165 protein-coding genes, 16 tRNA genes, 2 rRNA genes and 4 pseudogenes are annotated in these 199,555 nt (G+C 35.3%); 54 read left to right on the top strand and 133 right to left on the bottom strand.

Annotated features, from left to right (window positions below):
• Positions 1–790: 790 nt before the first annotated feature.
• The gene (locus ACSG5Z_RS27375; RefSeq protein ID WP_435712624.1) at positions 791–3,835 is read left to right on the top strand and encodes an efflux RND transporter permease subunit; all 3,045 of its coding nucleotides are present in this window, start codon (positions 791–793) and stop codon (positions 3,833–3,835) included.
• A 41-nt stretch (positions 3,836–3,876) separates the two neighbouring features.
• Here the strand turns inward: ACSG5Z_RS27375 and ACSG5Z_RS27370 are convergent, their stop codons facing one another.
• The 4 genes from ACSG5Z_RS27370 to ACSG5Z_RS27355 form a co-directional block, all read right to left on the bottom strand.
• On the bottom strand, positions 3,877–4,386 hold the full coding sequence (locus ACSG5Z_RS27370) for a P-loop nucleotide/nucleoside kinase family protein (protein ID WP_435712623.1): 510 nt from the start codon (positions 4,384–4,386) through the stop codon (positions 3,877–3,879).
• Positions 4,387–4,535: 149 nt separating this feature from the next.
• Complete coding sequence (gene pstA, locus ACSG5Z_RS27365) at positions 4,536–5,456, bottom strand: phosphate ABC transporter permease PstA (RefSeq protein WP_048562942.1); 921 nt, start codon at positions 5,454–5,456, stop codon at positions 4,536–4,538.
• 2 nt (positions 5,457–5,458) lie between these two features.
• Positions 5,459–6,349, bottom strand: a complete 891-nt coding sequence (gene pstC, locus ACSG5Z_RS27360) for a phosphate ABC transporter permease subunit PstC (RefSeq protein WP_000676675.1) — start codon at positions 6,347–6,349, stop codon at positions 5,459–5,461.
• 71 nt (positions 6,350–6,420) lie between these two features.
• Positions 6,421–7,323 carry a phosphate ABC transporter substrate-binding protein PstS family protein gene (locus ACSG5Z_RS27355; RefSeq protein WP_000245097.1) on the bottom strand — a complete coding sequence of 301 codons (903 nt, stop codon included), beginning with the start codon at positions 7,321–7,323 and terminating at the stop codon, positions 6,421–6,423.
• A 509-nt stretch (positions 7,324–7,832) separates the two neighbouring features.
• On the opposite strand from ACSG5Z_RS27355, the gene ACSG5Z_RS27350 reads away from it, so the two are divergent.
• From ACSG5Z_RS27350 to ACSG5Z_RS27340, 3 genes are read left to right on the top strand one after another with little or no spacing between them, the layout of a single operon-like run.
• The gene (locus ACSG5Z_RS27350) at positions 7,833–8,090 is read left to right on the top strand and encodes a FeoA family protein (RefSeq protein ID WP_000252989.1); all 258 of its coding nucleotides are present in this window, start codon (positions 7,833–7,835) and stop codon (positions 8,088–8,090) included.
• Complete coding sequence (locus tag ACSG5Z_RS27345; RefSeq protein WP_046953769.1) at positions 8,087–8,809, top strand: FeoB small GTPase domain-containing protein; 723 nt, start codon at positions 8,087–8,089, stop codon at positions 8,807–8,809. The genes ACSG5Z_RS27350 and ACSG5Z_RS27345 overlap by 4 nt, the downstream gene beginning before the upstream one ends.
• Positions 8,787–10,187 (top strand): nucleoside recognition domain-containing protein, encoded by a 1,401-nt coding sequence (locus tag ACSG5Z_RS27340; protein ID WP_088061939.1) that lies wholly within the window; start codon positions 8,787–8,789, stop codon positions 10,185–10,187. The genes ACSG5Z_RS27345 and ACSG5Z_RS27340 overlap by 23 nt, the downstream gene beginning before the upstream one ends.
• Positions 10,188–10,247: 60 nt before the next feature.
• Here the strand turns inward: ACSG5Z_RS27340 and ACSG5Z_RS27335 are convergent, their stop codons facing one another.
• From ACSG5Z_RS27335 to ACSG5Z_RS27300, 8 genes are all read right to left on the bottom strand, one after another.
• Positions 10,248–10,385, bottom strand: coding sequence for a hypothetical protein (locus tag ACSG5Z_RS27335; RefSeq protein ID WP_000493989.1), 138 nt, complete (start codon positions 10,383–10,385; stop codon positions 10,248–10,250).
• An 11-nt stretch (positions 10,386–10,396) separates the two neighbouring features.
• Positions 10,397–11,563, bottom strand: a complete 1,167-nt coding sequence (gerLC, locus tag ACSG5Z_RS27330; RefSeq protein ID WP_137034949.1) for a spore germination protein GerLC — start codon at positions 11,561–11,563, stop codon at positions 10,397–10,399.
• Entirely contained in the window at positions 11,547–12,671 is a 1,125-nt protein-coding gene (gerLB, locus tag ACSG5Z_RS27325; RefSeq protein WP_087983274.1) for a spore germination protein GerLB, read from the bottom strand. Before gerLB ends, gerLC begins: the two co-directional genes overlap by 17 nt.
• On the bottom strand, positions 12,672–14,150 hold the full coding sequence (gene gerLA / locus ACSG5Z_RS27320) for a spore germination protein GerLA (protein ID WP_098190730.1): 1,479 nt from the start codon (positions 14,148–14,150) through the stop codon (positions 12,672–12,674). It lies immediately after the preceding gene.
• 101 nt (positions 14,151–14,251) lie between these two features.
• The gene (locus tag ACSG5Z_RS27315) at positions 14,252–15,724 is read right to left on the bottom strand and encodes a sodium:solute symporter family protein (protein ID WP_088061933.1); all 1,473 of its coding nucleotides are present in this window, start codon (positions 15,722–15,724) and stop codon (positions 14,252–14,254) included.
• Positions 15,721–15,918, bottom strand: coding sequence for a DUF3311 domain-containing protein (locus ACSG5Z_RS27310; RefSeq protein ID WP_087983279.1), 198 nt, complete (start codon positions 15,916–15,918; stop codon positions 15,721–15,723). The genes ACSG5Z_RS27315 and ACSG5Z_RS27310 overlap by 4 nt, the downstream gene beginning before the upstream one ends.
• Position 15,919: 1 nt before the next feature.
• A complete protein-coding gene (locus ACSG5Z_RS27305) occupies positions 15,920–17,095 on the bottom strand; it encodes an amidohydrolase (RefSeq protein ID WP_435712622.1) in 1,176 nt (391 codons plus the stop codon).
• Positions 17,096–17,227: 132 nt separating this feature from the next.
• Positions 17,228–17,938: a C39 family peptidase gene (locus tag ACSG5Z_RS27300; protein ID WP_435712621.1), complete on the bottom strand. Its 711-nt coding sequence runs from the start codon at positions 17,936–17,938 to the stop codon at positions 17,228–17,230.
• 336 nt (positions 17,939–18,274) lie between these two features.
• Between ACSG5Z_RS27300 and ACSG5Z_RS27295 the strand changes: the two are divergent.
• From ACSG5Z_RS27295 to ACSG5Z_RS27260, 8 genes and pseudogenes are all read left to right on the top strand, one after another.
• A pseudogene (locus tag ACSG5Z_RS27295) lies at positions 18,275–18,988 on the top strand (amino acid permease); the annotation flags it as partial.
• A 282-nt stretch (positions 18,989–19,270) separates the two neighbouring features.
• Positions 19,271–20,146 carry a cytochrome aa3 quinol oxidase subunit II gene (gene qoxA, locus ACSG5Z_RS27290; RefSeq protein ID WP_046957295.1) on the top strand — a complete coding sequence of 292 codons (876 nt, stop codon included), beginning with the start codon at positions 19,271–19,273 and terminating at the stop codon, positions 20,144–20,146.
• A 33-nt stretch (positions 20,147–20,179) separates the two neighbouring features.
• A complete protein-coding gene (gene qoxB, locus ACSG5Z_RS27285; protein ID WP_000762383.1) occupies positions 20,180–22,114 on the top strand; it encodes a cytochrome aa3 quinol oxidase subunit I in 1,935 nt (644 codons plus the stop codon).
• Positions 22,115–22,127: 13 nt separating this feature from the next.
• A complete protein-coding gene (qoxC, locus tag ACSG5Z_RS27280) occupies positions 22,128–22,730 on the top strand; it encodes a cytochrome aa3 quinol oxidase subunit III (RefSeq protein WP_000729313.1) in 603 nt (200 codons plus the stop codon).
• Complete coding sequence (gene qoxD / locus ACSG5Z_RS27275) at positions 22,731–23,042, top strand: cytochrome aa3 quinol oxidase subunit IV (protein ID WP_000531382.1); 312 nt, start codon at positions 22,731–22,733, stop codon at positions 23,040–23,042.
• A gap of 267 nt (positions 23,043–23,309) precedes the next feature.
• A complete protein-coding gene (locus ACSG5Z_RS27270) occupies positions 23,310–25,139 on the top strand; it encodes a monovalent cation:proton antiporter family protein (RefSeq protein WP_137011089.1) in 1,830 nt (609 codons plus the stop codon).
• 52 nt (positions 25,140–25,191) lie between these two features.
• Positions 25,192–25,449, top strand: coding sequence for a DUF4022 family protein (locus tag ACSG5Z_RS27265; protein ID WP_000926994.1), 258 nt, complete (start codon positions 25,192–25,194; stop codon positions 25,447–25,449).
• A gap of 14 nt (positions 25,450–25,463) precedes the next feature.
• Positions 25,464–25,901 (top strand): GNAT family N-acetyltransferase, encoded by a 438-nt coding sequence (locus ACSG5Z_RS27260; protein ID WP_435712620.1) that lies wholly within the window; start codon positions 25,464–25,466, stop codon positions 25,899–25,901.
• 39 nt (positions 25,902–25,940) lie between these two features.
• Here the strand turns inward: ACSG5Z_RS27260 and ACSG5Z_RS27255 are convergent, their stop codons facing one another.
• The 3 genes from ACSG5Z_RS27255 to ACSG5Z_RS27245 all read right to left on the bottom strand — a co-directional run bounded on the left by ACSG5Z_RS27255 (position 25,941) and on the right by ACSG5Z_RS27245 (position 27,996).
• Positions 25,941–26,369, bottom strand: a complete 429-nt coding sequence (locus tag ACSG5Z_RS27255; RefSeq protein ID WP_088061923.1) for a hypothetical protein — start codon at positions 26,367–26,369, stop codon at positions 25,941–25,943.
• Entirely contained in the window at positions 26,366–26,566 is a 201-nt protein-coding gene (locus ACSG5Z_RS27250; protein ID WP_000301181.1) for a helix-turn-helix transcriptional regulator, read from the bottom strand. Before ACSG5Z_RS27250 ends, ACSG5Z_RS27255 begins: the two co-directional genes overlap by 4 nt.
• Before the next feature lie 137 nt (positions 26,567–26,703).
• A complete protein-coding gene (locus ACSG5Z_RS27245) occupies positions 26,704–27,996 on the bottom strand; it encodes an NCS2 family permease (RefSeq protein WP_087983292.1) in 1,293 nt (430 codons plus the stop codon).
• Between the two features lie 280 nt (positions 27,997–28,276).
• On the opposite strand from ACSG5Z_RS27245, the gene ACSG5Z_RS27240 reads away from it, so the two are divergent.
• Together ACSG5Z_RS27240 and ACSG5Z_RS27235 are read left to right on the top strand one after the other, a co-directional pair.
• Positions 28,277–29,668, top strand: a complete 1,392-nt coding sequence (locus tag ACSG5Z_RS27240) for an amino acid permease (RefSeq protein WP_435712619.1) — start codon at positions 28,277–28,279, stop codon at positions 29,666–29,668.
• Between the two features lie 181 nt (positions 29,669–29,849).
• Positions 29,850–31,397 (top strand): DNA-binding protein, encoded by a 1,548-nt coding sequence (locus ACSG5Z_RS27235; RefSeq protein ID WP_435712618.1) that lies wholly within the window; start codon positions 29,850–29,852, stop codon positions 31,395–31,397.
• A gap of 35 nt (positions 31,398–31,432) precedes the next feature.
• Here the strand turns inward: ACSG5Z_RS27235 and ACSG5Z_RS27230 are convergent, their stop codons facing one another.
• A complete protein-coding gene (locus ACSG5Z_RS27230) occupies positions 31,433–33,154 on the bottom strand; it encodes a DUF2339 domain-containing protein (RefSeq protein ID WP_435712617.1) in 1,722 nt (573 codons plus the stop codon).
• Between the two features lie 136 nt (positions 33,155–33,290).
• Entirely contained in the window at positions 33,291–34,592 is a 1,302-nt protein-coding gene (gene brnQ1, locus ACSG5Z_RS27225) for a branched-chain amino acid transport system II carrier protein BrnQ1 (RefSeq protein WP_435712616.1), read from the bottom strand.
• Positions 34,593–34,844: 252 nt separating this feature from the next.
• On the opposite strand from brnQ1, the gene ACSG5Z_RS27220 reads away from it, so the two are divergent.
• Entirely contained in the window at positions 34,845–36,230 is a 1,386-nt protein-coding gene (locus ACSG5Z_RS27220; protein WP_088061913.1) for a peptide MFS transporter, read from the top strand.
• Positions 36,231–36,259: 29 nt separating this feature from the next.
• Here ACSG5Z_RS27220 and ACSG5Z_RS27215 read toward each other — a convergent pair whose 3' ends face one another.
• The 5 genes from ACSG5Z_RS27215 to ACSG5Z_RS27195 all read right to left on the bottom strand — a co-directional run bounded on the left by ACSG5Z_RS27215 (position 36,260) and on the right by ACSG5Z_RS27195 (position 40,352).
• The gene (locus tag ACSG5Z_RS27215) at positions 36,260–37,381 is read right to left on the bottom strand and encodes a YHYH domain-containing protein (protein WP_262720118.1); all 1,122 of its coding nucleotides are present in this window, start codon (positions 37,379–37,381) and stop codon (positions 36,260–36,262) included.
• A 139-nt stretch (positions 37,382–37,520) separates the two neighbouring features.
• Positions 37,521–38,153, bottom strand: a complete 633-nt coding sequence (locus ACSG5Z_RS27210) for a class A sortase (protein ID WP_087983462.1) — start codon at positions 38,151–38,153, stop codon at positions 37,521–37,523.
• Between the two features lie 116 nt (positions 38,154–38,269).
• Positions 38,270–38,743: an RNA polymerase gene (locus tag ACSG5Z_RS27205; RefSeq protein ID WP_097907690.1), complete on the bottom strand. Its 474-nt coding sequence runs from the start codon at positions 38,741–38,743 to the stop codon at positions 38,270–38,272.
• Entirely contained in the window at positions 38,736–38,954 is a 219-nt protein-coding gene (locus ACSG5Z_RS27200; RefSeq protein WP_141542835.1) for a helix-turn-helix transcriptional regulator, read from the bottom strand. Before ACSG5Z_RS27200 ends, ACSG5Z_RS27205 begins: the two co-directional genes overlap by 8 nt.
• Before the next feature lie 111 nt (positions 38,955–39,065).
• The gene (locus ACSG5Z_RS27195) at positions 39,066–40,352 is read right to left on the bottom strand and encodes a 3D domain-containing protein (RefSeq protein ID WP_435712615.1); all 1,287 of its coding nucleotides are present in this window, start codon (positions 40,350–40,352) and stop codon (positions 39,066–39,068) included.
• Between the two features lie 220 nt (positions 40,353–40,572).
• On the opposite strand from ACSG5Z_RS27195, the gene ACSG5Z_RS27190 reads away from it, so the two are divergent.
• Both ACSG5Z_RS27190 and ACSG5Z_RS27185 read left to right on the top strand, forming a co-directional pair.
• Positions 40,573–41,517 carry a methyl-accepting chemotaxis protein gene (locus ACSG5Z_RS27190; RefSeq protein WP_087983311.1) on the top strand — a complete coding sequence of 315 codons (945 nt, stop codon included), beginning with the start codon at positions 40,573–40,575 and terminating at the stop codon, positions 41,515–41,517.
• A 132-nt stretch (positions 41,518–41,649) separates the two neighbouring features.
• Positions 41,650–42,462 carry an undecaprenyl-diphosphate phosphatase gene (locus ACSG5Z_RS27185; protein ID WP_044791332.1) on the top strand — a complete coding sequence of 271 codons (813 nt, stop codon included), beginning with the start codon at positions 41,650–41,652 and terminating at the stop codon, positions 42,460–42,462.
• A 112-nt stretch (positions 42,463–42,574) separates the two neighbouring features.
• On the opposite strand, the gene ACSG5Z_RS27180 is transcribed toward ACSG5Z_RS27185, so the two are convergent.
• A complete protein-coding gene (locus tag ACSG5Z_RS27180; protein WP_001268332.1) occupies positions 42,575–42,778 on the bottom strand; it encodes a hypothetical protein in 204 nt (67 codons plus the stop codon).
• A 172-nt stretch (positions 42,779–42,950) separates the two neighbouring features.
• Here ACSG5Z_RS27180 and ACSG5Z_RS27175 point away from each other — a divergent pair, with 172 nt between their 5' ends.
• Complete coding sequence (locus ACSG5Z_RS27175; RefSeq protein ID WP_087983313.1) at positions 42,951–44,102, top strand: VanZ family protein; 1,152 nt, start codon at positions 42,951–42,953, stop codon at positions 44,100–44,102.
• Between the two features lie 7 nt (positions 44,103–44,109).
• Here ACSG5Z_RS27175 and ACSG5Z_RS27170 read toward each other — a convergent pair whose 3' ends face one another.
• From ACSG5Z_RS27170 to bdhA, 6 genes are all read right to left on the bottom strand, one after another.
• Complete coding sequence (locus ACSG5Z_RS27170) at positions 44,110–45,423, bottom strand: D-arabinono-1,4-lactone oxidase (RefSeq protein ID WP_435712614.1); 1,314 nt, start codon at positions 45,421–45,423, stop codon at positions 44,110–44,112.
• On the bottom strand, positions 45,411–46,583 hold the full coding sequence (locus tag ACSG5Z_RS27165; protein WP_435712613.1) for an amino acid deaminase/aldolase: 1,173 nt from the start codon (positions 46,581–46,583) through the stop codon (positions 45,411–45,413). The genes ACSG5Z_RS27170 and ACSG5Z_RS27165 overlap by 13 nt, the downstream gene beginning before the upstream one ends.
• A gap of 108 nt (positions 46,584–46,691) precedes the next feature.
• A complete protein-coding gene (gene sph, locus ACSG5Z_RS27160; protein WP_435712612.1) occupies positions 46,692–47,693 on the bottom strand; it encodes a sphingomyelinase C in 1,002 nt (333 codons plus the stop codon).
• A 73-nt stretch (positions 47,694–47,766) separates the two neighbouring features.
• A complete protein-coding gene (gene cerA, locus ACSG5Z_RS27155; protein WP_000731008.1) occupies positions 47,767–48,618 on the bottom strand; it encodes a phospholipase CerA in 852 nt (283 codons plus the stop codon).
• 264 nt (positions 48,619–48,882) lie between these two features.
• The gene (locus ACSG5Z_RS27150; protein ID WP_000948236.1) at positions 48,883–49,227 is read right to left on the bottom strand and encodes a potassium channel family protein; all 345 of its coding nucleotides are present in this window, start codon (positions 49,225–49,227) and stop codon (positions 48,883–48,885) included.
• A 118-nt stretch (positions 49,228–49,345) separates the two neighbouring features.
• Positions 49,346–50,398 (bottom strand): (R,R)-butanediol dehydrogenase, encoded by a 1,053-nt coding sequence (bdhA, locus tag ACSG5Z_RS27145; protein WP_000645832.1) that lies wholly within the window; start codon positions 50,396–50,398, stop codon positions 49,346–49,348.
• A 226-nt stretch (positions 50,399–50,624) separates the two neighbouring features.
• On the opposite strand from bdhA, the gene ACSG5Z_RS27140 reads away from it, so the two are divergent.
• Positions 50,625–51,803: an MFS transporter gene (locus ACSG5Z_RS27140; protein ID WP_087983321.1), complete on the top strand. Its 1,179-nt coding sequence runs from the start codon at positions 50,625–50,627 to the stop codon at positions 51,801–51,803.
• A 281-nt stretch (positions 51,804–52,084) separates the two neighbouring features.
• On the opposite strand, the gene inhA2 is transcribed toward ACSG5Z_RS27140, so the two are convergent.
• The 10 genes from inhA2 to ACSG5Z_RS27090 form a co-directional block, all read right to left on the bottom strand.
• Positions 52,085–54,484: a M6 family metalloprotease immune inhibitor InhA2 gene (gene inhA2 / locus ACSG5Z_RS27135; protein ID WP_435712611.1), complete on the bottom strand. Its 2,400-nt coding sequence runs from the start codon at positions 54,482–54,484 to the stop codon at positions 52,085–52,087.
• A 315-nt stretch (positions 54,485–54,799) separates the two neighbouring features.
• Positions 54,800–55,447 (bottom strand): fructose-6-phosphate aldolase, encoded by a 648-nt coding sequence (fsa, locus tag ACSG5Z_RS27130; protein WP_000667662.1) that lies wholly within the window; start codon positions 55,445–55,447, stop codon positions 54,800–54,802.
• Between the two features lie 34 nt (positions 55,448–55,481).
• Positions 55,482–56,408, bottom strand: a complete 927-nt coding sequence (gene rbsB / locus ACSG5Z_RS27125; RefSeq protein WP_087983326.1) for a ribose ABC transporter substrate-binding protein RbsB — start codon at positions 56,406–56,408, stop codon at positions 55,482–55,484.
• Positions 56,409–56,422: 14 nt separating this feature from the next.
• A complete protein-coding gene (locus ACSG5Z_RS27120; RefSeq protein ID WP_001074641.1) occupies positions 56,423–57,358 on the bottom strand; it encodes an ABC transporter permease subunit in 936 nt (311 codons plus the stop codon).
• Between the two features lie 2 nt (positions 57,359–57,360).
• Positions 57,361–58,845: a ribose ABC transporter ATP-binding protein RbsA gene (gene rbsA / locus ACSG5Z_RS27115; RefSeq protein ID WP_435712610.1), complete on the bottom strand. Its 1,485-nt coding sequence runs from the start codon at positions 58,843–58,845 to the stop codon at positions 57,361–57,363.
• Between the two features lie 18 nt (positions 58,846–58,863).
• On the bottom strand, positions 58,864–59,259 hold the full coding sequence (gene rbsD, locus ACSG5Z_RS27110; protein ID WP_000716160.1) for a D-ribose pyranase: 396 nt from the start codon (positions 59,257–59,259) through the stop codon (positions 58,864–58,866).
• Positions 59,256–60,152: a ribokinase gene (gene rbsK, locus ACSG5Z_RS27105; protein ID WP_087983333.1), complete on the bottom strand. Its 897-nt coding sequence runs from the start codon at positions 60,150–60,152 to the stop codon at positions 59,256–59,258. Before rbsK ends, rbsD begins: the two co-directional genes overlap by 4 nt.
• 13 nt (positions 60,153–60,165) lie before the next feature.
• Positions 60,166–61,137: a ribose operon transcriptional repressor RbsR gene (rbsR, locus tag ACSG5Z_RS27100; RefSeq protein WP_087983335.1), complete on the bottom strand. Its 972-nt coding sequence runs from the start codon at positions 61,135–61,137 to the stop codon at positions 60,166–60,168.
• A gap of 138 nt (positions 61,138–61,275) precedes the next feature.
• The gene (locus tag ACSG5Z_RS27095; protein WP_088061886.1) at positions 61,276–62,889 is read right to left on the bottom strand and encodes an MDR family MFS transporter; all 1,614 of its coding nucleotides are present in this window, start codon (positions 62,887–62,889) and stop codon (positions 61,276–61,278) included.
• 19 nt (positions 62,890–62,908) lie between these two features.
• A complete protein-coding gene (locus tag ACSG5Z_RS27090; protein WP_001132358.1) occupies positions 62,909–63,367 on the bottom strand; it encodes a MarR family winged helix-turn-helix transcriptional regulator in 459 nt (152 codons plus the stop codon).
• Positions 63,368–63,639: 272 nt separating this feature from the next.
• Between ACSG5Z_RS27090 and glpT the strand changes: the two genes are divergently transcribed.
• From glpT to opp4A, 6 genes and pseudogenes are all read left to right on the top strand, one after another.
• Positions 63,640–64,989 (top strand): glycerol-3-phosphate transporter, encoded by a 1,350-nt coding sequence (glpT, locus tag ACSG5Z_RS27085; protein WP_088061884.1) that lies wholly within the window; start codon positions 63,640–63,642, stop codon positions 64,987–64,989.
• Between the two features lie 284 nt (positions 64,990–65,273).
• Positions 65,274–66,292, top strand: a pseudogene (locus tag ACSG5Z_RS27080) (ABC transporter ATP-binding protein).
• Positions 66,279–67,205, top strand: a complete 927-nt coding sequence (locus ACSG5Z_RS27075; protein ID WP_001196372.1) for an ABC transporter ATP-binding protein — start codon at positions 66,279–66,281, stop codon at positions 67,203–67,205. The pseudogene ACSG5Z_RS27080 and the gene ACSG5Z_RS27075 overlap by 14 nt, the downstream one beginning before the upstream one ends.
• Positions 67,206–67,219: 14 nt before the next feature.
• Positions 67,220–68,185: an oligopeptide ABC transporter permease gene (gene opp4B, locus ACSG5Z_RS27070; protein WP_088061882.1), complete on the top strand. Its 966-nt coding sequence runs from the start codon at positions 67,220–67,222 to the stop codon at positions 68,183–68,185.
• A 17-nt stretch (positions 68,186–68,202) separates the two neighbouring features.
• Positions 68,203–69,108, top strand: a complete 906-nt coding sequence (locus tag ACSG5Z_RS27065) for an ABC transporter permease (RefSeq protein ID WP_088061880.1) — start codon at positions 68,203–68,205, stop codon at positions 69,106–69,108.
• A 12-nt stretch (positions 69,109–69,120) separates the two neighbouring features.
• Positions 69,121–70,896 carry an oligopeptide ABC transporter substrate-binding protein gene (gene opp4A / locus ACSG5Z_RS27060; RefSeq protein WP_435712609.1) on the top strand — a complete coding sequence of 592 codons (1,776 nt, stop codon included), beginning with the start codon at positions 69,121–69,123 and terminating at the stop codon, positions 70,894–70,896.
• Positions 70,897–70,996: 100 nt separating this feature from the next.
• Here the strand turns inward: opp4A and ACSG5Z_RS27055 are convergent, their stop codons facing one another.
• The 4 genes from ACSG5Z_RS27055 to ACSG5Z_RS27040 form a co-directional block, all read right to left on the bottom strand.
• Complete coding sequence (locus ACSG5Z_RS27055; RefSeq protein WP_082181333.1) at positions 70,997–71,122, bottom strand: DUF4027 family protein; 126 nt, start codon at positions 71,120–71,122, stop codon at positions 70,997–70,999.
• A gap of 211 nt (positions 71,123–71,333) precedes the next feature.
• Positions 71,334–71,756 carry a universal stress protein gene (locus ACSG5Z_RS27050; RefSeq protein ID WP_000277996.1) on the bottom strand — a complete coding sequence of 141 codons (423 nt, stop codon included), beginning with the start codon at positions 71,754–71,756 and terminating at the stop codon, positions 71,334–71,336.
• Positions 71,757–71,821: 65 nt separating this feature from the next.
• Positions 71,822–73,273 (bottom strand): SulP family inorganic anion transporter, encoded by a 1,452-nt coding sequence (locus tag ACSG5Z_RS27045; protein ID WP_088121292.1) that lies wholly within the window; start codon positions 73,271–73,273, stop codon positions 71,822–71,824.
• Positions 73,274–73,430: 157 nt separating this feature from the next.
• Positions 73,431–74,678 carry a cell wall-binding repeat-containing protein gene (locus ACSG5Z_RS27040; protein WP_435712608.1) on the bottom strand — a complete coding sequence of 416 codons (1,248 nt, stop codon included), beginning with the start codon at positions 74,676–74,678 and terminating at the stop codon, positions 73,431–73,433.
• Between the two features lie 174 nt (positions 74,679–74,852).
• Here ACSG5Z_RS27040 and ACSG5Z_RS27035 point away from each other — a divergent pair, with 174 nt between their 5' ends.
• Together ACSG5Z_RS27035 and ACSG5Z_RS27030 are read left to right on the top strand one after the other, a co-directional pair.
• Positions 74,853–75,530 (top strand): response regulator transcription factor, encoded by a 678-nt coding sequence (locus tag ACSG5Z_RS27035; protein WP_088061870.1) that lies wholly within the window; start codon positions 74,853–74,855, stop codon positions 75,528–75,530.
• Positions 75,531–75,541: 11 nt separating this feature from the next.
• A complete protein-coding gene (locus tag ACSG5Z_RS27030) occupies positions 75,542–76,927 on the top strand; it encodes a sensor histidine kinase (RefSeq protein ID WP_435712607.1) in 1,386 nt (461 codons plus the stop codon).
• Between the two features lie 19 nt (positions 76,928–76,946).
• On the opposite strand, the gene ACSG5Z_RS27025 is transcribed toward ACSG5Z_RS27030, so the two are convergent.
• The gene (locus ACSG5Z_RS27025) at positions 76,947–77,468 is read right to left on the bottom strand and encodes a dihydrofolate reductase family protein (protein WP_137011204.1); all 522 of its coding nucleotides are present in this window, start codon (positions 77,466–77,468) and stop codon (positions 76,947–76,949) included.
• 65 nt (positions 77,469–77,533) lie between these two features.
• Here ACSG5Z_RS27025 and ACSG5Z_RS27020 point away from each other — a divergent pair, with 65 nt between their 5' ends.
• Complete coding sequence (locus ACSG5Z_RS27020; protein WP_435712606.1) at positions 77,534–78,517, top strand: helix-turn-helix transcriptional regulator; 984 nt, start codon at positions 77,534–77,536, stop codon at positions 78,515–78,517.
• A 106-nt stretch (positions 78,518–78,623) separates the two neighbouring features.
• Here ACSG5Z_RS27020 and ACSG5Z_RS27015 read toward each other — a convergent pair whose 3' ends face one another.
• From ACSG5Z_RS27015 to ACSG5Z_RS26990, 6 genes are all read right to left on the bottom strand, one after another.
• Complete coding sequence (locus ACSG5Z_RS27015; RefSeq protein ID WP_060486998.1) at positions 78,624–79,001, bottom strand: OsmC family protein; 378 nt, start codon at positions 78,999–79,001, stop codon at positions 78,624–78,626.
• Positions 78,985–80,403, bottom strand: a complete 1,419-nt coding sequence (locus tag ACSG5Z_RS27010) for an amino acid permease (RefSeq protein ID WP_088061854.1) — start codon at positions 80,401–80,403, stop codon at positions 78,985–78,987. The genes ACSG5Z_RS27015 and ACSG5Z_RS27010 overlap by 17 nt, the downstream gene beginning before the upstream one ends.
• A gap of 204 nt (positions 80,404–80,607) precedes the next feature.
• On the bottom strand, positions 80,608–81,252 hold the full coding sequence (locus tag ACSG5Z_RS27005) for an amino acid ABC transporter permease (protein ID WP_048541720.1): 645 nt from the start codon (positions 81,250–81,252) through the stop codon (positions 80,608–80,610).
• Positions 81,253–81,909, bottom strand: a complete 657-nt coding sequence (locus tag ACSG5Z_RS27000) for an amino acid ABC transporter permease (RefSeq protein WP_048541718.1) — start codon at positions 81,907–81,909, stop codon at positions 81,253–81,255.
• Between the two features lie 100 nt (positions 81,910–82,009).
• Complete coding sequence (glnH, locus tag ACSG5Z_RS26995; RefSeq protein ID WP_000916483.1) at positions 82,010–82,840, bottom strand: glutamine ABC transporter substrate-binding protein GlnH; 831 nt, start codon at positions 82,838–82,840, stop codon at positions 82,010–82,012.
• Positions 82,841–82,852: 12 nt separating this feature from the next.
• Positions 82,853–83,584, bottom strand: a complete 732-nt coding sequence (locus ACSG5Z_RS26990) for an amino acid ABC transporter ATP-binding protein (RefSeq protein WP_048541716.1) — start codon at positions 83,582–83,584, stop codon at positions 82,853–82,855.
• Between the two features lie 272 nt (positions 83,585–83,856).
• On the opposite strand from ACSG5Z_RS26990, the gene ACSG5Z_RS26985 reads away from it, so the two are divergent.
• On the top strand, positions 83,857–85,326 hold the full coding sequence (locus ACSG5Z_RS26985; RefSeq protein ID WP_262745279.1) for an RNA-guided endonuclease InsQ/TnpB family protein: 1,470 nt from the start codon (positions 83,857–83,859) through the stop codon (positions 85,324–85,326).
• Between the two features lie 53 nt (positions 85,327–85,379).
• Here ACSG5Z_RS26985 and ACSG5Z_RS26980 read toward each other — a convergent pair whose 3' ends face one another.
• The 3 genes from ACSG5Z_RS26980 to ACSG5Z_RS26970 all read right to left on the bottom strand — a co-directional run bounded on the left by ACSG5Z_RS26980 (position 85,380) and on the right by ACSG5Z_RS26970 (position 88,681).
• Entirely contained in the window at positions 85,380–86,840 is a 1,461-nt protein-coding gene (locus ACSG5Z_RS26980) for an alanine/glycine:cation symporter family protein (protein WP_000387178.1), read from the bottom strand.
• Between the two features lie 159 nt (positions 86,841–86,999).
• Positions 87,000–87,971, bottom strand: coding sequence for a phosphotransferase enzyme family protein (locus ACSG5Z_RS26975; protein WP_435712605.1), 972 nt, complete (start codon positions 87,969–87,971; stop codon positions 87,000–87,002).
• Between the two features lie 23 nt (positions 87,972–87,994).
• A complete protein-coding gene (locus tag ACSG5Z_RS26970; RefSeq protein WP_435712604.1) occupies positions 87,995–88,681 on the bottom strand; it encodes a CPBP family intramembrane glutamic endopeptidase in 687 nt (228 codons plus the stop codon).
• Positions 88,682–88,829: 148 nt separating this feature from the next.
• On the opposite strand from ACSG5Z_RS26970, the gene gerKA reads away from it, so the two are divergent.
• From gerKA to gerKC, 3 genes are read left to right on the top strand one after another with little or no spacing between them, the layout of a single operon-like run.
• The gene (gene gerKA / locus ACSG5Z_RS26965) at positions 88,830–90,332 is read left to right on the top strand and encodes a spore germination protein GerKA (protein WP_435712603.1); all 1,503 of its coding nucleotides are present in this window, start codon (positions 88,830–88,832) and stop codon (positions 90,330–90,332) included.
• Positions 90,313–91,419 (top strand): GerAB/ArcD/ProY family transporter, encoded by a 1,107-nt coding sequence (locus tag ACSG5Z_RS26960; protein WP_000185792.1) that lies wholly within the window; start codon positions 90,313–90,315, stop codon positions 91,417–91,419. The genes gerKA and ACSG5Z_RS26960 overlap by 20 nt, the downstream gene beginning before the upstream one ends.
• Complete coding sequence (gene gerKC, locus ACSG5Z_RS26955) at positions 91,400–92,524, top strand: spore germination protein GerKC (RefSeq protein WP_000474009.1); 1,125 nt, start codon at positions 91,400–91,402, stop codon at positions 92,522–92,524. The genes ACSG5Z_RS26960 and gerKC overlap by 20 nt, the downstream gene beginning before the upstream one ends.
• Before the next feature lie 31 nt (positions 92,525–92,555).
• On the opposite strand, the gene treC is transcribed toward gerKC, so the two are convergent.
• The 3 genes from treC to treR all read right to left on the bottom strand — a co-directional run bounded on the left by treC (position 92,556) and on the right by treR (position 96,509).
• Positions 92,556–94,217, bottom strand: coding sequence for an alpha,alpha-phosphotrehalase (treC, locus tag ACSG5Z_RS26950; RefSeq protein WP_435712602.1), 1,662 nt, complete (start codon positions 94,215–94,217; stop codon positions 92,556–92,558).
• 13 nt (positions 94,218–94,230) lie between these two features.
• Positions 94,231–95,658, bottom strand: coding sequence for a PTS system trehalose-specific EIIBC component (gene treP / locus ACSG5Z_RS26945; RefSeq protein ID WP_147787941.1), 1,428 nt, complete (start codon positions 95,656–95,658; stop codon positions 94,231–94,233).
• Between the two features lie 140 nt (positions 95,659–95,798).
• A complete protein-coding gene (gene treR, locus ACSG5Z_RS26940) occupies positions 95,799–96,509 on the bottom strand; it encodes a trehalose operon repressor (RefSeq protein ID WP_435712601.1) in 711 nt (236 codons plus the stop codon).
• Between the two features lie 448 nt (positions 96,510–96,957).
• Between treR and ACSG5Z_RS26935 the strand changes: the two genes are divergently transcribed.
• Positions 96,958–98,355, top strand: a complete 1,398-nt coding sequence (locus ACSG5Z_RS26935) for an amino acid permease (protein ID WP_000448430.1) — start codon at positions 96,958–96,960, stop codon at positions 98,353–98,355.
• A gap of 31 nt (positions 98,356–98,386) precedes the next feature.
• On the opposite strand, the gene ACSG5Z_RS26930 is transcribed toward ACSG5Z_RS26935, so the two are convergent.
• Positions 98,387–100,090: a putative bifunctional diguanylate cyclase/phosphodiesterase gene (locus ACSG5Z_RS26930; protein ID WP_087983374.1), complete on the bottom strand. Its 1,704-nt coding sequence runs from the start codon at positions 100,088–100,090 to the stop codon at positions 98,387–98,389.
• Positions 100,091–100,576: 486 nt separating this feature from the next.
• Positions 100,577–100,918 carry a cobalt transporter gene (locus ACSG5Z_RS26925; RefSeq protein ID WP_087983376.1) on the bottom strand — a complete coding sequence of 114 codons (342 nt, stop codon included), beginning with the start codon at positions 100,916–100,918 and terminating at the stop codon, positions 100,577–100,579.
• A gap of 389 nt (positions 100,919–101,307) precedes the next feature.
• Between ACSG5Z_RS26925 and ACSG5Z_RS26920 the strand changes: the two genes are divergently transcribed.
• From ACSG5Z_RS26920 to ACSG5Z_RS26910, 3 genes are all read left to right on the top strand, one after another.
• Positions 101,308–102,837 carry a cardiolipin synthase gene (locus tag ACSG5Z_RS26920; protein ID WP_087983378.1) on the top strand — a complete coding sequence of 510 codons (1,530 nt, stop codon included), beginning with the start codon at positions 101,308–101,310 and terminating at the stop codon, positions 102,835–102,837.
• 127 nt (positions 102,838–102,964) lie between these two features.
• On the top strand, positions 102,965–103,858 hold the full coding sequence (locus ACSG5Z_RS26915; RefSeq protein WP_000892965.1) for an ATP-binding protein: 894 nt from the start codon (positions 102,965–102,967) through the stop codon (positions 103,856–103,858).
• A gap of 3 nt (positions 103,859–103,861) precedes the next feature.
• Positions 103,862–105,745 (top strand): vWA domain-containing protein, encoded by a 1,884-nt coding sequence (locus ACSG5Z_RS26910; protein WP_262751136.1) that lies wholly within the window; start codon positions 103,862–103,864, stop codon positions 105,743–105,745.
• 38 nt (positions 105,746–105,783) lie between these two features.
• Here the strand turns inward: ACSG5Z_RS26910 and ACSG5Z_RS26905 are convergent, their stop codons facing one another.
• Genes ACSG5Z_RS26905 through ACSG5Z_RS26895 form a run of 3 tightly spaced genes read right to left on the bottom strand, consistent with a single transcriptional unit; the run spans position 105,784 to position 108,466 of the window.
• Positions 105,784–106,206, bottom strand: coding sequence for an NUDIX hydrolase (locus ACSG5Z_RS26905; protein WP_060487015.1), 423 nt, complete (start codon positions 106,204–106,206; stop codon positions 105,784–105,786).
• A 59-nt stretch (positions 106,207–106,265) separates the two neighbouring features.
• Positions 106,266–107,231, bottom strand: coding sequence for an L-threonine 3-dehydrogenase (locus ACSG5Z_RS26900; protein ID WP_000723139.1), 966 nt, complete (start codon positions 107,229–107,231; stop codon positions 106,266–106,268).
• Between the two features lie 44 nt (positions 107,232–107,275).
• Positions 107,276–108,466 (bottom strand): glycine C-acetyltransferase, encoded by a 1,191-nt coding sequence (locus tag ACSG5Z_RS26895; protein ID WP_000095914.1) that lies wholly within the window; start codon positions 108,464–108,466, stop codon positions 107,276–107,278.
• A gap of 213 nt (positions 108,467–108,679) precedes the next feature.
• Between ACSG5Z_RS26895 and ACSG5Z_RS26890 the strand changes: the two genes are divergently transcribed.
• Entirely contained in the window at positions 108,680–109,411 is a 732-nt protein-coding gene (locus tag ACSG5Z_RS26890; protein ID WP_087983388.1) for a class I SAM-dependent DNA methyltransferase, read from the top strand.
• A 31-nt stretch (positions 109,412–109,442) separates the two neighbouring features.
• Here the strand turns inward: ACSG5Z_RS26890 and fpuD are convergent, their stop codons facing one another.
• From fpuD to ACSG5Z_RS26875, 3 genes are read right to left on the bottom strand one after another with little or no spacing between them, the layout of a single operon-like run.
• A complete protein-coding gene (gene fpuD, locus ACSG5Z_RS26885; RefSeq protein ID WP_088061831.1) occupies positions 109,443–110,264 on the bottom strand; it encodes a petrobactin ABC transporter ATP-binding protein FpuD in 822 nt (273 codons plus the stop codon).
• A 12-nt stretch (positions 110,265–110,276) separates the two neighbouring features.
• Entirely contained in the window at positions 110,277–111,335 is a 1,059-nt protein-coding gene (locus ACSG5Z_RS26880; RefSeq protein WP_087983390.1) for a FecCD family ABC transporter permease, read from the bottom strand.
• Positions 111,332–112,336 (bottom strand): FecCD family ABC transporter permease, encoded by a 1,005-nt coding sequence (locus tag ACSG5Z_RS26875; RefSeq protein WP_087983392.1) that lies wholly within the window; start codon positions 112,334–112,336, stop codon positions 111,332–111,334. Before ACSG5Z_RS26875 ends, ACSG5Z_RS26880 begins: the two co-directional genes overlap by 4 nt.
• A 172-nt stretch (positions 112,337–112,508) precedes the next feature.
• Here ACSG5Z_RS26875 and ACSG5Z_RS26870 point away from each other — a divergent pair, with 172 nt between their 5' ends.
• Both ACSG5Z_RS26870 and ACSG5Z_RS26865 read left to right on the top strand, forming a co-directional pair.
• Positions 112,509–113,474 (top strand): ABC transporter substrate-binding protein, encoded by a 966-nt coding sequence (locus ACSG5Z_RS26870; RefSeq protein ID WP_435712600.1) that lies wholly within the window; start codon positions 112,509–112,511, stop codon positions 113,472–113,474.
• A gap of 380 nt (positions 113,475–113,854) precedes the next feature.
• The gene (locus ACSG5Z_RS26865) at positions 113,855–115,204 is read left to right on the top strand and encodes a peptide MFS transporter (protein ID WP_088061823.1); all 1,350 of its coding nucleotides are present in this window, start codon (positions 113,855–113,857) and stop codon (positions 115,202–115,204) included.
• A gap of 43 nt (positions 115,205–115,247) precedes the next feature.
• On the opposite strand, the gene ACSG5Z_RS26860 is transcribed toward ACSG5Z_RS26865, so the two are convergent.
• A complete protein-coding gene (locus ACSG5Z_RS26860; RefSeq protein ID WP_000382688.1) occupies positions 115,248–115,427 on the bottom strand; it encodes an acid-soluble spore protein H in 180 nt (59 codons plus the stop codon).
• Positions 115,428–115,618: 191 nt separating this feature from the next.
• A complete protein-coding gene (locus ACSG5Z_RS26855; RefSeq protein WP_000081429.1) occupies positions 115,619–115,906 on the bottom strand; it encodes an ArsR/SmtB family transcription factor in 288 nt (95 codons plus the stop codon).
• An 815-nt stretch (positions 115,907–116,721) separates the two neighbouring features.
• On the opposite strand from ACSG5Z_RS26855, the gene ACSG5Z_RS26850 reads away from it, so the two are divergent.
• Positions 116,722–118,341, top strand: coding sequence for an L-lactate permease (locus ACSG5Z_RS26850; protein WP_435712599.1), 1,620 nt, complete (start codon positions 116,722–116,724; stop codon positions 118,339–118,341).
• A gap of 38 nt (positions 118,342–118,379) precedes the next feature.
• On the opposite strand, the gene aspA is transcribed toward ACSG5Z_RS26850, so the two are convergent.
• The 3 genes from aspA to gloA2 form a co-directional block, all read right to left on the bottom strand.
• Positions 118,380–119,813, bottom strand: a complete 1,434-nt coding sequence (gene aspA, locus ACSG5Z_RS26845; RefSeq protein WP_088061819.1) for an aspartate ammonia-lyase — start codon at positions 119,811–119,813, stop codon at positions 118,380–118,382.
• Positions 119,814–120,088: 275 nt separating this feature from the next.
• Positions 120,089–121,387 carry a hemolysin family protein gene (locus tag ACSG5Z_RS26840; protein WP_098123484.1) on the bottom strand — a complete coding sequence of 433 codons (1,299 nt, stop codon included), beginning with the start codon at positions 121,385–121,387 and terminating at the stop codon, positions 120,089–120,091.
• 107 nt (positions 121,388–121,494) lie between these two features.
• Positions 121,495–121,881 (bottom strand): SMU1112c/YaeR family gloxylase I-like metalloprotein, encoded by a 387-nt coding sequence (gene gloA2 / locus ACSG5Z_RS26835; protein WP_435712598.1) that lies wholly within the window; start codon positions 121,879–121,881, stop codon positions 121,495–121,497.
• Between the two features lie 91 nt (positions 121,882–121,972).
• Here gloA2 and ACSG5Z_RS26830 point away from each other — a divergent pair, with 91 nt between their 5' ends.
• From ACSG5Z_RS26830 to ACSG5Z_RS26820, 3 genes are all read left to right on the top strand, one after another.
• Positions 121,973–123,151, top strand: coding sequence for a NupC/NupG family nucleoside CNT transporter (locus tag ACSG5Z_RS26830; RefSeq protein WP_088121265.1), 1,179 nt, complete (start codon positions 121,973–121,975; stop codon positions 123,149–123,151).
• A gap of 330 nt (positions 123,152–123,481) precedes the next feature.
• Positions 123,482–124,498, top strand: coding sequence for an LCP family protein (locus ACSG5Z_RS26825; protein WP_435712597.1), 1,017 nt, complete (start codon positions 123,482–123,484; stop codon positions 124,496–124,498).
• Between the two features lie 234 nt (positions 124,499–124,732).
• Complete coding sequence (locus ACSG5Z_RS26820; protein ID WP_088121263.1) at positions 124,733–125,995, top strand: VanW family protein; 1,263 nt, start codon at positions 124,733–124,735, stop codon at positions 125,993–125,995.
• 38 nt (positions 125,996–126,033) lie between these two features.
• On the opposite strand, the gene ACSG5Z_RS26815 is transcribed toward ACSG5Z_RS26820, so the two are convergent.
• Positions 126,034–126,306 carry a hypothetical protein gene (locus tag ACSG5Z_RS26815; protein ID WP_087983406.1) on the bottom strand — a complete coding sequence of 91 codons (273 nt, stop codon included), beginning with the start codon at positions 126,304–126,306 and terminating at the stop codon, positions 126,034–126,036.
• Between the two features lie 15 nt (positions 126,307–126,321).
• Entirely contained in the window at positions 126,322–126,840 is a 519-nt protein-coding gene (locus ACSG5Z_RS26810; protein ID WP_137011170.1) for an RNase A-like domain-containing lipoprotein, read from the bottom strand.
• Between the two features lie 396 nt (positions 126,841–127,236).
• Between ACSG5Z_RS26810 and ACSG5Z_RS26805 the strand changes: the two genes are divergently transcribed.
• Complete coding sequence (locus ACSG5Z_RS26805) at positions 127,237–127,785, top strand: TVP38/TMEM64 family protein (protein WP_137051965.1); 549 nt, start codon at positions 127,237–127,239, stop codon at positions 127,783–127,785.
• A gap of 63 nt (positions 127,786–127,848) precedes the next feature.
• Here the strand turns inward: ACSG5Z_RS26805 and ACSG5Z_RS26800 are convergent, their stop codons facing one another.
• The 3 genes from ACSG5Z_RS26800 to ACSG5Z_RS26790 form a co-directional block, all read right to left on the bottom strand.
• Entirely contained in the window at positions 127,849–129,549 is a 1,701-nt protein-coding gene (locus tag ACSG5Z_RS26800; protein ID WP_435712593.1) for a M4 family metallopeptidase, read from the bottom strand.
• Positions 129,550–129,717: 168 nt separating this feature from the next.
• Complete coding sequence (locus ACSG5Z_RS26795) at positions 129,718–129,843, bottom strand: NprX family peptide pheromone (protein WP_131933998.1); 126 nt, start codon at positions 129,841–129,843, stop codon at positions 129,718–129,720.
• 2 nt (positions 129,844–129,845) lie between these two features.
• Positions 129,846–131,117 carry a helix-turn-helix domain-containing protein gene (locus ACSG5Z_RS26790; RefSeq protein ID WP_088061805.1) on the bottom strand — a complete coding sequence of 424 codons (1,272 nt, stop codon included), beginning with the start codon at positions 131,115–131,117 and terminating at the stop codon, positions 129,846–129,848.
• 199 nt (positions 131,118–131,316) lie between these two features.
• Between ACSG5Z_RS26790 and ACSG5Z_RS26785 the strand changes: the two genes are divergently transcribed.
• Positions 131,317–132,780 (top strand): nicotinate phosphoribosyltransferase, encoded by a 1,464-nt coding sequence (locus tag ACSG5Z_RS26785; protein WP_048541651.1) that lies wholly within the window; start codon positions 131,317–131,319, stop codon positions 132,778–132,780.
• 202 nt (positions 132,781–132,982) lie between these two features.
• Here ACSG5Z_RS26785 and ACSG5Z_RS26780 read toward each other — a convergent pair whose 3' ends face one another.
• The 7 genes from ACSG5Z_RS26780 to fdhF form a co-directional block, all read right to left on the bottom strand.
• Positions 132,983–135,349: a heavy metal translocating P-type ATPase gene (locus ACSG5Z_RS26780; protein WP_435712591.1), complete on the bottom strand. Its 2,367-nt coding sequence runs from the start codon at positions 135,347–135,349 to the stop codon at positions 132,983–132,985.
• A 23-nt stretch (positions 135,350–135,372) separates the two neighbouring features.
• Complete coding sequence (locus tag ACSG5Z_RS26775; RefSeq protein WP_000918377.1) at positions 135,373–135,750, bottom strand: ArsR/SmtB family transcription factor; 378 nt, start codon at positions 135,748–135,750, stop codon at positions 135,373–135,375.
• Positions 135,751–136,005: 255 nt separating this feature from the next.
• Positions 136,006–137,421 carry an amino acid permease gene (locus ACSG5Z_RS26770; protein ID WP_048541647.1) on the bottom strand — a complete coding sequence of 472 codons (1,416 nt, stop codon included), beginning with the start codon at positions 137,419–137,421 and terminating at the stop codon, positions 136,006–136,008.
• A gap of 103 nt (positions 137,422–137,524) precedes the next feature.
• Positions 137,525–138,658: an alanine dehydrogenase gene (ald, locus tag ACSG5Z_RS26765; RefSeq protein WP_147787297.1), complete on the bottom strand. Its 1,134-nt coding sequence runs from the start codon at positions 138,656–138,658 to the stop codon at positions 137,525–137,527.
• 369 nt (positions 138,659–139,027) lie between these two features.
• Positions 139,028–140,899: a glycerophosphoryl diester phosphodiesterase membrane domain-containing protein gene (locus ACSG5Z_RS26760; RefSeq protein WP_088061797.1), complete on the bottom strand. Its 1,872-nt coding sequence runs from the start codon at positions 140,897–140,899 to the stop codon at positions 139,028–139,030.
• A gap of 155 nt (positions 140,900–141,054) precedes the next feature.
• A complete protein-coding gene (locus ACSG5Z_RS26755) occupies positions 141,055–141,537 on the bottom strand; it encodes a helical membrane plugin domain-containing protein (RefSeq protein ID WP_048541641.1) in 483 nt (160 codons plus the stop codon).
• Between the two features lie 12 nt (positions 141,538–141,549).
• On the bottom strand, positions 141,550–144,486 hold the full coding sequence (gene fdhF / locus ACSG5Z_RS26750; RefSeq protein WP_000840694.1) for a formate dehydrogenase subunit alpha: 2,937 nt from the start codon (positions 144,484–144,486) through the stop codon (positions 141,550–141,552).
• Positions 144,487–144,786: 300 nt separating this feature from the next.
• On the opposite strand from fdhF, the gene fdhD reads away from it, so the two are divergent.
• Both fdhD and ACSG5Z_RS26740 read left to right on the top strand, forming a co-directional pair.
• On the top strand, positions 144,787–145,593 hold the full coding sequence (fdhD, locus tag ACSG5Z_RS26745) for a formate dehydrogenase accessory sulfurtransferase FdhD (RefSeq protein ID WP_435712587.1): 807 nt from the start codon (positions 144,787–144,789) through the stop codon (positions 145,591–145,593).
• Between the two features lie 229 nt (positions 145,594–145,822).
• The gene (locus ACSG5Z_RS26740; RefSeq protein ID WP_000405878.1) at positions 145,823–146,329 is read left to right on the top strand and encodes a GNAT family N-acetyltransferase; all 507 of its coding nucleotides are present in this window, start codon (positions 145,823–145,825) and stop codon (positions 146,327–146,329) included.
• 510 nt (positions 146,330–146,839) lie between these two features.
• Here ACSG5Z_RS26740 and ACSG5Z_RS26735 read toward each other — a convergent pair.
• The gene (locus ACSG5Z_RS26735; protein ID WP_001068388.1) at positions 146,840–146,962 is read right to left on the bottom strand and encodes a hypothetical protein; all 123 of its coding nucleotides are present in this window, start codon (positions 146,960–146,962) and stop codon (positions 146,840–146,842) included.
• 329 nt (positions 146,963–147,291) lie between these two features.
• Between ACSG5Z_RS26735 and ACSG5Z_RS26730 the strand changes: the two genes are divergently transcribed.
• From ACSG5Z_RS26730 to ACSG5Z_RS26720, 3 genes are all read left to right on the top strand, one after another.
• The gene (locus tag ACSG5Z_RS26730) at positions 147,292–147,963 is read left to right on the top strand and encodes a response regulator transcription factor (protein WP_063261618.1); all 672 of its coding nucleotides are present in this window, start codon (positions 147,292–147,294) and stop codon (positions 147,961–147,963) included.
• A gap of 65 nt (positions 147,964–148,028) precedes the next feature.
• Positions 148,029–149,492: a HAMP domain-containing sensor histidine kinase gene (locus tag ACSG5Z_RS26725; protein WP_137012425.1), complete on the top strand. Its 1,464-nt coding sequence runs from the start codon at positions 148,029–148,031 to the stop codon at positions 149,490–149,492.
• Positions 149,493–149,747: 255 nt separating this feature from the next.
• The gene (locus tag ACSG5Z_RS26720; protein ID WP_000351216.1) at positions 149,748–150,260 is read left to right on the top strand and encodes a GNAT family N-acetyltransferase; all 513 of its coding nucleotides are present in this window, start codon (positions 149,748–149,750) and stop codon (positions 150,258–150,260) included.
• Positions 150,261–150,292: 32 nt separating this feature from the next.
• Here the strand turns inward: ACSG5Z_RS26720 and pdxR are convergent, their stop codons facing one another.
• Positions 150,293–151,693 (bottom strand): MocR-like pyridoxine biosynthesis transcription factor PdxR, encoded by a 1,401-nt coding sequence (pdxR, locus tag ACSG5Z_RS26715; protein ID WP_087983425.1) that lies wholly within the window; start codon positions 151,691–151,693, stop codon positions 150,293–150,295.
• A 120-nt stretch (positions 151,694–151,813) separates the two neighbouring features.
• Here pdxR and ACSG5Z_RS26710 point away from each other — a divergent pair, with 120 nt between their 5' ends.
• Both ACSG5Z_RS26710 and ACSG5Z_RS26705 read left to right on the top strand, forming a co-directional pair.
• Positions 151,814–152,740, top strand: a complete 927-nt coding sequence (locus ACSG5Z_RS26710) for a DMT family transporter (protein WP_087983427.1) — start codon at positions 151,814–151,816, stop codon at positions 152,738–152,740.
• A gap of 115 nt (positions 152,741–152,855) precedes the next feature.
• A complete protein-coding gene (locus ACSG5Z_RS26705; RefSeq protein WP_087983429.1) occupies positions 152,856–153,380 on the top strand; it encodes a DUF4871 domain-containing protein in 525 nt (174 codons plus the stop codon).
• A 297-nt stretch (positions 153,381–153,677) separates the two neighbouring features.
• Here the strand turns inward: ACSG5Z_RS26705 and ACSG5Z_RS26700 are convergent, their stop codons facing one another.
• The 14 genes and pseudogenes from ACSG5Z_RS26700 to ACSG5Z_RS26635 all read right to left on the bottom strand — a co-directional run bounded on the left by ACSG5Z_RS26700 (position 153,678) and on the right by ACSG5Z_RS26635 (position 168,234).
• Positions 153,678–154,877: an NAD(P)-dependent malic enzyme gene (locus ACSG5Z_RS26700; protein WP_088608950.1), complete on the bottom strand. Its 1,200-nt coding sequence runs from the start codon at positions 154,875–154,877 to the stop codon at positions 153,678–153,680.
• Positions 154,878–154,936: 59 nt separating this feature from the next.
• Positions 154,937–156,283, bottom strand: coding sequence for a 2-hydroxycarboxylate transporter family protein (locus tag ACSG5Z_RS26695; RefSeq protein WP_000512729.1), 1,347 nt, complete (start codon positions 156,281–156,283; stop codon positions 154,937–154,939).
• A gap of 122 nt (positions 156,284–156,405) precedes the next feature.
• Positions 156,406–157,113: a response regulator gene (locus ACSG5Z_RS26690; protein WP_098090699.1), complete on the bottom strand. Its 708-nt coding sequence runs from the start codon at positions 157,111–157,113 to the stop codon at positions 156,406–156,408.
• Positions 157,110–158,714 carry a sensor histidine kinase gene (locus ACSG5Z_RS26685; protein ID WP_262720044.1) on the bottom strand — a complete coding sequence of 535 codons (1,605 nt, stop codon included), beginning with the start codon at positions 158,712–158,714 and terminating at the stop codon, positions 157,110–157,112. Before ACSG5Z_RS26685 ends, ACSG5Z_RS26690 begins: the two co-directional genes overlap by 4 nt.
• A gap of 78 nt (positions 158,715–158,792) precedes the next feature.
• Positions 158,793–159,611 (bottom strand): methyl-accepting chemotaxis protein, encoded by an 819-nt coding sequence (locus ACSG5Z_RS26680; RefSeq protein ID WP_434087966.1) that lies wholly within the window; start codon positions 159,609–159,611, stop codon positions 158,793–158,795.
• A gap of 120 nt (positions 159,612–159,731) precedes the next feature.
• Positions 159,732–160,745: pseudogene (locus ACSG5Z_RS26675) on the bottom strand (HAMP domain-containing protein); the annotation flags it as partial.
• A gap of 282 nt (positions 160,746–161,027) precedes the next feature.
• Positions 161,028–161,777: a C39 family peptidase gene (locus ACSG5Z_RS26670; RefSeq protein ID WP_116442942.1), complete on the bottom strand. Its 750-nt coding sequence runs from the start codon at positions 161,775–161,777 to the stop codon at positions 161,028–161,030.
• Between the two features lie 13 nt (positions 161,778–161,790).
• Positions 161,791–162,612, bottom strand: a complete 822-nt coding sequence (locus ACSG5Z_RS26665; RefSeq protein ID WP_435712581.1) for a transporter — start codon at positions 162,610–162,612, stop codon at positions 161,791–161,793.
• 206 nt (positions 162,613–162,818) lie between these two features.
• Positions 162,819–164,069, bottom strand: a complete 1,251-nt coding sequence (locus ACSG5Z_RS26660) for a sensor histidine kinase (RefSeq protein WP_435712580.1) — start codon at positions 164,067–164,069, stop codon at positions 162,819–162,821.
• Complete coding sequence (locus ACSG5Z_RS26655; protein WP_001238626.1) at positions 164,066–164,737, bottom strand: response regulator transcription factor; 672 nt, start codon at positions 164,735–164,737, stop codon at positions 164,066–164,068. Before ACSG5Z_RS26655 ends, ACSG5Z_RS26660 begins: the two co-directional genes overlap by 4 nt.
• Positions 164,738–164,887: 150 nt before the next feature.
• Entirely contained in the window at positions 164,888–165,592 is a 705-nt protein-coding gene (locus ACSG5Z_RS26650; protein WP_088121244.1) for a metallophosphoesterase family protein, read from the bottom strand.
• A gap of 589 nt (positions 165,593–166,181) precedes the next feature.
• The gene (locus ACSG5Z_RS26645; RefSeq protein WP_435712578.1) at positions 166,182–167,054 is read right to left on the bottom strand and encodes an ankyrin repeat domain-containing protein; all 873 of its coding nucleotides are present in this window, start codon (positions 167,052–167,054) and stop codon (positions 166,182–166,184) included.
• Positions 167,055–167,344: 290 nt separating this feature from the next.
• Positions 167,345–167,848, bottom strand: a complete 504-nt coding sequence (locus ACSG5Z_RS26640; RefSeq protein ID WP_001259409.1) for a nitrous oxide reductase accessory protein NosL — start codon at positions 167,846–167,848, stop codon at positions 167,345–167,347.
• A gap of 131 nt (positions 167,849–167,979) precedes the next feature.
• Entirely contained in the window at positions 167,980–168,234 is a 255-nt protein-coding gene (locus ACSG5Z_RS26635) for a hypothetical protein (RefSeq protein WP_087983445.1), read from the bottom strand.
• Between the two features lie 253 nt (positions 168,235–168,487).
• Between ACSG5Z_RS26635 and ACSG5Z_RS26630 the strand changes: the two genes are divergently transcribed.
• A complete protein-coding gene (locus ACSG5Z_RS26630; RefSeq protein ID WP_087983447.1) occupies positions 168,488–169,792 on the top strand; it encodes a CitMHS family transporter in 1,305 nt (434 codons plus the stop codon).
• Positions 169,793–169,839: 47 nt separating this feature from the next.
• Here the strand turns inward: ACSG5Z_RS26630 and ACSG5Z_RS26625 are convergent, their stop codons facing one another.
• The 7 genes and pseudogenes from ACSG5Z_RS26625 to colA form a co-directional block, all read right to left on the bottom strand.
• Complete coding sequence (locus ACSG5Z_RS26625; protein ID WP_088061768.1) at positions 169,840–170,532, bottom strand: response regulator; 693 nt, start codon at positions 170,530–170,532, stop codon at positions 169,840–169,842.
• A complete protein-coding gene (locus tag ACSG5Z_RS26620; protein ID WP_087983451.1) occupies positions 170,532–172,142 on the bottom strand; it encodes an ATP-binding protein in 1,611 nt (536 codons plus the stop codon). Before ACSG5Z_RS26620 ends, ACSG5Z_RS26625 begins: the two co-directional genes overlap by 1 nt.
• 152 nt (positions 172,143–172,294) lie before the next feature.
• Positions 172,295–173,155: a methyl-accepting chemotaxis protein gene (locus ACSG5Z_RS26615; RefSeq protein ID WP_371399490.1), complete on the bottom strand. Its 861-nt coding sequence runs from the start codon at positions 173,153–173,155 to the stop codon at positions 172,295–172,297.
• An 81-nt stretch (positions 173,156–173,236) separates the two neighbouring features.
• Positions 173,237–174,271, bottom strand: a pseudogene (locus tag ACSG5Z_RS26610) (HAMP domain-containing protein); the annotation flags it as partial.
• Positions 174,272–174,505: 234 nt separating this feature from the next.
• Positions 174,506–176,080, bottom strand: coding sequence for a flotillin lipid rafts scaffold protein FloT (gene floT / locus ACSG5Z_RS26605; RefSeq protein WP_000154996.1), 1,575 nt, complete (start codon positions 176,078–176,080; stop codon positions 174,506–174,508).
• 12 nt (positions 176,081–176,092) lie between these two features.
• Entirely contained in the window at positions 176,093–176,641 is a 549-nt protein-coding gene (locus ACSG5Z_RS26600) for an NfeD family protein (RefSeq protein WP_001173145.1), read from the bottom strand.
• Between the two features lie 246 nt (positions 176,642–176,887).
• Positions 176,888–179,785, bottom strand: a complete 2,898-nt coding sequence (colA, locus tag ACSG5Z_RS26595; protein WP_435712574.1) for a collagenase ColA — start codon at positions 179,783–179,785, stop codon at positions 176,888–176,890.
• A 268-nt stretch (positions 179,786–180,053) separates the two neighbouring features.
• On the opposite strand from colA, the gene opuD reads away from it, so the two are divergent.
• Positions 180,054–181,604: a glycine betaine transporter OpuD gene (gene opuD / locus ACSG5Z_RS26590; protein ID WP_046956767.1), complete on the top strand. Its 1,551-nt coding sequence runs from the start codon at positions 180,054–180,056 to the stop codon at positions 181,602–181,604.
• A gap of 212 nt (positions 181,605–181,816) precedes the next feature.
• On the opposite strand, the gene ACSG5Z_RS26585 is transcribed toward opuD, so the two are convergent.
• The 29 genes from ACSG5Z_RS26585 to ACSG5Z_RS26445 all read right to left on the bottom strand — a co-directional run.
• Positions 181,817–184,714, bottom strand: a complete 2,898-nt coding sequence (locus tag ACSG5Z_RS26585) for an NEAT domain-containing protein (RefSeq protein ID WP_435712571.1) — start codon at positions 184,712–184,714, stop codon at positions 181,817–181,819.
• Between the two features lie 129 nt (positions 184,715–184,843).
• Positions 184,844–186,019, bottom strand: a complete 1,176-nt coding sequence (gene yhbH, locus ACSG5Z_RS26580) for a sporulation protein YhbH (protein WP_046957378.1) — start codon at positions 186,017–186,019, stop codon at positions 184,844–184,846.
• Between the two features lie 446 nt (positions 186,020–186,465).
• Complete coding sequence (locus tag ACSG5Z_RS26575) at positions 186,466–188,361, bottom strand: PrkA family serine protein kinase (protein ID WP_000353275.1); 1,896 nt, start codon at positions 188,359–188,361, stop codon at positions 186,466–186,468.
• A gap of 392 nt (positions 188,362–188,753) precedes the next feature.
• Positions 188,754–190,823, bottom strand: coding sequence for a sensor domain-containing protein (locus ACSG5Z_RS26570; RefSeq protein WP_435712569.1), 2,070 nt, complete (start codon positions 190,821–190,823; stop codon positions 188,754–188,756).
• A gap of 127 nt (positions 190,824–190,950) precedes the next feature.
• The gene (gene trmL, locus ACSG5Z_RS26565) at positions 190,951–191,439 is read right to left on the bottom strand and encodes a tRNA (uridine(34)/cytosine(34)/5-carboxymethylaminomethyluridine(34)-2'-O)-methyltransferase TrmL (protein ID WP_000538149.1); all 489 of its coding nucleotides are present in this window, start codon (positions 191,437–191,439) and stop codon (positions 190,951–190,953) included.
• Positions 191,440–191,497: 58 nt separating this feature from the next.
• Positions 191,498–192,385, bottom strand: coding sequence for an amidase domain-containing protein (locus ACSG5Z_RS26560; protein WP_000260555.1), 888 nt, complete (start codon positions 192,383–192,385; stop codon positions 191,498–191,500).
• 44 nt (positions 192,386–192,429) lie between these two features.
• Positions 192,430–193,572 carry a tRNA epoxyqueuosine(34) reductase QueG gene (gene queG / locus ACSG5Z_RS26555; RefSeq protein WP_106383429.1) on the bottom strand — a complete coding sequence of 381 codons (1,143 nt, stop codon included), beginning with the start codon at positions 193,570–193,572 and terminating at the stop codon, positions 192,430–192,432.
• Between the two features lie 199 nt (positions 193,573–193,771).
• A tRNA-Gly gene (locus ACSG5Z_RS26550) sits at positions 193,772–193,845 on the bottom strand.
• A 114-nt stretch (positions 193,846–193,959) separates the two neighbouring features.
• The gene (locus ACSG5Z_RS26545; protein WP_435712566.1) at positions 193,960–194,610 is read right to left on the bottom strand and encodes a DsbA family protein; all 651 of its coding nucleotides are present in this window, start codon (positions 194,608–194,610) and stop codon (positions 193,960–193,962) included.
• A gap of 188 nt (positions 194,611–194,798) precedes the next feature.
• Positions 194,799–195,575 (bottom strand): transglycosylase domain-containing protein, encoded by a 777-nt coding sequence (locus ACSG5Z_RS26540; protein WP_048541849.1) that lies wholly within the window; start codon positions 195,573–195,575, stop codon positions 194,799–194,801.
• Positions 195,576–196,002: 427 nt separating this feature from the next.
• Entirely contained in the window at positions 196,003–196,464 is a 462-nt protein-coding gene (locus ACSG5Z_RS26535; RefSeq protein WP_435712564.1) for an NUDIX hydrolase, read from the bottom strand.
• 148 nt (positions 196,465–196,612) lie between these two features.
• A complete protein-coding gene (locus ACSG5Z_RS26530) occupies positions 196,613–197,332 on the bottom strand; it encodes a YebC/PmpR family DNA-binding transcriptional regulator (RefSeq protein WP_048541853.1) in 720 nt (239 codons plus the stop codon).
• A gap of 515 nt (positions 197,333–197,847) precedes the next feature.
• Positions 197,848–197,929 (bottom strand) — tRNA-Leu (locus ACSG5Z_RS26525).
• A 9-nt stretch (positions 197,930–197,938) separates the two neighbouring features.
• A tRNA-Cys gene (locus ACSG5Z_RS26520) sits at positions 197,939–198,009 on the bottom strand.
• 14 nt (positions 198,010–198,023) lie between these two features.
• Positions 198,024–198,098: transfer RNA gene (locus ACSG5Z_RS26515), tRNA-Gly, on the bottom strand.
• A gap of 5 nt (positions 198,099–198,103) precedes the next feature.
• A tRNA-Gln gene (locus ACSG5Z_RS26510) sits at positions 198,104–198,178 on the bottom strand.
• A 63-nt stretch (positions 198,179–198,241) separates the two neighbouring features.
• A tRNA-His gene (locus ACSG5Z_RS26505) sits at positions 198,242–198,317 on the bottom strand.
• Positions 198,318–198,336: 19 nt separating this feature from the next.
• Positions 198,337–198,410, bottom strand: a tRNA-Trp gene (locus ACSG5Z_RS26500).
• A 7-nt stretch (positions 198,411–198,417) separates the two neighbouring features.
• A tRNA-Tyr gene (locus ACSG5Z_RS26495) sits at positions 198,418–198,501 on the bottom strand.
• Positions 198,502–198,511: 10 nt separating this feature from the next.
• Positions 198,512–198,587, bottom strand: a tRNA-Thr gene (locus tag ACSG5Z_RS26490).
• A gap of 18 nt (positions 198,588–198,605) precedes the next feature.
• Positions 198,606–198,681 (bottom strand) — tRNA-Phe (locus ACSG5Z_RS26485).
• Between the two features lie 9 nt (positions 198,682–198,690).
• A tRNA-Asp gene (locus ACSG5Z_RS26480) sits at positions 198,691–198,766 on the bottom strand.
• 3 nt (positions 198,767–198,769) lie between these two features.
• Positions 198,770–198,846, bottom strand: a tRNA-Met gene (locus tag ACSG5Z_RS26475).
• A gap of 24 nt (positions 198,847–198,870) precedes the next feature.
• Positions 198,871–198,946 (bottom strand) — tRNA-Val (locus ACSG5Z_RS26470).
• A 5-nt stretch (positions 198,947–198,951) separates the two neighbouring features.
• Positions 198,952–199,026, bottom strand: a tRNA-Glu gene (locus tag ACSG5Z_RS26465).
• A gap of 17 nt (positions 199,027–199,043) precedes the next feature.
• Positions 199,044–199,135: transfer RNA gene (locus tag ACSG5Z_RS26460), tRNA-Ser, on the bottom strand.
• Between the two features lie 2 nt (positions 199,136–199,137).
• Positions 199,138–199,212 (bottom strand) — tRNA-Asn (locus ACSG5Z_RS26455).
• An 8-nt stretch (positions 199,213–199,220) separates the two neighbouring features.
• Positions 199,221–199,336 (bottom strand): 5S ribosomal RNA (gene rrf, locus ACSG5Z_RS26450).
• A gap of 100 nt (positions 199,337–199,436) precedes the next feature.
• A 23S ribosomal RNA gene (locus ACSG5Z_RS26445) occupies positions 199,437–199,555 on the bottom strand; the annotation flags it as partial.

Below are 199,555 nucleotides of genomic sequence, written 5' to 3'. Positions count from 1 at the left end.
TATTAGGCACGCCGCCAGCGTTCATCCTGAGCCAGGATCAAACTCTCCAATAAAGTTAGTTTGTCTAGCATCTAAAAATAAAAATTGACGTTTCACGTTGTTTGTTTCGTTCAGTTTTCAAAGAACTTGTCTGCCGCTTCAGAAGCGACTTCACTATATTAACATCTTCATTTTTCGATGTCAACTACGTTTTAAAATTTCTTTTTTGTCGTTTTCTGCGTTTCCGCATCAGCGACGTTTATTAATATACCATCATGTTTTTTAAATAACAAGTGTTTTTTTAAAAAAACACAAAAAAAAATATCCATCCTACTTTCTTCTATATAGAGACACCTAATCCCATCTATGGAAAACAGCTATTTAAATTGTATACCAATAAACTCTAGTTAACCAAACTGTATTTCATAACCCCTTCCTAGATTTTCATTCTCTTCTATATTAAAGCCTGATCATTTACTTCTCTATAGACTAACAATATAAAAAACAAATCAATCCAAACTAAAAAAATAGATTCACCACTTCCTACATAAAGCAAACATGCCGATTTTTAGTTTTGTTCCTCCACACAAACTATTAATTGAACGAATCGGTTGTTTACAGACAGCTCGATTAGGTAATAGTCTTATCGCTCGGCGAATAGCGGAATAAATAACGAAATTCCAACAAAAACATTAACTTAAAATTATTGTTAGAATTTTTTTACATTTAATTAATGAAAAATATCCATTTTTTGTTATATAGTAAGAAAGGACGTACTCAACTATAAATAAACCAATGGAGGAATTACTTTATGGATAGGTTAACAAAGTTTTCATTAAAAAACCGCGCCGCTGTTATCATCATGGTTTTTCTCATTTCCATACTTGGCGTTTATTCTGGATCTAAATTACCTATGGAATTTTTACCAAGCATCGATAATCCAGCAGTCACTATCACAACTTTATCCCAAGGACTCGACGCTGAAGCGATGACGAAAGAAGTAACTGATCCCCTCGAAAAACAATTTCGCAATTTAGAACACATCGACAGCATCACCTCTTCTACGCACGAGGGGTTATCACGTATCGATATCGCGTATACATCCAAAGCAAACATGAAAGACGCAGCACGCGAGGTTGAAAAGGCCATTAACACAATTAAATTACCTAAAGGTGCAACTAAACCCATAGTTAGCCAATTAAATACTTCTATGATTCCACTCGCTCAAATTGCTATCCAGAAGCAAAACGGATTTTCAAAAGCAGATGAAAAACAAATCGAAAAAGAAATCGTACCACAACTCGAAAGCATTGATGGTGTTGCCAACGTTATGTTTTTCGGAAAATCAGCCTCTGAATTATCTATCATACTAGACCCAAACCAATTAAAAGATAAAAACGTAACAACAGAACAAATATTAAAAGTTTTACAAGGAAAAGAAACTTCTACTCCAGCTGGAGCAATTACCGTTAATAAAGAAGAATATAACCTTCGTGTCATTGGGGATATAAAAAATGTAGATGATATTAAAAACATAACCGTTGCACCTCAAGTAAAATTGCAAGATGTTGCTCAAATCGAACTTAAACAACACTACGATACAATCTCGCATATAAACGGAGAAGAAGGAACCGGATTAATCATCATGAAAGAGCCAAGTAAAAATGCAGTTGCAATCGGAAAGGAAATCGATAAGAAAATCAAAGATATAAGTAAACAATATAAAGATCAGTTTTCTATTAAACTTTTAGCCTCAACTCATGAGCAAGTTGAAAATGCTGTTACTAGTATGGGCAAAGAAGTAATTCTTGGAGCAATTGCTGCAACTCTAATTATCTTAATCTTTTTGCGTAACTTCCGAACGACACTCATCGCCGTTGTCAGTATTCCATTATCTATTTTATTAACACTCTTTTTACTACACCAATCTAACATCACACTTAACACCTTAACGCTCGGTGGTTTAGCAGTTGCAGTTGGACGTCTCGTTGATGATAGTATCGTTGTCATCGAGAATATTTTCCGTCGTTTACAAAAAGAATCTTTCTCTAAAGATATTATTCTCGATGCAACGAAAGAGGTCGCCGTCGCAATTACTTCTTCTACTTTAACAACAGTCGCTGTTTTCTTACCTATCGGCCTCGTATCAGGAGTAATCGGAAAATTAATGTTACCTATGGTATTAGCAGTTGTATATTCTATACTATCATCCTTAATCGTTGCACTAACAGTTGTTCCACTTATGGCTTTTTTACTACTCAAAAAAACAAAGCACAAAAAGCCAAGTTCTTCACCACGATATGTCGCTACATTAAAGTGGGCTCTTTCGCATAAATTCATTATTTTACTTACTGCTTTTTTATTATTCGCAGGATCGATTGCAGCCTATGTATTACTACCGAAAGCGAACATAAAATCTGAAGACGACACAATGTTATCTATTAATATGACTTTCCCAGCTGATTACGCTCCTGAAACACAAAAACAAAAAGCCTTCGATTTCGAAAAGAAATTACTTTCTAATTCGGATGTAACAGATGTTATTTTACGAATGGGATCTAGCGCAGAAGATGCACAATGGGGGCAAACGACAAAAAATAATCTTGCCAGTATATTTGTAGTCTTCAAGAAAGGCTCTGATATTGATCAATATATTAAAAAGTTAAAGAAAGAACATAAAGCTTTTGAGCCTGCTGAACTAGATTATATAAAAACGAGTTATTCAAGCTCTGGTGGTGGCAACAATTTGCAATTTAACGTAACAGCAACTAACGAAACGAATTTAAAAGAGGCTGCTACTATCGTCGAAACAAAACTAAAAGATATGGCTGCTCTCTCTAAAGTAAAAACAAATTTAGAAGACTCTAAGAAAGAATGGCAAATCCATGTTGATCAAACAAAGGCCGAACAACTAGGCTTAACACCAGAATTAGCAGCACAACAAGTAGCATTCCTTATGAAGAAATCACCTATTGGTGAAGTTTCAATCAATAATGAAAAAACAACTATTATAATAGAACACAAAAAAGAAAACATCACTAAACAAGAAGACATTTTAAACACAAACATACTATCACCTATCAATGGACCAATTCCTTTAAAAGACATTGCAACTATTTCAGAAAAGAAACTTCAAACAGAAGTCTTCCATAAAGACGGAAAAGAAACGATTCAAATTACTGCCGAGGCCTCAAATGAAGATTTAAGTAAAGTAAGCGCAGAAGTAAACGAAACGATAGCTAACTTAGACTTACCTAGCGGCGCAAAAGTAACTATTGCAGGTGCAACTGAATCTATGCAAGAGAACTTCACAGATTTATTCAAAATTATGGGGATTGCAATCGGGATTGTATATTTAATTATGGTTATCACCTTCGGACAGGCGCGCGCTCCTTTTGCAATTTTGTTCTCCTTACCATTAGCTGCTGTTGGCGGTATTTTAGGATTAATCATTTCAGGAACACCCGTTGATGTAAATTCCTTGATCGGCGCATTAATGTTAATCGGGATTGTCGTTACAAACGCTATTGTATTAATAGAAAGAGTGCAACAAAATCGGGAACACGGAATGGAAACAAGAGATGCCTTACTAGAAGCGGGATCCACTAGATTACGTCCAATCATTATGACAGCTATAACAACAATCGTCGCTATGCTCCCTCTCCTATTTGGTCAATCGCAAGCAGGAAGCATGGTATCAAAAAGTCTTGCCGTCGTTGTCATCGGTGGTTTAGCAGTCTCAACCGTTCTTACATTAGTAGTCGTTCCAGTTATGTATGAACTATTAGATAAAATCGGGAGAAAAAGACGCTCTCGTAGAAAAATAAGCACTTCCACAGAAACACCTGATATTTAAAAGAAAAGCGTTATCTTCATGAATGAAGATAACGCTTTTCTCTACCTACTCATATAATCCATCATTTTTTGAGCATATCGCTCTAGAGGTTTATCAGAATCTACAATAAGATATTCAGTATTCGAAGGTCTCTTACTACCATCTAACCACTTTTTAAAAGCTACTTCCGAATCCACTTTTCCAATCTGACTGGCCATACGTTTACGTGTTTGCAGCCTATGATTAATCTCTTCCATATCATTAAGGTAACATTCGATATATTTATATTTTACACCATGTTTATTAGACAATTTTATTCCTTTTTCAACCATCCCTTCATATAGACACGGACTATCCAATATAACACTATGCCCTTGTTCTAAATAAGAATCAATCAATGCCCATTCAATATCGTATGATACTCCTCCAACAATTGTCGATTCAACCCCTTTCATTTCTAATGATTGTAACAATGCCGATTTCAAAACGTCATGATCTACAATTACAGCACCTGTTAACTTCGCTATATACTTAGAAACTGTCGATTTTCCCGATCCAGGAAAACCTGACATTTATAGAAAAAACAAATTAACTTCTCCTCTCATCTGTACCTATTCATCTATATAATCAATTACAAATTCAACAATCATTACATCCATTCCTTCTATATTAAAATACAAAAAGAACTCTCTACTTATAAGTAGAGAGTTCTTTTTGTATTTTATGCTGCTTTTACCTTCTTCGTCGTTTTACTTTTTCTTTTCGTTCCTGTAAAACGCTTATGCAATATAGATGCTACCAAGCGCGAAATAACATTGAATAGTAATACCATAATAATTAATACAGCTGCAGATTTTGTCGCAATCAACTTTGCATCCGGAATAACTCCTTCAGAATTTAACTTCCAAATGTGAACCGCTAACGTTTCAGCTGGTCTAAATGGATTTAGAGGATGGGCAGGACTTGAGAAGTCCGCTGCTGAATTTAAAATCGGGGATGTTAAACCCGCTGTGTAAATTAACGCTGCCGCTTCACCAAATATACGACCTGCCGCTAAAATAATACCTGTAATAATTTGCGGTAATGACGACGGAATAATGATACGAGCAATTGTTTGCCATTTCGTTGCACCTAATCCAAGACTTGCCTCTTTTACATTATGAGGCACTTCTGAAATCGCATTTTCACAAACACGTGTTAAACCTGGTAAGTTTAAAATAGTTAAAGCAAGAGCACCGCCCATTACTGTGTATCCCCAACCTGTCATGGTAACGAACACTAACAAACCGAATAAACCAACAACAATCGAAGGTAACGACGCCATTGTCTCAATACATAAACGAACAAAATTTAAAAAGCGCCCTTGTTTTGCGTACTCTGCTAAATATATTCCAGCCCCTAACCCAAGAGGAATAGATATAACAAGCGTTATAACAAGCATGTAGAAGGAATTGAATAACTGTGGACCAATCCCACCACCAGCTCTTGTATTACTTGGTTCTCCAAACAAGAAATCAGGATCCCAAAATCCCCATCCCTTTTGCAGAATTTCAAACACTAAGAATACTAGCAGAGCTACAACTAAAGCTGCAACTGCATAAAAGATACCTGTCCAAATTTTATTTACCGTTCTTGCATTCATTATTATCGCTCACCTCTTTGCCCAATCGCTCGAATTACTAAAATAAACAGGAATGAAATAACAAGTAAAATCATCGCTAAAGTCCATAGCGCATTATTCCAAGCAGTTCCGTTTAATGTATTTGTCATGTCCATTGTCAAAATACCAGTTAACGTCGCTGTCGGGCTATATATTCCTTCTGGTAATTTAATTGTGTTCCCGATTACCATTTGAACCGCTAATGCTTCACCAAAAGCACGCGCTAAACCTAAAACAACACCTGTTAAAATCCCTTTTTTCGCAGCAGGAACAATCACTCGGCTAACCGCTTGCCATTTCGTCGATCCTAGACCATAAGAAGCTTCTAAATAATCAAATGGAACAGAGCGTATTGCATCAGAAGCGATACTAGCAATAGTAGGTAAAATCATAATACTTAATACAACAATACCCGCAATTAGACTAAATCCCACTCCCCCGAACGAATCACGTAATAGTGGCACTAAAATCGTAACCCCTAATAATCCGTATACAACCGAAGGAATACCAACTAATAATTCTAAAACGGGCTTCAATACTTTATTTCCAAACTTTGGCGAAATTAAATTCATGAATATAGCAAGAGCTATAGCAATTGGCGCACTAATAATAACCGCACCTAACGAAACCACCGTTGAACCTACAATAAAAATCAAAGCCCCGAAGGTTCCTTCGTCAGCATTTGGATTCCATTTTGTCGATGTTAACATCTCAGTAAATGAGATACCACTTTGTGTAAAAGATTGAATACCTTTACCGCAAATAAAAGCAATAATAGCTAATGTAATTAAAACAATAAAAATACCACAAAACGTAACAAGCGATCTTCCTATATATTCACTTTTTACGTAATTAATTTGTTTTTTCCCCTTCATCACAGGTCAGACCCCACTTCATAGATTGAAATGAACAGGACTGGCCTTGCAGCCAGCCCCATAAAAATTTATTACTTATTTAATTTAGACATTGGGATGTAACCCATATCTTCTACTTGCTTTTCAAAGTCTTTGCCTTTTACATAATCAATGTAAGCTTTCGTTGCTTCTTTCGCTTCACCTTTTGTTACCATGTACTCGTAAGACCAGAATGGATATTTACCAGACGAAATGTTTTCAACTTTTGGTTCAGAACCATCAATTTTCACTGTTTGTAGCGCACCTTTTTTATCGCCAACCATGTAAGACATTGCTAAATAACTTACTGAACCTGGAGTAGAATTGATCGCTTGCTCTACTGCACCGTTAGAATCTTGTGTTGTACCAGTTCCATCGTTAATTTTCGCTTCTTTCATAACTGTCTTTTCAAATGTAGCACGTGTACCAGATGAAGCTGGACGGTTAATTACGTTGATTTTTTCATCTTTCCCGCCTACCTCTTTCCAGTTTGTTACTTTCCCAGTGAAGATATCTTGTACTTGTTGCACTGTTAAGTTATCAACTTTTACATCTTTATTTACGACAAGCGCGAATGCAATACCCGCAACCTTGTTATCTACTAATTCTTTCGCTTTTTCAGCATCTTTTATTTTATCCCCTGATGGAACATCTGAATTACCAATTTGTACTGCACCCGATGCTACTTGGTTAATCCCAGTTCCACTACCGCCGCCTTGCACTTGAATAGAAACTTTTGAATTTTTCTCCATGAATTTCTTTCCAGCTTCCTCCGCAAGAGGTAGAAGAGCTGTAGAACCAGCTGCTGCAATCGTACCTGATAATTCTTGTTTTGTATTATCGCTTCCTTTAGCAGTTTCTTTACTAGCTGTATCATCTGCTTTCCCACATCCAACTAACGCTCCTGCTACCACTAAAGCCGCTAAAGAAAATTTAATACCTTTTTTCATAACCATGTCTTGTACCCCCATTTGGATTCTCACTTTTCGAATTCATTTTCTTTCGAACACAAATTCATTGTAGGACAACAATATTATGTGAGTGTTAAGCAATTTTTAATTTTAAGTAAATGACGATAATAGCCCTTAAAAGCTAGGAATCCCAACATTTATAGTTAAAGAACCCAACAAAATCCACACGAATTAAGCTGTAATGTAAATTTATTCTTAACAATGTAAATTCAATGTAAATGTTTTTCGCTCTTTTCCCCTTTTAATTAAAAATACATTTACAAATACATTGTATCTTTTAACTTTTACACTCTTACTTTATTTACATTCAACAGAATTTCAGTAATATTTTTTAGTACAACTAAATAAATTGGAACAATTCTAAAAATAAATGAATATTTTTAAAGTACCAATTGACAGCATCATCCAATGTAGTCTACTATATTATTAACAAAAAGTTTACCTAAGGAAACTTTTTAAACTTAAACAAACAATATAGAGATGAGGTAACTTTTATGGTATCGGCTAATACAAAACCACTTTCCGAGTTTAAGACAGGAGAGTTTGTACAAATTGAGAAGATACAATTAGAAGGAACTATGAAACGACGTTTATTAGACTTAGGATTTATCCCTGGGGCAACAATTAAAGTATTACAGCGCAGTCCGCTTGGAGATCCGGTCGCTTATCAAGTAAGCAATACAACTATCGCACTACGTAAGGAAGAAAGTTCCCTTATTTTCGGGGTATTAATAGGAGATGATTTCAGATGAGCAAACATCGTATTGCTTTAGCTGGCAACCCGAACACCGGGAAAAGTACATTATTTAACACTTTAACAGGCTTAAAACAACACACTGGAAACTGGACGGGAAAAACTGTTTTAAAAGCTGAAGGGGAATATGAACATAACGGAAGTAAATATACATTAATAGATTTACCTGGAACTTACTCACTATATTCAAATTCTGCGGATGAAGAAGTAGCAAGAGATTATATTATATTTGAAAAACCAGAAGTAACTGTAGTTGTTATAGATGCAACTGCAATGGAAAGAAATTTAAATTTAGCCCTCCAAGTGATGGAAATGACAAGCAATGTAGTCATTTGTATTAATTTAATTGATGAAGCGGAGAAAAAAGGCATCGTTATTGATGAAAAGAAATTAGCAAAATCGCTCGGTGTACCTGTAGTTAAGATTTCTGCTCGTAACCGAGTAGGTATTGGGCATTTGCTAAGTGTTATCGCTAAAGTAGCAAATAAAAAATTAATTCCAACACCAATTAAAATTTCTTACAGTGAAAAAATCGAAAATATGATTCAGGAATTAGAACCACAAATTTATAAAGTGTTCGGTGATACGTATCCAGCACGTTGGATTGCGTTACGTATATTAGATGGAGATAAAAATTTCTTAACTACACTTCAAAAACACCATAATGAACCACTTGTAAGGGAGGTCGTAATGAATGGAATCTCACTCAGCCAGTAAAGCTCTTCCATTAGACTATATTATTCAACATGCACAAGCACTCTCAAAAGAAGATATACGAGATGATATTGTCGGAGATATTTATCGAACATCTGCAAGCATATGTAAAGAGTCTGTTCAATATACAAATACTGATAAATTGTATCGTTCTGAAAAACTAGATAAAATTTTCACATCTCCAATCTGGGGATTTCCAATTATGCTCGGTATTTTATCTATTATTTTTTATCTTACAATTGCAGGTGCTAACGTACCATCTGATATGATTGCTGAGTTTTTCGGATGGGCCGAAGGATATTTAACATCTTGGTTCCAGGCAGCACATGCACCCGAATGGCTACATGGCATTTTAATACTTGGTTTATTCCGTGGTATCGGTGCTGTTATTAGCGTTATGTTGCCACCTATGGCAATCTTTTTCCCTATGTTCGCACTATTAGAAAACTACGGATATTTACCACGTGTCGCTTTTAATATGGATCGCTTATTTAAACGTTCCGGTGCACATGGCAAACAGTCTTTAACAATGGCAATGGGATTTGGTTGTAATGCAGCCGCTATTATGTCAACGCGTATTATTGAATCACCACGTGAACGTATGCTTGCAATCTTAACAAACAACTTCGTTCCTTGTAACGGTCGCTGGCCTATGTTAATTTTAATGGCTTCATTATTTATGGCTGCTGGTTATACAGGTAGTATGCAAACATTAGTTACTGCTGGCGTTGTAGTTGGAATGGTTGTAATTGGTGTTATTATGACATTAACTGTTTCTTGGGTACTATCAAAAACAGCTTTAAAAGGTGTGCCAACTCACTACACTCTTGAGTTACCACCGTACCGTAAGCCAAAAGTTTGGAATACAATTGTACGTGCAACACTCGATAAATCAATTTATGTTTTAAAACGAGCTATCGTTGTAGCTGCCCCTGCGGCTGCATTAACTTGGTTACTAGCTAATATTTTCATCGGTGACACAAGCTTACTTATGTATTTTGTAAACTTCCTAGATCCATTCGCTAAAATGTTAGGACTTGATGGATTCATTTTAGCTGCGTTCATTCTTGGACTACCAGCGAATGAAATTGTTATCCCGATTTTATTAATGTCTTACTTATCAACCGGAGCTTTAACTGAAATAGATGATTTTAACCAAATTAAAAATCTATTCTTAGAAAATGGCTGGACTTGGTTAACAGCGTTAAACACAATGTTGTTCTCACTTCTTCATTTCCCATGTGGAACAACACTGGTTAACATATATAAAGAAACAAAAAGTGCAAAATGGACATTCTTATCGTTTGCAATACCTACCGTTATCGCCATTGTTGTGACATTCCTCTCTACACAATTGGTACATTGGTTAGGGCTTTTATAAGCAAAGCATACATAGAAGGTATCCCCCTTCACATTTGCTTTGCGCGAAAGAAACCTGAAATCATTCAGGTTTCTTTTTTTGTGCATCAGTATTCCAAGGCTGTGCTCCATACGTTGTGAGTTTCTTATGAATAAAGTATATGGCTCCCGGAAGAACTGCCATTAATATCGTGCAACTAATCCCTAATCCAGTAAACAACTCATATCACCTTATTTCACTTTCTTCGGTAAAGCTGAACCTGAATGTTCAATTGTCGGATCAACATGAACATTAATTTCAGCATTACTAAAATAATTCTGACCTTGATCCCAATTCTTACTAACTTTTTTCCACTCTTTATAATTATGCCTCTTATATACCTCTCCTAATTCCAATACATCTACCTTATATTTTTTTTGAACAAGTTGTATAGACTTTTCAATACGCTTCGTCATTTCCTTTGAAATCTCTTTCTTTAAAAGCTTTTCACTCATCACTTGTTTCGGTTCATTAAAATGCAACTCAGCTAATATGCCTTCTGTGGACAAATGAATATCAAACTTCGGTTTTGTAGCATTTTCAGTAGACACCTGGATCTTTCGGCGCAATTTATGAATTTCATATGTAATAAGCTGATTCTTTTTACGAACAGTAAAGAAACCTCCAATTTTTTTACCTATTATATAGTTCATTCCTAATGTTTGTTCTCCACTCAAAATTCCAACGCACTTATTATCCTTTCCACGAACCAATGCCGCCCCTTCCATTTGTACCCCTTGTTTTGTTAGCCCTAAAAGAGGTAATGCAAAACTTCGATTTGCAATCATTTTCCCCTGCACTTCACCAATTCTCGCCGCCTCAATCATTTGAGCGTTTTTCGGAGGATGTTCAGCTAACATATCAATATACTGCGCCGGTAAATTTTCAGGTTTTGCACTCTGTTTTAAAATAGATTCTGCATTTTTCTTTGAAACAAACAAACGAATATTTCTTCTCATTTCATGATCACGAATATATACATCTAACGTATTTTGCAAAACATACGGATTCGCCAGTAATTCTTCCGAAAAAATAATCACTTGTATATGTGGAAAAAATAATGTTCGACTAATTTTTTTAGCAATAATTCGGATTTGCTCAAAGACACTATCTGCTTTTGCACTCACATTAATATAATTTTCACTACCTCCATCGCCCTGTCCACCTTGTTGTGCTAACTTACTGGGAAGTACCATCTGATACGTCCCTTTCATAATCGGATTTGATTTCTTTTTCTTCACAATATCGTAAGCTGCGCCTACTACAAATCCTCTTTCTTCTATTTCTTCTAGTTCAGAGCACCCACTTATAGATCCAGCTAAAACCATAACCATTATAATTTTAAGAAGGTGTTTCATTTCTACCATTCCTTCTTTTTATTTTATATACAATCAAAACTAACAAAGGAGCTAATACGACAAACCCCATATCTATCCACGCTAAATACGTTCCGTAACTTGATAACGTATTTAAATTACCAGGGAGCATATTCACCATAAAAATAATAGGGGCACTTACGAAAATAAAAATATGTTTCTTCACTTTCGGAAACATAGCACAAAACAACAAAGATGCGACGTCATAATACATTGCTGTCGTGTTATAAATAGTAATAATCCAAGTAGTAAAAAAAATTGCATCAAACCTTTCTAAAAAACCCCCACCAATTTCAATTTCTTTCCCTAATTCAATTGTTGGATATGTCAACCCACGCGTTGTCATATACGTAAAAACACTAATACAAGTTACATAAATTAAAATGTATGACAACACGTTTACCATCACCGCTTTTGCAACTGCCATTGGAGCTTTTTTCGCTGTCTTATCGTTTAACAACACCGCATAAAATAAAGCTACCTCAAATCCAATAAACGTAAAAATAGAATTTTTAACGCCAACTGCATATTGACTTATATTCGTTTGAAAAGCTGGTAGTAAATTATTTATTTCCATTAAATTTATATTCAATAAAGAAAGAAGCACTATCGCAATTAAAACAATAGGTAAGAATAGAACATTTAACCTTAATAAGGCAGCTCTTGATCCTGCTATTCCATAAATAACGACTAATAAGAAGAAGAAAGACAGTAGTTGTATTGGTGTATCACTAAATAAATACGTTTGTGAAATAATTGAAATCATTCGCGATTCATATGCTGTCAAAGCAGCAAACGTTACTACTAAAATGCTACTAATGGTGTATGCAACAGGCTTTGTCAAATGCGCACTCGTATATTGAACAAAGTTTTGTTTCGGGAATAAAATAGCTACCCTCGTTACAAACCAACCTAAAACTGCACATATCAATCCACCCAAAAGCAAAATAATCCAACCGTCCGAAAATAAAGTTTGGTTAGCGATATCTCTTGGCATAGACAATGCTCCTATACCAATAATTGTTGAAGATACCGCAAACCCAATTTCCCGAGATCCAATCTCTTCATCGCCATACTCAAATGGTTTCAATTACTCTCGCTCCTTTGGACGTAATGTAGCGTCTTTCGTTTGTAAATATTCCGGTCTCTCTTTCAACATCGATTTTGGCATACGAATAAGTTCTTCTTTCCAATCTTTATAAAATGCAGGAGCAATAGGCGTTGTATACGGCACCCCGACACTCTTCAAATTCGTAATATGAACCGCAAGTGCAATAAGAGCTAAAATAATTCCATACAAACCAAAAGCAGTCGCCGCTAAAACAAAGACAAAAAGCAAAATACGAAACGTAATTGTAATGCTATATACAGGGAGAGAAAAGGTAGCAATAGCTGTAACCGCAATAATAATAACTAAAAACGGATTTACAATTCCGGCGTTCACCGCCGCTTCTCCGATTACAAGACCACCTACAATCCCAATTGTTTGCCCCATCGGTTTCGGCAACCTAATTCCCGCTTCTCGTATTAACTCCATCGTTAATGCCATCATTAACGTTTCTATATAGGCGGGAAACGGAACACCTTCCCTGGCTCCAGCGATTGAATAAGCCAGTTTAGAAGGGATAAGTCCTTGGTGATATGATACGAGAGCTACATACATCGCTGGCATTAAAACTGCAACTATGCCAGAACCCATCCGCAAAATTCTTAATAAAGTCCCAATTACCCAACGCTCATAGTGATCTTCCACAGATTGAAAAATATCAACGAATACTAACGGAGCTATAAGGGCAAACGGTGATCCATCCACCAAAATAGCAGCCTTTCCTTTCGCTAATGAGGCCACAATATTATCAGGCCTTTCCGTATTCAAAAACTGCGGGAACGGTGACAAATTATTATCTTGAATTAATTGCTCAATCGTACCCGTCTCAAAAACGACATCTGTCTCTATTGATTGAAGACGCCGATCTAACTCTTTTACAATGTAAGGGTTAATAATGTCTTCTATATATACTAACGTCACTTCTTTTTGGGATCTCTTCCCCATAATATAAGATTGAAACCTCAGCTTCGGGTCACGTAAAGTACGGCGAATTAACATTTTATTCACGTTAATATCTTCATTTAACCCAATCCTCGGTCCACGTATTAAATCTTCTGTTACCGGCGGTTCTAAACTTCTTTTTTCCCACGCTCTACTATTAATCACGATAGCGGTTGGAATATTATCAATTAATATAACTGTATCTCCCGCTAAAATCGCATTTATAATATCCGGAAACGTTGTCTTCTTACCAACTTCCGCAATAGAAATAAAGCGATCCAATAACGTTTGAACAACAGCTTCTTCTTTTTGTACTTCTTCATATTGAAGTGTACGAACTACATATTTATAAACATTATCCTTATCTGTTAACCCACATAAAAAAATAACCGCACAGCGTGTAAAACTACCAGCAAGGGCAACTTCCCTAATTGTTAAATCATTAGGCGAACCTAACTCATCCCTAATTTCTTTCATAACTTCAAATAAGTTACCTTTTAACTCTAACAATTCCCCCACCTAACTTCCTTTTCAACAAGTTTTTAGTTAGATTCCGCTAATAGAAGAAAATATATACAAAAAAGAGCTATCTCTTTTCAAAGATAGCTCTAGCACACGGATTACTTTTCTACTATTATATTGTCTGTCTTTATAGACACATTTCTCGTGAACCCGCTAACGATAAACATCACAATCATATTCATTAACAATGCGACTATACCTACATTTAAATCTTTTATATATTGAGGGAAAGCTGGAAACATCGTAGCTATAGTTGAACCAGATAAAGTAATATATGCGACCACTAACAACCCAATCCCCATCCCTGCAATTGCCCCTTGCTTCGTAATAACTTGACGTGGAAACAAACTACATACAAGTGCAGGGAAAAGTTGTGTCACTATACTATATCCCATTAAAAGAAGTGCCCCTATTGTTTCTCCACCTTTAAAAGTGAACAAAACAGCTACAAGCGTTACTACAGGCACAAATAATTTTGCCACTTTAGCAACTTGTCTATCTGAAGCAGATGGGACCATTGTTCGGTAAATGTTTTTTGCTAATAAAGTAGAAGCCGCCATAACAAGCATGGAACCCGGAACTAATGCTGTTAATACTCCTGCACTACCAATAATCCCAATAAACCATGGATCAAATGTTTGAAGAGCGAGACGGAATAACGAAAGGTCTACATCCCCTCCCTTTAACCCTGGAACTTGCAGTATAGCAGCAAAACCTGCAAAGAATACGAAAAGCAATACTAAAGAATAAAGGGGCATGATCGCCGCGTTTTTCCTAAATACTTTTTCATTTTTTGCAGAGAAAGCAGAAGCAAATGTATGGGGCCACATATAGAAACCGAGAGCTGTTAATACAATAGTAGAAACAAACCAAGAAATGCTCATCCCTTCATCAGGTAAAGATAAAAATCCTGGTTTCGCTGCTTCTACCGCTTCAAACATCGGCTGAAATCCCCCGTAATAATGGTACGGTAAATATATACCTAAAAACATAACGATAAACAGTATCATAATATCCTTCAAAGCTGCTGTCCAAGCAGAGCCGTGTATACCTGAAACCATTACATATATCGTTATAACAATTGCACCAATCCACACTGCAATAACCGGTGATACCCTTCCGTAAGATGCTTCCGAAACGATAATTCCTAATCCTTTTAACTGTAAAACAAGGTATGGAATAATCGAAATAACCCCAATGACAGAAACGATAATGCCAAGTGTCTGACTCTTATATTTCTTCACAAAAAAATCTGGCTGCGAAACAAGATTATGCTCTTTCGCATACTTCCAAACTGGCGGCAATAAAAAGTAAGATAAAATATAAGCTAGTGCACCATAACCTAAAATATAGAAAGTAGGTGCTCCTTTACTATACGCCCATCCACTTCCGCCTAAAAATGTAAACGTCGTATAAATTTCACCTGCCATAAGAAGAAAAACAAAAATAGTGCCAAATCCTCTTCCACCAACTGACCATTGCTCTAAATTCATATCTTTTCCATGTTGTGCCCGAATTCCTAAAAATAGTGCAAGAAACAAAAATAATATAATGATAAGTAATGCGATCATTTTACATCCCCCTTATTAGCAGGATCAAATACGTACACAAGTCCCATACAAAGAGACGTAATGAGCACCGATAATAATACCCAAAACAATAAAAATGGCATCCCTAATACGTAAGGAGTAACTGAATTAGCAAATACAGGTCCAATAACTAAACAAAAAACTGGAATAAGCGCTAATACGTGTATTTTCTTCATCTCATTCTCCTTTACTTATAAAGTTCATAATGGATGATACAAAGACTTCCACGCCAATCGGTAATGCATCTTCATCAATCGTAAAACGAGGATGATGGTGAGGATATATAATTCCTTTCTCGTTATTTCCCGCTCCGATAAAAAAGAATGTACCTGGCGCCTTTTGTAAAAACGCTGAAAAATCTTCTCCAGCCATCGTCGGCTGTAAACGAGTAACTTGCTCTCTTCCATAAAGCTGTAATGCTGTTTGCTCAATAATCTCTGTAACTTCATAATCATTTACTACTGGTCGGTATCCATATTCATAAGAAAATGTATATTTCGCCCCGTAAGATTCCGTCACATGCTTCACAATTCGTTCAATCCTTTTCTCTGTTTCTTCTCGCAACTCATGTCTTAAACTCCGCACTGTCCCTTCAATCTCCGCTTGTTCTGGGATCACATTATGGGTTGTCCCAGCATGAAATTGCGTAACAGATACTACAAGGGGATCTAATGGATTCGTGAGGCGAGATACAATGTGCTGAATTTGCGAAACAACTTGTGTACCGATTGCAATGCTATCAACCGTTTCATGAGGGATTCCAGCATGTCCACCTTTTCCTTCTATCGTAATTTTAAAAACATCTGGGGCTGCCATTGCAGGACCATAAATTACACCTATTTTACCAACCTCTAACGATGCCCAAAGGTGAGCACCAATAATATAATCCACACATTCCATTACACCCGCTGCAACCATTTCCTCTGCACCGCCAGGAAAGTTTTCTTCTGCATGTTGGAAGAGAAAACGAATCTCTCCTTTAATCTTCTCTCTTTCTTCTACTAACTTATGTACGACCCCAAGTAATATCGCTATATGTCCATCATGGCCACATGCATGCATCACACCTGGATATGTAGAAATAAAATCAAACTCATTTTCTTCATGAATAGGAAGCGCGTCCATGTCAGCACGAACCGCGATGGTTTTACCAGGTTGCTTACCAATTAACCTTGCCATTACACTATATTTAGTAGGTCTTGACACTTCTAAATGTGGGATTTTTTGAAGTATATCGAATACAAACTGTGATGTTTTTTCTTCTTGAAAAGATAACTCTGGATACTTATGAAAATGCCTTCTCCACTCAATTAATTGATTTTTCGATAAAACCAGTTCCTTTGCAACATCCATTTCTCTTCGCCCCTTCTTCACCAAGTTAAATGTTATTATAACGTGAATCGTTAACTTTTAAAAGAATCTTCTGAATTTTCCGTTATAATAACTTAAAAATAAAAAGCCATCAAAAAGATGACTTTTTCAGTATTATAAAATAGTAATCGCTTGTTTCCCCATTTGCTCCCAAGCTTTCTCAAACTCTGCTCGCGGAACAGCAAAACGCGGATTATTTTTAAGTGGATCATTTACATATACAAAGTTTTGATCATACCCAACTATTAATACACTATGTTCATAATATGTAATTTTCACTTCGCCAGAGCTTGTATTCCATGTTTCAAAACTACTCTCGGCTAGTGGCTTAAACGTTGTATTAATAATGACCCATACTGGCGAACCGGAACTAACTACTTTATACATATCTTGCACGTCTCTACCTGTTAAATTAACTACTTTTTCAGGAGCATATTTTTCTGCTAAATTAAAAATGGGTTGATTATATACACCATATCCTGGCTCTGTCTTCGTATAAATATTTCCAACGAACCCCTCATAAGGATTTCCACGTAAACCATTTTGTTCAAATGGAACACGATGAATTTCGCTAGCAAGTTGCATCTTATCTACTTGTATACCTTTGTATTGTAGCAACATAGCCAAACTTGTAACTTCACATCCACGAGGTAATTCTGGTAACTGCTTTATAAACGGAACATTTTCAATCATAGTCGCTTCTTTCATTTCAGATAAAAACTCTAAACGGAACACTTGCGCCTTTTGTATAATTTTATCTTTCCCTATAAAAAACGCGGCAGCACATATAATTCCAAAAATAAAAAGATATTTTAACTTTTTCATTTTAAACAAAACTCCATTAATTATTATTTTACAGACATACCTCTTATCATTGTACCTTTCTTCTTACTAGTTTGCTAGAAAGATTCTATGAATTATTGTTCACACTTCCATCGTTATAAAATTCTAATTATTTTTAATAAAAAGAAAAAACAATATACTTTTCTGAATATTTTTGCTAAAAACAAAATAATTAACATAGTGAAGATATCACCTTGTTAATAAAAACATTCTTAGAGTATTTAGTCATAGTTCGCATTTTACATACTCCATTCATTTCATAATAAATAAGCCGAGTATGTGTCACATCCCCCACTAATGATTAAAAAATCGGAATGAAAATCAATTCCAAAAGCGATTAAAAATACCATTTGGCGAACTCTCTTCTTCTTCGTCCTAGCAATATCAGTTGTTGTAGGTTTACTCCCATGGCAAGAGGCTAATCTAGTCGAAAGTCCATTTGTACTTGTATTTGATGTAGCTGGTGTTCCATATGCAGCTGACATTATGAACTTTGTTATTATTATAGCAGTATTATCCGTAGCCAACTCTGGTCTATACGCAAATTCTCGTATGCTTTGGGCGATGGCAAAACAAGGAATGGCAAGTCCAGCTTTTACGAAGTTAACTAAAAAAGGAGTGCCACTAAACGCATTAATTTTCAGTCTAATTTTTGCAAGTTTGTCTCTATTAACAAGTATATTTGCGGCAGATACTGTCTTTTTAGTTTTAACATCTATTGCAGCTATGGCCGCTGTCGTAGTTTGGATGTCAATCGCAGCTTCACAGTTTTTCTTCCGTAGAAATTTCTTAAAAAACGGCGGGGACATTAATGATTTAAAATATCGCACACCGCTTTATCCAATCGTTCCAATCGTAGCATTCTCACTCAATTTCATTACATTTGTTAGTTTAGCTTTCATTCCAGATCAGAGAATTGCTCTTTATTGTGGTATTCCATTTATGATTTTTTGTTACATTTTATACCAATTAAAATATAAAAAAGTTGTCACATTTGAACAACAAATAAATCTAAAAAAAGAAGTAAACTAAATATACAAAATATTCAGCTATCTTTCTTATCATAAGATAGCTTTTTTCTATTTCTTGGATATCTTGGTATAACTTTATTTATCTTAAAATTTCCACAATCACGTTTTTCACTGGAAAATAGTTTACAATGTTATCAAGTTACAAATGATATTCACCTTAAAAAGTGTGCATTTGTGTCTATTTTTTAACAATATCACAAAAACTATTGCCATCTATAAATTAATAGGTTTATATTGTTTTATTGGCATAGTTTCAATCCAAGGAGAAAGGAGATTTTCAATCGTGCAACTAAAGAAAACGTTTTGGAAGCTGGCTTCGCTTCTTCCGTTATCATTACTTCTGTTCCTCGGCGGCTGTGATAAGAAACTCGCAGTATTAAATCCGCAAGGACCTGTTGCAAAAGCACAGTATGATTTAATTGTTTGGTCATTCTTGCTTATGTCATTAATTATCGCAATTGTATTCATCTTGTTTACAGTCATCTTGATTCGTTATCGTGAAAAACCAGAGAATATGGACTACGAGCCACCTGAACAACACGGTAACACATTATTAGAAATTATTTGGACGCTTGTTCCTGTTATTATCGTTATCGCATTATCGATTCCAACAGTAAAAGCAACGTATGCTTCGGAAGAGGTTCCGGCAGAGTCCAAACATATTAAACCAGTTGAGATTTATGTTACATCTGCAAACTGGAAATGGTTATTCAGTTACCCAGAGGAAAAAATTGAAACCGTTAACTATTTAAACATCCCAGCTGGTGTACCAATTCAATTCAAACTGACTTCTGTCGGTCCAATGAATGCTTTCTGGGTACCAGAACTTGGTGGTATGAAGTACACTATGGATGGCATGATTATGGATCTTTATTTACAAGCTGATAAGCCTGGTTCTTACCTAGGCCGTAGTGCGAACTTCTCTGGTGAAGGATTCACACATATGGAGTTCGAAGTTGAAGCAAAAACTAAAGAGAAATATGACAAGTGGGTTAAAGAAGTACAACAAACTGCTCCTAAACTAACAGAAGATAAGTACAACGAAATTGTTAAACCTGGTGTAGTTGGTCGTATGACATTCTCTAGTCACCACTTAAGTTATGTAGATCCAAAATCACTTGAATATTGTGATTACAACTACTACAAAAACAAAAAATAATAGCTATTATTCCAACAGATTGGAGTGAACACAGTGAAGCTTGATGAATTCTTTGTCACAGGTGACCCGATTATTTACGGTGCAGACGCTTCTATCGTTCTTGTGACATTAGCAATCATTTTCGTACTAACAAAGTATAAAAAATGGAAATGGCTTTGGGACGAATGGTTAACAACTGTTGACCATAAAAAGATTGGGGCCATGTATATTATCTCTGCGGTTATCATGTTATTCCGTGGTGGTATGGACGGTTTAATGATCCGTGCACAGTTAACATTCCCAGAAACAACTTATTTAAATGCTGAACACTATAACGGAATCTTCACAACACACGGTACAGTTATGATTCTTTTCATGGCGATGCCATTCGTTATGGGATTAATGAACCTTGTAGTACCATTACAAATTGGTGCTCGTGACGTTGCATATCCGTTCTTAAATGCTTTAAGTTTCTGGTTATTCTTCGTCGGAGCAATGTTATTCAACATCGCTTTCGTAATCGGTGGTTCTCCAGACGCTGGGTGGACTTCTTACTTCCCAATGGCAGGTACAGAGTTTACTTCTGGTGTAGGAAATAACTACTACGCAATTGCATTACAGATTTCAGGTCTCGGTACGCTAATGACCGGTATTAACTTCCTTGTTACTATCTTAAAAATGCGTACACCTGGTATGACTTTAATGAGAATGCCAATGTTTACTTGGTCAATCTTAATTACAACAGTTATCATTATTTTCGCTTTCCCAGTATTAACAGTTGCTCTTGCATTAATGACATTTGACCGTCTATTCGATGCTCACTTCTTTACGATGGCGAGCGGCGGTATGCCAATGTTATGGGCCAACCTATTCTGGGTATGGGGTCACCCTGAAGTATATATCGTTATTTTACCGGCATTCGGTATTTTCTCTGAAATCATTAGTACATTCTCACGTAAACGTCTATTCGGTTACAGTGCGATGGTATACTCAATGGTTGCAATTTCTTTACTAAGTTTCGTCGTATGGCTTCATCACTTCTTCACGATGGGTGCAGGTCCAGCGGTTAACTCATTCTTCTCGATTTCGACAATGGCGATTTCGATTCCAACCGGGGTTAAGATCTTTAACTGGTTGTTTACACTGTATAAAGGACGTATTCGTTTTACAGTTCCAATGCTTTGGTCATTGGCATTTATTCCAAACTTCGTAGTCGGTGGGGTTACAGGGGTTATGCTTGGTATGGCAGCAGCTGATTATCAGTACCATAACAGCTACTTCCTAATTGCTCACTTCCACTACGTATTAATCGCAGGTACAGTATTCGCTATGCTTGCTGGATTCACATTCTGGTATCCAAAAATGACTGGTCATATGTTAAACGAACGCCTAGGTAAATGGACATTCTGGATCTTTATGAGCGGATTCAATATCTGTTTCTTCCCAATGTACTTCTTAGGTTTAGACGGTATGACTCGTCGTATGTACACTTACTCTGAAAGTCTTGGATGGGGATGGCTAAACCAAATCGCATCTGTTGGTGCGGTAATGATGGGTATTGGTTTCCTAATTCTTTGTTACAATGTAATTTGGAGTGCTCGTCACGGTGAACGTGACACAACTGGAGATCCATGGGATGGCCGTACACTTGAATGGGCAACTCAATCTCCTGTACAACATTACAACTTCGCGAAACTTCCTGAAATCAAAGAAGCTGATGCTTTCTGGTACATGAAAAAACGCGGAGAAACAGTTACACCAGCAGCAGAAGATATCAAACCAATTCACATGCCAAGTAACTCTGGTGTGCCTATTATTGCGTCTTTATTCTTCGGTCTTGCAGGTTTCGCATTAGTATTTAGCTGGTTCTGGCTTGCAGCAATCGGCGGCGTTGGTATTTTAGCTTGCTTAATCTATCGTTCATTCGATTATGATGATGGCTACTACGTAAGCGTTGATGAAATTAAAGAAACAGAACATATAGCATGAGAGGTGAAATGATATGGCGGCTTTAGATAAAAGCTTACCTTTGGAATATCAATCCGAGCAAAGCAGATTGAATATCCTAGGATTTTGGATTTTTCTTGGGGCTGAAATTATGCTGTTCGCAACACTTTTCGCCTCTTATCTAGTACTTGCTGGTCGTACGGCAGATGGCCCAACCCCAGCGCAACTGTTTGAACTTAAAACGCTTTTAATTCAAACATTACTACTTTTAACAAGTAGTTTCACATGTGGTATCGTAATTCACGAAATGCGTAAGCACAACCAAAAAGCAATGCTTGGATGGTTCATCCTTACATTACTTTTAGGTGCAGGTTTCCTATTCTTTGAAATCGAAGAGTTCATTATGTACATCGGTGAAGGCGCAACAATTCAAACAAGTGCTTTCCTATCTGCATTCTTCGTTCTTCTTGGAACGCACGGAGCCCACGTAACAGGCGGTATCATTTGGGCAATTTGTGTTATTATCCAAATTTTAAAACGAGGTTTAACACCAGTTACAGCTCGTAAAGTATTTATTATCAGCTTATACTGGCATTTCCTTGATCTTGTTTGGGTCTTTATTTACACACTAGTTTACTTGAACGGGATGGTGGCGTAAATGGGTCAAAATAACAATCAAGCAAACGGGCATGCGCATAGCGGATTCCCTTGGTCACACGTTTTCGGATTTATTTTATCGCTTGCACTAACGTTTCTAGCGTTATACGTGGCACTTTATACAAACTTGCCACTTTCAACAATCTTAACAACTATTATCGTAATGGCTGTTGCGCAAGCGTTGTTACAATTAATTATGTTCATGCATTTAAAAGAAGGAGAAGGAAGAGTTCAAATTCTTACAATGATATACAGTTTCTTCGTTGCAACTGCAACAGTTGGTTTAACTGTATGGATCTTCTTCTCAATGTAATGTACATGAAAAAGACTGCTGAGATTCCTCAGCGGTCTTTTTTTATCCCGCATTAACGAGCAGTAAGACCCCACTGATTAAAGTTTCACTTATCCCCTCCCCTATTACATCCACATTACGAAATTAACAACAGAATCATGAAAAATATACTTATTATGACAAATCTTAAGAAAACTCTTTCTTTATGAAATCGAATCCATATGCGTTGCTTTTCTACCTATTATATGGCTAAATAGGTACTATATTTATTTGAAGGGAGAGAACGCAATGGAACATCATACTTCTGTTCTATCACTTATGGTTGTCGTTGCAATCGCGTTTTTCGTTCCCCTTTTGTTACAACGCTTTAAATTAAAAGCACTTCCTGTCGTTGTTGCAGAAATCATCGCAGGAATCTTTGTAGGTAAAAGTGGGTTTAATATTATTGAGCCAGATATGTGGCTTCAAGTCTTATCGACACTAGGATTTATCTTCTTAATGTTCTTAAGCGGTTTAGAAATTGATTTTTCTATCTTTAAACAAAAAGGGAAAAAGAATACGACAAACGAACCAAACACATTCCAAGCAGCAAGCATTATCTTCTTATTTATTTTCATCTTATCTTATGCCCTATCATTACTGTTCGTATGGCTAGGATTCGTGGATAATGCAATGTTTATGACTTTAATTATTTCAACTATTTCTTTAGGTGTTGTTGTACCAACATTAAAAGAAAATAACTTAGGAAAAACGGCAATCGGACAAATCATTTTATTAGTCGCTGTTATTGCAGATTTAGTTACAATGATTTTACTCGCTGTATTCGTCGGATTAAATTCCGAAAGCGGCCAAAGCATGTGGCTCCTTCTTCTTCTATTCGGCGCTGGTATTGTTATTTACTTCGTTGCAAAACGCTTTAAAAACATTCCATACTTAGATAGCTTAAAAGCTGGTAGTGTACAAATTGATACACGAGCTGTTTTTGCACTCATCTTAATATTAGTTGGGTTATCTGAATCTGTTGGAGCTGAAAATATTTTAGGTGCCTTCTTAGCAGGGGTACTCGTATCGTTATTATCACCAAATGAAGATATGATTGAAAAACTGGATTCCATCGGCTACGGTTTCTTCATCCCTATTTTCTTCGTAATGGTTGGTGTGAATCTAGAAGTTTGGTCTATTTTTAAAGAACCTTCTAGCATGCTAATGATCCCAATTTTAATTGTAGGACTCTTTATCTCAAAACTGTTACCATCACTCGTCTTACGAAAATGGTATCCACGTAATATCGTACTAGGAAGTGCCATCTTATTAACATCGACACTTTCTTTAGTTATTGCAGCTGCACAAATTGGTGAAAAACTAGGAATCATCAGTCCGAGTTTATCTGCTTCCCTTATTTTAAGCGCAGTTATTACTTGTATTTTTGCACCTATATTATTTAAAAAGATGTTCCCAAAAGTAGAAACACCAAAACCAAAAGTTTCTATTATTGGTGCGAGCAGAATTACCCTTCCGTTATCACTTGATTTAAAACGAGAAGATTATGACGTAACACTTTATATGATGCGTCAAAATAAAATAAATGATGAGGAAGCGAAATCACATGACTTCCCTATCGTAAAATTAGATGACATCACAATCGCTTCATTAACTGAACAAACAGCATTTAACGCAGACCGCGTTGTTGTTGCAACAAGTGATGATGAACAAAACTTATTATTGGCGGAACACGCAAAAGATCTAGGTGTTGAACATGTTATTGCAAGTGTAGAAGATCCACTTCTACAAGAAAAAGCAACGCAAGAACATATCGCCGTATTCTCAACAATTAACTCTACACGTATTCTGTTACGTGCACTAATTGATAAACCGAGTCTCGTTCGCTTAATTACAACAGCAAATGAAACAGTTCGTGAAGTTGAACTACGTAGCAATACATATAACGGTGTTGCACTACGTCGCCTTCCGTTTTTAGGGGATGTACTCGTCATTCAAATTTACCGCGGTAATAAAGCATTAATCCCGCATGGTGATACGAGACTACAACATGGTGATACATTGCTTGTCACAGGTTCAAAAGAACATATTGATACGTTGAAAAACATATTAGAATAAAAAATGCCCCTTACATAATTGAGGGGCATTTTTTTCCATTCCATATGGTAAAATGTTACTATCACATATTATGAGGATGGATCACATTATGTCTATTGTAACTTTAGCTCTTTTATTATTGGCGGAAATACTCGTTGCCATTATTCTCATCGGTGTTAGCATTGAAATTTGTAGTTACGGATGGAAAAAATCGAATGGAATAAAATACTCTTGCCTCTTACTTTCACTCCTTCTCGGAACTGCTAGCATACTCGGACTTTTCGCCGCACCTGCCTATTTCTTTATACAACTAACAGAAAACGCCTTATAAGAAAGGATGTTAATATGATTACCGTGAAAAATATTGAGGGATCTGAAACTTACGTATTACGTCAAAAAATTTTACGCCCGAATCAAACATTAGCAGATTGTAAATACTCTTCCGACTATGAAACAGACACCTTTCACTTAGGCGCATTTATAAACGATGAACTAATTAGTATCGCTTCCTTCTCAAAAGAGATATCCCCTGACTTACTAGCAGGTGTTCATTATCGTCTACGAGGAATGGCCACATTACCTGAATTTCGAAACCAACGTGCTGGAAGTTCCTTAATTCAGAAGGCGGAGCAAGTCTTGCAAGAACGTAAAGCAAATATATTATGGTGTAATGGCCGAATTACTGTAGCTGACTATTACAAGCGCTTAGGCTTTCAGGAACATGGTGAAATCTTTGAAATTGAACCGATTGGCCTTCATAAAGTACTGTATAAAAGAATATAAGAAAAGCTTTCCGCAATATGGGAAAGCTTTTCTTATATTTCAATCTTCACTTTTTATTTTTCTCATATATATGTATATAAACAAACTAGGAACTAAAAAACAAGCAAACATAATAAGTCCTGTCATACTAATTTCCTTTATAGCAATATCTGGTGTTACAATAATACAAATAGCTAAAATTCCAATAACAATTCCTACTGGAATAAATAATAATTTCATAAAATAGCTGCGTGATACTCCACCTGTATGCTCATATGCCTCTACAGAATGTTTTAAATTTAAGAAGTTAATGACTACGATCCCGCCCATAAATACCATTAATAAATCCGAAACACTTTCATATTCTGCACCTTGCAAAACGTAGCGATAAAAAACGATACCTAGTATGACGATATTTTGTAAGATGAAAACGAGTCTAATATGTTTTAGCCCCTCAATCATTAAACGTTCATCTTTCACAATCCTCACTCCTCTTCCTCCCAAAATAAATCATTCAATGTTTTGTCTACCGCATAACAAATTTTCAAACATAAATCTAAAGACGGGTTGTATTTCCCCTTCTCAATTAAACTAATCGTTTGCCTTGTAACGCCTACTTTTTCTGCTAATTGTTGCTGTGTTAAATCTAACTGAACACGCGCGACTTTTATTTTACTTACAGCCATTCATGTTCCTCCTCTGCCTTTATTGTAACATATATATTCCATTAGGTAATTTATATTTTACTAAAATCGTTTAATTTTTACTTTATTATACACAAAAAAAGAGCCTCCCATAAGAAGCTCCCTCTTCTATATCTATATTATAAGAATAAATGACATCCAAATAAAATTGTAAATAAGTATAGTAACGGATGTACTTCCATCCCTTTCCCTTTCACAATTTTTAAGACTGGATACACTAAAAATCCAATTGCAATTCCATTCGCAATGCTAGACGTTAACGGAATACCAATAAAAATTAAAAATGCTGGTAATGCATCTTCAAATTCATTCCAATTAATATCACGAAGACTTTGCGCCATTAGACTACCTACAATAATTAATGAAGGAGCTGTAATAGCGGCTACACTTGATAAAGAAGCAATCACAGGGCTGAAGAATGCCGTTATAATCGTTAGACCGACAACTACAATACCCGTTAATCCTGTTTTACCACCTGCAGCAATACCAGCTGATGATTCAATCGTCGCTGCTGTTGGGCTTGTTCCAAAGATAGAACCTGTAGTCCCACCAATTGCATCTGCAATAAACGCTTTACCAAAACGTTTCTCTGTATTATCTGTAATTAAACCCGCTTGTTTAATTAAACCAAGTAATGCACCTGTTGTATCAAATAACAGTACAAGTAAAAATGAAAATACAACACCATATAATCCGTATTCAATTACATCTGAAAAGGCATTGATTGGGTTTGAAACGATAATTCCCTCTGGTAAATGAGGCATCGCAACAATTTTATCCGTAAACTTCAGTTGCCCTGTAAAGAAGGCGATAACTCCTGTCACAATCATACTAATAAATAATGCACCGCTCACACGTAATGCCATTAATACCGCCGCTAATATTAAACCAATTAAAGTTAAAATAACGGCTGGAGAATGAAAATCACCAATCGTAACTAAATTAGATGGATGATCAACGATAATTCCAGAAAGGCGTAATCCAATAAAAGCAATAAATAGTCCAATTCCACCTGCAATTGCATGTTTTAAACTATCAGGAATTGCGACAATTAGCTTTTGCCTAAATGAAGTGAAAGATAATAAAAGAAAAATGATACCTGTTACAAATACTGCTGAAAACGCAATGACATATGTAATCCCCTCTGCCTGTTGAACAACAGAATAAGCAAAATACGCATTCATTCCCATAGCTGGAGCAATAACAATTGGATAGTTAGCTAAAAACGCCATACATAGCGTTCCTACAACCGTCGCAATAATAGTTGCTGTAAAAGCTTGATCAAATGGTACACCTGCATCAGATAATATTTTCGGATTGATGACAAGAATATACGCAAATGTAAAAAAAGTTGTGATGCCAGCTAAAAGCTCTTGCTTCACAGAAGTGTTATATTTTTGTAATTGAAACATGGTTATGTACCCTTCCTACATCTGAATTATTATCACATATTCTTTTCTTACTAGTATGTGAGAAAATATAATACTTAATCTTAACAATCAATAAAAAGAAGAGTCAATATATTCGCTAATAGTTCGAATTTTAAGTTTAAGTCTGACAAGTTTAGATGTAGTACAGTTCATCATGATTATTTTTGTAGCATAACAGATAGAAATGTTTTATAATTTGAAATAGTTAAATATTTAGCAAACGCATTCAAATATCGTTCACTCTACAAGGGGGATTCTTCTTATGCAGCACACAAACAAATCTGAAACTTTAAACCGCGGTTTAAAAGAACGACATATTACTTTAATGTCGCTCGGCTCCGCTATTGGCGTTGGACTATTTTTAGGATCCGCTTCTGCTATTAAGCTAGCTGGCCCTTCTATTCTACTAGGTTATATGATCGCCGGACTCGTTATTTTTTTCATTATGCGAGCACTCGGAGAAATGGCAATTGAACAACCTGTTGCCGGTTCTTTTAGTAAATATGCCTCTGATTATCTTGGACCACTAGCTGGCTATATTACTGGCTGGAACTACTGGTTTTTATGGGTTGTTACTTGCATGGCTGAAATTACAGCAGCTGGCATTTACATGCAATACTGGTTCCCAGATATCCCGCGCTGGACTTGGGCTTTACTCGCTCTATTATTAATGAGTGCTTTCAACTTCTTATCCGTAAAGGTATTTGGAGAACTTGAATTTTGGTTTGCTCTCATCAAAATTGTCACAATTATCTGTATGATAATTGTTGGAGCTGGTATTATTTTATTCGGATTTGGAAACGGTGGTATCGCTACTGGTATTTCAAACCTTTGGTCACATGGTGGCTGGTTCCCAAATGGTTTTTCTGGGTTACTACTCTCCATGCAAATGGTGTTATTCGCTTATTTAGGCGTTGAATTAATCGGTGTTACAGCGGGTGAAGCTCAAAATCCGAAAAAAACACTCGCAAAAGCAATCGATAACGTATTTTGGAGAATATTACTGTTCTACGTTGGGGCTCTATTCGTTATGATGGCAATTTATCCATGGAATGAACTTGGTGAAAAAGGAAGTCCATTCGTATTAACATTCCAGCAAATCGGTATCGCAAAAGCAGCAGGGATTATTAACTTTGTCGTATTAACAGCAGCTCTTTCTTCTTGTAATGGTGGTTTATTTAGTACAGGCCGTATGCTATTTACATTAGCTCAGCAAAAGAAAGCACCTGAAAGATTTGGTCGTTTAAATAAAAACGGTATTCCGAGTCAAGGAATTGTAGCAACAGCTATCGTTTTACTCGTTGGTGTTATATTAAACTATCTTGTGCCCGCAAAAGTGTTTACATGGCTGACTAGTATTTCAACTTTCGGGGCAATTTGGACTTGGGGCATCATTTTAATCGCTCAAATTAAATTCCGTAAAGGTTTGCAAACTGATAAAAAGGACAAGCTAACATATAAAATGCCTTTACATCCATTAAGTTCATATTTCTCACTCGCTTTCCTAGCACTCGTATTAGGTATAATGGCGTATTCAGAAGATACAAGAATTGCATTGATTGTTGGTCCTATTTGGCTTATTGGTTTAGCTATCGTGTATTACATGAAAGGGTTCCATAAAATTGATGAAACACCTAACTCAAAAATTAGTTAAACAAAACATCCCTTCCTTATTACTTGGAAGGGATGTTTTTAAATCTATATAAATATTTCTCAACAAAATTCACGTTATTTTTACAATTTTTTAATATTTTTTATGTTTTCCGTCTTTATTTTTACAGAAAAATAAATTACATTATTAAAGCACATATATTTATTATTAGGGGGATTCTTCTATGAAGAATAAAAAATGGATTACATTTTCTTTAGCAACAGCAATTACACTAAGTATAGGGACTTCGTTCATACCGTCTACTTATGCAGAAAGCTCTGTAGACCCAGCTCCTGAAATTGCTGCAAAAGTTGTAAATCAAAACAATGGGAAAAAAGTATTATTCGATAATACACACGGTCAAACTGCCGGAACCGCTGACTGGGTTATTGATGGTGGCTTTTCTGATTTCGGAAATGGTATTGCTCAAAATGGCTATCATGTAAAAGAACTACGTAAATCAACACCAATTACATACGAAGATTTAAAAGACTACAATGTGTTTATCGTTCCAGAAGCAAATATTCCTTACAAAAAATCTGAACAAGATGCTATGTTACAATACGTGAAAAATGGCGGTAGTATTTTCTTTATCGCTGACCATTATAATGCAGATCGTAATAAAAATCGCTGGGACTCTTCTGAAGTATTTAATGGATATAGACGCGGTGCATGGGATAACCCTGCAAAAGGAATGTCAAGTGATGAAGTAAATTCACAAGCTATGCAAGGAGTAGAAAGCTCTGATTGGCTATCTGACAACTTCGGTATTCGCTTCCGCTACAATGCAATCGGTGATGTTGCAGCTAAAAATATTGTGTCACCTGAACAATCATTCGGAATTACAAAAGGTGTTTCATCTGTAGCAATGCATGCAGGTTCTACTCTAGCAATTACAAACCCAAAACTAGCAAAAGGGCTTGTTTATCTTCCAGAAAACCCGTCAAAATGGAATAATGCTGTTGATAGCGGTGTTTATAACGGCGGTGGCGTTGCAGAGGGGCCTTATGCCGCTATCGCAAAAGTAGGGCTTGGAAAAGCTGCCTTTATCGGTGATTCTTCTCCAGTTGAAGATGCATCGCCAAAATACGTTCGTGAAGATTCTGGCCAAACAAAGAAAACTTACGATGGATATAAAGAAGAAAACGATGCTATCTTACTAGAAAATATCGTAAATTGGCTATCGAATAAAGAAACATTTACAAGTTTAGATCAAGTAAATGGTTTACAACTTGATTTACCTACCACTTTACAAACATTTGAACAACCAAGCTTATCAACTGAGCCACAACCTGAACCTTGGAGTGCGCCAAATGCAGGTTATCAATGGTTTAATACAAATACTTTTAAACCAGGTTCATACGGTTATAACGGTGCTGTAACAGCAAACGACTACGTAGTTACACACCCTAGCACTCTACCAAACAATGAAGTGTTCCAAATAAAAATCCAAGTAAATAACTTATTACCAAACACAACATACACTAATTACTCTTTAGGTATATTCACTACTGGCGGTACACAAGTAGCAAAAGTTCAAAATACAAATGGTTCTTGGCCATCTACTTTTGGATATAGTAGTGCATTCTCTTTCACAACAAACAGCTTAGGTTCTGCTGAGAAGATTGTAAATGTACAAATCAATCCAAATACTGCTGGACAAGCAACTCTTCGTCTACGCCAAAATACGACAGCGAAATACAATGAAGCTGTAATAATTGATAAGAAATAATGAAAAAGGCAATCCGCATGCGGATTGCCTTTTTCTCACTGCTCTTCTTTCGAGAAAAACATTCTTGAAATAACGATACCTATACTTCCTACAATTAAGAATAACACAGCCCTGATCATCATCGATACTTCTGGTAAGTCCAGAAGGAATAGCTTCCCTATCGTTACGACTAACACGACTAAGCCGGCATACAATATTTCATTCATATTTTTATTCCGTCCAAGCCAAACGGCAAATAATGCATATACCATCCATAATAACGATACAGATACGCTTATTATACTTCCATCTGTAGACAGCACTTCACCGACTCTAGTAATTGCAATAAATACGATAACCATAAACCAATAGAGCGTTATAGAATAAACATATTTTCCGAAGCTCCTTAATACATCTTTCGCTTGTTTCATGCAGTAATAAAATGTACCTATTAAAATAATATGGGCAACAAACCCAGCTGAAATGAAATGATCAAACGGACTAAAAATAGTTTGTATCATTCCAATCGCGTAAATCGTCGCACTAACATACAATTTCACCTGTTGTTTTACTTTAATAGCCGTCACCATACCGAGGAAACCTTGCAATAATAATACAATCGCTGCATTTACTAAACTATACTCATATAAAATCGCTAAACTAAATGCACCCATTGCGAAACCAAATAAAAGATTTGTAAATGTAGAATGTCTATTCTTCCTATATTCAAACACAAACATAGTAGCGTGCACGAGTGCACTAATCATTAATCCCCATGTTGTAAATTCAGGTATTTTTGAAATGGCTAATATAAAGAGAACTGCATTCGCACTAAATATCGCCAAGCGTGGCTCTAATATAAAACTTCTCTCCGTAAACATATGCCAAAATAATAGTAAGTGAATCAAACCATAAACAACCGTTAACTGTATTTGCAAATCCTCTACTAACATTGACATAATAGCAAAGAAAACAAAAAGGACAATAGCAGCAACAGCATAAGAAATCATATATAAATACTGATAACGATTTTTCAACGCATACCATAATAAGCTAAGTGTTAGTATCGTCTCATATCCAAAGAAAATATAAGGATTAGGAGTCGTACTATTTAATAAGAATGGCACGAAGAACGCTCCTACGGCTACGAATATAGTAAGATATTCCGATTGATACCTCTTCGCTACATAAATACCTAAAATGACCCATGCAATATTACATACAAACGCAACACTTGCTGGAATAAATCCATATAAATAATGCGCCGCAAATGTCGTTAAAACTATACCCGTAATACTTCCTCCTGCTAATACTAAACCCAACGCTTGCCGCTCTCGTTTAATTTGAATATCACCTATATAATAAAAACCGATTGATAGGACAATACCAAACACAATTCGTATTACAGGTGTTAATAATCCAGCATCTACCCCTGCTTTAAATAACCAGATTACTCCAAGTAACATAATGCCGACAAATATACGTGGCAACCAAGTTTGGCAAAACTTAATAATATTAAATGGTTCTGGTTTAAATGCAGATATATCTACTTGTTTTACCTCACGTTCTTGCACGGGCTCCTTTATTGTAACTACTTCTTCTTTTTGCTTTTCCTCCATTACCGTTTCAATATATTCTTTCTTTTCTTTACTAACATGTTGCTGAGCATTTTCTACTTCTATTTCTCTTTGTTTTGCTTTCAATTCAAAAAGCGCTTCTTGAATTGTTTCAATTGCCGTTTCGAGCGCTTCTATTTTCTTATTTAAATCCTCCTTCATACGCTCCCCCCTCACCATTCATTCAAAATCTATATATTACCAATTATCTTTATCATACTCTTAGTCTATTCATTTTCAATACTATTTTTCCTAAAAAAAGAAAGGTGTCTTCCGAAATAGGAAAACACCTTTTTACTCATTTATTCTTATTTAGAACAACACTAACGATGACACCAATACAAACACCTATAATAGCTGGAATAATCCATCCAACACCTTCTGTATAAAACGGAATGTATTTCAATATTGACGTCCACTGATTCATCATTACATTTTTATTGAAAATATCGATTGCACTAAATACCGCTACAATCCCAACAGTTACTGCATATACGTATGCATACTTTCCAATATATTTATGGAATAACCCTAGAATAATGAGTGTTAATGCAACTGGATAAATAAATCCAAGAATCGGTACTGATACTTTTAAAATTTGTGTTAATCCTAAATTAGCTAAAATCATACTAGCAAAACTTAATATAAATGCCCAAACTTTATACGCTACTTTCGGAAATGCACTTGCGAAAAATTGACTACAAGATGTAACAAGCCCGATTGAAACGCATAAACACGCGATCGTAAAAATAAGACCTAATAAAACGACTCCGCCTTGTCCAAATAATGTAGTCATAACTTGCGCTAACACGTTCGCCCCATTATCAAATATACCTAACGAACCGCTAATTGAACCAACATATCCAAGTATGACATAAATAATAGATAATAATAGTCCTGCACCAATTCCAGCAATACTCATATATTTCGCTAAACCTTTATCATCTTCAACACCTTTTGCACGAAGAGCATTTGCAATAACAATCCCAAAAATTAAAGCGGCTAGCGCATCCATTGTTAAATATCCATCTAAAAAGCCTTGGAACATAGGAGCTTGTCCATAGTTTCCAGCAGCCTCTTTCACACTGCCTACTGATGTAAACATACTCTTTATAAAAATAAGGGCAATCATCCCTAATAATAACGGTGTTAAAACTTTTCCGAACAACCCCATTAATTTAGACGGTGATAAACTTAACCAGTACACAATACTAAAGAAAATAACCGTGTAACATAATAAAACTACACTTCCCGATTCTGTGAAGAACTGACCTGGTCCCATTTCAAAAGCTAAACTTCCTGCACGTGGTATACCAAGACCTGGTCCAATAAATAAATACACGATACATGGGAAAATAATGGCGAATGAAGAATGAACCCTCCCCGCTAACGTTTGAAAGCTTCCCGCTTTCGCAATAGCGATAACACCCAATATAGGAAGACCTGTTGCTGATATAATAAATCCTATTAATGAAATCCACACATGTTCTCCTGCTTCATACCCAAGGAAAGGTGGGAATATAAGATTCCCCGCTCCAAAGAACATCGAGAATAACATAAGGCTAATCAGTAAAATTTCTTTTTTCTGTAACAATTTCATTTGTTTCTCCTTCTTTAATTTCATCTTTCATGAAATCAATTTCACATATAAAAAAGTGCAATAATTCGCTTCCTAACAAAGAAAACATAGTCCATAGTCTAACATAAAAGAAACACCCATTCTATAGCTATCCCTCTTTTCCAATTTCTTCTGAAAAATCAACCTTTATTGACTTATAATAGTTAATAAAGTAAAATATTAAATGTACAAAATTATTAACTTTGTTTTTGTTTGTGTCAGGAGGAAAATAACATGGAATCAGCGATACAACTAGAAAGAGAACAACAAAGAAAAAAGAAACATCCTCCAGGTTTATACTTACTCTTCTTTACAGAAATGTGGGAAAGATTTAGTTACTATGGATTACGAGGATTATTAACATTATATTTAACGACAGCTTTAGTAAGCGGTGGTCTTGGGTTTAGTCCTGCGTGGGCACTATCCATTTACGGATTTTACACTGGAGCCTGTTATTTCACACCAATGATTGGTGGATACTTAACAGACCGGTTCCTAGGTAGACGAAAAGCGATCACAATTGGTGGTATAACAATGGCAATTGGTAACCTTACACTATTTGCCATGCAAAACCAAGCCGGCCTATACCTCGGATTAGCGCTTATTATTATCGGTAACGGATTCTTCAAACCGAACATCTCCACACTGGTTGGGGAATTATACGAAGAGAACGATCCAAAACGTGATAGTGCATTTACCATTTTCTATATGGGTATTAACGTCGGATCATTTTTAGCTCCACTCGTTTGTGGATTTTTATCAGAAAATTTATTCAAAACAACAGTTGATGGCGTTGTACATTACGGATTCCGTTACGGTTTCTTAGCCGCTTCAATTGGAATGATCATTGGACAAATTTTATTTACAACATTATCAAATCGCTTCCTTGGTGATATCGGTAAAAAACCAACTCGTGATTTGCAAACAACAGATGGACAACCATCAGTAGGAGATACACCGTTAACAAAAAAAGAAAAACAACGTACCGCAGTTATCGTCATTTTAACATGCTTCGTTGTCTTCTTCTGGGCTGGCTTTGAACAAGCTGGTAGCTCATTAACATTATATACAAACAAATTTGTAGACCGCTCTGTGTTCGGATGGGAAGTTCCAACATCTTGGTTCCAATCGGTCAATCCATTATTTATTATTTTACTTGCTCCAGTCATTTCAGCATTATGGGCAAAACTTGCAACTCGCAAGCGCGGGGATTTAAAAATCCCAACTAAAATGGGACTTGGTATGATCTTGCTTGGTATCGGTTATATCATTCTCGTTATCGCTACATTAAAAACTGGTAGTGATGAACATAACATTACAGAAAAAGCAAACTTACTATTTATCGTCTTTACGTATCTTTTCCATACGTTAGGTGAGCTATTCTTATCACCTGTTGGACTATCAATGGTTAGTGCACTTGCCCCAGTAAAACTTGCTTCTTTATTAATGGGAGTATGGTTAGCAAGCTCAGGAATTGCTAACATTTTAGGCGGACAACTTGCAAGCTTCACAACTTCACTTGGATATGCTGAAGTATTTACAGTAATCGGAGCTGTAGCAATTGTATTAGGTTGTGTTTTATTACTAATTTCTAAGAGATTAGTAAAATGGATGGATTAAAAAAAGATGAGGGATTCCCCTCATCTTTTTTATGCATTCTTACCTTTTTCTATCGCTTGTTCGTACAGCTCTTTATGTTCTTTATATTCACTTGGCACAAAATTCTTATAGAAGAATGCAAGCCAACTGTCTCCTTTTTTATATCCTTCTTCTCTAATTTCTGCTGCTTTTTTATTTGATTTAAATCCTTCAATAAACCATTTCTTTAACGATTCATTTTTTTCATACTTAGCAGGAACTTTCAAATCATAGTTTTCAAATGCATACTTATAGCCAGCCTTTTCTACTGCTTTTTTTGTAGACTTATAGCCCTTTTCATAAGCTGTTTCATACGCCTTCACGTACACATCTTTCTCTCTATTTCCAGGGTTCTTTCCGGCTAGTTCCTTACCTGCCTTTTCCCCTAGTTCAGCTTGCTCTTTTTCAATTTTTTCTGTTCTTTCTTTATTCCCTACTTGGAAACCTTCTGCAAAGTTCGGCTTAAACTCCGGAGCAATTTGACTATCTTCCATCGTCTCTTGTGCTAAACCTTGCTCTTTTCCTTTTTCAAAATGCGTTTTCTTCTGCTCTTCTAAAGACCAAGATGCAGCATATGCAGTTTTGAATGCTTCTTTATATGTATCTGATTTTCCAGCTAAATGTGATTCCGCATCATTTTTCCCTGCTTTAAAATCAGTCTCTCCACTTTTTTGTCCCTCAAGCTGCCCTTTTTCCATATCAGCTTGACGCTGTGCTTCCTCTCGCTTACGTACCTCTTCTGCTTTTCTTTGCTCTTCAGCTACACGTTGTCTCTCTTCCTCAGCTTTTCTTTGTTCCTCCGCTACACGTTGTCTCTCTTCTTCAGCTTTACGCTGCGCCTCTGCGGTACGTTGTTTTTCAGCCTCAGCATTGCGCTGCGCTTCTACTTGTTTTTCAGCTTCTACAGCACCATTATTATTTGGGCTAGGAGCTGGACTCGTTGCACCACTACTAGAAGCTGGCTTATTGTGATAATGATATTCCCCGTACTGTAATCCCCATTTTTCACAATTTGTCCGACACGTATGTCCCCCATTAGCATCTGTACGCCCTGGATGCGCATAGGCTGAAATTGGAGCTACCAATAACGCTATACTTGTTGTTAAAAGAAGTTTCTTCACCTGTTGTTTCACTCTTGTTCCTCCCAAAATCTTGAATTCTAACTTTATTATACATAAATAGAAAAATACTTAAATACTAACTAAAATATTCTATTATTTCTCAACATTAGTAAAAAAGAAGGTCAACTCTTTAAAGAGTTGACCTTCTTTTTTACTTCTTCGCCTTCGTTCCTACTAAATCACCAGCAACAACGTAACGTTTAGAATTATCTTTCACAGATACACATGTAATAAGCGTTATCTCATCTTTCCCATGATCCTCTACAACTTCCCACTTATCAGGAGTTACTTCGGATACACCAGTAACCGCATATTCATATTCATTTTCATTATCATACAAATAAATTTTGTCGCCTTTTTTTAAAGAGGCTACATCACTAAATAAAACACCTTTTTTAGACATGTTATGTCCTGCTAATGCATAGTTCCCTTTTCCCATTACTTGATTTTCTTTTACTGTTGCTGTACCTGATAATAGGTTTTTCTCAGTAGAAGATTTTAAAACAGGAAGTTCTAATGAAACACTCGGGATCGAAATACGACCAATTACTTGTTTCTTATCTAATGATGCACTCGCTACTTCTGCCAAGTCTGGTTGATCAATTTTCGAAGCATCTACAAATTCCGTCTCATGTTTTTCATAATCCATTTTTTGAACAGCCTGTACATTTTTAGTCTGTTTCTTTTCAGCCTGATATCCATCATAAAATGGCTTTCCGATTAACACACCACCTACAACAAATAGAAGGATTGCTACTATACTATAAATTCTTTGCTTATTCATATACAATTCCTTTCCCTTACAAAATCTTACTCTATATAAAATGATAAGATAATATTGCTATATGTACAAGTGTAAGCTAGAAATAAACCTTCTCGCACGTGCAAGAAGGTTTATTTTTAAGCTAATTTATTTCTGTATAGTGATACGTGGAATACTGTCATTTGAATTAAATAAATCAAATACACAACATATAAAGGGTATGCCGAAATATATAAATTTGCTACAGGTGTAAATATTAATAATCCTAGTGCACAAGGTAATACAAACCATAATGATACAAATGTTGTGCGGCATGCTTTACCTGTAATATCCTGCTCCCGTTCATCCTCTTGGGGAAATAATAAAGGATATAATCGCAATGATGATTTGTTATATTTCTTTTTATGCAATCTTTTAAAATACGCTAATATAATAGCTACAATAAATATTAATACAACAGGTGTCAAACTCATTGTTATTTTAGATGGTAAACTCTCATTTTTAATAACATCAGCAAACTGTATATAAAAATCATAAAACTCTACGAATGCCCAGCATGCCAATACACTGTAAAATAAATTTATAATATACGAAGCAACAATCCTATTCATCCTCTTCCCCCTCCTTATTTAAAACAAACACATCTTCCATCTTTAACTCGAATACATCACAAATCGTAAGTGCTAATAACAATGAAGGAACATAATCACCTTTTTCAATTGCAGCAATTGTTTGTCTCGTCACTCCAACCTTTTCTGCTAATACACTTTGCGAAAAATTAAATCGAGCTCTTAATTCCTTCACTCTATTTAAAATGGACAAATTTACCACCTCTCAATTTCATTGTATGCTTTCCTTAACAAAATGTAAACTCAACTTAACATTATTTTTACAAAAAATCCAACTTTACGTTTTGTAAAGTTGGATTACGTTTTAGTTTAAAATTGTAACTTTAACATTTTTTCTGCCCCAATTACTAGACGAAGCTTTATCCGGCATTAAAACATCGATTTTGTGACCTTTAATCGCGCCACCAGTATCTGCTGCAATTGCAATTCCATAGCCTTCAACATTTACAGTAGATCCTAATGGAATAACAGATGGATCCACCGCAATTAATTTCATTCCTGGGTTTGCAGTTAAGTTATAAGGCTTACCACCCGGTCCCCATGCAGAATATACTTGTTGACCTGCTGCATAACCATTTTCAGCTGGGTCTGCTGTATACGCTGTTGCATGTACATAAAGTTCTTTTCCACCAGCAGTTGGCTTAGAAGGTTGTGCAGGTTCTACCTTCGAATTATTATTAGCAACAGGTTCGGCTGGTTTACTAGCTGGTTTACTAGCTTGTTCTTGCTTTTTCTTTTCAGCAACTTCCGCCTGTGCCTTAGCTAAAGCTTCTTGCTCAGCCTTTGCAGCTGCTTCTGCTTTCGCACGCTCTTCTGCTGCAATTCTTGCTGCTTCTTGCTCACGAGCAATTGTTTCTTGCACTGCCTTCATATTTGACTCAATTTTAGCTTTCTCTTCTGCTGCTAAATTAAGTTGGCTTGCAACCTGATTATATTTATCTTGAACTGTTTGTAAGTTAGCTTGACGCTTTTTCAAGTTATCTTGCAACTCAGCTTGTGCTTTTGCTAATTTTTGTTTGTCTACTACTAAAGATGCTTCTTTTTCATCAATTGTTTTCTTATCTTCTTCTATTTGACGAAGATCTTGTTCTTGTAGACGTAAAATTTCTTTATCAGCTTCTAGAATAGTAGAAACTGCGTTCATACGTTGTAAGAAATCTGCAAAGTTTTTTGACTCTACTACAACTTCTACTACTAAACTCGTATTTGAACTGTTTTGAACAGAAACCATACGTTTTCTCATAATATCCTTACGAGCAAGGACTTTATCCTCTAAAACGACAATTTCATTCTTTTTTTGCTCAATCTGCTTATGTGTTTCATCGATTTTACGTTGAATAGCAGCTTGATCCTCTTTATTTTTTGCAATTGTATTATTTAAATTATGTAGTTCGTTTTCGATACCTTTAATTTCTTTATTAACAGCTTGCTTCTCTTGCTCTTTCTTTTGCATTTCTGCATCGTTTTGCTGCAATTGCTGTTGCATGTTGTTAAGTTTCTCGTCGTTTGACTCTGCTTTAACAGCGACTGTACTAGAAAGACCTATAATTCCTGCTAATACTAGACTACTGATTCGCTTAAAATAGTTCATAATCCGACTCCCTTCTTATACAGTTATACATGATTTATTTTACAGTTTGTTTACAATACCATTAAATACAGTTTATTTTTCATGACGAAAAAAAGGGAATTATGCATAAAATGTAATAGATTCTTAAATATTTAACAATTCCTATATTTAAAAATTATAAAAGATGCTAAAATCCAAATATAGAGAAAATATAACTTCTAAAGGCGGTTGAAATAAATATATGTTTACTCAAAAGAAATCACTCCAACATAAAATTGATCAATTAGAAAGTCGTATACAAGAGCTAGAAGCAGAATTAAAACAAAAGGATATCGAACAACAAGAGACTATTTCTTCTATCCACGATCGTGTACAAAGCGTTGTTCAAGAACATAAACTTGTAAATAGCCAGCACCATACACTTCAAAATTTAGTTCAACAATTAAACTTATGTTTCGAAAATGTTTCAACGCGCACGACACATTCCAATGAATTGAATAACGAAATGTTACAAAAAGAACAAAGCTTAATTCAATCTATTGAAGAAATTATTGACTGTTCTAATGAAGGTAAAGAATCTGTTCACCGTTTACTTATTGTAATTAACAAATTAGGTGAACAATCTCAGCGTACGTCTAACAGTATGAATCATTTAAGTGAACGTTCAAAAGAAATCGAGCAAATTGTAGAAGTCATTCAAAACATTGCAGCACAAACAAATTTACTTGCTTTAAATGCGAGTATTGAAGCTGCTCGTGCTGGAGAGCACGGTAAAGGATTCGCTGTCGTTGCTAATGAAGTAAGAAAACTAGCAGAAAGTACAGCGGAAAGTACAAAAAACATAGGCAACTTAACGAAAAAAATTCAAGAAGAAATTGAAAAAGCATACGATAACACAAAAGATAATTTACATTTAGTCGATGAAGGTGTAGAAATGAGTGCCGATACAAACGCTAGAATCGAAAATATTTTAATTATGATTCAAACGTTACAAAACGGTGCTACCAATGTTATTAAAGCTATCGAAAACCAAAAATCTTGTAATGATGATATATTACGTGAATTCGCTAATACACAACAAATGTTCCAAAAGTTAAATACTACTATTATGAATCACATTCATGATGCTGAGAAAGTCGATGTTCAATTAACGAAAAGTCTTGAAGAAACAGTAGTTTCTCATTAATAATAAAAATCCCTTATACTTTTATAAGGGATTTTTATTATATTTCGAATATTTATTTCTTCTCAATATTCATCCGTATCTTTGTTATAATGGACAAGTTGTTTCTTTCGACTAATAAACAAGGAGGTTATTATGGAACAATTTCACTACATTTTAAAATATTTAATTCTCGGTCTGTTCCAAGGGCTAACAGAACCAATTCCGATTTCTTCAAGTGGTCACCTCGTTTTAGCACAACATTTGCTAGGACTAAAAATAGAAGGGTTCAGCTTCGAACTACTTGTTAATTCAGCTTCATTATTAGCTGTATTACTTATTTATAGAAATGATTTAATTCGTCTAACGAAGAATGGTCTATCTTATATCTTTACAAGAGCAGAGGACGCAAAATCAGATTTCTTCTTTATAATTTACCTTGTTATTGCGACCATTCCAGCAGGTGTTATCGGTGTTTTATTTAAAGATTACATCGACCAGTACTTAAAAGGTGTGAAAATGGTTGGGATTTCCCTTCTTATTACTGCTGTCGGCCTTTGGATTATTAGAAACTTACGTGGACGTAAAAATGATGGCGATCTTTCTATGAAAGATGCAATTATTGTCGGATTAGCACAAGCTTGCGCATTAATTCCTGGAATAAGCCGATCAGGTGCAACAATCGTCGCAGCGATGTTACTTGGTATGAAGCAAGAAACAGCTCTTCGTTTCTCATTCTTACTATATATCCCTGTTAGCTTAGGTGGTTTATTACTAAGTATTACAGACATTGCAAAAGATCCAAATCTAGACACATTATTCGTGCCATATATCGTTGCGTTTATCGCAACATTTATCATGACGTACATTTCATTAAAATGGTTTATGAACATTATGGCAAAAGGAAATTTAAAATATTTCTCTTTCTATTGTATTATCGTAGGTGTACTTACTCTTATTTTCTTATAAAGTGAAACTTACAAAGCGAAAAGCGAGTCATTCTATTAAACTAGGATGACTCGCTTTTTTATATCTTTATAATGATAAAGCCCCTCTTTCTGTACAGTAAGAGGGGTCCCTTTTATGCGTATACTTTCTTTTCTTGACAATACAAACGAATAACATGTTTATTTTGTTGAAATACATCATGCGTTAGGCGGATAATAATAAAATTTCGTTTTGTTTGATCATCATGAACAAAAATCTGTTCTCCCTCCTGAAAACGCCATGCACTTTCAAAAGTTGTAATATGATCCCCACTTACAGAAAAAAGCTCATATCGCATATCTTGTACCCTCTCTCAACTTATAATAATCACTATATCCTTATATTAAATTTATTATAACTTAATCCCGTTTAAATTTGAAATTTTTTCTATTTCGAAATATTTTAATTTTGTTTTCAGGTTCTTTTAACGTTATAATGATAAACGAATTTTCATTGAAAGGAGCTTCATTTTGACTGCATATTTATTTCCAATAAAAACAGCATTTATTTTATTTCCTATTTTAGCAATGTTTCTATTAATCCCTTTTTTAATATTTAATTATCGTAAATACGGTTATTTAAATAAATGGCGTTCATTTATTTTATATTCATTATTACTTTACTTATTAAATGCCTATTTTCTTGTGATTTTGCCATTACCACAAACGTATGATACTTGTAGCCTACAACCGGCTAATACGCAACATTTGCAACTCTCGCCATTTTATTTCATACAAGAGATTAGTAATCATACCTCGGCGATTTTAACGAAGCCAGCTACGTACTTCTATTTATTAAAGGAATCTGCGTTTTTACAAGTCGCTTTTAACGTTTTACTAACCGTTCCGTTCGGTATGTACTTACGTTATTATTTCCGACGTAGCTTCTTACAAACAGTGTGTATTTCTTTTTGTCTTTCACTATTCTTTGAATTAACACAAGTAACTGGATTATATGGTATTTATAATTGTGCATACCGCTTATTTGATATTGACGATCTGTTTTTAAACACGCTAGGCGGCGTAATTGGTTTTATCATTGCACCAATCTTTACGTACTTCCTTCCGAAAACAAGCGAATTAGATATTCATATTGATTTAGAAACGAAACCAGTCGGATTCATTCGTCGTCTCATCGCTATGCAAATTGATTGGATTTTCTTATCTATCGTTGTACCTTTCATTAAAAATAAAGGAAATTCACTATTTATCGCTAACATCCAATCTTATACAAATGTATACGAACTCCTTTTCATTACATGTTCAATCTTAATTTACTTTATTATCATTCCATACTTTACGAATGGAAGAACAATAGGAAAAGCGTTGCTTCGGATTTACATTAAAGGACAAGCTGAGCGTATTACACTAAAAGAATTATTCATTCGTTACGGGATATTCTATTTCATTTTAGGCGGAATCAATTATATTCTTTCGAGTAGCTCTATCTTAAATCATACAGAGCCTTTAGTATTACTAGTTATACTATTATTCCAATTTGTAATTAACGGTCTATTTATTATTCATGTTTTATTACATGTATTTAGTCGTGATAAGTTACTATTTTACGAGCGCATTAGTCAAACAAGAAATGCGATTATACTAAAAAAAGCTGACAAGTAATACTTTGTCAGCTTTTTTTCATAATCGTAAATAATTTTTCTGTGTAAGGGTTTGAAAACATTTCTGCTTCATCTAGTAACTTTCTCGCCTTTAGAAACGAATGCATTTCTGGATATATATTTTGTAATTTTTCGTACGTTAACGTATGCATTTTCCCCCAATGCGGGCGCCCTTCATACTTTAGAAAAATTTTCTCCACCTCACCAAAATAAGCAGCATACTTCATACCTTTATACATATGAACGGCAATATACGCTGAATCCCTTCCGTACGCTGGACTGAGCCATATATCATCCCTTTTCACATAACGGCATTCAATTGGGAAGTGCACTTTATACTTTTTCTTTTCAATAAGGTTTGAAATATCTTCTACAACAGCCCGCATATACTTTGAAGGAACACTATACTCCATTTCATAAAATGGAACCGCACGCGATGTAGCAAATACTTCATAACTCGGACCAATTATTTTTGTATTCGGTACAGCTTTAGCCGATAATCGACTTACACCTTTACTTATAGAAGGAAACCATTTACATCCTTTAGATAACAAAGAGAACATCTTATTTTCAAGCAACTCTACCTTTAGTTTATGCCATTTCAAGTCACTTTTTTTACCCGTTGTTTCATTTGTAAATTTCACTTGTACTTCATCTGAATAAGGAAAAACAAAAAATTCAAAATGGCGATTCTTCTTATATTCTTCTAGCTTGTTCATTACAGTAGATAATGACTGTTTTTCACTTTTATAAACGAGTGAATAGGCTGGAATAACCTTCAATTTTATTTTTACAATGATACCTAACATTCCTAGCGACAACTGAAAGGCTCTCCAATATTCCACATTTTCAGTTTCCGAACAAACTATACTCTCGCCTGTAGATAAAACTGCGGTAATCTCTATAACTTGTGTTGATAAACTTCCAAAGGTAATACCCGTTCCATGAGTCCCTGTACTAATCGCTCCTGCAATCGATTGCGAATCAATATCCCCTAAATTTTCTTGTGCATAACCTTTTTCTTCAAGTAACTTCCCTAAATCATGTAGCTTTGTTCCTGCCCATACTTCGGCAACCATCTTCTCTGCATCCATATCCAAAATACCTTTCAATTCATCTAAAGAAACTAAAATTTCTTCTGTTTGCACAAGAGGTGTAAACGAGTGTCCTGAACCGACAACACGAATTCTCTTCCCTTTTTTTCGAGCAAGCCCTACAACTTCTACTACATCTTGTATACTTTCTGGATACATCGTATAATGCGGCGTTCCTTCTACATTCCCTGTCCAATTTCTCCATTTTTGTCCCTTTATAGAAAGCATTGGCCATCCCCCCGATATGTTGAATACTCCCCAACAATCTCTCCTTCTTTCACACGATATAAAAAAGGAAAACGCTCACATAACTCTCCAGCTTTACTATGGCGAAACAAGATAGAATCTCCTATCTCTACTCGTTCCTTACCGTTATAAAAAATCGGTGTTTGCACTTCGCCAGCGCCTTCTAAAGCTAATAGTTTGGCACCATTTGGTCTCCAAATCTCAGGTTCTTTATCTTTCCCGATTGCACCTGAGGCAATATATCCACCACCTAAACAAGTGTAAATAAACGGGGCTGGTTTACGCACAACTGGTAAAGCAAATCCGACAGCTGGATGAAATTGCACCTCTTTATAATAATCGAACAGCTTCGGGGCATAAAAAGCAGAACCTATTGTAATCTCTGAAATTGAATTATCTTGCTCAGTTGTTTTTATACTTCCTGTGCCTCCCCCATTTACAAACCTTAGTTCAATACCTAGATTTTGTATTTCTTTTACGATATGTCCTCTTCTTTCTTTAACTTCTAACACTGACTTCTTCTTTAAATACGAAATTACTTTACTTTTCACTCTTTGATTCGGTATGTGATCTCCTACCCCAGCAATTTGAGCTTCATATCCCATTACACCATCTAGTATTAAAAATGATGATTCTTTTACCCTTTTTACTATTTTCAAAGCACCTTGCACATCTTTTACCGGTGATCTGTTTACCCCAAAATGAAATTGAAAAAAACGACTACTCATATCAATATCCAAACAAACACGAAAACACCCTTTAGACTCCTCAGCAATTTTTTCTAAATAAACAATATGGTCTTCACAATCCACCATACAAGTTATAATGAGGCCTTGCTTTGTTAGCAAACTTATTTCATGTAAAGCCCTTTTATCATAAGCAGGATATCCGAGCAATAAATCATTGAATCCTTGTTCAATTAAAAACAAAGCCTCTCTAGGTGAAAAACACATAATACCTTGAAATCGATCATTTGTAGCTAAAATCTTTTGCATAACCGGAACAGAACGTAGCGATTTACTCGCTATACGAATCTTCTTGTTTCCACTTAATTCCATAACCGATTGAATATTTTTATCTAAAGCTACTTCATCCAAAAATGCACACGGTAATGGAACTTCTTTAAAAATTCCTCGATCCACATTTTTCTCTCCTCTTTCCAATATGTCTTATACATATTGGAAAGAAAGTTGAAATTTCCTCTACAAAATAAAAAAGTTTCTTCCTATTAAGAAGAAACTTTTTTAGGACTATTTCATAGAAATAGTTGCCTCTACTGGATAATGATCAGAGTAATCATTATATGTATATTTTTTAAACCATGATGTAACAGTCCACTGTGGAGATTTCGGTTGTAATACTTTATTCTCTATAAATGACGGATTCGCATGGTCCTTACTTGCAATAATATAATCTAAATACTCGGCAGGGCTATCAGGGAAATTATATTTTGCTATACTGTTTGTCGTCGCATCCCAAGTTGCTGTATGTCCCGTATAAGATGGAATAGAAGCGTGCAATGTTTTGAACATGGATGCGTACTCTGAGTCACTATTGTTCTCTGCATTTATTTTATTCACGTTCATATCACCACCAAATAGGACGTACTCGTCATTTGGTATATTCTTATTTTTAATAAAGTCTTGAATTTCTTTTAACTGATTTGTACGTACAGATGCAGGTGAAGTTTTTCCGCACATACTATCTTCAGCCTGCAAATGCGTCCCGATTACATGAACGAAACGATCATTCTTCTTAATTTTTGTGTATACAAATCCTTTATTTGATAAATTATCTGGCCCGCATCCTTTTGCAAATACATATTGAATCTTTTCAACGATTGGCCATTTACTCACGATTGCAACGCCCCCATCTTCAGGAGTTGAAGATGAATAGCTACCTAACGTTTTATCCCATTCATTTCCGTTACTACGACCTAATACCGCTGTTTGATTTGGATATTCTTTCTTCAAATTCCCTAACAAACGATCTGATGCGCTATTATCAAACACTTCATTTAATATAACAACGTCTTGATTCTTTATATAATCTGCCGCCCCAATTAAATCAGCACGCTCACTTTGTCCCCAGTTCGGATATAAATTTGTTGATAGCATATACACGTTATGCGTCATCACTTTCAAAGTATTATTTTGATTTGTAGACGTTTCTGCTTGAGCTGAAGATCCTCCGTATAAAACTCCTAAACCAATCCCAAAGCTAAGTACACCTTTTAGTAATTTTCCTTTCACGCTTCATACCTCCATGTATTAGTTATAAAAAGGCCAAATACTCTATTGTGAGATTTGACCTTTTTTTTAATACTTAACGATCTCCGTACGTATCAAACCAAAGCTGAATGTATCCGGCAGTAACACGTTGTGCATCCATTAATCGCTTACCTGTCATTGGTGTAACTTCAGCGCGCCATTTATCTGCATATTCTTGTGATACAGCTGCTTTTACGAACCAATCTTTCGTATTATCATTTACAATGCCAGCGTAATCTTGTTTCGCTGCTACTGCCGCTCCGTGAATCCACTCTTCTGGATTTGTACCTTTCCAGTTCCAATATCCATTTCCATCCGTTACTTTATAATTATCTTTTATCGTATCTACAAAGTTTTCATATTTAGAATGGAATCCTTGTGGGTACGAAAGATTTGTAAAGTTTGCCGCATGCATCGGTTGGTTTACATCTCCTAAATAATGAAGAGATAATCCTAAATAGAAGAATGCTTGTTTCATATCTTTATTTTTATATGATTCACCAGCTAATTTAAAATATTTAGCGCCAGTTTCTTTTGCCTGCTTTGCAAATGGAATATATGTTTTTCCATTGTCTGGATCATAGAAATGTGAAGCAAATGTGCTATTATCATAATAAGGATTTTCATAGTCAGCAGCATAAATACCATTTTCTAATTCCGTACGCCATTCATTTAATTGTGCAACTCGATCTTGTTTTACAAGTGTTGTATTGCGAGACATAATATCAATAGCGCGGTTTACAATCCATAAATGAGAGTTTACGCCTTCTTTATGTTTATCTTCAGCAGACCAGCGATGAACTATTTTTATTTTACTTCCCCCATCGTTTTCATGAGCAAATGCAACACTTTGTAACGGCGCTACTAATGTAATAGCTGCTGCTAAAGCAAGTACTTTCTTTTTCATCTGAAATCCTCCATTTTATAATTGAATTATTGTAAACTTTTTGTTAGGATCCTATGATATCGTCCGGTTAACCTATGACTAGAATATCCCACCTTTCATGAAATTTCTATCAATAAATTAAAATATGCAAATGTTCATATCATTATAACTTTATACATAGTGAATATAATGAATGAATGCACTTATATTGTAGTAAAGTATTGTTAAGCTACTACGAATGATTGTCTAAACTAATGTAAAAAAAGAGTAAAGCATCCACATGCTTTACTCTTTTTTTCTATTCGATAATATACTTGGTAGTTGTACATTAACTGCCAACTTATGAATAAATCCAAACACTAATCCAATCCCAATAAATATGTATAAGATTGTAAATATCTTTCCGAAATCAGTTTGCGGACTAAAATTCCCATCACCGACAGTCGTCAACGTGACCACACTAAAATATAAAGCGTCAAGAGGACGTAATCCTTCAACTGTACTATAAAAAATCGTACCAGATGTTAATGTTAAAAATGTTAATACGAATAACACTTGAAATTCTTTATCTTTCCACGCTCGTAAACAAGCTTTTAGCATTCGTTTCAATGTCAACATAAATGAAAGCATTAGACTTCCCCTTCCAAACAAAATACCTGTAGTTAAAGGAAAGTCTATCACCTTTCTGTATAGAAAAAAAGTAGCCCTCTTCTATTTCTAGAAAAGAGCTACTTTTTACTATTCTCTATTATTTAGGTGAAACAAGAATTTTCACTTGTGTTTTATCTTTTACAAGTGCTTCAAATCCTTCTTCAACAACTTGATCCACTGTGATTTTTTTCGTAATTAATTTCTCTGCTTGAATTTGGCCAGAGCTAATTAATTTAATAACAGCTGGGAAGATATGACGGTATCCAAGAATACCGATAACTTCTTTTTCTTTTAGTACAAGGTTGTTTGGCGTAATTGTCGCATCTTTTTCCCACACACTAACAATTACAGTTTGTCCTTCAAAGCTTGTACTTTCAATCGCTTGACGAAGTACTACTTCGACACCTGTTACTTCAAAGCTCACATTTACACCTAAACCATTTGTTAAGTTACGAATTTCTGCTAGTACATCTTGAGTAGCTGGATTTAATACATAATCCGCACCTGCTAATTTTGCTAACTCTTGACGTTCTTTAGAAAGTTCTACTGCAATAACAGGAGTTGCTCCTGCTGCTTTAGCTGCTTGAATGACAAGAAGTCCAATTGGACCACAACCAAATACTGCTACAGCTTCCCCTTCTTTTAATTTACTTTGACGTACTGCATGAACTGCTACCGCTGCTGGTTCTACAAGTGCACCTTGTTCATACGTCATTTCATCAGGAATATGGTGGACCATATCTTCTGGTACTACTGTATATTCAGAGAAACCGCCGCCGTCTCCGCCAAGACCGTGGAAAACAAGTTGTTCACAAACATTGTAATGTCCATGTTTACAAGCTTCACATTTACCACAAGAATAAATTGGTTCTACAACGACGCGATCTCCCACTTTATGAGAAGTAACGCCTTCACCGATTTCAACTACCTCACCACTAAACTCATGACCTAAAATAACCGGTGCTTTTACGTGTGTTAATGGGTGCTCTTCTGTTGGAATAAAAATAGGTCCTGCTAAATATTCATGCAAGTCTGTTCCGCAGATACCACACCATTTCACTTTAATCTTAACTGCTCCTGGTCTTACAGTTGGTTCTGGTACTTCTTCTACTCGTACATCGCGTTGATTATGCCAAAGTAATGCTTTCATTTTATACATCCCTCTCTACGTATATACTTAACCTGGTGAAGTTTACAAATCTATTATAATACTTCTATCCATATATTTCAAAAAAACAATCTCATTCCCACTAAATTTTAACAAATAACGTTCAATATTTTGTCACTTTGTACTTTTTTCCACATCTGTTAATGCTAATTTCATTGCGGTTGAAATTAGCATTATGCCATAATAGCATAGGAGAGGTGAATATCGCTTGAAATATTTTATTTACTTTATTGTTATCGTAGCGTTTCTAGATACATTTTCACAATTACCTATTATGAGTACGTTCGCTCAAAGTCTTGGAGGATCTCCTCTTATTATTGGGCTAGTTGTCGGTATGTACTCATTCGCTAATATGATCGGTAATATTATTGCTGGCGCTGCTGTCGATAAATTTGGTGCAAAAAAAATACTTTATATAAGCATGGGACTTACGAGTTTCATAGTCTTGTTATACACCGTTGTTCAAAGTGGTGAACAACTATTAGTTGTGCGCTTTATGCACGGCTTTAGTGACGGATTTTTAATTCCTGCTGCCTTTACGTTTTTATCAAAACAAACAAATTCAGCAAGACAAGGTAAGGCAATGGCCCTATCTGGTGCTGCTGTTGGAACAGCGGCAATTGTAGGACCGGCTTTCAGTGGAATTATGAAAGCAACTGCTGGTATAGAGTGGGTGTTCATTACCATTTCTATTTTAATGGTCCTTGGTACAATCGTATCTCTATTCTTCTTACCAAATAACGTATCAAGAAAAGATACTTCAAGAACACAAATGATGAACAAAAAGGATATGATTGAACTATTGAAATCAGAACCGTTATTGCAAGCATATATTGGTGCCTTCACGCTAATGTTTTCACAAGGAATTGTCACTTATATGCTACCAGTGAAAGTTGAGGCATTAGCACTTAAAGCATCTACAACAGGCATGATGTTAAGTGTATTCGGCATTACCGCTATCCTCTTCTTCTTGCTGCCAACAAACCGTATTTACGATCGATTTAATCGTTCAAAACTCATGCTAATTGGGATTGCAGTAATGGCATTCGCGTTATCTTTACTTGGATTATTCGCAACAAAAGGTATGCTCTTTATCGTTATGATGATTTATGGCATTGGATTCGCTATCCTTTTCCCATCGATAAATGCATTACTTGTTGAAAATACGACAGATGATAAGCGCGGAAAAGCATTCGGATTGTTTTATGCTTTCTTCTCATTAGGAGTTGTTGCTGGATCCTTTACAGTTGGTGCCATCGGGGCATCCCCTAGCGTCAGCTTCGTTATCGGAACTGCATTCTTATTAACATTCGCTGGAATGATTTATGTAAGAAGCAAAATAAAAAGTAAAGCAAACAGCAAAGTAAAAAAGACAATGATGGGTTAATTCCATCATTGTCTTTTTTTGCCTAATATATTACTTTTGTGTCTAACCAAATAACAATGTAAATAAATTGAACTGTAAAGGCAACACTGCAGTTCTTCTTTTACAAAAAAAGTGTATAAATACCAACGATACTTCGACAATTTCCTCGGAAATATTTCCTTTCCCCACATAATTTGATACACTACATATGAACAGACACTTGTATTACATAAGCTAAAATAATAACTTACTGTACAAATTGAAAAGCACACTCTTCATATGAAGAATGTGCTTTTATGTTATTAACGTTTAATCCAAACAGCGCCTGCCGATTTATCCTCTGCCTGTCCAACAACTTGGAATTTAAGTCCAAGGTTTGGAACTTTTCTTCCTGCATCTGCAATTTGTTTGTTACTATATACTTTTGAATCATCAAATGTTGTAACACCTTGTAATCCAGAATAGTTAAACTGTCCACGTGTTAATGAATTTGCACTCCATGCTGGTGTTTGATCAAATGAAAATGCAGCATCTGCAATTTGCATACCTGTATTACCGTAAGTTGGTCTTCCGTTTAAATTCCCAACAAATGCCTCTGGATGCGAATCCACAACACCAAGGAATCCTTCACCTGGATGCACCCCAACCCAGTTATCTTTGAAGCTATCATCTGCATACCAAACGACAAGACCTGTATTATACACTGGACCTTTTCCTGCTTTTAATCCATTATCTGATCCCGCATAGTTTCTCCACTCTAAGTAGTAATAATGAGCTTTCTTTTCTGTCCCATCAGAAACAACAAAACCATTTAAATTCATTTTAGCCTGTCCTTCTGTATCATCAGAAAATACAACTTGTCCATCAACAGTTACATTTACATTATCCATCGCGAAACCTTTATATGTTACAGCCGGATCTGTAATATAATCGAATTGCAGTTTCACTTTTTTTCCTTTAAATTGACTTAAATCATATGATTTATCCATCCATTTTCCATCTGTTGTATCTTTATCTTCTTGGACTACTTTTTCTCCAAGTCTATCAATTAACGTTTTCGTTCCATCTTCTGTTACTGCATGCACTTCGACAAAATCGCACTCTGCTTCTAACTCATAATTTGCTTTATAATCGAATTTTGCATTTGTTCCTTTTGTTAAATCAAAGAATGGTGTCTCTAGTGTTGTATGCATATCATCTCCTCTTGTACTATAATATGCATGCTTTCCAAACTCCGGTTTAATCGTTTCAACACTTTTACCTGGTAAGTTAACACGTACAACGCCTGGACGATTGGATTTTGTAACACTTTGATCAATATATGTAGGAACTCCTACTCCACGCTTAATTTTATCGTAATCTACTTCTAAAATTTTTGCCCAGTTGCCACCCATATTCTTTTGTAAGAAGTCTTTATTTTGTGGTGAGAAACTAGTTGGCTCTGTTCCTGCAATTTTCCCTGTCCAACTACCTCCACTCATTAATGACCACGCTTCGACAGGTGAACCAGTTCCAGTATACTTCGTGTCATATTCATCTGGTAAGCCAAGATCATGTCCAAATTCATGCGCAAATACACCTACTGCTCCATCTTCTGGTTCAATTGTATAATCATGTGCCGCTACTTTTCCACCAAAGTAATCTACCTTTGATTTTGTACCTTCAACCGCTACTGGATCTATTGCTAATTTTGAACGATGTGACCAAATTGCATCATCACCTAATTTACCGCCACCAGCTTCTTGACCAACGCCAGCATGGATTACCATTAAATGATCAATTACACCATCAGGTTCATTTTGAATTCCATCACCATTTGTATCATATCTATCGAATTGATCAAATTGAGATAAATCTAACCCTTTCTCAGCAGCTGCATGTAAAGCTTCTTTCACTAAATCACGTGCGCCTTTTGGTCCTTTATTATCGTGACCACTACTACCATCAGCACCGTAGTCAGACGCTTTTCCTGGAACAGTTAGCCATTCCGTTACATATCCATCTGTCGTATAACTTCCACCAGACTGCTCTTCATAATATTGTTTAAACGTTTTTACTTTCGAACCATCAAATAACGTGTACGGTTCATTACCAAATAACATTTTTTGATAATGCTCTCTACTAAAGTCATTCGAATACATATACCCTGGTGTTTGATCAATATTATTATGTTTATAATCACTAAATTCAACGAGTAATACTAATACTTTATCAGTTCGAACAGACCCTTTATATGGCGCTTGCTTTGCTTTAGAAGTTGGGACTTGTCCATTCAATTGTTTTTTATTTGGTTCTGGTTTTTGCTCAGGACTAACATTTTTTTCAGGTTTCTTTACTTTCTCCTTTTCCTCCATTTTCTTCTCTTTTACTTTTTTCACGAAATCAGATGCCTCTTTAGCAGTATCCGCTGGAAGAATTTCTTTATTTGCCTGATCGCCTTGTTTCTTTTCAATATACTTTTCTACAGCTTTTTTCGTCTCTTCTTTAGAAGATGCTGGATTAATTGTTCCTCTTTCTTTCAACGCTTCCGCTAAACGATCTTCTTGAATTAAATTGTAATCAATTGGTGTTGTAGATACATCGTCTTTCTCTTTTACTGTCGTTTCTGCGTATGCTAGCGGAGTACTCATTACAGATGTGCATCCGATAATTGCCGCAATTGCTAAGGATGATAACACTTTAAATGGCGCTTTTCTTCTCATTCTATTTCTCTCCTTTTATAAAACTTAAAATTCAGATAAATAAGTGCATTTAAATCGAAATCCCCACTTTCTGCCCTCCCTATATAAAAAGGCATAATTCTATAAACGTTAAGCTTTCTGTTATAGAATCATGCCCCTCCAGTTTTCTGGTCAGAACCTCTACCTTTTTATGTCGAAATATGAAAAATAAAAAGTGATTTGTATATATTAAATAGCTTATATAACAAATTTAAAAGACAATATGCAAAATTGCATGAAAATTCTTTTAAATAAAAAAGAACCCTAGTCAATTAAACTAGGATTCTCGATTTTCTATTATTTCTCTTGTGTTTTTTCCCAATCAGCTAAGAATTTCTCAATTCCTTGATCTGTTAATGGATGTTTCACTAATGAAGCAATTACGTTTGCTGGGATTGTTGCAATATGTGAACCGTTTAATGCTGCTTCTGTTACGTGAACACTGTGACGTACAGATGCTGCAATGATTTCTGTTTCAATGCCGTGAATTGCAAAGATTTCTGCGATTTGGCGGATTAGGTCCATACCGTTATGACCGATATCATCTAAGCGACCTAAGAATGGTGAAACGTATGTTGCACCAGCACGAGCTGCAAGTAATGCTTGAACTGCTGAGAATACTAATGTAACGTTTGTACGAATTCCTAAATCAGAGAATGCTTTTACTGCTTTTAAACCTTCCGTTGTCATTGGTACTTTTACAACAACGTTTGGAGCAATTTTCGCTAACTCTTTTCCTTCTTCAATCATTTTATCAGCTTCTAAGCTAATTACTTCTGCGCTTACAGGTCCTTCTACAACGTTACAAATTTCACGAATACGCTCGTGGAAATCTACGCCTTCTTTTGCTACAAGTGATGGATTTGTCGTTACTCCAGCTAATACGCCTAATGCATTTGCCTCTTTAATTTCGTTAATGTTTGCTGTATCAATAAAAAATTTCATTTGTTATTCTTCCTTCCTGATTTTCATTTTATATTTATTTGTTTTTCTTAATAAGCTCTAATTCAATCGGAATAGATTTGTCCACTTTTTTACCTTGTGTTATCTCTTTTGCTGTTTGCATCGCCTTCTCCCCGATTAATTCCGGTTTTTGAGCAACTGTTGCAGCCATACGCCCATCGTTAACCGCTTTTACAGCATCTTCTGTTGCATCAAAACCAACAACGACTACATCTGTTTTTCCAGCAGACTTCAATGCTTCAAGTGCCCCTAATGCCATTTCATCGTTATGCGCAAACACGGCTTTAATATCACCATTTGCTTGCAAAATGTTTTCCATAACAGATAATCCTTTTGCTCTATCAAAATCAGCTGCTTGTTTTGCAACTACTTTTAAAGACTTATCCGCTACGTTGTGGAATCCTTTCCCGCGCTCGCGAGCAGCAGAAGAGCCAGGGATTCCTTCTAATTCAGCAACGTTTGCTCCCCCGCCAACTAATTCACGAATGTAATCACTAGCCATTTGACCACCTTCAATATTATTAGAGGCAATGTGAGAAACAACTTTACCTGAATTTGCAACGCGGTCTACAGTAATAACAGGGACATTCGCTGCATTTGCCGCACTTACTGCTGAAGCAACAGCATCTGAATCGGTTGGATTAATAACAACTACATCGACACCTTTTTGAATTAAATCTTCAACATCATTTGTTTGCTTTGCTGCATCATTTTGTGCATCAACAGCAATCAATTCAATGCCGCTTGCTTTCGCTTGCTTTTCTGCTCCTTTTTTCAAAGTCACAAAAAATGGATTGTTTAAAGTTGAAACAGAGAATCCAACTTTAATAGTTTTATTTCGACCTTTATCGCTAGAATCCTTTGCCCATTCTGGTGGTTCCATTGAACAACCAGCAGTAATGACCATAATACATGCAACGAGTATAAGTAACCATTTCTTCATGAACTATCCCTCCATTACGCTTCTTTTCGACGATCAATTAATACAGCTAGTAAGATTACAAGTCCTTTTACAACTTGTTGGAAGAAAGAAGATACACCTAATAAATTTAAACCGTTATTTAGTACACCGATAATAAGTACACCGATGAATGTACCAACAATCCATCCTCTTCCCCCAGAAAGACTTGTTCCACCTAATACAACTGCTGCAATTGCATCTAATTCGTAAGAAGTACCTGCAGTTGGCTGTGCAGAATCTAGTCGTGATGTTAAGACAATACCTGCAAGCGCTGCCAAAATTCCGGAAAGACCGTAAATCATTACTTTAATTCTCGTAACATTAATACCTGATAATGCTGCTGCTTCTTCATTTCCACCAATTGCAAATGTACGGCGACCAAATGTCGTTTTCTTCAAAATGAAGTACAGTACTGCGAAAGCGATCATCATTGTAACAGCTGGTACCGGAATACCAAGAAAATAACCGCGGCCAAACATTTGGAACATTAAATGATCACCCAGACCAGTGATCGGACGTCCGTCCATATAAACAAGCGTCAACCCACGAAAAATAGTCATTGTTGCTAAAGTTGCAATAAATGGAGCTACTTTTCCCTTCGCTATGATGATACCGTTTACAATTCCCATTACAAGACCAGCTAATAATCCAACTGCCATCGCAAGGAACGGGTCCATGCCACTTGCCATCATTCCAGCAACAAGTGCACTTGATAATGCTAAAATAGAACCTACCGATAAGTCAATACCCCCTGTTAAAATTACAAAGGTCATTCCGAATGCAATAAGCGCATTAATCGATACTTGACGCAGTATATTAAATAAATTTGGAATCTCAATAAATGCCGGATTTAAAGCTGTAATTACGACGATAATTAATACTAAACCGATTAAAGAACCGAGTTGTTGTAATACATTCCCCTTCTTAGCCATCCTTACTCTCCCCCTGTAGCTAGTGCCATAATAGACTCTTGTGATGCCTCATCTTTCTCTAAAATGCCGCCGACTTTTCCTTCATGAATAACAAGAACACGATCACTCATTCCTAAAACTTCTGGAAGCTCAGATGATACCATAATAACGGCATCGCCTTGCTCAGTAAGCTTATTCATAATAGAGTAAATTTCTTTTTTCGCTCCAACATCTACACCTCGTGTTGGCTCATCTAAAATGAGTAACTGCGGGTGGATACCTAGCCATTTTGCAATAACAACCTTTTGCTGATTTCCACCAGAAAGAGATTTCACCGCTTGCTCTCCACTAGCTGCTTTCACATTAAGAAGTTTCATCATATCCGCTGTAAACTGTTGTTCTAGTTCGTTACTTAAGACACTTCCCTTTGAAAGACTTTCTAAATTCGGTAAAGCTAAATTTTCTCGAATTGAGAAATCTAAAACTAACCCTTCAGATTTTCTATCCTCTGTAATAAAAGCTATTCTTTGTCTAATTGCATCTATCGGACTATCAATCTTTACTTCTTGTCCATTTATAAAAATTTGGCCAGAATCTAAAGGTTCGTATCCAAATATCGCTTTCATAATATCTGTACGGCCAGCTCCCATCAAGCCAGCAACACCAAGGATTTCACCTTTTCTTACTTGAAACGAAACATTTTCAAACTTCCCTCTTTTCGTTCCGTTACGCATCTCAAAAATGACATCGCCAATTTGACTATTTCGCTCTGGGTAACGTTCACCAATGCTGCGCCCCACCATCATACTCACTACTTCATCAAATGATGTTTCCGGAATGAGTCTCTTTCCTACGTATTCCCCATCACGTAAAATCGTAATGGCATCACATATTGAAAAAATTTCTTCCATTCGGTGTGAGATATAAACGAACGAAACGCCTTCTTTACGTAATTTATTAATGACAGTAAACAACGTTTCAATTTCACGATCTGTTAATGCAGCTGTAGGTTCATCCATAATAATAACGCTCGCGTTTGTCATTAACGCTTTCGCAATTTCGATAATTTGCTGTTGTCCAACCGATAACTCTCCTGCCAACATAGCGCCTTTTACATGTAACCCTAACTCCGCTAGTTGCTGCTGCGCAATCGCGTTCATTTGACGCGTACGCAAAATACCTGTCTTCCCATACATTAACTCTTTACCGAGAAACATATTTTCAGCTACTGTTAAATTCGATAATATGTTCAATTCTTGATGTATAAATGCAATACCGTACTCTTCTGCTTCTTTCGCATTTTTAAAAGTTCGTTCTTGTCCATCAATCGTGATTGTTCCACCATCTTTTTTGTATACACCTGTTAAAATTTTCATGAGCGTTGATTTGCCCGCTCCATTTTCCCCCATCAATGCATGGACTTCCCCTGTTTCAATCATAAACTGTGCATTCTTCAAAACAGGATTGCCATTGAACGCCTTTGAAATATTTTTCATTTCAATACGCATTCCCATCACTTCCTTTTATTAAAAAATCACGCCTGCATGTAAAATTACATTGGCATAAGGAGTAGCCTCTCCTGTACGAATAATTGCTTTCGCTTTCTTCGTGTGCTCTTTAAATTGTTCATGCGATACATATTCAAATGCTGGCTCTATTAATTTCAGCTCGATTTCTTTATTTACTTCCGCATTATTATTAATGACTTCTTCTGCTAACGTTACTTTTTCAATTGCCATATCATCAGCTACCACTTGCAATACGTCTAAAAAGCTAGGTTTTCCAATCTCAACAGCTAAATCAATTCGTTTTACTCCGTCAGGAATTGGTAACCCGCAGTCTGCAATTACAATCGTATCTGTATGTCCAAGTGAAGCAAGGACTGATGCAATCTCACTGTTTAATACACCGTGCTTTTTCAACCGACAATCACCTGCACTTCACGTACTCTATCTCTCGTTGGCATACCGCCCTGTGCTCCAAGTTTCGTTACAGAAAGGCCACCAGCAATATTCGCAAAACGAATTGCTTTTTGAAGTGTTTCTCCTTCAGAAAGCGCAACTGCTAATGCACCATTGAATGTATCACCAGCTCCAGTCGTATCTACTACATCAACAGCGATGCTAGGAACATGTACAATCTCCGTACCATTATGGAAACGAACACCTTTAGAACCTTCTGTCATCAATAGTTTATTTGGATATTTAGCCAGTAAATCTTCAATTGGTGACGTGAAATCATCTAATACGATGCGACACTCATGTTCATTTGGTGTAATATAAGTTGCCTTTTCTAAAATATCTTCGGATAACACTTGTGCTGGCGCTGGATTTAACATAACTGGAATATTATGCTCCTCACAAATAGCCAATACATATTTTACTGTTTCAAGTGGGATCTCTAGTTGAAGAACAACCATATCTGCTTTTATAAGAAGATCTTTTGAACAATCTACAACCGACTCATTTACAAGAGCATTCGCCCCTTGCACGACAACAATACTGTTATCCTCTTCTGCTAAAACGATATGAGCAATTCCTGTCGCCGTATCTGTAACCGGTACCACATAGTCGATAAAAACGCGTTCGTTCTCTAAATTGTTCCTAACTACAGTTCCATAATTATCGTTTCCAACCGCTCCAACCATCGCTACATTTGCGCCTAATCTAGCTGCAGCAACTGCTTGGTTGGCTCCTTTCCCTCCTGGGATTGTATGAAATGCTTCACCAATTACTGTTTCTCCTGCTTTCGGACGTTTTTTTGAAACAGCCACTAAGTCCATTGAAATACTACCTACCACTGCAATATTTGGCATCTGTTTCATCTCCTTACTTCGTTGTATTTCGTTCTATAATTTCAATCGGTAAACGATAGTGTTTCTCTTCTAATACGCTTCCTTCCATCTGCTCTAACAACAGCTCTGTTGCAATTTTTCCCATTTCATAAATTGGCTGTGCAACAGTTGTAATAGATGGATACATCATTTCTGTTAAAGAAATTCCATCGAATCCGATAATTTGTAAATCATCTGGAATAGAAATCCCCTTTTGGAGTGCAGCCTTTACAATACCTATTGCGATTAAATCATTTCCAGCAACAATTCCATCAATATGTGGGTATTCTTCTAATAATTCCACTGTTACACGCTCACTATTAACTGGATCAAATGTACTCTCTGCAATCATATAAGAAAGATTATTTTGCGTAATAACGTCTACAAAACCTTCAAAACGTTCATTAGCAGTGCTTACATCACGCGGTCCGCGAATATGCGCAATATGTTTACAGCCTTTATCTATTAATAGCTTTGTCGCTGCCTGACTCCCTGCATAGTTATCTGCATATACAGTAGGGATACGCTCATTAAACATACGGTCAATTGCAACAACTGGAACAGACAACTTCATGTAATTAACACTATTTTGTGGATTCGTTGCTACAATAAATCCATCCACATTATTTTGCCTAAGTACATCAATATATTGCTTTTCTTTCTCTAAACTCTCATCAGAGTTACAAAGGACAACTGTGTATCCTTGCTTATGAGCTACATCTTCTACGGCACGTGCAACTTCTGGAAAGAATGGATTCACGATATTTGGAACAACTAAGCCAATTAAACGTGATTTTTTATTATACAATGAACGCGCTACTGTACTAGGTTTATAATCTAGCATCTCAATCGCTCGTTCTACTTTCTTTAATGTATCTTCATGAACATATCCATTTTTATTTAACACTCTGGAAACGGTCGCCACAGATACTCCCGCTAATTTCGCAACGTCTTTAATCGTACTCATTCTCTTTCCTCTCCATTCCATGTAACCGTTTACAGAAAATAATATAACGTATTTCTAGAAATACGTCAATCATTTCTCACGAAAAAGCTTTTAAGGTTATACTCAAAAAAAGCACCGCCATAAGGCGATGCTTTTTCATTACGAATAGGATACAGTTTGTTCTTTTTCCTCTGTAGCTGGCTCTTCAGCATCTTTTTTACGATCTGACAGTTTAATCTTCTGTAAGAAAATTGTAAAGATAGCGCCTACTATGATAAATACTAATCCTGTTAAGAATACAGTATGAAGTGAGTCTACTAAAGAGTTTTTCAAGATTGGTACAATGCTGTTAGCGAATGCTTCTGGCATTTGTTTTAATGCTTCTGGACTAAATAGCATCGAATATAAACCTTGTGGATCTGTGTGAATCATATCTTTAAATTTCGTTACCATTTGGCCCGCTTCTTTCGGGAACGTATCTAATACAGGTACTAATTTATTTGTTAATGTTGTACCTGAAGTGTTATTCATGATTGACCCTAAAATTGTAATACCAAATGTTCCACCGATTTGACGGAAGAACTGACTTGATGATGTTACGACTCCAAGATCTTTTTTCGGGAAACTTTCTTGTAACGCTAATGTTAATGTCGGCATAACAAGACCCATTCCTAAACCGATAATACTCATATAGAAAGTAGCAGTAAGTTTAGTCGTGTGCATATCCATCGTTGTTAATAACCAGAAACCACCAGCCATAATAAGCATCCCTGTAATAATTTGTGGTTTCACACCAACTTTTAATACAAGTTGACCACCGATAATACTCATCACTATCATTGTAATCATCATCGGTGTCATAATTGTTCCTGATTCAGCAGCACTTACTCCTACAATTCCTTGCATGAAGAATGGTACGAACATAATCGCACCGAACATTCCGATACTCATAAAGAAACCAATCGCATTCAGTATTGTAAACGTGCGATTTTTAAAGAAATGCATCGGTAAAATCGGTTCTTCTGCTTTCGTTTCAACGATAACAAAGCTAATAATACCAATTAGAGCTAATGCAAATAAACCGATAATTTGCCAAGAATCCCATGGATAATCTTTTCCGCCAAACGTTAATGCAAGTAATAAACTTACAACACCGAGAATCATCGTAAAGATTCCAGCAATATCAATCTTGATCGGTCCTGTTTGTTTATGTGACTTTAATCCCATTGCAATAAAGATTGTTGCTAAAATACCAACTGGTAAGTTAATGTAGAATACCCATCTCCAGTTCACTGCGTCTACAATCCAACCACCCACTTGTGGTCCAATTACAGAAGCAAGACCGTATAACGCACCAAAAATACCTTGCCATTTCGCACGTTCTTTTCCCGTAAACATATCTCCGATAATAATCATAGCCATTGGCATCATAATACCGCCACCAAGACCTTGAATACCACGGAAAATAATTAATTCCGTCATACCATTTGCCATACCACATAACGCCGAACCAACCATAAAGATAACTAGTCCTGTAATATATACGTTGCGACGGCCAAGTAAATCCGCTAATTTACCTGCAATTGGTACAACTGTCGTTGATGTTAACATATAAGCTGTTGTTAACCACGTCATTAAACTTAATCCGCCTAGTTCACCGACGATACGCGGCATTGCTGTACCAACAATCGTTCCATCTAATGCAGCAAATAGCATCGCGATTATTAAACCAATTAACAGCAACTTTCTATTTATGTTTTCTTGTTGCTCCATGTAATCTCCTCAATTCCTCTTAGTTATTCTCTTTTTTCTCTTGTGTCCCGCAAATAATTGTTTCTAACTTCTCAAAGAGGCGTAACAAATCTTCTCTTTCTTGTAATTCTAAATGTGAGAAATATTTTGCAATATGCTCATTACGAGCGGTCATTGCCTCTTCTACTCTAGCTTTCCCCTTTTTTGTTAACTCAATGATGACAACACGACGGTCATCTTTGTCGTGATAGCGTTCTACAAGCTCTTGGTCAATTAGGCGATCAATCATCACTGTAATTGCACTAGGCTTTACATACATCTTTTTTGCTAATTTTGTCGCTCTTGAAGCACCGTAATGATCTAAAATCTTTAAAATATAAAACTGCGGTGGTGTAAGTCCTGTTGCTTGCATTTGTTCTAATAACTCCGTCTGCATTTTCTTTCCAATCGAAAAGGCAAGAGCTTGAATTTTATCGATATGCGTCATATCATTTGGCATGTTATCCACCTCTTATTTAAGCAATAAAATATTTAACGTATTTAAATATTAATCCCACAAACAAAATCCGTCAACACTTTTTATTTATAAAAACGTTTACATTTCTGTCACAAAGTTGTATAATTTTCGACGAAGTTAATATTGACAGTCACGGAGAATCGGAGTATACGGCTATGAATCATAAAAAAGGAAACTTTTTTATATTTCATGGCCTTTTTATATTCTCTCTGACTTACAACATTTCGAATTCATTAGGGGAGGATTTTCATTTTATGTTTTTCACACAATTATTTAAGCCTGCGCCCCACGCGGAACGCTTACCAGCTGATCGCGTTGATAGCGAATACCGTAAATTACGTTTACAAGTATTCTTAGGTATCTTCATCGGCTACGCAGGTTACTACTTTGTTCGAAAAAACTTTTCACTAGCGATGCCATACTTAATCGAACAAGGCTTTAGTAAAGGGGAACTTGGGGTTATCCTTTCAGCAGTATCTATCGCTTACGGATTAAGTAAATTTCTTATGGGTATCGTATCCGACCGTTGTAATCCTCGCTACTTTTTAGCAGCTGGGCTATTTTTATCAGGTATCATTAATATTATTTTCGGCTCATTTTCTTTCATTACAACGAGCATTATACTTATGTTTGTCCTTCAGTTTTTAAATGGATGGGTACAAGGTATGGGATGGCCTCCTTGTGGTCGTACGATGGTTCACTGGTTCTCTATTAGTGAACGTGGTACAAAAATGTCTATTTGGAACGTTGCTCATAATGTCGGTGGCGCGCTTATGCCTTCTCTTGTGACATTAGGCTTATACTTCTTCGCAAATGACTGGAAGAGTATTTTTTACTTCCCAGGTATTCTTTCAATTTTAGTTGGTATTTATGTATTAATTACGATGAGAGATACACCTCAATCTTGTGGATTACCTTCTATCGAAGAACATACTGGAGAATATCCATCAGATGAAAAAGTAAAAGATCGAGAACGCGAACTTTCAGTAAAAGAAATTTTATTTAAATACGTACTAAACAATAAATTTTTATGGTACATCGCTATCGCGAACGTTTTCGTTTATTTCGTACGTTACGGCGTTGTAGACTGGGCTCCTACCTATTTAGTAGAGGAAAAAAGTTTCACTCATAGTAGCTCCCGTACAGCTTACGCTCTATATGAATGGGCTGGTATTCCAGGTACACTTCTTTGCGGATGGATGAGTGATAAACTATTTAAAGGGCGCCGCGCACCTGCTGGTATTTTATTTATGGTTGGTGTATTTATAGCCGTTCTTGTTTACTGGCTAAACCCTCCTGGTAATCCAATGGTTGATAGTATCGCACTTGTCGCGATTGGATTTTTAATTTACGGACCTGTTATGTTAATCGGCCTACACGCACTAGACTTAGCACCAAAAAAAGCTGCTGGAACTGCCGCTGGTTTAACTGGGTTCTTCGGTTACCTAGGTGGAGCTACTTTTGCTAGCGCAGCTATGGGCTTTATTGTAGATGCATTCGGATGGGATGGCGGATTCATCTTATTACTTGTATCTTGTGTACTTGCAATGTTCTTCCTTGCTCTTACTTTAAAGACAGGATCTGCAAAACCAAAACAAGCTTAAGTACTAATATTATTCTTATCAAAAAAAGAGAGACTGTTCTTTCCAGAACACCTCTCTTTTTTCTACATATAATACTTTTTTCTTACAAAAGATTTATTTCCCTCTCACATATATGTTAGCGTTTTCAACTAACTTCAATCCCTTATATAACAGCATTCAATCTCTGTATAAAAAGATTTTTGAATATTTTCTCAACTTATGCTTGTCAAACATTGTCAATTTATATTAAAATAACAACAACATACAAAATATTTAGTCTTTTCAGAAAAGATGGAGGGATAGCCATGAAGAATCCACTTCTTCGCATTGAAAACTTACAGACTTCCTTTCGCATACAAGATCACTATCATGCCGCAGTTGATGATGTTTCGTTAACTGTCCATGAAAATGAAATTGTCGCGATAGTTGGTGAATCAGGTTGCGGAAAAAGTGCACTTGCCCTTTCTATTATGCGACTGCATAATGAAGCAAATACAAAATTACAAGGGCAGCTTAACTATAGAGATAAGGATCTACTAACTATGTCAGCCGCAGAGATGAATAAAGTACGCGGATCAAACATCGGTATGATTTTCCAAGAACCTCTTACAGCACTCGATCCTCTTATGACAGTTGGAAAACAAATCGAAGAAAACTTAGACTACCACACAAGCCTTTCAAAAGTTGAAAAAAAGAACGCACCTTAGAACTACTTCATCAAGTTGGTATTCCAAAACCAGAACTTACATATAAACAATACCCACACGAATTATCTGGCGGAATGAGACAAAGAATTGTTATCGCAATTGCAATTGCTTGTAACCCAGCACTCATTATTGCGGATGAGCCAACAACGGCTCTTGACGTAACCATCCAAGCACAAATTTTAGACTTACTAAAATCTATTCAAGAACAAACGAAAATGGGCATCATTTTAATTACTCATGATTTAAGTGTTGTCGCAGAAACAGCAGATCGTATCGTCGTTATGTACGCTGGACAAGTTGTAGAGACAGGAAAAGTTGAAGAGATTTTTAACAACCCTCTTCACCCATATACTCGTTCTCTATTAAACTCCATTCCATCTGCGTATGGTGAAAAAGAAAAATTGCATGTAATTCAAGGGGTCGTTCCTTCGTTAGCGAAGCTTCCTCGCACAGGTTGTCGCTTCCAAGCTCGAATTCCATGGATTAAACCTGATCAACACGAGGAAAATCCAATTTTACATGAAGTAAAACCAGACCATTGGGTACGTTGTACTTGCTACAAGCATTTCAACTTCCAAGATAAGAAAGGAGATGACGTAGCTCATGGCACTGCTTAAAGTAGAAGATTTAAAAGTACATTTTCCAATTAAAGGTGGTTTCTTCGGCCGCACATTAGATTACGTGCGTGCTGTCGATGGTGTAAGTTTTGAATTACAACCGGGTGAAACATACGGGATCGTTGGTGAATCTGGAAGTGGCAAATCAACAACGGGTAAAGCAATTATGCATTTAACGAAAGCAACAGAGGGTAGCATTCATTTTAATAATAGAGATTTAACAAAATTAAGTCGCTCCGAGCTACGTGAACAACGAAAAGATATTCAAATGATTTTCCAAGATCCTTATTCATCATTAAATCCGAAGAAACGTGTTCTCGACATTATTGCTGAGCCTCTTCGAAATTTTGAGAAGCTCTCACCTGATGAAGAACGTAGAGCGGTTCAAGAATATCTTGATAAAGTTGGTCTAAATCCAGAGTCAATTTATAAATATCCACATGAATTTTCCGGCGGGCAAAGGCAGCGGATTGGTATTGCACGTGCTCTTACATTAAAACCGAAGCTTATTATTGCTGATGAGCCAGTATCTGCGCTTGACGTCTCTGTACAAGCACAAGTATTAAACTTCTTGCAAGATTTACAAGCTGAACTCGGACTAACATACTTATTCATTAGTCATGATTTAGGTGTAATTCGTCATATGTGTGATCGTATCGGTGTTATGTATCGCGGACGCATTGTCGAAGAAGCAACTAGTGCAGAAATTTATAGTAATCCGCAACATATTTATACGAAGCGCCTAATATCAGCAATTCCTGATATTCGTCCTGAAAACAGAGAGAGACAGCGTAAGCTCCGTCAACAAGTAAGCTCTGAATACGAGAAATCATACGAAAATTATTTCAATGAAAACGGTCGTGCTTATGACTTAAAAGCAATCTCGCCAACGCACCGGGTGGCATTACCATAAGGGAGTGATAAAACATGTGGAAGTTTATATTACGGAGATTTTTAGTGATGATCCCGCAATTATTCGTGTTAAGTGTACTTGTCTTTCTATTAGCTAAGGCAATGCCAGGCGATGCCTTAACCGGCAGAGCAATGAATCCAAAAGCGGATCCAAAAGTGATTGAAGAACAACGTGAAAAGCTTGGATTAAATGACCCAGTTGCAACACAATATGTTCGCTGGATTAAAAATGCAGCCCAAGGTGACTTCGGTATTTCCTATGCACATAAAATGAAAGTAACCGATTTAATTGGAGAACGACTTGGAAATACAGTATCTTTAGCACTTGTTATTCTTATCCTTACTTATTTAATTGCCATACCACTAGGAGTTATAAGTGGGCGGTGGAATGATACATGGGCTGATCGACTCATTACCATTTACAACTATCTAGGTTTTGCTACACCACTATTTATATTTGCATTAATTATGCTCTTCCTATTCGGATTTAAGTTTGCAATATTCCCAACCGGCGGTAGCGTTGATCCTCAAGTTGCAACAGGTACATTTGCTTACTATTTAAGCAAATTGAATCACATGCTATTACCAGCTTTATCTGGTGCATTAATTGCGACAGTTGGTACGGTTCAATATTTACGAAGCGAAATTATTGATACGAAACATAAAGATTTTGTGCGTACAGTAAGAGCAAAGGGTGTTCCAGAATCAAAAATCTATTCTAGACATATTTTACGAAATTCATTCTTACCAATTGCAGCCTTCTTAGGCTATGAAATTACAGGATTAGTTGGGGGTGCCATCTTTTTAGAAAGTATTTTTAGCTATCCAGGAATTGGACAACTATTTATACAATCTATCTCTCAGCGTGATTTTAGTGTAATAACTGCACTCGTTATGTTTACTGGATTTGCAACGTTACTTGGAACTCTCCTTTCAGATATTATTCTAAGCATCGTCGATCCACGTATTCGTATTGATTAAAGAAAGGAGATGACGTTATGTTAGCAAACCCTGAAAAACAAACTGAAGTTATTCATTACGAAAAAAGCCCTTCTGGTTTCTCTATTATGTGGCGAGAACTTCGTAAAGATAAATTAGCAATGTTTTCACTTATTTTCCTAGCAATCTTATTACTAGCAGTCTACGCAACATCTTTTATTATGAAACAAGAAGATATTGTACGAGTTGATTTATTCGCTATTTATGCTCCTCCCTCTGCTGAACATTGGTTAGGAACAGATTACGGAGGACGCGACATTTTCGGCCAACTTATTATTGGTACACGTAACTCCTTTACAATTGGATTAGCAATTACTATTCTTTCTTGTGTAATTGGCCTTTCAATTGGATTAATTGCCGGTTATTTTGGAGGAGCAATTGATAATATCATTATGCGCATTATCGACTTTGTTATGGTTTTACCATTTTTAATGCTTGTAATTGTATTTATTACACTTGTTCCTACATTCAATATCTTCACTTTCATTTTAATTATGAGCGTGTTCTTATGGACAGGAAAGGCAAGATTAATTCGCTCAAAAGTATTAACTGAAAAAGAACTCGATTATGTCTCTGCATCAAAAACTTTAGGAACACCAAACTGGAAGATCATTCTTTTCCAAGTACTACCTAACTTAAGTTCCATTATCATTGTTAGCGTTACATTAAACCTTGCTGGAAACATCGGTATTGAATCTGGTCTAACCTTCTTAGGATTTGGTCTACCAGAAAGTACACCAAGCCTTGGTACACTTGTTAGTTATGCTAGAAATCCAGATGTATTACAAGAGAAATGGTGGATTTGGTTACCCGCATCAATCATGATTTTAACATTGATGCTGTGTATAAATTTTATTGGTCAAGCGCTACGCCGTTCGGCCGACGCAAGACAAAGAAAAGGATAAGGGGTGGAAGAAATGACAAATAAGCCAAAGTTTTTCAAAGTATTAAGTACACTTGCAGTTTCAACATTACTACTTTCAGCATGTGGGGGCAGTGGTGGTAGTGAAAAAACGAGCAGCACAAAAAAAGTAGATACAAATAAATTTAGTGCATCTGTTAAAAATGATAAAAAGGAAATTAAAGATGGTTCATTAACATATGGTCTTGTTTCTAACACACCATTTGAAGGACTTTTGAACTTCGCTGTATATGAAGGAGATCCTGATAACCAGGTCATTACAATTTTTGATGAATCTTTATTATCAAATGACGAAAACTGGGAATACACGAATGATGGTGCTGCTACATATGAAATTTCTAAAGATAAAAAGACAATTACACTAAAAATTAAAGATAATGTAAAATGGCATGATGGAAACCCTGTTACTGCTGAGGATTTAGAATACTCTTATCTAGTAATTGGTAGCAAACAATATGCTGGTTCTCGCTATGACACTCAAATGCAAATGATTGAAGGTATGGAAGATTACCACAATGGAAAAGCCGAAAAAATTTCAGGTATCAAGGTAACGGACCCAAAAACAATTTCGATTACGTTTAAAGAACCGAATCCTTCAGTGAAAACTGGACTTTGGGCATATCCTCTTCATAAGAAATATTTAGGAGATGTACCAATCGATAAATTAGCAGAGTCTGATAAAATCCGTAAAAACCCAATTGGTTTCGGACCTTTTAAAGTGAAGAAAATTACTCCTGGAGAATCCGTTGAATTTGAACGTTTTGATGACTATTATGGCGGAAAACCAAAGCTGAAAAGCATGGTTTTAAAAGTTGTTAACCCTTCCGTTGTTAACGCGTCCTTAAAAAATGGTGATATTGACATTGCTGAAGTAAGTGCAGATCAGTATCCAAATGTAAGTAAATTAAAAAATGCACAATTAGTCGGTAAAACCGATTTATACTATAGCTATATCGGCTTTAAGTTAGGCCATATGGATAAAGAAAAAGAAGAAGTAGTGATGGATAAGGAGAAATTTAAAGATGTTCGTGTACGTCAAGCAATGGCTTATGCTATTGATAGAAAAGAAATTGGTGAAAAATTATATCATGGCCTACGTTATCCAGCTAACTCACCAATCCCACCATCTCTACCAAAATATCATAACAATAAAGTTAGTGCCTATGATAAAGATGTAGAAAAAGCTAAAAAGTTATTAGATGAAGCTGGCTATAAAGATACGAACGGAGATGGATTCCGTGAAGATCCGAATGGTAAAGAATTTAAAGCTAATTTCTTATCAATGAGTGGTAGCGATGTAAGTGAACCACTTGCAAAATTCTTTATTCAATCTTGGAAAGACATCGGCCTAAAAGTAGAACTTCTTGATGGTCGCTTACACGAATTCAACTCCTTCTACGATATGATTAAAAAAGATGATCCAAAAGTTGATCTTTTCGCTGCCGCTTGGGGAACTGCATCTGATCCAGATCCTTCTGGTATTTGGGCTAAAGATGCAGCGTTCAATTACCCACGTTGGGCTACTGAAAAAAACACAGAATTATTAAAACAAGGTATTTCTCCAGAAGCTGCTGATGAAAAGTACCGTAAAGATGTATACGATAAATGGCAAAAATTAGTTCATGATGAAGTACCATTAATTCCACTTCATTATAAATTTGATTTAAAAGGTGTAAATAATCGCGTAAAAGATTATAAATATACACCAGAAGATCAATACAAATGGGGTAAAGTTAGCGTAACAAGCGATAAAGCAGAAACAGAGAAATAAGAAAATAGCTCCTAGCACTGAGGTACATGCTAGGAGCTATTTTTTATTTATAACCCTTCTCTCGCTATTAATAACAACCAATTCCTTTCCTACTGTAAGATTAAAAGATTTGATGAATCATCTTTATTACAACAGCTAACGTAACAGATGCAGCAAATCCTCCTAAACAAATTAAGCTTACCCCTTGACTGTATGATAAATTTTGAAATGATTTCATTGCTTCCATCCTCCCTATCTCCCCTTTGATACTCTTATTTTACCAATGGGAAAATTTTCATAACATCGATTTTACTAACAACTAACTTACAAATTTGTAAGTTAATAATTTCCCTTTAAACTTATATATCTAGTATGTCCAAGCTCTCTCCCTTTATACGTCAAAAAAGACCTCGAATTATATCAAGGTCTTGCTTACACTACAAAATATCTCATTCAATTTACTTTATAATCATCACCGGGCATTTTACACGCTTTGCTATTTTATGACTGACACTACCAAGTACCATCTCTTGCAATGTATTTAACCCTCTACTGCCAGCGATAACGAGATCTATATCCCCTGTATTTACATATTGAACAATCGTATCTCCTGGATCGCCATGTAATATCGTAATTTTATAAGAAATGTTCTCTTTCTTTAATAAACCTTCAATCTCTTTTAATTTATCTTTTCGACTAGCCGATATTGTTTCTAAATCTGTTTGACCTTGTATAATATCTGATTTTGCCGTTCTATTATCTACTACGTACACAACTTCAACATTTGTTTCTTCGCTACATTTCGCAATATATGTTGCATGTTCCGCTGCTCGAAGTGCATGTTCAGAACCATCACATGCTAATATAATTTGTTTGTACATATGCTGAATCCCCTTTTCGTTATCCTACTCGTATTATATATTAAAGCCCCCTAAAAAGGAGGCTTCTAACTTGCAATTCTTTTATTATAAGTAGCTAAATTTGAAATAATTTTCGAGCTTCGTTCATTTAATCCCGTTATACTTACTTTCACGTCACTTTGTTCATACTTCATAATCACTTTATCAATTGCGGCTACTGCTGAATCATCCCATATATGCGCATAAGTAAAGTTCAACTCAATTTCTTTTACATCTTCATTGAATGAAAAATTATTTATAAAGTCTGCTGTAGATGCGAAGAAAAGTTGACCATGAATTTCGTATATTTTCTTATTTTCAATATATAAATGTTTCACGTGAATCTTTGCCATATTGAATGCAAATAAAACCGCACTAATTACTGTTCCGATAATTACACCTAATGCTAAATTATGTGTAATTAGGACAATCACAACTGTTACGATCATAACAAATGCATTCCCTTTTGGTACTTTATGAATCGTTGTCACAGAGTTCCAATCAAATGTTCCAATTGAAACCATAATCATAACTGCAACTAAAGCTGCCATTGGAATATGAACGACATAGTCACCTAAAACGAACAGTAATACGATTAGAAATCCACCCGCTACAAATGTTGATAAACGACCTCGTCCACCTGATTTAATATTAATAACAGATTGTCCAATCATTGCACATCCTGCCATTCCTCCGAAGAAACCAGCGACAATGTTTGCGATACCTTGACCACGTGCCTCTTTATGTTTATTACTTTCCGTATGCGTCATATCATCTAAAACTGAAGCTGTTAATAAAGACTCTAGTAAACCGATAATTGCAAGCATAACTGCGTACGGTAAAATAATCCCTAATGTCTCAAGTGTAAAAGGCACGTCAGGCATGCTAAAGAACGGTAATTCTTTCGGCAAGCTTCCCATATCCCCTACTGTTTTTAACTGTAATCCGCTCATAAGTGCAATACTTGTCACAATAATAATGGAAATAAGTGTAGACGGTACAGCTGTCGTAATACGTGGAAATACATATATAATTACAAGTCCTAATGCGACAAGTGCATACATTTGCCAAGTTGCATTTTTAAAATGTGGCAATTGCGCTGTAAAAACTAAAATTCCAAGTGAATTTAAAAAACCACTCATAACAGATTTAGGAACAAACTTCATAAATGAGCTCAGTTTGAACACGCCAAAAATAATTTGGACAATACCGGTTAATATTGTTGTAGCAAATAAGTATTGCAAACCATGATCCTTAACGAGCGTGACCATTAATAATGCCATTGCACCTGTTGCAGCTGAAATCATCCCAGTTCGTCCGCCAACAAATGAAATGGTAACTGCAATACAAAAGGCTGCGTATAACCCAACGGTCGGGTCCACGCCTGCAATAACTGAGAAAGCAATCGCTTCAGGAATTAACGCTAAAGCAACGACAATTCCCGATAGCACGTCTCCTCTCACATTGGAGAACCAGTCATTTTTTATCGTTTGAAACAAAATACCACTCCTCTACTCTTTTATCATTTGATTTTCTCCATAAGAAAATCTCGGCCGACTGCACGAAGGATATTATATAACGAGTAGAGAGATTTTTGCTATGTAAAAGTTTCCTAAAGAAAAAGACGCTACCTTAGCAGCGCCTTTACTCACTTTATTAATGTCCACCGTGCCCTTGACCACTTTCTTGCACAATCTCTAGCCTCTCATCCAATATACCTTGTGTTTCAAATGAAATATCACTCGTACTTCCTAATAAGAAGCCGTGGTTATATGGTCCAAGCGTTGGGTCATCTTTAAACTTCGGCTGAATACTAGCAAGGAAGTCATACACTGGTTGTGAAGCTTTCCCTTCTTCTAACAATACAATAGGTGCGTGTTTACCCATATGTGAAAATGGTGCTCCTGCAACTGCTAAATCTGGTGTTTTGCTTGAAACAAATGATAAACCGTGACCTGGTTTTGTGAACCCCCAGCCAAATTTCGTGTTTTCATCTTTAAACTTCGCAAATGCAACCGAATTTTCTGTTGGAGTCTCCCCACTAATACGCGTTACTTTCCCGTATTTACTTAACTCTTTTTCTACTGCTTTTGAAATAATTTTTTCTGGTCCTAATACATATATATTCGCTTTATCTTTTCTCATTTTTAATGCCTCTATCGTCGCTTCTGGCACCTTATCTTTTTCTGTATATAAAAGCGGTTCTGGCATATGAGAAATCCAGTTTACAGCTGGTGTTGTGTATAAACGCCCTTCTTCTTCAGACGAACCGATAATAACACTATTTGGATAACTTCCTGTTATATCAGCATATTCTTTATCCACATCTTTAGCAAATATAGCTGGATCCGTTTCTTTTATTTGCTTTACTTTATATGCTTTTAATTGCTCAAGGATAGATGGACCTACATCCCCCATCACCATAATTTGTGTTCCATCTTTCGTTCCGAGCGGATTTAATCGTTTTATTTCTTTTAACGTCATTTCGGGTACCTTTTCTTTTTCTATAAATAAAATTGGACCGTTATTCGGATGGTGAATAAGATCCGCACTCGCAATACCTAATTGCCACTCGTTTACTGGCACTAAAATAACAGCGCCTGGCTGATTCTCTTTATGCGTTGCTGGCCATATCGTTTGCGAAGTTACTACTGCCATTTGCAAAGGATCGTTTGTGTTTAATCTCGTTACATTTTTTAAACTTGTCGTTAATAAATCATTCGATGCACCTTCGTTCATTTCTTTCGGCGCAGTTACCTCCTGATTCATTTTCATTTTCGTTTGCTCTGCCTTTTTCTCTTCTGTAGATTCATGGTTTTTATGATCCGTGTTCGTTTGTCCACATGCAGCAAGACCAACTGCTGTAATTATTGTTATCCCAAAGATTCGGGTCATCTTTTTCACTATACCGCCTCCATATGAATCGTTTTCGAGCCAATATGATTACCTAAAATGGAATTTCAACTTTACAATAACAAGCAATTCTGAAGAAATTATGCAGATGCATGATAATCTGCACCATTTCTTCATGATTTTGACTTACAATTTAAGTAATAACTACAAATGCGGAGGTACTCTATGGTCGATATACTACTCGTAGATGATGAGCCAAGAATGCTTGAATTATTAACGCTTTATCTTACTCCAATCGGATATAACTGCGTATGTGCAGTGTCCGGGGAAGAAGCTATTTCACATATAGAAAATCGAAATTTCAAATTTGTTTTACTCGATATTATGATGCCAAAGATGGATGGATGGGAAACGTGCAAAAGAATTCGATCCTTTAGTAACGTTCCTATCATTATGGTAACGGCTCGTGATCAAACGGTAGATGTCATCCAAGGGTTAAAACTTGGAGCGGATGATTACGTAACGAAACCTTTCCATGAAGAAGAGCTTTTCGCAAGAATTGAAGCTGTTTTAAGGCGAACGAATCAACACGCGCAAATCCAATATCACGGCATTTTATGGGATGAGGCAAAGCATTTCGTTTCTGTCTATAATGAAGAACTTCTTCTCACTCCAATCGAATTCTCTTTACTCGGGTTATTTTTACGTCATGTGAACTACGTATTAAGCCGCGATCAGCTCATTGAACGAATTTGGGGACTAAATACAAATACAGAAGATAGAACAGTCGATTCACATATTCGTAATTTGCGTGATAAATTACGAAAAGTAAATTTCCCTATTGATCATCATTTAAAAACTGTTTACGGAGTCGGGTATCGATGGGTTGATACTCTAGATTAAGGAGCAAAACGATGAAGCGAATTTCTATTCAACTCGGATTTTATTTTTTAATTGTTACACTGTTAATCGAAAGTGTTCTATTTGTCTTGCTTTATTATAGCCTTGTCAACAATAGAGTAAATGAAGAAATGGCAGCTTTATTAAAGCGCGGAAATAGTCACCGAGATGTCCTTGAAAAGTATTTTGATAAGCAAACAATCTCCCATGTTGCCCTAATGGAATCTGAAGCCGAAACCACTGTCGTTATTACAAATGCCAATAAGGATGTGCTAGCTAAATCCAACGAAATAACTACTACTATAAAAAAGCATATTGAAAAGATGCAAACACGGACAGATCATGACGGAGCAATTATAGAGAATCATTGGAAAACATCTAATTATATATGTACAGTTAGCCCCATTGTAGTGGCTGAAAAAACGGAAGGCTACGTATATATGTTTCTCGGAACAGAATCAATCGAGGAAATGGTTAACGGGCTAACAAGACAATTCATTATTGCCGGAGTCATTACGTTTCTATTAACAGTCATCACTATCTTTCTATTATCACGGTTGTTAACAAAGCCATTGTTACACATGAAACATGCCACTGAAAAAATGAGTAAAGGCGATTTATCCGTTTCGTTAACGACTACTCGAAATGACGAAATTGGTGAACTAGCATCGTCTATTCAAACGCTTGCTAATGATTTACATTATATGAAAACAGAGCGAAGTGAATTTCTAGCAAGTGTTGCTCACGAATTACGAACACCGTTAACATACATAAGAGGTTATACTGACATTGCTTTAAAGGAAAACACATCTCCTGAGCAACGTTTGCGATATTTATCTATTATAAAAGATGAGTCTGATTATATTACGAACTTAGTTCAAGATTTATTTTCACTTGCACAAATGGAACAACATAACTTTTCTATTCAAGTAAAGGAAGTATATTTACACACCTTCCTTACTCGCATAGCCGAAAAAGTAAATGCCATGTATAAAGAAAGATACATTAAAGTTTCTTTCTCTTGTCCTCCTACACTGCTAATAAACTTAGATGAACAGCGATTTGAACAAGTTTTGGTAAACATTTTAAATAACGCTTATAGACATTCACAAAAGCATTCTCATATAAATATTTCTGTTACAGAAGAACATAAACGTATTTCCATTACAATTGAAGATGAAGGCGAAGGTATTCCGCCTGAAGACCTCCCTCACATTTTCGACCGTTTTTATCGAGTTGATAAAGCAAGATCACGAGCTACAGGCGGAACTGGTTTAGGACTATCTATCGTGAAAGAAATTGTAGAACTACACGGCGGGAATATTACTGTAACGAGCGAAGTCGATCATGGGTCTTGCTTTATCATTTCATTGCCATCTATACAAAAACACGACTACTGATAGTAGTCGTGTTTCTTTATCATTTTACTTTATAATATAAATTTACAAATTGCCCAAAACGTTTCGTATCCGTTAAAGTTAAATTAATTTCTGGGTTCTTGTCTTGAAATAACGGAACTCCAGAACCTAATATATGCGGTGTAATCGTAACAACATATTCATCAATTAAATTATTCTTAAAGAATTCTCTTAATAGACTCCCTCCACCGACCATCCATATTTTAGATCCTTCTTGCTCTTTCAACCTTTTCGTAAACTCCACTACATCTTCATTTACAAACTCCACGTGTTCGTTTGAACCTTTTTCTGAGTTAGAGAAAACAAAACATTTTTTATCTAAATACGGGAATGGTTCTATATGCTCTACTACATAATCGTACGTTCTTTTCCCCATAATTATTGTATCAATCGTTTCATACATTTCTGTATAACCGTTATCTCCCTCTCCTTCCGTTTCCATTAACCACTCTAAATCATCATTTTCTTTCGCAATATATCCATCCAAACTAGCAGCTATAAATAAAACAACTTCACGTGACATCTCTTTTCCTCCTTGCATCTCATCTTGATAACATTATGATGTAAACAATATACTAACAATAAAACATGACAATTTATGTCATGTTAAAAAGAAAAAAGGTGATACATTTGTCAAAAGCTAAACGCTTATTAGATATTCTTATATTTGCTTCTGCCCAAAAAACATTTACAGCTCAGGAAATAGCTGATGAATTTAATATTTCCGTTCGTACTGTCCATAGATACATTTTAGATTTAAGTGATATGGGATTACCCATTTACGCAGAACAAGGTCGTAACGGGGGCTATAAAGTATTAACGAATAAAGTCATTCCCCCTATTTTATTTACGGAAGAAGAAGCAGTATCCATCTTTTTTGCATTTCAATCTTTAAGCTACTACCGAGACTTGCCCTTCAACGCAGAAATCAATTCCGTTACACATAAACTGTATAGTTCTCTACAACATGATGCGAAAGCGAAAGTTGATAAAATACGTTCTTATATCACTTTTTGGAATCCGAAGAGAACAATTGAGACACCACTTTTAAACGAAGTGTTAACTGTGGCTATTGAAAATAAAAATTTACACTTTCAATACGAATCTAAATCGGGAATAAAAACAAAACATGTTCACCCTATCGGTGTATATGCTCATGACGGGCTATGGTACTTACCATCCTATGACTTCAGTAGAAAAAAAGTTTTACTGTATCGCGTTGATCGTATTCTTTCTATATTATCAACAGAAGAAAATAAAGATACGTTCATGAATTTAGAAGAATGGTTTGCCTCTAGCTCTAACGTAGTGCATATTCCTACCCAGTTACATGTCTCATTAACAGCAGAAGGCGTGCGCCAATGTAAAAGCGTTCCTTACCTTGAAGACTTCGTGGTAGTAAACGAAGACGGGACAGGATATATACATTCAACAATTGATAAAGGTGAAATTAACTTTATTACTCCTTTATTTTATAGAATTGGAAAAGATGCAAGAGTTTTAGAACCGAAAGAATTGATAGATGGTTTACGTATACGCGCGAAAGAAATTTTACATATGTATGGAGACTGAAAAAGCTGCTAAATATAAGCAGCTTTTTAGTCTAATTACTCCATTACACTTTCTCCTCTCTCTAAAACATAAAAACGTGAGAGCCGTATTCTCACGTTTTTATGTTTCACTTTATTAGTTCAATTGTTTCCGTAACTTTTATACTATCTTTTACCGATTGAACAATCGTGCAATTTTTCACTGCAAGTTGTAGTGCCTTATCCAATTGCTCTTCTGTAATGTTTTGTGCTTTAATTTTATAGTGCAAATGAACACTTTCAACTGGTTTTGATAAAGCTTCACTTCTACCAATTTCCGTTTCAATTGTAAACGTATCGTATGTAATACGTTTCTTTTCTAAAATTGTTCGAAAGACAATTGCACTACATCCTGCGATAGAAGAAACGAGTAATTGTAACGGTGAATACCCATTTTCTTTTCCAATCGCTAATGGACCATACGATAAATCTGCCTCTATACCATCATGCTTAATTTTTATTTTCATACTTCGCTTCCATCTCCACTTTCATCGGTTTCTTCCGTTTCTTACTCATATAATAATATATATAGCAGAAAATGATAAATGGAATACCACAGTATAACGCCATTCTTTGTTCTGGAATAAACGCTAAACTAATAACAACGATGCTATTTGTAATTAAAGCTAAAATAGGAACAATTGGATATAACGGCGTTCTATACTTTAAGTCCTCTAACTTTCCTCCGCCTTTTATATACTGACTTCTAAAGCGAAGTTGCGATAAAGCAATAATGATCCAACTTGAAACAGCTGATAAACCAGCTATAGATAATAAGTACATGTATACTGTATCTTCTGCAAGGAAACTTGTGAATAAAGAAAGGCCAGCTACTGCAATCGTTACAACCAGTGCTGTAATTGGAATACCACGCTTATTTACTTTCTGGAACGATGTTGGTGCCATTCCTTCATTTGCAAGTGACCATAATATACGAGTTGCCGCATATAATCCTGAATTCGCTACAGATAGTAACGCTGTAATAATAACGAAGTTCATAATATCAGCTGCGTATGGAATACCGATTTTATCAAATACGACTACGAATGGACTTTCAATTACCCCTGCTTCTTTCCAAGAAATTAATCCTACTAAAATCGTCATTGTTAAAATGAAGAATAACATAATGCGCCATACTGTATTACGAATTGCACGTGGAATTGTTTTTTCTGGATTTTCACTTTCTCCCGCTGCAATCCCGATTAACTCTGTTCCTTGGAATGAGAAGTTAACCGTAATCATTGTAAGTAATACGGCAGCTAGTCCATTCGGGAATAATCCACCATCGCTTACAAAGTTAGAGAAAAGAGGTGCTGCTTCTTTTCCGTCATATGATATAAATCCTAATAATGCACCACCACCAAGAACAACAAACGCAAGAATTGTCACTACTTTAATACTAGAGAACCAAAATTCTAATTCAGCATAACTTTTCGCCGAAATTGCGTTTGACGCATATAGAATAACGCCGAATACGAGACACCATACCCAAACATCAACATTCGGAAACCATCTTTTCATCATTAAACCGATTGACGTTAATTCTAGTCCTACTGTCACTGCCCAGCCAAGCCAATATAGCCAGCCAATCATAAAGCCCGTTCCTGGCCCAATAAACTTCGTCGCATACTTTTGGAAAGAACCTGAAACCGGCATTGCTACCGTTAACTCTCCAAGACAAAGCATTGTTAAATACATAATAAATCCGCCCACTAAATATGAAAGGATGGCTCCCCCTGGTCCAGCCTGATTAATGGTATAACCTGAACCTAAGAAAAAACCAGTCCCGATTACACCACCTAGTGCGATCATAAATAAATGTCTACTCTTCATCGTACGATGTAATTTCTCATTCGTTGATTGCTGCATCTAAATCCTCCCCCTACCGATACCCCTATATCTTGTTAAAATTTTCTGATAATAAAAATATACACGAAAGCGATTACAATTTCTATATAAAATTAAAACTTTTCTGATAAAACAATATAAAAAATCGAATTATCGCGAGATTCGGATTATAATTAAAGGAAAATAAGGATAAACAAGGAAAAACCTTTACATATATTGTAAAGGTTAACGGATTTCTAATCTTCTCGATAAAATTGATAAACTATAATTTATGATAAAGTACATACAAGCTACTACTATAAACGTTGGAATCATATAATTCACATTCTGTCCGCTAATAATTTGAGCATTATGCATAAGCTCTGGCAGTGATATAACAACTGCTAATGATGTATCTTTCAGCAATGAAATAAACTGACTAACAAGCGGCGGGACCATTCTTCTTAATGCTTGTGGTAAAATAATGTGCCAAAGCGCTTGAACATACGTTAATCCTGAAGATCTTGCAGCCTCAATCTGTCCTTTTTCAATAGATAATAAACCACTTCGAACAATTTCAGATATCATTGCTGCTTCAAATATTGTTAAAGCAACAATTGTAGCTGTTATAATTTCTAATTTCAAGCCTGCTTCTGGAAGTGCAAAATACGTGAAAAATATAATTAAAAGTAGTGGTAAATTTCGAATTACTTCAACGATAATTCCTAATACTTGTGAGACGATAGGTATTTTCATATACCGCAATATCCCTATTACACTACCAATAATAAAGCTAAGTACAATCGCTACGAGCGCTACCTCTAGCGTTATAAGTAATCCTTTTAATAAAAACAGAATATGATCTCCTGTAATTGCTCCCTTAAAATCCATTTACACCGCCTCCTTTGCTAAGCGTTTTTCTAAATAACGCACTAGCATACTGAGCGGAATTGTTAATATTAAATAAAACATCCCGACAAATATATAGACGTCGAACGTAACCAATGTCTTCGTTGAAATTAAGTCTCCTTGATACATTAAATCCGTACCAGCGATAATTCCGAGTATGGAAGAGTTTTTTACTAAATTGAGAAATTGATTTCCTAGAGGAGGAATTACAATTTTCATCGCTTGGGGTAAAACGATATGGTACATTGCTTGCGTATAAGTCAATCCTGAGGAACGTGCTGCTTCCATTTGGCCTTTTGCGACTGATAAAATACCAGCGCGAATAACTTCCGCAATAAACGCTGCCGTATATACGGTAAGCGTAACTGTTCCTGCTACAAACCCATTTAAAGTAATTCCTATTACAGGTAAAGCAAAATAGAATATAAATGCAATTAATACAAGTGGAATATTTCTTACAAACTCCACAAAAGCTGATCCTATCCAATTTAAAATACGAATAGGTGCAATACGCATTACAGCCAAAATTACTCCTAAAATAAAGCTTCCTATTAATGCAATTACACTAGACATAACTGTATACTTAAAGCCTTCTAAATACATATCAATGTTATTCGTTAATATAGAAAAATCAGGCACATATTCTCCCCTCTTTCTTTACAAGAAGAGGATGAGCATCCCTCATCCTCTCACTGTTACTATTCACTAGAAATAAAGCCCCACTAATTAAAGTTTCACTTTACTTCTCTTGTTTTTGTCCAATCCATTTTTCATACAATTTATCGTATTCCCCATTCGCTTTCATATCTTTTAGTAAGCTATTAATCTCTTTCGTCAAATCATCTGCACCTTTTTGCACTGCAATTCCGTACGGTTCATCCGTAAAAATTTTCCCTACAACTTCATAATTTGAATCTTGTTTTGCCATGCCGTAAAGAATTGCATTATCTGTCGTTAAAACATCGCCTTTCCCCGCTTTTAACGCCGTAAATGCCTCACTGTAATTTTCAAATTCTAATACAGTCGCTTCTGGTGACTTTTGACGAATATTATTTGTAGACGTTGAACCTTTTACAGCTAACACTTTCACACCCTTTTTCACATCATCAATACTTTTAATATCGCTCCCTTTTTTCACAAGTAACGATTGCCCCGCTTTAAAATATACATCTGAAAAATCCACTTCTTTTTTACGTTCTTCTGTAATTGTCATTGTTGCGATAATTGCATCAATATCACCGTTTTTCAATAGTGGAATACGCGTTTTAGATGTTACTTCTTTTAATTCTAGTTTCTTTTCATCTCCGAGAATTTTTTTCGCAAGTGCTTTCGCGACATCAACATCAAATCCTTCTACCTGCCCAGTGGAAGGATTTTTTAATCCAAATAAGTTCGTATCATTCTTCACCCCAACTACTAGTTTCCCGCGCTTTTTAATTTGCTCAACAGCCCCACCTTGCTTCGTATTCGTTTCTTTCGCCTCATCTTTTTTACTTCCACATCCGGCAACGACAAGTACGAATAAACATGAGAATACGATTAAGGTAAACAGCTTTTTCATTTTAAGCATGAAATTCCTCCTTTAATGATTTAACACTCGGCTTAAAAATAGACGAGCTCTTTCCTGTTCAGGATTTGCAAAAAATTGTGTTGGTGTCGTATCTTCAATAATTTGACCATCATCCATAAATAAGATCCGATCTGCTACTTCTCGCGCAAATCCCATTTCATGCGTGACAACGACCATTGTCATTCCTTCTTTAGCTAGTGTTTTCATAACATCAAGTACTTCCCCAATCATCTCCGGATCAAGAGCAGACGTAGGCTCATCGAATAGCATAATTTCCGGCTGCATTGCCAATCCCCTAGCAATCGCTACCCTTTGCTGTTGTCCTCCGGATAATTGATGCGGGTATACACTAGCCTTCTCCGGAATTCCTACTTTCTCTAAATAAAACATCGCTGTTTGCTCAGCTTCCTCTTTTGAAACTTTATTTACTTTAATCGGTGCTAGTGTAATATTTTGAAGAACCGTTTTATGTGGATATAAATAAAAATGTTGAAAGACCATCCCAATATTCCGGCGTAATTCATTCATATCTGTTTTTGTATTGTGTACCTCCGTATTTTGTACAAGTAACTCTCCATCTGTAATTGTCTCTAGCTGATTTATACACCGAAGCAACGTGCTTTTTCCTGATCCTGAAGGACCAACAACTACTACCACTTCACCTTTTTTCACTTGCACATTAATATCTTTTAAAACTTGAAAGTTGCCATAATATTTATTTACATTACGAAACTCTATCAACATACTCTCCCCCTCCTTCCCCTAACAAAGCATGTACATTCTTTTTATATTCAAAAATAGGCAAAAAAATAACTTCCAGCCTCATTTTGTCCATAAAAAAAGCAAAGGGATTTCCCTTTGCTTCTTCATTTCTATCATGCCTTTCGAGAGAACTCCCACCTCTAAACGTAAGTGAAGGTGGTGAGGTGAATCGAAAGAAATATTTTATTTTCAAGAAAAAACAGAAACATACGTTCTTTTTTTGCTATAATATCCTTAACAAGGAAGTGAATAAAATGACAAAGGAAAATCCATCAAACTATAAAACTCTTCAAATTTGGATTAAAAAAGGGCATCGTATGTATTCTTATTTTCAAGAATGTTGTCATAACGCTAAGAACATGTACAACACCACAAACTTTTATATACGCCAGGTGTACACTGGATTAACACAAGAAAAAAAGTTGCAGCCTTTGCAAAAAGAAGTTCTGGATAATATTCATAAAAATATTGGTAAGATGAATGACACACAACGTCTTGCCTATGAGAAGAAATTGGAAAAAGAGAAATTAAAGCCTAAAGAAGAACAGAAAGAGATTAAATGTAATTTGTTTTCAGAACCTAATTTTGAAAAACCTTATGTAGATTACAACTTTCTAGATGCACTATTTAAGGTTATGATTCAAAATGATTATCGAGCTTTGCCTACGCAATGTAGCCAGTCAATCATGAAAGGTCTGTTCCAAAATTGGAAATCTTTTTTTGCTAGTTTAAAAGACTATAAAAAGAATCCAACCAAATATGCTGGAATGCCTAGGATTCCAAAGTATATTCGTTCTTCTGAAAAAGAGATTCTGTATACAAATCAAGATTGCATTATTAAAAACGGTAGATTTTTAAAGTTTCCAAAGACGAAATTACAATTAAATATTGGGAAACTAGGTTTCACTGAAGGTAAACTGAAACAAGTTCGTGTGATTCCAAAATACAATGAATATGTAGTGGAATTGGTAATTGATGTTCCTTCTGAACAACAAATTATTGAAGAGAATGCTCGTTATATGAGTATTGATTTAGGGATTGATAACCTTGCAACCATCGTAACAAACACAGGTATGAAACCTGTCCTTGTTAAGGGCAAACATGTCAAAAGCATAAATCAATATTACAACAAAATGAAGAGTCATTTTACAAGCATTCTTAGAAATGGAAAACAAACTAATGAAGGACCTTTTACTTCTAAAAGGATAGAAAAACTTCATCAAAAACGTTACTTGAAAATAAAAGACGTCTTCCATAAAGTTAGTCACCGTATCGTAAAACTAGCTCAAGAAGAAGAAGTTTGTAAAATCGTTATTGGTCAAAACAAAAGTTGGAAACAAGAAACGAATATGGGAAAAAGAAATAACCAATCGTTTTGTCATATCCCACATAGTTTACTGATTCAAATGATTACATACAAAGCAAATGCTGTAGGCATTCAAGTTGTTGTAACTGAAGAATCATATACATCGAAAGCAAGTTTTCTGGATAACGACTTCATTCCAACGTATGGAGAAAATGACCAAAATACAACTTTTTCAGGAAAACGAATAGAGCGCGGCATATATCGTTCAGCAAATAAAACTTTAATTAATGCAGATGTAAATGCTGCGGCTAACATTTTACGAAAAGTAGTCCCAAATGCATGGACAAATGGGATAGAGGGGTTAGGCGTCAAACAGCTCGCTAATGTGTTAACTCCCCTGACGTTAATCGTCCGTTAGGTCGAAACGTTAGAAACCCCCACTTCAAGCTTTGCTAAGTGGGGGAGTGTTCATTAAGATACTTCTTCTTTCTTATCCTTCCCGTATTCATGCTCCCAGAAATCAGCATTTTTAATTCCTAATGGCCCTGGATCGAATACCGGATCTTTTCCTTCTTTTTTCTGCTTTTCATAATCCTTTAATGCAACTAATGCAGGTTTTTGTAATAGTAAAATCGCAATGATATTTACCCATGCCATAATTCCTACACCGATGTCACCTAAAGCCCACGCCGTTGCTGCTGTTTTTATACAACCGTAGAATACAGCTCCTAAAAATACAAATTTTAGTACCATAGACAGCCAAGGACGGTCTTTATCACGATTTAAGTATGCGATATTCGTTTCTGCAATGTAGTAATACGCCATAATTGTTGTAAATGCAAAGAATAGTAACGAGATTGCAACGAAACCGTTTCCAAATCCAGGGAAAACAGATTCTACCGCAGCTTGTGTATATCCCGGTCCCGGCTGAGCACCATTTAATTTATTTACGATAAAGTTTTTTCCGCTTGCATCAAATACGTTATACATGCCTGTAATAATCATCATAAATGCTGTTGCTGAACAAACAAATAATGTATCAATGTAAACGGAAAATGCTTGCACTAAACCTTGTTTAGCTGGATGTGATACTTCCGCAGCAGCTGCTGCATGTGGTCCAGTTCCTTGCCCTGCTTCATTGGAATAAATACCACGTTTTACTCCCCAAGAAATTGCTAAACCGATAATACCACCGAAAGCCGCCTCTAATGCAAAAGCACTTCTTATAATTAACATAAATGCTTCTGGCAACTTTTCAATATTCATAGCAACAATAACGCAAGCTACTAAAATATAACCAACTGCCATAAACGGTACGACAACTTGTGCCACGTTAACAATTCGCTTTACTCCACCGAAGATGATAAGAGCTAATACAACAACTAATAAAGCCCCTGATACGGTAGTGTTAATTCCAAAAGCTGTTTCTAAACTTACAGCAATACTATTTGCTTGCACACCTGGTAGTAAAAGCCCCGTTGCAAGAATTGTCGCTGCAACGAATACTAATGCATACCATTTCACACCTAAACCTTTTTCAATGTAATAAGCAGGTCCACCACGAAACTGCCCTTGATGTTTCGTCTTATATATTTGTGCTAATGTAGATTCTACATAAGCTGATCCTGCTCCTAAAAAGGCCACTGCCCACATCCAAAATACAGCTCCTGGTCCACCAAATGCAACCGCTGTTGCTACCCCAGCTATATTCCCTGTCCCAACGCGCCCTGATAACGAAAGTGCTAACGCTTGGAATGAAGAAACACCAGCCTCTGATTTTTCACCTTGAAATGTCAGCTTCACCATTTCGCCTACATGCCTTACTTGTAAAAACCTCGTTCGAATGGAAAAATATAAACCTACTCCTAAACATAAATAAACAAGTGCTGGACTCCAAACAATATTATTTAACCAATTTACGAAAGCTTCCAACATTCCCCCTCCTTCTTTATAAAGAATATTCAGAATATATATAAAATTATAAGTGTATACTGAATCTATAACAATATTATTTTAATAAAACAAACATATTTTTGTATAAAAAAACAAAGCATACATTTATTCTGTATACTTTGTTTTCACAAAAATGTATTATATATTCAAAATTGCTTCTTTTTTTATAATTCTTTCATATAGCTCTTCTGATAATTCTCGGAAGTTATCTGGCATATCTTTCCCCTTAAACTTCTTTTGAAGTGTACCGTATAAACCAACATCACGTAGACGTAAAAACAACGGTAACGATTCGTACCAACTATCCGCTAGTCTGTGCTCATACTCATAGCCTTTTCGTAACACTTGTAGCTGTTTACGAGCAAAGTCTGTCTTCTCTTCCGCTGTCCACGGTGTAAATAGAACAGAGTAATAGAGAACCATCGCTAAATCATGTATAAAGTAATTATAAGCCGCATCATCAAAATCAAAGATTGTTAGCTCTTTACCATCATAATGAAAATTACCGGGATGGATATCACCGTGCATAAGGCCGAACGTTTCTCTTTCAATTGGAAGAGCCTTTATTTCATCCATTAATACCGCTGCAATCTTTTTCACTTGATCATCTTCTAATTCATTAACAATCCCACTTTCGTCTTCTTCCCACGTATCACGATAGTCTGTTTTAGGATAGTTCATTGTTAGGCGATGCAGTTGGCCAATCGCTTTTCCCCATGCTTCAAAGTAAGTCTCTCCCCAATAAGGAGATTCTTCTCCTTTTACTTGCTCACCTTTTGCATATGTAAATAAGGAAGCGAAAAAGAAAGTTTCATCCTCTGCTCTAATTTCTTCTACAAGATTTTGAGACGTTGAATAAAGAGGTCCTGCTACCTTTGCCCCATTCTCCGCAACATATCGTAAAAAATCTAGTTCAGCTTCGACTCCCTTTTTAGAACGATGAGAAGAGTGAGTTAAACGTAATACATAATCTTCACCACGATCGCCCTTCGCCTTAAAAATATAATTTTCAAAATCTCCAAGTGGCTTCTCTTCCACTGTTACATGAAACAAACTCGCTGCTCTTTTTAAAACCTTTTTTGTAAAAACACGTTCTACAGCTATTTCCATATGTATCCCTCCTATATATCTTCTTAATTCGACACAAATGTTAAAAGTACTGCTATGAAATTAAATAGTGCGTGGGCAATTATAGCTGATAAAATAGAATTTGTTTTCTCATATAACCACGCAAATACTACTCCACTTAAAAAATTCACTGGTAATGTGTTATATGTTGGAATATGAACAACGGTAAATATTATAGAACTTATAAGCACTCCACCCCATATACCATATCTATCACGAAAAAATGTATAAAAAACACCTCGATATAAAATCTCTTCATAAATTGGTGATATAACTGCTGCTCCAATTGCCGCGATACAGAACGAATATATTGATTTATTATTTTGGACCGTCTCCGTTTTACTATTTTCAAAAGAAATATCCATTTTCTCCATTATCATTAATACAGCAACACTAACTAAAATTAAGGTAATCAATGCTATAACTGTCCATAAAAAATCTTTCCATGAAAGCTTTCGGATTCCAATATCTTTCCAAGATAGTTGATATCTTTTTATACAAAAAAGATAAACTACAGTAGTAAATATCACTGCCATTATAAATCCCATTAATACTCCGGCATATAATGAGTTCCCTATTATTTTTAAAGCATAGTTATAAAAAAGAGATTCAACTGTTACTGGGACAATTAGAAATACGAAAACTAATAAATATAAAATTTCTTTCCATCCCCACATATTTTTCAAAATCATATACACCATCCCTCTACTCCGTATTTCCTTAAGTATAAAAGATGACGTAACGTAACTTTCAAGATTTTTTCCAAATAATCCAAGCATAAATTTCTCACAAAAAGCAAAAATTAACAGGAGTGACTTTATTCCAATAGAGGTGGAAATTATGACTGAACAGGAAAATTCACAACAAAATAATAGCAAAAAGCATATGTTTCCATCACTTCCGGAAAATATTAATTACATTGAAAATAAGCTCTGTCACTCAGATGATATAAAAAAATTAGATGTCCCTTTTCAAAACGGAAAAGGAACGATCATATATATTGAATCTTTAGCAGATCCAAATCTAATTCATCAATTAGCTCTTGAGCCATTATTAACGCGGTCGGATTTATCTTTAGATAAAGCTTTTTCTACGTTAAATATGAAAAAAGAAACGAATTTAAATTATGGGATACAACTTTTATTACAAGGTAAATCATTATATTTTCATGAACAGGTCGACAGTTTTTGTATTTTCGAAACGGCCTTATCTTTAAAGAGAGATATAACAGAACCTGATAATGAAGGCATTGTGCGCGGTCCACATACTGGTTTTGTAGAAGATTTAGCAACCAATTTAGCTTCGATTCGTAAGCTCATAAAAAGTCCAAATATCGTCGTCAAATATTTCACACTTGGTGAAGAAATGCACACGAGAGTGGCAATTGCTTATATGCAAAATATAGCGAATGACGATTTAGTTGCAGAAGTGAAAAGAAGATTAGAAACAATTAAAACGGACGCACTTATGCCTCCAGGATACATACAAGAATTTATAGAGGATACGTCTTTCTCACCCTTCCCGCAGCAATTAAATACAGAGCGTCCAGATAGAGTCGCAGCAAATTTAATGGAAGGACGAGTTGCTATTTTATCTGACGGAGATCCAACAGTACTCATCGTACCTGTTACGTTATTCGCTTTTTATCAATCACCAGATGATTATAATAACCGCTGGATTGTCGGTTCTTTCATCCGAATGATTCGCTTAGTAAGTTTTTTAATTGCCTTTCTCTTGCCAGCTTTTTATATTGCAACTGTCGCTTTTCATCCCGATGTGTTGCCGCTCGAACTTGTGTATACAATTAAAGCTTCATTAGAGAAAGTACCGCTTCCTCCTATTTTTGAAGCTCTCTTAATGGAATTAATCTTTGAATTGTTACGAGAAGCTGGTATTCGCTTGCCAAGCCGCGTTGGACAAACAATCGGTATTGTAGGTGGTTTAGTAATTGGTGATGCAATTGTAAAAGCTGGACTCGTTTCTTACACAATGATTATCGTTGTAGCTTTAACTGCAATTTCATCTTTTCTCGTTCCATCAAACGATATGAGTTCAGCAGTTCGAATTCTTCGTTTTCCATTAATGCTCCTTGCTGCTGTATTCGGATATATTGGAATATCATTCGGTCTAATTATAACTTTCGTTCACTTATGTCAGCTTCATTCTTTTCATACACCATATCTTTCTCCTGTTGCCCCGATGCGGATTAAAGATATGAAAGATTCTTTCGTAAGACTACCAATTTGGTCATTTTGGGAACGACCACATGATCCAAAACCGAAAAAAATGCAACGACAACATGTAACGAGAGAGGATGAGGACGGTGACAAACACGCAAAGTAAAATCTCGCTAGTTCAATTTACCTTTTTCGTTATTCAATGCCAAATCGGAGTTGGTATACTTTCTCTCCCTAACCGTCTTCACCCAATTGCTAAAGGTGGTGGATGGATTTCTGCACTCATCGCTGGACTTGCAATTCAACTTATCATTTTACTTATGTGGCTTTTCTTAAAACGATTTCCTGATGCAGATATGTATGAAAGTGTTTGTATGCTATTTGGTAATAAGTTTGGAAAACTATTAGGTTTTGCTTATGTTTTTTATTTTACCCTTATCGGTATGACGGTTATGTTGAATGTTTGTAATGTCGTTAAAGTTTGGATATTACAAGCAACTCCGTGGTATGCCATTCTTATGTTATTTACAATAGCTTGTTGTTATGTAGCTTATAATACGTTTAAAGTCATCGTACGATTTTATGTCATGGCCTCTATTCTCATTTTACCTATGGCACTTTTAATTGCCCTAGGGCTTTCCCGAGCTGATTTTTCTTATATTTTTCCCATTACAGAGGCTGGATGGTGGAATATTATTCAAGCATCGAAAGAAACAATTACAGCCATGTATGGTTTTGAAATTATTCTTATCGCTTTCCCAAAAGTAAATGGGAATTCTGTGGCAAAACTGAAGGCTATTTCTATCGCTAATGGATTTGTAACTCTTTTTTATACTTTTACTGTTTGGATTTGCTTTATCGTATTTAGTCCAAAACAAATTGAACTTATCCCAGAGCCAGTTGCTTACTTATTACGCTCCTTGCATATCGGGATTATAGACCGGACTGATTTACTATTCATTCCAATATGGATGATAACAGTTGTGGCTTCTATTGCGAGTTATTATTGCGCTGCTTCAATCGGAATTAGACATATCTTCAATCTTGCTAATCATAAAAAGGCTGTTCCAATCGTTGGTATTATTGCTTTTAGTGTAGCCCTATTTATAGATACACCTGAAGAATTAAAAGTAATTGCAACTTTCACTGATAAGTTCACCTATATTTTCATCGTTGTCCTCCCTCTTTTATTTCTACTCTATTCAGTAATAAGAAAGAAGAAAGGAGAACAGTATGTTCAAAAAAAGATTTAAATTACTTTTTATATTATGTACTAGTTCCCTCCTTTCTGGCTGTTGGGATCAAGAACCATTAAGGGAAGCAAGGTTAGCTTATAGTATTGGATCTGATATTACGGAAGAGAATAAACTCCAGCAAACAATCGAGCTCGTAAAAAGTTCGAGCGGAGAGCAATCTTCATTCGAAAATGAAATACATTCAGCAACCGGGCATAACATAAGGGATACAAGCGATGCCCTAAAAAAAAATGTGACTGGGAATATTCGCTATTTCAAATATGGTGTTCAATTACTAGGAACCAAAATTCTAAAAAAAGGTATACTACCCTATTTAGATGTCAGCTTTCGTGACCCCACAAACCCAACTGCTTTAGTAAAACTTATTGCAGTAGATGGTGAAACGTCCGAGATACTCGAAAAAAAGAAAGTAGGAAATTTACTAATTGGAGATTTTCTAAAGAAAAAAGTGAAAAGCTTAGAAGATATGAGTGTATTTCCAAAAGAAACTTTAGAAACAGCTGCTACAAAAATGTTAGATCCCGGTAAAGATTTCACCCTCCCGTCTATAAAAATAAAAGGAAAAGAAGTAATTACAAACGGGTTAGCTTTATTTAATAATGATAAATTAACTGGGCATTTACCTTTGAAACACTCTGTTTTATTCGTGTTATTAACCGGAAAAATGGGAACAAGTGCCCGTATAACCCAAAAACTTACTAGCGATGAATCAGAGAAGACATCTGATTATTTAACAATGGAAATTAGCAATCGAAAGTTAAAACGAGACTTAAAAATAACAACGGATAAAAAAGGAAATGTTTATGCTCACATTAAGCTTCAATTAAAAGTTATAGCGCTTGAAGCTCCGAGAGATAATCTTTACAAAATGGATGAAAGAGCCAAACTAAACAAAGAATTGTCTAAACAGCTTACGAAAGAAGCTAAAAAGATAACGAAAAAGTTACAAAAAGCAAATTGTGATGCTTTCGGTATTGGAAGACATCTTATCGCTTATCACCCTGACTTATGGAAGAAAAAAAATTGGAATAAAGATTATGCAAAAGTAAAATTTAAGCCTGAGGTAGAGGTAAGCATTTTGTATAGCGGTGTCTTAAAATAAAAGGTTGTATGCCGCGCGGGCATACAACCTTTTATTTCGTATATCGATAGACAATTGCCTCATATGGTCTTAAGTTAAGTTTTGTAATATCCTTGCTGGAATCTTTATAATTCGACAGTAGTATTTCTTGTTTCATTCCATCTAATTGAACATGAGCTGGTACAGAGTACGTTATTTCTTCTCCATAGAAGTTATTAATAACAAGTAGCACTTCACTCTCTGTAGTACGAGTATATGCCCAAATCTTAGCATGATTTTCATCTAAAATAGCATATTCTCCTTCTGTAATTACATCATACGTTTTTCTAAGTTCTATTAACTTTATATAATGATAAAATACAGACTCTTTATCTTCTAATGCTTTTTCTACATTAATCTCTTTATAATTCTCAGCAACTGAAATCCAAGGTGTACTTGTTGTAAAACCACTGTTCACCTTTTCATTCCACTGCATCGGAGTACGAGAGTTGTCACGAGATTTTTGTTTTAAAATCCCGATAATCTCTTCTTTTGATAATCCTTCTTCTAGCTTTATATCGTGTATATTTAACGATTCCACATCGCGATATTGCTCGATGGACTCGAATTTAGGATTCGTCATACCGATTTCTTCGCCTTGATAAATGTAAGGTGTTCCTTGCAACATATGCATAGCTGTCGCTAACATTTTCGCAGATTCATTTCGGTACTTTCTATCATCACCGAAGCGTGACACAATACGAGGCTGGTCATGATTACACCAGAACAACGCATTCCATCCTCCGCCCTTTTGCATTTCAATTTGCCAATTAGACATAATCTCTTTTAATTTCATGAAATCAAAATCAGCTTGCGTCCACTTATCTCCATTCGGATAATCTACTTTTAAATGATGGAAACTAAACGTCATACTTAATTCATTACGCTCAGGGTTTGAATATTTAATACAATTATCAATTGTCGTAGATGACATTTCTCCAACTGTAATTACATCTTTCCCTTCAAAAACATTTCGGTTCATCTCTTGTAAATATTCATGAACGCGCGGGCCATCTGTATAATATTTACGCCCATCGCTTGTCGCCGTACTTCCGTCATCATTTAAGAACTGTTGATCTTTTGAAATTAAATTAATAACATCTAATCGGAATCCAGTTACCCCTTTATCAAGCCAAAAACGCATCATATCATATACTTCTTCACGAAGTTTTTTATTTTCCCAATTTAAATCAGCTTGTGTCTCATCAAATAGATGTAAAAAATATTGCTCTGTCTTCTCATCATATTTCCAAGCAGACCCACCAAACTTAGATTGCCAATTATTTTTTTCATCACGCCAAATATAGTAATTACGATATGGACTATTTTTATCTTCCTTTGCTTCCTTAAACCATTTATGCTCCGTAGAACTATGATTTACAACAATGTCGAGCATAATTTCAATGTTACGTGCCTTTGCTTCTTCTAAAAGCTCTTCAAACTCTTCCATCGTTCCGTAAGATGGATCAATACTGTAGTAATCACTTACATCGTATCCATTATCATTTTGTGGTGATTGGTATATCGGTGTTAACCAAATATAATCTACTCCGAGTTCTTTTAAATAATCTAGTTTCTCTGTAACTCCTTTTATATCACCGGTTTCTTTATTGTAATAGCTATTAAAGCTCTTCGGATAAATTTGATAAACTACACTTTTATGCCAATCCTTCATGTTTAACTTCCTCCTACTTCTGTTTTACTCGTTTTGCAAATAACCATGTTAACGTAAATGGGATTACAACCGCGATAATCATTCCTACAATAAACATTGGAATCGATTTCGGAATGATAGAAATAAATGCTGGTAATCCGCCAATTCCAATAGCAGGTGCTAATACACCATTTAACGTAATAAATATAGCTGCAATAGCCGATCCTATAATCGCTGCATAGAACGGGAATTTATTTCGTAAGTTTACACCAAACATAGCTGGCTCTGTAATACCGAAATATGCTGAGATTGCTGATGTAGATGCCATGCTTTTATCATTTTGATTTTTAGAAATCCAGAACATCGCAAGTGCCGCACTACCTTGCGCAATGTTAGAAAGAGCAATCATTGGCCAAATGAATGTACCACCGTGCTGTGCAATTAATTGTAAGTCGATAGCAATAAACATATGATGCATACCTGTAATTACAAGCGGTGCATATAATGCTCCAAACAATATTGCTCCAACTACTGGTACTGTTTCATATACACCTACTAACCCAGCTGTTAATAAATCTCCAATATGACGTGTAACTGGACCAATAATTCCTAATGCTAACACACCTGTTACGACAATCGTTGTAATTGGTACAACTAATAATTGAATTGCATTTGGTACATGTTTCTTTAAGAAGATTTCCACTTTACTTAATACAAATGCTGCTACTAAAACCGGTAGAATTTGACCTTGATACCCTACCTTTTCAATTTGAAATAATCCTAAAATATCGAAGTACTCAATCTTTTGTCCATCTAAACCAGTCGCTGCTTTTCCATAATCCCACGCGTTTAATAATGCTGGATGCACAAGCATTAATCCCATAACAATCCCTAATATCGGACTACCACCAAAACGCTTCGTTGCTGACCAACCGACAAGCGCTGGTAAGAATACGAATGCTGTATTCGCCATCATATTGATTAAATCCCAAAGCCCACTTAAGTTTGGATACACATCTAATAAATTTTTACCTTCAAAAAATAAGTCCTTTGCCCCTAATAGATTGTTAATTCCCATTAGTAAACCAGCTGTTACGATGGCTGGTAATATCGGCATAAATACATCTGAAAATACCTTTACAAACTTTTGAGCTGGATTTAACTTTTGGTTTCCAGAATCTTTTACATCAGCTACTGTCGCTTCCTTCATACCTGCAAGCGTTATCAATTCGGCATAAACTCGATCAACATCTCCTGGACCGATTACAATTTGAAATACTCCAGCGTTATGAAACGCTCCCTTCACTAATGAAACAGACTGTAATTTATCGTTATCTATTTTACTTTCATCTTTTAAAGCGATACGGAGCCTCGTTACACAATGCGCAGCTTGTTCAATATTGTCTTTTCCACCAATATACTGCAACACTTCCTCTGCTATTTGACGATAGTCTTTCCCCATATTCCCGTCCCTCTTTTCTTTTTTTGATACCGTTTACAATTACATATTAACTCGTATATATAAGTTAGTCAACACTCGTATATACGAGTTTGTGATTTTTTTATAAAAAAAGAGATGAAACGTTATTTCGTTCCATCTCCTTATTTTCTCCGCGCCACATCCGAAAAATGAAAAATATCTAAACGATGGCGTGATTCTGTATATTCGAACTGACTTCCATCATAAAAATGCGTAAAGTTTTTCACAACGACAACATAGTCTGTTCCATTTAAATCTAAATACTCTCTATCGTCCTCTGTACATGGCTGCACTTCAATTACCCTCTGTGAGTAACTAATATGAAGACCTAATTCTTTCTCAATGTATTTATAAATGGATTCCGCTGCAATTTCACTCGTTAATCCAGGAATATATTCCGATACAAAATGATTAATATCCAAAATTACTTTTTCTCCATCAATATTCCGTACTCGTTTAATATGATCTATTTCTGTTTTCTCTTTCACATTTAATAGCTTTGCAACTTCTTTTGTCGCTTTTACTTTCTCTATTTCCACGACTTCTGTAATACAATGGCGTCCTAAACGTTCATTTTCTTCTTGGAAACTTACAATACCACCAAAGTTGAATTCAATGTTTTTTCGCTTTAAAACAAAAACACCTTTTCCATGTATTTTTTGAACATATCCACGCTCTTGTAATAAATCTACAGCTTTTCTTACCGTACCGCGGCTTGCTTCATACTGCTTCATTAATTCAGTTTCGGATGGGATTTTGCATCCCTCTTTTAATCGCTTATTATCAATAGACTTACTGATTTCTGTATAAATTTGTTCATACTTACTCATCATCTACAATAGCCCCTTGTCACCTTCTAATTCTATATGTATTATACCATGCTACACTCTTCTGCCAATCTCTCACTTATTTTCCAGTATAGGAAAAATACAGGTAAATATTTAATCTCTAAAACGTATTTTTATAAAAATTTTTATATTTTTCTTTTCATTCAAAAAAACATGTAGTATACTAACTTCAAAATCAGAGGAGAAAGGGAGCAAAGAACTATGCTTACTTATACAACAATTGTAGTTACATTTGCACAAAAACATCATCATCATACGTAACCCTTGAAACCTAGCGGAAAAATTACGCGTAGGTACAAGGGTTATTCCCGTTGTACCTACGTTAGGCGAAGAGCCATGTAGGTATTTTTTATCTACATGGCTCTTTTTTTATTGCCAAAAGCTAGTAAAAAATGATGTTTAAGCAAAACTTACTACAAAGGAGTTAACAAAAATGGAAACGAAAAAATGGGGATTATGGATTTTAACAGCTTTTGTAATCGGAAATATGGTTGGCGGTGGCGTATTTATGCTCCCAGCAAATTTAGCACACGTATCAGGTCCAATGGGTTCTACACTCGCATGGAGTATTACAGGCCTTGGCGTATTTATGATTGCACTCGTATTTGGAAATTTAGCAATCCGAAAACCAGAATTAAAAGCTGGACCACAAAGTTATGCTCAAGCGATGTTCCCTTCAAAAAAAGCGGGTAAAGTTGCAGGATATAGTATGGCATGGGGCTATTGGGCTGCGAACTGGGCTGCAACCGCATCTGTTATTATTTCCTTTGCTGGATATTTATCAACATTCTTTCCAGTGTTACAAAGTAAGCAAATTCTTTTTTCAACAAACGGATTTTCACTAGAACTCGGAAAAGGACTAACTTTCCTCGTATGTAGCCTTATGTTATGGGGAATTCAATATATTCTTTCTCAAAATATTGACCGAGCTGGAAATATGAATCTGCTTGCTACCATTGCAAAAATTATTGGATTTACAATGTTTATTGTAATCACATTATTCATTTTCAATGCCTCTAATTTCGGAGACGGTCAAACATTTATGAATGAAGCAGGACAATCAATTTCGTTAGGTGGACAAATCAATTCAGCTGCTATCGCAACACTTTGGGCATTTATCGGTATTGAATCTGCTGTAATGCTTTCTAACCGTGCAAAATCTCAGCGCGATGTAAAAAAAGCTACCATTTTCGGGTTGATTATCGCTCTTCTTATTTACATGTCAATTACTTTACTTACAATGGGAGCTCTCTCGCAAGATGCTTTAAAAGAATCTCAAAAACCATTAGTAGACGCATTAAATTTAGCAATTGGCAATAAAGGTGCCTATATCATGGCTTTACTTGCACTTGTATCTTTATTTGGATCTACAGTTGGCTGGATCGTTGTTAGTTCAGAAGTACCTTACCAGGCAGCCAAGAATGGACTTTTCCCTAAGTTTTTCGCGAAAACAAATAAAAAAGGTAGTCCTTCAAAATCATTATTTATTACAAATGTGATGACGCAAATTTTCTTATTCTCAACGATTTCTGGTACCGTATCCGAAGCTTATAATTTCGCTATCGTTGTAGCAACATTAGCTTATTTAATTCCATACCTTGTTTCTACGCTGTACCAATTCAAATTGGTTATTACAGGAGAAACGTATGATATAATGCCTGGCTCTCGAATAAAGGATGGGATCATTACCACATTAGCATTTGTATACTCTATTTGGGTTATCAAAACCGGAACTGCTGATTTAAAAACGTTCTTCTTAGGAATTGGATTGTTCGTATTAGGTCTTATTCTTTATCCAGTACTAATGAAAAACTCACAAAAAACGAATTAAAAAAAGAGAAGCTACCAGCTTCTCTTTTTTATTAAAAATCTGTAATTAACTTTTCTTTTAACTCTCCTACAGATAAAGGTTTCGCATAATAAAATCCTTGGACGTAATCACAGCCCATAGATTGTAATAAACTTTCTTGCTCTACTGTTTCTACTCCTTCAGCAACTACTGCTAAATTTAAGCTATGGGCAATTTCAATAACAGATTTTACAATCGTTCGCTCTGGCTGTGCGTGATCATAATGAAATTCACGAATAAAGTTACGATCAATTTTCACTATATCCAGTGGCAGTTGCTTTAAATAATATAAGGAAGAATAACCTGTTCCAAAGTCATCTAAAGCAATTAAAATACCCATATTTCTTAATTCTTGTAATGTAGCAATAATATAATCAAAATGGCGAACAGCGATACTTTCCGTTACTTCCAAAATTAAACGATTCGGTGGAAAGCCAGTTCTCCTTAAAATGCTACGTACAGATATAATAAAACGCTTTTGCATTAATTGTTGTATGGATAAATTAACAGATAACTTTAGTCCTTCTTCGTAATCTGGCAATGTTTTAAACAAGCGACATGACTTTTCTAATACCCAGTCTCCTAATTTTATAATAAGTCCAGATTCTTCAGCTACTGGAATAAATTCGCCTGGCGAAATAGGCCCTTCTTCTGTCGAACAACGTGCTAAAGCCTCAATACCGGTATATTTCTTCGTTTTCAAATCAATAATAGGCTGCAGTACCACATCTAATTCTTCATCACGGATTGCCTTTTGCAAAGCGAATTCAATTTTCATTCTACGATTTATTTTCGCACGTAACTCATCTGTAAAGAAACACGCGGCATTTCTGCCTTGTTCTTTCGCACTATACATGGCTAAATCCGAATTTTTCAATAGAGTTTCTACATCTTGTCCGTCTTGCGGATATGCGCACAGTCCTAGACTAGCTGAAATGTATACTTCATGACCTTCAAGCATAAATGGGGCCTGAAAACATGACAACACAGATGTTGCTAACTGCCTCATTTCATCTTGTTTATGATTTTTTGTTAGCAGCACAAATTCGTCGCCACCCAGCCTAGCCAGAACGTCTTTCTCTCCTAGCACATAATGCAACCGTGAAGCAACTTCGCTTAAAAGTAAATCCCCTATCATATGACCTAGCGTATCGTTTACTAATTTAAAACGATCCAAATCAAAGTAAATCATACCAAATTCTTTTTTTCCTGCAATCATCTCGTTTACAGTCGTTATTAGCTGCAATCGGTTCGGTAAACTCGTTAAAGCATCATGATACGCAAGCTCCCTATAACGACTTTCACTTAACCGCAACCTCTGTTCCGCTTCTTTCCTACTACTAATATCATTTCGGATCGCGATAAATTGATACGGCTCTCCTTTTTCATTTAAAAACGGAACAATTGTTGTTTTAACCCAATAATACGTCCCATCTTTTGCTTGATTTCGAATCTCACCTCTCCATACTTTTCCGTTCAAAATGCGCTTCCATAGAATTTGAAAAAATGTTTTCGGGTGATACCCTGAATTTAAAATACGATGATCTTTCCCTATTAACTCTTCTCGTGTATATTTGGAGATTTCACAAAACTTATCATTTACATATGTAATAAGACCATTTCGGTCTGTAATCGCAACAATTGAAGACTCATCTAATGCTAACTTTAAATCTCGCAATGAAGAGTCATATAATGCATGACCTCTTTGTTCTAGCATGCGCATCTCTCCTTGCTTCCTATCTGACTAAAACACAACTTGTTTCTCTTCATAGAAATAGAGATATTTCATTTCTTAATAATAGCTATTTGCATTCATCACATTTTGAAATATGCCGATTAAAATAACATAATATTATTTGTAATAAAAAGCAATATAATACCGTTTCAATTATAAATAGTAGTTTCTTATCGCTATAATTAGCTTACTTTATTATAATTCATTCTCTTACATTCCTTTATAGCTAGCTCTATACAATGCCTATTCCCTATTAATCCCGCTCATATCTAACCTCTTTACTTTACTAGCGAAATAGAATTTCGAGCACACTATACAACTATTCACGGATAATAATATAAAAGTTAAAATTAGTATATATGTTTTTGAATTACAATAACAAAATATTAACATATTTTCACCTTTATTTTGGAAATATTTTATAAATACTTTATTAAACTAAAAAAAGAGGAAAGCCTCTTTTTTAGTTTAATACGGATATGGTATTTGCTGATACCCCGGATATGGAGTTGAATATGGTGCTGGGTATGGCGCTGGATAAGTTACTGGGTACGGTGCTGGATAGTAGCCTCCACTTGCTGCACCCGTTAATGCGCCAGCTGTAAGTCCACCTAACACGCCTCCAGCAAAACTTCCTGGGAAAAATCCGCCGCCCCATGACCCGCCCCCCCAGCCCCATCCGCCTCCGTGATGGTGGTGATGATCATAGTGGTTGTGCCCTCCATGATGGTGATGTCCGCCGTTATGGTTGTGCCCTCCATGAGGATGATGATTACGATAATACAATCCGTTATTTTCTATATAATTCATGTTTCCCCTCTCCTTTTCCATTTTCTCATCTTAATAGGTATTGTATGGATAGTACGGACCTTGTTAGTAACCTATATAATTAAGAAGAATCCGCGTAATAAAGATAACTATATCCTGGTCTTCATCATGCACCTGCTACAAATCCATGATATGGTTATCCCCTTTCCTATATAAAGGGCAAGGTTTTTGTCCCTCCTACACTGTTTATTAACCAGCAAATAGCTGGATAATAACGTCACAATATAATGTATGTAGGACAAATGCGGAAAGCATGGGGAAAATGTCTATATTTTGTAAAAAAAACAAAACACTTTATAATAAGAATGTCGGATTATACCTTTTTATATAAGAAGTCTATACTTAAGAAAGATTAGAGGAATTTTATAGAAATGAAGAAGCCTATCGTTCAATTACTATCAATATTTGTAATTATATCTATCGTTCTTTTCCTATTAAATACATCATTTATTTCGTTATATACATTTGTCGGCGCTCTCTGGTCCATCACAATCATAGGAATTTCATTCGTTATTTTCATCGAAAATAGGTCTCCTCAAAGCACCTTAGCGTGGTTTTTAGTATTAGCACTTCTTCCCGTTATAGGGGTGCTTTTATACTCTATTTTCGGTCGTAGCCGTTGGAGAAGAAAAAAACATCTCCATCGTTCAGAAGAACAAAGAAAATTATTCCGTGAAATATTAGAAGGAAGACGACTAGAATTAGCACTCACAGTCCCCTTACATGAACGTTCTGTACATTTAACAGAAGTCGTACAAAAATTTGGAGGCGGGCCTGCCGCAGATAGAACGACGACAAAACTTTTAACAAATGGAGATCAAACATTCTCAGAAATTTTACAAGCTATCGAGCAAGCAAAACATCACATACATATTCAATACTATATTTATAAATCTGATGAGATTGGTACGAAAGTTCGAGATGCTTTAATAAAAAAAGCAAAATCTGGTGTTATTGTACGCTTTCTTTATGATGGACTCGGAAGTAACACTTTAAGAAGACGCTTTTTAAAACCTATGAAAGAAGCTGGGATCGAAATTGTAGAATTTGACCCTATTTTTTCAGCTTGGTTACTTGAAACAGTCAATTATCGTAACCACCGTAAAATCGTTATTGTAGATGGAGAAATCGGTTTTACTGGTGGACTCAACGTCGGTGATGAATATCTTGGTCGTTCAAAAAAATTCCCCATTTGGCGTGATAGCCATTTAAAAATAGAAGGGAAAGCGTTATATAAATTACAAGCAATCTTTCTAGAGGATTGGCTCTATGCATCTAGTGGGTTGAATACTTATTCTTGGGATCAATTTATGAATAGACAATACTTCCCAGGTAAAGAAATTTCACATGCAGAAGGTGCTGTGCAAATTGTAGCGAGCGGACCAAGCTCAGATGATAAAAGCATTCGCAATACATTATTAGCTGTTATGGGATCTGCAAAAAAATCGATTTGGATCGCTACACCTTACTTTATTCCAGATCAAGAAACTTTAACATTATTACGTTTAAGTGCAATATCTGGCATAGATGTACGCATTTTATATCCTGGTAAAAGTGATAGTATTATTAGTGATCAAGCATCTCAGTCCTACTTCACTCCGCTTTTAAAAGCTGGTGCTTCCATTTATAGTTATAAAGATGGTTTTATGCATGCAAAAATTGTACTCGTTGATGATAAGATCGCGACAATTGGAACGGCAAATATGGACGTACGCAGCTTTGAATTAAATTATGAACTTATTAGCGTACTATATGAATCAGAAACCGTTCATGATATTAAACATGATTTTGAAGACGACTTTAAGCATTCCACTGAAATTAAATGGAACGCATTCCAAAAAAGAAGTATCAAAAAACGAATATTAGAGTCTTTCATGCGACTCATTTCGCCTTTACTGTAAGCAATCAATGTAACATTGATTGCTTTTTCTTTTCCATTTCCCCTCTCTCCTTTTCTTTGCATACCATATTAAAACAAGTTATCATAAGATGTATTACTTTATGAAAATAATGTTAGGTGGGAAATACATGTTAGAACAATTTCATATACATGCTGATTTAAAACAACAGCTCTCAACCATTCACGAAAAAAATAAACAAGAAGCTGGTGAAAATGCACATTTAATTGGAAAGAAAATATATAAAGCATCTGATAACAGCATTATTGAAGATGCTATTACAGCGCTTCTTCTTGGCAAAAACATTCTATTAAAAGGGCCGACTGGTAGTGGTAAAACAGTACTAGCTGAAACTCTTTCTTCTTTATTCCAAAAACCAATGCATAGCATTAACTGTTCTGTTGACCTAGATGTAGAAGGTATTTTAGGGTACAACACACTACAAACGAAAGATGGCGCATCTGAAGTTACATTCGTTAACGGCCCTCTTATGAAAGCAATGAAGAACGGTCATTTCCTATATATTGATGAAATCAATATGGCAAAACCTGAAACGTTACCACTTCTTCACGGTGCATTAGATTACCGTAAAATGATTACAAATCCATTTACACAAGAGGTTGTATATGGCGATGACGAGTATCGTGTAATTGCAGCAATTAATGAAGGTTACGTTGGAACAAGTGAACTAAACGAAGCATTAAAAAACCGTTTCGTTATTATTGAAGTTCCATACATTCAAGGTGACACATTAAAAGAACTATTACTATCTGAATCAAAATTAAATGATGTTGCAACAATTGAAAAGTTCGTTGCATTTGCAAGCGACCTTATGCCTTTAGCTCGTGATGGACGTGTAAGTGAAGAAGCAGCAAGTATTCGTGGCATTATCGACGCATGTGATTTAGGTGTATATATTCCTGTTATGCGTGCAATTGAACGTAGTATTATCGCAAAATTAAACGATGAAACAGAACAAATGACTGTCCGTGAATTAGCAGAAAGTTATTTCTTTGAGGGATAATTCATGAGACAAATTTTTAGTGACAAAAAAATTGATGCGTCGCTGTTTCTACAAATGGAAAACTTAATGTATGCTCTTCTAAAAGAAGACGATGCCTACCTTGAGTATGGCTATAAAGCATACTACGACGAAATTGAAAAAAAGGTTGTCATTAGTCACTTTTGGGATGATCGAAAAGAAGAGGATACAGTAATCGGATTAAAAAGCGAAGTGTTTTTAAAAGCACTTGGTAATAAACATTACTCGGACATGACTTTAATTCGTTCTTATGCGATTGAATTACAAGAATCACCCTTAAAAAAGTTTTTAACACAATTATTTGTTCTATTAGAAGATTTACGTGTTGAGGAAATCGTAAAAAACTTACGCCCTGGCACAAAGCATGTTTTTAAAAGAAGAAAAGAAATGTATCGCAATTACTTTGGTTCACAAAATGAAATCAATCGTGTTCGTAACTATCACGGTGATCGTCTATTTTGTCTCTGCTATCTTTCATTAACGAGCGATAAATATGAAATGTTTAATAATGAATATTTCGAGCAAATTGAAGCAATTTTGCATGAAACATTCCAAGCTCGTAATACAGAAGACATTATGTATATCGTTGAAAAAATTCGCTATCGTTTAGAAGGACTTCTTGAAAATGATATGCTTAATAATTATTTCGGACATGCTCCGCTTTATTTATCTGTGATTGCAGATGAGAAAGACAGTCGCGCTGAAAAATTAGCAAATGATGATACGCAGCTCATAGATGACGATGAAAATAAGAACAAAATGGATGAAAGTTTCTCCACATGGCATCGTGAAAATAAAAATAACGAAAACGAGAACTTTTTACGCTTTGATTTAGAAAGCGGAACAAAAACAAATATGATGGGCGATACTGCTCGTGAATCAGAAGATGGCGACCAAGCACTTGGTTCTGTACAAGGTACTTCTCAAAAGAGTACACAATCCAACTTTGATGGCGCTGATACAGAAGAAGCAAGAGCTTCACACGCTTCTAGCCAAAACGAGGGTGCATACGGTAAGTATAACGTTGGTGCTTCTCATATATTTAAAGAAGCTCGCAAATCAAATCCTGATGAAAAAAAGGATTACCAAGCTATCAAATCAGTCGTTAATAAAGATGTAAAAGAATTAAAGAAAATTATCGAAAAAACGATTGAAAATAAAACGAATGCAAATAGTGATAAATATTACGGAAGACTTCGTAAGAAATTCCTTCGTATTTATACTGAAAAGCAGCCGCGCATGTTTTATAAAAAAGGACAAGAATCACAAGAACTTGACGTTGCATTCCAACTACTAGTGGACTGCTCTGGTTCTATGTATAACAAAATGGAAGAAACGAAAAAGAGTGTGGTCCTATTCCATGAAGCATTGAAATCTTTAAAAATCCCGCACGCCATTAGTGGATTTTGGGAAGATGCTTCTAGTGCTAAGCCTGAGGATAAGCCCAACGTTATCCATGAAGTTGTAACGTATAAAAACTCAACGTTACCAAACGTCGGTCCAGAAATTATGCAGCTTCGCGAAGAAGAAGATAACCGCGACGGATATATTATTCGTATCGTTTCTGAAAAGCTTGCAAAAAGACCAGAAAAACATAAATTCTTACTTGTCTTTACAGACGGTGAGCCTTCTGCGCTAGACTATCAACAAGACGGTATTTTAGATACGCATGAAGCTGTCAAACTTGCTCGTAAAAGTGGTATGGAAGTAATCGGAATCTTCATCGAAGAAGGCGAAGCGAAAGAAGCCACTTATCAATTAATGAAGAACATTTATAACCATCACTTCTTAGTTGCAAATCATGCTGAAGATTTACGTCTGAAGATTAAACCACTATTGAAAAAGTTACTACTGAAGACGATTGAATAGAAAAACAGGAGCGTTGTCGCTCCTGTTTTTTCTTTCAATCACTTTGTTTCTGATTGAAACTTATATGGAATGGCTACTTCTAATAATGCCTCGAATCCGCCATCGTAGAATGGGAATCGTTCATTTGCGATCGTTCGATTCACCCACTCTATTGCAGAAATTTCTTCTTCATCTCCCGCAATCAGTTCACCTTTCACTACATTTGCTCGGAATGTAAAAAGTATCGCATGATTCCCTGATTCTTCAAAGAATTTTTCATTGATCGCAACAAGTCCACCTGCCACGGCAGTTAAACCTGTCTCTTCTTTCACTTCTCTTATTAGTGCTTCCTCTAATATTTCACCTTTTTCAACAGCCCCACCCGGCAGTGACCAAACGTTTTGTTCTATATTATGTACCATTAATATTTTATCTGTTTCTTCATCATGTATTAGTGCATATACAACGTCAACTCTTTGCATAAGACTTCTCTCCCTCAAAAAATAAAGAAGAGCCAATTCCTAAGAATCGACCCTTCCTATTAATTCATCACTAACTCAGCTGTGAGCTTTTTTTTTAACTTAGCCAACATGTCAGTTGTCATTTTGTCTAAATCGTATTCTGCTTTAAAGCCCCACTCTTTCATTGCTGCTGTTGCATCAATAGAGTTTGGCCAGCTATCAGCGATTGTTTGACGAGCAGGATCTACAGCGTAATCCATTGTAAACGTCGGGATGTGTTTACGAATTGATGCTGCGATTTGCTCCGGCTCAAAGCTCATTGCTGTTATATTGAACGCGTTTCTATGCACAAGTTTACTTGGATCAGCTTCCATTAATGAAATGATCGCTTGTAAAGCATCTGGCATATACATCATATCCATGTATGTTCCTTCTGCAATGTATGAGGTGTATGTGCCTTTTTTAATCGCCTCATAATAAATTTCAACCGCATAATCAGTTGTTCCGCCTCCTGGAGGAGCTACGTAAGAAATTAAACCAGGGAAACGTACACCGCGCGTATCAACGCCAAACTTTTGATGATAATAATCACATAGTAATTCTCCTGCTACTTTGTTTACCCCATACATCGTAGTAGGACGCTGAATTGTATCTTGTGGCGTATTATCTTTCGGTGTTGATGGACCGAATGCACCGATAGAACTTGGCGTGAAAAACTTACAGTTTAATTCACGAGCTGCTTCTAATGCATTTACAAGTCCACCCATATTTAAATTCCAAGCAAATAACGGATTTTTTTCTGCTGTTGCTGAAAGTAAAGCTGCTAAATGAATAATTGTATCTACTTCATTACGCTTTGCGATATCATGTAGTTTTTGTCCATCTGTTACATCTAACGTTTCAAATGGACCAGACGTTACTACTTCACTATCTGTTTCACGAATATCTGTTGCAATAACATTTGATGCACCGTATACATCACGAAGTTTCATTACTAATTCAGAACCAATTTGCCCTAAAGAACCGGTTACTAGAATTTTTTTCATTTTCCCCACTCCTCATTTGCAAGCTATTCAAAAGATGTCGTTACTTAAATGATGCCCATTTCTTTTCCTACTTTTTCATACTTACGAATTGCTTCATCTAACATTTCTTTCGTATGAGCTGCTGTAGGCATATTACGAACGCGGCCTGTTCCTTTAGCTACAGTTGGGAACACGATAGATTTTGCATATACGCCTTCTTCATTTAGACGTTTACTAAATTCTTGTGTTAATACTTCGTCACCAATAATACAAGGTGTAATTGGCGTTTCACTTTCTCCAATGTTAAAGCCAAGTTCTTTTAACCCTTGTTTTAAATAGCGGCCATTTTCCCAGAGACGATCATGTAACTCTGTGCTTTCCATTAAAATTTCAATTGATCGCATACATGCAGCTGCATCAGCTGGTGTTAATGCTGTGGAGAATAAGAATGGACGTGAGCGAACTTTTAACCAGTCAATTAAGTTTTGTTTCCCTGCTACATATCCACCAATTACCCCAATTGCTTTTGATAATGTACCAATTTGGAAATCAACTTTATCAGATAGACCGAAATGCTTTACAGTTCCTGCACCTTTTCCAAGTACACCTGAACCGTGTGCATCGTCTACATATGTCATTAAATCTAATTCTTCTGCAATCTCAACAATCTCTGGTAATTTTGCAACATCTCCATCCATTGAGAAGACACCGTCTGTAATTACCATTAATTTATTGTAAAGACCTGATTCTTTCGCTGCGATTGCTTTTTGGCGTAAATCTTCCATATCAGAATGTTTATAAACGATGATTTTCGCTCTTGATAAACGACTACCATCAATAATAGAAGCATGGTTTAATTCGTCTGAAAGAATCGCATCATTTTTATCCATAACGGCTGAAATCGCTGCCATATTACAGTTAAATCCTGATTGGTAAGCAATTGCTGCTTCTGTATGTTTAAACTTTGCAATTGTCTCTTCTAATTTAATATGCAAATCTAAAGTACCGTTAATTGTACGAACAGCTCCTGCTCCAACGCCGTACTTATGAATTGCACCAATTGCTGCTTCTTGCAAACGGCTATCTGTTGCTAATCCAAGATAGTTGTTTGAAGATAAGTTAATATATTCTTTTCCGCCAATTGTAATGATCGGTCCATTTGAACTCTCAAGCGGATCAATTACGTTATAAAGCCCCTTTGATTTTAAATCCTCTAAATTTTCTTCTAAAAATTTCGCAAGTGTTTTACTAGACATTGTGAAGCCTCCCATCGTTCATGTAAGCGGATTATTGTCTTAATAGTTCTAATAATCCCTCTACTAGCTTAACACGTTTTTAGAATTTATTATAGAAAAATAGTTTAAAGTAACCGCTTACAATTCTAGATTATATATGATTCATTACAAGAAATCTATCATTTACTTTTCATATTTGGTAGAATAAAAAAAATATTTAAGGGGGCTTCAATCATGGCATTTACTGAATCTGATGTATATAATAACGAAGCATTTTTTGAACAATATATGAAACGAAGATACCGAGAAAATAGCCCAAATGAATCACTTGAAAAACCAGCCTTCTTTCAACTCATTGGTGATGTGAAAGGAAAGAAAATCCTCGATTTAGGCTGCGGTGACGCCAAGTTTGGCGAGGAATTATTAGAGAATGGCTGCCACTCTTACACTGGTATTGAAGGCTCCGAACTTATGTATGAAAAAGCTAAAAAACAACTAGAAAATAAAAATGGAACCGTCCATTGTTTAAACCTCAAAGACTACACATACCCTCCTTCTACTTTTGATTTAGTAACGTCTAGACTCGCCTTACATTATATTGAATATCTTCCTATCATTTTTCAAAATGTGTACGAAGCTTTAAAAACAAATGGAACCTTTACTTTTAGTGTTCAACACCCTGTTATTACTTCTTCATTTGAAAGCTTGCAAACGAGCGGAAAAAGAACAAGCTGGCTCGTCGATGATTATTTTAAAATGGGAAAACGCGTTGAACCTTGGATTGATCAAGAAGTTATTAAATATCATCGTACAACGGAAGAATATTTTACATTATTACAACAAGCTGGATTTACGATTACAAATATAAAAGAAGCTACACCAAATCAAACTTATTTTCAGAGCGAAGAAGAATATGAACGACGTTTACGAATTCCCCTCTTCCTACTATTCTCTTGCGAAAAATAAAAAAGACGATGAATCATCATCGACTTTTTTATTATCTCATTGCCTGAGCGACCTCTTTACGTACACGTCTTCCTTTTCCATGCGGAATACAAAGTGGCGTCCCAAATAACGGATCCGTACTAATTTGACATTCCATTCGGAACACATCACGTACTAGCTTCTCATCTACTACTTCTTCTGGCTTACCTTGTGCATATATTTGTTTATCTTGAATGGCTACAATATTGTCTGCATAACGGCATGCTAAATTTAAATCGTGTAATACCATAACAATTGTTCTTTGTTCTGTTTCATTTAATTCAAATAATAAATCTAGCACTTCAATTTGGTGAGTCATATCTAAATATGTAGTAGGCTCATCCAGTAAAATGATATCTGTATCTTGTGCAAGCGTCATTGCAATCCAAGCACGTTGACGTTGTCCACCTGAAAGAGCATGCACATCACGCTCAGCAAATTCTGTCATACCTGTTGCCGCAAGTGCTCTTTGTACCATTTCTTCATCTTTTTCTGACCATTGCTTCAGCCATGTTTGATATGGATAACGTCCTTGCTTTACAAGCTGCAATACTGTAAGTCCTTCTGGCGCTTGCGGTCCTTGCGGTAAAATTGCCATTTGACGAGCGATTTGCTTCGTTTGCATACTTTGAATGGCTTGATTATCTAACAAAATGTCACCCGTTGTTGGCTTTAACAATCTAGCTAGTGAACGTAATAAAGTTGATTTCCCGCAACCGTTAGAACCGATAAAGATTGTAATTTCGCCTTTTGGAATTTCTAAATTCAACTCATCAATAATAATTGTTTCACCATAAGACAACGTCAAACGTTTCGTCTCCAATGCTCTTTGCATATTCATCTCCCTTTATGAATTCCGACTTTTATAAAGTAAATAAATAAAATAAGGTGCACCAATTGCTGATGTAAATACCCCTGCTGGAATTTCAAGTGGTGTGAAAACTGTACGCCCAATTAAATCTGCAGCAAGTACTAAAATTGCACCAACAATAGCCGCAACTGGGAGTAATGCACCGTATAAAGAACCAACTAGTCTTCGTGAAATATGAGGTGCCATTAAACCGACAAACCCAATTCCTCCGGCGAAGGCAACTGCGCCACCAATTAAAGCTGTACTCAGTAATAACATGAATACGCGTGACTTCGTTAAAGGAACACCAAGTCCTACCGCAATATCATCCCCTAGCTCTTGTGCATTTAAATGTCTAGCAGCTATAAATGATATTACCGTTAAAATGAGAACCCACGGCGCAAGCACCATAACGTTTTGCCATGAAGAGCCGTAAACAGTACCTGTAATCCATACATTCGCTTGACTCGCTTGATAAATTGGCGCTAACAACATAAACAAAGTCGTTGCCGCTTTCGTTAATGCCCAAAAACCAACACCAATTAAAACAAGACTAATCGGTGATAATCCGTCATTTCTCCATGCAAATAAATATACAAAAAGCGCTACAATCGTTGCCCCAGCGAAGGCTGCTAACGGCATATAATGAATGCTTACGGTTAGCGCATTATTTTTATCACTGAATATAGCTAAAAATAATACAACTGCAACACTTGCACCACCTGTAATCCCGATGATATCAGGAGAAGCCAGTGGATTTCGAACGAGACCCTGTAAAATACATCCTGCTACAGCAAGTGCGATTCCTACAAGGATGGCAATCAAAATACGCGGCATACGAAACTTGTTTACAACCATATTTGACATCGCATCGCCATTTCCAGTAATCGCTTGCCATACATCATACGGAGGAATTTTCATGTCTCCCATACCTGCACTCGCAAAAAATAATCCTATTAAAACAACTAGTAAACTGAATAAGACGAGACAAGCTCGTTTATACATTAAAAACGAGAGCCCGCCTTTTCCTATACGAAACGGAATATACTTCTTCATTTGCTAAGCCCTCTCTTACGTGCAATATAAATAAAGAATGGTGCCCCGATAAACGCTGTCATAACCCCTACTGGTACTTCTTGTGGCATAATGACATATCTTGCTGCTATATCAGCTAAGATTAATAGTATTGCACCTAACAATCCGCTATACGGTACTCTCCACCTGTGATCTACTCCAACAAGAAATCTGGCAAAATGCGGAGTAACAATACCAATAAATCCAATCGGACCAGCGACTGCAACTGAACCACCAGACAACAGGACAATAATAAATAGTACGAATGATTTCATTAAAATTGTTCTTTGTCCAAGTCCTTTTGCAACGTCTTCCCCCATCATTAATGTATTTACTTTCCCTGCCATCATAAGAGATGCGATCCAGCCTACTAATAAATATGGGAATACAGATTGTAAAATTTCTAACTTTCTTCCTTGCACAGATCCGGCAAGCCAAAACAGTACTTCTTCAAGCGCTTTTTCATTTAACACAAGTAATCCTTGCGTTAATGATGAAAATAACGCACTAATTGCGACCCCTGCTAACGTTAACTTAAGAGGCGTCGTCCCTTCTTTTCCTAAAGAACTAGAAGCAAATACAAGTACAGCTGCAATTGCTGCCCCTAAAAAGGCAATCCACGTGAAAGCTGATAATGATGTCACGGAAAAAATAACAATTGCTACAACTATGAAGAAAGCAGCACCTGAATTTAATCCAATAAAATCTGGAGAAGCAAGTGGATTCTTCGTTAAAGTTTGCATAAGACAACCGGCAATGGCTAAACTAGCACCAACACTAGCTGCAATTAATGCCCTTGGTAAACGCACATTTTGAATAATAATATGTTCATTGGAACCATTAAAATGAAAAAAAGCATCTAACGCTAATTTCCAGCTCGTATTTGTATATCCGAAAATAATACTTCCCCAAATACAAATAATGACTGCAATGATTCCAACAAATAATCCAATCCATTTTGCTTGATTTGTTTTTAATAACATGCAGCGTTTCCCCTTCAATGTATAATGATACGTTGTAAGTGTATTTCAACTTAATTCTCATTGTCAACGATAATGAGAACTATTTTCATTGATATGTATTGACAATCAAAAGATAAAAGCTTAATATCATGCTTGCTATTGAAAAAACTTCTCAGTATGTAGGGGGTACATAATGAATTTAACACGAAAGAAATCGTTTACAGTATTTGTATTTTTACTAGCCTTTTCATTACTTTTAAGTGCTTGTGGAAAATCAAATACGACAGAGGAAACAAAAGAAGATACAAAAAAAGAAATGATTACGGTGGAACACGCAATGGGTAAAACAGAAGTTCCTGCTAATCCAAAACGTGTAGTCATTTTAACAAATGAAGGAACTGAAGCTTTACTTGAACTAGGTGTGAAACCAGTTGGGGCTGTAAAATCTTGGACTGGGGACCCATGGTATCCACATATTAAAGATAAAATGAAAGATGTAAAAGTTGTTGGTGACGAAGGACAAGTGAACGTGGAAACAATCGCTTCTTTAAAACCAGACTTAATTATCGGTAACAAAATGCGTCACGAAAAAGTGTACGAGCAACTAACAGCAATTGCACCTACTGTGTTCTCTGAAACACTACGTGGTGAATGGAAAGATAACTTCAAATTTTATGCAAAAGCATTAAATAAAGAAAAAGAAGGTCAAAAGGTTTTAACTGATTACGAAAAACGTACAAAAGAATTAAAAGGAAAACTAGGCGATAAAGTAAATCAAGAAATCTCTATGGTTCGCTTCATGCCTGGTGATGTTCGTATTTATCATGGCGATACATTCTCTGGTGTTATTTTAAAAGAACTTGGATTTAAACGTCCTGGTGATCAAAATAAAGATGACTTTGCAGAACGTAACGTATCTAAAGAACGTATTTCAGCAATGGATGGCGATGTATTATTCTACTTCACATTTGATAAAGGAAACGAGAAAAAAGGCTCTGAATTAGAAAAAGAATATATCAATGATCCTCTATTTAAAAATTTAAATGCAGTAAAAAATGGTACAGCATACAAAGTTGACGACGTTATTTGGAATACAGCCGGTGGTGTAATGGCTGCTAACCTACTATTAGATGATATCGAAAAACGCTTTGTTAAATAATATTTCCTTAACCAGCTCCCCTTCTATGGAGCTGGTTATTTTTCAATTCACTTAAATGTCACATTATTTCATTTTGTATTTTTATTCTCAATATGTTATATTGTAAAAGTAAATAGAATATATTTTCTCTATATCAGAATAAATATTTTAATCTAAATTTTCTGATTAATCACCATTTTATTTTCTTTTAGAATTCAATTATTACATTTGAAAACGCTTATTATCTAGTTTTCAGGGAAAAATACAGTAACGGTTGAAGAAGAATAGATTTTTTTAGAAATTTTCTTTCTATTTCCATATAATTCTATTGACTTCTAAATATTTTGTGAATTAAAATAATTACATAAATATCCGTTATACAGGATTAGGGGGAAACAAACATGGATGCAGCTTTAAAATTAGACAAAGCTGGAGAGCAACAATCACCAAAAAAACATCCACCAGGATTATATTTGTTGTTCTTTACAGAGGCATGGGAAAGATTTAGTTATTACGGAATGCGTGGCTTATTAGTTCTTTATTTAACAACGAGCTTAGTAAGCGGCGGTTTAGGATTTGATAAAGCAGTTGCTGTACAAATATACGGTATTTTCACAATGTTAGTATACTTCACTCCGATTATTGGTGGTTGGTTAACTGACCATTTCATTACGAAACGCCATGCCATTACTATTGGTGGTATCATTATGGCAATTGGTAACTTTGTACTATTTTCAATGAACACTAAAACTGGACTATTTTTAGGATTAGGATTATTAGTTATTGGTAACGGATTCTTCAAACCAAATATTTCGACTTTATTAGGTCAATTATATAGCAAAAACGACTCTCGTCGTGATAGTGCCTTCACTATCTTCTACATGGGAATTAACTTAGGGGCTCTTATCGCTCCATTCATTTGCGGTTACTTCGCAGATTATAGATACGGTTTCTTAACAGCTTGTATCGGTATGATCATTGGACAGCTTGCTTTTAATTTCTTAGCACCTCGTTACTTAGGATCTATCGGAACAACTGTTGTCGGTAAAAAGTCTAAAGAAAAAAATGCAAAAGCAATTGAGAAAAAACCTTTAACAACACAAGAGAAAAAACGTACTACTGCAATTTTAATTTTAACTTGTTTCGTTGTATTCTTCTGGGCAGGATTTGAACAAGCTGGTAGTTCTTTAACACTTTACACAGATAAGTTCGTGGATCGTACAATTGGTGGATTTACAATTCCAACACCTTGGTTCCAATCTGTAAACCCACTATTCATTATCTTACTAGCATTACCGGTTTCTGCATTATGGATTAAACTTTCAAAAACGAAAAATGGTGACTTAAAAATCCCAACAAAAATGGCATTTGGTATGATTTTACTAGGGATTGGATATTTAGTTCTAACTTTAGCTGTATTAAAAACTGGTAGCGATGAAGGTAATATTGCAATGAAAGCAAACTTACTATTCATTGTATTCACTTACATGTTCCATACAATCGGTGAATTATTCTTATCACCAATCGGATTATCTATGGTAAGTGCAATCGCTCCTGTTAAATTGGCATCATTATTAATGGGTGTATGGTTAGCTGGTACTGGCTTCGCGAACTTATTAGCAGGACAATTAGCTGCCTTCACTCAATCTTTAGGATATTTAGAAGTATTCGCAAGCATCGGTGTTATCGTAATCGTGCTAGGATTAGTACTTCTTATGTTCTCTAAGAAAATTGCACATATGATGGAATAGGAAATAAAAAGACGCTTCTAAACATTTAGAAGCGTCTTTTCTATTACTTCTCCTCTAAAGCCGTCACGTTCACGTGAACGCTTTCTCCAGGATTAGATACATCATACACTTGAGCAACTCCACTCTGCTCGTCACAGCTCTCAATCCATACTGGTACGCCCTCATATGTAACGTCAATGCTACTTGAAGAAGATAAGATTTGTTTCACACGTTTTACATCCATACTACTACTCCTCCTTTTCCTTACTACACTCCTTTCTATCTTTTCTTTTCCCTTTAGAATATATTCCATATAACAACATGTTAATTGATAACCTTTTCTTCCTTACATGCTAACATTTACTCTCATATCACCTTTCTGACAAATAAAAAAAGACGTATATCCCACACGTCTTTTTCCATAATATTCAAATTTTAAGAAAATAATGTTTTTACAACTTCACTTACTTTATCATTATGAATTTGATAATACACTTCTAGTCCTCGTCTTTCAAAGCGCACTACTTTATTTTGTTTTAATTTCGTTAAATGTTGCGAAACCGTTGATTGTGGAATTTCTAACACTTCCTGTAATTGTGTTACATTACAAGTTCCACGTTGCATTAGTTCCATTACTAGGCGTAAACGTAACGGATGCGCTAACGCTCTTAACATTTGTACATCTTCTTCTGAAATACGACATTCGAATTGATTTTGGCTCATAAAGTTCCCCTCATTTTCGTTTTTATTTTCTTTTTATTTATTTATATATCTGTTCTTATATTTCCTGTTACGACATAACTTTATCAACCTATAATGCTGAAAATTTTTTCCACCTTTATCAGGAAAGAATTCAGGAAAAATTCCTTGCTGATTTTGAATATTATACTATATGATATAATGAAAAAGCAAAAGTAAGGGCTATGAATACTTTGCTTACAAACGTTGTTTTATCAAGCTTTTTGTTATATTTTCACCTCACTGCAACGTACAGTAACGATATTGTAAAATACCGTCTATAATTGATAACCTATCGTAACGTATTCGGGTTATATTTAACCTCTTTGTTATGCTAAAAGGAATTTTCAGTAAAAAAAGATAATGTAATATTAAAAATTGACTTATTGTTGTTTTAATTCGTATTGTACTTGCTCAGACTGTTATTCAAAACTTCCTATTAAATGCATTTGGTTTCTCTTTCTTACTAGATCAACTCAGACCAGCATGTGACACCTATCAAATTTCAACATCCTATATACTTAATGCAAAGACGTCATCTAACATATAAGATTAATGATATACGAACAAATAAAACAATATAGAAATAACTTCAAAAAGCAAACTCAAATCTATTTGAGTTTGCTTTTTGTCTACTTTATGAACAAAGCATTTCTTTTAATACTATTATGGAATAATTATACTTTTTTACGTTGACAATAGTGTTGAAGGAGAATATACTAAGCATGTAAGTTGATTGTGAATTGTTTCACAAATAATGTGAATTTCTTCACATAAAATAGATAGGAGTTGTCATTATTATGAGTACTTGGACACAAATTTATGACCCATTAAACAATATTTGGTTATCTGCACTAATCGCAGCACTTCCAATTTTCTGCTTCATCATTTGTTTAATGGGACTGAAAATGAAAAGTTACATGGCTGGTCTTTACAGTGTAATTATCGCTATTATTCTTGCTATATTCGTTTATAAAATGCCAGCAACCGTAGCTGTAGCATCTGCCGGATTCGGTGTTTTATCTGGATTTTATCCAATTTGTACTATCGTTATCGCAGCAATTTTCCTTTACAAATTAACTGTTAAAACAGAGCAATTCAACATCATTCGTGATAGTATTTCAAGCATTACAAATGATCAACGTTTACAAGTATTATTAATCGCTTATTCTTTCGGTGCTTTCTTAGAAGGCGCAGCTGGTTTAGGGGTTCCAGTTGCTATTACAGCTGCATTACTTGTGGGTATGGGCTTTAATCCATTAAAAGCAGCAGGTATTTGTTTAGTAGCTAACATCGCTGGTGGTGCTATGGGTGCTATGGGTATCCCAGTTACAGTACCAGCACAATTAACTGAGCTAGACGCATTAACTATCGGTCGTCAAACTGTTCTTATTTTACCATTCATTAGTATTGTTTTACCTTTCTTACTTGTTTCAATGGTTGATGGAATTAAAGGTATTAAAGAAACTTGGCAAGGTATTCTTGTAAGTGGTTTTTCTTTCGCTATAACTCAGTTCCTTGTGACTTACTTCTTAGGTGCAGAACTTACTAATATTTTCGCAGCCGTTGTAAGTATGGTTTCTCTAGCATTATTCTTACGTGTTTGGCAACCAAAATCTTCTTCTACAGAAGAAAAACAAGAAAAACAAGAATCTCATACATTCAATCAAATTTTATATGCTTGGTCTCCATTCGTATTCTTAACTGCATTCGTAACAATCTTTAATTTAAAACCAATTAAAGCTTTATTTGCTCCGGATGGCGCACTAGCAAACTTAGTATTTAACATTCAGTTCCCTGGTCTTCATAATGCTGTTATGAAAACTACACCAATTACAAAAGCTGATACACCTTTCGCGGCTGTTTTCAAGTTTGATGTATTCTCATCTACAACTACTGCAATCGTATTAGCAATTATTGTTTCACTTATCGTTTACCGCGTAAAAGGTAAAATGGTTAAAGAATTAATAGTAGAAACAATGAAAGAACTAAAAGCTCCAGTATATACAATCTGTAGCGTTATCGCTTTAGCCTACGTAGAGAACTACTCTGGTATGTCATCTACACTTGGACTGGCATTCTCTTCTACTGGTAATGCATTCCCAGTTCTTTCTCCAATCTTAGGATGGATTGGCGTATTCATTACAGGTTCAGTAGTATCAAGTGGTTCATTATTCGCACCGCTTCAAGCAGTAACTGCAGATCAATTAAATATCGTTCCTTCTACTCTTGTTGCATTAAACGTAGTAGGTGGTACAATGGCAAAAATGGTTTCACCACAATCTGTAGCCGTTGCTTGTGCAGCAGTTGGACTAGTTGGTAAAGAGTCTGCCCTATTTAAAACAGCGATGAAATACAGTTTAATCTTCTTAGCTATTATTAGCTTACTTCAATTAAACTCTGTATTTAATATCTTTTAAAAAAACACCGATCCATTTGGATCGGTGTTTTTTTCATATTACATCTTCTTATTCTTTAATAAAGAAGCTCCAGCAATTTCAGGATGCGTCATTTCGAATGGATCTAAAATAATATCCAATTCTTCTTCTGTCAGTACACCATGTTCTAAACATAGCTCCCTAACAGATTTTCCTGTTTCAATTGCTTCACGTGCAATACGAGATGCTGCTTCGTAACCAATATGAGGGTTCACCGCTGTAATAATTCCAACACTTTTCTCTACATATTGCTTCAGCAATTCTTCATTTGCTGTAATTCCTTTAATACAATATTCACGGAATACACGGAATCCGTTATTCATAATACTAATAGATTGAATTAAATTAAATACGAGTACAGGCTCCATTACGTTTAACTCTAATTGTCCTGCTTCTGATGCTAAGCAAATTGTATGATCATTACCAATCACTTGGAAAGCAACTTGATTAATTACTTCTGCCATAACAGGATTTACTTTACCTGGCATAATAGATGAACCTGGTTGGCGAGCTGGTAATTGAATTTCCGCCAATCCAACACGTGGACCAGATGCCATAATACGAAGATCATTTGCAATTTTAGACATATTCATCATACATACTTTTAATGCGGCAGATACTTCTGTGTATGCATCTGTGTTTTGCGTTGCATCAACTAAATGCTCTGCACCAACAAGTGGTAATCCGCTAAATGTTCGCAAGTGTTTAACCACTTGTTCAATGTACGTAGGGTTTGCATTTAATCCCGTACCAACAGCTGTCGCCCCCATGTTCACTTCATATAAATGTTGGCGAGACTGTTTAATTCTTTTTATATCACGCTCAAGCACTCGGCTATACGCTTCAAATTCTTGTCCAAGACGAATCGGAACAGCATCTTGTAAATGTGTACGTCCCATTTTAATGACGTGGTCGAACTCTTTTGCTTTTTCACGGAAAGCAGCATGAAGTTCTTCCATTGTAATAAGAAGTTCTTCTAACATCATAAGAGTTGCAATATGAATTCCCGTTGGAAACGCATCATTCGTTGATTGAGCCATGTTCACATGCGTGTTTGGGCTAATTTTCACATACTCGCCTTTTTCACATCCCATACGTTCTAAAGCTCGATTAGCGATTACTTCATTTGTATTCATATTAATAGAAGTTCCAGCACCGCCTTGGATTGGATCCACGATAAATTGATCATGGAATTTCCCATCAACAATTTCTTGCGCTGCCTCTGCAATTTCATATCCAATGTCTTTAGCTAAGTAACCAGTATCCATATTTGCAAGTGCCGCCGCTTTTTTCACAATTGCCATTGCCGTAATGAGTGACGGATGAATGCGATATCCTGTAATCGGGAAGTTTTCTACAGCACGTAATGTTTGTACCCCATAATAAGCTACACTCGGTACTTCCTTTTCACCTAAAAAATCTTTCTCTATACGTATATCCTTCGTTGCTATCATTTTCATCACCTATACTTTTCATTCTAAATCCTTATCTAAAAAATTCGCCTCTAAAAAAACGAGTATCATTCAGAAGAATTTTTCAGTATCCACCTTCACTATATAGCACCTTTTTTGAAAGCGCAAACATTTATTTTTCTATATATACCTTTTATAAAGTGAAACTTTAATCAGTGGGGGTTTTGTTGATCCCCCACCTAACTTCTTCGCTTTCGCTGAATTTTGAAGTAGGGGTCTTACTGCCCACAAATAGCGGGATAAAAATTTATAGAAAATCATTCTTCTACCTTCTTTATTTCCACTCGTTTAATTTGATGCATATCCTTTTCAAGAACTTTAAAAGAAAAGCCGTGTTTCTCAATAATATCTCCTTCAGCAACGATTTGCTTTTGTACCATAATCCAGCCACCAATTGTATCTACATCAGCAGCGATTAAGTGTAGGCCAAATAAATCATTTACTTCACTAATAAGCACTTTTCCCTCTACGATTTTACACCCTTCACTTATATGCTCTATAGGCGGGTGTTCATCTTCATCGTATTCATCTCGGATTTCTCCAACAATTTCTTCTAAAATATCTTCTAGTGTAACGATCCCCGCTGTACCACCATATTCATCATATAATACAGCTAATGGAATTCGTTTTCTTTGCATTTGTAATAGCAAATCATGAATAGGAATATTTTCTAACACTTCAATAACTGGTCTTGTATATGGCTTAATCGAGCACCCCTCGTCTCGATTACCATCCATATAACGAATAAATAAATCCTTTACATTAACCATCCCAATAATTTCATCTTTATCTTCACCAAATACGGGATATCTCGTGTACTTTTCTTGTGCGATTATTTTAATATGTGTTTCAAATGGTTCGTCCTCATATAAACCTACAACTTCCGTACGAGGTACCATAATTTCCTTTGCGACTCTATTATCGAATTCAAAAATATTATTTACATATTTAAATTCCCTTTGATTAATCTCTCCGCTCTCATAACTCTCGGATAAGATTAATCGTAATTCTTCCTCCGAATGAGCAACTTCATGTTCAGAAGCCGGATGTAATCCGAATAACCCTGTCACAAGCCTTGCAGAACCATTTAAAGCCCAAATAAACGGATACATTACTCGGTAAAAGTAAATAATTGGCTTCGATAATAATAAGCTAACTTGTTCTGCCCTTTGTATAGCGAGCGTCTTCGGAGCAAGTTCACCAATTACAACATGTAAAAACGTAATAACTGCAAAGGCAATAATAAATGAAACTGTACTTGCAATTGCAGGAGATAGGTGTAGTTTTAAAAACAACGGCTCGAGTATATGTTTTATAGTGGGCTCTCCTAACCACCCAAGCCCTAAAGCAGTAATTGTAATACCTAACTGACATGCTGATAAATACTCATCTAAATTCGAAGTTACTTTTTTAGCTGCCAATGCTCCTCGTCGTTTCTCACTAACGAGTTGATCAATACGACTGCTACGTACCTTAATAATTGCAAACTCAACAGCTACAAAAAATGCTGTTAACGCAATAAGGATAACTACCATCAATAATTTTAAAATATCCACATATGTCCTTTAGCTTTCTTAGCTAAAGTTACACCTCCTTTAAAAAAGAAGTTTCACTTTAGTTTCTTCATTTATTTGAAAGCAACCCTGTATAAAATTCACCAATTTCAAGCCTCATACAATTCTAAAGGCAAGCCATCAGGATCTTGGAAAAAGACAAATTTTTTATCCGTAATTTCATCCATACGTATCGCTTCAGTCTCCACACTGCATTGTTTTAAATGGTTTACAGCTTCTTCTATATTTGTAACAGCAAATGCTAAATGTCTAAGTCCAGCTGCTTCTGGAAAACTCGGGCGCTCAGGTGGACTAGGAAATGAAAATAATTCAATTTGATACTCTTCCCCTACACATAAATCTAACTTATAAGAATCTCGTTCTTTTCTATATACTTCATTTATCACTTTTAAACCTAATATCCGAGTATAAAAATCCTTTGACAGTTCATAATTCGAACAAATAATTGCAACGTGGTGCACTCTACATATATTCATGCTCTCTCTATTCCTTTCTTTACCAAAGATGCATATTCTCCCTTGAAATGAAAAACATATATAGCAGAATATCTCTTTTAGGGGGCTTACTATGAAATTTATTACTTTTTTCGTGGGACTTATCGTTGTTTTCTTCCTTGCTTATATTGCTAGCAACAATAAGAAACATATTAAATTTAAACCAATTTTCATCATGCTTATTATACAGTTGATTTTAACCTATTTATTATTAAATACAGAAATCGGCCTCATACTTATTCGGGTCATTTCCAGTCTGTTTACAAAGCTACTCGAGTATGCTGCTGATGGTATAAACTTTGTATTTGGCGGTCTTGCCAATAAAGGTGAAATGTCATTTTTCCTTACTGTATTATTACCAATTGTCTTCATTTCCGTCTTAATTGGTATACTACAACATTTCAAAATACTACCATTTTTTATTCATTGGATCGGTTACTTCCTTAGCAAAATAAATGGTCTTGGGAAATTAGAATCTTACAACGCTATCGCCTCTGCCATTGTCGGCCAATCAGAAGTTTTTATTACAGTTAAAAAGCAATTAGCTCAAATTCCAAAACACCGTCTTTATACACTTTGCGCTTCTGCCATGTCAACCGTATCTATGTCTATCGTAGGTGCCTATATGACAATGATCGAGCCTAAATATGTAGTAACCGCACTCGTTCTCAATTTATTTAGTGGTTTTATTATCATACTCATCATCAATCCTTACGACGTGAAAGATGACGAAGATATTTTAGAAATTAAAGGCGAAAAGCAAAGCTTTTTTGAAATGCTTGGAGAATACATTCTAGATGGCTTTCGCGTAGCCATCGTTGTCGGCGCTATGCTCATCGGATTCGTCGCATTAATTAGCTGCATTAATGACCTATTCCTCATTATATTCGGCATTACTTTCCAGCAATTAATCGGCTACGTATTTGCGCCTGTTGCATTCCTTATCGGTGTACCAAGTTCTGAAATTGTCACAGCTGGTAGCATTATGGCAACGAAGCTTGTAACGAATGAATTTGTGGCAATGATGGACCTTAGTAAACTTTCTAATAGCCTTTCTCCCCGTACAGTGGGGATCATTTCTGTTTTCCTCGTTTCTTTTGCCAACTTTTCTTCTATCGGCATTATTTCAGGTGCAGTAAAAGGGTTAAACGAAGAACAAGGAAACGTCGTTGCCAGATTTGGCCTTAAATTACTATATGGAGCTACTCTCGTTAGCATTTTATCTGCAATTATCGTAAGCATTATGTTGTAATTAGGTAAAATTTTATCATTTTCTTATCCCTATCTTTTGTATACAATAACGAATAGATGTCTTATAAAGTGAAACTTTAATCAGAGGGGGCTATCCCCCTCTGATTATTAGTTGAACCAATCGGGCTTTTACGGGCAGTTAACTCCCACCTAACTTCCTTGCATTCGCTAGACTTTGAGGTGGGAGTTTTACTGCTCGTTAATGCGGGATAAATAATCAAGACATCTATTTTTTATACATGTACAATCGCTTTTATTTAGCGTACAATATTTTTTATGTGTTTGAATGCGCTTCTAGATGTATACACTTTGATAGTTTTAAAGGAGAAAAATGATGAAATCCGATATGAACAAAGACACCCGAGCCAAAAAAGGAAACTCAAAGAAAAAACGCCTACTCTGGTTCCTTCTTATTCCATTACTGATTATAGCACTTGGAGCAGGAGGTTACTCCTTCCATATATACAGTAAAGCAAAGTCTGTATTAAGTAATGCCTATTCTGAACTGGGCCGCGGGGATAAATCCAGCAAACGTGAAAAAGCTGTGAAACCTATGACTGACAACATTTCCGTACTTATTATGGGTGTTGATGAAAGTGATATTAGGGACAAGAGTTATGGAAAAGCAACTCGTACGGATGCGCTATTACTTGCAACAATTAATAAAAACGATAAATCTGTTAAACTTGTGAGTATTCCACGTGACTCACGTGTCTACATTAAATCACGTGATAAATACGATAAAATTACACATGCGCACGTATTCGGTGGTGTGGATAGCACAATTGATACAGTGGAGAAATTTTTAGATGTTCCAGTTGATTACTATGTAAAATTCAACTTTAAATCATTTATCAAAATTGTCGATTCTCTTGGTGGTATTACTGTCGATGTTCCGGTTGAGTTTACAGAACAAAATAGTAAAGACGAAGCAGATGCTATTCATCTGAAAAAAGGACGTCAACATTTAAATGGAGAAGAGGCATTAGCGCTAGCTAGAACTCGTCATATCGACAGTGATTATATGCGCGGTCAACGACAACAGCTTGTTTTAGAAGCTATTGCTGCAAAAGCACTATCTCTTAATTCCATTAATAAAATCGGTGGCCTATTAGACGCTGTCGATAAAGACTTAAAAACAAATTTAACTTTTGATGATATGATGACAATTGCCAAAAATTCAATGGATTCCAATTTGAAAATGGACAAAATGCAAGTAGAAGGTACTGATAAATATATAGGTGGTATTTATTATTACGTTCCAAATGAAAAAAGCGTCAATAATATTTCGACAACACTACAAGAACATCTCGGTGTTACGAATAAAAATGAACATAAAAAATTATAATAAAAAGGCTGCTAGATCTTTCTAGACAGCCTTTTTATTATAATTTTCAACATATTTCTCGTACATATTGTGACAAAAAGATACAATTATTACAACAGTGTAACGTTTTTTATAAAAACATTACACACATAGTGGAAATAATAGTATACTAGTACGTACATAATGTTATTTTCATCATTTTTATACAAAAAATGTAATACATATATTTATACAAAAATTTCTGGGGGGAAATAAATGAAGCTAAGTAAAATACTGATCGGTTCTGCAATTACTGGGGGCATATTACTTTGTGTAGGCGGTGTTGGTGGATATCAATATGTATCCAAACTAAATAATCAATTAGATACTACTGCATTACCAAATACTACATTTGAAGGTATTTCTCTCGATGGAAAAAATAAAAAAGATATTCAAGCAATTATTAATCAAAAGGTAACTGAATTAGATCAAAAATCTCTTACCTACATATTCCAAAATGATAAACAAACGTACACATGGAAAGATTTAGGGATAAATTATAAGGAAAAAGATATTATTGACAAAATCTTTAAAGAACAAGAAGGAAACGCAATGAATCGTTACCAAATGCGGAAGCAGGCCGAAAACGGTGAATTAAAACGTGACTATAAATTAACAGCTCAATTAAATACAACTGCTTATGAAAGCTTTATGAAGGATAAATATAATGAAACATTAAAAAATCCTATTAATGCAGAATTAAGTGTTGAAGGCTCTACAGTAAATATTAGCCAAAGTCAAAATGGAGAAAAAATTGATAAAGGAAAATTAACTGATTTAACGCAGCAGGCCATTACTTCTGGCTCATCGGACGTTACATTACCAGTTACACTCTTAAAACCTGAGCGTTCTACAGAAGATATACAGAAAATGGGGATTAAAGAAGTAATTGCTGAATATTCAACTCCAATGGCTGGTCGGAATGGAAACCAGTCCTATAACGTAAATAAGTCAGCTAATACTTTAAGTGGAGTTATTGTCGCACCTGATGAAACGTTTAGTTTTAATGGCCGTGTTGGCGTAACGGATGCTGCCCATGGTTATAAATCCGCAGCAGTATTTTCACAAGGTAAAGTTATACAAAGTGCAGGCGGAGGCGTTTGCCAAGTTAGTAGCACTTTATATAGCGCAGCTTTAAGAGCAGATTTAGGAATTGTTTCTCGAAGCAATCATTCTATGCCCGTAAATTATTTACCACTTGGGCAAGATGCAGCAGTGGCAGATTATGGTCCGGATTTAAAATTTAAAAACAATACAGGCAATCATATTTATATTCAAGCATTTTCAAATGGCGGTAGTATTACTACTCGCATTTTTGGTACAAATACTGGTAAAAATGTTGAAGTTTCTTCTCAAGTAGTTAGTAGAACTGGTGATAAAATAACAGCGGTTACGTATAAAAAAGTAACACAAAACGGTGAAGTAGTATCAAATGGACAAATTTCAAAAAGCGTATATAAAAGTGCCCCAACACAATGAGACACCATCAAATTGGCAAACAAAAAGGCGTGATCTATTCACGCCTTTTTCTTTTGCAATAGTAGTAAAAAAGCTTCAAGATGGTCTTTCGTTTCTTCTAAAGACCACATGCGATTTCCTTGCTTCGCAGCTAATACACACGCCTCTTCCCAAGCGTTTTTTTTCTTCATATATAATAATTCATTGCGTAATTTCAAAACAATTTCTTCATCTTCTTGCTCTATAAACTCTTCCATCACGCCTACTATTTCATCCTCATGGATACTTAACGTACAATACGATTTGAGAAAATATTGTAATGTCGTATACATATTTACTCCCCCTTCTTATTTATCAGATGGATAAGAAGTAATGATCTTATATCCTAAATCTCCTGACTTATCTCTCGCCAAAACAGTAACAGTTTTTACTAACTTGTCTTTTACATTCATATTTTTCTTTATTACCGTTTTTCCAACTGGGAATGAATGAGTTGTATTTAATACGAGACGAGCCTCTTTAGAATTTTTTAACCAATCTTGAATTTCCTTATCATGCTGCTTCAAACTATCTTTTACAGCTTTCGTCGCTGTTTCCTTATCATAGTATGTACTTGCCGCTGATACTTTATCTGTCTTCAAGCGATTCTTCAAATCCTCTTCTGATTTTCCTACATGTCTTTCAATCGTATGACCATTTTTAGGTGGTCCTTCCATTTCATCTAAAATATTATCACTAATTTTTTCTACTGATGTCGATTGATTCCCTGTTTGTTTCTCTGTTTTTTGTTCTTTTCCTGCACATCCACTTAAGATCAGCATTAGTGTCAATAAACTACTCAAGAAAAGACTACTTATTCGTTTCATCATATCACCTCTTTCATGATTATTATCGTAACTCCACTAAAAGTCAATTTCACACCGAAAAAACATACACATTTTTAAATTCCTCACCTATTTTGCCATATTATCACCCAATTTTCATAAAATCGCTATTTTCGACCATTCTATAAATATACCCCTGTATTTTTATAATTATTTCCCGATTTAAACCACCCGTAAAACAACCAAACAAACCCTTTAAACAAAGGTTTATTCGGTTATTTTACAAAAAGTTAAATATACCCCTGATTTAACATACCCAATACCTATATAAGGTATATTGATGGTGTTTTATCAACGTTTTCTACATTATGTAAATTTGTGCTTGCCTACACAATGGAAATATGGTGTAATGCAAAAAAAGATAAAGGATTTTAAACAATGGCTGAAACAATTCAAAACTTCTTAACAGACTATTATTCAATCGCAATTCCACTTAGTATCTTAATTAACGTCATCATCAGTCTTTTAGGTTTTATCCCTAGTATTTTTTTGACCGCTATTAACATACAGCTCTTTGGTGTAACAAACGGGACCATTATTTCGATCGCAGGTGAGGCATTAGGGGCTATTATCTCGTTTTATATTTATCGTATAGGCCTTCAGAAATTCACTCACAACAAAGTAAATAAGTATCCAAAGGTAGAACGCCTACTTTATGTAGAAGGTAGAGAGGCCTTTCTACTCGTTCTATCGTTTCGATTCATACCTTTCATCCCATCAAGTATCGTTACTTTATTTGCCGCTCTAGGCAAAATGTCATTACTCTCTTTCAGTATTGCCAGCACAATAGGTAAAATACCGGCTTTGTTAATCGAAGTATATTCTGCCTATCATGTCATGAATGGAACGAATGAAGCGAAGTGGATTTTAACAATCGCGGGGTGTGTTGGATTGTTTTATTTGTGGAAAAAATGGAGAAAAAAATAAAGAAGGAGCATAGGCTCCTTCTTTATTTTTGAAGTATTTTATTAATAATACTCTCTTAAATCCTTAGTTTACACCAACAGCACTATATGATTGCTTCACTGCTGCTACTTCTGCAGAGTTAGCACCATATAAATCAGCTGCAGCTTGTACTAAACCAGCACGAGCTTGACTAAACGTAGTAGATTGAGTGAAATATTGCGTGTTTGCACGGTAATAAATCGCTCCTACTTTATCTTTACCAATACCACTCACAGTAACACCGTAATGCGTGCCACCATTCGCTAATAAATAAGCCGCTTTGTTAATAATACCGCTATTCGTATGAACGCCACCATTGTCACTAGTACCAGTGTAACGCTTAGAGTAATGGTCTGGATCACCATATTTCGTTGGATCACTCATAGAGCGAAGCGCATCTCCTGCTTTGCCAGGCGTATAAATATCTTCACCAATTTCCCAATCTGGGTTACGGTTATCATAATACTCTACTAATGTACCAAAAACATCTGAAATAGCTTCATTTAATGCTCCTGATTCATTTTGATAAATTAAATCTGAGCTATACTCTGTAACAGCATGCGTTAATTCGTGTCCAATTACATCAATTCCACCAGACAATGAAGTGAATGTTACACCATCACCATCTCCGTATACCATTTGTGAGCCGTTCCAGAATGCATTATTATACTTACTTCCGTAATGAACTGTTGATTTTAATGGTGCTCCTGCATCATTAATAGAGTTTCTGTTAAATGTAGCTTTATAGTAATCATATGTTTTACCTGCATAATAATGAGCATCTACTGCCGCTGCATCATACGCTGCATTGAAAATATTATCTGCATCTACCCATAAAGTTCCTGGCAATGTAGTACGATTTTTTGCATCATATGTGAAAATCGTTGCTCCGCGCGTATTATCTTGTAAGTAGTAAGATGAGCTAGATAACGTTGTATTAAGTGATTTTGTATCTCCTAGTACACCTTTACCAGTTCCCACTGCATTTGTTCCTGTTACAGGTTTTACAGCCGGTTTCGCTTCCTGTTTAGGAGCATCTTGCTTAACTGGCGATTTATCTTCATTTGCTACATGATCAAGTTTATTATATTTATTTAATACTTTACCACTGTCTGCTTCAATGAAATAATAGTAGTTTCCTGGACTTGGATCTAAGAAGTTTAGATTTACAACGTATGCATATGTTGTTTCCTCACCATTTTGATATACATATAAGTCCGCTTTTGGTTCTACCTCATATTTAGGTGTAACACCTAAATCTTGTTGCGCAATTTCAATTGCTTTTGCGCCTTCAATCTTATTTTTATTTTTCAATTTTTCTTTTTTGTCTAGATCAGGTGCAACTGTTCCAGACAATACTTTTAAAGAACCATCTTTACTTACATGAGCTACTTGCGTAGAACCCCATACAGGTACTCCTTCATATACTTGTTGCATACGTACTACTGTTGAATCAGTTACAGCATCTTTTTTCACTTGTTTTACTTTGAAAGAATCTTGCGCACTCTTTTCCCCTAACTTATAATCACCTTTTGCTGCGTTTAAGTAATCAAACACAACAGATTCTGCTTTCTTACCAGTCGCTCCAGTTAGATCACCAGAAATAAACTCCGGTGACTGTACTGTCTCATTGTACTTCTTCGTAGAGAGCACATTTTTAGAATCTGCAAACGCAGAGCCTGTCCCTCCAAACGTTGTAACTGCCATTCCTGTCGCTAACACTAACGCTAAACTTTTCTTTTTCATGAATCTTCCCCCTAATAAATTATTTTTTGAAAAAGAGTAGTTTTATCGTAGCACTATGTTTCCACTATTAATATACTAAAAATTCAAATAATTTTTTTCTCAAGTTTTGTAGAATTTTGAGGAACAAATATTGAAAAAAACCCCTTTCCGATTGGAAAGGGGTTTTTATTAAGAATTTATTACTTCTATTAGTTCTTTAGCTTGACCATACATATCTCCAGTCCAAGCATATTGAGGTTCTAACACTACTAATATAGCCACTAATGCTAGTGCACCAAAAATCATTTTCTTCATATTCATCTTCCTCCCTTTTCTTCTAATAAATTAATAGTTAGTCTATAATACCGATTACTTTCTTGGAATTCTAATACTTCTTCATGATATTTTGCTAATTCTAAATATACCTTTTTCAAATCTTTTTTATTTTCCTCTTGCTTAAAAAATGTTAAAGCTTCTGTTTCTAAAAACTTTTTATACACCCCCTTCTCTTCAAAATATTTATATTGAAGTATTAAAAGTGTATATAACATACTTTTATACTTCTCATCTCTTTTCGCAACTTCTATCCCTTTATTAATCCACTCTTTTACTTCTTCAAATTCCTTCAATTCAATACATTGCAATGCAATCTCATATACAGCATCAATATAATCTAAATCTTCTTCCTTCTTGTATTGTAAACATTGTAAATAATACTCTTTCGCTTTTGCATAATCCTTTAAATGGTAATGTAAATACCCCATGTTATTTAGAGCAATCGCTGTTATGTTATCTTTATCCGCAAAAGAATTAGCCTCTCTTAAAATATTTCTATAAATTCCTAAAGCTTCGTTATATTGTTTTTTCTGTATATAACTTAACCCTATCAATAACTGGCAATTAATCACATGACGAAATTTATATTCATTCTTAAAGCCTTCCATAGCTAAATGAGCAAAATGTAAAGCCATATGTTCTATTTCTAATTCATTATAAACAAGAGCTAAATTATAATAGATTCCAGTTTCATAATAGCCTTGTTCTTTCGCCATCACTTCAGTTTGAACTAAATAATCTAAGGCCGTTTTATATTTATGCTGTAAAAAATAATATAGACCTTTACTATACGTATATAATAATTTCTGAAATGGCGAATACTTTTTGTACATCTTTTTTAATCTCTCTAATTCTTCTTCAACAGCCAGAAAATCTCGTTTCATAATTAAATAACGCGTATACAGCAGTTTATAATAATTTATAATTTCAAAATCCAAAACATGCTTCATTTCACCTTGCAACTCTTCATATATGCGTTCTACTTGCGGCTTGTCCAAATGAACTAGTGCATTCAACCATTCATCTAGCTTCCCCTTCACGTCTTCTTCTACATCTCTCAAATCCGTCACGGCAATTTCTAACCTTGTGCAGAGCAATTGTAGAATTTCTTCTGATGCCTCGATCTTTCCATTTTCGATTTTACTTAAGTATGAGACAGAACAAATGCCCTGACATAATTCTTCTTGTGTCATTTTTTGCTGTAGCCGTTTATAAAAGACTTGTTTGCCTATTTTTTCTAATGTTTGTTGCATTGTCCTCCTCCATTCTCATTACCCCCATTACTCTAATAATACATAAAATCTTGAGAAATATAAATTGATAAATGTTAATTTTCTAAAAAATATGCAATATTTCATTTTTTTCCCTCTTGACTCTACTTTCATATCCATTCTTTGCTACGAGCGATTAAAAATTGGTATACTATAACCAAATTATGGAGGTGTTTTCGCGATGACTTATTATAAAGACGATAGCTATGCCTTACATACAGATTTATATCAAATTAATATGGCTTATACATATTGGAAAGATGGTATTCATAATCGCCGCTCGGTGTTTGATTTATACTTTCGAAAGCTTCCATTCGAGAACGGTTATGCTGTTTTTGCTGGCCTTGAAAAGATTGTAGAGTACATAGAAAACTTCAGCTTTACCGAAAGCGATATCGCTTATTTAGCAGAATTACAATTTGAAGAAGAATTCCTTCATTATTTACAAAATATGAAATTCACTGGGACCGTTCGAAGTATGCAAGAAGGTGAAGTTGTATTTAATAACGAGCCTTTATTACGTGTTGATGCACCGCTCGGTGAAGCACAAATTATTGAAACTGCCCTGTTAAACATTGTGAATTACCAAACATTAATTGCAACAAAAGCTGCTCGTATGAAGCACGCTGCAAATAATGATGAACTTTTAGAATTTGGTACAAGACGTGCCCACGAGTTTGATGCAGCTCTTTGGGGCACACGCGCTGCCTTTATTGGTGGTTTCTCATCTACGAGTAACGTACGGGCTGGGAAGCGCTTCGGAATACCTGTAGCAGGCACACACGCTCACTCTTTCGTTCAAGCATATCGCGATGAATATGTCGCGTTTAAGAAATACGCTGAAACTCATAAAAAATGTGTCTTTCTCGTTGATACATACGACACTTTAAAATCAGGTGTTCCAAATGCGATTCGCGTCGCGAAAGAGTTTGGGGATCGTATCGATTTTTATGGAATTCGCCTTGATAGTGGTGATATGGCTTATTTATCTAAAAAGGCAAGAAAACTACTAGATGAAGCTGGGTTTACAAATACAAAAATTATTGCTTCTAGCGATTTAGATGAATACACAATTATGCACTTGAAATCTCAAGGCGCAAAAATTGATGTATGGGGCGTTGGAACAAAATTAATTACGTCCTTTGAACAACCAGCGTTAGGGGCTGTCTATAAACTTGTTGCGATTGAAGATACTGATGGAAAGTTAAATGATACAATTAAAATTTCATCTAACCCTGAAAAAATTACCACTCCAGGACTGAAACGAATTTATCGCATTATCAATCGAGTTAACGATCATGCAGAAGGCGATTATATTGCATTAGATTCTGAAGAGCCAGGAAAAGAAGAACGTTTAAAAATGTTTCATCCTGTTCACACGTATATAAGTAAATTTGTAACAAACTTTGAAGCACGCGAACTGCATAAAGACATTTTCATTAACGGCGAAAGAACATATGAACTACCAGGTATATTAGATATTCAAAAATATAATGAACAGAGTCTCGCACTATTTTGGGAAGAATATATGCGAACTTTAAATCCCGAAGAGTACCCTGTCGATTTAAGTCAAGAATGTTGGGATCATAAAATGAATTACATTCAAACCGTTCGAGAACAAGTTGAAAAAAATATACAAAAATAAAACAGAGAAGCTTTTCCTTCTCTGTTTTTTCAATACGATATGTATCTTTGTGGAAAATATATTAAAATAGTACGACAAATATTTTTTATTTGTAAATTTTAATATTATGTTATTTATTTATAAAATAATATTTGTTATTATTTTATTGAGTCAATTTCAACAAAATAACCTAAAAAAGAGGACGCAGGTTGCGTCCTCTTTTTTATAAATCTTTCACTCGTAGTACACGCATTGCATTTAACACTGCAAGTAGTGTCACACCAACATCTGAGAAGACAGCTTCCCACATTGTTGCAATACCAAAAGCACCAAGTAATAAAACTAATCCTTTTACCCCTAATGCAAAGATGATATTCTGCCATACAATGCGTCGTGTGCGTTTTGCAATATTTAAGGCTGTTGCAATTTTTGAAGGCTCATCAGTCATAATAACAATGTCTGCCGCCTCAATCGCTGCATCTGATCCTAAACCACCCATCGCAATACCAACATCTGCTCTTGCTAATACCGGTGTGTCATTAATACCATCACCAACGAAAGCAACTTTTTCTTTTCCGTTCTTCGCCGCATCAATTTTTTCAATCTCTTCAACTTTTTGTTGCGGTAATAGTTCTGCGTGAACTTCATCTAAACCTAATTCTTTACCAACAGCTTCACCAACGGATTTTGCATCACCCGTTAACATGACTGTCTTCTTAATACCTAGTTCTTTTAATTTTTGAATTGCTTGTTTTGAATCTTCTTTTACCTCATCAGAGATAACGATATAACCTGCATATTCCCCATCTACAGCAACGTGAACTAATGTACCTACCGTTTCTGGTTGCTTAAATGTAATGTTTTCTTTTTTCATTAATTTAGCATTACCTGCAAAAATTTCTTTTCCTTGTACTTTTACGACTGTACCGTGACCAGAAATTTCGCTATACTCATCGATTATTTTTTCATCAATTGATTTTCCGTATGCCTTTCGAATAGATTGTGCAATTGGATGATTAGAATACACTTCTGCAAATGTTGCATACTCTAATAATTCTTCATTTGTAATACCTTCGCTTGGTTCCATTTTTGTAACTTTGAAGACACCTTTTGTTAATGTTCCTGTTTTATCAAAAACAATATATTTCACATCATTTAAAGCTTCTAAATAGTTACTTCCTTTTATTAACACACCACTTTTAGATGCACCACCAATTCCTCCAAAGAATCCAAGAGGAATAGATACAACTAACGCACATGGACAAGAGATTACTAAGAACACTAAAGCTCTATAAATCCATTCTGAGAATGTAGCTCCGTCTAAAATAAGTGGTGGAATAAACGCCATGATCGCTGCTGTAATAACTACAACCGGAGTGTAGTAACGCGCGAACTTCGTAATAAAGTTTTCTGTTGGCGCTTTTTTACTGCTTGCATTTTGAACTAAATCTAAAATTTTTGATACAGTTGATTCACCAAATTCTTTTGTAACTTCAATTGTTAATACGCCATTTTGGTTCACAAAACCACTTAATACATCATTTCCAACTTCGACTTCACGTGGTACAGATTCACCAGTCAATGCTGAAGTATCTACCATTGATGTTCCTTCAACTACTTTTCCGTCTAATGGTACTTTCTCACCAGGCTTCACGATAATATAATCGCCGATTTGTACATCTTCTGGTGATACTTGTTTCGTTTCATTTCCAACCTTCACATTCGCATAATCAGGACGGATATCCATTAATGAAGTAATTGACTTTCGGGAGCGATTGACCGCAATACTTTGGAATAGTTCCCCTACTTGATAGAATAGCATTACCGCAACAGCTTCTGAATATTGTTGAATCGCAAAAGCTCCTAGTGTTGCAATTGCCATTAAGAAGTTCTCATCGAACACTTGGCCGCGAGTTATGTTTCTTACCGCTCTCCAAACGATATCTCCACCTATTAATAAATACGCAAGGACAAATAACGGAATTGTTATCATTTGTGGTAAGCCAGCTAATGCAGCAATTGCTGTCAAAATTCCGCCGACCACTAATCGTCCTACCATCTTTTTCACATTTGCTTCACCATGGTCGTGACTATGTCCGTGGTCATGACCACCTTTTTCTTCACGAACAACTTTTACATCTGGTTCTAACTTTTGAACGACATTTGTTATATTTGCTATAGTCGCTTCTAATTCTCTTTTATTCGCTACTTCAACTCTTAATTTCTTTGATACGAAATCAACAGTTGCTGCTGAAACAGTGGGCATTTCTTTCACTTTATTTTCAATCTTCATCGCACAGTTTGCGCAATCTAAACCTTCTAATATAAATACTTCTTTCGCTACTTTTGTGTTGTTTTCTTCTTGTACTTTAATGTGCGGTTCTAATTTTGTAACGAGTTGTTTTGCTTCTGTAACAACTTCGCTTTCTTTATTTTGTACTGTTTCTAAAACCATTGTTTTTGTCGCGAAATTTACAGAGCAAGAATTTACTCCTTCTATATTCCCAACGCCTTTTTCAATTTTCATTGCACAGTTCGCACAATCTAAACCTTCTAACACCAGTTTCTTTTTCACTAATGCTTCAGCCATCGTTCTCCCTCCTCGCGTTCTTTTTATTCTTCCTCGTTTACGTGTTCAAACGCTTGCTCGAAGATATGAATTACGTGCTGGTCAGCTAACGAATAATAAACGACCTTTCCTTCTTTACGATTCTTTACAAGTTTCGCTTGCTTTAACACACGAAGCTGATGTGAAATAGATGATTGTGTCATTCCTAATAAATACGCTAAATCACACACACACATTTCTGCTTCAAATAACGCATGTAATATTCTCGTACGTGTACGATCACCTAATACTTTAAATAGTTCTGCTACTTTACTTAAACTTTCATCAGTTGGAATTGTTTGTTTTACTTGATCAACAACTTCTTCATGAATTATCGTTTGAGAACATGTCTCTTGTGGTGTTTCTACTTTATTTCCAGCCATTATAGCTCACCTCTTCATTTGAACATATGAACAATCATTCATATATCTTATACTCTTATTATATGAGCGTCCATTCATATGTGTCAATGAAATCTCATACATTTTTTCGAACATTTTGTTCATATTTTAATAAGACTTACACATATTTTCCACATCCATTACATTCTCATACAAAAAAGGATGTACATTTTGCACAAAAGAAAAAAGCCTTGCGCGCTCCCTAGACGCACAAGGCTTACTATACTTATATCCCTTTTAATTAGCTTGTTCTAAATTATCCTGCGAACTTCCATCGTCTTTTAAATGACTATGTTTTTTCGAATAAACAAAGTATACAACTACTCCGATTGCTAACCAAACACCGAAGTATATCCATGTTTTTAACGGTAAATTTACCATTAAGAATAGACAACATGCAACTGAAATAATCGGTAAGATCGGTACAAGTGGTACCATAAATCCACGTTGTAATTTCGGATGCGTTTTACGAAGAATGATAACAGTTACACCAACCATGGCGAATGTTAATAACGCTCCAATATTCGCTAAATTCGACAATTCTTTTAAATCGATAAATCCAGCAATTAAAGCACTACCAATTCCTGTTAACCAAACTGAAAATGTTGGAGCTTCAGTCTTCTTGTTAATTTTCGCGAAAGATTTTGGCAATAAACCGTCACGGCTCATTGCGAAGAATACACGAGTTGTTGCATAAATGTAAGCGAAAATTACAGCCATAATTCCGATTACAGCTCCAATAGCAATTACACCAGCCACTTTATCTTGTCCTACAACTTCTAACACATATGCCATAGCTTCAGGTACATCTAATTCCTTATAAGAAACCATACCTGTCATAACGAGACAAACTACAACATAAATGATTGTACAAATAACTAACGAAGCAATAATACCAATCGGTAGATCACGTTGCGGATTTTTTACTTCTTCAGCAGAAGTTGCTAATGCATCAAATCCTAAGAAAGCAAAGAATACTGCTGCTCCTCCGGCGAAAACTCCACTTATGCCGTACGGTGCAAATGGTATCCAGTTTTCTGGTTTCACGTAGAATACACCAACTGCAATGAATAAAACAACAATACCAATTTTAATTAATACCATTATGTTATTCACACGCTTACTTTCTTTCGTACCTCGTGATAATAACCAAGTTATCACCAACGTAACGATAATTGCGGGTAAGTTCACCATACCACCTTGCGATGGAATCGTTAACAAGGCTTTAGGAATTTCAAGTCCTAATCCACTAACTAAGTTATTGAAATAACCCGTCCATCCGCCAGCTACTGCAGCAGTTGTTACGACATATACGGATAACAATGTCCATCCCATTAAATGGGCAACAAACTCACCAATTGTTGCATATGAATATGTGTACACACTACCTGAAACAGGAAGTGTAGATGCAACTTCTGCATAACATAATGCTGCAAATCCACAAACAATTGCTGCTATCATGAATGAAAAAATAACTGCTGGACCAGCATCTCTTGCTGCTACTAATCCTGTTAATACTAGAACTCCTGTACCGATTATCGCACCAATCCCTAGCATTGTTAGGTCGAATGCCCCTAGCGTTTTCGTTAAAGTTTTACTTTTACTTTCCCCTAACAATTGCGTAACGGATTTCTTTTTAAATAGGTTGGCCACGATGTATGCCCCCTTTTGCCAAGAAGAGCTAAGAGATCTTCACTCTTAGCTCTTCTCATGTTGTTTTATATATTGTTCGATTTTGTTTTGTATAATGCTGCTATTAGCAAGATACTGTTTCTGCTTCTAATAATTCTTTAGCACCTTTGTACTCTACACCGTGAGCTTCTGCAACTGCTTCGAATGTTACATAGCCGTCTAATGTGTTAATACCTTTTAGTAATGCAGCGTTGCCTAGGCAAGCTTCTTTGTAGCCTTTGTTAGCAATTTGTACTGCATATGGTACTGTTACGTTTGTTAATGCAAGAGTTGATGTACGTGGAACCGCACCTGGCATGTTTGCAACTGCATAATGAACAACGCCGTGTTTTTCGTAAGTTGGGTTATCATGAGTTGTAATACGGTCAGTTGTTTCGAAAATACCACCTTGGTCAATCGCGATATCTACAACAACAGAACCTGGTTCCATTGATTGAATCATTTCTTCTGTTACAAGTTTTGGCGCTTTTGCACCTGGGATTAATACTGCACCGATTACAAGATCAGACTCTTTTACAGCTTCTGCAATATTGTAAGGATTAGACATTAAAGTTTTTACTTGGTTTCCGAAAATGTCATCTAATTGACGAAGACGTTCTGCACTTAAGTCGATGATTGTTACATCCGCACCTAGTCCAACTGCAATTTTAGCAGCATTTGTACCAGCTTGTCCACCACCGATGATTGTTACTTTACCACGTTTAACCCCTGGAACACCTGCAAGTAAGATACCTTTACCGCCTTTGTTTTTCTCAAGGAATTGTGCACCAATTTGTGCAGCCATACGACCAGCTACTTCACTCATAGGTGCAAGTAATGGTAGAGAACGGTTTTCTAATTGTACTGTTTCGTATGCAATCGCAACAACTTTCTTCTCAATTAACGCTTTTGTTAATTCTGGTTCTGGAGCTAAGTGTAAGTATGTGAATAAGATTAAACCTTCGCTGAAGTGTTTGTATTCGCTTTCAACTGGTTCCTTAACTTTCATAACCATTTCCATGTTCCAAGCTTCTTCAGCCGTATCAACAATTTTTGCTCCCGCTTCAACATACTGAGCATCTGTGAAACCAGATCCTAGACCTGCACCCTTTTGAATGAATACTTCGTGATTGTTACGAATTAAATGTACAACACCTGCTGGTGTCATTGCCACACGGTTTTCGTTGTTTTTAATTTCTGCTGGTACCCCAATACGCATAATGAAATGCCCCCTTATAATTAACAGAAAAAAGAAAGTCTTTTTTCTTTTTGTAATAATTAATAACTTATGTCCTTATTCTAGCATAACTTAAAAGTTATGAAAACGCTAACATATCATTTTTTAAAAGTTTATATATTTAGAATAGTGTAAATATATGAAACATTGATTCTATTAGCATCTTCGCTCCATTTCATTATATATCACTCTATTTTTATTATACTCCCTAAAAATAAGCAGCATTCACTTATTATTCGACAATAATGTAACAATGTAAGAAACCCGAGTGATTCCGTATACATATACAGTTAATAATTTGTACAATACTTTAGAGATATATTCTTTTCCTAAAAAAACAGCTGCAGGCATTTAGCCGGCAGCTGGGTAACTTATAAATAACTTGGAAAATAAATCATCTGTTGTTTCGCTAATTTTATCAAACAGATCACTTTCTTCCGCTTCTTGCTCTTTTAACATCTTAATTGTTTCGCGTGCATCTTCAGGATAATCGGTGATGATACCATCTACGTTTAATTTATAATATCCCTTTAAACTTTCCATATCATTTACCGTCCATACATAAATCGGCTTGTTTAACTTTCTTGCTTCTTTTACTAATTTCTTATTTAACATGTATTCTTCTGCTACATAAAAATCAGCCTTCACATTCTTTAAGTTGGCTCTACTTGCATACAGTATATATCCTACTTTTATATTTGGATTTGCACGTTTAAACTCTTTAATAAGCGGATAGTGTAGCGTTTGAATGACACATTGTTTCTCAAATTCATTATCTTTAATCACTTTTAATACTTTGTTTACGAAATCTTTTTCGCCACCATGAAGCTTCACTTCAATATTAAGTTTGATTTTGTTCTTTGACAGCTTAATGATCTCATCAAGTGTACTGATTTGTCCTGACAATCCGTCTTGACTAAGAGTAAGCTGCCTTAACTCATCCATCGTTAAATCTGACACATGAACATTAGCATTAGCAAGACGTTTTAGCTTCAAATCATGTATAACTGCTAGTTCACCGTCTTTCGTTTGCAGTACATCAATTTCAGCATAGTCTGCTTTCGCATCAATAGCCCCCTGCACAGCTTCTTTCGTATTCTCTACACCTTTTGAAATATAACCACGATGAGCCATAATAATTGGTTCTTTATATGTGTTTGTAATAAAGGTAACAATGAAGGCAACAACCATTCCAGCAGTAATAATTCCTACAATATATACGCCAATAAATTTCCAACGATGTTTTTGGAAGAAACATTTATCTGCTTTCGTTTTCGAATAATCTAATCCTTCTTCTAATAAAACATCTTCGACCGCAACCTTTTGTAAATACAATCTTGTTAACGCCATAATATAAAACGGCGTCATAATAAAGCTAAATAGGTACAATGTACTTGTTAAGAAGACTGAAATAGTTGACTCTGCTAGTAGTGCAAATGTCCCTTCTGGGTTCGTAAATTCATACACTCCCCACAGACAAAGTAAATAAATTCCTACACATAAAAGAAAGACGATTCCTACAGATATGAAAAAACCTACTAAAAAGAACAATACTTTAAAGAAGCTTTCTTTTACTAAGTTCGCACTTTTTCGTGCTGCCGTACGGAACGGCTTCTTCTCTAAAACAATAATAGGTAAAACAAAAATCCAACGAAGATTTAAATAGGCAACTACAGCAAAGAAAGTATAATATCCAACTTGCCCCATTGTTGTCTTAAATAGTTCACCTGTAATAAAATTAGGAATTTGAATTTCAGGAATCAATGCAGATTTATATCCCATACTTAATAGTGGTAATAGTACAACTGCATACAAAACAAATCCGGGTAAGCAATATGTAAACAGGGAAGGTAAATACGTTACTGTTTTATACAAAATTGGACGTAGTCTCACCTTTTGCCTTTTATGAGCGAAGTACGAAATGATAATAAGTACTGCAAACTCTGTAAATATAAGAAACAATGCCAATATAGATAAAATTAAAATCGCCAAAATCCCGTATGGTGTTTTCAAAAATGCTAATAACTCATCATTTGTTGCGTTTGCATACCCACCAAAGTACAACAACTTATTGAAAATAATACCGAAAAGTGGGATAAACACAATCGCTGCTAACAATTTATAAGCAAGTTGGAATGTTAACACATTCCAAAAAGCAAATCTAACAGTTTGAAAGGAATGTCTCATTACTCCTGGTATAGATAGTCTTTTACGGTGTTGCATATATTCCTCCATATTCTAAAACGATATTTGAGATGGATTCCATATTTCCATTTCTAATCCATCTTTTTAATAATAATATATTCCGCTTAACATGAACACTCTTATACATACAATGAAAAAAGTGATGGCTACGTCCCATCACTTTTTCATTTACTCTATTTTTTCTCTAATCCTTGCCCAAATGCTTTCAAGAAGCTAAAACCGAATGTAATGGCTCTATTGATATCTGGATCTTTTAACACTTTAAAGAAATCCATCACTTTTGTTTTTTTACCACTATTTAATTCATCTGTTGCAAATTGCAATCCAGTAACTAAACTCGATGTGATTTGCTTCGTTACTTCTGGGTCAACTGCAGATAGCGCTTCCCCCGCCCCCATCATATTGTTGAGTGCATTTTTAACAGGTTCACGATTTAATTGCTCCACAGCGATTTTTGAAACATCTTCCTTCGCAGCAAGTAAACTAATCGCTGCATCTAATATCCCAGCCTTCTGCAACTGTGCTAAAAGCTGCATCGTTTCTTCTACTGCTTCACGATTATTAGATAACTCATGTAGAAGTTCATCTGCTAATTGCTGTTTCTGTTCTTCCTCTGTTACAACTTTCTTTTTAATTAACGTAATTTCTTTCGCCACTATCTCCGCCCCCTAGTCCACAAGTGATACGTATTGTTTTCTTTGCCACTTTTGCTCGATTTCAACACCATTTTGCGGATTACGCTTTTTATCTCGCGGGTTTGAAGATGGTAACGGACGATTTCCTTTTTCACGTAACACACGCATTTTCACCATCGTTTGTTTATATGCTGGTGTACACGTATAAAGGTCTGTTGCCGTCCCAGTTAAAATATTGATTGCCTCTTCATTTACTGTTGCATGCATTGGTAAATATAGCTCTTTCCCCGTTACACGATCAGTAATAAGCGCTTGTACTTTAATTTTCCCAAATGGTGATGCTAATTCTACAAGACCACCATCTTTTACATTGCGCTCTATAGCGAGTTCAGGTGAAATTTCAACGAATACTTCAGATACTTTAGATAAAATACCAGCCGACTTATTCGTCATATTCCCTTCATGGAAATGTTCTAGCATACGACCATTATTTAAAAGTAAATCATACTCATCTGGCGCTACAACCGGTGGTACCCATTCATCTAATGACAAACGAGCAAGTTTATCTGGGAAGTTAAATCCATCTACATATAATAGCGGTGTATCGCTACCATCATGACTACCCCAACATAAACTATTCCATCCTTCTAGACGGTCATACGTCGCTTGAGAGTATAACGGTGCAAGTGATGCGATTTCGTCCATAATTTCACTTGGACTTTCGTAATTCCAATCCCCGCCCAGTGCACGAGCAACTTTTTGCAAAATCCACCAGTCTGGTTTGGAATCACCAAGCGGTTTCAATACTTCATATAATCTTTGAATACGGCGCTCTGTATTCGTAAACGTTCCTTCTTTTTCTAAGCTTGGTGCTGCCGGTAAAATAACATCAGCAAAACGAGCTGTTTTTGATAAGAACATATCTTGAACAACGAGGAAGTCTAAATTTGATAAAATATGTTGCACATGGTTCGCATTTGAATCGACTAAAGCCATTTCTTCACCCATGACATACATACCGCGTAGTTTTCCTTCTTCCGCTGCAAGTAACATTGCAATATTATTTAATCCTGGTGCTTTCGGAATAGTTGTACCGTATGCTTTTTCAAATTTCGCACGAAGCGTATCATCTGATACTGCTTGATAACCAGGAAGCCAGTTTGGTAATGTTGCCATATCACAAGCACCTTGTACGTTATTATGCCCTCTTAATGGGTATGCACCTGCACCAGGACGACGATAGTTACCCGTAACAAGTAGTAAATTTGAAATTGCTGCGGACGTTGTACTTCCTCCTGTATTTTGAGTTACACCCATTCCCCAAAGTATACAAGTACCATCTGCTTCATATACCATACGGGCCATTTCTTTTAACTGCGCTTTAGAAATCCCCGTAATTTCTTCTGTATAATCGAGCGTATACTTTTCTAACATTTTGCTATATTCATCAAAGTTCTTCACATTTTCAGCTAAAAACTTTTTATCGTGCCAATCTTGATCAATAATATATTTCGTAATACCAGCAAGCCATACGTAATCCGTACCTTGGCGCGGATGAATAAATAAATCCGCACGCTCTGCCATTTCATGTTTACGAAGGTCTGCTACAATCAGTTTTTGCTCGTGTAATTTATGAGCACGTTTTACTCTCGTCGCAAGTACAGGATGTCCTTCTGTTGGATTCGCACCAACGATAATAACAAGGCCTGCTTCAGCTATATCTTTCACTGTTCCAGCATCCCCGCCCATACCGACAGTTTTAAATAAACCGTCTGTCGCTGGAGATTGACAATAACGAGAACAGTTGTCCACATTATTCGTTCCATATATTTGTCGGGCTAGTTTTTGCATAAGGTAATTTTCTTCATTCGTTACTTTCGATGAAGAAATGAATCCAAATGCATCGCTGCCATATTGAGATTTAATATGCTGCATATTAGAAGCAACAACTTCTAATGCTTCTTCCCATGAAGCTTCAACAAACATATCTCCTTGGCGAATTAAGGGCTTCGTAATTCGATCTTCACTATTTACAAAGTCCCATCCAAATTTACCTTTTACACATGTGGAAATACCATTAACAGGTGCATCTGAAACAGGTTGTACTTTTAATATATGACGATCTTTTGTCCATACTTCAAAGGAACAACCGACACCACAAAATGTACAAACGGTTTTTGTTTTATTAACTTTCGTCTTACGCATCGCAGCCTCTACTTCTGAAACCGCTAAAATACTACTATATCCAGGCTCTACATCCTTTACAAAATCAATCATCGGATCTAACACATCTGGTTTTAATCCAGTCATAAACCCAGCTTCACCTAGCATTGTTTTTTCCATTAACGCATTACATGGACATACTGTTACACACTGTCCACAACTTACACAAGATGAGTCATTTATGCTTACACCATGATCCCATATAACACGTGGACGATCTAAGTTCCAGTCTATCGATATAGTTTCATTAACCTGTAAGTTTTGACATACTTCTACACACTGTCCACAAGCAATACATTGATTTGGATCATACCGATAAAACGGATGTGACATATCCACTTCACAAGCACTTACTTTCGGCTCATACGGATATTTCTGTTCTTCAATTCCCATCATATGTACCGTGTTATGAACTTTACAGTTACCATTATTGTTATCACAAACGGTACAATACAATAAATGATTCTCTAATATTCGATCCATTGCCTCAGTCTGTGCCTCTTTCGCACGCTGGGACTGTCTTTCAATATGCATACCGTTCTCTAATTTCGTTGAACAAGCACGTAATAACTTCCCATTTACTTCTACAATACACGTATCACAAGTTTGAATTGGATCTACTTCTGGTACATGACAAATTTGAGGATGTTCCAAATTACTCTCGTTAAATAATTGTAGTATCGTCTTTTCACCCGATGTGGAAAATTCTTTACCATCCACGGTTACACGGACTGTCTGTTCTGCCATAGTTTCCCCTCTCCTTACAACCAACTGTACAACACAATTATGAATCCGTTTTCAAAATCGCATTACTGTACATATTTTTGAAACGCTCTGCCCAAATACTTTTCTTATGAAGTCGATTCTAGATGTTATAAGGTATAACTACGAAAGCTTGAAAATATCACTATTCTACGGTTCTATTATATCGTACATATACAATAATAACCAAAATAATCTGTGATTTCCTTGCTAATAGGTGTTTTTATTTTCCCATTGTTTTATGATAAATATGGGAGATAAATACATATAAAAGGGGAATTAAATATGGGGCCTACGCAAGAGACTTATACAATTGTACGCTATCAATCTGGTACATTTTCAAAACAACTGGATGAGATTGTTACAGAATCTCCTATTACTATTAAATTAAATGGTGAAGAATATGTAACAGTTGTATGCACACCAAATTATATTGAAGATATGGTAATTGGTTTTTTAATTTCTGAAGGAATTATTGCTTCCTATAAAGATGTTGAAGAACTATGGGTGCAAAAAGATAACGGAATTGTCCATGTAACATCATCAAAAGTAAATCCACTCTATCAAACTTTATATAATAAACGATACATCACTTCTTGCTGCGGAAAAGGTAGACAAGGTTTTATTTTCGTTAACGATGCAGCAAAAGCAAAAGATTTACATGATATACATGTAAAAATTACTCCTGAAGAATGCTTTTACTTAATGAATACTTTACAACAATCTTCCACTACCTTTCGCCAAACCGGTGGGGTTCACAATACCGCGCTATGTGATCGAAACAATATCCTCCTATCAAGAATGGATATTGGAAGACATAATGCATTAGATAAAATATATGGTCATTGTTTACGCAACGATATATCCGTTAAAGGAAAAATCATCGCATTTAGCGGGCGTATTTCATCCGAAATTTTACTCAAAGTTTCAAAAATCGGATGTGAAATGGTTCTATCTAAATCCGCTCCAACAAAATTAGCATTACAACTCGCTCATGATTTAGGCATTACAGTCGTAGGATTTATTAGAAATGAATCTTGCAATATTTACACACATCCACATCGAATTGATGGTTATCAATTGAATAACTAAAATAACTCCTCGGTTGAGGAGTTATTTTAGTTATAAAAATGTAATATATTAAATACTTGAATAGTTAATGAAGTTAATATATAATTTCATTACATATTAAAAACAAACATTGTAGCATATATCTTTTCATTCTTTTACAAATTAAAAGAGACTGTTAACAAAACGCATACACAATCTTATTGAAGTAATGGATTTATTTGATTTGAAATTGACCAAGGAGGTTATAACTATGGAAATTCGCTTATTAACGACAGAGGACGCAGAAATATATTTAAAAGTTTGTATGGAAGGTTTAACGAAGAACCCGGAAGCTTTTAGCTCTTCTTATGAAGATGTTCTTAAACATGAGGATCCTGTAGCTGCTATGGCAAAACGATTAAGCAATCCGGATAAGTATACTCTAGGGGTCTTCAAAGATAACGATTTAATCGGCATTTCTACTTTAGAAACAAAGCCTTTCATTAAACAAGAACATAAAGCAAAAATCGGTTCCGTTTTTGTTTCCCCAAAAGCGCGTGGCCTTGGAGCAGGACGAGCTCTAATTAAAGCAATTATTGAAAATGCCGATAAACTACATGTAGAACAACTTATGCTCGATGTTGTAGTTGGTAACGATGCTGCAAAAAAATTATATGAGTCATTAGGCTTCCAAACTTACGGCGTACAAGAGCGTTCATTAAAACATAACGGGCAATATTGGGACGAGGAACATATGGTTCTGTTCTTAAATGATTAATACTTCAATATAGTTTTTTTAAAGCATCTTCTTATTAAGGAAGGTGCTTTTTTCATTACAACAATGTAATCTTCATGTCACCTTTATCGATCGTACCAAACCTTTCCATTCATTATACTAAAAGTATAAAGTGAAACTTTACTCAGTGGACATCTTTACCTCCACTGAGTATTAGCACTCACCAATCGGGCTTTTATGGGCAGTTGATCTTCCATCTAACTTCTTCGCATCCACTAAATCTTTAGATGGAATTCTTACTGCCCATTAATGCGAGGTAAAGTGACACTTTCATTAGTGAGGTACCAATCATGAAATGAACGTATAGCATTCAATTGATATATAAAGGAGAATGTGACATGAAACAAAACAAACGAGCTATGCTTTTAATATTTACTACAGCAATTGTAACTTCTGGGTTAGCAATTTTACCTTGGTTTATTATATAAAACTATTCCCCTAATAACGAAAAAAAGCTTATTGCTTCTTAAGAAGCAATAAGCTTTTTCTATATTATAAAATCCCCAAAATTTTATTTACACAACTTATAATAATAACCATAGATACGGCAATGCACATGACAACCGTATTACGATCTTGCTTTTCTTTTTTTGAAATTTCTTCTTTTGGATTCATGTGTATGATCTCCTTTTAAAAAAAGTGTGAGATAGGAAATTTTTCTTATCCGATGCGAGGTGAATACGAAAACCCTCTCTATCTCACATACACAATAGAATGGAATTGTCATTTTATAAATAAAATGACATGACGTTATGTCGCAACATAGGGTATTTTGTGTCGCTACGTTTTCTATTATAAAAAATAGTTGTGCAAAACTAGTGCATTTTTTATGTCAATTACTCTGAGCGAAAAATAACTCTTCCACCCAATCACATAAAAAGAGTTTTTTATTATTTTCATGTAAACTATACAAGTAGAATGAACAGTTTGGGGTGCACAATATTATGGTAAAAATTTTATTAGTAGACGATGAAGAACGCATGTTACGATTATTAGATCTGTTCTTAAGTCCTCGTGGCTATTTTTGTATGAAAGCTACCTCTGGCCTTGAAGCACTAAAGTTAATAGAACAAAAAGACTTCGATATTATTTTGTTAGATGTTATGATGCCGAATATGGATGGATGGGATACTTGCTATCAAATCCGTCAAATTTCCAACGTTCCGATCATCATGCTAACAGCTCGTAATCAAAACTACGATATGGTGAAAGGTCTCACTATGGGCGCGGACGACTATATTACAAAACCATTTGATGAGCATGTATTAGTCGCAAGAATCGAGGCTATATTACGCCGTACAAAGAAAGACGGCTTCGTTAGCTTCAATGGTATTGAGTGGGATAAAACGAAACATACTGTCACAGTATATGATGAAAAAATCTCACTAACTCCTATCGAGTTTTCGTTACTTGGACTATTTTTACTAAATACAAACCGTGCTTATAGCCGAGATGATTTGATTGAAAAAATTTGGGGTTATGAAACAGACATTGAATATAGAACAATCGATTCACATATTCGCAATATCCGCGATAAATTACGTAAAAAAGGATTTCCAGTTGAAAATTACTTAGAAACTGTTTATAAAGTCGGATATAAATGGAAAAGTGAATAATTACTTCGGTCAGTGGACAATAGTATACCACTGACCCTTTATATGAAATAAGGTATGGTGAGGAAATGAGTAAACTTTCACTTAAAATTGGGACATACTTTTTAATATTAGCTTTATGTATTGAAACAATTGCTTTTGTATCTTTTTACAAAAGCATTTCAACAATGCGCATTGAGGAAGAAACACTTGCTCTTTTAGAAAAAGGCAATCGCTATAGTAACAAAATTACAAACCGCACAAAGTGGAGTGCCATTGCTAAAGAAAAGAAATACCTCGAACGCGCTGAATACAATAAAAAGCCTAACCGTCCTATGTATCCAGAGTTCGATATCGCGAATGAAGCTGAACACTTAGTAGAATCAGAATTAATTGCTAACTCTGATATAGCCATCATAATAACAGACAATAATGGCAAAGTCATTTCCACTTCAGAACCCGTAACAAAGGCAATGCAGAAACAACTTACTTGTAAAACAGAACCTATTCCAAAAGGCGGATTAATCGTCGAAAAGAACTGGAAAAAATCAAAATTCATCACTACGGTAAGCCCGCTGGAACTTCAAGGATTTCAAGGTAAGTTGTATATGTTATTAAAAACATCTTTCTTAGAAAATATGTTACTTAAACTCATGAACCAATTTCTTATCATTAGTGTTTTAACAATTATTTTAACGACTATTTCTGTCTTTGTTTTTTCTCGTGTTATTACAGAACCGCTTATAAAAATGAAGAAGGCAACAGAAAAAATGTCAAAGTTAAATAAGCCAATTCAATTAGGTATTAAACGGAATGATGAACTTGGAAGTTTAGCAAAAACGATTGAAGATTTATCTAGTGAACTGACTTATATGAAAAAAGAACGCAATGAATTTCTCGCTAGTGTTGCCCATGAACTATTAACTCCATTAACCTATATGAAAGGTTATGCGAAGGTAGCAAAGAGAGACTCTTTAACGAAAGAAGAGCGTGAAGAATACTTACAAATCATTGAGGATGAAACAGATAGTGTAACCGATCTCGTCCAAGATTTATTTATGCTGGTGCAATTAGAACAACACCAGTTTGTTATAAAAAAACAAAAAGTGATTCTTCAACCATTTTTAGAACGAATGGTTGAAAAAACAAAAACAACATTAACAAATAAACAAATGCAACTCCATGTATATTGCAAAGATGATTTAGAAGTTTGCATAGACGAAAGACGTATGGAACAAGTTATGTTAAATTTATTACACAACGCTTATCAACATTCGCCAGAAAACACTACTATTACGATACGCGTACTCACAGAAACAGATTCTTTTACAATAAGTGTAGCCGATGAAGGAGAAGGTATTCCTGAAGAAGATATCCCGCATATTTTTGATCGTTTTTATCGTGTTGATAAATCGAGAACGAGAGCTACTGGAGGAAAAGGTATCGGGCTAGCTGTTGCAAAAGAAATTGTAGAATTGCATAACGGTTCCATTCTAGTAACAAGCCAATTAGGAGTAGGAACAAACTTTAGAATCGAGCTACCTTTTGAATAAGATGCGTGTGAAAACACCAGTAGTAGTAAACACTACTGGTGTTATTTTGTTCATAAAATCAGCTCATATAAGCTAACCTTTTGAAATTATTCTTATTTCAATATAAAATAAAGTAAAACTTTAACCAATCGGGCATTTACGGGCAGTTATCTCCCACCTAAATTCCGCGCATTCGCCGGATTTTAAAGTTGGATTCTTACTGCCCGCAAATAGCGGGGTAAAGGTACATTTGCAAAGATTTGGAGGGTGATATAATTGGATATCCATGTATTAACAAAAGATGAAGCAGAAATTTACTTAGAACTTCGTGTAGAAGGATTAAAGCAAAACCCTGAAGCTTTCAGCTCTTCTTATGAAGATATTATTAATAAAGAGTGTGCGATTGAATATAAAGCACAAAAATTAGCACAAGATGAAAACTATACGCTAGGTGCATTTAAAGATGGACAATTAATCGGAGTTGCAACGCTGGAAACGAAACCATATGTAAAACAAGAACATAAAGCTAAAATTGGTTCTGTATATGTGTCTCCAAAAGCACGCGGACTTGGAGCAGGAAAAGCACTTATTAAAGAATGTCTTGAACTTGCTAAATCTTTAGAAGTAGAACAAGTTATGCTTGATGTTGTTGTTGGCAACGATGGTGCGAAGAAACTTTATGAATCATTAGGTTTTAAAACATTCGGTGTACAAGAACGTTCACTGAAATATAACGGACAGTATTGGGACGAAGAGCATATGGTCTTATTCTTAGATGAAAATAAATAATAAAAAACATCCTCATGCCTGGAGGATGTTTTTTACTTTCTTGTATACCATGCCTTATGTAATAATTGAACCGCTTTCGCAATTTCGTCTTCTGATAAAATTGCAAACCCAAGTAAAACTACATTTTCAGGCGCAGTACCGTCTTTATAGTACGTAGAAACAGGATATATTTTAATACTATATTTTGCAGCTTCTTGAATGAGTTCTTCTTCTCGCATTCCATTATGCACTTTTAATAAAATGTGTAATCCAGAATCTTCTCCTATCACTTCAACACGATTAGAGAAATACTTCTCTATTTCAAAAACAAGTCGATCCCTCTTTTTTCGGTAGACGACGCGCATTTTATGAATATGTTTTTCCCAATAGCCTTCATTTAAAAACTTTCTAATCACTTCTTGGTCCATTCTTGAAACACTTTGTGTATAAAACAAATACTCCTTTTGATATTTTTCAATTACATTCTTCGGTAATACTATATAGCTCATCCGTAATGAGGGCAACAAAGCTTTTGAGAGCGTCCCCATATAAATAACTTTCCCATCTGTATCTAAACCTTGTAGTGCCGGAATTGGCTTTCCTGAATAACGAAATTCACTATCGTAATCATCTTCAATAATATACCTGCCTTCCTCTTTCTTCGCCCATTGTAAAAGCTGCGTCCTTCTCGTAATAGGCATAATCATTCCATATGGGAATTGATGAGATGGAGTTACAAATACAACATTCGCATCGCTATTTTCTAAATCTGCCATACAAATTCCGTCTCTATCTAAAGACAACATTTGAACCTTCTTCTCTCCCTGTTCAAAAACGACCATTTTCCTATGATAACCTGGATTTTCAACAGCATAATTACTTCCCTTCAACAATTGAAAAAGTAACTTCACTAATATTTGTGTTCCCGCCCCTAATACAATTTGACTAGCTGAGCAACGTACACCTCTAGATTCATACAAATAGTTCGCAATTTCCTCCCTCAGGCTCAATTCCCCTTGAGGGTGTCCAAGAAAAAGCAACTCATTATTATGTGGTTGCCATACATCATTTATAAGCTTGCGGTACGTAGTGAACGGAAACGTATTCGTATCAACCCCTGTTTGGGTGAAATCAAATGTATAGTTCTCCTCCCGAAACGGTACTTCTTCTACTTTCGCTTCACTTCCTTCTACATAAATCATTTGTTCAATTTCACATACAAAATAACCTTTTCTCGATGCCGATTCAATATAACCTTCTGCAAGTAATTGCTCGTAAGCCGCTTCTACTGTATTCTTACTCACTTGTAAATAACTCGCCAGCTTTCTTTTAGCAGGTAATTTTGTAAAAGCCGGAATCGTTCCATCTTTAATTTCTTTTTTTATATACTCATACAATTGCACGTACAATGCCTTTTTACTATTCATATTTAAATTAGGCGTTAATTCTAACATAATATCTGACCCCTTAATAAAACTGAAATCTGATACTTTTTACAGTACCAGAAGTTATATATAATTCCTTGTATCATGTCACACATAAAAAATCAAATACTCGAGAGGGGATGCATGATCATGAACAACAATAGACAGATTGGACTCATTATGATTATTACAGGAGCTACCTTATGGGGATTATCTGGCCCGATGATTCAGTGGCTATTTCAACATACTAACGTATCATCAATTGATTTTTTAACAATTCGCTTGTTGCTTGCGGGAATATTTATTTTATCTTTCTTACTTATAAAGAAACAAAACATATTTCAAATTTGGAAACATCCTAGACATTCTATACAACTTATTATTTTCTCTATTCTCGGCATGCTCGGTGCGCAATACGCCTTTATTGAAACGGTTCATATTAGTAACGCAGTCACAGCAACATTATTTCAATTTCTAGGTCCTGTTCTTATTACCATTTATGTCGCATTTGGACAAAGGAAATTCCCAGCGTCTATGCAACTGCTCGCAATTATAACAGCACTAACGGGGACATACTTTATTATTACAAATGGTTCAATTGAAAATATTGTTTTATCAAAAGAAGCCATTATTTTTGGTCTATTAACTGCAATTGGATTTGCATTTTATACCCTTCATCCAGCCTCTCTTATTAAAGAATGCGGAACAACTGTAGTAATTGGCTGGGGAATGTTAATTGGCGGTATTACCCTGCTTATTTGTAATCGCTCGTTTGAATGGAATCAGCTTTCACAAACTTTTACATCAAGAACTTTTTCTATGCTTATTCTTATCATCATAAGTGGCACTCTTTCTTTCCTCCTTTATATCGGTAGTCTGAAATATTTAGCAGCAACAGAAACGAGCATTTTATCTAGCATTGAACCACTTGTAGCTGCCATCGTTTCAATCGCTTGGCTAAATGAATCCTTTGGAGCATATCAATTATTAGGCGGCGTATGTATCGTTCTTTCTGTTATTTTCTTAACGATGCCACAAAAAGAGAATGAACCTACCTTTTCAACTGAACAAATATAGAAAATGTCAAAAGAGGTCGTACAAAACTTACGACCTCTTTTTATACTTTAAAGGAATTGTCCCGCTTTCTAGCAAATACAATTACACTAACAATAAAATTTAGGAGTGTGACACCATGAAAAAAATCGGAACTATGCTACTTTTCTCTTTTCTCATCGCTGGATGCACACAAGCGCAACCTGATTCAGAAGCACCTAAAAAAGAAGCCATCGCAACGTCATCCACTCAAGTTAATGCACCTTCCTTCTTTCATCTTAGCGTTTTAAAAGATGTAAATTGGGAAGAAACACCTTCCTTCATACAAGAAAAAATACCTTTAAAAGGCATCGAAGAAAAAATCGCAATGGCTGATAGTCCTATTATCGCAAATGAAAAAAATGAAATAATGTGGTACTTTTTAGATCCTGAAATGCCAACTGGAAAACTATCTATTATTGCACTAAAACAAGGATCAATAACTCCAACACCCGTACTCTTTCAACAAGAAACTTCCAAACCAACTTGGACTACTTCAAATACAATTGATTCTACTACAAACGAACTCCCTCTCACTATGTCACTACCTTCATCTGGATTATGGATATTAAATATATATGTGAATGAAAAATATTATGATCAGTTTTTAATTACCGCTGAGTAAAGTGACAAAACTAAAACACTTTCTTACAACAATGTAATTTCTACGTCATGTACTTCGATAGTTGAAGTATCTCTCTTCTCTTATACTTAAAGTAAGAAATGACACGAGGAGAGATGAGAGATGAAAAAAATGATAGAAGTAATCGTAGCAGTAACTGAGGTTTTAGTAAATGGTAAACAAGTTGCAATGGAATTAAATAAATAGTGAAGACACACAAATAAATAATTTTACACTTCTTCATTATTTTGATTTCTTATCTCAAAAAAGCAGTGCCTTTTTAGGCACTGCTTTTAGCTATTAATAACTTGGTATTTTCATAATTTGCGCCACACCTGAATCAATGGCCGCTTTCGCTACAGCTTCCGCAACACTTGGAACAACTCTTTTATCTAACGGATTCGGGATTACATAATTCGCATTACGTTCTTCGTCCGTAATGATGTTAGCGATCCCATATGCTGCCGCTAATTTCATCTCTTCTGTAATATCAGTCGCGCGCACATCTAACGCACCACGGAATATCCCTGGGAACGCCAATACATTATTTACTTGATTCGCATAATCCGAGCGTCCGGTTCCTACTACAGCTGCCCCAGCCTCTAATGCATCCTCTGGGAAGATTTCTGGAATTGGATTCGCCATAGCAAACACAATTGCTTTCTCATTCATCGTTTGTACAAGTTCTTTCGTTAATACGTTAGGAGCAGATACGCCAATAAAAATATCAGCTTGATGAATCGCTTCTTTTAACGTTCCACGCACATATTCTCGATTTGTCTTTTTGGAAACTTCAATTTGTGCTTCGTTCATCCATGATTCACCTTCACAAACAATACCTTCTAAGCTAACTAACGTAATGCGCTTTGCACCAGCTTTTAATAATAATTTTCCAATTGCAATTCCTGCCGAACCCGCACCGTTAATAACAATTTTCACATTATCCATTTGTTTGCTAACAACTTTTAATGCATTAATAACAGCTGCTAAGACGACAATAGCGGTCCCATGTTGATCATCATGGAATACAGGAATATTTGTTTCTGCTTTTAATCGCTTTTCAATTTCAAAACAACGTGGTGCCGCAATATCTTCTAAGTTAATTCCTGCAAACGTAGGCTCTAAATTTTTCACAAGAGTAACGATTTCATCCACATCAGTCGTACCTAAACATAACGGGAAAGCATCTACATTCGCAAATTTCTTAAATAAAATACTCTTCCCTTCCATAACAGGCATAGCTGCTTTCGGTCCAATATTCCCTAAACCAAGTACCGCTGTTCCATCTGAGATAACTGCCACCATATTACCGCGTGCCGTATAGTCATACACTGTTTCTTCATCCGCCGCAATTGCTTTGCAAGACTCCGCTACACCTGGTGTATATGTCAGGCTTAAATCATCCGCTGAATTTACTTCTACTTTACTTGTAATTTCAATTTTCCCTACTAATTCTTTATGCAGTAACAATGATCTTTCATTAATTTGATTATCTAACATACTTATAATCTCCCCTTAAATTGACAAGCTAGCTATATGAATATAGCTAGCTTGTTTGATCATGAAAACATTTTCAATAAAATTGTCGCTGTTACAACCATTGCTGCCCCGCCTAAACGTGTTGAAATTTGCGCAAACGGCATTAATTCCATACGATTTGAAGCTGATAAAATAGCAACATCTCCAGTTCCACCTAAACCACTATGACATCCCGTTACAATTGCTGATTCAACTGGATACATTTTCATCACTTTCCCTACAAGAAAACCTGATGCTACCATTGTAAGAACAACTGATGCGCACACAACAACATATCCTACTGAAAGAACTGCTGCTACGTCTTTTAACGGAATATATAGCAATCCTAGTCCAACCATTAACGGCCAAGTTAAATTCTTCGAAATGAATTTATATAAATGGAATGCTCCTTGCTCCATTTTTGCTGGCATTAATTTAAAGTATTTCACAAGTGCTGCTGAGAAAATCATAATGATTGCCCCAGGAATACCGATGAACTTAGAAGCAAATCCTCCGAAGATGAAGAACGTACACGCAATTAATAAACCTGCTCCCATTAATGAGAAGTCAATTGGCTTCTCTGTATTTTGTTCTTTTAATAACTCTGCTTGATTGTCTGTTTTCACTAATACACCGTTACCACTAAGCTCCGGTTTCTTCTCACCTAAACGCTTCATATACCCTGCACTCACGATTGCGAACATATTTCCAATAATAGCCGCTGGAATAAGTTGTGATACAAACGTTGCTGATGATTCATTTAAAATATCACTATAAGCTAGCGACAATGGTAAAATCCCTTCCCCAATACCACCACTCACAATTGGTACGATGATAAAGAAGAATGTTTGCTTCATTTCAAATCCAAATAGTGAACCGACCAATAATCCTACCGCTACAGAAGCTAACGTCCCTACTACTAAAGGTATAAACATACGAACGAAACCTTGTACTAATACTTTACGATTCATTCCTAAAATACTTCCGACTACTAAACAAGAAATATATAAATATAAAAAGTTCGATTTTTTCATTAACATAGTCGCAGCTTCCATTGAAGCTGGATTCATCCAGTTAAAAAATACAAGTAATGATGGAATAAATAATGAAAGTATTGCCGGGCCGCCGATATTTTTTAAAATTGGAATTCTCATTCCAATGTCGCCTAAGAAAATACCCATGATCATAATAACTGCAAATCCACCAATCATATCTGCTGGCAATTTATTATATACAGATGCCCCATAAATAATAGCAGCCAATACTACATATAACGGTAAAGGTATAACACCGATTTTTACATTCATAATTTTAGAAGCGAAAGATTCTCTTTGTACTTCATTTCCTCCAGAAAATGATACCGCTTCCACATTCTTTTGAATTCCCATATGGCACCTCCTTGTTTTCTTAATAACAATATTAAAACGCTTTCAATAGTAAAAATAGTTTTTGTAAGTTTTGTAATTGATTTTGTAATTAAAAAAAGTATAAGCGACTTATAATAAGTCGCTTATACGTAAAACTCTATTTTATTTTGGTCAATACATCTTAATTTACTCACTGGTCTTCCTACATGTTGATACACCATTTCGTTTTCTAATACTCCAATTTCAGTCAAAAACATTACATACTTTCGAATAGAAACTCTTGAAACTCCAACTAATTGCGCCATTTCATCTGTTGTAAACGCTCGTCCATTCAGCGACTCGATCTTTTGCCAAATTAATTGCATCGTTTGCTTCGTTAATCCTTTCGGAAGCTCTTTAGTGACAGTAGGCTCTCTTTTTTCTTTTTGCAAAATTAACGAATCTAATTCCGATTGACTAATTTTTTGTTGTTCTTTCATGAAAGTAAGCTTTTCTCGATATATAGTTAACGCCTTTTTAAATCGTTCAAATGTAAATGGTTTAATTAAATAATCTACTACACCATATTGTAATGCTTTTTTAATACTCCCCATATCATGTACAGCTGAAATCATCATAATATCGATTTCTTTTTCTTGGTTCCGAATATACATTAAAAGCTCAAATCCAGTTTCTTCAGGCATAAAAATATCAAGTAATACTAAATCTACTCGTAATTCCTCTAATACTTCTATCGCTTCTTTAACGGAGTTAACTGCTTGAACAAGTTCAAACCCTCCTACTTGCTCTAAATAATGCGTATTTAACATTGCTACCATCGGGTCATCTTCTACAATTAAAACTTTAATCATATTTGCCTCTCATCCCTACCTTTAGGTATTTCAATTGTTATCGTTGTTCCCTTTCCTACTAATGAATGCATATGAATTCCCCCATTTATTCGCTGTATACTTTCTTTTACAAGATACAAACCATAACCACGGTTATCTCCCTTTGTGGAATAACCTTTCGTAAATAATGCCCCTATTTCTTCTTCTGGTATACCTTTCCCCGTATCTTGTACTGTAATGATTAATGTATCCCCATATTGTATCTCAAGTTCAACTTGCTTCTTTTCACAATTCATCACTGCCTCTAATGCATTATCAATTAAATTTCCGACAATCGTAATTAGTTCATGAATAATACTTTCATCATCTATTTCCGGCATGTAAGAATCTTCACTTATGATTAATTTTATATTTTTCTCTCTAGCATAGCTAAGTTTCCCAAGTAAAAAACCAGCAAATACTGGACTTTTTATTCTCTCCATAACCCCACCAATTTCATATTGATGCTCTGATACCATACCGCTTATATACTTCTGTAATTCTTCATACTGCTTCATGTGTGTAAGTCCTAATACGACATGCATTTTATTCATAAATTCATGCGATTGTGCCCGTAATGCTTCCGCATATAGTCTAATACCAGTTAATTCTTCTGCTAATTTTCTAACCTCTGTTTTATCACGAAATGTTGCAATTGCACCAACTATTTCTCCTTTTACATATAAAGGAACACGATTCGTCACAATCGTAATTCCATAAATATTTTGTTCTTCGTTTAATTGTACCTCTCCCGTTTGTAATACTTCTTTTATACGTGAATTAGGCATATACAACTCAACATCTTTACCGATAAAATCTTCTTCAAGTCCACTTTTCTTAAACAATCGTTTTGCCTCATTATTTATTAAAGTTACATTGGCTTCTTTATCTACAGCAATAATACCTTCCTTTACAGATTGTAGCATCGTATTTCTTTCTTCAAGAATTTTCGCTATCCTGTGAGGTTCAAGACCGAATAAACTTTTCTTTATATGTCTAGCTAGTAATATTGCTCCTATAATTCCGACTAGTACTCCAACTCCGACACCAATGTAAATGATATGTCTACTTTCCTTAACTCTCTCTTTTACATTATCTGCTGAAATACCAACGGCCACCGCTCCAAGTTGTTCACCTGTTTCAGAAAATACAGGTACAAACACTCGCATTGAAATACCTAAAGTTCCTTCTGCCAGCGATACATGTTCCTTTCCTTTCAATGCAGGCCCTTCATCTCCCCCAATAAAATGATAGCCTATTTTTTGAGGATTTGGATGTGATTTTCTTATTCCATTCATGTCCATAACTACAATGAATTGAACACCTGTGTTTTTTAATATTCTATTTGTATACGTTTGGATTGCAGAAGTATCTGCCTTCCCAATCAAACCATCGATTACAATTGAATCATTCGCCACAATGTGTGCAATTGTTTTTGCTTTCTCTGCTTGGCTATCCTCCGTCGTCCGTTCTACATTATGACTAATTAATATATCTGTCACAAGTAAAGAAAAAATTACAACTGTACAAACTAACAATGTAATCGTTTTCCATAAATTCCATAGTCTTTTTCTTTTTTTCATCCCGTTAATGACTCCCCTAATTGCTGAATAGAAAAATAAGTAAGGTGAAAATAATATCACCTTACTTATCTGCTGTTATTATACTTTAAATTTACTAGTCATCGCTTGTAGTTCTTCGGCCATCCCAGCTAAGTTTTGCGAAGCTGAACTAATTTCTTCCATCGAATTCACTTGTTCTTCTGTTGAAGCAGCAACACTTTGCATACTAGCTGTATTTTCTTCTGCAGCCGCTGCAATTTCATCAATAGCATTTGTCACTTCATTTGCATCTCCAGCAATTCTCTTCGTTGTTTCTACCATTTGATTAACTTGAGAAACAATATGTGTAGTAGAACTTAAAATTTCCGTAAAACTTGCTTTCGTTTTTGTTACAACATCAAGGCCTTGTTGAACTTCTCCATTCACATTATCCATCGCCTTAACAGTATGTTCAATATCCGCCTTAATTTCTGCAATTAAATTTGCAATCTCTCCAGATGATTCTCCTGATTGCTCCGCTAATTTTCTAACCTCATCAGCTACAATAGCAAACCCTCGGCCCTGTTCACCTGCTCTTGCCGCTTCAATAGCCGCATTTAAAGCTAATAAGTTCGTTTGAGTAGCGATGTTTTGAATCGCTTCAGAAATAGCTCCTACCTGCTTTGATTTCTCATCAAGAAGTTTAATAATAGCATCTGACTCGGATACCGATTTAGAAATAGACTGCATTTGTTTTGCTGTTTGTTCAACCAATTCTTCCCCTTCTTCAGCTCTTTCTCTCGCATGTAATGAGGAGATAGAAATTGATTCCGCGCTTCCAGTTACATCTTGAATTGCTGTATTTACTTGTTGTAATGTAGCCGCACCTTCTTCAACACCTTGACTTTGTGATTCAGCCCCACCTGATACTTGTTCCATTGCAATTGTAATTTGATCTGTCGCATCATTTGCTTGCTGTACGCTCGCTGTTAACTCTTCAGCCGATGCAGCGACATGTTCTGCTGAAAAACTAATTTGAGTAATCACATCTTGTAAAGAGGCAGACATTTCATTAAATGAATTCCCTAATTTCCCTATATCATCCTTGGAATGGATTGTAATTTTCTCTGTCAAATCTCCCTTACTAATTTTATGTGCCGAGTCAGCTATTTTTCTTAATGGTCTTGTAATAGACTTTGTAATGAAATAAATTAATACACTACCAAATACAATAGCTATAGCAATGACAATCAAAGTCTTATAAAACACTGGATTCGCAGCTTGGGTAATTTCTTCGTCGAACATAACCCCGACTACTTTCCATCCTGTTTTCTCATTTGTTGCAAAGATTAAATTCTTTTTATCACCTTGTTCTGTATAAGACACATTTCCTTGTTTTTCTTCATAAATTGGTTTAATCCACGGATCAGTAACTTTTGCACCTGGTTTTCTAGATGGATGACTAACAATTTGCTTATTTTGATCTAGAATAACTGCATAACCTTTTTCACCAATGTTAATCATTTTGGAAATTTTTAAGATGTTATCTAAATTTAAGTTAATTCCTATAACACCTTTACCATCTTTTACTTCTTTAGCAATTGTCACTACCATATTTTTAGTAGATGCTGATTGATATGGTGCAGTAACAATTACTTTCCCTTTATTTTCATGTGCTTCTTTATACCAAGATCTATCTGTTGGATTATACCCATCAGCCATTTGGATAAATGGTTCTCTTATAAACTTTCCTGCCTGTGTTCCAATATAAATACCTTCTACTTCTGGATGAAGTTTTATATATTGCGTTAACTTCGTTCTTACTATTTCTTCTTGTCCGTTTGGATATGTATCCTCTGTTAAAATGTCTGCAAAGTACGCCGCATCAACAAATTTCTCTTCTATATTTTGAGAAATAACAGTATTTAAAACTGAAATATTCTCCTTTGCTTTACCTGTAATTTGTTGTTCAAAATTTGTTTTGGCAGTTTGATATGAAACACCACCGATAATAAGTCCTGGTATAGTTAAAATAAGAAAAAATGAAATGATTAATTTTTTCTTAACACTCATACATTTAACCCAGTTAAATATTTTTTGCATAATAATCCTCCTTTATGTAATGTAGATACTTGTGTAATTTTATACAAGTAACATATATAAAACAATATATAATGATAACATGTAATTTTTTTGTCAATTATGCATTTTTACATATTCACTACTTCTAAATATTTAATCATAAAAAATAAGAGAACCTCAGCTTATATAATAAGCTGAGGTTCTCTTATTTCTTAACAAAAAACACCCACAAAAACTCCTCTTACAGTTCCTTACATCTATTTCCTTACTAATTCATTTAGAGCTTTTCACATAACTAATCGCCTGACTCCCCATTTGCATCCATGCCTTTTCAAATTTTCCTCTCGGCACTTTTACATCTAGGCTATCCTCGAGAGGATCCCGAATATATACAAATTCTTCATCGTATCCAATCAGTACTACACAATGTTCATTATACGTAATAGAAACATCTCCGCTATTTGTTTCCCATGTAGTAAATTCATCTTCATCTAATGGCGCAAATGTTGCATTCGTAATCATAACTACCGGTTGTCCTGATTTTACACTCTTATAAAGTTCTTCTATACTCTTCCCTGTTAAGTCCACAGCTTTATTAGGTAAATACTTTTTCGCTAATTGAAAAAGTGGTCCGTGATATACACCATATCCAGATTCAGAAAAGGTATAAATATTCCCTACAAATCCTTCATTCGGATTCCCACGTACACCATCGTTCATAAAATCAACTTTCTTTATTTCATTTGCTAATTGCATCTTATCCACTGTAATGCCTGCATATTGTAACATCATCGCTAAGCTAGTCACTTCACAGCCTCTATCTAGCTCTGGTAATTGCTGAATTAAAGGTACATTCGATAAGATGACCTTTTCATCATTATTACTAAAATCTGCTTCTTTTCCGCTTTGTATATTGAAGAATGTTAACTTCTCCACATACTTTGTAATGCCATTTTTATATACATTCCATACTGCTATAGCTAGTAAAGCCATACATATATACCACTTCCATCTCCGTATCACTCTCACGCCCTTTTTAGTTCGTTAAATAAGAATAAAACGCGTCAGCATCCGTGCGAATCACCGGTACAAAATTTAGTTCTTTTCCTTTTTCAGGCTGATCTTTTTTAATTTTTTCTGCTAATTCTTGAACGTTCATATTCGTTTTATCCATATTAAGCTCATCTGCCATTTGTAACACTTTTTGTTCATTAATTTCGCTTAATACTTGATATATATCTTTACCATACAAATCAATATGATATTTTTTTGCTTCTTCCTGCACTTTTTGTTCGTACACTTCTTGCGCTAACGTTTCTATCTCTTTTCCTTTTTGTGAAATACCTAACTTCCCTGCTTCCTCTCTTACTTTCGTTCCATAGATTTCTTCCGCAATGTCTTCTATTTCTTTTCCATTTGTCGAAATGCCTAATTTATCCGCTTCATCATTAATTTTAATCGTATTAATTTGATTAATTAAATTTACAATCGTTGTATTTTCTATAGATATGCCTAGCTTTAACGCTTCTTGCTTCACTTTTGTTTCATAGATTTCTTCTGAAAGAGTTCCAACGTCTTTTCTTTCAATCGAAATTCCTAACTGTTCAGCTTCTCTTCCTACTTCCGTCTCATGAATTTCTTTTTCTAGCGTAATTTGTTCTTTCCCTTCCGTTTCAATACCTAGATTCTCCGCCTTTTCTTCTGTATGCACCGCATGTATCTTCCCATTATTTAATTGTTCTTTACTGCGCTGCGTGTAATTTGTCTTTCCTTTTGATGTTTCAGAAGGAGAGGCACCCCCTAATATGCTTAAGCTCATTACTCCAATAGTGAATACCGTCATCATTTTCTTTTTCAAAATTAATTCCTCCCCCTTACACTTTCTTTTCCATCATTCCCTATACATAATCGAAATAACATTATAATCGATATAATCTGCTCAAATACCTTTTTATAATTGCTTCTTCATAGGGCGAACTTTCTGTATATCATACATATTATAAATAGTTTCTTAACTTTCCCTTAAAAAAAGACGACCTTGTAAAAACAAGATCGTCTTCTCACTTATATTCTTTGGTTTTTAGGGAAATTCACTTCAAAACAAGTACCCTCTCCCCATTTGCTCTCTACTAATATTTTCCCATAATGCTTTTCTACAATCCAATTTGCGATTGAAAGGCCTAATCCGGCTCCTTCTGACGCACTTCTCGCTTTATCACCTTGATAAAAACGATCAAATAATTTTGGGATGTCCTCATCTTTAACCCCTATCCCGTCATCTTTCACTCGTATATGAATTGAGCTGCTCGTTTGCGTACAATCGATTTGAATATGTCCGCCCCCATTTGTATACTTCATCGCATTATCTAACAATATGACCATCATTTGATGAATTCTCTCTCTATCACCCATAAATGATATGTCATGTTCTACTTTCAATATCATCTCTTTTTCTTGATATGAAGCAATTTCCTTATATGGATCTACTATTTCTTCTAACAATTTATCCATTTCAAATGTTTTCTTATCCATCTCAATTTGATTAGAATCCGAACGTGCTAACAATAATAAGTTAGTTACAAGCTTAGATAACCGTCTACACTCCTTTGAAATCGTAGAAATATCCATCGCTTTTTCTTCTATTGTCGCAGATGGTGACTGGAATAACACATCCGTTTTTGATTGAATAACTGCAAGTGGTGTCCTTAATTCATGTGATGCATCCGAAACGAATTGCTGCTGTTTTTCCCATGAATTTTGAATAGGTATAAGCGCCCTGCCCGCTAAGAAAAAACCAATTCCTATTGCACATAAACTTCCTACACTACAACCAATAACAAGAATTAAAAATAAAGTATTTAACATTTCTTTTTCAGCTGTTATATCGCGTACAATTTGAACTATTTTTGTATCTTGTTGAAATGCAAACGTTCTAAAATATTGCCCTTGCACTTCTATATCTTGCAAAGTTCCTAATTTCTTTGGAGAAAACTTTTCCAAATTATCTTCAAAGATAAAACGGCGTTTGCCGTTTTCAATACCTATCTCCACTGTGTTTCCAAGCCAAGTTAACTCCGTTATCCTTGGATCCCCAATCGGAGGATATCCCCTAATTTTTTTAGGTAGTTTTTTATCATCTGAATTCTTTCTATGCTGAACGGATTTTCCTATCGATTTATCTACTTCATTATAAATACGATTATATGTGTATGAATAAATGATACTGCCTAATACACCTATCAAGATAATAAATACTAATGAATTCAATATAGTCAATCGAATGCGTGTTTTCTGAAACATGCTTCCCTTTTTCATTGTTCTTTTAATATATATCCAATACCTCGAACAGTTTGAATATCTTTCTGATAACCGAATGGCTCTAATTTTTTACGTAAATGATGTACATACACTTCTACAATTGCTACTGTCGTATCTGAATCAAATCCCCAAACACGATCAAAAATTTGTTCACGCATTAAAATCTTTCCGCTATTTTGAACAAGGTACTCTAGAAGCTCATATTGTTTTAATGTTAACTTCATACTTTGTCCATCTACTTGAACGTCTTTATCTTTTCCGAACAGTTCAATCCCTTTATAACGAATAGTCTGCTTTGTTGTTAAACTACCGCTTCGTCGTAATAAAGCACGAATTCTCGCTTTTAACTCTGGAGCCTGAAATGGCTTAACGATATAGTCATCTCCACCAAAGTCCAAGCCTTTCACTCGATCTTCTAGAGAGTCTCTCGCTGTCAAAAATAGGACTGGTGTTTCAATTTTTTCATCACGTATTTTTTGAATTACTTCAAAACCGTCCATTTCTGGCATCATCACATCAAGTAAAATGGCATCATATATATTTTGTAACGCTAGAAATAATCCATCTTCCCCATTCAATGCTGTATCTACTTCAAATTCATCGCGTAATATTTGGACAATAGACTCTAATAAAGAAGCATTATCTTCTACTACGAGTAAGCGCATATTTTCACCTTCCACCATATCGTTCAATCCTATTTATAATTATATTTTAACGTTTTTCTCAATATAAAATTTGAAAGATTTATTATAAAAATTCTTTCTTAAATTTTTCTTAATAAAAAATTGAAAGAAATAAGACTCCCCTTATCTCTTTCAACTTTTTACTACGTACACCTTTTTACTCGGCAATTCTAAACAATTTAACTGGCCACCATATACAGCACCGCCATCAATCCCTATAATACGATTACTCCCAAAATACACGCCGCAATTCTCACTACCATGAAACGTTTTTGTTTCCGTATGACCAAATACAACAACCTTTTCACCACTATACCCACTATGAAACTCATTACGTATCCACATTAACGTATATGGTTCACATTCCGAAACTTGCTTCAATGGCTCAACACCGGCATGTACAAATATATACTCTTCTGTTTCAATGTAATGATCTAATTCTTGAATAAATTTTACATGTTCCTCTAAAACATGCGATTGTAAAATTGGTTTTTGGAAGGCTTCTTCATTAACCACAATATCTTCTTCTACAAAGCCATAGCTGTATAAAGTCTTATCTCCACCATTCCTTTTTACCCAATGGTTCCATGAACGTTCTTCATCAGTCGTTAACGCTTTAATCATCATATCTTCATGATTACCCTTTAGAACGAGGGCTCCCTCTTCTTTTAACGCTTTTACCTTTTCAATTACAGCACGCGCATTGGGACCACGATCTACATAATCCCCTAATAAAATCAATTGATCCTGTCTTGCATCATATTGAGCTTCTTCTAATAACTGTTCGAACTTTTCTATTTCTCCATGAATATCACTAATAACAAGAATTCTTTTCATATTATCCCCTTCTTTCTAAGCCACTCTCTTTCTAATTATAGTTCAAAACAACAGAAATTTCTGAATCCATATTCAAAATCACATTTATTACAAATAAAACGATTGTCCTTACAACAATGTAAGTCTCTTGTCATCCAATTCGATAGTTGCAAGTGCTATATTTCCTTATACTAAAAGTAAGAAATGAAACAAAAAACAAGGAGAGATGAGACATGAAAAAAGTGATGGAAGTTGTAGTAGCGGTGGCAGCGGTTTTCGTAAATGGCAAACAAGTTGCAATGGAGTTAAATAAATAATGAAAAGGACAAGATTCATTCTAGACCCTTTACTCATATAAAAGAGATAAGACTTCTTCATTTTTTTGATCCCTTATCTCCTTGTAAAAAAAGCCGTATCCTTTTTCGTATTGTCATGTTTCATTTACACACTTTATTATTCCTTTTACTATGTATCCATCCCTTCCCTCAAACAATTTTCCCAAAACAAAAATCCCATTCAAATACACATTACTGAATCCATCATACTAAATGACTTCTTCATTCTGTCTATCTAAATGAGATTATTTCGTACTTTTTATTTCTTTATCTTGTTATTCCACCGGTTGTGGTTGTGGCTGTACGACTTCATTCGCTCCAGCTAACCTCAACATATTTGCAATATCTTTAAAACCTCTTTTTTCAGCATATTGCAGTGGCGTAATATTTTCCTTATTGGCCATATTTGCATCTGCCCCGTGGTCAATAAGCATTTGAATTACTTTCTTATGATTTTCACTACCATTTCCTAATACGATTGCTTCTACTACAGCTGTTCCACCACGATCATTTCTATAGTTCACATCAATATCTGTATGCTCTAATAACTCTTTTACGACCTCTACATGGCCACGTTCAGATGCAGAAATGAGTGCTGTTCCACCTGATTTAGTAGTTTCTTTCGTATTAACCCCTGCATTAATTAGTAGCTTTACAATGTCTGTATATCCTTCTCTACTTGCATAAAGAAATGGATTACTTTGTTTCTCATCTTTCCTTTCAATATTAGCACCTGCACCAATTAATGCTTTAACTGTCTCTACATGATTTTGATACGTTGCTGCAAGGATAGGAGTTTCTCCGTTGTCACCTTCTACGTTTATATTGGCTCCATCTTGAATCAGCTTCATAGCTGTTTCCGTGTCTCCAAGAGTCGCAGAAAGTAGCAACTGTTTGTCCATTAAATTTATACTTTTTTCTTCTTTAGGTTCTTCCTGTTCTTTATGCTTTTCTTTTTTCTTTTCGTTTTTCACATGAACCGGTTTCGATTCTGGCTCCTCTTGCTTATCGCAAGCCACTACCGTCATTAAAAGTCCTAATAACATACATAATAAAATTTTTTGTTTTCTCACAACTACAGCTCCTATGAAAGATAATGTTTTCTTAACCATTCCTCCATCACATACAATAACTCTTCTTGAGTACATTTATCCATAAGCCCTTTATATTCCTTCTTTAATCGGATTATCTTAAAACCTATACTATGTTTCTCAACCTATTGGAATGATGTGCCTGATGGCCTCATCATTAACATTATGAAGCAATTAGTTTAGCACGATTTTACCGCATTTGTATACATTTCTAAAAAGTACATAAATGATTGCTTTAGGTTACTATATTCCATTGTAACCGTTCTTCTAAAATTTTTACACCTTTTCTATATTTGCACCTGAGTAATACTAAAAAAGACAACTTATGTAGTTGTCTTTTTTTAGTATTAATGATGACCACCGTGATTTCCCTTTTTCGGGTTCCCCATCATCTCTTTATTCATTTCCCATTTATGCTCTGCTAGCTCTTTATATGAAAGAACTTTCCCTTTATAGTTAGACACAAAGTTTTCTGCATCCTTTTTATTTTCAAATGAAATGACATTATAAGCCATCGGTGTCGTTATTGTTTTATCATATACGTAAGTCGCATCTTCTAACGAAATCCACTCTTTCGAATCATAATCTCGAACAAATTTTTCTTTCGTCTTTTCACCTGGATTAATCTCCATCCATTTATACATACAACCGATATCATCAAACTTTAACGCTTTTCCATTTTCTAAAATGACTTCTGTTGCAAATTGATTATCCATTACCCCAATTTGGCAAATATCACACTTATCATGTTTCTCATCAATTGCTACAGCCTCTGCTTGTTTCTTACCACATCCTACTATTGTAAAGACAAAGAATAAGCATATAGCAAGTGTCACATACTTTGTTCTCATTTTACTTCCTCCCTAACCGTATCTTCCACAAGGAGCATATCAAAAAGTTGTGTGAGATTTGTGAAAAAATAATGTACTTTTTGTAATATAAAGACCAAAAAAGATGTGTAGCCATTTCTACACATCTCTCATCATTCACAACCTGTAATTAATAAATCGTCTTCTAACTTAACTAATAATGTATCTGTATTAATTTGCTGACCAACAACTACATTTACTAACCTTATATTTCCACTAATACCGACCGCAACTTTTTCAAGCTCACCGTTATTTTTTCGGATCATCATTAAATTTTCCCACTCATATACGTAAGAAGATTCATTAACAAAAATCTCTTCTACTTTTCCTTCATAAGAACTATAAATCTCTTCAATTCTCGTTTTCATATAAAATCTACTCCCTATTTCACACTTCAATATTTTCATCTTATTCTACCATTCTTACGGAGAGCAGCTTACTTTTTAAAAATTCAAATTAACTACCGTGAACAAAATGACCAAAATAAAAATTATGCTTCTAATGATGTTATTTTTCAAATTATTTACCATTTGAATGAATGCTTTTATGATAAATAAAAAACACTTTTTCTGAATTTTCGTTACATTTTGAAAGCGCAATCATTCTTGAGGGGGAGATTACATGTTAGCACTACTTGGATTTGCGATGGTATTTGTCTTTATGTTTTTAATTATGACGAAACGTATGTCAGCACTAGTAGCATTAATATTAATTCCAATTACTTTCGCATTAATTGGCGGTTTTTATGCAAATATGGGACCTATGATGTTAGAAGGAATTCAAAAACTAGCACCTACTGGTATTATGCTTATGTTTGCTATTTTGTATTTTGGAATTATGATTGATAGCGGTTTATTCGATCCTGTCATTAGTAGGATTTTGAAATTTGTAAAAGGAGATCCTTTAAAAATTGTTGTTGGTACAGCGATTCTTACTATTATCGTTTCATTAGATGGGGATGGAACAACAACGTATATGATTACGGTTTCCGCAATGTACCCATTATATAAACGCCTTGGAATGAATCCACTTATATTAGCTGGGGTTGTTATGTTAGGAGCAGGAGTGACAAATCTTACACCGTGGGGCGGACCGACGGCTCGGGTTATGAGTGCTCTTGGACTAGACGCATCAGATCTCTTTACACCACTTATACCAGGAATGATCGCTGGTGCAATTTGGGTCGTTTTCGTTGCTTACTATCTTGGCAAAAAAGAAAGAAAACGATTAGGAATTATGGATGTACAATACTTAAAACAAATGCAAACGATGGATGAGCAAGCTGCCACAGTAGAAGCTGCCGTTCATAAACGCCCTAAACTTCTATGGATTAACTTTTTATTAACTGTTACCTTACTTGTCTGTCTCATACTAGAAGTTATGCCGTTACCTGTTTTATTTACAATCGCTTTCGCCATTGCTGTTATGCTTAACTATCCGAACTTAGAACAACAGAAAGAACGTATTGCTTCTCACGCAGGAAACGTATTAGCCGTTGTTTCTCTCGTATTTGCCGCTGGAATTTTCACTGGTATTTTATCAGGAACAAAAATGGTAGATGCAATGGCTCAAAGTGTAGTCACTCTTATACCAGACGCTCTTGGACCACAATTACCGATTATTACAGCTCTTCTTAGTATGCCGTTCACATTTTTCATGTCCAATGATGCATTTTACTTCGGAGTATTACCTATTTTAACGAAAGCTGCCGCTGCTTACGGAATTAGTGCAGCTGAAATGGGACGTGCTTCATTACTCGGGCAACCTGTTCACTTATTAAGTCCTCTTGTCGCTTCCACTTATTTATTAGTCGGAATGGCCAAAGTTGATTTTGGTGAACATCAACGCTTTACGTTACTTTGGGCTGTTGGAACAACAATGGTGATGTTAATTACGGGAATTGTAATCGGAATTATTCCAATATAAGACGTAAAAAAACAGTAGAAGAAATGTAATTCTCTACTGTTTTTTTGTTATGAAGAAACAAGAAAATACCTTCTTTCTGGTCTCCCTACACTCCCATATATAAGCTCCGCATGAACTTTCTTTCCAGATATTAAATACTCTAAATAACGCCTCGCTGTTGATCGGCTTACCCCAACCATTGAGCTTAACACTTCTGCCGTAATACCTTCTTCATCAACTGCTAACATATGCTTTTTTATTTTTGCTAAAGTTAAAGGATCTATCCCTTTCGGGGCATATTCTATTTCATTTCCCTTTACGCCTCTTTGAGACCATAAATGTTCAATTTGTTCTATAGATAATTGATTAGTTTTTTTTAACTGCACAATCTTTTTTTGGTAACTTTCCAAACTCGCTTTAAATCGATCAAACATAAGTGGCTTCACGATATAATCTGTTACTCCGCCTCGTAGAGCGTGCCTCACTACATCTGTTTCCGATGCAGCTGTAATCATAATAATATCTGTATCATGCAAATTATTCCTAATATATGTGACAAGTTCGGTTCCTTGCATATCAGGTAAGTACACGTCTAATAAAACGAGTTGTGGCTTCACAAACTCTAGCCATTCTTTCGCTTGTTCTCCAGTCGTTGCTGTTCCAATTACTTTAAATCCCTCAATCTTTTCAGTAAAACGACGATGAATGTCCGCAATTCGAATATCATCTTCTACAATCAATACTTCAATCTCCTCACCCATTACAATTCGCCTCTCTCTTTTGGTAATGCAATAATAAATAATGCACCACCTAAATCCCCTTTTTCGATTGCAATACTCCCATTTAAATCTTCTACTAACTCTTTCACTTTTGCTAATCCATATCCTCGTTTCCCGCCTTCTTTCGTCGAGAAGCCTTTATAAAATATGCTAGTAATGACTTCATCATGAATCCCTTGTCCTGAATCTTCCACTTCAATTACTATCTCTTCTCCAATATCAGTTACAAACATCCTTACCTTCTTATCATTCTCTTCATTTCTTTCAATTGCTTCAAATGCATTCGTAATTAAATTTCCTAAAATAGAAACGACGTAATTACTCTCAATATGCGGGCTTAATTTATCTAAGCTACTTTCTCGATCTAGCATAAAATCAATCTTTAACTCTCGCGCTCTATTATAGAATCCAATTAAAATTCCACCTAACCATGGATTTTGAATTCGCTTCATAATAAATTGAACAAAATCTTGATATACCGCTGTTTCCTTATGAATAAGCTCTAAAGCATCTTCATATGATTCTAACTGGATAAGACCTGAAAGCGTATACAACAAATTATTATATTCATGCGTTTGCGCTCGTAATGCCTCTGTATATTGCTTCGTCTGAGATAACTCTGCTGTTAACTGATCCATTTCAGATTTCAAACGTAAGCTCGATACAACGCCAGTTACTTTATTCTTTACTTTAATAGGTAGACGGTTCGCAATAACAGCCTGCCCTTTTATATTTAATTGACGATCAAACTGTTCTTCACCAGTTTGAAGTACATCTAGTATCGTTGAATTAGGAATTACATTTAAAATAAATTCTCCAATAATATTACGCTGTTCATCTAACGAAAGAATATCATAAGCCGCTTGATTGACTAAACTAATCATGCCATTGTAATCAATGACAATAATCCCTTCACGTACAGATTGAATTACTGTACTATGCTCTTCATATAAAGATGAAATTTCTTCTGGCTCCATCCCAAACATCATTCTTTTTATACTTCCGGCTAAATATATAGAACCAATTATCCCGATTAAAAGACCTATTACTGTAATCCAAAATACACGCTTTCCATATACTTCTACCGCTCCATGAATATCATCCATTGAAAATCCAACAGACACCACGCCTATAATTTCATTTTCCTGATTACGGATTGGAACTTTGCCGCGTAATGAAGGACCTAATGATCCAGTTGCTTTCGAAATATAAGATTTTCCTTCTACTAGAACTCCTTTATTATCTCCACCAACCATTGCTTCTCCTATTTTATCTCGCTTAGGATGTGCATATCGAATCCCCTCTTTGTTTCCAACTACAATAAAATCAGCATCTGTATCAATTCGAATTTTTTCTGCAATTGGCTGAATGATAGAAGCTGGGTTTTCTTTTTGAAAAGCTTCCGTTATTTCAGGTATAGCAGCAACTGTTTTCGCAACATGCAAAGCCCGTTTCCCAATTTGCTCTTCTACCGTTTCAGACAATATGTAATAAAATAAATAACTTGTTAATAGAAGTACGACTAGAATAAGTGTACTAATTGTTATTGTGATTCTCGGTTGTAGTTTTAACTTTTTAAATTTCAAAACCATTCCCCTAACATAATTAAAGATAGAATTTAATGAATTTACAGTCTTTTGCGATTACAACTAATCATAACACGGTTACTCTATATTTCTTTATTTTTATCTTCACAAAAAAAGAAACGAAGTACAATTACTACCTCGTTTCTTAACATTTTTTATTACACTTTAAATTTCCCAATCATCTCTTGTAATTCTTCTGCCATTTGCGATAAATGAACTGCTGCTGCATTGATTTCATCTACCGAAGCTAATTGTTCTTCTGAAGAACCAGCAATATTTTGAACGCTTGCTGCATTTTCTTCAATTGTAGCTGCAATTTCATTAATAGATGCACTAACTTGTTTTGCATCTACTGTCATTTGTTCCGCTACTTCTACCATACTATCAATTTGTACAACTGTATCATCTGTAGACTTCAATATTTCAGCGAAGCTTTGCTTCGTTTCATTTGCAACTACAAGTCCTGATTGTACTTCTGTTCCAACTTGCTTCATAGAGCTTACTGTTTCTTTTATGTCAAATTGTATCTCTTTTACTAGTTTTCCAATTTCCGTAGAAGACTGTCCTGATTGTTCTGCTAACTTTCGCACTTCATCTGCTACAATTGCAAATCCTCTTCCTTGTTCTCCAGCTCTCGCAGCCTCAATTGCAGCATTTAATGCTAATAAATTTGTCTGCTCTGCAATATGTTGAATTACCTCAAGGATTGCTCCAATTTGTTTCGACTTATCATCTAGCAAAACAATAACTTTATCTGATTGTGAAACAGACTCATGGATTAATTGCATTTGATTCACCGTTTGTTCAACTAACTTCCCACCATCTTCAGCCTTTTTCTTCGTATACATAGATGCTGTGGATACTAATGAAGAACTGTCTGCCACACGTTGAATTCCTTCTGTAACTTCTTCTAATAATGTTGCGCCTTCTTCGACTTCTTTCGTTTGTATTTCCGCTCCACTCGACACTTGCTCTATCGCTTGTGTAATTTGTTCCGTTGCTTCACTCGTCTGCTTCATACTAGCTGTTAATTCTTCTGAAGATGCCGCTACATGACCTGCTGAAGTATTTATATTGGAAATGACATTCTGTAATGATGCTGCCATCTCGTTAAAGCTTTCTCCTAACTGTCCAATTTCATCTTTAGAATGAACTGTAATGGATTCTGTTAAATCGCCTTCACTAATCTTTTTCGACGATATAACAAGTTGTTTTAACGGATTAATAATAGAAGCAATTATGAAGTAAATTAAAATCCCGCCAATTATTAATGAAATACCAATAACAGTTATCGTTTTATAGAAAATAGGTTCAGCAGCTTCAATAATTTCTTTTGCAGGCATAATTCCTGCTATTTTCCATCCAGTTATCTTATTTGTTTTAAAAGTGATATGACGATCTTCACCATCTAATCTGAAATTAAAATCACCTGTTTCTTGTTTGTACAACTCTTTTTCAAGTTTCTCTTCTACCTTATCACCTGGCTTCATCGTTGGATGTGCTACCACATTTTTATCTTGATCAAAAATTGCTACATATCCACTTTTACCGATATTAACCATCTTTGAAGTGTTTACGATATCATTAATAATTAAATCAATACCAAGAACACCGCTCTTATCCTCATTTTGTTTTGCTATTGTAATAACAATATTTCCTGTCGTTTTTGATTTATATGGAGCTGTAATAATTACTTCTCCACTTTTTTTCACTGCCTCTTTATACCAATCTCTTTCTGTAGGATTATATCCTTCTGGCATTTGAATAGACGGTGATTGAATAAACTGCCCATTGCTGGATCCAGTATAGATGGCTTCCAGTTCTGGATGTAACTTATTATATTCTTCTAGTTTATTTTGGATATTTTGTATTTGATCCGTTTGGTAACTTGATTGTGTAAATAGTTTCGTAAAATAAACTGCATCTACTTTTTTACTATCCAATTCTTTATTAATTACATTATCCAAAATTTTTATATTGTCTTTCGCCGATTGTGAAATCGTCTCATTAAAGTTTGTCTTCGCTTGCTGATAAGACGTCCAACCAATTACAATACTTGGAAGAATCAAAATGATAACAAATGACACAAGTAACTTTGCTTTTAAACTACTACTCCTTAATTTCCCTTGAAACATATTTCTACCCCTCCATACCGTTTTAAATGTAATTGTTTTACATTTAATTTCTTTATATAAATCATACGATTCAAATGTATCAACTCTTTCTCTATTGAAGAGTTGATACATACCTTTTTCATTCTATATAAATTAAATAATTAAAACAATATATAAAAATGTATATTATTCGAAATATTATAATTCACAGAAGAACCTCTAGTATCTCACTTACTAGAGGTTCCTACCGCTTTACTATTCTTTATCTTTTTCTACTTCTTTTTTCGCATCTTCTACTACAGATACAACAGGTTTATCGTTTGATAATTGTTGTACTGCTCCTTTTCCAGCAAATCCTTCTAATAACTCTTTTAAATCAATGCCAGAAGAAGCTTTTAATGTTTCTTGCATCGTTGCCATTAAATCAGTCGCATAACCTGCAACTTTTCCGGCACCGCTATTTTTACCACCGCCACCTGTATCGACAACTGTAATTTTATCAATGTTGCTAAGTGGGCTTGCAACTTCCTTCGCATAACTTGGAAGCATGTTAAGAACCATATCCATAATCGCCGCTTGGCCATATAACTCAAATGCCTCTGCAATTTTTTGTTTCGCTTCCGCTTCTGCTAAACCTTTTAATCTGATAACATCTGCTTCCGCTGTACCTTGTGCTTTTTGTACTTCTGCTTTTGCTTGACCTTGCGCTTTTTCGATTTCCGCCTTCGCTAAACCTTCTACACGAACTTCTTCTGCACGTGCTCTTGCTTCCGCTTCAATTTTATATTGATCTGCATCTGCTTTTTTCATTTGTTTTACTTTTTCCGCTTCTGCTGATTGTTCAACAGCATAGCGATCTGCATCTGCCTTTTTCTTTACTTCTGCATCATATTGCTTTTCACGACGCGCAATCTCTTTTTCTTCTAATTCAATTTGCTTTTCACGCTCAATGATTTTAACGCGCATTTGCTCTTCTGTAACACCTTGTTGCGCTTTTGCTTGTTGTAATTCATAGGAAAGATCTGCATCTGCGCGAGCTTGTTCTTGGTCTCTCTTATAAGATTGTACTTTTAACTCTTTATGTTTTTCAGCTTCAGCGATTTGTGCATCACGTTGATACTCAGCTTCTTTCGCTTCTTTCTCAGCACGAGCTTTTTCAATTCGCGCCTCTTTTTCACGCTCTGCATTTGCAACTGTTGCATCACGCTTAACCATCGCAATTTGTGGCTGACCAAGTGCATCTAAGTAACCGTTCTTATCCATGATTTCTTTAATTGTAAAGGAAACGATGCGAAGTCCCATCTTCTTTAAATCTGTAGAAGCTACTTCATGTACCTTTTGAGCAAATTGCTCTCTATTACTATAGGCATCTTCTACTGTCATAGAAGATAAAATAGCACGTAGATGCCCTTCTAAAACTTCTTTTGCTTCTATTTTCAACTCTTCTGTTTCTTTTCCTAAATATTGTTCAGCTGCTGTAGAAACTTCTTCAATGGTAGACCCTACTTTAATAATAGAAACACCATTTACTGTAATCGGTACACCTTGTTTCGTATACGTATCACGTGTTCCCACTTCTAATTTGTAGTTTAATAGACTTAAAGGCTCTGCTCTTTGCATAATCGGAACTACGAAAGTACCGCCGCCACGAATAATCTTAATCTTCTTTCCATCATCAGTGGTAACTACATTTTTCCCGCCACCAAGCCAGTTTCCAGTAACAATTAATGCTTCATCTGGTCCAACTGTTCGATACTTTGTAATGAATACTAAAATGAGTAGAATTAAAATTGCGAGTAATACTCCACCGATAATTAATGGAATCGTCATGTAAATTCCCCCTTATAATTTTGGTTTCTTTAAAGAATAAGCAATGTTCTGTACAAGCAGAACACCATCTTGAACTCCCTCGATAATAACTTCAGTTCCTTGTGAAATATCTTTCTTTCCAACTGTTTTAGCTAGGATTGCATTGTTTCCAAATTGGGAGGAAATTAATACTTCACCAAACCCTTCTGTAGGAATAGTCGTAATGACCTCTCCCTTACAACCAATAAATTCATCCATACGCTGCACAGTGTTTTGTTCTGCTTCTGCAATCGGCTTTAAAATTAATATTTTCATTATGAAAACACCAATAAAGGATATAGCAAATGCAGACCCGAAAATAAGAATGCTATTAAAGGAAAATAAATATTCTCCTATATAACTAAGTCCACATAACATGGCGAAAAAACTAAGTAATAAAGTAACAACGGATACAGATCCGCCTCCAAAACTAAATATGGATTCAAATATATCTCCAAAAAAGATATAAATAACAGTGAGTATAGTAGCAATAATAAATCCGTATAAATAAATTGTTTCAAGTGGATAACCAAACAAAGCCATTTCTTATCCCCCTCTCTTAAACAATCCCTTTTTTGTTATGTGTATGCCCCACCTCTTTCAAAGATTATAGTTCTTAATTTTCAGTTATTTACCCTTTAAAGAAAAGCCTGTAAGACAGGCCCCTAAAAAAGAACAGGAGAAACCTATTGTGACAGGCTCCTCCTAGTAAATAACCGATATATTATATATCTATATAATATACTATTTTCCACAAAAAGTAAAGTTAAACATACATTGGAAAAGCACTTATTTTACTGATAATTCGTACGTTCCATCGCCATTATCATATTTATATACATACAAATAATACTTACCTGGTTTTGCATTAAATTTTGCCTCTATATGCTTCCCATTAGCTTGACCGTAAGCGGCATAATTTTGCATATCTGATTCATGGTGAAGCACCCATGTCATCCCGATTCCATACTCATTTAAAACGGAAATATCGATATTTTTCGTTGATGCTACATTAAATGTATAAACATCAGTGTGATCTCCGCCGATAAGGCTACCTTTTATAGTAGTGTTTAGCCCGATACGATTTGCTTCCTCTGGACGATTATTTGGTTCTAATTCTGTTAAACTTCCATCTTTAATCGTAACAGTGGTTTCGTTTCTGCTCTCTTTACCTTTATCATCTTTTACTCTTAACGCTACTTTATAAATTCCTTCTCTTTCATATGCATGTATTGGATTAACTTCTGCACTTGTGCTGCCATCTCCAAATTCCCATAAATAAGAAACAATTTTTCCATCTTCATCATTTGAGCCATCACTTTTAAATTGAATTCCTTCTTTTACAAGCCCATTATAAGGTCCATTTATATTAACCGTTGGAGCTTTATTTTCTCCATCATCTTTTGCGATACCGTGGAAGACTACATCATATTCAAATTCATTTGAACTATTCACACGATAATTGACGAAGTATGCTGTAACAGTTTTGTAGCCACTCCATTCTTTTTGCGCTAGTTGTTCTAGTGCTTCATTTACTCGTTTACTCATTTCGTTCCAATCTTCAGATTCACCTTTTGTTACACTACCTGTAAATGTGCCTTCTAATGTAAATGTATTAAAGAATTGGGAGCTATGTTTTGTCATTTTTGCCTCTTTCATTGGCAACGTATCACTAATTTCTTTCTCTACTGCTGTTAACGATTTTGGTGCATGTTCAGCTAAATAATCATCTGCTACTTCCGGTACATTATATTTATCTTGATTATCAATTAGCTGTTGCATATACTCTTGATACTCTTTATTTAGTTTAGAATCTTTACTTAAATTCTCACGATAGGCATCATAATTTTTCACGTCATTTGCACGAATTAAATCTTGAATTTTATCAAATGTTTCAAATTGATGTGTATATAAATAAGATTGCAATGCGAACGAGTAATTATAGAAATCCCAAGAACCATATTTAGCAAATAATGTGCGCTCTGCTGTATAACGACTTGCAGGATCAGATGATAATCCACTAATGATGCTCTTTCTCGGTACTACATTATTTGTACGAGTAGATCCTGCGAAAAATTCTGCATTTCCTTCTTGGAACCAAGTTAATCTCTCATTTTGATACATATCTCCTCTTCCAAATAAACCTGGCACTTCAAATCTCCCTTGAAGATAATGAGTAAACTCATGACGGAATAACTCTTCTAAACTATAAATACTTTGTTCTGGCGTACGCTCATATGTAAAGAATGTACCTGTTTCTTCTATATAAATGCCACCGTTGTTTGTTTCATATCCATACAGTTGTCTGTTTAACTGATATTCGTCTGGAGTATTATAGATTACTATCGTTAATACGTCGTCTGCATTACCTGGCTCTAATGCTTTGTCATTCCCAATTACACGATGATACTGTGCTTTTACTTCCTTTGCAGCCCAGTATAGTCTCTTAATTTTTTCTTCTGATACTTTATCTCCTGTTTTAAATACGATAGATCCATCGTCGAATGTATACGTTTTTGGTAAGTACTGTTCTTTTCCTTCTTTACGTATCGTCTCTAAATCTACAGTATTACCGCTATAATCTTTTCCGTTATAATTTGTTGTAATTTGTTCTACTGCAACAAAATACGGCTCACTTAAACGCGGATACATATGCATTGCTTGTGTAACAACCTCTAAACCTTTATTTGGATTACTATGAAACTTCCCTAAACGACTAGCAAAATAAATTCCATTATTAACGAGCCACTTATTTTCTGGTGTTACTTCATTTAAAAGAGCAATACGATTTATTTCATTAATAAATCCATCTATTTTCCCGTACCACATTGTATCTTTTGCTTCTTTACGAGTTTCAAATAAATAAGATTGCATATCATAATCAATACCTTGCATCATATCGTATACAGCTTGTCCTTTCATACGATCGTCTACATACGTATGAAGATTATCATTGTATTGTTTTAAAATATTCGATGCGTATTGAACCGCTTCCACATCACTTGAAGCATTACTAATTAATTTACCGTATGCAGATACGACTGCATCTTGCTCATATGTACCAAGCTTAAAGTTTGGATTGGTTGCAATTGCTTTTAAAGCAGGTAAACATTTATCCTGGAAGCTTCTCTCATTTAAATCACTTAATTCATTATTGTAAAATGCGAGATAAAAAGCTGAACGTAACACTTCTGTAAACGTTTGAATTCCTTTTGAATCATCTTTCGTAAACGTACTACCTCGGTGAGCTAATTCATCTATAACCGCTTGCATTTTCCCTTTGTCTTTATAAAAAGCCTTTGCATCTTCATTGAACTGAAATAAGTCTGTAATTTGATTCCATTTAATACTTCCTAGCGTTTCAACCAATTCTTGATTATTCATTTTGTTTAAATCAGCCATTGAATAGCTTTCTTTAATTTGCTTTACTTCTGAGCTCTTCATAATAGATGCTGGTCGCTGTGAAAAGTCTCCTACTTTTAAACGTTCTTGAAACGATAATGTTTCCTCTGCTTTAGAAACATGTCCAATCTCATCTACTGGTTTTTCAATCCCAACTGGTTTCGAATGCAATACATTGTATGGCACCTTTTCTTCTGCTGATACATTCGTTTGAATTGCTCCTAACGATAGCGCCATTGTACTAATACTAAGCACCACTTTATTAATCTTTGATTTCTTGTTCATATCATTACCCCCTATTTATATATTCCCTTGAAGAATTTAACATAAAATCTAGATACAACAATATAAAATGCAATATTTCATATTATTTCTTTCTATATTTTGTACATATCGTGAACAGGCTTACCTTTATCTAACCTCCAATAATTATGAATCCATAGCGATTAAACTGTCCTTTTACACAAGGTAAAAATCGAATTTTTTGACAATTAACCTTTTAATTGTTATGGTTAATATAATTGTTAACTTTATTAAACAAGGGTGGGATTCTATGATAAAAAAAGAAAACAGTGTATTTTATATCTCCATCTTGCTAACAACATTATTCATCATATGGGGAATTACCCCGGCAAGTTGGATACAAGGCTATGATTTGCAAAGTGTTACATCTTCCTTAAACTCATTTATCCTCAATAAATTTGGATGGTTTTACTCTCTACTTATGACCGCAATGATTATTTTAGCCACTTATTTAGCATTTTCTAAGTACGGTTCTATTCGTCTTGGTAAAGATGGAGAAAAACCACAGTATAGTTATCCATCTTGGCTATCCATGTTGTTTGGAGCAGGAATGGGAATTGGACTGCTCTTTTATGGAATCACTGAACCGATTTCACATTTTACAGATCCATTAACAGGAAAAGCAGGTACAGAGGAAAGCGCCAAACTCGCTATGCAATATTCATTTTTCCACTGGGGACTCTTTCCGTGGTCACTATACGCGATGGTTGCTTTAACAATTGCATATTTCACATTCCGCAAACAAAAAGGTAGCACAATTGGAGCTACAGTTACTCCATTATTTAATCGATCGAAAAATTCTCCTATCGGAAAAACAGTCGATATTTTGGCTGTTTTAGCCACAGTATTCGGTATTGTGCCATCTGTTGGGATTGGTGCTCAACAAATCGCCGGAGGATTAAGCTATTTATTCCCTTCTATTCATAACACTGTACTTACACAACTCGTACTTATCGCCATCTTCGCTGTTTTATATTTAACAAGTGCACAAACAGGCTTAGATCGTGGGATTAAATATTTGAGTAACTTAAATTTCTCTCTTGCAGGTATTTTACTCGTCTCCTTTTTACTTTTAGGACCAACTGTATTTATTATGAAATATTTCACATCTACACTCGGTTCTTATATCGGAGCTTTACCTAGTATGGGATTAAATTTAGGAGCATTTAATGAAAAATCTTCTTCTTGGATTGAAAACTGGACTATTTTCTATTGGGGATGGTGGATCTCTTGGTCTCCATTCGTCGGTACATTCATCGCTCGTATTTCTAAAGGGCGCACAATAAAAGAATTTATTATTGGAGTTGTATTAGTCCCAACTCTTATCTGTACATTTTGGTTTGCAGTATTTGGCGGTACCGCTATCCATATGGAAATGTTCCAATCGCTTGGTATAGCTGACGAAATCGCAAAAAATGGTACAGAGATTGGATTATTTGCTGTTATTTCACACCTACCGTTCTCTACATTTTTAACAATTATCGGGTTAATTTTAGTAGCCACATTTTTCGTTACTTCTGCTGACTCAGCAACATTTGTTGTTTCAATGCAAACGAGTAACGGAAGCTTATCACCGAAAAATAGTTTAAAACTTATATGGGGATTAACAATCGCGATAATTGCTGCTATTTTATTACAAGCTGGAGGATTAAATGCGCTGCAAATAGCAGCTATAATTGCTGCGCTACCATTTTCTATCGTAGTCGTTCTTATGGTCATTTCGCTCTTTAAGGAGCTTCGAAAAGAAGATGTTAATTTACAAGCAAAAGAAGTTCCGCAAAAAATAAAGAAGGTTATGTAACGATTAGCACCTCTCCTAAAGAAGAATTCGGTCCTCTGATTAGTCCTGAATCCATTATTACTGAGGGCTGCAAAATAAATTAAATAAAACCCATTCGTATGAAATATAATTTTCATACGAATGGGTTTTTACTCTATTATATAGTGTTGTAAACATGCTTTCTTCTTAACACCTTATATAACTGTTTTATAGTATAATAAGATTAAGCGTTTTTATTTCTTAAATAATCTCTTTCTAAATACAAACATACTCAGTGCTGAAAGAACTAATGCTACACCCGAAAGTAACGTTGATGTATTCGCTTGTCCACCTGTTGCTCCTAGCGATTTCTTACTTTCTTCTTTATTAACAACTGGTTTATTTTCTTTCATGCTTTGATTCTCTACTACTTTTTCTTTCACAACTTGATTATTCACGCTTTGTTCTTGAACTGGTGCCGATTGATTGATTTCTTCTTTCGATTCTTCAACTTCTTTTGTTGGCTCTTTTTCTTCTTCTTTCGATTCTTCAATTTCTTTTGTTGGTTCTTTCACTTCTTCTTTTGGTTCTTCAACTTCTTTTGTTGGTTCTTTTACTTCTTCTTTTGATTCTTCAACTTCTTTTGTTGGCTCTTTTTCTTCTTCTTTCGATTCTTCAATTTCTTTTGTTGGTTCTTTCACTTCTTCTTTTGGTTCTTCAACTTCTTTTGCTGGTTCTTTTGGCTCTTCTTTTGATTCTTCAGCTTCTTTTGCTGGTTCTTTTGGCTCTTCTTTTGATTCTTCAACTTCTTTTGCTGGTTCTTTTTCTTCTTCTTTTTCAACTATATTCTGGATTACTGTTCCGTTAAAACTTATACTAATTTCATCCGAATCTAAATCAAATTTATACACCTTTTCACCTGGAGTACTCCATTTTATTACTCGGTTATTAAATGTTCCACCCTCACTTGTCAGTTTAATATTCTCAATAATTTCTCCTTCTAAATCATATACAGGAACTTGAATTTCTTCATTTACTTTTGCTTCATCTAAAAAGATTTTCTGTCTTCCGGCATCAATTGAAAACCATTGGCCTAATTGTATTAACGGCCTTACATCACGAATCTCATTTCCAGCTAATTTTAAACTGAGTAGGTCTAACATTGGGCTAAGAACTGAAACATCTTTAATTTGATTATCAGCAAGATTTAACCACTGTAAACTTTTTAATGAAGATAGTGGTGTTATATCTTCAATCTGATTATGAGATACATTCACATCGTTCAACTTTTCTAAGTTTGAGATAAATTCAATATTCTTCAAACCTACTCTTTCTAAAGTAAGTTTTTCTAAGTTCATCATATATTCTAAACCTGTTATATCTTTTATATTTTCCCCTTTTTCTTTAAGTATCTCTAATTTTTTAATCTGCAATAAATCTTCTTTTGTGATAGGAGCGTTTAAATTCTCTCTACCTAAATTCTCTTTATTAATATGTTGTTGTAAAGTTTTATCAAGAATTATATTTTCCTTTTGTTCATCATTTCCTTTTATTTCATCTAACCTTTCAACAACATTTTGAATTACTGTTCCATTAAACTTAATACGATTCTCTTCTGGTTTTATATCCAACAGAAATTCGTATGTTTTTTCACCAGTAGTACTCCATTTAACAGAACCATTATTAACTACCCCATCTCCATTCTTTAATTGAACAGTATCGAGTGGCTCTCCTTGTAAATTATAGATAGGTATTTTAACTTCCTTATCTTTTTCTACATCATCTAAAAAGATTTTTTGTCTTTGAATATCAATGTACATTCTTTTCCCTAACTCTTGAACCGGTCTAACATCACGAATTTCATTTGACCCTAGCTTTAAATCGTATAAACCTGTTAAGTGGCTAAGTGGCGTTATGTCTGAGATATAGTTTTCTTCTAAATTAAGTGATTGTACGGTAGACAATCTTGATACAGGTTCGATGTTTTCTAATTCATTTTTAGAAAGATCTAACTCTACTAACTTTTTCATTGGTGTAATATGTTCAATATTAGTCAGTCCATTGTTGCTTAAAGATAAACTCTTCACATTCTTCAATTGCTCAATCCCAGCAAGATTAGCATTACTAATTTGATTATTTGCTACAGTCAAAGTCTTTAAAGTTGTTACTGTAAATAATGGTTTAATATCTTTTATATAATTACTATTTAAATCTAGCATTTTGATCTTCTTCATTCGACTCAATGGGCTTAAATCCGAGATTTTATTGTTTCTCAAGCTTAAACTTTCGATATGTTCTAACTCAGCCAAAGGTCCAATATCATTAAGTTCACCATAAGTTATACTTAATGATTTCAATTGTCTCAAACTCGAGATAAATTGTATATTTTCTAACTTAACTTCTTCCAATGTTAAGCTTTCTAAGTTCGTCATATATTCTAAACCAGTTACGTCTTGTATTCCTTTACTTTTCGCTTCAACGACTATTAAAGATTTAACTTTTAATAAATCTTCCTTAGTTATTGGCGTATTTAGATTCTCTCTATTTAAATTATACTTATTAATATGCCTTTGTAATTGCTTATCTAATATTACATTTCCGTCTTCATCCTGTTGATCCTCTTTATTTTCCTTTTGCTTTTCTGGAACATTATTTTCTAAATTTAAAGCATTTACTTCAAACTGCACTTGATATTTATTATCATAGGCCATTGTCGGAATATAAATATGCATTTGCATATTATATCTTTTTCCTAATTCTCCTACTTCAAACTGAATCACTTTCGTTCCGTTTTTCTTTTTATCTTCTGATATTACTTTTACATCATGAAACACACCAGGAGTATGAACATCTTCTGTTTTCAAGTATTTGAAGAAATCACTATCACTTAACGTTGCCGTTACCATTTTCTTTCCATTCTCAATCGTTAACTTAGGATCCTTTATATAAACAGCTGCCATAGACTCCTCATTCGTTTTATCTTTATATGCTTTCATAACAGCATCATATGTACCATCTTCTAAAGCATAGCCCTTTTTATTAGCCTCAATTGCTACTGCCGCTAAAGCAGGCGTTGAATACGTGGCAAATGGAAGTGATAACGCCGCAGCGATAATCATCGCATTTATATGTTTTCTTTTATTTTTTTTCAACTTTACATCTCCTCCAAAATATATAAATCTAAATGTAATCATACCTCGAATAAATGACAATGATTTTCATTATCATTGTCAACTAAAAAAATAAACAGTTAACAAAAAAATAACCCCTTTTTAAGGGGGTTATGCCATTTTTTCTCCGGTTTCTTCTTTAAAAAAGCTCTTCATCGCATGGAATACGTCTGCTTTTTGCTTTAAAATATAATATCTAAAATTCTCATCTTTAATATTTTTATAGGCTGACATGAGGGTACTATGGCGGTTGTACTGGTTCACTTCCCCATATCCAAACATATTACACTTCTTCATTAACTCTTCGACAAGCTTTACACATCTAGCATTATCTGATGTTAAATTATCACCGTCTGAAAAATGGAATGGATAAATATTATAGCGGTCTGGTGAGTATTTATTATCAATTAGCTCGAGTGCTTTTTTATATACAGAAGAACATATCGTTCCGCCACTTTCTCCTTTTGAGAAAAACTCTTCCTCTGGAACTACTTTTGCCTCCGTATGATGGGCAATAAACTCAATATCTACTGTTTCATACTTCGTTCGTAGAAATCGCGTCATCCAGAAAAAGAAGCTACGTGCCATATATTTCTCCCATATTCCCATCGATCCACTCGTATCCATCATCGCTAATACAACAGCTTTTGAATCTGGCTTTAATACTTCATTCCAAGTACGGAACTTTAAATCTTCTTGGTGAATCGGATGAAAAGAGGCTTTACCACGCATCGCATTTCGTTTATATGCGGATATCATCGTTCGTTTCTTATCGATATTTCCCCATAATCCAGTCTTTCTAATGTCATTAAATTCAACATGTTCAATCCGGTTTTCATCTATTTCTTTTCTCTTTAAATTAGGCAGCTCTAACTCTTTGAAAAATGCTTGCTCTAATTCTAAAATAGAGACTTCAGCTTCATAATAATCTTCTCCAGCCGCGTCCCCTGCTCCTTGCCCTTTTCCTGGTCCTTTTTGCTTTTGACCACCTGATCCATCTCTCGCAACGACATCACCAACTTTGCTGTCACCATTTCCTTGCCCAACGTGTTTGTTTTTATCATAATTGTACCTAATCTTATATTCATCTAAAGAACGAATCGGTATTTTTACAACATCCTTACCATTAGACATAACTATGCTTTCTTCTGTTACAAGATCGGGTAAATTATTCTTAATTGCCTCTTGTACTTTTTCTTGATGGCGTTGTTGGTCGTCATATCCTTTGCGATGGAGGGACCAGTTTTCCTGTGAAATCGTATAATTTGGTTGGTTTTCTTCACCCATTTCTTTCCCTCCTTACTGTAATTGTCTTCCCTTATGAACAGTAAGCTAGAAATTTTGTTTTATACTGTGCAAGCTAGAATGAAAGATAACTGCCCATCGAAATTCATCCCATAAACATATATAACGTTTTTCATATAATACTCCGAGCATCCTAAACAAAATTTTGCCACTCACATACTAGAAAGAAATATTCAGCCGTTGATAAGAAAGAAACACAATGCATAGTTGCACACATTTACACTTTGCAACATATTGTATTGTGTTGGCTTTTTTCGTATGAATGGTTGGTTACTCTATCATATGCATATTGTAAAAATAATTGACAATAAATTCATGAAATTGTATCTTAATTTATTACATTTGGACAAGGTATGACACTTTACACATATAAATGGATAATAAAACGCTGTCCCGCAAAATACAAGAGACAGCGTTTTGTTATCAAACTATCGGTTTAGCAGACTACCTACATAGCGTAATAATTCATTCGCAGATGAAGAATTATAGCCGTGCTCATCAATTAAGCGTGCAACAACATCATTGATTTTCTTAAGCTGATTTTCGTCTGGCGTTTTCGTTGATGTTGTAATTTTCACTATATCTTTTAAATCAGCAAATAGTTTTTTCTGAATCGCTTCGCGAAGACGCTCATGTGAATTATAATCAAAGCGTTTTCCTTTACGCGCATAAGCAGAAATGCGAATTAAAATTTCTTCACGGAATGCTTTCTTAGCATTTTCTGAAATTCCAATTTGCTCCTCAATTGAGCGCATTAGCTTTTCATCTGGACTCATTTCTTCACCTGTTAATGGATCACGTAATTTCGATTTATTGCAATATGCTTCAACGTTATCTAAGTAATTATCCATAAGTGTCTTCGCTGATTCTTCATATGAATACACGAATGCTTTTTGTACTTCTTTCTTCGCAATTTCATCATATTCTTTTCTCGCTAATGAGATGAAATTCATATAACGCTCTCGATCTTCATTACTAATTGACGGATGCTGATCCAACCCGTCTTTGAGCGATCTAAGTACATCTAATGCGTTAATAGATGGTACCTCTTTTCGAATAATTGTAGAGGAAATTCGGTTAATAACATAACGAGGGTCAATACCTCTCATACCTTCATCTTGATATTCACGTTGCAGCTCCTCTACATCAATCGCATTATAACCTTCTACCGTTTCTCCATCATATAAACGCATCTTTTTAATTAAATCAATATCTGGACGCTTCGGATCTTTTAAACGAGTTAAAATCGTAAACATTGCTGCAACGCGAAGTGTGTGCGGTGCAATATGCACATTGGATACATCACTTTCACGAATCATTTTTTCATAAATATGTTCTTCTTCACTCACTCGTAAATTGTATGGAACTGGCATTACAATAATTCTTGAGTGCAATGCTTCATTTTTCTTGTTTGCTATGAAGGAACGATACTCCGTTTCATTCGTATGCGCTACAATTAATTCATCTGCTGAAATAAGCGCAAATCTTCCCGCTTTGAAATTCCCTTCTTGCGTAAGCGATAATAAATGCCATAAAAACTTCTCGTCGCATTTTAGCATCTCTTGGAATTCCATCATCCCACGGTTTGCCTTATTCAATTCTCCATCGAAGCGATACGCTCGTGGATCTGATTCTGAACCATATTCTGCGATTGTTGAAAAGTCCAGACTACCTGTTAAATCGGCGATATCTTGTGATTTAGGATCAGACGGGCTAAATGTACCAATCCCTGTACGGCGATCTTCCGAGAAGAAAATACGCTCTACAACTACATCCTCAATCCTTGAACCATATTCTTGCTCTAGACGCATTACGTTTAGTGGCGATAAATTCCCTTCAATTCTAACTCCATACTCACCAAAGAAATCATCCCGTAAATGATGCGGAATTAAATGCAGTGGATCTTCATGCATTGGGCAGCCTTTAATTGCAAAAATTGCGCCTCGATCTGTTCGTGAATATGTTTCTAATCCTCGTTTCAGCATCGTAACTAATGTTGATTTCCCGCCACTAACAGGACCCATTAATAATAAAATACGTTTTCTAACATCTAATCGTTTTGCAGATGGATGAAAATATTCCTCCACAAGACGTTCTAAAGCATCCTCTAATCCAAATAGCTGATTACTAAAGAAGTTATACTTTCTTCTACCATCTACTTCTTCGATTCCAGCATCTTTTATCATATTGTAAATGCGAGAGTGTGCTGTTTGAGCCACCCATGGTCTTTCCTTCACAAGCTCTAAATACTCCGCAAACGTACCTTCCCATTGTAACCGTTCTTCTGCTGCTCGATGCTGTTCAATCTTTTTTAGAATATCCATTATAGCTCCTCCCCCATCTCCTTGTTCAATCGGATTATTATAAAAGGTATGCTAGGATGTCCTTAAACATTCTTTAAATCAAAATGAAATATACAGTAGTGCTATAAAATTCTCTCCAAAATTCAAAGAAAATTCTGTATAATATAGGTATTAAAGTTTTTACACCTCTATTCATTTTAAATAAATTCTTTTCTTCCAAGAACCTTACATACATTTTGATTCATATTTAAGATTCGTAAACTGAAAAATAGGAGGGATATTAGTATGAAATTATTATTAATTTTAGGTGTATCACTCACATTTCTTACAGCTATTTTCACATCTGGTTACAATGATAAACCCGGTACACAAAAAAAGTGATGTGCTTCTTAGCACATCACTTTTTTTATCAATCATTTATAATACACATTTTCCACATCATATTTTGATAAAGGTCGGCTATAATAATAACCTTGCACAAACTTCACATTCTTTTCCTTCAAAAATTGTATTTGTTCCGCTTTTTCTACACCTTCTGCAATTACATTCAATTCCAAAGTATGAGCTAAATGAATAATTGCAGCTGTAATATTCGTATCACGTTCATCCACATGTATACCTTCCATAAAAGAACGATCGATTTTCAACGTATCAATTGGATACGTTTTTAAATAACTTAAAGATGAATATCCCGTCCCAAAATCATCTAAATGAATCTTTAAATTTTGTTCTTTTAATTGTAGCAATACCCTTTTCGATATGTCTTTATGCATAAGGGCTCCTTCTGTAACCTCTATCGCTAATAGATGAGCTGGTACATTGTACTTATGTAACGCCCGTGTAATCATCTCTATTAATGTAATCGAGCGAAAGTGCCTGGCTGAAATATTAACTGCAATCGGGACAACTTCATATCCTTTATTTAACCATTCACGTATTTGCCGACACACTTCATTTACTACCCATTCATCAAGCTTAATAATAAATCCTGTTCTTTCTGCTAGCGGAATAAATTGATTGGGAGAGACAAATCCCAATTCTTTATTCTCCCACCTTATTAAAGCTTCCATACTCGCTATTTTTTTCGTTTCAATATTCATTTGTGGCTGATAATACAAGCAGAATTCATTTTTTTCTATAGCACGATGCAATTGGTTTTCTATTATAAATCTTTGTTCACGCTCACAATCTAATCCACTGCAATAAAACTGATAATGCCCTTTTCCTTTTTCTTTTGCTTTTTCCAAAGCAGCATCAACTCTTTGAAATAATATTTTTTCATCCTCTCCATCTGTTGGAGCCATTACAATTCCGATTGACGCACTTAAATAGACGTCCTCTTCTTCGATTACAAAATGTTCACTAATCTTTTTTAGTATGCTTTTTGCAACTATCTCTACACGTTCTTTCGTTATATTTTCTATTAACATAACAAATTGATCATCGTGTTCTCTAAATAAGTGCATACCATCTATTTGAAGACTGCTTAAACATTCTGTAACTTTTTGTAATACTTTATCTCCTTCTTTATGACCAAAAGTATCATTAATAAGGTGAAATTCATCTAAATCTATAAAAACAAGCGCAAACTCTGTATTATCATTTAAAAAAACATTTAACTTATTTGCACATGAAATTCTATTCATTAATCCTGTTAATTGGTCATAATAAGCTAAATATTCTGTTCGCATTTCATTCAATACTTGCCTTGTAACATCCCTCGTAACAATATATACCCCAACAATTTCGGCGTTCACAATAATCGGAATAGTTCTCAAAGAAATATAGAGCTCGTACCCTTCTTTATGAACATATTTCTTTGAAACAATTTGTTTTGCCCTTCCTTGCAGGGCTCCTTTAAATATAATTTGAAAATCTTTTTCATATTCTTTATTAATAAATTCAAAAATAAATTTATTATGTAATTCTTCATATCGATATCCAAATATTTCATACGTTGCTGGATTTGCATATGTAATTCTACCTATAGAATCTATAGATATAATGGAGTCATTATTATATTCTAATAACGACTTAAACAACATTTGTTTTTCCTCTATCTCTGCCTTTTCCTCAATCTGAGCTGTGATATCCCTTGTAATACAAATAATAAACTGACATACTCCTTCTTCGTCGAATACAGGATTAAGTGAAGATTCATAATGTAACTCACCCTTTGATAAACTAACTACATCACAAAAGGTATGTGCTTTCGCTTCGCTCGCTACTTTTGCATATTGCACTCGCAATATTTCCGCCGTATCTTCTGATAATACTTCAGCAAACGTTTTTCCATAACATTCTTCGCCTAGCTTCGCATAATCCATACCTATCTTATTTACATAAATATATTTAAAGGTTTCCTCATCCATAACTTTCACAATAAATACTAAATCTTGAATAGCATGTAATAGTCCTCTTCTTATTAAATCCATATCTATCATACTTAAAAAGGTATTTTGATTATTATATTGTTCCTTCATATTTATCTCAACCCGTCTAATCTATTTTTATTCATATATCCCATTCTATATGAATATGTACCCTTTTTTAAATGTATGATTACATATTATTTTTATTTTTAGAAAAAAAGTCGCCATATGGCGACTTTTAATAAACAATTTCTAAATCTAATCCCGGATAATTTTGTTGACGGAATGCTTCATAAATTAAAATAGCTGCTGTATTAGATAAATTTAATGAGCGCACTTTATCAGTCATTGGAATACGTAAACAATGATCGAAATTTTCTTCGATTACATTAGCTGGTAAGCCGTTTGTTTCTCTTCCAAATACAAAATAGTAATCCTTCTCACGTTTGCTATAATCAAATGCTGTATGAGCTTTCTCGCCATACTTTGTTAAATAGAAGAATTCACCGTCTTTATTTTTCTCATAAAATTCTTCAATTGAATCATAATACGTAACTTTCACGTGCTGCCAATAATCTAATCCTGCACGCTTTAACATTTTATCATCCGTTGAAAATCCAAGCGGTCTAATCAAATGTAATTCTGTTCCAGTTGCTGCACAAGTACGAGCAATATTCCCTGTATTTGCTGGAATTTCTGGTTGATATAAAACAACATGTACTCCCACGCGATATTCACCTCTGTTTTTTGTCTACTACGTATTATACCACTTGAGCGAAAAATCTCTACCCATTAATAATATGAAAGAATTTATATTTCATTTGTGGTGTATATTTACTAGAATCTTCATAGTTCCAATAACGCCGACGGCTATTCGCTGAATGTGCATTTACAAGTGGCATACCATCTGCGTCTTTTGCTACTACAATCGTCGTATGATTCCACCTACCATCATCCTCGAAATCATAAGCGATGACATCACCAAGAATAAGGTCCTCTGGCCTTTCTACCGCTTCAGCTCGAAGCCCTGTTGTAGCACCTGACAAATACCAATAAAAAGAGTGTGCGACAGCCCAGCTCCAACTCCACTGATTCTCCCTTTGCCACCATCCTTTGCGAATATTAGGATATCCATTCATTGGTACTTCTCCAGTATGAAGACATTGAGAAATAAAATTCGTACAATTATCAGGGAAATTACGATATACAGGGTTTCGATCATCCCACCAACGCTCTGCATATTTAACTGCCTCTAAACGGTTGTACTGATAAGAACCGTACTTCTCTTTTGTAACTTCCCTTTCTAACGTCTCACTCATTCCAACTGCTTCTGGCACTTCAATAGCATAATCACCTATTACCCGGCTATTATTTAAACAAACTCTTCGTTTTAGTTGTTCCTCTTCGATATAAAACAATTCTTTATGCTTAATTAAATATTTAAAATGTATTTGATAATCAATTTCTTGATGATTGCTATTATTTAATTGTCTCATGAAAGAAACATCCGCAGTTGCTTTCACTATCTCTGCATTACGCTTTTGAAACAATTGTTTCTTTCTCTGTGCTATTTGTAATAAATCTTCAGCAATACCATCTACATTTGTTCGTTTCTCTGTTACATATGCTAAAAATTGTTGTACTTGCTTTTCAATATTTATTTTTACAACCATTTCGTCTCCCTCCCATATTACAATATGAAGAAGGGAGATATTATCTACTCTTTTTTCTGCGCTAACAATTCAAGTCCGCGATTCATTTCATGAAGAACCTCTTCATCTTTCTCACGTTGCATCGCTTTTTCAATAGCTTCGCCCACGCCATCTCCACCAATTTTCCCAAGTGCCCATGCTGCTGTTCCGCGAAGTACTGGTCTTGGATCGTCTTTCATAACACCAATTAAATCTGGAATTGCTGATGCCTCTTTAAAATGCGCAAGTGCCAAAATTGCATTTCGTTGCAACGGCTTTTTACCTCTCCATGAACCAGACATAATTCCATATTTCTCTTTAAAATTACGATTGCTAATTGTTAAAAGTGGTGTTAATAACGGCTTAACTAACTCAGGATCTGGTTCCATCTCAGGATGATTATGAAAATCCATTCCTTTATTTTTCGGACAAACAGTCTGACATGTATCACATCCATAAATACGATTTCCTATTTTGTCGCGGTATTCTTCCGGTAGGAATCCTTTCGTTTGTGTTAAAAATGCAATACATTTCTTCGAATCTAACTGTCCTCCTTGTATTAAAGCGCCTGTAGGACAAACATCAATACATTTTGTACAACTTCCACATTGATCTTCTATCGGCTGATCTGGTGGGAAGGGAACGTTTGTAATTATTTCTCCTAAATATACATACGAACCAAATTCAGGTGTAATAATAGCGCAATTCTTACCACTCCATCCAATACCGGCACGCTCCGAAACAGCTCGATCACTTAATTCACCCGTATCAACCATTGACTTAACTTCTATATCGGGAAGTTTTTCGATTAAATATGCTTCTAATTTTTGCAAACGATCTCGTAAAACAAGATGATAATCTTGTCCCCAAGAGGCACGACAAAAAATACCGCGGCGTTCTCCGCGCTTACTTAATGGTGCATTTTTTAATTTTGAAGGATACGCTAATGCAATCGCAATAATTGATTTTGCACCAGGTAGTAGAAGCTGTGGGTTCGTTCTCTTTTCTATATCAGACTCTTCAAATCCCGATTGATAATTTAATTGTTGTTGCTGGATTAACCTCTGCTTTAATTCCTCAAATGGTGAGGCACTAGCAAAGCCTATTTTATCTATACCAATTGTTTTACTATACGCAATGACATCTTGCTTTAATTGTTCAAAATCCATTCCTAATCGCCTCCTCAGATGAATCCATCCCTTATGTAACGACTATATTGGTTAGCAATTCACTTTTGGAATACTATTCTTTACTTCTATTTTCGCATACAATTATGTTTTTCAAACATTAAAAAACGCAATGCCTCGTTTATCTTAGAAACGAAACACTGCGTTGATCACAATTTATAGAAAAACATTTAATAAAATTTGGAGCGGGTGAAGAGAATCGAACTCTCGACCAGAGCTTGGAAGGCTCTTGTTTTACCACTAAACTACACCCGCAAATATGAAATAAATATAAGATATTAGAATAACTTATGTAAAGTAGTATAGCATGTAAAAAAAACGGAAGCAAGAATTTTATCGAAAAAAGTCGAAAAAGTGATGAGTATCTCATCACTTTTTCAATTCTTTATCAATCGCCTTCTTCATACTATCGAAATCAGGGTTTGCAAGATTTCCGTTTATATATACTGAAGGAGCACCTTGAACTTTTAATTTTTGAGCACGATCTGAATCTTTACGTACTTTTTCTTTTATTTCTTTACTGTGTAAATCTTTCTTAAATTGTTCTACATCAACTTTCGGAAGCGTCTCTTTCACAATGTTAAGAAGTAATTCTTCTGTAATCCATTCTTCCGTGTCTTTCTTTTGACTTTGATAAATCTCATCGTAGAAAATCCAGAATGAATCTTGATCTTGTTTATAAATTGCTTCACCAGCTGCTGCACCTAAATCAGAGTCTTTTCCGATAAATGGGAAGTTAATAAAGTATAACTGCACTTTACCTTTATCGATATACTCTTCTTTTAATCGTGGTAATACTGTTACATCCCAAGTACGACAAGCAGGACATTTGAAGTCTCCAAATTCAACTACCTTAACTGGGGCATCATCTTTCCCTAAAGATTGTTGTGTGGAATAAGCAAACATCTCATCCCCTTTATCTTTTTTGTCATTTATGATGCTATACGCAATTGTTCCGATTACAATCAATACTGCGATAGAAAAAACTACACCAAGAGCCATGAGTTTATTTGATTTCATATACATTCCTCTTTAAATTCATATTCTGTATACAGCATTGTACACAATACACATAATATCAACACTTATATACGTCACGCAATGAACACGCTCACATAAATTACAAAAACACAATAATTGTGACGATATTGTGTCACAATTTGTCACAATTTATTCAAAAAAAGGAAGCTCCTATGTAGGAACTTCCTTTAGCTTACTGCTTTTTCACGAGCACTCTTTAACATCGACTGCTCTGTTTTTATATCATGACGAATTACTAACTTCTCACTAACTGCTTGCACATACTCATTATGATTGATATAGCCTTCTTTCTCCATTAATCGCAAAACGACATTTCGTCTCTCTACGGCCTTATCATAATTTTGTGCAGGTGAGTAATAAGCGGGTGCCTTTACTACAGCAGCCATCATTGCACTTTCAGCCAACGTTAATTGGCTCACCTTTTTACCGAAGTAAAGGTTTGCTGCTTTTTCAATTCCCCATGCTCCTTCTCCGTAATAAATATTACTTACATACAATTTTAAAATTTCATCCTTTGTAAATGTGCGTTCAATTTTTTTCGTATAAAAAATTTCTTTCCACTTACGAGAAAATGTACGTTCATTCGTTAAAAAAGCATTTTTGGATAACTGTTGTGTAATTGTGCTTCCGCCTTGCACAACACCACCAGCTTTTATATTCTCAACAGACGCTCTGACAATCGCTATATAATCTAAACCGTTATGATGATAAAACCTTTTATCTTCTGTCGCAATAAATGCATGTGTTAATGATTCTGGCACCTCTAACTTAGCAGGTACATGTAATTTACTAATATCACTTTGCTCGATCATTACATTTCCAATGAATAATAACGTACAACTTAACAATAATAATAAAATAATGGCTTTATAAAAGAATTTAGTCATTGGATTTAATGCAACTTTTTGATGATAGTTCACCCTAGATAATACTCGTTCTTTCATCTTAAACACCTCTTTTCCACACAGCGTATAACTCTTACTTTAAGAATACCTTGTTGTAAAAAAATATCCCATCGATTTCTCTTACACGTACCTTACATCATTGTAAGGTATAAAAAAGTATTGTATCACAGTCCTTTTTTATCTACTATTCATCTGAAATATTGAATATAGATTATGCTAAACCAATAACAGAGTATACCTTAAGCCTATACTTCCCTATTAAAACATCCTATTTTCATTATATCATCTACAAAAATATATATTTGTAAGTATCTAGTAATCTAAATGTATACAATATATCATATATTATACAGAACAAACGTTCCTGAAATCAATACTAGCACTATTATTATTTTGACCTTTTTCTTAAACAGTATACAAAAAAGAATAGTGATTTGATTGTATCTCAAACCGGCTACTCTTTTCTTTACAATCTACCTATTAAATTATATGGCTGCACTTCCCACGTTTCGGACGGAATACAATGTGTTGCTCTCATCGCATCAAGCGTTCTGGATTTCATATGAGGACGCGTTATATACTCATCTATATTCTCTTCATTTAAAGCAACAAATTTAGCCTCTTGTATTTCTTCAGGCTGAATTTGTATTTCACCGCTCACGTATGCCACTTTAAAAACAACACCTAGAATGTGCATGGAAGCATTATAATAAACTCCTGTAATACCGATAGGCTTCACCGTTAATCCTGTTTCCTCTTTTATTTCCCTACAAACAGCTTGATCGAGCGCTTCTCCTTCTTCCACCTGTCCTCCTGGCAACTCCCACGTATCCGATCGCCAATGTACTTTAGCTAATAACACTTCGTCTTTTTCATTTGTTAAATAACCTGCTACAGCAACGATATGCTTTGGTGTTTTATGTTCCATATTAAACCTCCTAGAAATAATGATTATTTCATATATCCCTATAAGCATATTCCCTGTCTAAAACAAAATACCTTTACTAATTCATCCTCTTAATTAACTTCATGAAAAAAAGCCCCTATCCATTAAATGAACAGGGGCTTCTATCGTATTATTCTCCTAAGTCTACGTTGTGGTAAACTTGTTGCACATCTTCTAGATCTTCTAATGCATCAACCATTTTTTCAAATTGTACTTGAGCATCTTCAGGAAGTTCTACATCACTTTGTGCAAGCATTGTTAATTCTGCAACTGTGAATTCTTCAACACCAGCATCTTTAAGTGCAGATTGTACTGCATGGAATTGATCAGGTTCAGCATACACGATAACAGAATCTTCTTCTTCTAGAATGTCACGTGCATCAACATCTGCTTCCATTAAAATTTCAAGAACTTCATCTGATGTTTTACCTTCAAGACCGATAACAGCTGTCGCATCAAACATGTAAGCTACAGAACCGTTTACACCCATGTTACCACTGTTTTTGCTAAATGCAGCTCGTACATCTGCTGCAGTACGGTTTACGTTATTTGTAAGTGTATCTACAATTACCATAGATCCGTTTGGTCCGAATCCTTCATAACGAAGCTCGTCATAATTTTCTTCTGAACCGCCTTTTGCCTTTTCAACTGCACGATCAATAATTGTTCTTGGTACGTTGTATGTTTTCGCACGTTCTAATACAACTCTAAGCGCTTGGTTTGATTCTGGATCTGGCTCGCCTTGTTTTGCTGCCACATAAATCTCACGTCCAAATTTCGCGTATATACGGCTTGTATTTGCATCTTTTGATGCTTTTTTTTCTTTAATATTATTCCATTTACGACCCATACTTTCCACTCTCTTTCCCGTTTTAAATCTACATAAAAATATTAATATGAAATATAATGTGTATTCAACACATTTTTAAAAGAAATATAAAAAGTTCATTTTTGATTCATATTACAGACATAATATAAATTACTATCATTTTGTTCTTTCGACAAGTTATATTATACATGAATTTCTACATTTATTACGAATTTTAGAAGCACATAGTATAATTTAACAAAAAAGACTCTAACAGAAATGTTAGAGTCTTTTTATATAGCCGATACATATTTCCATAATATTTCCATAACTACTTTCTATTGTTGTATACGAAGGGAATATTGTATATACAATATTTTGCTGGAATTTTATAGAATATCACAATTAAAATGATAAAAATGAATGTTTGTTTTTATCCTTTTAATGTTTCGCAGTCTACTCACCGTACACTTTTTGTACTTATTTTGTCATATAATGAAAAGAAAATACAAAAAAACTCTATACTAATTGTATAGAGTTTTTTACGTCGTTCATGATACCGATGGTCGGGGTCGAACCGACACTCCCGAAGGAACACGATTTTGAGTCGTGCGCGTCTGCCAATTCCGCCACATCGGCACAAAAGAAAGGCGGCAACCGGATTTGAACCGGTGGTAAAGGTTTTGCAGACCTCTGCCTTACCACTTGGCTATGCCGCCATGTTAAATTTTATTGGAGCGGAAGACGGGATTCGAACCCGCGACCCCAACCTTGGCAAGGTTGTATTCTACCACTGAACTACTTCCGCAAAAATGGCTGGGCTAGCTGGATTCGAACCAGCGCATGACGGAGTCAAAGTCCGTTGCCTTACCGCTTGGCTATAGCCCATCGAATTCTTACTTAATTATATGTAAGTATCAATTAGATTATTTGTAATTTTAAAAATAAAAATGGGGCGACTGATGGGAATCGAACCCACGAATGCCGGAGCCACAATCCGGTGCGTTAACCACTTCGCCACAACCGCCATGTTGTGTAAATATATTTGGCAGGGGCAGTAGGAATCGAACCCACACTGGAGGTTTTGGAGACCTCAGTTCTACCTTTAAACTATGCCCCTATGTAAATGGTGGAGGGGGGCAGATTCGAACTGCCGAACCCGAAGGAGCGGATTTACAGTCCGCCGCGTTTAGCCACTTCGCTACCCCTCCGAAACTTACATGGTGCCGGCTAGAGGACTTGAACCCCCAACCTACTGATTACAAGTCAGTTGCTCTACCAATTGAGCTAAGCCGGCGTATATTATTAAGATAAATGGTGGCTCGGGACGGAATCGAACCGCCGACACGAGGATTTTCAGTCCTCTGCTCTACCGACTGAGCTACCGAGCCTTATTAAAATGGCGGTCCCGACCGGGGTCGAACCGGCGATCTCCTGCGTGACAGGCAGGCATGTTAACCACTACACCACGGGACCATTTGGTTGCGGGGACAGGATTTGAACCTGCGACCTTCGGGTTATGAGCCCGACGAGCTACCGTGCTGCTCCACCCCGCGATAATACTATTCATATAATTTATATGGTGGAGGATGACGGGATCGAACCGCCGACCCCCTGCTTGTAAGGCAGGTGCTCTCCCAGCTGAGCTAATCCTCCAAAAGTGGTGACCCGTACGGGATTCGAACCCGTGTTACCGCCGTGAAAGGGCGGTGTCTTAACCACTTGACCAACGGGCCAAATATTATAAATCCTATGGCGGAGAGCAAGGGATTCGAACCCTTGATACGCTTGTGACGTATACACGATTTCCAATCGTGCTCCTTCGGCCAACTCGGACAGCTCTCCAATGGCTCCGCAGGTAGGAATCGAACCTACGACCGATCGGTTAACAGCCGATAGCTCTACCGCTGAGCTACTGCGGAATAATATTGCCTGGCAACGTCCTACTCTCACAGGGACAAGGTCCCAACTACCATCGGCGCTAGAGAGCTTAACTTCCGTGTTCGGTATGGGAACGGGTGTGACCTCTCTGCCATCATTACCAGACATTATTCTTTTGAGACAATCATTATTATAACTTATTTTCTTTAAAAGTCAACAAGTTTTTTATGTTCTCTCAAAACTAGATAACATTGCTACATATTATATGGTTAAGTCCTCGATCTATTAGTATTCGTCAGCTCCACATGTCACCATGCTTCCACCTCGAACCTATCAACCTGATCATCTTTCAGGGATCTTACTAGCTTACGCTATGGGAAATCT

Source organism: Bacillus pretiosus (assembly GCF_051294775.1).
Lineage (GTDB): Bacteria > Bacillota > Bacilli > Bacillales > Bacillaceae_G > Bacillus_A > Bacillus_A wiedmannii.
Note: the sequence above shows the minus strand (reverse complement) of the source record. Positions and strands in the feature narration are given on the sequence as shown.

Excerpts from the sequence above, each read along its gene's own strand:
- ACSG5Z_RS27375 (WP_435712624.1), top strand. The coding sequence starts at position 791 with ATGGATAGGTTAACAAAGTTTTCATTAAAAAACCGCGCCGCTGTTATC.
- ACSG5Z_RS27370 (WP_435712623.1), bottom strand. The coding sequence starts at position 4,386 with ATGTCAGGTTTTCCTGGATCGGGAAAATCGACAGTTTCTAAGTATATA.
- pstA (WP_048562942.1), bottom strand. The coding sequence starts at position 5,456 with ATGAATGCAAGAACGGTAAATAAAATTTGGACAGGTATCTTTTATGCA.
- pstC (WP_000676675.1), bottom strand. The coding sequence starts at position 6,349 with ATGAAGGGGAAAAAACAAATTAATTACGTAAAAAGTGAATATATAGGA.
- ACSG5Z_RS27355 (WP_000245097.1), bottom strand. The coding sequence starts at position 7,323 with ATGGTTATGAAAAAAGGTATTAAATTTTCTTTAGCGGCTTTAGTGGTA.
- ACSG5Z_RS27350 (WP_000252989.1), top strand. The coding sequence starts at position 7,833 with ATGGTATCGGCTAATACAAAACCACTTTCCGAGTTTAAGACAGGAGAG.
- ACSG5Z_RS27345 (WP_046953769.1), top strand. The coding sequence starts at position 8,087 with ATGAGCAAACATCGTATTGCTTTAGCTGGCAACCCGAACACCGGGAAA.
- ACSG5Z_RS27340 (WP_088061939.1), top strand. The coding sequence starts at position 8,787 with ATGGAATCTCACTCAGCCAGTAAAGCTCTTCCATTAGACTATATTATT.
- gerLC (WP_137034949.1), bottom strand. The coding sequence starts at position 11,563 with ATGAAACACCTTCTTAAAATTATAATGGTTATGGTTTTAGCTGGATCT.
- ACSG5Z_RS27315 (WP_088061933.1), bottom strand. The coding sequence starts at position 15,724 with ATGATCGCATTACTTATCATTATATTATTTTTGTTTCTTGCACTATTT.
- ACSG5Z_RS27310 (WP_087983279.1), bottom strand. The coding sequence starts at position 15,918 with ATGAAGAAAATACACGTATTAGCGCTTATTCCAGTTTTTTGTTTAGTT.
- ACSG5Z_RS27305 (WP_435712622.1), bottom strand. The coding sequence starts at position 17,095 with ATGGATGTTGCAAAGGAACTGGTTTTATCGAAAAATCAATTAATTGAG.
- ACSG5Z_RS27300 (WP_435712621.1), bottom strand. The coding sequence starts at position 17,938 with ATGAAAAAGTTAAAATATCTTTTTATTTTTGGAATTATATGTGCTGCC.
- qoxC (WP_000729313.1), top strand. The coding sequence starts at position 22,128 with ATGGCGGCTTTAGATAAAAGCTTACCTTTGGAATATCAATCCGAGCAA.
- qoxD (WP_000531382.1), top strand. The coding sequence starts at position 22,731 with ATGGGTCAAAATAACAATCAAGCAAACGGGCATGCGCATAGCGGATTC.
- ACSG5Z_RS27270 (WP_137011089.1), top strand. The coding sequence starts at position 23,310 with ATGGAACATCATACTTCTGTTCTATCACTTATGGTTGTCGTTGCAATC.
- ACSG5Z_RS27265 (WP_000926994.1), top strand. The coding sequence starts at position 25,192 with ATGTTACTATCACATATTATGAGGATGGATCACATTATGTCTATTGTA.
- ACSG5Z_RS27260 (WP_435712620.1), top strand. The coding sequence starts at position 25,464 with ATGATTACCGTGAAAAATATTGAGGGATCTGAAACTTACGTATTACGT.
- ACSG5Z_RS27250 (WP_000301181.1), bottom strand. The coding sequence starts at position 26,566 with ATGGCTGTAAGTAAAATAAAAGTCGCGCGTGTTCAGTTAGATTTAACA.
- ACSG5Z_RS27245 (WP_087983292.1), bottom strand. The coding sequence starts at position 27,996 with ATGTTTCAATTACAAAAATATAACACTTCTGTGAAGCAAGAGCTTTTA.
- ACSG5Z_RS27240 (WP_435712619.1), top strand. The coding sequence starts at position 28,277 with ATGCAGCACACAAACAAATCTGAAACTTTAAACCGCGGTTTAAAAGAA.
- ACSG5Z_RS27235 (WP_435712618.1), top strand. The coding sequence starts at position 29,850 with ATGAAGAATAAAAAATGGATTACATTTTCTTTAGCAACAGCAATTACA.
- ACSG5Z_RS27230 (WP_435712617.1), bottom strand. The coding sequence starts at position 33,154 with ATGAAGGAGGATTTAAATAAGAAAATAGAAGCGCTCGAAACGGCAATT.
- brnQ1 (WP_435712616.1), bottom strand. The coding sequence starts at position 34,592 with ATGAAATTGTTACAGAAAAAAGAAATTTTACTGATTAGCCTTATGTTA.
- ACSG5Z_RS27220 (WP_088061913.1), top strand. The coding sequence starts at position 34,845 with ATGGAATCAGCGATACAACTAGAAAGAGAACAACAAAGAAAAAAGAAA.
- ACSG5Z_RS27210 (WP_087983462.1), bottom strand. The coding sequence starts at position 38,153 with ATGAATAAGCAAAGAATTTATAGTATAGTAGCAATCCTTCTATTTGTT.
- ACSG5Z_RS27205 (WP_097907690.1), bottom strand. The coding sequence starts at position 38,743 with ATGAATAGGATTGTTGCTTCGTATATTATAAATTTATTTTACAGTGTA.
- ACSG5Z_RS27195 (WP_435712615.1), bottom strand. The coding sequence starts at position 40,352 with ATGAACTATTTTAAGCGAATCAGTAGTCTAGTATTAGCAGGAATTATA.
- ACSG5Z_RS27190 (WP_087983311.1), top strand. The coding sequence starts at position 40,573 with ATGTTTACTCAAAAGAAATCACTCCAACATAAAATTGATCAATTAGAA.
- ACSG5Z_RS27185 (WP_044791332.1), top strand. The coding sequence starts at position 41,650 with ATGGAACAATTTCACTACATTTTAAAATATTTAATTCTCGGTCTGTTC.
- ACSG5Z_RS27180 (WP_001268332.1), bottom strand. The coding sequence starts at position 42,778 with ATGCGATATGAGCTTTTTTCTGTAAGTGGGGATCATATTACAACTTTT.
- ACSG5Z_RS27170 (WP_435712614.1), bottom strand. The coding sequence starts at position 45,423 with ATGCTTTCTATAAAGGGACAAAAATGGAGAAATTGGACAGGGAATGTA.
- cerA (WP_000731008.1), bottom strand. The coding sequence starts at position 48,618 with ATGAAAAAGAAAGTACTTGCTTTAGCAGCAGCTATTACATTAGTAGCG.
- ACSG5Z_RS27150 (WP_000948236.1), bottom strand. The coding sequence starts at position 49,227 with ATGCTTTCATTTATGTTGACATTGAAACGAATGCTAAAAGCTTGTTTA.
- bdhA (WP_000645832.1), bottom strand. The coding sequence starts at position 50,398 with ATGAAAGCATTACTTTGGCATAATCAACGCGATGTACGAGTAGAAGAA.
- inhA2 (WP_435712611.1), bottom strand. The coding sequence starts at position 54,484 with ATGAGAAGAAAAGCGCCATTTAAAGTGTTATCATCCTTAGCAATTGCG.
- fsa (WP_000667662.1), bottom strand. The coding sequence starts at position 55,447 with ATGAAATTTTTTATTGATACAGCAAACATTAACGAAATTAAAGAGGCA.
- rbsB (WP_087983326.1), bottom strand. The coding sequence starts at position 56,408 with ATGAAGAAATGGTTACTTATACTCGTTGCATGTATTATGGTCATTACT.
- ACSG5Z_RS27120 (WP_001074641.1), bottom strand. The coding sequence starts at position 57,358 with ATGGCTAAGAAGGGGAATGTATTACAACAACTCGGTTCTTTAATCGGT.
- rbsA (WP_435712610.1), bottom strand. The coding sequence starts at position 58,845 with ATGCGTATTGAAATGAAAAATATTTCAAAGGCGTTCAATGGCAATCCT.
- rbsK (WP_087983333.1), bottom strand. The coding sequence starts at position 60,152 with ATGCCAAATATTGCAGTGGTAGGTAGTATTTCAATGGACTTAGTGGCT.
- rbsR (WP_087983335.1), bottom strand. The coding sequence starts at position 61,137 with ATGAGTACGATTAAAGACGTTGCGAAATTAGCGGGAGTATCTGTGGCG.
- ACSG5Z_RS27095 (WP_088061886.1), bottom strand. The coding sequence starts at position 62,889 with ATGGAGCAACAAGAAAACATAAATAGAAAGTTGCTGTTAATTGGTTTA.
- ACSG5Z_RS27090 (WP_001132358.1), bottom strand. The coding sequence starts at position 63,367 with ATGCCAAATGATATGACGCATATCGATAAAATTCAAGCTCTTGCCTTT.
- glpT (WP_088061884.1), top strand. The coding sequence starts at position 63,640 with ATGTTTTTCACACAATTATTTAAGCCTGCGCCCCACGCGGAACGCTTA.
- ACSG5Z_RS27075 (WP_001196372.1), top strand. The coding sequence starts at position 66,279 with ATGGCACTGCTTAAAGTAGAAGATTTAAAAGTACATTTTCCAATTAAA.
- opp4B (WP_088061882.1), top strand. The coding sequence starts at position 67,220 with ATGTGGAAGTTTATATTACGGAGATTTTTAGTGATGATCCCGCAATTA.
- ACSG5Z_RS27065 (WP_088061880.1), top strand. The coding sequence starts at position 68,203 with ATGTTAGCAAACCCTGAAAAACAAACTGAAGTTATTCATTACGAAAAA.
- opp4A (WP_435712609.1), top strand. The coding sequence starts at position 69,121 with ATGACAAATAAGCCAAAGTTTTTCAAAGTATTAAGTACACTTGCAGTT.
- ACSG5Z_RS27055 (WP_082181333.1), bottom strand. The coding sequence starts at position 71,122 with ATGGAAGCAATGAAATCATTTCAAAATTTATCATACAGTCAAGGGGTA.
- ACSG5Z_RS27050 (WP_000277996.1), bottom strand. The coding sequence starts at position 71,756 with ATGTACAAACAAATTATATTAGCATGTGATGGTTCTGAACATGCACTT.
- ACSG5Z_RS27035 (WP_088061870.1), top strand. The coding sequence starts at position 74,853 with ATGGTCGATATACTACTCGTAGATGATGAGCCAAGAATGCTTGAATTA.
- ACSG5Z_RS27030 (WP_435712607.1), top strand. The coding sequence starts at position 75,542 with ATGAAGCGAATTTCTATTCAACTCGGATTTTATTTTTTAATTGTTACA.
- ACSG5Z_RS27025 (WP_137011204.1), bottom strand. The coding sequence starts at position 77,468 with ATGTCACGTGAAGTTGTTTTATTTATAGCTGCTAGTTTGGATGGATAT.
- ACSG5Z_RS27020 (WP_435712606.1), top strand. The coding sequence starts at position 77,534 with ATGACAATTTATGTCATGTTAAAAAGAAAAAAGGTGATACATTTGTCA.
- ACSG5Z_RS27015 (WP_060486998.1), bottom strand. The coding sequence starts at position 79,001 with ATGAAAATAAAAATTAAGCATGATGGTATAGAGGCAGATTTATCGTAT.
- ACSG5Z_RS27010 (WP_088061854.1), bottom strand. The coding sequence starts at position 80,403 with ATGCAGCAATCAACGAATGAGAAATTACATCGTACGATGAAGAGTAGA.
- ACSG5Z_RS27005 (WP_048541720.1), bottom strand. The coding sequence starts at position 81,252 with ATGGATTTTAAGGGAGCAATTACAGGAGATCATATTCTGTTTTTATTA.
- glnH (WP_000916483.1), bottom strand. The coding sequence starts at position 82,840 with ATGCTTAAAATGAAAAAGCTGTTTACCTTAATCGTATTCTCATGTTTA.
- ACSG5Z_RS26990 (WP_048541716.1), bottom strand. The coding sequence starts at position 83,584 with ATGTTGATAGAGTTTCGTAATGTAAATAAATATTATGGCAACTTTCAA.
- ACSG5Z_RS26985 (WP_262745279.1), top strand. The coding sequence starts at position 83,857 with ATGACAAAGGAAAATCCATCAAACTATAAAACTCTTCAAATTTGGATT.
- ACSG5Z_RS26975 (WP_435712605.1), bottom strand. The coding sequence starts at position 87,971 with ATGGAAATAGCTGTAGAACGTGTTTTTACAAAAAAGGTTTTAAAAAGA.
- ACSG5Z_RS26970 (WP_435712604.1), bottom strand. The coding sequence starts at position 88,681 with ATGATTTTGAAAAATATGTGGGGATGGAAAGAAATTTTATATTTATTA.
- gerKA (WP_435712603.1), top strand. The coding sequence starts at position 88,830 with ATGACTGAACAGGAAAATTCACAACAAAATAATAGCAAAAAGCATATG.
- gerKC (WP_000474009.1), top strand. The coding sequence starts at position 91,400 with ATGTTCAAAAAAAGATTTAAATTACTTTTTATATTATGTACTAGTTCC.
- treC (WP_435712602.1), bottom strand. The coding sequence starts at position 94,217 with ATGAAGGATTGGCATAAAAGTGTAGTTTATCAAATTTATCCGAAGAGC.
- treP (WP_147787941.1), bottom strand. The coding sequence starts at position 95,658 with ATGGGGAAAGACTATCGTCAAATAGCAGAGGAAGTGTTGCAGTATATT.
- treR (WP_435712601.1), bottom strand. The coding sequence starts at position 96,509 with ATGATGAGTAAGTATGAACAAATTTATACAGAAATCAGTAAGTCTATT.
- ACSG5Z_RS26935 (WP_000448430.1), top strand. The coding sequence starts at position 96,958 with ATGGAAACGAAAAAATGGGGATTATGGATTTTAACAGCTTTTGTAATC.
- ACSG5Z_RS26930 (WP_087983374.1), bottom strand. The coding sequence starts at position 100,090 with ATGCTAGAACAAAGAGGTCATGCATTATATGACTCTTCATTGCGAGAT.
- ACSG5Z_RS26925 (WP_087983376.1), bottom strand. The coding sequence starts at position 100,918 with ATGAATTATATAGAAAATAACGGATTGTATTATCGTAATCATCATCCT.
- ACSG5Z_RS26920 (WP_087983378.1), top strand. The coding sequence starts at position 101,308 with ATGAAGAAGCCTATCGTTCAATTACTATCAATATTTGTAATTATATCT.
- ACSG5Z_RS26915 (WP_000892965.1), top strand. The coding sequence starts at position 102,965 with ATGTTAGAACAATTTCATATACATGCTGATTTAAAACAACAGCTCTCA.
- ACSG5Z_RS26910 (WP_262751136.1), top strand. The coding sequence starts at position 103,862 with ATGAGACAAATTTTTAGTGACAAAAAAATTGATGCGTCGCTGTTTCTA.
- ACSG5Z_RS26905 (WP_060487015.1), bottom strand. The coding sequence starts at position 106,206 with ATGCAAAGAGTTGACGTTGTATATGCACTAATACATGATGAAGAAACA.
- ACSG5Z_RS26900 (WP_000723139.1), bottom strand. The coding sequence starts at position 107,231 with ATGAAAAAAATTCTAGTAACCGGTTCTTTAGGGCAAATTGGTTCTGAA.
- ACSG5Z_RS26895 (WP_000095914.1), bottom strand. The coding sequence starts at position 108,466 with ATGTCTAGTAAAACACTTGCGAAATTTTTAGAAGAAAATTTAGAGGAT.
- ACSG5Z_RS26890 (WP_087983388.1), top strand. The coding sequence starts at position 108,680 with ATGGCATTTACTGAATCTGATGTATATAATAACGAAGCATTTTTTGAA.
- fpuD (WP_088061831.1), bottom strand. The coding sequence starts at position 110,264 with ATGCAAAGAGCATTGGAGACGAAACGTTTGACGTTGTCTTATGGTGAA.
- ACSG5Z_RS26880 (WP_087983390.1), bottom strand. The coding sequence starts at position 111,335 with ATGAAGAAGTATATTCCGTTTCGTATAGGAAAAGGCGGGCTCTCGTTT.
- ACSG5Z_RS26875 (WP_087983392.1), bottom strand. The coding sequence starts at position 112,336 with ATGTTATTAAAAACAAATCAAGCAAAATGGATTGGATTATTTGTTGGA.
- ACSG5Z_RS26870 (WP_435712600.1), top strand. The coding sequence starts at position 112,509 with ATGAATTTAACACGAAAGAAATCGTTTACAGTATTTGTATTTTTACTA.
- ACSG5Z_RS26865 (WP_088061823.1), top strand. The coding sequence starts at position 113,855 with ATGGATGCAGCTTTAAAATTAGACAAAGCTGGAGAGCAACAATCACCA.
- ACSG5Z_RS26860 (WP_000382688.1), bottom strand. The coding sequence starts at position 115,427 with ATGGATGTAAAACGTGTGAAACAAATCTTATCTTCTTCAAGTAGCATT.
- ACSG5Z_RS26855 (WP_000081429.1), bottom strand. The coding sequence starts at position 115,906 with ATGAGCCAAAATCAATTCGAATGTCGTATTTCAGAAGAAGATGTACAA.
- ACSG5Z_RS26850 (WP_435712599.1), top strand. The coding sequence starts at position 116,722 with ATGAGTACTTGGACACAAATTTATGACCCATTAAACAATATTTGGTTA.
- aspA (WP_088061819.1), bottom strand. The coding sequence starts at position 119,813 with ATGATAGCAACGAAGGATATACGTATAGAGAAAGATTTTTTAGGTGAA.
- gloA2 (WP_435712598.1), bottom strand. The coding sequence starts at position 121,881 with ATGAATATATGTAGAGTGCACCACGTTGCAATTATTTGTTCGAATTAT.
- ACSG5Z_RS26830 (WP_088121265.1), top strand. The coding sequence starts at position 121,973 with ATGAAATTTATTACTTTTTTCGTGGGACTTATCGTTGTTTTCTTCCTT.
- ACSG5Z_RS26825 (WP_435712597.1), top strand. The coding sequence starts at position 123,482 with ATGATGAAATCCGATATGAACAAAGACACCCGAGCCAAAAAAGGAAAC.
- ACSG5Z_RS26820 (WP_088121263.1), top strand. The coding sequence starts at position 124,733 with ATGAAGCTAAGTAAAATACTGATCGGTTCTGCAATTACTGGGGGCATA.
- ACSG5Z_RS26815 (WP_087983406.1), bottom strand. The coding sequence starts at position 126,306 with ATGTATACGACATTACAATATTTTCTCAAATCGTATTGTACGTTAAGT.
- ACSG5Z_RS26810 (WP_137011170.1), bottom strand. The coding sequence starts at position 126,840 with ATGAAACGAATAAGTAGTCTTTTCTTGAGTAGTTTATTGACACTAATG.
- ACSG5Z_RS26805 (WP_137051965.1), top strand. The coding sequence starts at position 127,237 with ATGGCTGAAACAATTCAAAACTTCTTAACAGACTATTATTCAATCGCA.
- ACSG5Z_RS26800 (WP_435712593.1), bottom strand. The coding sequence starts at position 129,549 with ATGAAAAAGAAAAGTTTAGCGTTAGTGTTAGCGACAGGAATGGCAGTT.
- ACSG5Z_RS26795 (WP_131933998.1), bottom strand. The coding sequence starts at position 129,843 with ATGAAGAAAATGATTTTTGGTGCACTAGCATTAGTGGCTATATTAGTA.
- ACSG5Z_RS26790 (WP_088061805.1), bottom strand. The coding sequence starts at position 131,117 with ATGCAACAAACATTAGAAAAAATAGGCAAACAAGTCTTTTATAAACGG.
- ACSG5Z_RS26785 (WP_048541651.1), top strand. The coding sequence starts at position 131,317 with ATGACTTATTATAAAGACGATAGCTATGCCTTACATACAGATTTATAT.
- ACSG5Z_RS26780 (WP_435712591.1), bottom strand. The coding sequence starts at position 135,349 with ATGGCTGAAGCATTAGTGAAAAAGAAACTGGTGTTAGAAGGTTTAGAT.
- ACSG5Z_RS26775 (WP_000918377.1), bottom strand. The coding sequence starts at position 135,750 with ATGGCTGGAAATAAAGTAGAAACACCACAAGAGACATGTTCTCAAACG.
- ald (WP_147787297.1), bottom strand. The coding sequence starts at position 138,658 with ATGCGTATTGGGGTACCAGCAGAAATTAAAAACAACGAAAACCGTGTG.
- ACSG5Z_RS26760 (WP_088061797.1), bottom strand. The coding sequence starts at position 140,899 with ATGCAACACCGTAAAAGACTATCTATACCAGGAGTAATGAGACATTCC.
- fdhF (WP_000840694.1), bottom strand. The coding sequence starts at position 144,486 with ATGGCAGAACAGACAGTCCGTGTAACCGTGGATGGTAAAGAATTTTCC.
- fdhD (WP_435712587.1), top strand. The coding sequence starts at position 144,787 with ATGGGGCCTACGCAAGAGACTTATACAATTGTACGCTATCAATCTGGT.
- ACSG5Z_RS26740 (WP_000405878.1), top strand. The coding sequence starts at position 145,823 with ATGGAAATTCGCTTATTAACGACAGAGGACGCAGAAATATATTTAAAA.
- ACSG5Z_RS26735 (WP_001068388.1), bottom strand. The coding sequence starts at position 146,962 with ATGAATCCAAAAGAAGAAATTTCAAAAAAAGAAAAGCAAGATCGTAAT.
- ACSG5Z_RS26730 (WP_063261618.1), top strand. The coding sequence starts at position 147,292 with ATGGTAAAAATTTTATTAGTAGACGATGAAGAACGCATGTTACGATTA.
- ACSG5Z_RS26725 (WP_137012425.1), top strand. The coding sequence starts at position 148,029 with ATGAGTAAACTTTCACTTAAAATTGGGACATACTTTTTAATATTAGCT.
- pdxR (WP_087983425.1), bottom strand. The coding sequence starts at position 151,693 with ATGTTAGAATTAACGCCTAATTTAAATATGAATAGTAAAAAGGCATTG.
- ACSG5Z_RS26710 (WP_087983427.1), top strand. The coding sequence starts at position 151,814 with ATGAACAACAATAGACAGATTGGACTCATTATGATTATTACAGGAGCT.
- ACSG5Z_RS26705 (WP_087983429.1), top strand. The coding sequence starts at position 152,856 with ATGAAAAAAATCGGAACTATGCTACTTTTCTCTTTTCTCATCGCTGGA.
- ACSG5Z_RS26700 (WP_088608950.1), bottom strand. The coding sequence starts at position 154,877 with ATGTTAGATAATCAAATTAATGAAAGATCATTGTTACTGCATAAAGAA.
- ACSG5Z_RS26695 (WP_000512729.1), bottom strand. The coding sequence starts at position 156,283 with ATGGGAATTCAAAAGAATGTGGAAGCGGTATCATTTTCTGGAGGAAAT.
- ACSG5Z_RS26690 (WP_098090699.1), bottom strand. The coding sequence starts at position 157,113 with ATGATTAAAGTTTTAATTGTAGAAGATGACCCGATGGTAGCAATGTTA.
- ACSG5Z_RS26685 (WP_262720044.1), bottom strand. The coding sequence starts at position 158,714 with ATGAAAAAAAGAAAAAGACTATGGAATTTATGGAAAACGATTACATTG.
- ACSG5Z_RS26680 (WP_434087966.1), bottom strand. The coding sequence starts at position 159,611 with ATGGAACAAGTATCAGGTGGGGCTGAATCACAAAGTCAAGGTGTTGAA.
- ACSG5Z_RS26660 (WP_435712580.1), bottom strand. The coding sequence starts at position 164,069 with ATGAAAAAGGGAAGCATGTTTCAGAAAACACGCATTCGATTGACTATA.
- ACSG5Z_RS26655 (WP_001238626.1), bottom strand. The coding sequence starts at position 164,737 with ATGCGCTTACTCGTAGTAGAAGATAATGCTTCTTTATTAGAGTCTATT.
- ACSG5Z_RS26650 (WP_088121244.1), bottom strand. The coding sequence starts at position 165,592 with ATGAAAAGAATTCTTGTTATTAGTGATATTCATGGAGAAATAGAAAAG.
- ACSG5Z_RS26645 (WP_435712578.1), bottom strand. The coding sequence starts at position 167,054 with ATGTACTCAAGAAGAGTTATTGTATGTGATGGAGGAATGGTTAAGAAA.
- ACSG5Z_RS26640 (WP_001259409.1), bottom strand. The coding sequence starts at position 167,848 with ATGAGAACAAAGTATGTGACACTTGCTATATGCTTATTCTTTGTCTTT.
- ACSG5Z_RS26635 (WP_087983445.1), bottom strand. The coding sequence starts at position 168,234 with ATGAAAACGAGAATTGAAGAGATTTATAGTTCTTATGAAGGAAAAGTA.
- ACSG5Z_RS26630 (WP_087983447.1), top strand. The coding sequence starts at position 168,488 with ATGTTAGCACTACTTGGATTTGCGATGGTATTTGTCTTTATGTTTTTA.
- ACSG5Z_RS26625 (WP_088061768.1), bottom strand. The coding sequence starts at position 170,532 with ATGGGTGAGGAGATTGAAGTATTGATTGTAGAAGATGATATTCGAATT.
- ACSG5Z_RS26620 (WP_087983451.1), bottom strand. The coding sequence starts at position 172,142 with ATGGTTTTGAAATTTAAAAAGTTAAAACTACAACCGAGAATCACAATA.
- ACSG5Z_RS26615 (WP_371399490.1), bottom strand. The coding sequence starts at position 173,155 with ATGAAGCAGACGAGTGAAGCAACGGAACAAATTACACAAGCGATAGAG.
- floT (WP_000154996.1), bottom strand. The coding sequence starts at position 176,080 with ATGACGATTCCATTAATTATCGGTGGAGTATTACTCGCAATTTTAATT.
- ACSG5Z_RS26600 (WP_001173145.1), bottom strand. The coding sequence starts at position 176,641 with ATGGCTTTGTTTGGTTATCCACTTGAAACAATTTATTTATACGGATTT.
- colA (WP_435712574.1), bottom strand. The coding sequence starts at position 179,785 with ATGAACAAGAAATCAAAGATTAATAAAGTGGTGCTTAGTATTAGTACA.
- opuD (WP_046956767.1), top strand. The coding sequence starts at position 180,054 with ATGATAAAAAAAGAAAACAGTGTATTTTATATCTCCATCTTGCTAACA.
- yhbH (WP_046957378.1), bottom strand. The coding sequence starts at position 186,019 with ATGGGTGAAGAAAACCAACCAAATTATACGATTTCACAGGAAAACTGG.
- ACSG5Z_RS26575 (WP_000353275.1), bottom strand. The coding sequence starts at position 188,361 with ATGGATATTCTAAAAAAGATTGAACAGCATCGAGCAGCAGAAGAACGG.
- ACSG5Z_RS26570 (WP_435712569.1), bottom strand. The coding sequence starts at position 190,823 with ATGAAGGAACAATATAATAATCAAAATACCTTTTTAAGTATGATAGAT.
- ACSG5Z_RS26560 (WP_000260555.1), bottom strand. The coding sequence starts at position 192,385 with ATGGTTGTAAAAATAAATATTGAAAAGCAAGTACAACAATTTTTAGCA.
- queG (WP_106383429.1), bottom strand. The coding sequence starts at position 193,572 with ATGGATTTTGAACAATTAAAGCAAGATGTCATTGCGTATAGTAAAACA.
- ACSG5Z_RS26545 (WP_435712566.1), bottom strand. The coding sequence starts at position 194,610 with ATGAAATCAAATAAACTCATGGCTCTTGGTGTAGTTTTTTCTATCGCA.
- ACSG5Z_RS26540 (WP_048541849.1), bottom strand. The coding sequence starts at position 195,575 with ATGAAAGAACGAGTATTATCTAGGGTGAACTATCATCAAAAAGTTGCA.
- ACSG5Z_RS26535 (WP_435712564.1), bottom strand. The coding sequence starts at position 196,464 with ATGGAACATAAAACACCAAAGCATATCGTTGCTGTAGCAGGTTATTTA.
- ACSG5Z_RS26530 (WP_048541853.1), bottom strand. The coding sequence starts at position 197,332 with ATGGGTCGTAAATGGAATAATATTAAAGAAAAAAAAGCATCAAAAGAT.